Here is a 230,686-nt window from a genome sequence, read left to right on the forward strand (position 1 = left end):
GTCCCCACGGTCGCATTGTCGCCGAAGATGTAGAAGCATTATCCAATAAGGGCAAACAACCCGCCCCGGCCTCTGTTGCCCCAACAGCACCCGTACCAACCAGTGCCCCTGTTGCACCCCCAGCACCTCGGACACCAGCACCCGCACCAGTGGTAGCGGCTGTTCCTGGTCAAATCGTACCTTTAACTACCTTCCAAAATGCCGTAGTTCGGAACATGGTAGCCACCATATCCGTGCCCGTTTTCCGTGTCGGTTATACAATTACTACCGATGGATTAGACAAACTTTATAAACAAATTAAATCCAAAGGCGTGACAATGACAGCGCTATTGGCAAAAGCTGTAGCGGTGACATTGCAAAAACACCCGTTGTTAAATGCTAGCTACTCAGACCAAGGTATTGTTTATCATTCTGATATCAACATTTCCGTAGCTGTGGCGATGGATGATGGGGGATTGATTACACCTGTGCTGCAAAATGCAGACGCAGTGGATATTTATTCTCTGTCGCGTACTTGGAAGTCTTTGGTAGAACGTGCGAGGGCAAAACAACTACAGCCTCAAGAATACAATAGTGGTACTTTTACCCTGTCGAATTTGGGGATGTTTGGCGTAGATAAATTTGATGCGATTTTGCCGCCTGGACAAGGTTCAATTTTAGCGATCGGGGCATCGCGTCCGCAAGTAGTAGCAACACCCGACGGTTTATTTGCCGTGCGCCAACAAATGCAAGTTAATATTACTTCCGACCACCGTATTATTTATGGTGCCCATGCTGCGGCCTTCTTGCAAGATTTAGCAAAATTGATTGAGACAAATCCTCAATCTTTGACACTGTAGTTTTGCAAAGACACCAAATTTAAATGTTAGCGCTATCAGCGAACAGCAGTTTTTCGTAGAGTAGCGCTAACATTTAATAATACCTATACTTAAATTTTCACGTCTAACTGATAAGTAGGTAGGCATAATTAAAGGGATTTTCTGTACAATAAAACCATCCTCCATTCCATTCTCTAGATTGCTCTAGATTGCACTTTAAAATTAGTTGTTGAGTATTGAGTTCAATTAGACCAATAATTGACGTAAGTGTTTATCTTACCATAATTGGAGCAAACCTTTGCAGTACTTAGGGTATTAGACGCATATCACCCCTTCAGAGCATTTTCATGTCTGCTTCAAACTATTTTTATGTTTTATAACTTAGCTAAATTAAGACTTTTTTTGATTTGCTTCTACTAGTTCATTTGTTCGCATTGAAAGGGCTGGCTTTAATTAATCCAAGTTACTAGTTATATACTAGCAGCTAACCTACAAGGATGCGTTAAACTTTGTTAAATCGCAGCTTTTAAATCGTGCATTATGGCACATTTGATGATGTAATATACCGATAAATTGACGCATCAGGCGATCGGCTGATTTGCATCTAAATTGGTTAAATAATGAGTCCTAAGAAATGACAAACGATCGATAACTGAGGATAGCAAAAACATGACTGCAAAGAAACTTTTAATGCTCATTGGGGACTATGTAGAAGACTATGAGGTAATGGTTCCTTTCCAAGCTTTGCAAATGGTGGGACATACAGTCCATGCAGTTTGCCCGAATAAAAAAGCTGGGGACAAGGTGCGAACAGCAGTTCATGACTTTGAAGGAGACCAGACTTATAGTGAGAAACCCGGCCATAATTTCACTTTAAATGCTGGGTTTGCCGAAGTAAAAGCTGAAACCTACGATGCCTTAATTATCCCTGGAGGACGGGCACCAGAATATATCCGCCTCAATCAACAGGTGCTAGAAATCACTCGTCACTTTGCTCAAGCAAATAAACCGATCGCTGCTATTTGTCACGGTTTACAGTTATTAGCAGCTGCTGATATATTACAAGGCAGAAGATGTGCTAGTTACCCTGCTTGTGCCCCAGATGTCAAGAGTGCTGGAGGTATTTATGTCGATATCTCTGTTGATGAGGCTATAGTTGACGGTAACTTAGTAACAGCACCAGCTTGGCCTGCTCATCCTCGTTGGCTGGCAGAATTTCTTACACTCCTTGGAACTAAGATTGAACACCAAGACCTGGCTACAGTTTTTTAAAGACGATGCAGCAAAAATATTTTGGTTCAATCTCTGGGGCAGTTTACTTCACTACTCTCTGCCCCAAAAAAGCTCATTAGTGGCAAACATAAATGACAATAGACCACTGGCGATTATATATTTTGTTAATGTAAATAAATGCAGTAAAAACTACTTTTTTTTAATAGATTGCCGTGTGTTTAATTTGCCGCTAGGATGTCAAGAGTAGATAACTCATCAAATCTAAATTCATGCGCCTCATAACCCAGGTTTAGGAAAAATTCTTAGTGGATGAAATACTGATTAACATGAGATGAATAAAGCAATATGAAATTTTGCACTAGGAATTTTAAATTTCTTAGCAGTAAGTGAAGCTATAGTGGATTTAGCAATGCTGCTGTTGATGTGGCTAAGGTTAGTCCTGCTGCCAAATTATTTTAAGAATTAGTTTAGAAACGCACTCTAACTCAATGACAGGCAAAAACGCAAGACATAATGCATTTCTGCGGCTAGTGTCTGGTAATGGAGCAGCTTTTGAAGCGGAATCTCGCTACTCACTGCCCCCCAGTAAAGAAATAGTAATTGGACGCGACCCCAGCTGCCAAGTTGTCTTGGATGCCATGATGTATCGAATGGTATCTCGTCGTCATGCTGTGGTTCGTCCCCTTTCTTTATCTCCAGATAGTAAATTTAGCTGGGTACTTTGTGATTTAAATAGTGCTAATGGTACTTATTTGAATGGACAACGTTTGTATGAATGTCAAGAATTGCACCCAGGCGATCGCATTTCTTTAGGTTCTGATGGACCGCAATACGTTTTTGAGTATGAGTTGACCTCCCAAACTCCGGCAACGACTGTTAACCAAGTTACACCACTACCCTCGGCAACCAACCATCACAACCACACCCAATTAAAGCAGCCTGATTCTGTTAGCTTCACTCAGCTTTTTCCGATTATTTCTACTGGTAAAGATTTAACTCGTAAAGCTTACCTCGTACCAGGAATACTGACTGTAATCTTCGTAGTGCTGATGTTTGCTACAGTCGGTCGTCCCCAAGCAAATCAAGTAATCGTCGCTACTTACATTGCCTTCGCTGCCTACTATTTTGTTTACCAACTTTGCGGTAAACAGAAGCCTTGGTGGGTGTTAATGGCTGCGGCAATGGGTACAATGCTGATTTTGCTCAGTCCAGTATTGGACTTATTTATTTTCTTCTTTCGCGGCATCCTACCTGGAAACTTGCCCTCATCCCAAGAATCTACCACCTTTACAGAATTGCTGGTACGGATGTTTTTTGGTGCTGGGTTAATGGAAGAATTACTCAAAGCATTGCCTGTATTAGGAGCCTTTGCCATCGGTAGAATGTTGTCTTCACCTTGGCGCGAAAGCATAGGCGTTTGGGAGCCTCTAGATGGTATTCTCCTGGGAACGGCTTCTGCTGTGGGCTTCACTTTATTGGAAACCCTCGGTCAATATGTACCGGATATCACTCAAAATGTCACGCAACAGGTGGGTATCGGTGCTGCTGGTCAACTGGCAGGATTACAACTGTTGATTCCGCGAATTTTAGGATCTGTGGCTGGACACATGGCTTACAGTGGCTATTTGGGCTACTTTATCGGTTTAGCTGTCCTCAAACCTAGTAGAAGTTGGCAAATTCTTTCTATTGGTTATTTGAGTGCTGCTGCACTGCATGCTCTCTGGAATGCTACCGGATCGATTAATGCCTTGCTGTTGGTAATTGTTGGAGTGTTATCTTACGCATTTTTGATGGCGGCAATTCTCAAGGCACGGGCACTTTCACCAACGCGATCCCAAAATTTTGCTACCCGATTCCTTGGTCCGAGATAACGAATACCTGTTACTTTTGAATATCTATGTCTTGGGATAGATGGTCTCATTCTCAAAATAGCGTATCGTTATGCTACATTTAGCATCGCTTGACTTAAAAATTAAGAGTTAGTGGATGTTTAAAAGAGCAAGCTAATACTAGCAAATAAATCTACCTGCTCCAAAAATCCCATCCTATTTAATCATTCAAAAGATAAATAGCAGACTGAAGTTATGATTCAGATTTGTACCTGTCGATTTGAGTGAGAGCGTAGTAGGCGATCGCCAAGCTAATCTTTGCTTGCTCTATTTCAGATAAATTTGTCCACTCTCTATTATTAAGCTTAGTGATGGTAGATGCCGGATTATGCGATTCGCTACTTCGCATAGCATAAGCAAAAGGACGAGCTAAGACTAAAAGATCCTCTGTTTCCCAACTTGGTAGTACTGCCTGAACGCATTCAACTAGTTGTTCGCCCCTTAATTGGTGAGGTGAAAATATCTCAGCAGCTTTGGTGGCAATTGTGTTAAGCAATGTCTGTGGAATACAGGTATAAAAAGCACCGCGTAATGCTTCTTGCAGATTAAGCACTAATGACTGTTGGGGATTATGATTATCGGTTTCACTAGGGGAGATAGCAGACCAAAGTGTATCTAGATGATTGAAAAAATCTGGCGATCGCTTTGTTAGTTCTTCCTCTAGTAAATCTTGTATCCCAAACTGTTCTTCTAGTTCTTGAAAATAAGCTTCTGACTCTTCATCTGCTGGATTCCAAGGATAGGTAGCATCGTCTGGTTGTAATAACGCTTCTAGTAATTCTAAATCTACTTGAGACTGCAAAGAGGAGAAAGTGTCTGAGCCGTTGATTTTTTTAGTCATTTTTTATTGCCTCACGATTATTTGGTGGTATTGACAGCTACAATTGCCGAGAAGAGATTTCCGCAAAAAAGTTGATTTTTTCTCTTGGTAAAAATAGATTTTCAAGGCTGATTCTCAAGACCAAAACTGGTTTCTGCAATCACTCTACAAGGAGTCTTCAATAATAAACTCCCAGGTTTCAGCTCTAGCACTTCCAAACTTTAACTGCATTCCCGATTTCAGCGGGACTTCCTCCCGGAGGATTTGTTGCCAACCATTAGGACCTAAAAACCATGTTGTCCCGTAGGTGGAAAAATCTTGCAAATAATAAGTTCGCACCAGTGTAGCATCAGTCAAAGTATTGCGGCAAAAGATTTCGGCGTGACGTTTAGAAACAGATGGTTCGGGAATGACAATATCATTATCTTTGGTGCGACCAATGCGAGTAACTCCATAACGTAATAACCAGCTTTTATCTTTTGAAGAGAGCGATCGCAAACTTGCACTAGGAACGACAGAACCTACATCAGGAATGGCTGTGTCTGGTAATTCGGTAATTCCTTCATCAAGGTTTTTAACGAGTTCGCCATTAAAATCTGGATGCAGGTAAAGAACAGGCAAAGTCCAAGCAGGTTGATTAAATCTATATAATGTTAATAATTCTTTCCTAGCCTGTGTCACAGCTTCATCAATTGGCTTATACAATCGCAAAGCTTCAGCAAAGGCTTGAATAAAACTGTGGCTTTCGCGATCGGCGATTTCGTCGCGCATCCCTAAAACTGCTGGTACACCATGTCGAATCAATACTTCTGACAAACTGCTAGCAGGTATCGCTTGATTATTCATAGCAGCTGGTTGCGCTCCCCAACAGGCGTTAAAAACGGCTAACTTCACACCAGTACGGGTCAATACTTGGGCTAATTCTATACCATTAAGGGTCATGTCTGGTCGCAAAAACAGTAACCCACCGTCTGGATCTGGCAAACCGTGTCCAGCATAAAAGAAAACATTGTATGCTTTGGTTTCTAGTTCTTGAATCAACTCTTCTGGAGATGGTTGCAAGAGTTGATTTACCATACAGGGGGCATATCTTTGGGAATTGCTATCTACTGGGGTATCTAAAAGAGTTCGCTGTAAAATCAGCGCTTCTTCTTCTAGTTGCAGCTTTTCATCGTGACCTAAAACCAACAAAATACTTAAAACCTGGTCAGTTCGCAAATACGGTAAGGGGTCAACTTCACTGCTAGTACGACTAAATAACAAATCTTGGGAAAGAGACATAGCCGATTGACCAGGTTCACGCTGCATAATTTCCCAAGGTAGAGCAATGAGATCCGGGTCGCGGATTTCCAGTCGAAAGCGCAAACGTGTATGCTGTCCCATTGCAATCCCGCGACTGCGTTCCAGACTACCAAGAATTTGGCCATCGAATACCCAGCGCCATAAATTCATTCCCAAGTATTGCATCAGACGACTGCTGTGGGGACCAACGATCTGACCTAAAGGGGATGAAATCGCATCAATGGGTAACGACGGGTTGCTTGTTTGAGATGTTGAGTTTGGGGAAATATCTAAACGACTATGACCAGCAAACATTTGCTGCCATTCTTGCCATGCTTGAGTCAGTTCAACAGGCCACACACAGTCACGTAAAACATAGCCACTGGGATAGGGAGCCTTGACCACCCAAATAGCGAAGTTGTCAGTGCCAGTATTTAAGAGACGGGCGATCGCCAAATTCAGGGATGGCATGGATTCATAAAACTAAAAGCTAAAAACAAATAATTTCAAATAACAATTCTCCAAGGTAAAAATTTTTTACTTTTTTACCTTGTCAGTTTTTTACTCTGGTTGTTACCTGTTATTATTCCAGGTTTTTACTAGTTTATCGAGTATTTGACTAAGTTGGACTGGTCTCATCTGGTTGAGTAACTGGGGGTTGGTTAACAGTTCTACATGGATTTGGTGTCGATGATTGTAAAACAGAGACTCCAAAACTCTTCAGTTGGGAAAATTTAATCAGTACCCTTTCGCCTGTTTTTAACACCGGTTTTGATGATGATGGTGCTTGAGAGGGTGCTGGAGTTGGCGTACTTTTATTTGTACAAACTCGCACAAGTACTAAAAAATCTCCAGATGCAGGTTTGGGATTTGGTTTGGTCTCAATAACTTCTAAAAAACTTTTAGCAGCAAGCGGTTGGTTCTCTCCCAAGGGGATTTGATTGTTGGTTTGAATTACCCAGCCAGGAGCCAGGTTAACCAGGGTTCGGGGTGGTTGTGTGGCGATAACAGTAGGGTTTGGAGTCGCTGTGGGATTGGATGATATAACTGGAAACGGGCCTGATTGCGATCGCAGTTGTCTAACGAACAATCCTACAGTACCTGCTGCTAGTACAAATAACAACAGAACTATCCACTGTAGGGGGAATTGGGAAGTTTTTGTTGGCAGACTTTCCTCGATGACCTGAGTTTTCTGGTTTGGGCTACTGATAAGGGCTGCATCTGTGGCTCTTGATGCCAAATCAACAGTTTTTGCTGAGTAACTCTGGGGAATGACTGCTTTAACGGTGATTTCTGGTTCCCAGTATTGGACTTGATAATGTACTAAAGCGACGGTGACATTATCGTGTCCGTTCTTCGTATTAGCGATTTCGACTAATCTATCTGCAACATTTGTGATGTTTGTTTCCCCAAGTAAAATGGGCAAGATTTCTGTTTCCCAGTACTCTTCTACGCGATCGAAATCACTCAATCCATCGGATGTGAGCAGAAAAATTGCATCTTCATCGAGCATAAACCTTGCAGAGGTGGGATGCAATGAAGTGCTAGGACCCATCCCCAAAGCCTGGACGAGTGAACCAGCAGAACTTTGTTGCACGGCTTCTCGGTAAATGGCATAGCCTAGGCGCACTTCGCGGGAAGCGACATCATCATCAAGGGTAACTTGATAACAGCCCTGGCGTGTAATCCAGTAGGCACGACTATCGCCCACATGGGTAATGTACATTTCATGAGCAACTGGCAATGCCATAACTAAGGTTGTGCCCATGCGCTGACGCCCTTGGCGATTTTCAGTGTCATTACGCTGACTAATTTTGTCATTAGCCATGGCCACTGCTTTTTCTAAGTCACTCAGCAGCAGTGAAGGATCTATGTGGTCGTAGGGAACTTTCGTGAGTTGCTGTACCTGCTGTTGAATTGTTTCAATAGCTAAATTTGATGCGACATTGCCGCCTTCGTGTCCGCCGATGCCATCACAGACAATTGCTAAGGCTGTGGGCTGGGGTGGTTTGCTCACCAGGGTGCCACTGTGGGGGCTACAGGCATCTTCGTTACGTTGGCGACTCGGCCCGGTATCGGTTTTAGTGATAATTTTAATCGTGGGTGTTTGCGATCGCCCTAATTCTGCCAATCCCCGATCTAAAACTGTGATTAATTGTTCGGATGAATGAATTTCTCCCTGAATTAGGGAAAGGCTAATGCGATCGATAAATTCAGTAATGGCTGGTTTGGCGTTATCGATCAATTGCTGCCAGAATTTACCTAATTCTGGCAATTCTGGTGATGTGTCGGTGTCGAAACGCAATTCCAATAAACGTACTAATGAGCCTTCTACCCGCAATACATAGGAGTCAAGTAAGCTAGAGGCTACACCTTCACTTGCCAGAGGTTGCCACAAATGAGCTATCTGCCACAACCAATTGAGTTGGCGCATTGATGTAGCGTCACGCCAATCTGTGGTTAACTCGTTTCCTAGATCCACTTGTTGAGTTGTGCGATCGAGCAATAGTGGCGGTTTTTCTAAAAGTAAGATTTCTTGCCCTGAGAGATCGTCAGCTAGGGCTAGGACTCCATATACTTGCGGTACGTGTAAGCGGTAGGGAATGAGTCTAAGGTAAGCTCTGGGAATATGTAAATTCTCTAACTCTGGCGTTAGAGTTAATAAACCAGGCTTTGTATCTAGGAGAACAAATTTATCAACGATTAAATAGCGATCGGCTAATATTTTTCCAGGGTTGCCCAAACTCAGACCATCCACCGCAGCCCAGAGATAATTTTTGGGTAGGGGCGTAGAACATCGCTGGCAAAACTTGTGAGTCAGGGGGTTGGCAGCCTGACAATTTTCATTTGGACAGTAGAGCGTTGCCGCGTCATTTTCCATAGTTTTCCCACCGATCGGAGATTGGCAATTTCTTTAACAGCATTAGTAGGGACAATCTAGACCGCTCACCTTTCTTAAACTTGACATATCCAGACTTCAGATGATGATTCTAGCTGGTGGTTATCAGCAGGTGCTAATACTTAACTTATCTAAAGAATACGCTCCCAAGTCAACCCTACAGCCTCATCATAGCTTCTATTGCTCTGTGACTCTCCATCATCAAAGCAACTAACTCCAACCCTGTCACCAAAGCATAACTCAAGCATAACTGCGCTATTTGCTTTTATTAAATTACTCCATTTTCAATAAGCAGATTAATGTTGGTATTTATCTAGTTTATAAGTAGGATAGCAATAATTAACTTTAATTAAGAATTAAGATAGGTAATATACAAGGTCTTAATCCAAACTGTCATATTTTTTCATCGGGGTTGTCCGGAGTCAGAAATCAAGAGTCCAAAAACTAAGTTTGACTTTTGACTCTTGACTCCTGGTTAGCACTGGTCACTCTGATGATGGGTTTAGCGAGTTTTCTAGTAACTATCTCGCTTATTACTTGTCATCAGTTGCAACTTGGGGGATTCCCATACTGTAGTTTGTAACACGGGCAGAGAGATTGTAGCTGATTTCGCCGACTTGCAGGAGCGATCGCAGATAATGCTCTAAGTCTGACCCAACACGCCGTAAGTTATAGTCTGTGAGGTCTGCCCCACTAGATGCTTCTACTAGTTCATCAAATTTTCGATAAACCTTTTGCAGCGCATCTTCATTCCAGTTGAATTCGTTGTCTGGGTCAATATCTAAGGTTAAGACTTGATTGCTTGGAACCAGTTCGCCATCCCGGTCAATTTCAGCCGCAAAAATGCGGATATGCCGGGTTGTGGACTTGAGCAGCATTGGGTTATCCATAAAAGGGTGTAAGATTTGGGTGAATTACACTGAAATTATTGTAAACGCTATATTCGAGCTTGAATGCTCTTAATTTACAAGCTTTGAAGGCAGTTTTAAAAGGGTATATTACATCGGCATAAGTAAAAATATTGCCTGTACTGATTACTGCTTTTACTTGTGTTAGTAATTGAAGTCGCAACTAATTACTAGTACTGACAGTAGGCTTATGATTTTCGCACCAGAATTATTGGGTAGAGTATTTTATCTAGTGAAGAGAAATATTCTCTCAGTGCTATGCTACTAGTGCCCACTGCTCAGCTTTTTGTAATCATCAAGTCTAGAAGACAGTAAGATAAGGTCTTTTGCGGGAATAATTTGATCTGTGTACATTTTTAATCCAGAACAAAAATTTTTACCATAATAACTATTTCGATCAATTTCTCCTAAATTTTCTCTTGAAAAAAACGTACATCTAGTAATTTTACGGAAGAGCGCTACACCGACCTCTGGCTTTAATAAAAGTAAAAAAGTTAAGCGGTTTTACTTACGTATAAACACCAAAAATAAAGTAACAACTCAAACTGTTATTGACGTTCATATAAAGTTGATGTAAAAAGCTTTAAAAAGCCCGGACAACTTCTTACAGAAACTTTATTGTGTAGAATCTTAAAAACTGAATAATAGTTATGGCTTACCATAAGCTACATCTAGCAGAGTCACATGAAAATCGAGACAGTAAAAATTTGACTTGAAAACAAAACACAGGAGAGTGAAATGGAATACAAAGGTGATTGATGAAGAAAAATTCTTAATTCAAGCACTTTGGATTCAAAAAAGATATAAAGAACTTTTGCTGGACATCTACCTCCTTACCCTCATGACCACCAAGTAAAGGAATCTCAATAGCTATGAACTCCAAAGCATTACCACGCCAGATAACCAATCTCGAAGTAGGTGTTTATGAGTGCGAAATACATCTCAAATTCCGGTTGATTGAGGAAAAAAGTCTTTTGGGCGATCGCGAGCAACTTTTACAGGTGCTACTCGATGCTTTGACCGAGGGTTCTGACGATTTTCTGGAGACTCTGCAAGCATCTGTTAAAGCCCAGGAAGTATCAGAGTTCAAGGCCTCACCTCAAATGCGACGTCAGCTAATGCGCTTGCGTAATGCTGCTGAAAATCCCCCAATTTAAAGGTGTAATTTAAGTAGTGAAAAATCGTGAATTAGGTATCAAATCAAATAAGAATCTCATACCCCGGTTGCAATAAAAACTAAGCAGTAAGTAGAACTCATAAAATATCGTGATTTCTACTTTGTGAAAGTCTTATTTAGCAGCACAAAGTCTCAGGAACAGTTTCCTTCATAAAAAACTTTGTAGCAAAGGTTACTGGTAGAATCTCAAAGCCAATTCAGCCGGGTGCATTTTACCGAGTTTTTATTAAAACATTGTAGGAAAAACAAAACCCTGTGTCTTTATAACTGGGGCCTTGAATAACAGGCGCAAATCAAATAAAACCCTAAAAACCAAAGTAAAAATAAAGAACCTTTCTTTTTGCTTTACCTAAGTGCCTGATTTGCTGAAATACTTATGCTTTATCTATTACTGGTAGTAGGTCATCGTTTAGCAGCCGATTACCTATTACCAATCATCCAGGGGCAAAAATCAATTCAAAATTGTTTGTGTAGCGTCTGGTAGAGAAGAAAAAGACAAATGAACAGGGGACAAGGAGATAAACAAGACTTGTAATCTAACACAGGTTAAACGCCCAGCTACTGCTAACGGAACTGTTTTACCCCCATGCCCCATACCCAATACCCAATACTTATTTAGCTAGTCCGTGTTCTAGAGCAAAACGAACTAATTCTGTACGGCTATTAGTGCCAGTTTTACTAAATAAACGGCTAACGTACTTTTCTACGTTGCGGACGCTGGTTTCTAAGCGGCGGGCGATTTCTTTGTTCATCAACCCTTCAGCGACCAAGTTTAAAACACTTTGTTCTCTGGGAGTCAAATCAATTTTGAAAGGGGCTGGAGATTGGGAAATCGCATTTCTTTGAGTTAACAATGCCTTGATTTGGGCTATCTGATTGGCTAGTTCAGCAATATCAGGGGTTTCAGAATCATTTCCTGTAGTTGCGGACTTAGCGGCGCGACGGGCTAGCAAGTTTTCGACTATGGCGACTAACTCATCTGGGTCAAAGGGTTTGGGTAAATAGGCATCAACACCAGCATGATAGCCCTGGATGCGATCGCCTGTCATACCTTTAGCAGTTAAAAATACTACTGGTAGTGCTTGGAAACGGGGGTCTTCTCGCAGTTGCTTGAGGAATTGATAGCCATCCACCTGGGGCATCATCACATCGGAAATCACTAAATCAGGTGTATTCAGCTGCATCCATTCCCAACCTTCAAGGGCGTTACTGGCGACTTGAACGCTGAAACCGCTCTCTTGCAAATAATCTTTCACGGCTTCCCGTATCCCTGGTTCATCATCTACCAGTAACAATTGTGCTGACATTTAAAATTCCCTTGAGTTTTTCTTTTTCCAATTTAGCGAAAGTTGGCAGTCATTGAAAACTTCTGAGTTCTCAGCAACTATTCTCCTATTCCCCCTCGTCCTCCCTATATCTGAGTTACTCAAGGAAAGCAGGTAGAAATTTATCGAAAAGCAAAGAAAAAGGAAGTTCTAATTTCCCCAAACCAATTATCAGGCAACGAGATACTGTCTCTGAGATATAGAGATTAATAAGCTGATGTGCGTCTAAAGTATATAAACACTGTTGATAGTCGTTAATTGTTGACTGTTGACAATTAACAGTCATCACTCATCAGGTAAATGTACAAATTAAATACGTAACAGCTTAGTTTTTATACAAAAATAATTAAGACTAATTAGTAACTGTTCCCCATTTTGGCTAATACACGCGATGTGCGACTTATTTTTGAAACCCCACTTCCATTCCTCTCTCCGTTTCGGAGAGAGGCTTTGATACTTGCTCCCCAACGCTAGTAGGGAAGGGGTTGGGGGTTAGGTCTGAGAGAAAGTTGCACACGGCGTTAATACAGCAAGATATACAAAAGGTTAAAAATTTTCACTAGCCAAGTATTAGCGTAAAAATATACAATTATTGTGCTTGCTACGTAGATTCTCTGAAAGAGAAAATCTTAGCCTCCGAGTAGCATTGAAACCAAAGTGAAACAGATATGGCAAGCTCAAGAGTAAAGTCATCACAGATATACTGTTGTTTCGCTTTCTATTGATTCTTTTAAGTTATTTAAGTTTTGACAGTTAATGATGAACATACGACGTTTAGCTTTGATTGGTGTATTTTCTGTAATGCTTCCTGCACTCAGCTTGAGTGTCAAACTACCAACTGCTAATGCTGGAGTTTATGGACAATACAAAAACATTAAGCTTCCTTTTGCTATTGGTTAATCTCGTCCTCTTTAAGTCAGCAAGCCGTATATCCGTCTTAACCACACATACAAAACTTATGAGCTTTATAATTTCTCTCTTAACTAGTCTGATTGCAATTCTCGTTTATCTTAATACAGGTAGAATATCTGGTGAAAGGTCACGTTTAGCAATACGCACAATTACGATATTGATTGCTAGTATTGCAGTACTAAATTCTATTTCTCGGCTTTTGGTGATTGTCCCACCAGGCAATATTGGTGTCGTTAATTTCTTTGGGGAGATTTCCGAAACTAGTCTTAATCCTGGTGTCCATTTTTTGAACCCTTTTAGCAAGGTGTTGAATTTTTCCACTCGCCTTAAGGATATAAAGGAAAACGTAGATGTAACATCCCAAGAAGGTTTGAGCCTAAATCTTGATGTTAGCCTTCAATACAAGCTCGATGCTCAGAAGGCAGCTACAGTATATAAAACAATTGGAACTGATGAAAGACAACTGGTAATTTCTAGATTCCGTTCAACTGTCCGCGCGATCACTGCAAACTACCCAGCCAGTGCAATTTACTCCACCAAACGCCAAGAAATCGCCCAAAAAATTGACCAACAACTCACTCAGGAGATACCTGCGTTGGGTTTCATTGTTGAAGAAGCTCTTTTACGAAATGTCAAAATGCCTGATACTCTACAAGCTGCAATTCAAAACAAACTCAAGACAGAGCAAGAAAACGAGCAGATGAAATTTGTTTTAGAAAAAGAGCGTCAAGAGGCAGAACGAAAGCGTATTGAAGCTCAAGGCATAGCTGATTCTCAAAAAATTATTTCTGCTGGACTCACGAATCAAGTATTGCAATTACGAGCGATTGAAGCCACAGAAAAGCTAGCTCAATCTAATAATTCTAAGCTTGTAATTATTGGTTCGGAAAAAGGTGGAGTGCCGATTATAATCCAGCCAGAAACAGCAAACTCAAAACCCTAAAATTTCTTTTCTGTTGAACTATTAATTTTTTGTATCTGCATTTAACCTAATCCTTGCTGTTGCAATAATGCATTCGCCCAAGTAATATCAGTTTCTGGAAGGGATGGAACTGGTTCTTGAGTGTAGTCTATAGCCAAATCAAACCCAGCGCGATCGTATACACTGTGCATCAATGCTTGTAAATCTACTAACGGTTCTCTATCACCTCGACGTAGAGGTAACAAAAAAGTTGGAATCTGCTCTTGCAGTCCAATCGTAATTGAGGAGCAATTGCATCAGCGATCGCAATAATTAATCTACTATGAACTTCAGGCCAGAGTTCCGGATTTTCTAGGTAGGGGTTCATCCCTGGAAACGGTGAAGGCATCAGCTTAGTCCAACAGGATTCTTAATGCTGATTCTAGCAATCTGCTTTGTCAGCGCGAAGATGTTTTCTGTATGCCGTAAAATTTTCACAGTAAAAAAGAAAATTTTCACTGAAAACATGGAAAATACACAAAGCTGGTATATTGTCAAGCGTTCTGCTGGTAATTGTGAAATAGTCTCTAGCGACCAAGTACAGGAGAACAATCCAGAAATTATAGAACAGTGGGGACCTTTGAGTTCCGAAGGAGAAGCGATCGCTCGTCGTGTCGGACTAATTAGAACTGGGAAGTGCCAACCAGTTTGAGTAGGGAATGGGGAGATGAGGGGGACAAGGGGACAAGGGGATAAACAAAACTCCTAACTCAGCACTCAGCACTCCTAACGCCCAATGCCCCTTGTAACTTGTCATTTTTCTGCTGTGGGTGTGCCCTTAGCAGTAATTTTTTTACTTATCACTTCTACTGCTTTCGCGAATTGGGGATCTGCGAGGGTAGCAAGTTTGTCACGTTCGTGAAGCCACAAGTCCTGCAACTGCTGTTTGGTCAAATCTACCTTCACATCTGGCTCAATGCCTTTATGATTGATATCTGTACCGTTGGGGGTATAATAATGAGCAATTGTTACCGCTAATCCTGAACCATCTTCCAAGGGACGCACTGATTGCACCAGTCCCTTACCAAAGGTTTGAGTACCAACTAAAGTAGCACGCTTATTATCCTGCAAAGCCCCTGAGAGAATTTCGCTTGCACTAGCTGAACCTTTATCTACTAGCACAACTAAAGGTTTGTTTGTCAAGGCTCGTCCGTTTGCCTCTTCCTTTTCTGCCTCTCCTTGGCGTTCAACGGTAGAGACAATCTTACCTTTATCTATCCACATCCGAGCAATATCTACACTAGAGAAGAGCAAACCGCCTGGATTACCACGCAGATCTAAGATGTATCCAGCTACCTGTTTGCTTTCTAAATCTTTAATGGCAGTTTGCATTTCTTTACCAGCATTAGCGCTGAACTGGTTCAAGCGAATATAGCCAAGGTTACCTGCTGGAGTGTTCTTTTGGGAATATTTAACTGGATGGATTTCAATTCGCGCCCGTTTGATGTCAAATTGTTTTGTCTGACCGTCACGCTGAATAGTTAGGCTGACTTGGGTTCCTGCTTCACCCCTAATCAAGGATACTGCCTGATTGGTATCCATCCCCTTAGTATCTTTGCCATCGATTTTGAGGATGACATCTTTGGCTAAAACACCAGCTTTAAAGGCTGGTGTATCTTCGATTGGTGCAATTACAACTAGTTGCTTGGTTTTTTCATCCTGACTAATCGTGATACCAATACCTGTAAGCTCTCCAGAGGTATCAACTTGCATATTCTTAAATTCTTCTGGGTTCATAAATCGGGTGTACGGGTCTTCTAGCTTTTTGAGCATTTCCCGAATCGACTTATAAGCTTCTTCTTGATTACTGTAGGACTTGTTCTTCACATACTCGTTACGAACAGCCTGCCAATCTACCTGATTAAAAGTACCGTCTACATATTGACGCTCAATAACTTGCCAAACTTCATCTACTAATTCTTTAGGACTTGCTTTAAATAAAGCCTGACCTCGTGAGTGAATGCCAAGGCTAGTTACAGCGATCGTAGAGAGTGTCACTGCCGTAGCAGCCAAAACAAGCCTATTTTTTGTAATCACCATAATGACAGCTGCGTCAGAGGGAAAATTTATAGTCAGTATGCTCAATCTAACACAGGGTATTACTGTAGAGGTCAAGCATGTATTTCTAATTTCAACAAAATACTTGACAATCAGGCGATCTTGGTTGTCATCTATACAAAAGTTTTAAGAATTGGGGATTGGGGATTGGGCAAAAGAGTTCCGAGTTCTGAGTAAAGAAGTGACATTCTTTACTCAGCACTCAGCACTCAGCACTCTCTACTCTTCTTACGGGTCTACCCAGCGTTCATCTCCCTTAATGAGGTTAATTAATTCCTCTACACCTTTGTCTTCTGGGACTTTTTTAATTTCCTCTCTGCCACGATACAAAGAAATATAACCAGGTGTTTTACCAACATAACCATAGTCAGCATCCGCCATTTCTCCCGGTCCATTGACAATGCAACCCATAACTGCAATGTCTAAACCTGTTAAGTGTTTAGTGGCTTCTCGGACTTTGTGCAGGACTTCTTCTAAGTTAAACAAAGTCCTTCCACAGGAAGGACAGGCGACATATTCCACCATCGTTTTCCGCAATCCCAAAGCTTGGAGAATGCTGTAGCAGACGGGAATTTCTTTTTCTGGTGGTTCTGTAAGTGAAACACGAATTGTGTCGCCAATACCATCAGCGAGTAATGTAGCAATACCAGCGGTGGATTTAATCCGCCCATATTCGCCATCACCAGCTTCTGTAACGCCTAAATGTAGGGGATAATCCATACCTAATTCATCCATGCGCTTGGCGATGAGGCGATAGGCGGCTACCATTACTGGTACTCGTGAGGCTTTCATGGAAATTACCAAGTTGTGGAAGTCCAAAGATTCACAAATGCGAATAAATTCTATGGCAGATTCCACCATTCCTTCAGGTGTGTCACCGTAGGTAAATAGCATTCTCTCAGCAAGAGAACCGTGATTTACCCCAATTCGCATAGATTTACCTTGGTCACGCAAAGAAACTACTAGGGGTTCTAGAGTTTCGCGGATTTTATCGCCAATTTCGTCAAATTCGGCTTTAGTATATTCGGTTCTATTGAAGTTTGGCTTTTCAAAGACATACAAGCCCGGATTAATCCGCACCTTCTCTATGTGCTTAGAGACTTCCACTGCTATTTTCAGTCCATTGTGATGGACATCAGCCACAATGGGTACGTCTTGGTAAGTTTTAATTAATTTTTGTTTAATTTCTGCTAACGCTTTAGCATGAGCCATACTTGGCACCGTGACGCGGACAATTTCGCAGCCAATTTCGTGTAGACGACGAATACCAGCTACGGAACCATCAATATCAAGAGTGTCTTCGTTAATCATTGACTGCACCACAACGGGGTAGCCACCTCCAATGGTGATATTACCCACCTTTACGGGACGGGTTTTACGCCGCTTGATAGTTGTATCAAAGGTAGGTTGACTTGATGTAGGATTTGATGTGCCGAGTGTAGACAGAGTTTGCATAACCTGATTAGGTAAATTTGCTGTAGCTAAAATATCAGATTTGATAAATCCTGTTTCCCAGATTGCCACAGCTAGTGGCTCTTTTGGACGATTGGAGAGAAAAAAATCGAAAAAGTAAGCTGAGATGCGTCTAAATTATGTAAACACTCTTTATAATCGTTGACAGTTGACGGTTGACGGTCATCAGTCATCACTCATCAAGTAAATCTACAAGTTAAATGTGTAACAGCTTAGTAGGAATTAAGTGATGAGTTCTACTGGAGTTTGACTATAAAGCTGTCTTACTCAAGCCTCATAATCTGCTGCTTGATTACGATAAATTAAAAATCTTATCTAAAAATTCACATATTGGGAAATAAATTAATCAAGTCTGTTTGGCGATATTTGCGGAAAAATTCCATGTCAAGGGCATAATTGAGGATTTCGGATATAAGACTCTTTTTAAAGAAATGTAAATTATAAAAGAAGACCTGTAACAAACTTGACTAAATAAGAGATAAAAATCCGTTAGCTTAATGAAACCGAGAAATGTAATTCAGGCTACATAAAAATGCGCTTAGAGCAGTTGCAAGCCTTTCTAGCGATCGCCCAAACCGGCAGCTTTCAACAAGCAGCGCGAACATGTGGTGTCACACAATCGACGATTAGTCGCCAAATCCAAGCATTAGAAGCAGATTTGGGGATAGAACTGTTTCACAGAACCAGTCATGCCAAACTGACGCTAGGAGGCGAACGTTTGCTACCCCGCGTCCGCAAAATTTGCCAAGAGTGGCACACTGCTACAGAAGAATTAGCTGATTTAATCGCTGGAAAGCAGCCAGAACTTTGTATTGCAGCGATACATTCCCTATGCGGTTCTTATTTACCGCCAGTGTTGCAAAAATTCTGTCATGATTATCCAGATGTCCAATTGCGAGTGACTTCATTAGGAAGCGATCGCGCCTTGAAAGTCCTCAAAGATGGATTGGTAGATTTAGCAATTGTGATGAATAATCGCTTTTTAACCACTGGCAGAGAAATGGTGGTGGAAGTCCTTTATGATGAACCGATAGAAGTCCTCACCGCAGCCAATCATCCCCTAGCCCAATATGAATTCGTCCCTTGGTCGGAGCTAATTCGTTATCCCCAAGTGGTTTTTAAAGATGGTTATGGAATGCAGCGTTTAGTACAAGACAGATTTGAGCGAATGGAGGCTAAACTCCAGGCGGCTTTAGAAGTAAATACCCTAGATGCCTTTCGGGGAGTGGTACGCCAAGGTGAATTAATAGCTTTGCTACCTCAATCAGCATTAGTAGAAGCACGCCAAGACGCTACCCTAGCGATTCGTTCCTTAGCTAGCAATAATACTGGTGGTTTAGCAGATAGTTCTAGTTTGACTCGGCGCGTAGTTATGGTCACAACTCAAGACCGTCTGCAAATTCCCCCCATCAAGCACTTTTGGCAACTAGTCCGAGAAAATATCCCATTGCAAATTGACCAGCAGCGATCGGCTTGTTAAGTCAGTAAACCAAAAAGTTTTTCCTGAAGAGCGATCGCCTACGCCATCACTGCTAGTGGTCTGTTTTTTTCCAGAAAGTACTCTTTTAGGCAAAGGTAACTTTCTGGATGAATGCTACTAAAACCTTGACTAAGACTGTGGAACCCACACAGAAACGGAACCAGCACTGCATCGAAAATCAGCCCAGCCCTCATCATTCGTTGTGACAGGTTCGCTGATATGTTCAGTAATGTCAATGTATGTGCTGTTGGGTTGCCCAACTTCCATCCACTTACTCCCTTCTCCTCCATTACTCAGAACAACCGCTATACCGCCAGGATGTTCTTCATCTCCTAAGCGTGTCCAGCCGATTGTATTAGCGTGATCGAAGTAATCGTATTGGTCGCCATAGGCATAGGTTTGACGAACGTGCAAAAATTTATCAATTATCCATTTATGACTATCGAGCCAAATCTCATGCTCATTGCCATCGTTGCCCGTATCCTTGTAATTAGCACCATAGTAATCCGCATAGAAGATACAGGGATAACCATCACTTCGCAGTAGAATCAAGGCATAAGCCAACGGTTTAAACCAGCCTTCCACTACAGATTCCAACGACTGCAAGGGTTGAGAATCATGGTTGTCAACTAAGGTGACGGCTAAAGCAGGTTGCTGTTGCACCAAGGTGTTATCAAATATCTGCCGCATATCGTAGTCATTGCCTTGTTTGCTGGCAGCGCTAAAGTTATAGTGCAATGGCGCATCAAACAACATCACATCGCCACCGGTGACGCTAATGAAATGGTGCAGCGCTTCAACTTCATAAGACCAATACTCACCGACGGCAAAAAGATCGCGACCTGCCTTTTGGCGACAGTGTTGCAGCCATTCGGGGAAAAAGCCAGCTCTAACGTGTTTAACTGCATCAAAACGAAAGCCATCTACATGAGTGGTTTCTACAAACCACTCACCCCAGCGATTCAACTCTTCGCGCACTTCTGGACTTTCCATATCCAGGTCGCATCCCATAAGATAGTCGAAAGCGCCTTTTTCCAGGTCAACGTTGTCATCAAATTTTTTATCTTTAAACAGATATACTGCGTTCTCACCTTCGTTGTAAACGTTGTAATCAACTGCGTCGAAGTGCCACCAGTGCCATTCCATATCAGAGTATTTGCCTTGGCGACCTGGAAAGGTAAAGTGAGTCCACACTTTAATTGTTTGCATCTCACCGATGGGCTGGTTGCGATCGTCTGGACTATAGGGCGTTGCTTCCACCTCTTCGGGTTCGTCTGCACCTAACTTGTGGTTAAGGACAACATCAGCATATACTCGAATGCCAGCAGCTTTTGCTGCCTTAACAGCAGCGATATACTCGTCTTTTGTGCCGTACTTTGTCCGAACCGAGCCTTTCTGGTCAAACTCGCCTAGATCGTACATATCGTAGACTCCGTAACCGACATCGTAGCCACCCCCTGTTCCTTTGTATGCTGGGGGTAGCCAAACAGATGTAACACCTGCATCAGCTAACTCTTTGACTTTATCTTTAAATTCATTCCAAAGATTGCCATCTGGAGGGATATACCAATGGAAGTACTGCATCATTACACCATTCAGTTGAGCCATATCTATCCCTCTGGTTAAATATACGATGAATTGTGATTTCGGACACAAAGACTCTACATTAAGTTTTATTTTTTGTCTTTCAATAGAAACAAAAGTCTACTAAAAAACTGCGCTCAACTCATATTGTTTTCTTCTGTGGCTGACAGTTCTTCAACTAAGTTTTTCTGGAGTGCTTCCAATACTGCGATCGGGTCAGCCGGTTCCTGCATCGATTTCGCTTCCGAATCAAGCCGATTTATCACATCAGGCAAATCGGTACGGAGTTCTTCTAATAAAGCAATAATCTTGGCAATTTTTTGCTCGGAGAGCAGGTTAAGCTGTAGCATCAATTGCGCCCGTTGTTCGGCAAAGTTTTCTTGGCGAGTTTGTCGTACCAGTACTCCGGTTGAGATCACCAATGACGCTGCGTCTAAGCCTTGACCTGACCAGCTAAAGGAGGGTAGGTCGAATGGCAAAAAGCGATCGAAAAAACTGCCAAAAATCCAGATAGCCAATATGACTAGCAAACTATACATAAATATCGATCGCCCAAAGAATCTTGCGATCGCTTCTAGTATCCGCTGATGGACCGGAATATCTCGAACTTCCTGGGCATGAAGTGAAATAATCGCTTCAATATTTTTTGCAATCGGGTCTGGTAATGGAGCCACGATCACTTGATTTCGAGAAGCTTTCTCTTTGAGTTTGTTACCACCTGAACTGAAGTGTCTGTTGGCTGTGTCGTCTGCGTCATGGGTCATGCACCAACTCCTGAGTCTAGATGTTAATCGATTATTGCTTATCTTCTGATGCTGTCGGCAAATAGATCTCAAGAAGTTGAAAAGCTGATTACACCACGATCCAATCATAGTGTATGATATGCTACACACTACTTTCGATATTTAATTTTTTGAAATCTTTCAGAGCAGTAAACTACGTAGATTTGATTAGCGCTCTGAATTTTTCAAGACAGGCATCGCTCTTTGGGAAAAACTTTTTGGTCTACTTTAAGTGTCATTAGTTATTTTCAGAAAGGACAATGGACAAATGACAGTAGACAAAGAGAGAAGTCGGAGCGTCGGCTTCCGGCGAGCTGAACTTCTCCTAAGGGAGACGCTACACGAACGGAGATAAAGGACAAATGAGCAATGTGTTTAGGGAATTCCTGCAAAAAGTAGGTAGCGGAAACCACACAGGCGAGAATTTAACTCGCGCCCAAGCAGCCACCGCGACTAAAATGATGCTACTGGGTGAGGCTACACCAGCCCAAATTGGGGCATTTTTGATTGCTCATCGGATCAAGCGTCCCACGGGGGAAGAGTTAGCAGGAATGTTGGATGCCTATGATGAACTTGGCCCAAAACTGCAACCAATTGTCTCTGAGCGACCAGTGATAGTTTTGGGCATCCCTTACGATGGGAGAACGCGCACTGCACCAATTAGTCCGGTGACAGCTTTACTACTCGCCGCAGTTGGACAACCAGTGGTAATGCATGGTGGCGATCGCCTACCAACTAAGTACGGTTTACCGTTAATAGATATTTGGCAGGGTTTAGGAGTAGATTGGACTGCCCTACCTCTAGCAAAAACCCAGCAAGTGTTTGAGCAAACGGGAATTGGCTTTATTTATCTACCTCAGCATTTTCCTTTAACTACAAGTATTTGGGAGTACCGCGACCAAATTGGTAAACGCCCCCCTTTGGCAACAATGGAGCTAATTTGGTGTCCTTATGCGGGAGATTCTCATATAATTTCTGGGTTTGTTCACCCACCAACAGAAGGGATGTTTCAGATAGCTCTAGGGCTGCGGAGAGTAACAAAATTTACATTAGTCAAGGGATTGGAAGGTAGTTGCGACTTACCACGCGATCGCACTGCAATCATTGGCTTATCTTCATCGGTAGCAGGTCAAGAGATAGAAAGATTGCACCTTGTACCTCGTGATTACGGCTTTACAACCAAGAACGTACCCCTTGGAACTACTGAAGAATTGGTGGCAGATATTCACGAAGTTTTGGCAGGTAAACCAGGGGAATTAATGCAAACCGCTTTGTGGAATAGCGGATTTTATCTTTGGCGGAGTGGTATTTGTCCAAATATGCCAGAGGCTTTAGCTAAAGCCGAAGAATTATTAACCAATGGTATGGTACGAGGTAAACTCCAAGAACTCATATCAATTCAAAATTCAAAATGACCCTCTCTACGAGACCCTGTGCGTAGCTTGTTTATCGGAAAGAGTAAGCAAAGTTGCTCTAAGCGTTGGCGCAGCTTCTCAAACGCGAGTGCGTCTCTCCTTCTCTCAAAGAAGAGACAACTGCCAAGAGAGAAGAGAAAGTTTTATGCTGAGATAACAAAATTCAAAATTAAGAAAGCCTCATTAAATCTGGGTTTCCTTCTTTTGTATTTGTCACATTTTTTTTCAAATTGGTATCAGCTAGATATTAACAATTCAAAATTGAAATGAAATGTATTTGTGTCAGTTAAAACTCAAGTGTTCAACATCATAATTAGTAAGTAATTATGAATGACTTGAGTGTAGGGAGGTGTAGCCGATGACGAATTATTTACTCGGTAACTCCTGCAAAATAGATTTTTGTTCCAACCAATCCTTACCCACTTGGATACTGACATCGGAGCCAAGGTTACCAGTACTTTCCACGCGCACTTCTCCAAATCCCAAAGTGTTCCGAATTGATTCGGCACTGTCACCATCTCCTTGTTGAGCGACAACGTGAGTTACCTCTAGAGGTTCACCCCATGCCTTGGCTATATAGATGTTGCGATATCCAGATTTTTCCAAGGCTCTAATTAATGGTTGGAGGTTAGAGCGATCGCCACCTGTACTATCTTGAATTGCTATACGTAAAGAGCGGGGGTCAGCCGCAGTAGCCAGCTGTTCCTGTTGTGATTCTAAACCAAAGTGCTGAGCCATTAGTTTGGTAATACCATTTTTATTTGGCAACCAATAGCTAGCATCAAACTCGCCCTTCTCGCTAAAGCGACCTGGTAGCATTAACATCTGCATATTGGAGCGATTTGTCCGTACCCCAAAACCCAATAGTGCTACTAATTCCTCAACAGTCAAGTTAGTGTCAATGTGTTCTTTAACTACATCAAGAACTTTAGGTAATTGAGCTACTGTAGCTGGGTTAAGTGTTTGATCCATCAAAGCACGGATGACCATTTGCTGCCGTTGAATCCGGCCAATATCTCCGAGTTCGTCATGGCGAAAACGTAGCAATTCTAGCGCCTTATCGCCGTTGAGATGCTGCTTACCTGCCTTCAAATTGATGTACAAATGTTGAGAATCATCTTGGTACTTCATATCTTTAGGAACGTAGACTGTTACGCCACCCAAAGCATCAATTAACTTGGCAACTCCGAGAACGTTAATCCGAATATAGCGATCGATTCCCGCCCCACCCAAGAGATTACTGACGGTTTTAGCAGTCAAAGCTGGTCCACCATCAACATTAGCAGCATTAATTTTTTTAACCCCATACCCTTCTATTTCTGTGCGGGTATCTCTGGGAATAGAAAGCATAATTATTTTTTTCGTCTCCGGATCGAATTTGACCAAGAGCATTACATCAGAAAGACCATCAAAGGAGTTGACTTGGGGAAGGTATTTGAGATTTTTGGTGTCAGCGGGAGGATTTTGGATATCCGGGGGTAGTACGCTCATTCCCATCACTAACAGATTAACCGGGCGAGTTAATTCTGAAAATCTCAGCACGCCCCCAGAGATGCGATCGCCATCAAAAACCGCTTCATCCTTTGGACTGAGTTGGGCTTGCTGTAAAGGCGTACTAGTCAAAGACACTGCTAACAAAGCCCCCGCTGTTGCTGACACCATTGCAATCCCACTCATCCCGACCCAAAACCAGACCCAACGGCTGGATTTTGAGTTCTGGGTAATTTTTTTTCTGGACTTTGACGCTTTTCCTGATTGGTTTTCTTCCGCCGAACTTCTTTGAATGGTCACAGACTTCCTCACACTTATTCACTAATCAAATTCGGTAAATTTGCAGACTAAAAATATGCAGACAAATCAACCCATAATACCTAACTCTTAATTATTAGTGCTAGCTTTTTTAATATAGTGTCAACGACAACACTTATAGCAGCATTTTTTCTTCTTTTGGGTAAATCTGGAGATGTTTTACTGAAGTATGGCAATAATAAACTAGATTTGACTAGATATGTGAAGAAATCAATTGTAATTTTTTAAAAAATAAGTAAAAACACGGAAAATTTCTCATCCGATAAAATTAAGATAAGTACTTTCCAACTACTCGTTCTGCTAAAGTACTAAAGCCTGGTAAACGGCCAGATTTACCCTTTGTCAGCCGCAAAATCAACCAAATACTCACTAAAAAATAACCTGATGTGAGAAAGGTATTAAGGATAAATAAACGTAGTGTCAAAAAATTTGAACTTGCTGCTCCGGTAGACAATAATAGATATCCTAACAGCCAAGTGAGTGCCAAAGTAATAGACAGACGACTAATAGCAAGTTGTTCCCGATTACCCTGGCGGTGATAGAGAGCCCACAGAGATGGAAAAAAACCGATAATCGGAATTAAGTGTAAAAGCAACTGTGTTTTGGGCATAGCGGACTTGTACTGAGCATCTTGCCCTGAGCGAAGCCGTTCGCGCAGCGTCTCCGACAGGAGAAGGGAGCCGAAGTATTGGCCATTGTCAGAAGATAAGGGAGAGACTTCTTCAATAATTCTTCTTTGTCCCCTTGTCCCCTTGTCCCCCTTGTCCCCCTTGTCCTCTTGTCCCCTTGTCTCCATTACCCACTCTCCAGTCTCATTTGGTTGATAATTTTCCATTGGGTTTAGTCTAACTCCTAAATTAGAAGGATGAATAAGACTCGTATAGTCAGAGATAATAGACTTTAAAGAAAGATTTAATCTTGTTCTATTCCGCAATCAGCTGAAAATGCAGACACGCAAGCTACTCGACTGGTGGCAAACATTTACACCAATAGCGCGAATAGGGGCGATCGCCCTATTCGCTCCATTGCTAGTTCTCAATGGTTGGGCAATTTCGGTATTTTTTAATTATTTCCATTCCCTGATAGTCATTTTAGTCGGAGCCTCGGTGCTAGCATTTCTGCTCAACTACCCCGTCAGTTGGATGGAGCATCGTGGTGCAAAGCGAGAGCAAGTTGCTATTCTAGTATTTCTCTTGGCTTTATCGATTTTATTGGCGTTGGGTGTTACACTTTTTCCTCTGGCTCTGACCCAAGCTCAACAACTCGTGGCTCGCTTGCCAGAGTTAATCGACTCTGGACGCTCTCAGTTAATGATATTAAACGAAAAAGCTGAGACTTTTGGCTTACCCATAAATCTCGATGCTTTGGTAGTGCAAATAAACGATCGCGTCAAGGGAGAATTGCAAGCGATCGCCGGACAAGTTTTAAATCTGGCTGTGGTCACATTTACTAGTCTGTTAGATTTTCTCTTGACGATGGTTTTGACTTTCTATCTTTTACAGCATGGGGGTGAACTTTGGCAAAGTTTAGTAGAATGGCTACCCAGTAAATTTCGAGATCCTTTCTCGAAAACAGTGCGCTTGAGCTTCCAAAATTTCTTTATTACCCAGTTGATTTTATCAACCTGTATGGCTTCAGCCTTGATTCCTAGCTTTTTGTGGTTGAAAGTACCATTTGGTCTGCTATTTGGTCTAACTATTGGCATCATGGCTCTCGTACCCTTCGGTGGTTCTGTGGGTATCGCCTTAACTACACTATTGGTAGCGCTCCAAGATTTCTCAATGGGTGTGAGAGTTCTAATAGCAGCAGTGATCGTACAACAAATTCTCGAAAACTTAATTGCTCCCCGAATTTTAGGTAGCTTTACTGGTTTAAACCCAGTTTGGATATTAATTTCAGTCTTAACAGGAGCAAGAATTGGGGGACTATTAGGTGTAATTGTGGCAGTACCCACAGCGGTAGTGATCAAGACCACGTTAAGCGCCTTGCGTCTTGGAGGGTTAACTAGCGAAACTGACGACAGCACTACAGGGGGTATAACTGCATCTATTGCAGCAAACGAGTCCCCCAAAGCTGAGACCAAAAACACTCTCAGCATTTCGGAAGCGACATTACCTTAAGGAGGCAGGAGGCAGGAGGGATTCAAGACTTCATCTTTTGAATAGTTGACATCAGGATTCCTTGAAACCTATCAACTTCCTCCAAAATAGGAGTAAATATTTCCGGGGATGTCAATCCAACTTCTTTAGCAATAATCAACTGGGTATCGAGTTCTGGAAGCGAATTCAATACCGTTCGGATAAGGTTTTTTGATTAAAATCATCGATCGCAAAGACGCGATAAATCGCCGTCTCTACAAAGGATTGATTATTGTAAAGACGGCTATTTATCGCGTCTCTTGCCTTAACCGAACGGTATTGTTATACCTCCTGCCTCCTCATTGCGGCTCAATAATTGAACCCATAAACAAAATGCTTCCCGTCTGATTATCTCTAATCGCACAAAGGAAGGGACGGTCAACAATCATTCGGAATGGTTTTGGTTCCTGCCTCAAAGATGTTGCTACTATTCCCACTGAAGTAGCCGCTGCGGCTTCGGTGCCTTCTTCGTTTACTTCGACAAAAGTTTTATGCTTAACTTGGCTAATGGCAAAATTTTTACCCATGCCGGAAAAATTAGCTTTGTTACTGAAAGCTTCCTCCATGCCTAAAGCTTTCAAGGCATTGTTAAGTGTAATATCGTATTCCGTTTTAAAGCGGGGTAAACGAATAAAGCCTTTTTGGTGGTTGAACTGAGTCATCCATTTTTCCCAGTTCTCAAAATTCAAGTTTTGGGATAAGGCTTGGAGATTAGAGTTTTGTTTGGGTAAGAAGATATAAAAACTGACTTTCCCATCTTTACCGTAAGGTAAACTAACTGCCTGGAATTGTTCGTTTTCATAGTATTTATAGTCTCCCTCTTGTGACATCATTGGGTGTTGTTTTTGTCTGCCAGATGTGAGGTGAAAAGGGTATTGGGAGGTTTGATTTTTGTCAAATTCGTTACTCCAATTCCCTTTAAAATATATGGCATTAATCAGAAACAACACTTGATTGGGTTCTATTTTTTCAACTATCTGATTGATTTTGCCGCTAGTATTGTCTTTTACCCAGTTATTTATAGTACTGGGTGCTGTAGGATCTTGGAAGTTTAAATTGCTAACTTTGGCTTGATAAAAATCCTGGGTTCTCTGGAGAAAATCTGGCTGAAATTTCACATCTTGATTTGCCCAAAGAGAGTTAGCAATCTTGAGTTGCACTTTTGCATCCCGATTGTCTAAAAGCTGCTTTAATGTCTCTGCGTAATAAGAGTTTATTTCTGAGAGATTCATCCCCTGTAATTCCAGGGTTTTTGTCATTGCTTGTTGAGTCGAGCCGCTAGCGCCATTGTAGGTCATTGCTAAAGCGATCGCGACACTCGAAGGTGAAATAAAAACATTCTTTTCACTACCATCACTTTTCAGAACTTCTGAAAAGAGTTTGAAACCAAATTTATTGTTAGATTCAACGATTTTGGTATCAGTCTTGAGTGTTTTTTTTTGCAATGGAGTTTCTGGCTGAGGTAAACTAGATTGGGCTAGGGCACTTTTATTACTATCGACCTGAGAACAGCCTAATACACTCAATAGTACAACACTTGCAGCTGCTAGAGCATAACGTCTACCTAAGCTAACACCGTAACGCCTTTGCAAAAAATTTTCTTTTGCATCGCTAAATTTCTGACGAATCATTCTACTACCTCACTTGCCAAAAATTGTTAATTTGTGTCTCAGGCTTGACGTAAGCACCATGTCAATGATTAACTATTGCACCTGCTGCAATATAAAAACTGCACTGTTACAGTTTTTGTAACAGCAAGTGAATGGCTCAGAGAAATTAAACACAACTTTGAGAATTACAAATTCTCAATTTCAGCTTGAGGCGGCTATGCTCCTATGTTGCTAACGCTTCTCTAAGAGAGGCTGTAAGAGCGTTATGCAGTTTGGGGAAACTCCGCAACACCCCGACTGCTCTGGGTGTTTTTCCAAAATCAGTTATGAGTCTTATATAAATGTATTTTAGACTACTGCTGTGGCAAAGCAAAAATGTTGTATTAGATTTTGTAGGTTTGGTCAAAAGATGAGACCGAACCTACATGTCTGGCAAACATTTTCAAATTGGTATGACTTCAGAATTCTGAATTCTGTTGTATGAAGTTTCTCAGTTGCATTAGACTTGTTGCAGAAGTCGGGAAAAGGGGAAGGTGGGGTCCCAAGAAGGGGATAAGGGGCGGGGGAAAGGGGGAAAGGTTTTGTATTTTCACCTTCCCCTTTAACCTTTTCCCCAAACCCACCTCTTGCAAAAAGCACTTTTGCAAGAGGTCTATTGAATACCAGACTTTTATCACAGATGAAATTTGTCGATTGCTACTTTAATTAATAGGCACAGTCCACCAAGCTAACCCATAAGATTGAGTCGCTTCATTTAACTTTTGACGAAACTGGACACGGATTTTGTAATTCCCAGCAGTAGCAACTGGGCAGAAAATATGCTCTAAACTATCAATTTTACTGATTGAGGAGCAAACAACACCAGCATCAGAATTTTGAGCATCAGCTTTTACCAGGTAAAGGTCAAGATTATTTAAACCGCGATCGCGAAAGTTTTCACCCACATCATATTGCTGGTTTTTATTGCGATCGTTGAGTTCTACCAATCGATCCCAACTCAGGGTAATAGCGACAAAACTACCCTGCTTTAACGGTTTTGCTAAAACATAGTCAACAGAAGCTCCAACATCGATTGTGCGATAATCCCAGCCAATAGCCGGTATCACCGCTGATGGTTGCCATTCGCCAGCATTAAATTGCTCATAAGCGCGAAATGCGTTCAAATGACCTGCTCCCATTTGAGCATCCAAAGGAATATTTGGATCTTTATAAGCATCAGAAGCTAGCCAGTCTTGATTTTGTTTATCAATTAGCGTCCGTGTCATTCCCAAGCGCAAACCATTGCCGCTATCTTGGATTTTATCTGCTGAATTGAGCAATACAGCTTTCATCACTTGATGATGCCGAGAATCTATACTCCAATGGGGTTGTTTTCTTCGTATCTCTCGATCGCCAAGTTCTTGTAATAAAGCAACAGTAGCGGTAACTTGAGGTGCTGCAAAACTAGTGCCCGTAACCTTATTAGATTTGCCATCGGGATTAAGTAAGGTAATGTTATTACCAGGAGCAACTAAACTAATCGCGCGACGCCCACCAAGATTAAATTCTCTTCCAGCTAATCGCCCGCTCACTCCTTGATTAGCACCCGCAAGATTGGCAACATCTACTTTATTAAAAATCCCCCCCCTGCGGGATGAGAAAGCCACGTTGATTCCGTTAAAATTATCTGTAGGAATAGGAATACCACCTTTTCCTTGGTTACCAGCGATCGCATACAAAACATCATGAACGCGACTAGACCAGTCAACACATAAGGTTAATAAAGCATTGCCATCTAAAGTTGCCTCTGGTCGAGGATCGCGGCTCAGAGGTTCACCAAAGCTAAAGTTAATCGCACGGACATCGCCACCATTTTGTAGCGCTATGTGCTGGGCTGATAAGCACTCTTCTGGTTGACCCATGTTTTTAGTAGAACCGACAGCAGACGAATACAGTCGCGCTCCCGGAGCCACTCCCGGTATAGCTTTGTCTTGACTCACCATTACACCAGCAACATTGTAAGCGTGAGGATCGACACTGCTATTAGACTTAGCTGGTCCATTTCGTAAGAACACCCCTGCTAAAGATATGGCACGGTTTTTAGACACTGCCTTATCCCACCCAAACATTCCTGGTCTGCCAATTTCCACTTGACCAATAGCAATCTTGCGACCGATTAAATTATAAGGATTTTGGTGTAGCTTCAAAGCGTCAATGCCGTTAGTTCCCAAGGGAGAATCTAAAGCTGAAGCAATAACCGGCACACTTAGACACGAAGCACTCAATCCCCAAATTATCCAGGTTAGTTTTTTAGTCATTTGTTATTTGTCATTGGTCATTTGTCATTTTTTATCGGGTATGGGGCATTAGGAGTGTTGACTGATGACTGATGACTGAGGAGTTATTATTCTCCCCATACTTCGGCTTTGCGGTAGTTGAATCTCGACTTCTCCTAACGGAGACGCTACGCGAACGCTCGATTTCCGCCTAGTCGAAACTCAGTACAAGTCTCCCCATCTCCCTCATCCTCCAGTCAACAACTCCCCAAAAAAAGCCGGGATCAAAGTTATGAGATCTTGCTCAATATTTGGTTACAATGCTTACAGACGAGGACGCTTGAAAACCCACTAGCCATGACCCAAAACCTATCTCAAAAGCCCATTGTAATTTCTCCATCTATTTTATCAGCCGATTTTAGTCGCCTGGGTGACGAAGTTCGCGCCATAGACGAGGCTGGAGCGGATTGGATTCATGTTGATGTAATGGACGGTCGCTTTGTACCTAATATTACGATAGGTCCTCTGGTTGTGGAGGCGATTCGTCCTGTTACAACCAAGCCACTTGATGTCCACTTGATGATTGTAGAGCCAGAAAAGTATGTAGAGGGATTTGCTAAGGCGGGTGCAGATATTATTTCTGTACATTGCGAGCATAATGCTTCTCCGCACCTGCACCGCACTTTGGGGCAAATTAGAGAGCTTGGTAAGAAAGCTGGAGTTGTACTGAATCCTGGTACTCCTCTAGAGCTAATTGAATATGTTCTGGATCTGTGCGATTTAGTACTGATTATGAGCGTTAACCCTGGCTTTGGGGGTCAAAGCTTTATCCCAGGTGTAGTACCCAAAATCCGCAAGCTACGGCAAATGTGCGATGAACGCGGTCTTGACCCCTGGATTGAAGTGGATGGGGGTTTGAAGGCAAATAATACCTGGCAAGTTTTGGAAGCGGGAGCTAATGCGATCGTTGCTGGTTCAGCTGTATTTAACACCAATGATTATGCAGAGGCAATTAAAGGAATTCGGAACAGCAAACGTCCTATCCCTGAATTAGCTAAAATTTAATTCATTTCTGAATTAAATTTACTCTACAAAAAGTAGGTTGGGCAATTAATTTGCCCAACCTACTTTTATTTACAATAAAAAACCGGAAGCTATTCAAGTTTTTAACTTCCAGTAATTGCTATATAAATTGAAAGTTTATAAACTACAGATAATCCAGGTTGGGAGGACTAGGATTACAATAGTTAAAAGAGAAGCGTATGTAGCTACTAGTTCTACCAACCCTAACAACAATTTAACCGTAACTTTTGTATTTCCGTTCTTGGTGTTGGTGCTAAGCGTTTGCTTTATTAACTAAAGCAACACCAACCACAATATAGAAAGTTTTATAAGCATCACTCCCACCGTATGCATTTCGGTGTAAGCTATATAAGGTTTGGATTGGGGGAAGCCACCTCTCCAAATAATGTTTGCTCTGACTTTCTCGGAAAAAGAACCACCAGTAGCAACAGTTAAATTGTTTGTCTTGGTATAGAAATTATCTACTCTATGAAATACTGACTACTTTTATAATCGATTTGATGTATTTCATCTTTAGAACTAATCATTGATTTTATTTTTTAAATTAACTTGCTTGCCAAGCATCACCTCTATTTAACTGGAAGTTGTTATTTTTAGTTTATCAATCTTATCAGTATATATTTGCCATTTTGGCAGATTTATGAAAAATCTGCTGTATGTAACAATCCTGAATCATTCATGAGAAACAAATGCCCGACTTTTTTGAGAAGTCGGGGAACAGGGGATTGCAATTATCACAAATCAAATAGGATTCAATACTTGTCGGTTAAGGGGCGGGGGAAAGGGAAAAGAAAAAACCTTTAACCTTTTCCCCAAACCCAATTCCGAGTTAAAAATGCTTTACCCGAGCAGTATTGAAATGACCTTGCTGTATACAGCGGATTTCAAATTGGTGAATTAAGTAAGCTAAGTCTGAATGGGAGCTATAAAGCATATTTTACTTCTGTTAGCTCCGCGGGCTTAGCCCATTATGTTTTTTAGCTTATTTGTGATTCTATTGATTGATATTTGTTAGTTTACTGTGCCAATCTCCGATCTAAACTACCAGCACGGATTTCTGTTTTTTGCTTTCCAACTACTTCAAGATAAGGTTTATCTTTAATTTTGGTTAGCGAACTTGATGATACATTACTCTCAGATCTTGAATCATTGGGTTGTTTAAGCAATTTTATGTTTTCACTTTGCTGTTTGTTTATCCTGCTCGCTTGAGAGTTTTCTTTGAGCAATCGATTATAGGTACGATATGGAATGTAATGAAGAGGATTATAACCAGCAAAACGCAGCATTAAAACACATGCCCAGGAATACTTTCCGGCAAGAATTGCTTCAACTACTTTATCAAATTGTTGAGCCTTCATTGTCTGATCTAAGTTACTACTAATGCTAGCAATGTCTTGATTCATAGTGTTTAGTTCTCTTGGGTAAAGTAAACTAGTTCGGTTTCTGCGATTGTTGCTGTTTCTGTTGAGGCTTACAAACTGTACTAGCCTTTTTGCAGCTGTTTAATCACTTTGGGAAAATGATTCAGTAATGGGGCGGTGTTGGATGTTGATGAGGGAAAAATTCATCAACAGCCGCGTACATAAGTTTCCCCAGTTCTGATTGTCTTCCATAGCTTAAAAGTCTCGGCGTAGCTATTGGTAGATGCAGTTTTGTCCTCTTAAACTTTCTCAACTCCTAATTGAATAAATTTTCTCTAGATAATTGATTGTATAAACTATTACAAATATTTTCAGGAGTTTCCGGTAAATTTCCAAATTTTTTAGACTAAATATAAAAAATCTTTTTCCTTGTTAATTAACAGCACTATTTGTATTTATACTATTTTTTTTCGTTAATGTCATCTGCTAGATTAGCAGATTTATAAGCTAAACTTACTGAGCATACTAGAATATTTACTTGTGTCTTGTGCAAGTTTTACTTTTGTCACTCTCTGCTAATTTTTGAGGGGTCTTACCCCTCATACAATATCAGTTGAAAGCTATTATTATTGTCTAGAGTCAAGCAGATATTGCTTTAAATGCAATTTACAATAACTTCAATAATTAGGAGTCTACACTGGATTACGAAAAAATATAATTCCTATGATTTTAAAAAAATTGATATATTTCCCAATAGATAATATTGTTTAATTATGCTCATAAACCTTTCTATACAAGGTTTTTGTGATAATAATCTATAGTTTTTTTTATGAGAATTTATAAATTATTTATGATTATTTATTCAGTAACTAGAAATAGTAATTCTTAAAAGTTACTTTTATAAAAAAATATCATATATAACTATTTCTAATTTTTTAAATAGAAATAATCTATAAAAATTAAATATTTATTTAGGTAATTTAAGAGAATACTTAATTATTGGCAATACTAATTAAACCATGTATTAGCAATAAGAATTATCTGGAAAATAAAGTAATTATCTAATTCGAGAATCTATTAATTTAAATCAATAGATTAAGTCTAGTAAATACAGATTTGTTTTTGAAAAAATGTTGAAATAGACTACTATTCGCTATTTTTTAAAAAAAATTAGTTGTTAATTAAGATACCTGTGTCCAGAACAAACATATAGTCGTCATAACAAATTCTGGAGAGACGGTGGCAGATGATGAATATGCAAGGTATTGACTAATTTGGATTAAGTTCTGTTGAAATTGGCGTTCTTGCTCAATATATTGAGTGCTAGTTGCTCGATCCAAAATCAGAATTGTTGGGTTCTGAATCTGTAGGCGATGCATAGACCTACTTAATTCTTTCTTATAGCCACACAAATAGATAATAAATTGCTTGCCAATTAGCTATCGACGGGTTATGATATGAGTCCAGCTTATTAAGGTTTGGCAAAACTACTAGAACTTCGTATTGAGGTATGTCTGGTCTATGCCGACGTATGTAAAAGCGTCAGATTGGAATATTCTCAGCTTTTTCCTGAACATAGCTTGGGAAATACTAGCAATATTTATGGCTAAAGCTATTAATACTTGCATTTTTTGAAACAGTAGTCTTGAATTCTCAATCTTTCAACTCTTACCATTACTGAAATTTTTCTTCACTTCCGGAAACACTCGGAAAATAAAGTCGTAAATATAGACTTTGCTTTCTCACGTAAGGAGGGAATAGGGAATAGTGAAAATAATAGACTCACACTGAGTTAAAAATATTACAGGTATTCTGTTGACTTTTGAAGGTAGTTTTGATGACGCAGTGCCGGAGAGAGGAGAGTTCAGAGAAGTCTTGAGTGTTCACAAACAATTTAAGATTGCTGTGGAAACGATAATCAGTTATCAAATATTCATTCAGACGAAATACTGCGCGTAGAATTCTTAGACTCTTTGACTACCATATCATGTCCGGTTGAAGACTTATCATTATCGCTGAGACGGGGAGAGATTTTAATAATAAGTGATTACCCGGACTTGATATTATTTGAGAGTTAATTAATCATTAAGTAAATTCCCCAGATTGCCATTGGCCGCAGGTAAGTGCTGGCGCGAAAAGTACCAGCTGGGGTGATAGCTTCAGGGGTGCGAAATTGCAGCCCATTGTTGTAAATTTGCTGCACCACAGCTTCTGTCAACTTCAATGCTTCATCCTTCATTCCCATTTGCACGAGAAAAGCTGCTAAGCCAAAGTTTATTCCTGTCCAAACTTCCAGGGGATGGGTAGCTTTGGGGTTTTCTGGGGAACCGTCAGGACGAACACCATTAGCAGCACCAAATTCACCATCGCAGAATTTTAAGAAGCAGGAATGATAAACGGTTTTTAGGGCACAGAGGGCGCGATCGCTTGGTACAATATCAGGTAATCCTAGTAATCGGGCGTAGAACTGTCCGCACAATTGATCTGCCATTACCACATCGGAACCACTTTCACTATCCAGGCGGTAATATTGTCCATTCCAGAGTTTCTCTTGATAGATTGGGCGCGATTGTTTCAACCAAGCTTCATAGGTGGATTTTTGCACCTCCAAGTTGCCGCGATCGCCAAGGTTGTGATTTAATAAAATTTCGCTAATGGCGATCGCAGCTTCTAATGCTGCTAACCACAATCCTCCACAATAGGCGCTGACACCTTGCAAGCGCCAATCATCAAAAGTTTGATCTGGCGCGCCAGAATTTTCCGGAATCCCATCGCCATCTAAGTCAAAAGTTTTCAGATAGTCTAGAGTTTGAACGATGGCATTCCAACAATCTGCTAAAAATTCCACATCCTCAGCGCCAGTGAGCAGAAAATCTCGGTATACTTGCAATACAAAATCGCTACCTAAATCTTTCCATAAATTACAGTCTTGATAGCTGGTATAGTTAGTTTTCTCCCAAACGTGTTCGTTCGGTGCGCCTAAATCGTGGGGTGTTGCACCAGCAACTTTACGAACTGCAATGGGGCTTTCGGCTTTGATAGTCAAGTAATAGCCAATTATTCGCGGAGTATCATCGCCTTGAGGAATCGCCCTTGCAAATGCTCGCATCACTGACTTTTCCAATTCTGGAAACAGCATCAGCAGGGCAAAAGAGCCATATAAACGCACATCTAAACTTTCATACCAGCGGTAATCTAAGCACTCTAACACCGCAAACTGACCTATGGGGTCAAGTTCTGATGCTGCACTCCAGAGAGTACCACCACTGGTTAGGTCGTAAAGCTCATTAAATAATGCCATTTTAAACCAGTCGGGTAAGTCTTGGCGATCGAGAATGGGTTGTTGCCAACTTTGAATTTGCGATCGCCAGTTTTGGTATTCTTGTAAAGCAGTAGAGGCGATCGCCCAAGCATTGTTACCAGCTTTTCCAAAAAAGTCTGTATATCTGCGATAATAATTAACTCCAGCAGCAAACTCCGTGATGGGCAAATCCCAAGCCAAGACAAAGGGTATTTCTAAAGTTTCGCCTGGTTGGAGAGTAAAACGAAGTGCGATCGCACCCGCTATTTGTGTATTTTCTGTGACCGGACTAGCATCTAGATAATTGGGCAAAGAGCCATCTTGGGCAAAGCTCTGCCATATTTCCTCACCCGTACCAACAGAATTCCAGCGGGTGTGGTAAAATATCTCTGCTTGGGGATGCTTCAGCGTCGCAATACACCAAGTTCCATCTCCTTCTTGTAAAGGTTCGTCCCCACCAACCCGACCGAAGAGACAACCAAAATCTTGTGTATTTTCAACAATCTGGTTGTAATTTCCTTGGGTTTCTCCCCACCGTGGTTGGTACTCATAAACCGGACTACCATCATCGCGCACCCGCACTTGAGGAGATTTGAGGGCGTTAGTAAACCAACCTACCATATTTTCCCAGGTAAGCATGATGCTGAGAGTCATAGGTGCATTTGTGGGGTTGTGAGCATTCCAAAGGAACACCGCCACAGGGTAACTAGTTTCCTGGTAATTACCTGCCCATACAGGTGAAAACTGCTCACAAGTCAACTCTGCTTGAAAAACATTTTCATACACAAACCAGCTACGGGGATACAGGGCATGATATTCGCCAGTTTGCTGCTGTTGATTGGGAGATTGGGCATTGGTTCTTTTTTGTTGCTTATCTGCTCCCATGCCTCTACTTGCTGGATACCATCGCCACGCGTTGAGACTACCATCCTCAGGTGCTTGGGTAGATAAAGCGTAGGCTTGGGAAGATGTACCAGTGGACTCAAATACACTGAATTGACAGACAGGGACGTTTTTGAAGATATGCTCACCGCCATCAATGTGCCATAAATTAAAGTCTCCCCGTGATGAACGACCGATGCAACCTGCACCAAAGCCACCTAAGGGCATACCATGCCAAGGACCATCATCAATATTGCTTGGGTAGCGGACGGTATAGGGCTTGTCCCAGCCTAAACCGATGGGACGATTCCAAGTACAAGAGGGAATTTTCGGAGAGGGTTGATTTCTCATCGCCTGATGTCACAGCGTGCAGTTACGTCAATGAAGACTAGCGCGATGTGCGATTTTTATCAAGTAGGGTTTTTCAGGGCAGAAAATTAGGCAGTCCCTGGCGATCGCAGAAGCCGAAACTGTATAAGGTAAGCTCAAAGTCAGTGTGAATAGTTCGTGTCTCCTTGGTTGATGATTACAATCAGGCGAATTCCTAAATCGGTTGTGCTGAATTTCCAAAGGAATTCTGAATCTTTATAAGGGAACTCAAAGAAATAAAAACAACTGCTTAAAGTTGCTGACTGCTGAGTGTTGACTGCTGAGTGTTGACTGTTGACTGTGAGCAGTGGGATATTTTTTATTTGGAAGTCCCTAATAGTTTCCGAGTCCAGAAGATCGGCAGGTTCCACTCACATAAACTCCTGCTGAGTAAAGGACTCGGAACTTTTGGTAGAGTGTTCACACTGAAAACTTAGGCGTGAGGAGGAAAACAATCAGTAAAGCTCAATATTGGCTTGTCAGTATACTAGACCAGATCGATCGCCTTGCGATTACTAAATCATTTATTCGATCTGGTTAGGCAGAAGACAGCAATTGACATCATTCAAACAGACTTTGCCCCACTGTAAAGCCCAGCGGACAAGAGCTACTCGATTATCTGTCTCAGTCTTGGTAAGAATGTTACTGATATGGTTGTCAACTGTACGCTTGCTAATTTCCAGTTTCCCTGCAATTTCTTGGTTAGTTAAGCCAGCGGCCACTAAGTCGATAATTTGCAGTTCTCTGTCTGACAGACTAACGGGGGTCTCAGACTTGCCACCAGCCATGACTATTTCTATCCTCCCTTGGTATATGTACTCAATCGCTCTTTCTAATTCTAGAAGATTCTTCTGTTGGTAGGGGTTTCAAGTGTTAGCAGTCAGACAATTGTCAATATTTTCTTTTGATTTGAAATTGCCATCGATCTAACGAAACAAATTTATATGTAAAAAATCTAGCATATTTAATATTTAAATTTGATAAAATTACTGAGATAAATCAGGCAGATATTATGAGGATATATATGCTAATGGAGTAGTAAAAATTGCTATTTCATTCTATGAAGGACTGGCGACAGATTAGCAAAAATTATTGTAGATTTTATACTGGAAATTCCTAATCCAAAATCGAAACCTAAAATCTAAAATGAAATGAGCAATCCCCGTGTTTTGTGCATTGGTGAAATTTTGTTTGATTGCTTAGCCGATCAATTGGGGCTAAAGCTGGAAGAAGTTAAATCCTGGACTCCCTATCCAGGAGGGGCACCAGCTAATGTAGCCTGTGCTTTAGTCAAGCTGGGGACGCCAAGCGGCTTTATTGGGGCTGTTGGCGAAGATGAACCAGGAAATGCATTGGTGAAGCTATTAGAAGATGTGGGTGTAGAGACAATAGGAGTACAACGCCATCCCACAGCGCCAACGCGGCAAGTTTATGTTACACGGGATCTGGCTGGCGATCGCACTTTCGCTGGATTTGGTCAATATGATACCTCTGAATTTGCCGATACTCGTCTGCAAGCTAAACAATTGCCAGATTCACTCTTTCAAGAGGCAGATTTTCTGGTTTTGGGTACTTTGGAATTAGCCTATCCTGAAAGTGAAAAGGCAGTTCACCGCGCCCTAGAACTAGCAGAAAAATACGATCTAAAGATTGTGCTAGATGTCAACTGGCGTCCTGTATTTTGGGACGATCCAAATATCGCTCATCAAAAAATTCCAGATTTATTTAAGCGAGTCGATTTTCTCAAGCTCTCCAAAGAAGAAGCCGAATGGTTATTTGAAACCACAGATCCGGGAGCCATAACTTACCGTCTCGCTTCGATTGAGGGAGTACTAGTAACAGATGGAGAAAATGGTTGCACTTACTGTTTAGGTGAAAACGAAGGCAAATTACCTTCATTTTCCATTCCTGTAGTTGATACAACTGGTGCAGGAGATAGTTTTTTAGCAGGATTTATCCATCAGTTGAGTCAGAATGGTATCCACAGCTTGCGGGATGCAGAAACAGCAAAACGTATCGTTTCTTATGCCAGTGCTGTTGGGGCACTGACTACCATTAAAGCAGGTGCGATCGCTTCCCAACCCACTGCTGCTGAAGTCGAAGCTTTTTTAACCACACATCAACTTTAGGAAGTAGCACAACTAGCGAGAATATCAGCCTTTGGTGGCTGATATTCCCAACTAGAAAATATCCTCTGTGGGAATATTAAATCTCTATATTTTAATTAGCTGCATAAATAGCACTGTTAGTACATATAAGTGAATAGAAAGTACAGATTAGCTTACTGGTAAAGCATTATGAAAAACATCACAAAATGGCTTTTGGGCTTGGCAATTGTTCCTGCAAGTTTGGTATTGGCATCTAGTCATGCTAAAGCTGGTCAGATCGCTGGTGAGTGGTTCTTTGGTCTCTGGGATTGTAATATTGATGGTAGACCAGCCCAAATGCAGTGGAAAGTAGTCGATGACTCACAAACTAGTTGTAGTGGTGATGTTTGCTCTACTACTTCTGGTGTCCGTCTCCTTGGTCGGTTTAGCGATAACGGTAGTGCGTGGGTTCCTCTAGGAAAACGTTTTTCCAGCACAAAAAGACAGGATTTAGGTATTCGTTATTTAGGTGCAGAACAAGATAACTGGTATCTCAAATACAACAGTCATACTAAAATTGCAGATGGTTGGACGACATGGCGGGGTAACCGCTACCCACTCCAATGTCGTAATCGTAGATAAATATTTGTCAACAAGCGATCGCCAACTTTGAGTATTAAGCACGCCGCACCGCGTTTTTATGGGCTAATACTTGATTTAGCCTGAGCTTGCTGCCACATAGTATCAACAGTTACAAACTCATAACCTTGTTGTAGCAGTTGCGGAATCAGAATTTCGATTGTAGCTGCAACATCTTGTCCACCGCAAACACCATCATGCAAGACAATCAGCGAACCATTTTTGACCTGCTGCATAATTCGTTGTACCACGGTGGTGACACCTGGTCGCACCCAATCTTCTGGGACAACACTCCACATCACTGGGCGGTAATTCCATTGAGAAAATAATTTTAAAGTGGCTGGTGTAAATAAACCGTTAGGGGGACGGACATCCCGCACTTGTTCGGGTTGGAGGTTGCAAGCATTGTAGATAGCAGTTTGGGTTTTTTCTAAACTCTCCTTCAGGTCATTTGGGGAAAGCATGGGAAAAGAACGATGATCGTAACCATGCAATCCGATCCAGTGTCCGCGATCGCTCACAGCTTTAGCAATAGCTGGTGAACGGTTAACGCAAGCACCTAACCAAAAAAAACTCGCTGTAATTTTGTAGCGGTCTAAAACTGCCAAAACTTCCGATGTGTATTGGGGATGAGGTCCATCATCGAATGTCAGGGCGATCGCTTTAGAATTGCGATTTCCATTCCAAAGGCACTTGGGAAAACTCGGCTGGAGAATGCTGTAGAAAATTGGGAATAAGGGAGCAAGTTGCATTTTGCGTTTATTTATGTTGCTGACGAAATTGCGATCGCACCCCAATACAGTGCCTCAATATTCTAACCAAATTGGATGCTGTGGCAAGCGATCGCTAAATGCCAGTATTATAGTTATCTTGTGAATCTCTAAATGTTTCAATCCCTAATAGGGATTTGAGTTAATTGCAATTACCCTCTTCCTTTGCCGAAGTTAATCCCGTGGTTTGGTCGTTTCAATCCCTAATAGGGATTTGAGTTAATTGCAATTTCATCTGCCCAGTTGTCTTGATAAATTACTAATGTTTCAATCCCTAATAGGGATTTGAGTTAATTGCAATTCAACTTGTTCTGTATCAAGATGGTTTATCCAGTTTCAATCCCTAATAGGGATTTGAGTTAATTGCAATTATTAAAAGCTGAAATAGACTCTAAATTAGAAGAGTTTCAATCCCTAATAGGGATTTGAGTTAATTGCAATCCTCGGCTATCTCAGAGATACGAGTATCTTGATTGTTTCAATCCCTAATAGGGATTTGAGTTAATTGCAATCTATTTTCACTCCAGCATGAAAGCAGATATCAGTGTTTCAATCCCTAATAGGGATTTGAGTTAATTGCAATTTTATGGGTAGTTTTGCGATCGAGCCAGGGGACACAGAAGTTTCAATCCCTAATAGGGATTTGAGTTAATTGCAATTTGTGCCCACCACCACCACCAAAGGACTTGGCTACTTGCGTTTCAATCCCTAATAGGGATTTGAGTTAATTGCAATATGAGGCGATCGCTAAAACAAGTAAGCGGCGATTGTTTCAATCCCTAATAGGGATTTGAGTTAATTGCAATTCAATTTTGTTTTTTAATGGCATAATAAATAAGATGTTTCAATCCCTAATAGGGATTTGAGTTAATTGCAATAATGCCTTCTGTCACCTCCTCATCTGTTAGCTCATCGTTTCAATCCCTAATAGGGATTTGAGTTAATTGCAATATTGCTGCTCTTAGTGCCGTAATTCGGCTATCACCAACGGGTTTCAATCCCTAATAGGGATTTGAGTTAATTGCAATCTTGGCTATACTGCAACTGCTTCTGGAAATATTAGTGAAAAGTTTCAATCCCTAATAGGGATTTGAGTTAATTGCAATGTGAATATCTCATTGATTACTGTGCTGGAGATGAGTTTCAATCCCTAATAGGGATTTGAGTTAATTGCAATAAGTGGCTCACCTCAGAAGTTATCCCAGCTATCCGCAAGTTTCAATCCCTAATAGGGATTTGAGTTAATTGCAATATGGCTACACCTTTAGACGCTTATATCGGTTTTGGTTTCAATCCCTAATAGGGATTTGAGTTAATTGCAATGGGAAGTCAGCCGATCAAGCCGGAAAAATCACTGTTTCAATCCCTAATAGGGATTTGAGTTAATTGCAATTGCTGGCGTCTGAAAGGCTTGTTGTATTTGGTTTTCAAGGTGCAGTTGCGCGAATGGGTCGATGATAACACAAGCAATAGTAATAGCACAAGATGCAAATCGCTGAAAACCAGTCTGCATAAGGTGCGCGGATGGTTTAGAAGTGCGATCGCCTTCAAACTCTTGTATGGATGGAGCTTACAGCTTTTTTTGTTCCTACTAATTTTCTACACCTACCCATCCGCGCATTTGCCAAAGAAATTAGTCTAATTAGCGAGAACTCGCTCTATTAAAATAACATCACATACTTCTACACTAAACCTCTCCCCGAAACGGGGAGAGGCTTTGACCCGAATTTCTCACTAATAGAGTGGGGAGGTGTGGGAGGTGCTGCGTTGCACAAAGCGATCGACATGAAGCGCCCATTCTCAATTCCTCCTCATTCTCCCTACACCTCTCAATTTCTCGCTTGTGAGAAATCCAGGTTTGATTCTTGCTCCCCAACGCTAATAGGGAAGGGGTTGGGGGTTAGATCTGAGAGAAAGTCGCACACGGTGTTAAATAAGATCCCTGATGTCTTAACTTGGATTGATGTTTGAAATAATTTTGCTCAAAAACGGGAAAACTATGGTTACTTCCCTAATGGGAAATTTCCATAAAAGCCCTAAATAGCAAAATGCTCAAAAAATCTCTGCTTAACTTTTTAATTTTGCCTGTTTCTCTAGTCCCTTGGCTGTGTGCGGGAACGCTTTTTGATTCCCAAGTTAATGCTTTACCAGGGCAAAGTACAGAAGAGGTAGGCACTTGGATTAAAGCACATCCCACACTGCGCCCCAGGAATGGAGAGCAATTGTTTGTCCAAAAGACTGATACAGCTGCCCAACGGTTCACTTTTCAAGCGTCGGTTTTACCTCCCGGTAGAGTAGAATTTTCCAAAGACCGTGGGACAATTCGCAGTGAGCGCATTGCTATGTATGATGCCATTAACGGCATGACATTCGATCGCCTCCAAGAATCTTTGCGGGTGATTTATGGCTTGGAGATTTATCAAGACTACGATCGCGCCCAAGTCGTGTATCAATATCCCAACCAAAAGGTAGTTAACTCAGCGCGTCTTGCGAAAACTCCGATTCGGGAAGCTTTAAAAGGAGAATTACGAGTAGGCGATCGCTATGTCTATTGGGTAGAAATTGCCCAACCCAAAACAGGCAAAGCTTTTACCGGTCAAATGACAATTTTGCTCAAAACAGACCTAGACAAGTTGGAAAATGAACTGCAAATTCGATAATAGGCATTGGGCATTGTGGAGATCTTCTTTTTTGTCTCCTTGTCCTCTTCCCCTCATACCTTCTCAAACCCAACAACAGCTAGAGTTTGCCATGTACCCGAAAAGATACTTTCAGCTGCTAAGGAAATTCGTAACAAATCTTCCTTGAGTAGTGGCGGCCAATCAATGCCGACTTTACGTCCAGCAGCAAATAGCTGTTGTGCTTTGATGCCTAACTGATAAAGCGCCAAAGCCAGTTCTCGGTCTAGAGTGGGGGCATCTTTAAGGGCTTCAAATACCACTTTCAATGCCAACAAAATTGAGGTGATCTGACCGGGTACGGGCGGTTTCCCATGTTTCATTCGCTCTAACAGGGCATCTGGGTAATCCTGGGTTGTGATTGTCTGATCTATGAGGAGTTTCCGAGCTGTTTCGTAATTCATGTAAAAAGCTTAGCGTAGAATTTAGTTCAGCAGTAATACTTAATTCAAAAGTTATAAAACTTGCTGATGGTTATTTATAGCAATCTTATTTGATTTGTGAAAAGATAGGCTTGGTAAAAATGCTTGATAATTTGCGATGCTCTAGCTTAACCAGATAAACTGAGTAGAATACCTTTGAAAAATACACCTTTTTTGGAATCATAAGCAAAATGATATCACCGAATTTACTAGAAATTGAGCGTTCTATCCGTTCATTGTCTGTAGAAGAGCAACTTTGGCTATTAGAAAGTATTGCTCGAGAAATCCGAGAAAATGAGTATACAAAAGATAAAATTGCTGAGGAAAAACATCCAGAAGAAGAATTGGTAGTAATAGCTAATGAACCACCGATTGAAACAAAAAATTCTTCGATAAATGATGAGTTTGCCAGTTCGGAAATACTCTAAAATATGCAGGAATAAAATTATGAGATTGCCAGACTTAAAAAGTCAAATATACAAATTATTGGTAAGCGATCGCTGAGAATTACTTGGGGCGATACCCATTCATTCCAAAAGCATCTCAAACCCCGCCTAACTAGTGCCCGAAGATTATAGTAGATCTGAATCCCTGGGCTACTGAAAACAAATACAACCAAACAGTCCTGAAATAGAGGTAAATGAATTTAGCAGAAAACTTAGTGAAAAAATACCAAAAATAACTTACCTATCTAATAATCTTTTTGTTTGATAGATTTTTCTTTCAGAACACTTTACTATTTAACTCAGTTATGGTACTAAAGTGCGGGAAATACCCTGCTCTGATGTTCCCGATTAATAAGTCAATAGGGGCAATCTCGCAAAAACAAATATCTTGAGTGCTTATTACATTGTTTGAAGTTATGTAGCCTTTTGATTACGGCCTATCAAGCACTGCGGTAAACTATGCGTTGATTATGATTCTTTCGCAGAGAAGAACACTCGAAAGGAGCCGTTTTTTCAATGTCTCATACCGTAAAAATCTACGATACCTGCATTGGCTGCACCCAATGCGTCCGCGCTTGCCCTACTGATGTACTTGAGATGGTTCCTTGGGATGGCTGTAAAGCTGCTCAAATTGCCTCCTCACCCCGTACAGAAGACTGCGTGGGCTGTAAGCGTTGCGAAACAGCTTGTCCCACCGACTTTTTGAGCATCCGGGTTTACTTGGGCGCTGAAACAACTCGCAGTATGGGTCTAGCTTACTAAAAAGCTGAGTGCCGATCGGAGTGCTGAGCGCTGAGATAAAAAGAAGTAAATCACAAATACAATTTTTTGATTCTTCACTCGGAACTCAGAACTCGCAACTCGGCACTCCAGACTTTTAAGAGTCTCAATAGGAAGCACCTTTAGCTTCGTAAAGTGGACACTGCCCACCTTGCGAAATCGTAATTTTAGATTGGGAATAAAATCTCTGGGTATCTAAATCCTAAAAGCCGTATTTGTACCATCAGGTCAAAAACTGATGGTGAATCCGCTGTAAAAGCCCAAAATCTATAACAATACCTAGTGGTAGAGGGAGTAATTTACTCCCTTTTTTCTTTGCAAAACGTCAAGTTTGTGCTAAACACTATACTGGATTTAATCATCCTGAAAAAAAGTGGTGTGAACAATGTGCGGAATTGTTGGATATATAGGCACTCAAGCAGCGACAGACATTTTACTGGCTGGGCTGGAAAAACTAGAGTACAGGGGCTACGATTCTGCTGGAATCGCCACTATTTGGGAAGGTGAAGTAAATTGTGTGCGGGCAAAGGGCAAACTGCATAACCTGCGTTCTAAGTTGGAACAAATAGAAACCCCTGCTCAAATTGGTATTGGGCACACTCGCTGGGCGACTCATGGTAAACCAGAAGAATACAACGCCCATCCCCATATGGATAACGCAAAGCGAGTGGCGGTGGTACAAAATGGCATTATCGAAAATTACCGCGAGTTACGCGAAGAACTCAAAGGAAAAGGACACGAATTTCGTTCTGAAACTGATACCGAAGTTATCCCCCACCTCATAGCCGAATTTTTAAAGAATCTTCCCCCTTCATCTCCCTCATCTTCCTCATCTCCCTTTCTAGAGGCAATTCGTCAAGCCGTTAACCGCTTGCACGGAGCATTTGCACTTGCAGTTATTTCTGCCGACTACCCCGATGAATTGATTGTTGTCCGCCAGCAAGCGCCTTTGGTAATTGGTTTTGGGCAAGGGGAATTCTTTTGTGCATCTGACACGCCAGCGATCGTTGCCTACACCCGTGCAGTGCTACCTTTAGAAAATGGCGAAATTGCCCGTCTCACTCCTTTAGGCGTTGAGATTTACAATTTTGCTGGCAACAGATTGAAAAAACAACCCCGATTGCTCAACTTCAATCCTGCAATGGTAGAAAAGCAGGGATTCAAACATTTCATGCTCAAAGAAATCCATGAGCAACCAGGGGTAGTAAGAGCGAGTTTAGACGCTTACTTTAATCCAGCCCAATCTACTGAATCACCAATCAATCTTGGTTTACCTGCTGATTTATACACTGATTTAGAACAAATTCATATTGTGGCCTGTGGTACAAGTTGGCACGCAGCATTAATTGGAAAATATTTACTTGAACAATTAGCTGGAATTTCAACTCAGGTACATTATGCTTCTGAGTATCGCTATGCACCATCGCCTTTAACATCTAATACTTTGATTATTGGCGTTACCCAATCGGGTGAAACTGCTGATACCCTAGCAGCTTTAACGATGGAAAAAGAACGTCGCCAAGGGAAAGAACCCAAATATCAAGCGCGGCTATTAGGTATTACCAATCGACCTGAAAGCAGCCTCGGTCATCTAGTGCCGCATGTCATCAGTACTCTAGCGGGAATTGAAATTGGGGTGGCGGCGACAAAAACATTTACTGCTCAACTTATGGCATTTTATGCTTTAGCTTTAGATTTAGCAGCTCGTCGTCAGACGGTTTCAAAAGCCACATTAGATAAAATTATTAATGGGTTGCGACAAATTCCCAAAGAAATTGAGGCAACTTTAGAAACTCAGGAACGTTTAACCGAACAGCTAGCCCATGAATTTGCAGAAACCAAAGATTTCATTTTTGTGGGAAGAGGAATTAACTTTCCTATTGCTTTGGAAGGGGCATTGAAATTAAAAGAAATTAGCTATATTCACGCCGAAGGATATCCGGCTGGAGAGATGAAACACGGTCCGATCGCACTTTTAGATGCGAAAGTACCAGTAGTGGCGATCGCAATTCCTGGTAGTGTATACGAAAAAGTTATTTCTAATGCTCAAGAAGCCAAAGCCAGAGATTCTCGGTTAATTGGCGTGACTCCCGTCAACGATGGCGAAGCTGCGGAAATCTTTAACGATCTTCTTCCCATCTCTCATGTAGAAGAATTACTTTCTCCGATTTTGACAGTAGTTCCTTTGCAATTATTGGCTTATCATATTGCCGCCCGTCGCGGTTTGGATGTCGATCAGCCTCGTAACCTTGCTAAAAGTGTTACTGTAGAATAGTATAATTTTATACATTAGATTAATGTATAATGGCTTCTGAAGAAGTTCTATGGCTTGCAGAAGCCATTTTCATGGCAATGACTATAAGTATAATATATTTATTAATACTTAAGTAAGTACTCGCTGGATTTGCAGTAAAGGGTAAAATTATCCAAATGCGATCGCAAAAACCCGAATGTATATTTTTACAACATCTTTATACTACAAACAAGTCTGTAAAAGTTTGAGCCGATAACATCCAAGTTAATTACATCTACCAACATCATGAGTGAAATCCACCTACGTCAAATAAAGTCATACCTTCAAAAAACATTTAATGGTTTGATTGACTTATCAGATTATCAAAATAAATCTGAAACAGACAGAGAGTTAGTTTTCTTAACAAGAAGTCTAGCTGCATTTACTTTGATGGTTTTAGCTAATATCTCTCCTCAAGAAGCATCAAAATCGATAGTTGATGGGGGACAGGATAATGGAATAGATTCGCTTTATTTTGACAGGCGAGAAAAAATCATGTATGTATTACAGTCCAAATGGAAACAAGACAGTAAAGGTAGTGTTAAAACAGATGAGGTAATGAAATTCACTGATTTAATTTTTACCCTGATTGCTGAGACAGTACCTTTCTACCACGGCCATGAGTTATTTTCTGCGATCGCCCACTTTGAACCTGAACTTCATAAGTTAATTACAGTTGTAATTCATACTATTGCAGGTATTCGCAGGGAAGGCGTAATTCAGCTAACTAAAAATTCTAGGCTTCGGATTCGGCTACCACTAGATCAAGTGCCTTTGGTTTATCCCTTTAACAGGTAAGCCACTGAAAATTGGCAAGCATACAATTCGCTTAGGAATTCCTGAAATTCATTTGCTTGAGTTCTTGAAGATGTTGGGAAGGTGAGCGATCGCATAACTCTTGGCTTTTGCTTCTAAATCTTCTCGGAACCAAAATTCTTCTAAAACTTTTTCTACAAAAACAAAACCCTTTTCCTCATTTGTTAGCGGACGGTAATTGAGGTAAGGTGCGTAACCTGTATTGTAAGTATTGCCTTCTGGTTTGATTTCTACATATTGCATGCGCCGTGATACTAAACGCCTAGAGCTATTTAGCTTTTGAGTAAGTAGTTTATGTTAAATTTAATTTTGTCAAACTACTACCTTATCTCTCAACCCCACACCTGTATTACTGCTCCATCTTTTATAAAAAGAGGGTTAAGAGCTGTTTAGGATATTTGCATGGGTGGGTTAAGGTTCAGTATTTTCCGAAAAAATAATATTTTGCAAACTGTAATATTATTACAAAAGTATTGCGTTAATAATTGAATAGCTGTATTGTTAAAAATGAATTTTCTAAAAAGCCTAATTCAGACAAATTTCAAGTGTATTGAAAAAAGCATTATCTGTTGAACTAACTTGGCAGATCGATATTATTAACTTGTGATTTAAAATGACTAAATTTAGCCGTTGCAAATCTTATTATTAGTTGGTTCCGTTAGTTATCTTATGTTAATAAATATATAGGTTTAAGAAACTATATATTACTTGCAACAAAAAGTTAAGATTATCAAAAAACAAGTTAGTTTTGCCACAATTTAAATCTATAGTCAACGAAAGTTAATGTTTTCATTATGACTTGTTCGCAGTTTTAAACCTCAAATGGCAACCAGTGATGTCAGCCAAATGAGCAGCTTTTATCTCCTAGCTTCTGCCTCTTCCTTCTTGCCTTCTCACTTCTACTTATCTATTACATAAACTGAATTCAATAATACATTGAGGAGTTTTACTACCAAGAAGTTTTACGTGTCATTAAACAACTTCAGTTCATTAGAAATGATTATCATTGAAACTTATGATTTTCACAAACAAGTTTTCTGACCTACACAACTCTCAAGCCGATACATTGAAATTAGAACAAGAGTTGCAGTTTAGCAAGTTTTTAGTGGAAGGTTTAACAGATCCAGTTTTCTGGATAAGTTCAGATGGACGGATTATATATGTCAATCATGCAGCTTGTAATTTTGTAGGTAATTCCTATGAGGAATTACTTTCTATGACCATACATGATGTAATATTAGACTTTTCGTTAGAAGTATGGTCAAACTGCTGGACAAGTATTAAACAACAGGGTTCCTTATACTTTGAATCTGTACATCAGACTCAAGAAGAGCAGTGCTTAACAGTGGAAATCACTGCTAGCTATATGAAATATGAAAGTAGAGAGTATGCTTGTATCTCGATCCGAAATATTAGCAAACGCAAACAGGCTTCATTCACTTTGTCTAAAGTTAATCAAGTATTAGAGTACAGAGTACAAGAGCTTTTGACCAAAACCAAATATTTCAATCAGCAATTATCTCATGAAAAATCTCAGTACAAGTGGGTAAAGGCAAAACTAGAGAATTCCCTTTCCTTACTTCAAGCGACTCTAGAATCTATACCCGATGGTGTTATTGCTATTGGATGTGATGGAGATATTATTAGCTCTAATCGGAAGTTTCTTCACATGTGGAAAGTTCCCGATTGTATTATTAGTTCGTGTAGCTATAAGCAATACCTAGCATTTTACAAAAACCAAATTAGCAATCCAGAAATATTGTGCAGAGATATCCAACAATTGAATAGCCAAAACGATTTTGAAAGCTATGATATTCTGGAATTGAAAGATGGCAGGTTTTTTGAACAATATAGTAAACCTCTGTGCCTGAGTGAAGAAATTATTGGAATAGTATGGAGTTTTCGAGACATCACTGAACGTCAAAACGCAGAATTAGAAAATCGTCGAATTCTAGAACAAGAAAAACAAATTGCTGAAGACAGAGCGCAGTTTGTCTCTATGGTTTCTCATGAATTCCGCAGCCCACTGAATATAATTTCCTATTCTACTAGTTTATTAAAACGTCATAATCACCACTGGAATGATGAGAAAAAACTCCAGTATTTGCAGCGGCTTCAAACAGCAACTGAACAGATTAATCAATTAATGGATGAAGTTATTCTCATTGGGAGTGTGGAAGCTGGAAAGCTACAGTGTGAGCTAAAAATGCTTGATTTAAACTTATTATGTCGTGAGATATTGGCAAAAATAAACCTGCAAGCAAACAATCCCAGTGCAATTAACTTTGTTACCAAAGGTAATTATAAACTAGTGTGGGTAGATAAAAAATTGCTACAACCAGTTCTGATGAATTTACTTTCAAATGCACTGAAATATTCTCCAAAAAATACTAAGGTTGATTTGATATTATCCTACCAAGATGAAAAAGTTATTTTTCAAATTAAGGATAAGGGAATTGGCATTCCACTAGTAGATCAACAACAGTTGTTTAAGCCATTTTACCGAGGTGGTAATGTAGGTGATATACCAGGTAATGGACTAGGGTTAGCAATTGTCAAAAAGCTTTTAGACTTACATCATAGTCAAATTGACATGGTGAGTGAAGTTGGTAAAGGTACTATTTTTACAGTTACATTACTATTAAAACAACCACTATAGCAATCTCAACTATAGCGATCCTAAATGAGTTACGAAGAAGGCATATATTGTTTGACTTTGGGAAAATCAAATTTTTGATGATTAGTAAAGAATTTGAAGAGCCACTTAAAAACAGGGAAAGATTTACATACATGCTAAGACTTTCGCAAGAAATTCTTAGCTTGGAACCAAACATCTTCTACAGGATTTTGTTCTGGGGACTTGGGAGCGAAGACATATAGGACTCCTATTTGATTTTTGAACAAGGCTCAGTACGTATCTATCACTTTTATTCCCTATTCCCCGAACCCTGTCCTCTGTCCACGCAAGTAAATTCAGGAATCAAACTGGATTTTTATATATTAAGAGACTTCTACTAGGGAAGCTAAAAAAGCGCTAGTCTCGCTGAAAGAAAAAGCATTGTCATTGAGTTTGGCATCAGCTAATGTAAAAAGACCGATGGACTGGTAAATGATGAAAAAAATCTTAGTAATTGAAGATGAGGCGCAAACGCGAGACATTTTAGTAGAAAGTTTAGAAGCAGAAGGTTTTGATACCATTTGTGCAGAAAATGGCCGTGTTGGTGTGAAGAAAGCACAAGAGTACTTACCTGACTTAGTGATTTGCGACATTCTAATGCCAGAACTTGATGGTTATGGTGTTTTGATTACACTACGTCAGAATTTTTTGACAGCAAAGATTCCGTTAATTTTTTTGACTGCTAAAACTACTGATGTAGAACGTTGCTATGGCATGAATCTAGGAGCAAATGCTTATGTTACTAAACCTTGTACAGTCGAGGCTTTACTAGCAGCGATCGCTAAAGTTTATCAACTTTGCACGGTACTCAAATGAATACAATCTATGAAATAGTTTTTTTCCGTAATTTTGATCGTTTTGATTGAGTAATAATTCATCAGTTAACATCAGAGCTAACTATGACAAAAGTTTTGGTTATTGAAGATGAGGCACAAACTCGGGATATCTTTCTAGATAGCCTAGAGGCAGAAGGTTTTGAAGCCATCGGTGCAAACAATGGTCTTGTTGGTGTGCAGAAGGCGGTAGAAAATTTACCAGATTTAGTGCTTTGCGACATTATGATGCCAGAACTAGATGGTTATGGCGTTCTCTCGACTCTGCGCCAAGACCCTACCACAGCTATGATCCCCTTCATTTTTCTGACTGCTAAGGCTACTAAGGCTGAACTTCGCCAAGGTATGGAGTTGGGAGCTGATGACTATCTTACTAAACCCTCGACGGTAGAGGAATTATTGGGAGCGATCGCCACTCGACTGCAAAAACAAGCAGCAATGAAGGAGTATTACGCGGCGCATTTCCCACAAACTGTAGTTTCACCTTTATCTGAAACTCCAAAATCGGTAAATTCACAATCGATATTTCCTTCTGACTCTCATCTAAGCAAAGTCTTCGAGTACATTGAAGCAAACTACCATCAACCAATTAGCTTGCAAGATGTGGCTCTTGCAGTTGGTTACTGTCCTGCTTACTTAACTGACTTAGTACGTCGTCATACAGGACAAACAGTCAATCATTGGATTGTGGAACGTCGGATGGTAGCAGCACGTACCTTATTGCTTGAAAGTAGCTTGTGTGTGAATCAAATTGCTGAAACAGTCGGCTATCAGCATGAAGGTCATTTTTTCCGCCAGTTTCGCCAATATCACAAGACTACTCCCCAAGCTTGGAGAAAAGCAGAATTATTAACGATTAAAAATTCCAAATTCTTTACCTAGCACTGCTTAGAGAGCTTCTTATAACCATTTAGGCAATAAAAATACACACTCGATCGCGTAGTGAAGAGCAGCAAATCTATGATTTGCTGCTCTTTAAAGCGTTTATTCAGGTGCTTTGAAAATTGAAATCCATTCCAATACTTGTCCGTTAAGGCGAAAAGGGGAAGGGGAAAGAAAAAACCTTTAACCTTTAACCTTTACCCTTTACCCCAAACCCAATTCCGAGTTAAAAATGCAAAACCCGAGGAGTATTGAAATCGATTCTGAATTGTGTTTTGGTAAAAACTAAAAAAACGTGAGTCTTATACAAAGATTGTGCATTGAAGTCGTTAGTTACCTTTCTTAAGCTGCTAAGGATGAGGAGCAGTAAAAGAATTTTGGGATTAAAGCTACCTAAGCTGATGCGCGTCTAAAGTATATAAACACTCTTGATGGTTGTTGATGGTTAATGGTTAATGGTTAACAGTCATCAGTCATCGCGTAAATGTACAAATTAAATGTGTAACAGCTTATTGATACGGTTATGTAAAAAAATTTATACCTAATGAAGCATTTTCATCGTTTTTTTTACCCTCCAGCTTGGCCGATCGCTGCTAAAATTTCGGCAGCATTGGTTTCGGCGGCGTTGATACCGATGAGCTTCATTTCCTATTACAATCTGCGACAGAGCTTAGATAGTGTAGAGGCTGGAGAATATCGCAAATTAGAACTATTAGCTACTAGTGTTGCTAGTCGTCTCGATCAATTAATTATTGATATTCAGCGAATTGTAGTTCAAGTTAGCAGCGATCGCAATGTGGTAAATTTTCTCGCTGCTAACTCCTCTGAAGAACGAGCAGACTTGCGTAATGATATGCAACAAGCCATAGAAAACGTCTTCCGCTCTAATCCAGACTTTGATGCTATTTTTATCATGGATAAAGAGGGACGTGCTGTTGCGGCTACCGATCCTAAATTTATTGGTCAAAATTACGCTTTCCGTGAATATTTCCGCTCTAGTATCCAGGGAAAATCCTATATATCTAGTATTTTGGTGGGTAAAACGACGAAACGACCAGGAATGTTTCTCTCCCACCCGGTGCGATCGCCCAGTGGTGAAATTGTTGGAGTATTAGTCCTCAAAATTAGGGGATCGGATATTTGGGCGATCGTCAATGCCTTGCAAGTAGGCTCTCAAAGCTACGGATTTCTCATTGACCAACAGGGAGTAATCATCAGTCATGCCGATCGATCTCTGCTGTACCATAGCCTCATCCCTCTGTCTCCTGATATTTTAAAGCAGATTGCCGCCGACAGACGTTATGGGCTGGAGCAGATTCAGAGCTTGAACATTGCAGAGTTGCAAGTGATGGTGAAAGCCAAACAAATAGGTCACGCAACCTATCGCTTTCCACCCCAAGAAATGCCTCGCATAGTTGGTTTTGCACCTTTAGCAGAACAACCTTGGGTTCTAGGAATCAGCCAACCCAAGGCACAATTTGCTGCACCATTGAACCGTCTGATCTGGTTGCATGGCAGTAGTTTGGTAATTGTGGGTGGCATCACAGCGATAATGGCGCTACTGTTAGCCAAAAGAATTTCTCGACCGATTTATGCGCTTACAGAAGCAGCTCAAGCACTAGAACATGATAATTTTGATTCTCATGCCTTGGAACTAGATCGGAGTTTGGCGAAATCAATTCATAGCCAAGATGACATCGGTCAATTAGTGCGTGTTTTCTTGAAGATGGCTGAAAAAGTCAGAATGCGAGACCAGAAGTTGAAAATGCAAGTCCAAGAACTTCGCATTGAAATTGACGAAACTAAAAGAGCTAACCAAGTTGCGGAAATTACGGAAAACGAACACTTTCAGCAGTTACAAATCAAAATTCAAAAGCTGAGAGAACAGACTGTAACTCTCAGGGAAACTGAGACAGAGTACTACCAGAGATTGCAGAGTAAAGTCCAATCTTTGAAAGAGCGATCGCTAAATACTGAGGTATAGATCATGTCATCCGACGACGAACTGATATCACGGGAGGAAGTGCTGGCGGGTTTACCTGCTAGACGAGCGAATACGCTACTGTTTTTGATCGAGAGTCGGACGGCGCAAATAGTGGCGCGATCGCTGGTGGAATTTTCCTTAACAGATCAAGCTACCAACGAGCGTGATTTAGCTTTTTTAGAAGCCTTTGCTTTGGGAAATGCCCCACCAATCCACCCCACGATTCAGCACTTAGAACGTTACGCCAGTCAGTGGGCATCTCTAGTACCAGAAAACCCCAAACTGAAAGCGGCGATCGCCCATGCTTTGGGACAGAAATACGCTTTCACCGAGAAAGTAGTACCTCACATCCGCGCCGCTTTGGGTTTGGATGAGAAAACGGTACAGGTGGCTTATTCCCGCTTTTATAGAAAACAACTGTTGACTATTTTTGCATCCCAATTGCCACTAATTGAACAGTGGCGCTGGATGAGTGCAGCGATCGCCCAAAGTCTTGAATCTCTGCCACCCTTCTGGCTAGCTTCCATACTTACCGTTGCTTTAGGGCTTCCCCAAGCCTTCTTAGCCTTGCCCATTGCGGTGGCCGATGTTGGTCCCTTCGTTACCATTGCCTTTTTGCTGATTATTGGTGCTATCAACATCTTGACGATGGCTTGTATGGCAGAAGCCGTTGGGCGTAGTGGTGACTTCCGTTATGGGAATTCTTTTATTAAACAATTAGTATCTAATTATTTAGGAAATGCAGGTTCATTCATACTTTCTATTGCAGTTGGTATCCGGGTTTTTCTGATTGCATTAGCTTGTTATATTGGTTTGTCGGTGACAATGGCCAGCTTTACACCCATACCGGCAGCATTGTGGGCAGCATTTCTCTTTGGTGCAGGGTTGTATTTGCGATCGCGTAAATCCTTGAACTTCACCGTCGCCTTAATGGTATTTTTGGCAGTAATCAACGTCAGTTTGTTGCTGATCCTTTCACTGCTGGCATTCGGTCATATTCAACTAGAAAATTTATTATATATAAAATTGCCCTTTCTTGATGGTCATTTCCAACCGGGGATACTACAGAGGATTTTCGGTGTCAGCCTGATGCTTTACTTTGGACATGTGTATGTCGGGGAATGTGGCAAACTCATACTTCCGCGTGACTCTAGCGCCACCTCCTTGATTTGGGGTAGCATTGCCGGAACTGGTTTTTTGACTATGTTGTTTTGCATTTGGGTGTTAGCAGTTAATGGAGCGATCGCCCCCCAATTGCTAGCAGGACAATCAGGCACCGCTTTAGAACCACTAGCAAGAGAAGTAGGTTCCATCGTCACAGTTTTGGGTGCAGTTTTAGTCACCCTACTTTTGGGAATGGCTTGGCTACGTAGTTCTAGTCTTCTAGTCAACTTAGCTAAAGACTGGTTGCCAGCCCGACCGAAATCTGTATTAAGCTTACCTCGCCAGCAAGGAATGTTAATATTACATCCCTCTGGAGAATCCAGTCAGATTCCCCATATTGGTTTAACCTACTTGGGACAATCAGACAGTCAATCTAAGTTCCGTGTAGATATTCAGTTAAGCGGCAAAGTTGACTCTGTAGAAATTGCCATCGCTGAACATTGGGATATTAAAGAACTATTCAATCAATTCCCCGACTTACGCAAGTGGGATACCCGCTTGGCTCTAGAGGTGAAGTCAGCTAACCAGGATAGAGTTTGTCTACAAATCATTTCACCTATGCTCTTAATTTATGAAGGAGGCTTAAAAGCTGATACCGGAAATTTTGCTTTTGAGCATCAGAGTCAGACGAAAAAGTTTTGGACAACCTTGCTCAACCAACGTCGCTTCTTCTTATCCATCAGCCCCTTACTCCTAGTTTTTCTGCTGACAGAGTGGCTTTTCCTAGCTGGTGTCCAATCCTTTACCAATATACTCGCTTTCGCTGGTATACTTGGCAACTCTCTTGTTGGTGGTATTTTCCCAGTTTTATTATTAGTTTCTAGTCGGCGCAAAGGCGAACTTATACCCGGAGTAGTCTTGAAGATTCTCAACCATCCTTTATTCAGCGTCGGTGTATACAGTTTATTCTTAGCCATCCTGCTCATCCACGGCTTATTTATCTGGCAAAATTCCCTAGCGCGGATTACTGCATTGTCCGTTGCTGCACTATCCTTTGGAGCAACTCTGGTGATGAAAAACTATGGAGCCTTTGCTTCTCGTGTAGTTGTAGAACTACGAGAAGATCAACACTTGGGAGGTAGTTCGGTATTCACAATCACCGCTGGCGGACAACCAAAAATCGCCCAAGTGCTGCTGGGATATGCTGATGGCGAACAACATCACCAAGCAGCCACAATTGAGATTCCATCACTTTCAGCCCTGCGCTATGCCACCTTTGGGTTACCAAACAAGCAAGAAAAAGAACTTAGAGTGTGGGCACATACAAGCAACTCGAAAGTTGACTCTAAGAGTTTGCCCGCCCTTGTAGAAGTCCAAAATGGAGACAAGAATATGCAGTTTAACTTGCAGTTATCTAACGGACGAGTTTTATTGCCCTTGAGGGGCGATCGCTGCTGGTTAAAATTCACCTTTCCAGAGTTAGGAAAATAAGGGAGTGGGGGAGATGAGGGGGATGGGGGGCGGAGGGACAGAGGAAGCAGGAGGAGAATAACTCCTAACTCACCACGGGCTAAACGCCCCGCTATTGATGTACAGCACTCAGCACTCCTAACGTCCAATGGCCAATAAATAATTAATTACGAGGTAATATATGGCAGAAATTATCGCAGTTCATTCATTCCGGGGCGGTACTGGTAAATCAAACTTGATTGCCAACATAGCAGCTACTATGGCGCTTCAAGGACAACGTGTAGGCATTATTGATACTGACATCCAATCACCAGGGATTCACGTTATTTTCGGACTCAACGAGAATAAAATAGAACGCGCACTCAATGATTATTTATGGGGACAATGCGATATTAAAGACGCTGCCTATGACGTGACTGATACTCTAATTTCAGAACAAGGAAATGCAGGTACAGTCAAGGGTAGGCTTTACCTAGTACCTTCTAGTATTAAGGCTGGTGAAATTGCCAGAATTCTCCGTGAAGGATATGATGTAATCCGACTGAACGATGGTTTTCAGCAACTTATTCGCAGCCTGAAACTAGACTACTTATTAATAGATACACATCCAGGGCTGAATGAAGAAACCTTGCTTTCCATAGGTATTTCTAATGTTCTGATAATTCTCTTACGTCCAGATAATCAAGATTTCCAAGGTACTGCGGTAACAGTAGATGTAGCTCGGAAGCTGAGAGTGCCAAAAATGATGTTGGTAATCAATAAGGCGCTACCAAGCTTAAACTTTGCAGACTTGCAACAACAGGTTGAGAAAATTTACAACGTCCCAGTCGCTGGGATTTTGCCCCTTTCCGAAGAAATGATGCAGTTAGCAAGCATTGGTATTTTCTCCCTACGTCACTCTGAACATCCCATCAGTCAGACAATTGCAAGGATTACCGACCAGATTGCCGGTTTAGTGGTTACTCGTTAGTTATTGGGCATAGGGCGTTAGGAGTGCTGAGTTAGGAGTTATTCTCCCCCTGCTTCCTCTGCCCCTCGATCACTGAATCTCGACTCACTTCGACGCCGCTCAGTGCAAGTCGCTCGATTTGAGTGTTGGTCATTGAGCGTAGTCGAAATGAGCCGAAATGAGCCGAAGTGCTGCCCCTCATCTCCCCCATTCCCCACTCTCCCCGATCGCCTATGATTCAACAATCATTTCGTACTGATGTCCTCACCTACTTTGGAGCCACTGCCACAGAGGCGGAAGAATTATTGGTATACAATCAAAACGTTTTCGATCGCAACACATTAACTCATCCTCTGAAATTTCCCCTGACTTCTGAATTTTATGTGGCTGCTTGGGAAGAATACGCCCTTGCAGCCAGAGTTACAGGAGTATTTGAGGTACTCAAACAACGACTCGTTCAGTTCCGATTCCCCATTAAAGAGGGTATTAGTCAAACTGAAGCGTATCTTTCTGCTACTCGTCGGGGTGTTGCTGCCGATGAAATCCCTGAAGCGACTGGTTTAGTTTTACAAGAACCTGAAAAACTCCAATTAATACTGCATCAAAGCTTGGCTGGCATCATACCAGTATTACTAGCTGGAAACCGACAAGACTTTGTTTCTTTGGTACAAGCGCTGACAAAGCGAAATGAACCCCAGCCAGTCCCTGCTTCTATGGGAGCTTGTATAATTAGCGGATTTAATAACTGGGATCGGATTCGTCAGTATCGCCAAAAATGGGAGGCAGAAAATCTTGCTAGTTCAGAAATTAGTTGGGCAAAAGAATTTCAACGGTTGATACCACAAAAGCAACTTTATCAAGATAAGTTCATTATTTTGAGTGATGGCGCTTATAGCAACGTTTCAGCCAGCAAAATGGGACTTGAAGAATCCCAATGGCAGCAGCTATCACTAACAATTCGCCTGGAACATGAATGTACGCACTACTTTACACGCCGCTTGTTTAACTCTATGCGGAATAATATCCTTGATGAGCTAATTGCCGACTACAGAGGCATTGTAGCTGCTACAGGGTATTATCGAGCCGACTGGTTCTTGCGATTTCTCGGCTTAGAGTCGTTTCCTGATTACCGAGAGGGAGGTAGATTGCAAAATTATCGAGGTAATCCACCACTTTCCGATGAGTCTTTTAAAATTCTCCAGGCATTAGTGAAAGCCGCTGCCGAAAATTTGCAGCGCTTTCATGCTGAGTATGCACAGAAATTAACTGATACTAATATTCAACCCTTGATGTTAACAGCATTGACTTATTTAACATTGGAAGAATTAGCTTCAAAAAAAGCGAACTCGCTTATTCAACAACACTTAGATAGATTGCTGAAGACTTCGTGTGTAGAAACGCAAAATAATAGTACTGAGCTTCGCCCCGCTACGCTAACGTCCTACTTCTGACGCTGCGCGAACGCTAATGTGTTTCTACAATAATCAAAAATATAAAATTCAAAAGAGGTATTAGTTATGACAGAAGTTTTGCTCAAAGAATTAACTACCAGTGACATTGATTGGATGATTGCGTCAGGTCATCAACGAGAAATAACTCCTGGCACTATACTAATCCAAGAAGGAAAAGTTGCCGATTGTTTGCACATTTTGCTAGATGGTATTTTAACAGTTAGCATTTCTCAACCAGATAATAATCCTTTAACTCGTGCTTTTGCAGCTATTGAAGGAGATGAAGTCTTCAGTCGGGAGATTGCGAGATTATCTCGTGGTGAGGTAGTAGGAGAATTTCCCTTAATAGGGACTCATGTTACAACTACAACTGTGAAAGCTGTAGAGAAATCTCTAGTAATGTCAATTTCTCAACAGAAATTGGCAGTAAAATTGCAGCAGGATGTTGGTTTTGCTTCGCGTTTTTATCGAGCGATCGCTATTATGCTTTCGGATAGGCTCCAAAGCACTATCAATCAACAGGGACGTAACAATTTAACCCAAGGTCAACCTTTGAGAGATGTCCTATTTGTATTAGGAGGATTACATGATAGTGACATCGATTGGATGACGACTTGTGGCCAAATCCAAAAAATTCTTGCTAATACCGTACTTATCCGTGAAAGAGGGCTTGTGGATGGGCTGTATATTCTTTTAGATGGAGCAATGTCTTTATCTATTGATGAAAATGAGCGTAACCCTTTAGCACGTGCTTTTGCTGCTATAGAAGGTAGTGAAATTTCTGGTAGAGAAATAGCCAGATTATCCAAAGGCGAAATCATCGGCGAAACACCCTTCATTGATGGTCGCCTACCTTTGGCAACGGTTAAAGCTATCGAAGATTCAATTGTTTTATCAATTGAACGACAAAAATTAGCAGCAAAGTTACAGCAAGATATAGGATTTGCATCTCGTTTTTATCAAGTTATTGCAACTTTGCTTTCTCAAAGATTGCAAGGAATGTTGAGTCAGCTTGGTTATGGTAGACGCGTTTATAGTAAAGGTTTACCGTTGGCGAAAGATATAGAATACGAGGATGAATTGAATGATAACGTTTTAGACCGTGTGGCACTAGCTGGGAAAAGATTTGATTGGATGTTGGGGCACTTAAAAGTAAGTTGAATTCATCGAGATCAAAAGGTCGCTGAACAAATATCCTAGTTTAGATAAACTAGAGTCAATTTATAGTGGCAGGAAGCAAAACGAAAAAAATCATAGTTTTACCCAAAAATTGTGCATTGTAACCTTAGGTTATTTTTCCTAATCTATTAGTTATTAATAGGAGGAAATTATATGTCTATTGAAAGCGCAAAAGCTTTTTATCAGAGAGTTACAACAGATGAAGCTTTCCGCACTCAAGTTGAAAGCTATCCTATTGAAGAACGTGGAACTTTCTTGCAAGCAGAAGGATATGCTTTCACTGAAGAAGAATGGGAAACTACTAGCGCCGAGATGTTAGAGGCAAATTCCACTGAGGAATTAGACGAAGCTGAATTAGAGGCGATCGCTGGTGGGATACAAAAAAGCTGCTATCCAGGTCCTGTAGCTTTATACGGTATATTTCCCATCCCATACGACACAATTTAATACTGTTTGTACTGCTATCAATATCAATCGCTGAAATTACCAAAGCTACTGCGCGTATTACAGAAATGTGCAATAGCCTTTGACTTACCAAGCCAATACCAAAACGCTGGGCAAAACCATGTCTGAAAAGTACCGTAGAACTAGTTATGCCGTTTGGGAAATCACTTTAAAATGCAACCTTGCTTGTAGTCATTGTGGTTCGCGGGCAGGACAGGCACGGCATGAAGAACTCTCCACTGAAGAAGCTCTTAATCTTGTTCAGCAGCTAGCTGATGTCGGGATTAAAGAAGTAACTCTCATTGGAGGAGAAGCTTTTCTGCGCCCCGATTGGTTGGTAATTGCGAAAGCCATTACCCAGGCTGGTATGGTCTGCGGTATGACTACCGGAGGCTACGGCATATCTCTGGAGATGGCACACCGGATGAAAGAAGCAGGAATTGCTAAAGTTTCTGTTTCTACCGATGGGATGGAAACAACTCACGATCGCCTCCGAGGAAAAAAAGGCTCTTGGAAATCTGGACTCAGAACCATGAGCTACCTCAAGGAAGTTGGTATTCCCTTCGGCTGCAATACCCAAATTAACCGTCTGTCTGCCCCGGAATTTCCTCGCATCTACGAGCATATCCGCGATGCAGGTGCAGGAGCATGGCAAATTCAACTGACTGTGCCGATGGGAAATGCCGCAGACAATGCAGATATTCTTCTCCAACCCAGCGAACTATTAGAACTTTATCCGATGGTCGCTCGTGTCGTTCGACAGGCTCATCTTGAAAGAGTAAAAGTTGCGGCTGGTAACAATATTGGTTACTACGGCCCCTACGAACGCTTGCTGAGGGGACAAGGTGATGAATGGGGATTTTGGCGGGGTTGTGGTGCTGGGCTGTCTACTCTAGGATTGGAGGCAGACGGTACGATTAAAGGTTGTCCCTCATTGCCAACAGCTGCTTATGCTGGTGGTAATATCCGCGATCGCTCTTTGCAAGAAGTGATTGAACAAGCTGAAGAATTGCAGTTTAATCTCAATGCAGGTACCCCCGAAGGAACAGCTCACTTATGGGGATTCTGCAAGACTTGCAAGTTTGCTGAATTGTGTCGCGGGGGTTGCACTTGGACAGCACACGTATTCTTCAATCGTAGAGGCAATAATCCTTACTGCCACCACCGCGCTCTCGAATTGGCAAAGCGCGGCATCCGGGAACGGGTTTACCCCAAAGTTCCAGCACCGGGGATTCCCTTCGACAACGGCGAGTTTGGCATTATTGAAGAACCGCTTGACGCACCTTGGCCGGAGAACGATCCACTTCACTTTACTGCTGACTCCATCCAATGGCCAGAAGCTTGGCAAAACAAACCAGAACTTTCTTATTCTGTAGCAAGATGAATCATTTAAACGAAGAAAGTGATGAAAAGCTTTTTACAGTTCAGGTAGAAAGTTTATCTGAAGACATGTTAATTTCTCAGCCTCTCTTACCTCGCTCTGGTTGGCAAGATCAACAAGCTTTTTTAAAAGCAATAATTAGAGCTAAACAAGCGTTAGATATGGCAGAATTGACTGCCATTCTTTGGCAACCTAAAAATTCTTCCAAGCATTCAAATTCAAAATGAAGAGTTTACATCAATGAGTAAACTTATTTACCTTTGCAGATTCTGTTAGATAAGCGATACTTGGTGCTTCGACAGTACCCCTTACCACACCAAAAACAAAACTATCACTTACTTCTGGTTGTCGACTGGGATACAATGGCAACTTATACTAATTCTTTATGAAGCTGCATAGAATTCGATCCCCCCTAGCCCCCCTTATTAAGGGGGATTTAGGGGGATCGAGATATCTGCAACTTCACATTAAATTGGTATTAGGTGAGTAAACTAACTTTTCTAATGAATTATTAGAAAGCTTCCCAACTTCTAAATCTATAAGGTGTTCGAGTTATATCGAACACCCTAAATTAATAATTAAGATCCAGTTCTAGATCGCTTTAAAACCACAAAATTTTTGTTAGGTATTCACTCGATATTCTTCATAAGATGGTGGATTCTGGAAGTGCGATTAAACCAATCGTTGGTTCAATAATTTTAATACCACTAATCCCACCTGCTACTAACATCAAATCTAATTCATTCAATTCTTCATTAGAAGAATTAACTGGCACAACTAGATGTTTGATGGTTTGTGTGTCTTCATAAACAGAAATTCTTAAAGTATCAGGTAAGTCTGTGCCTATTACTTTTTTAATAGCGGCTCTCGGATTTTGTAGCAGTTCAGTTTTGAAATCTTCATCTTGCCAAGCCCGTTCTATTACTGCTTTAAATCCATAGTCTGATTTAGCTAAATTACCTAATTGAAGTTTTGATTCTAATGGCAGAACCAAATTTTTTAATTCCAAACTGTCTTCGTGAGCTTCAACTGTAATCGCATCAGAAATCTCAATACCCATCTCAGACAAAGTGAGTTTTGGATTTGCAATGAAGTTACTTTTTAGTTGTTCATCTGCCCACAAACGCTCTATAAGAGCTTCATAAGATTTAATTTGATTTGCCATTGTTTGCGATCCTCAAAACTAAAAAAATCATAGGATTTAATACCCATATTTTTAATGTACAATTGTGATTTGCACTTAAAAATATTTACATACTTGTCAACTAATGTATATTTGCTGATTTAATTATTTACCAGCAGTTAATTAGAATTCAAGTATTTGTAATGAGTTAATAGTATAGATTGCAGATTAGACCTACAATGCACAATATTTTGCTTAGACTGACATTTTTTTGTCTGCTCTTTGCAGTAATCATAAACCTATAAATATTGATAATACCTACTTAACTTTACGCATCTGCTACTTTCTGGAGAATCTTAGATGAGTAACCGTTATCCGTCACCATTTGCGGACAGCGATAACAAGCAGCTTTTCCTTCCTGCTGCCACCAACGGCAACTGGAGCGAATCTGGCAAGCTGGCAGTGTTTCCACAACAGTTGGTAACTGCTGAACAATACGCATAGCTAACCGACAGTCTGAACCATCAAAATGCTTACAAGCATCAGCTTGGCAAGACGATGCTATCCGGAAAATTTCTGTAGGTTTAACTGAGTCTGATAAAGCCAGAATTTCCTCTGTCACTGGCTGAGACTCTGTTAGATAAGCGATACTTGGTGCTTCGACAGTACCCCCCACCACACCAAACACAACAGTATTACCTATTTCTGGTTGTCCACTGGGACATAATAGCAACTTAGCTGAGTCAACTACTTGTTCTAAGGAATTGGTAGCTGCATTATCTCTTGTTTCAAATTTATTGGATTGGGTAATTGGATGAAGAGGCTGGTTTATATTTTCAAATAGGCTTTTCCAGCCTCCGGTTTCATAAAGGGACTGTGACTTTTTCCAAGGACTAATCGTCTGACGTGCTTCAATAGCTCTTTGTTTAGCATGAAGGGTGGCATTTTCTAACTCTTCTGATTCAATGCTCTGAGGCTTTAAGATATGTTGCTTGTGAGATAAAGATATTGATTCTTCCATAGAGTTTAATTTTTTATATCTATAAATTGAAACTAAAGTTTACTTTTACTGCCAACTTTTGAAGTCCTAGGGAGTTCGATATCACTCGAACTACCTAAATTGATAAATGAGAGAAAATCTATTTGAATGAATTGAAAAACAAACAACTTCTGTACATAGAGTGTTTACTCAATATTTGCAATAATACCGCTGGTGTGTCCAATACCACCTGCAACCATCATCAAATCTAATTCACTCAGTTCTTCATTAGCATTATTAACTGGCACAACCAAATGTTTAACAGTTGGGGTATCTTCATAAACACAAATTATGAAAGTATCAGATAAATTTGTGCCTGTTACTTTTTCAATTGTGGCTTTGGGATTTTCTAGCAGTTGAGATTTGAAAGTTTCATCTTGCCAAGCTTGTTGTATTACTGATTTAAATCCAGGTGCTGATTCTGCAAAAGTACCTATCTGTGAGTCTGACTTTAATGGTAAAACCAAATTTTTTAATTCTAAAGTATCCTCATGAACTTCAACTGTAATCGAATTGGAAATATGAAGACCCATCTCAGCTAATGTAGCTTTTGGGTTAGCAATAAAGTTATTTTTTAGTTGTTCGTCAGCCGATAAACGATCTATAAGAACTTCATAGGTTTTGATTTGATTTGTCATTGTTAATTCCTCTGTGAATTATAAAACAATAGGATCGTAGAGACTTAAGTTTTTCAACGTGGAGATAGAATTATCTAGCATTACTTGGCAGCTTAAAATATTTTAAATCGCATTAACAATGCACAATCTTTTGATTTTACTCCCATTTATTTAGTCAATTGGTTAATTGCAAAATAAAATCAGGATATTTAAATAAACTTTTTATTATTTTTTATATTAAGAATAATCTAAAAAAAAGAGAGTATTTCCCAAAAAATATGCATTTTATCTGTAGTTTAAACTCTTTAAAGTAATGATGGTAGGTTCATAACTAACCAAAATCCAAGATTTAGAGATATCATACTTAGAGGTTCTGAAAAATGTCTAAAGCACAATTGGAAACGTTTTACCAAGAAGTTTTACAAGATAAAGCTTTACAAGAAAGATTTAAACCACTTACTGAGCGTGAAAATGTAGTTGCATTAGTTATGCAAATTGGGCGAGAAAGAAATTATAACTTTAGCATTGAAGAGGTAGAAGCAAAAGTAGACGAGTGGAATACTTATGATTCCGAACAAGAATTAAACAATGAACTCTTGGAAAGTATAGCTGGTGGTATTACTGTTAATGGAATCTGCTTTAGTTGGAGTTTTAACTAAAAATGAATATGAGAGCTATGAGGCTTATTGTTTCTGCATCCTAGCTCTTTGTTTTATTGTTGGCTATTAAAAAAAAATGTACCTGTTCATAATATATGCCAAATAAAAACCCAAAATCTCAGATGAATTTTCTTGAGAGTGAAAGCATAAATATTGACGAAAATGGACAAATATTAATTAATGAAGCTACACTGGCCAAAATGAGCATAATCTCCAATGTCTTCTTAAATAGGAAGTATTTTAACTTATTTATATTGCCTACCGAACAGTGTAATTTCCGCTGCACCTATTGTTATGAAGACTTTTCATTAGGACGAATGAAGCCAGAGACGATTCTGGCAATTAAAGCATTTCTTGATAGGCGTTGTACTGATTTAAATTATTTGCATATTTCATGGTTTGGTGGAGAGCCTCTAATTACTAAAGATATTGTCTTGGAAATTTCAGAGTATGCTATATCATTAATGAAAAATCATCCCAAATTGCATTATATAGGTGATGTCACAACCAATGGATACTTTTTAGATTATAAAACTGCTGTGGCTTTAGCAGATGTTGGAGTTCGCCGTTATCAAATTTCTCTTGATGGACCTCGTAATGTCCATGACAAAAGTCGAATTCGTGCCGATGGTGGTAGCACCTTTGACCGAATTTGGACAAATCTCCTAGCAATCCGCGATAGCTTATTACCAGTTTCCATTTTGCTGCGTATACACTTCACAGTTGATACTCTTGAACTACTCGATCCACTCCTAGATGATATTAAAAAAGAATTTCTTCATGACTCAAGATTTTCTATTTTCTTCAAAGCAATTGAGCGCTTAGGTGGAGTTAACGAAGACTCAATAAAAATATTTTCAGAAGCAGAAAAAGAAAAAGCTATTCAATCTCTACAAATCAAGTTGTTTGGTAAAGAAGTAGATTCATCGCCAAATAAGACCTTAACATATAATCCTGTTTGTTATGCCTCACGGCCGAACTCCCTCATAATTCGTGCCAATGGTGATGTAGGAAAGTGTACTGTTGCTCTATACGATGAACGAAATAAAATTGCAACTTTAGAATCAGATGGAACACTCAAATTAATATCTGGTCGTCTTGCTCCTTGGCTGCGTGGTATTGAAAGTATTGACCCTGCGACATTAGCCTGTCCGCTGGTTGGTCTTCCCATAAATAACGAAGCTACTTCTAAGTCACAAGAAACACTATTATCTAAGTAATAAAACGTATGCTATTGGTGGTTTCAATAATTGTTAGAGAAATCTTAAACCAGAAGCGCAATCTATTTCGTAAAGAATTCTTAGAGAATCTATGTGATGACGTTAGGTTCATAACTTGAGAGTGCAGAATATTATATGTAACACTACCATTTTAGATGGTGTGGCGATCGCGGCAAATTTGAGTGGATGGTAGGACGTACAGTTCAGATAAGACAAAAACACTTGTAGAGACGGCGATTTATCGCGTCTCAAAAATCCAAAATTTTGCCAGCCAGTAGCTGAACCAAGTTAATTCACAGTGGCACAAAGCAAAACGAAAAAAATCATAGTCTTACCCAAAAATTGTGCATTGTAGTTTTACTTTGTGTTTAGTAATGTATGAAGTATTAATTAGGAACAAATTATATGTCTACTGAAAGCGCCAAAGCTTTTTATCAAAGAGTAACAACAGATACCGCTTTTCGCAGTCAAATTGAAAGTTCTCCAATAGAAGAACGTGGAACTCTCTTACAAGCAGCAGGATATTATTTTACTCAAATAGAATGGGAAGCTGCTAGCGCTGAAATTTTAGAGACTACCTCAATTGATGGGGAACTTAATGAAGCTCAGCTGGAGGCGATCGCGGGCGGACGAATATTCATGCCTCTGTACGGTTTACCAACTGAGTTTTATTAATAATGGCTACATCAGCCTAGCACTGTTGAAAACTAGATTTAATTGGATGCTAAGCAGTTTAAAATTTAAGAGTAAGTTAAAATTTTTGATGTCAGGAAAGGAGAAATGACTCCAGAAGTATCAAAAATGCTAGTGCATATTGTTGCTCAAATCAGTATACTCTTATTGGTTTTAAGCGTGCGTCAAGTTCAAGGAATTTCATGGCGAGATCTTGGCGTCTTTTGGCCAAAAGGGCATCAAACTGAACGATGGTTAATTGCTTTTATTGGCTTGTGTGTAATACAGGAAATCATCTCACGGATAACTGGCATTGGAGAGAAACAGTCATGGGGGGAGCAATACTCTGTGTCTGTTATTGTATTACGAGTCATTGGGATTGTTGTATTAGCACCGATCGCCGAAGAATTATTTTTTCGAGGTCTCCTATTTGAACGCATTCGAGCAACTTCGCTTGGTTCAATCGGAGCTGTTGCTTTGACATCTGTTTTCTTTGCACTCGTTCATATACAGTACAAGCCCTTGGAAATGGCATTTGTTCTTGTGGACGGACTGTTTTTTGGACTGACACGTTATGCTACTGGCTCACTGCTTGTAACGTGGTTATGTCACAGTCTAGGAAATCTTTATGCAGTCTTGCAACTGTTAAGAGGCTAGAGTCTATTTTCAAACTAATTGAAATACGATACGGCTTTTCTTAGTCTACTGAGGTACACCTTAACCTCACCCCGATCGAGCTGTGCTTTATCTCCCCTCTCCTTAGTAAGGAGAGGGGTTGGGGTGAGGTTTTCAGATGTACCTCAATAGACTGGGAAATACGACATCAATATACTCATATCCCCTAGCTGATAGTTTTTTAAGGGTTAGCTAGGGGATTTTTCCTGATTTTTTCAAAGAATATAGATATTACCTAAAAAAACGTTAGTCTATCTAAAATTTATATATTGTTATTGAAGAATTAGTCCTATAAGTTAATCTAGTGAAGCAAAATGGGTTCAATTATTCTTTAGTTGAAACTACAACTGAAACCTAAACAAATCTACAACTACAAGGAAAGTAAAATGTCTCTTGAAAGTGCAAAAGATTACTTAAAACAGTTCTCTACAGATGCTGATTTTCGTGCATCTCTCGAAAGTGCAACCACCCCAGAAGCTCGCAAAAGTATTATTAATGCAGCAGGGTATGACTTCTCACGGGATGAAGTTCAATCACTAGCGCTGGAAGCCACACAAGGACAACTGACTGAACAGGAACTTGAAGCTGTGTCTGGTGGCAGACTGGTTGAGTGGGCTGGTGTAGTTGCAACTGCCATAGGTGCAATAGCCGCTGCATTTTAATCAAAAAATTAAAGCCATTACTTATGCATCGTTGGGTCAGTTAGCGTAGAGACTACCTTAATTACAGGGTGCTGCTGTCTAAAATTGACAGCGGCATTCTACATCTTATGGCTCATATCTGGAAAACAGAACTAAGGCAGATTTATGATTCAGCATAGTTTAGAAGAAGCGAGCGATCGCGTAACTTCTATTAATTTCCGTAGCAGAACCTACCAAGCCGCAAAATGTTATTGGCATGGCACTCATCGTAGCGCTTCACCGGAAGAAACTCTAGAAAGAATTCGACCCTATTTTAAATCTGTCGGTTTAACCCGACTTGGCAATATCACACATTTAGATTGTATTGGCATTCCAGTTACTATTTCTATACGCCCTAATAGCTACAGTATTGTTACATCTTCTGGTAAAGGAACTACCTTAGAGGCAGCGCTTGTTTCAGCAGCAATGGAGTCTATTGAACTTCACTGTGCTGAAAATATTAACATCCATGAAATTCACCTTCCTTATGCAAAATTGGGAGGTGATTACGATGTAATTAAATTAGAAAATATGGCTCTTCGTCCAAATTCACTGTTTAACGTAAATTGGACAGAGCAGTGGTATTTGGGTTGGGATATTGTTAATCAAATTGAGGTAGCTTGCCCAGTTCAAGCAGTCTCAATGGATTATAGAATTTTAAGCAAAAACTTTAAAAATATAGCCTCATTTGATGTCTGTTCTAATGGTTTAGCTTCTGGTAATCATTTTTTAGAAGCACTCTCTTCAGCTTTGTTTGAAGTCATTGAACGCGATGCTGTTACCTGTCATATAGAAGCTGCTTTAAGAGTTGGATACCAAAAACCCAGGGTTCTTCCAGAAACAATACCCTACCCCGCAGTACAGAAAATGCTGGCACAATTAGAGGCTGCTAATGTAGTTCCAGTTTTATACGATTGTACAGTTGATACTGAAGTACCTGTTTACCTTGGTCATTGTTACGACAAGAACGAATGTTATGTTCCTAGCGGCTACGGTTATGGTGCCCATCTTGACCCCGAAGTTGCTATGCTGAGAGCTTTAACAGAAGCTGTTCAAAGCCGCGCTATACTTATTTCCGGCGCACGGGATGATTTATTTCGTCAGTATTACACTGCGATAAAAGTTAATAATAAAACTCAGAATCAGGGCTGTGAATCGGATAAATCAACAACAATAGATGCCAGAATTCGTAAGTCAGAGGCTACTAGCACCTTTGAAGGAGATATTAATTTAGTTCTGCAAAAACTCAAGCGAGTTGGTCTAGATCAAATCATAGTATTCGATTTAACTCCACCAGAATGGGATATAGCTGTAGTCAGGGTGGTAGTTCCAGGATTAGAAGGATACTATCACAAAAACTATCTGCCAAAACATAGAGCGATCGCTTTTGCCAAGAGTAAGAAATATACTCAAATTAATTCACCATCTACGCTTGTTTATAAAGAAATAGAAGCTCATCTCCCTGCTGGAGGAATATCTTAAACTATGAAGAAAATTGTGATATTTTTGGGACCATCGTTGCCTGTTTCCGAGGCGAAAAAAATCTTAAATGCTATTTATCTTTCTCCGGCAAAGCAATCAGATTTAATGAGTGCTGTAACCACATATAAGCCAGACATCATCGGTCTCATTGATGGTGTCTTTTTCAATAGCCTTTCTGTTTGGCACAAGGAGATTTTATACGCCATCGAACAGGGAATAGCCGTATATGGTGCCAGCAGTATGGGGGCTTTACGGGCAGCTGAAACTGCTGCATTTGGAATGGTTGGGATTGGCAAAGTTTACGAAATGTATGCCAGCGAAGAAATTATTGATGATGATGAAGTTGCTCTGATTCATGGACCAGAAGAAACAGAATATCGACCTCTATCAGAAGCAATGGTCAATGTCCGTGCAACATTGCGCTATGCAAAAGAAGAAGGCATACTTTCTCAAAGCTTGTACGAGCAATTGCTCGCACTTGCGAAGTCAATTTATTTTCCCGAACGGACTTTTTCAGCTATCTTCCGTAAGGCAGCATCTGTAGGTATATTACCAGAAAAATTAGACGAAGTAGTACAATTTGTCAAGAAACATTATGTAAATATCAAGCGTCAAGATGCAATTTTACTTTTACAAACACTTCGAGATCGACTCGATGGACCATCTCAAGTAAAACCAAACTTTACTCTTGCTCAGAATCATTTATTCACAACTCTTTATAATCGCGATCGCACAGTATTAAAGGACAACACAACTATCTCTTTCGGAGATATTGCTGAGTATGTAGCTTTACATTCAGCTGACTTCGACGACACTAATTTTAACGCATTAAACAGAGCCTTAGTACAAGTTTTAGCTAATATTCTGGAAATTAAAATTTCTCAAGAAGATATAGATAAAGAGATTAAGCGTTTTCGCCTGAAATACTATTTAAATGAAGATTTAGCATTCACAAACTGGTTGGACAAAAACGATCTTACACTTCAAGAATTCAATCGTATAATGTCGGAAATAGCTAATTGTCGTCACTTACAAAAATGGTTGATTGGTAGAAAAGCTCATGAAAAAAATGTAGGTATTCTGATCAATGAACTGCGATTACAAAACCGCTATGAAAAATGGGCTAATGCGACAGTTAAACAAGAACAAATTTTTCAAGATAACTGTCCAGATTTTACCGAAAATAACTATGACAACGTAACAATGTCAGAGTTGGTGATAGAGCATTTACGTTCCACTGATTGCCGGATGAATATTAATTATGTAGATTGGGCAAGTGAAGCAGGTTGTATAGACATCAATTGTCTGAAAATGGAGCTTTTGCGCTCACGCTTAACCAGAGAAGTATTGCAAAAACAAGCTATTAACATGGTGAATGTCAAGCCAATTTCTCAGGATTAGTCCAAATGCAACCGATCCATATTCTCCGACCATGCCGTACTACTGGGATGATTTCAGCCCATGTTTTCGATGAAATCTTTGCTCGCAATCTGACACCAGAATTGCAGATTCATCCGGTTCCTCTAATTTCTTGGTGTGATGAAATTCTTGGTTATGTTAGCTCACCTTTAACGCTCTCAGAGGCTGCCCAAAAATTTGCAGCAGCAACTGCTCAGTTTGATTTCTTGTGTCCTAGTTATGAATGTATTGCCCTAACCCCACTGTTTCTAGCATTACGTAATCGAACACGATCTCGAATCAAATTGTTACTTATTGCTCATGCACCAGGAGCATATTTGCTTGAGTGGATACTGCTGAGACCATTATTAATACCAGGTGATTTGATTATTGCTCCTAGTGAAAGTGCTAAGGCAACTATTGAGTTTCTCTATCCAGAACTTACAGAATTTATTCGAGTGATTCCTCACCCAATGCATCCTCTAGCAAAACAAACTGGAGAGCTGCAACGCATTGTTAGTCTTGGTCGCATCCACCCTAGTAAGCTCATACATCGTCAGATTGAAGCAATGGAAGTGTTGCGCCGTCGGGGATATCGATCGCTGAAGTTGCAAATAGCTGGAGGACTCACTGATGGAGAATCAAAGGACTTACACCAGTATGCCCGTTCCTTAGTTGCAAAGATTCACCGCAATCAATTAACGGATTGTGTCGAGTTAGTTGGGTTAATATCCGGCGATCGCCATAAAGCCGAATTTATCTCCAATGCTTCCATGATGCTCAATCTCTCTGTTACCGTGGAAGAATCTTTTGGCAAATCTATTGTTGAAGCCCTTGGACTGGGAGTTCCTGTGGTGGCAAGCCGCTGGAATGGCTTTCCAGAAACAGTAGGATCTGGTGGAGAACTCATACCTGTTTGTGACTTTGGGCCAGGCTTATCAGTGGATGTCACAGCAGAACAGATTGCTGATGCGATGGAAAGATTGCTTAATTCACCTCCAACCCCAGAAATCTGTTGCGAACAGGCCGACAAATTTAATCCTGCAATTGTCAAGCTTAAGTATCGCATTGCTTTAGAAGAAGCAATGAATTTTGTTTCTTTGCAAGATTTTCCCGATCCCTTGGCTGACCACTCCCTGAAGGCTGTATCAATTGCTGGGCTACTGAGTGTCACAGCGCCTTTGCAACTCTTCTATTGGCATGAACTATTCAATTTTTATCTAGAAGAGTGCGATCGCATTCGCCGTCGTTTAGCTGGTGAAGTGGTCTTAGGAGAGTCTTCTTCTGAATGGTTACGTAATATTTTATTCACAGGTACGCGCAAGATACTAGAGTGTTTTCTTGGTGGATTGGATTACTCAGCTTATATTACAACTCCAGAGTCAGTTTCTTATACAAACTCAGGTATAGATTTAATATCCCGCATTCTGGCTGGTAGTGGGACAAAAGCTACACTCAGTTCACGACTAGCGTGTTTATTACCAGTCACTCAAACTGGTCAAACTGAATTATTGCAGGAAGGTCTAAATCTCATCCAACAAAACAGCCCAGATACTCCAACAATCGAGTATCTAAAGACAGAAATAGAGCGGCAGAAAAACAATTTTGCCGCAGCTTTTCAACTTTGTAGCAAAGAGTTGGATGCTCGATTATGGGGTGAATGGACAGCTCCTTACCTCCGCCAACTTGCCCGCATTTGTCGTGAATGGAAGAAGCCTGAATTAGCTCTTCCTTGGCTCAAACAATGGCTAGAGCAGTTTCCAGATTCTCCCGATTCAGGTCCAGTTTGGCTAGATTACTGCATTAATGCATCCGGTGCTGGCAAAAACTTTCTCACTGAAGCTGAAGCAGCATTTGCTCAAGCTAAAAATTTGTTGGGCGATTCCCCCACATTGGAGAAAGTTGCAAAAATTCTCCAGGAAGCAACTAAGTTTTATCAAATATTTGTTTAAAAATAGGTGATTTAGATGACTAAAATATTTGGGATTGGATTGTCAAGAACTGGAACTACAAGCTTACATTATGCTCTAATGAGTTTAGGCTACAGTAGTGTACATATGCCTATAAATATGGCAGAAATAGATAGTCATGATGCGGCTAGCGATACTGGTGTGAGCTATATGTTTGAGGAACTAGATCGACTTTATCCAGGCTCCAAATTCATCTTGACTGTAAGAAATCTGGAAAACTGGCTAGAGTCTTGTGACTTTCACTTTAACCATAGAATAACACCAGAAAAACTTTCTCCCACCCATACAGAATTCCTCACCAAGGTGAGGATGAAACTTTATGGAACAGTCTACTATCAGCCAGGGCTTTTTAAGGAAGCCTATCAAAGGCATATGCAACGAGTTGAAAACTACTTTGCTCATCGTACTCAAGATTTATTAATATTAAACATTTGTGCTGGAGATGGCTGGGATAAACTCTGTACTTTTTTAGGAGATGCTACTCCTAATAAATCCTTTCCCTATGTCAACCGGACTTTTGAAATTAGTAAATAAATACATAATTAATCGTGCAAAATAAATTATTTAGTTAGCAGCAACTGACTGAGAATATACCATCCGCTGATTATTTTGCGGTGAGAGAAAGCCTACTAAATAGATCGAAACAAGGAACACAACTTAAATCGATATCATGACCCAGAAACCCAGTATATTCCGCAAAGAATCCCTGGAACGTCTATCTTCACCTGAAAGATTAGACCAGCTAATGCAGGTAGTCAGCCCTAGAAGTTGGCTACCTCTTGTCGCCTTGGGTTCCGTTGTGGGAGTAGCCCTTATCTGGAGCATTTACGGTCGCATTCCCATTACTGTCCAGGGTCAAGGGGTACTGATTTACCCCAGCAACGTTGTGCCATTGCAATCAAAAAGTGCCGGACAGTTAATGACTTTCAATGTCAAAGTTGGAGATGTCGTCAAAAAAGGGCAAGTACTGGCGACGATTGACCAAAGCGAACTTCGCAAGCAATTGCAACAACAACGGAGTAAACTAACGGAATTAAAATCACAAGATTTGGCAGTTGGCTCGCTACAAGGGGAAAGACTAGAACAAGAAAAGCGATCGCAACAACAACAAAGTCAGTATCTCCAGCAACGTATACTGGAACTGCGAGCAACAACGCCTCTTCTGAAAAACAAAGGCAATACCTCTATTGGACAGCAACGCCAAGGCTTAGAACAGCGCTTCCGCCAAGCCCAAGCTTTAAATCCCGTTTTACTCCAGAGGATGGAAATCCGCAAACAGCTATTCAAAAAAGAAGGGGCGATTTCTGGTGATGAAGCACTCACGGCTGAACAAGAATATTTGCAAAACCAGGAAAAAATTGTTGATATTCAAAATCAGTTGAAAGAACTGGATGTAAAAACGACGCAAACAGAAAAAGATTATCGGGAAAACCTCAGTAGCATTTCTGACTTACAAGCTCAGTTAAAAGAACTAGATAGCAAACAGGCTTCTGTGGCTCAACAAGACCTGGAAAATGTCACTGCCCGCAAAAAAGAGATTCAAGATGTGAAGCGACAAATTGCCCAATTAGAAGTGCAATTAGGCAATGATAGCCAGATTATTAGTCAATATAGCGGACGTATTTTAGAAATTACCCTGACACCAGGACAAGTTGTCAACGCCGGAACTCGTCTAGGAAGCCTTGAGGTGGAAAATCCCAAAAGCAAGCTAGTTGGGGTTACCTATTTTACGGTTGCTGATGGCAAGAAAATTCAGCCGGGGATGACAATTCAAATTACCCCCCAAACAGTGAAGCGGGAACGCTTTGGTGGCATTGTGGGTAATGTCACAAACATTTCCCGCTTTCCCATTACCAAAGAAGCTGCGGCTAATGAGGTGGGTAATCCAGAAGTGGTGGAAGGTCTAGTATCTCAACAACAAGGTCTCATACAAGTATTTTCTGACCTCGATTTAGATACCAAGACACCGAGCGGTTATAAGTGGTCTTCCTCCACAGGTCCGTATATGAAAATTTCTTCGGGAACTACGACTTTTGTACAAGTCAGGGTGGAAGAACGCGCTCCCATCACTTTCGTTTTACCTATCTTGAGGTCTTTCAGTGGTATCTACTAAATCTACTTTAGTAACACCGTTTAATCCTTGGCAGTATTTGCAACAATTACTGCCACGCCGAAGCATTCGGGTAAAAACGCCTACACTTTTGCAAATGGAAGCTGTAGAATGTGGTGCTGCGGCTTTGGGAATTATTCTGAGTTATTACGGTCGAGTTGTACCACTGCCACAACTGCGGCGAGATTGCGGAGTTTCCCGCGATGGTAGTAAGGCATCTAATTTGCTCAAAGCTGCTAGAAGTTATGGTCTAGAAGCTAAAGGGTTTAAAAAACAACTTAAGCAACTGTGGGAATTGCGCCCTCCTTATATTGTTTTTTGGAACTTCAACCACTTCGTTGTCGTAGAGGGATGGAATAAACAGCGAGTTTATCTCAATGACCCCGCAACAGGGCCGCGTCATGTATCTCTACAGGAATTTGACGAGGGGTATACGGGAGTTGTGCTGGTGATTGAACCAGGCGACGAGTTTACTAAAGGTGGTCGCAAACCCAGTATGATTTTATCTCTGTGGTCAAGGCTACAGGGGGCTGGAGATGCTTTAGTTTACTCTTTAGTTGCGGGATTTTTCTTAACAGTGGTTGGGTTGGTAGTACCCGTGTTTAGCCAAGTGTTTGTAGATGACATCTTGGTGGAGGGACGGCAATTATGGCTGCGTCCTTTGCTTGTGGGAATGGCGATCGCTGCTACACTCCAAGGATCGCTAACATTATTAAGGTTGCGCTATTTGCGCCGTCTAAAAATCAAACTGGGTGTAGGCATGTCCAGCCGCTTTCTCTGGCATATCCTGCGGCTACCTGTTAGCTTTTACGCCCAACGTTTTGCCGGAGAAATCAGTAACCGGACGACTTTGAACGACCAAGTTGCTGATGTTCTGGCAGGAAAGTTGGCAACGACAATTATTGATACTTTGATGGTGGTTTTTTATGCCTTAGTCATGGTGCAATATGACTGGGTGCTGACTTTAATGGTGGTCGGCTTTGCTGCTGTGAATGTCTTAACTTTGCAGTGGATTTCTCGACAACGGGTAGATGCTAATCAAAGATTAATCCAAGAGTATGGTAAAGCGGCTGGGTTATCTATTGCTGCACTTCAAAGTATTGAAACACTCAAAGCATCCGGGTTGGAGTCAGATTTCTTTTCTCGGTGGTCGGGTTATTATACCAAAGCTCTCAATTCTCAGCAGGAATTAGGAGTCACAAACCAAACATTCTCAGTATTACCCACACTTTTATCCGCCCTTTCTTCGATGTTTTTGTTGGTAATTGGTGGTTTACGGGTAATGGATGGACATCTCAGCATTGGAATGCTCATCGCCTTTCAGGGTTTAATGTTAGGTTTCCAGCAACCTGTTAATAATCTCGTCAACTTTGGTACTACTCTCCAGGAATTAGAGGGGAATTTGATTCGGCTGGATGATGTGCTGGATAATCCCATTGGGGAGGCAGAGGAGGCAGGGGGGGCAGGGGAAGTAAATTCTTCCTCATCTCCCTATCTTCTTCCCAAATTACAGGGGTATGTGGAGTTGCGGAATATTACTTTTGGTTATAGCCGCCTGGAAGTGCCATTAATTGAAAACTTTAGTATGTCAATTAAGCCAGGACAGCGAGTAGCTTTAGTGGGTGGAAGCGGTTCTGGGAAGTCTACTATTGCCAAACTAGTAAGCGGACTTTATGAATCTTGGGCGGGAGAAGTTTGCTTTGATGGTAAACCTAGAAATCAAATTCACCAACAACTGCTTACCAACTCTGTGGCAATGGTGGAGCAGGAAATTTTACTGTTTGGCGGTACGGTTCGAGATAATTTGACCCTCTGGGATACTACTGTACCAGATAAGAACCTAATACGGGCTTGTGAAGATGCAGCGATCGCTGATGTAATTCTCTCTATGTCTGGAGGGTTTAATGCTGAACTCATAGAAGGTGCTGCTAATTTAAGTGGCGGTCAGCGACAACGCTTAGAAATTGCTCGCGCTTTGGTGAATAACCCTTCGATACTTGTCATGGATGAAGCCACCAGCGCCCTAGATGCAGAAACAGAACAAATCATTGACCAAAATCTCCGTCGTCGCGGATGCACCTGCATAATTGTCGCTCACCGATTAAGCACTATCCGCGATTGCGATCTAATTATTGTTCTAGAACGCGGAAAGGTTGTACAACAAGGCACTCACAAAGAATTATGGCAAGTTGACGGCGTATATTCGCGGTTAATTCGCACTCAAGGGTAAGCGGTGGAAGCATGAGAAAGATGAGGAAAAGAATTAGAACTTAAAGTTTCAAGCTCAAAGGCGCAACTTCGAGGTTCAAAGGCTCAACTTCGAGGTTCAAAGGCTCAACTTCGAGGTTCAAAGGCTCAATGTTGAGGTTCAAAGGCTCAACGTTGAGGTTCAAAGGCTCAATGTTGAGGTTCAAAGGCTCAACGTTGAGGTTCAAAAGCTCAATGTTGAGGTTCAAAGGCTCAATGTTGAGGTTCAAAGGCTCAACGTTGAGGTTCAAAAGCTCAATGTTGAGGTTCAAAGGCTCAATGTTGAGGTTCAAAAGCTCAAACTCCCTCATTACCCTTGATTTCTCCCCCTTCCAAAATGCTAATACACGGTCAAATTTACATAATTAATGGCAATGAACCGATTCTACTGAATGACCCTTCTAGAGTTTGGGTGATTCAGTCTGGCTCTATAGCTTTGTTTGCTGTCACACTCAAAGATGGCGTTATCGAAGGAACTCGCCGTTATCTATGCAGTATTAATCAAGGCGAAGCACTTTTTGGAACTGCTCATCAACAGTGTCAGATTTTAGCAGTTCCCATTGGAGAGATAGAATTACTACAAGTGCATCAAGAATGTTTTCGGCAGTTAGTAGCCAATGCAGATGCAAGAGTGTTTGCTTGGATAGAAACTTGGCTGTTGCAACTCGGTGGTGTATTCTCCCAAGTTACTATGCCCAAAATTGAGGTGAAAGCTAAGGAAGAAGTACGATTTTCCTTAAATAATGGTCAGACTTTTCAGCCAGAAGTGGGTGTCACCTGTTGGGTACAACTTGAACAAGGAACTGTTCGCTTTTTGGGGTTTGAGGAAATCACCTTAACGCCAACTACTGCAACTTTTCCCCTGACTGACAAAATGTGGTTGGAAGCTGTAGAGGGAGTTCAACTTACAACTAACACTACCTGCGAACTTTTAAATCCAGATACGCTGCTGGCTGGGTTATCTCAATTGCATACTCAACTCTGGCAATGCATCAATATTATAGATGAGCAAGAAGCACAAACAGAAATAATGCGGTTGCGCGATCGCCAACGCCTAAATCGTCAAGTCACAATGGAGGCTTTAGGCAAACTAGCATCAACGCTAAATCCTCAAGACGGGGACTTTTTCTCAGAAGGTACACCTTTGCTGGTGGCTGCTGGTGCAGTAGGTAGAGTGATGGGGATAAAAATTCGCCCCCCCTCTCGTTCGGAAAATCTGAAGCGGCTCAAGGAACCTTTAGAAGCAATTGTTCGAGCTTCCCGAATTCGGATGCGGCGGGTGCTATTGCGAGATAACTGGTGGGAAAAGGATTCTGGAGCTTTAATCGCCTATACCCAAGATAACCGTCCAGTCGCCCTACTGCCGATTTCTCCAACTCGTTATGAAATTTTTGACCCGGTTGAACGTACTCGTGTCCAAGTAGATGAACAGATAGCTGCAACCCTGGCTCCCATTGCTTATATGTTTTATCGCTCTTTGCCAGATAAAGCACTCCAAGCTATTGATATATTTAAGTTCACACTCCAAGGACAGAATCAAGGCCTGTTGGTAATTATATTTAGTGGCATTGCCGTGACGTTGCTGGGGATGATTACACCTTATGCCACCTCAATTATTATAGATAATGCAATTCCCGATAGCGATCGCGGATTACTACTACAAATCGGCTTAGGTTTGCTGGTTGCAACTTTGGGTACAGCTTTATTTCAGCTAGCCCAAGGGTTTGCTCTGTTGCGGATGGAATCGGCTGGGGATGCTTCCACCCAAGCGGGGGTATGGGATCGGTTGCTCAATTTGCCAGTGTCATTTTTCCGACAATACACAACCGGGGATTTACTCTCTCGCATCACATCGGTGAGTACCATTCGCCGCCAACTCAGTGGGAGAACTCTGATTAATTTGATTACGAGTTCGTTTGCGCTGTTTTATTTGGCACAGTTATTTTATTACAACTACAAATTAGCTTTCATCGCCGTTGGAGTTGCAGTAGTTGCGATCGCTGTTACTACCCTCTCTGGTATGCTGCTGTTAACCAAAGTGCGCCCGTTATTGGAAATCCGGGGTAATATTTTTGGGCAAACAGTACAGCTAATTAATGGCATTTCTAAACTGCATATTGCTGGCGCCCAAGAACGCGCCTTCGCTGCTTGGAGTAAAAACTACACTCGGCAAATTAAGCTGGAACTGAGTACACAAAGTATAGAAGATGCCGTTGTACTGTTCAATACAGTCATGCCTACACTCACTTCTGGAGTACTTTTCTGGTTTACAATTAAACTGCTGGAAACTCCGCCAACTTCAGGAACGATTGAATTATCTCTTGGCACCTTCCTAGCTTTCAACACAGCTTTTGGTAACTTTACCAGAGGTACCACAAATCTGAGCAATACAATTACAGAAATTTTGCAAGTCATCCCCCAATGGCGGCGCACACAGCCAATTTTGGCAACTATCCCAGAGGTAGATATGTGCAAAGCCGATCCTGGGAAGCTCATAGGGAAAATTACTGTAGACCATGTTACCTTTTGCTATCGCAGTGATGGCGCACTAACTTTAGATAATGTGAGTATCTCTGCCGAACCAGGAGAATTTATTGCTCTGGTAGGGGCTTCTGGCAGCGGTAAATCGACGTTACTGCGATTACTACTGGGATTTGAGACTCCCCAAGCAGGTAGTGTTTACTACGATGGTCAAGATTTATCTGGGTTAAATGTGGATGCGGTTCGCCGACAATTGGGTGTAGTTTTGCAAAATGGTCAGCTAAATTCAGCTTCCATTTTTGAGAATATCGCAGGTGGCGCACAGATGACCTTAGATGAAGCCTGGGAAGCAGCGCGGATGTCTGGATTTGCTGACGATATCACCACCATGCCTATGCAAATGCATACTGTAGTCAGCGAAGGGGGTAGTAATCTTTCTGGAGGACAACGCCAAAGGTTGTTGATTGCTCGTGCTTTGGCATTAAAACCCCGGATTTTATTTTTTGATGAAGCCACCAGTGCCCTTGATAATAAAACTCAGGCCATTGTGAGTGAAAGCTTAGATAAATTACAAGTTACCAGAATAGCGATCGCTCATCGACTTAGTACTATTCGTAACGCTCACCGCATCTATGTACTCCAAGCAGGTAGAGTTGTCCAACAGGGAAGTTTTGAGGAACTAGCTGCTGTTGAAGGTCTATTTGCCCAGTTAATGGCTCGGCAGATGGCATAGTTCGGGATTGATACCAATACTTCTCGGTTAAGGGGAAAGGGGGAAAGGGTAAAGGGAAAAGGGGAAAAGGGGAAAGGGGAAAGGGGAAAGGGGAAAGGGAAAAGGGGAAAGGGAAAAGGGGAAAGGGAAAAGGGAAAGAAAAAAGCTTTAACCCTTACCCTTTACCCTTTTCCCCAAACCCGATTCCGAGTTAAAAATGCAAAACCCGAGAAGTATTGGGAGTAGGGGGACAAGAGGGACAAGCTAGCAATATCTCTCCCTTGTCTCCCTAAAGCGATTGATTAGTATTTTATTTGTCAGTCCCTCAAAGGGTTGTTTTATTTCTGAGAGTTTCCTTATTGCCCATTTGATAAGGGCAAACAAACGCTGAAACAAGTTCTACCTGGCTCAGACTCAAATGAGAGGGTACCATGATGGCGATTTTCTACAATCCGGCGAACAGTTTCCAAACCGAGTCCTGAACCATGCCCCACTGATTTGGTAGTGAAAAAAGGTTCAAAAATACGGGTTTTAATTTCAGGTGGAATTCCACTACCAGAATCAATGATGTCAATATGAGCAAAGCGATCGCAATGCTGTGTTGTAATTTCTAACACTCCCTTACCAGCCATTGCATCAATAGCGTTGTCAATTAAGTTCGTCCACACCTGATTCAATTCGCTACCATAAGCAGGGATTTTCGGAAGATGTCGATCGTAATTGCGTTGTACTTCGATGCCACCCTTGAGTTGATAAGCAAACAATCGCAATGTATCTTCTAAACCTTGATGCACATCAACTTCTTGCTGAACGCCTCGATCGAGGTAAGCATAAGACTTCATCGCTTGCACAAGTTCGGAAATTCTCTCGGCTCCTCGCAAACCATGTTTAATCATTGATATGACTTCAAACGAAAGCGATAGCCAGTGCAATCCCATTTCTCGCAATTCAGTATTTTCATTACGCCAACGTTCCATGAGATCGTCTAAGGTTTCAACCTCAATGCCACCTTGCGCTAAAGGTTCTGCTAACTTCCATGCTTGCTCTACGCCATAATCTTCTAACCATTCCAACAATACTGTTTCGCGATCGCTTAGGGTCACCGGATCGAGACGATTATTTAAAATCGTATCATGACCGCGATCGCGCACTCTCAACCAGTTTTGAGTATGCGCTTCCTCAACATTCCGTTGCCCATAAACTAAGTTCATCCGTTGTAGTTCTAGGATAGCGGCTGGCATTTCCCCTAAAGTCCGAACGAGTGCTGAGGCTGGGTTGTTCAGTTCATGAGCTAGACCGGCAGCAAGTGTCCCTAAAGCTGCCATCTTTTCCCGTCCCCGAATAAAGGACTCTAGTCCCCGAAGACGACGTTCCATAATGCGGAAAACCATCCGCTCAAAATCACGACATTCATGCAGCAGTTTCCGGAAGTCTTCTCCTTCAATTTTATACAGGTTGCAATCTGTCAATGCCCGAATTGTCACAGGTACAGGTTCATCTGTAAGGACTGGAATTTCACCAAAAAAAGATGGGGCTTTATGTTGCCCAATGGGAATTTCAACTCCTTCACTGCGGCGAGTAAGATTAATTTTCCCTTTGACTAAGATAAATAAGCCGTGTCCCGGATCTCCCTCATGCACCAATACTTCTGCGGCACGGAGTTCAACTGTTTGAGCGCGATCGCAAACCCACTCTAATTGCTCTTGAGAAAGCTGTTGAAACGGTTCTAAGTCGATCAATTCCTCAATACACAACATCAATCAACCTCCTGATTTTCTCTTGCTCCAGCTAAACATTGCTCAAGTAGCGATGAACAAATTGAATGGCGATGGAACCTTCTCCCACACCGGATGCTACCCGTTTAATCGATCCATAGCGCACATCTCCGGCTGCAAAGATGCCAGGAACACTGGCTTCTAGTAAGAAAGGAGAGCGTTCCAAAGGCCAACCTCGAGGAGATTTGCCATTATGCATCAAGTCCAGCCCTGTGATGATAAACCCTTGAGCATCGCGTTGAATCACACCATCGAGCCAATCAGTTTTCGGGCTAGCACCAATGAAGATGAAAAGCGATCGCGCCAGCACTGTTTCAGTTTCTCCACTCTTGGCATGAGCAATCACAATTGCTTCTAAATGTTCGTCTCCCTTAACTTCGATAACGCTGCAACTTGTGCAAACTTTGATATTTTCAGTAGCCGCAATTTGGTCAATCAAATATTGGGACATACTTGATGAAAGTGACTCACCACGCACCAACATAATCACTTTGCTGGCATACTTAGAAAAATACATTGCTGCCTGTCCGGCAGAATTTGCCCCGCCCACTAAGTAAACCTCTTCATTGCTACAGGCGATCGCCTCAGTCATGGCAGCACCGTAATAAATTCCTGCCCCTGTGAGCTTGTCGGCTCCTGGTACAGTTAGCCAGCGATAGGAAACGCCGGTCGCAACTAAAAGTGCATGGCAACTAATCTCGCTACCATCAGCCAATTGTAAAACCCGATAAGGATCTTGCAGCTTAACCCCTGTTACGACTTGAGGAGTGAGAATTTCCACCCCAAAACGTCGCGCCTGAGTAACTCCCCGTCTGGCCAAATCGCTGCCGCTCAAGCCAACAGGAAACCCCAGATAATTCTCAATGCGAGAACTCGTTCCTGCTTGTCCACCTGGTGCTTCACGCTCAATTAAGACAGTACTCAGTCCTTCAGAAGCCCCATAAACAGCCGCTGCCAGTCCAGCAGGACCACCACCGACGATGGCCAGGTCATAAAAGGGTCGTTCTGCCTGGGTTTGCAATCCAATTTTCGCGGCAATCTCTAAATTAGATGGTTGGATTAATCGAGAACCATCGGGAAATATTACCAGGGGTAATTGCTGTCTGCCATCGGCTTGGGCGTATTCCACCAATTTCGCTGCATCCGGCTCCAGTTCAATATCCAACCATCTGTATGGAATTTGGTTACGCGCTAGGAAGTCTTTCACCTGATGGGAAAAAGGTGACCAACGATTACCAATGACTCGAATTCCTTCAAAAGGTGGGCGAAATCCAGCTAGCCAGTCATCGAGCAAATCATCCAAAACCGGATATAGTCGCTCTTGTGGTGGATTCCAGGGCTTAAGTAGATAGTAATCAAGTCTGGCACTATTAATCGACTTAATGGCTGCATCCGTATCTGCATACGCCGTTAGCAAAGCACGTTTCGCATCAGGAAAGATGCTTTTTGCTCGTTCAAGGAACTCCACACCTCCCATTTGGGGCATTCTTTGATCGACCAAAAAGAGAGCCACTGGTTCATTCCGCAATTTTAGTTGCTGCACCACATCTAGAGCAGCAATACCCGAATCTGCCCGGACAATGCGGAAGCGATCGCCATACTGATGTCGCAAGTCTCGTGATACCGCTTGCAACACTTCTGGATCGTCATCGACGGTTAAAATCGCAGGTTTCGCCATAACTACTGTTACTTAACAATTGCAGTATCTTGCCGTTATTTCAAAAATCAGCGTTGCATAATGGATGATTTTGGAATTTGGATCAAAAATAATCCCCGTGTCCCCGTGTCTTCGTGTCACCCTCAATCATCCCATTATTCAGCAACGCCGAGAATATTTTGCTAGGAGACATAAAAATATCCTCTCCCTCTTCTGCTCTCCTTCAGAAGACTTTTCAAACATCCTCTAAATTATATAAACACTCTTTATAATCGTTGAGAGTTGACGGTTGACGGTTGACGGTTGAGGAGGATTGACGGTCATCAGTCATCAGTTAAATGCCTAACAGCTTAGCATCACTTATAGTTAAGCTCAGTGATTTTTCTTTCAACCATCTGTGAGAGCATATTATCCTATGTCTGACTTCATCAATGAACCGATACCAGAATTGAGAAATCCCCAACAAACGTTTCATTCTGGTGACTTAAATTTAAGAATCGAAGGAGAAGTAGTACCTGTAGTAGATGTCCATCTGGGACAACAGCAATCAATTTACTTTGAACATCATATACTGCTGTGGAAACATCCCAATGTTCGCCTTGGTGTTAAAGGTTTAAAAGGGGCAGCCAAGCGTTTCTTTGCCGGGCTGCAAATTTTTATCAGTGAAGCACATGGGCCAGGAAATATTGCTTTCTCTCGTGAAGCTCCAGGACAGATTGTGGTGCTGCAATTAGAGCGCGGACAGACAGTGGATGTGCGCGAGCATCAGTTTTTACTTGCTACCAGCAATGTTGAGTACAGTTTCTTTTTCCAGCGAGGACTAGCGAACCTCTTTTTCAGCCGGAGTGGCGGGTTATTTATCGATCGCTTTATTGGTCACCAAGCAGGGGGACTGCTTCTAATTCACGGTTACGGCAATGTTTTTGAAAAATACCTCGCTCCTGGAGAGATGTTAGATGTAGAACCAGGAGCATGGTTGTGGAAAGACTCATCAGTAAAAATGGAGACAGTAACCGCACTGCAATCTAGTGGCGGTATCTTCGGAGCTATTGGGGTAATGCTTGGTGGCATTTCATTCACTCTTAACCGTTTTACTGGTCCTGGTCGCTTAGGATTGCAGTCTATGACTTATCACCCTCCTGCATCTGAGGGTGCAACTCAAGTCGGTGGTAGCAGTAATCTGGGTTAAAGCGCCCTTAAAAAATACAAGCGAATGAAAGTTGTATAGTCTGCTGAGCGATCGTTATCAAAAGGGGATGGAAACTTCTGCTATGTGGGCTGTATAGAATAATGTTACCAGCCATTGAGAAGAGCGATTCCCCTCCAATTCTAGGAACCCTAAAAATGGCGGTTACAGAGAAATGTTACCAAAATTTTTATGATAACTCTTCAACAATCACCCTCACTTAGAGCAGTATTTCCACAAAAAATCGATACCAAAAAATCTACTAAGCTGATGCGCGTCTAAAGTATATAAACACTCTTGATGGTCGTTAACTGTTGATTGTTGACTGTTGACGGGTTTTCAGTCATCAGTCAAATGTACAAATTAAATGCGTAACAGCTTAAACGCCAAGAAATTTACGAATGAAAATGTATATACTGCAATTATCAAGCAATGAGTTTATTATCTCCTGGTTTTAGACCTACTAGGAGCTTTTTATTTATTATTTAAGCTAATAATCATTCAAATTGCATCCCCGCGTCTCCTGCTCTTACCTGTGTCTTTCTGAGGCTAAGGATTACACAACTTCAAAGCGGATTAGCCGATCTCAGTTAGTAGATATATCACCAGAAGTAACAGCATTCATCCTCAAGGCTATTAATAATTGGGTCTGTTGGTAGATGGAAGGTGAATGTTGGGATTGCTATTGTATATTTGTCAGTAAAAAACGTTGCTCAAATAAAAACAATGAATATTCTTGCTTGGATTGTTTTAGGTCTAATTGCTGGTGCTATTGCAAAGGCTATCTACCCCGGTCATCAAGGCGGCGGATTTCTCGGAACAATCTTATTAGGAATTATCGGTGCTTTTGTTGGTGGTAGTTTGGGTATATTCTTCAGTACAGGAACCTTGGCATTAGCCGCTCCCACACTCAGCATTACTGGTATTGCAGTAGCGGTTCTTGGTGCAATTGTTGCAGTTTTCTTGTGGAATTTGCTAACTAATCGCAGTGCAATCTAATAAATTAAATTGGAACTAATAGTAAAAATCAGGGAGTTGATTTCACTATATTTCCTCCCTGAACTGAAATTAAAAGAATAGTGTCCACCTAAGTACAGACAACAGGTAGGCGCTATTTTTTTGTTGAGATGTCTGCAAGTTCACATCTAAATTGGTATTAGACTCTTGTCATCAGTCTAAGAGGATGTTTGAAAAGTATTGGGCGAATAAAATTCGCTACTACACAAACAAAGTCCGGCGACCTGGACTAAGAAAAAATCAATAGTTTTTAACCTGGATCGGTAGGTTTCGTCTGTGTAGCCGGGACTTCTAGCCGCCCGGCTAGTAATAAATTAGACTTTTCAAAGAACCTCTAAACAAAGATGTCTTTACAACCCCATAACCGTGCGATAATGTGCTTCGATTTGGGCGACGGTTTTAGATTTGCGTTTTGTCTGCCATTGACTACGGTTAAATAATTCTTGCCGTAATTCATTAACATTAACTGTTGTCACCTTACCATCGGCAATAATTTGCTTACCATTTACCCAAGCACTATTTACAACATTATTAGGACGCCCTAAAACTAACAAACCAATGGGATCTGTACGTGGAAGTAAGGATAAATTAGTGAGGTCGTAAAGTACTAAATCCGCTTGTTTCCCAACAGTTAAAGAACCGAGTTTATCTGCAATATTCAATCCTTTTGCACCTCCTAAAGATGCCATTTCTACTGCTTGTCGCGGTGTAATCCAGTGTTGATAATCGAAGTCTGTAACGTTATGTAAAATAGAACCAATTTTAATGGCTTCTAGTAAATCTTGAGAGTCATTGCTAGAGGCACCATCACAACCAAAAGTTACATTTACTCCCGCTTGGCGATATTTTAAAATCGGGGCAATGCCACTACCTAAACGCAGATTACTTAAAGGATTATGAACAACTGTAGATTGAGTTTCGGCAAGGATGGCGATATCAGTATCATTTAACCAAACGCAGTGAGCTAGTGAAGTTTTATTGCTCAAAAACCCGATTCTCTGTAAATGTTCCACCGCAGTACAGCCGTACTTCTCTTGGGCGAGTTTTTCCTGTGCCCTAGTTTCCAGTAAATGGGAGTGACGACAAAGATCATAGCGATCGCTTAATTCAATACATCCCGTAAACAAATCGTCAGTACACAATTGTATCCCCGTTGGGGCAACTAAAATACTCACCCCCTCATCTGGGCGATGAAACTGTCTCACCGCTTCTGCAATAATTTCCAGTGTTGCCGCAGTTGAGTGATAATAAGCTTCATGATTTTGGGTTGATTCCCCAGATGGTATCCCTGCGGTGAGGGATTCATCTTGAATCAGGGGGGCGATAAAGGCGCGAATTCCCACTTCTTTGTAAGCGCGACTTGCAATAGCGATGGTTTCTAATTCAAGTCCCGGAATCAATACCAGATGATCTACAACACTCGTTCCGCCGGAAAGTAAAGTTTCCACCGCCGTTCCCAAAGCGCTGAGATAAACCTGTTCAGTGTCAATGGGAGCAAAATCATACAGTTCTGCCAACCATAATTCTAAAGGTAAAGTTGACATGATTCCTCGCTGCCACATCTCCGAAGAGTGGGTGTGGGCGTTGAAAAAGCCAGGAAGCAGCAGCTTATTTTTACCATCGATCGCTATACCAATTAACTGTAGATTAGGGGCAATAGCTGCGATCGCCCCATTGACAACTTGCACATCTACGGTTATGTAATCATCACCAGTAGCAATCAAAACATTTTGAATAGTGAAAGTTCCCATATTTAACCTTGATTAAGTAATCTGATTTTGGACTGAATTTCAAGTTACAAAATAGAAAATGGTGTTGTGTAATTTTATGAATTTACCGTTACGGACATTGGGAGTTGCACCAAATGCATGGACAGTGAATGATGCGATCGCAGATATCACTCGTCCTCAAAAGATCCCACAACCCGTTATCTTAGCAACAGAAACAAAAACCCTGCGCCTAGACTTGGCAAAAGCTGCTATTGTCGTCATTGATATGCAAAACGACTTCTGTCACCCTGACGGCTGGTTAGCGCATATCGGCGTTGATGTCACTCCAGCGCGTCAGCCTATCGAACCTTTAAACAACTTACTTCCAGAACTCCGTGAGGTTGGTCTTCCAGTCATTTGGATAAATTGGGGGAATCGTCCCGACTTACTCAACATTAGTGCTAATTCTCGTCACGTGTATAATCCCACAGGAGAGGGTATCGGATTAGGCGATCCACTGCCAAGCAATGGTGCTAGAGTACTGATGGCAGGTAGTTGGGCGGCGGCTGTGGTAGACGAACTAGAAAAGCTTCCCGAAGATATTTGTGTAGATAAATACCGCATGAGTGGCTTTTGGGATACACCCTTAGACAGTATTTTAAAGAATCTGGGAAAAACGACACTATTCTTTGCTGGCGTGAATGCCGATCAATGTGTGCTGACTACATTATGTGATGCCAACTTCTTAGGATATGACTGTGTATTAATTAAAGACTGCACCGCCACAACATCACCTGAATATTGTTGGTTGGCGACATTATATAACGTCAAACAATGTTTCGGTTTCGTCACCGATTCCCAAGCAATTTTAACAGCACTGAATCAAGAAGAGCCAATCAATTAACGAGACGCGATTCCTCGCCTCTCTAGAAAACAATCCCTCTCTTTTCTTGACGCCTTTGCGTGAGATTATTTTTCCTTCCATATTCACGACAATAGAATAACTATCACAATTCAAGATTTCCATCAATAACTTCCGAGAGGATAAATAAAATGCACGCTACTCGTTGTGTAATTCCGATTATCAAATCTCCCAAAGATTATCAGGTATATCGCATCACTCCCCAGGACACTAATCGGTTAGCGATTATCTTCGATTCCACCAATGCTAATACATCCTTAACTTGCTGCATAGAAATCTTTGATGCTGGCGGACAAACACCACCAAATCGCCATCAGTGGGCGGTGGAAATGTTTTTTGTCCTCAAAGGAGAAGGAATCGCCATGTGTGACGGCAAGATTGCTAATATCAAAACCGGAGATAGTTTATTAGTGCCTCCCACAGGAACGCATTTGATTAAAAATACAGGTAATACTCGCTTGTATACCCTAACTGTAATGGTGCCTAACGAAGACTTTTCCGAATTAATTCGCAGTGGCACACAAGTAGAATTAGATGCAGAAGATATGGCAGTACTTGGGAGATTAGATGCTTTAATGCCTTGTTGAACAAAAATACAAAATAAAGAATTCAGTAGGGTAACACAGCTGTGTTAAGCTGATGCGCGTCTAAAGTATATAAACACGGTTGACTGTTGACTGTTAACGGTTAACAGTCATCAGCCATCAGTCATCAGTCATCAGTAAATTGGTATAAACTGCCAAAGCGATCGCCGTTGGCAAAATCCGATGCTCTTGAATTTGAATTCTGGCATGAAGTGTTTCTGGCGTATCATCTGGCAATATTGGTACTGCCGCTTGCATCAATATTGGACCGCTGTCCATTTCTAAACAAGCGATATGCACCGTACAGCCAGTAATTGTCACCCCCGACGCCAAAGCTTGTTCTACAGCATGAATTCCTTTAAAACTAGGTAACAAACTCGGATGTATATTAATAATCCTGTTAGGAAAAGCATCAATAAATACTGATGTTAACAATCTCATCCAACCTGCCATAATCACCCATTCCACATTGTACTGGCGTAATGTCTGCACAATTTTCTCGTCAAAGTTTTCCCGGCTTTTGTAATCGCGGTGATTTAATAAGACAGTTTCTACACCTCTATTGGCTGCTCTTACCGCTGCTTTAGCCGAAGGATTATTATAAATCAAAACTTGAATTTGGGCATTTAGCTGTCCATCTGCGATCGCTTGGGCAACTACATCAAAATTGCTGCCATTTCCAGAAGCCATAATTCCCAACTTTAAAGGAACGCTTTGTCTCAACTGGTAGCTAGAAATATTAGGAGAAATCAGGCTAGCAGTAGCATCAATTGGGTAATTATTACTCATAAAACTTGAAAAAAATGCAGATTACAAAATTCAGGAGTCAGAATAAGGGAACTCGAAGAAATAAAAACAACTGCTTGAAATTGTTGGTTGTTGACTGTTGACTGTGGTCACTGAATCTCGACTCACTTGGACGCCGCTCAGTGCAAGTCGCTCGATTTGAGCGTAGTCGAAATGAGCCGAAATGAGCCGAAGTGTTGATTGTGAACAGTTATTTTTTTATTTGTCAGTTTCTAACTAGTTGGACAAAATTCCCGATTACATATTCGGACACCCTGGTATGTTATCACCAAGCAACAACCGTGCCAGACTGGGTAAAGCTTCACCATAGGTAGGATGAATGTGAACCGATCGCTCTAACAACTGCCAAGTTCCTCCTGCTTCCATCAGGGATAAAAATACATGCACCAATTCAGCAGTTTCGTACCCCACCAGGGTTGCTCCCAGGATTTTGTTTGTGTCAGTGTCGATTACCATCCGATAAAACCCAAGGTCATGTCCCCACTCAATGGCACGGGCAATTTGGTTCATGGGTAACGTCACAGCACGCGCGTTGATGCCTTGTTTCTGAGCCTGTTCTAACGTCATACCGACTCGCCCGACCTGGGGTTCTGTGTAGACTGCATAGCCAAGGACGCGATCGCTCCGTGTCCGGTTTTCTCCACACAAAATTGCTTTTAAACGGCGATAGTCTTCCCACGACACATGGGTAAAAGCAGGTTGTTTAGCAGCATCCCCAATGGCATAAACTCCAGAACAGGAGGTATGGAACTGGTCGTCAATTTTAATAAACCCTCGCTCGTCTAGCTCAATTCCACTGGTGGCTGTATTTAATGCACTTGTATTGGGTTTCCGGCCAATCACAACCAGCAATGCTTCTCCCTGGAGTTGTTCGCCACTGCTCAGGGTCAGGCTAAACAGATTATTCTCATGGGCGACGTGATTCACATTGACTCCAAAATGCAGCCCAATTCCATCCTGCTTTAATGCTTCTGCTAAGACCTCGCTGACCTCAGACTCTTCTTGCCCAAGAAGGCGATCGCCCCGCACAATTAAATGGGTTTGACTGCCCAAACGCGCTAGTCCTTGTCCTAATTCCAAGCCAATATAGCCGCCTCCAATCACCAGTAAACGGGCTGGTAAGGTGTTCAAGTCAAAGAAGTTGTGGTTGGTCAAGTAGGGAGTTCCTGCAAGTCCCGGAATGTCAGGAATCAGCGCTGATGTGCCTGTATTAATGATTACCAGAGGAGCTTCAAGGGTAACATCTCCCCCTTTGACCGTCCGTTCGCCCACAAAAGAAGCTTCGGCACAAATGACTTTGACACCCGCAGTCTCCAATCGCTGGCGAATCCCCTGATTAAAGCTGTTGCGGATTCCCCGAACTCGCTCCATCACAGCGGGAAAATCCACTTCAACCTGCGTATGGATGCCTAACTTCTTACTTTGGCGCGATCGCCCTGCTGCATGAGCCGCTGCTAAGAAGGCTTTGGACGGAGTGCAGCCATAGTTGATGCAACTACCGCCTAAAGCATCCCGCTCAAACAAGACAACCTTACGTCCCTCATTGGCAAAGTCAGCTGCTAGTGGAATGCCTCCTTGACCACTGCCGATGACAATGACATCTGCTGTTTCCATCAGCGCTAAACTCCTTGAAGATAGTTTGCTTTGATAAAAAGGATTCAGAATTCAGAATTCTGAATACTCTACCCACATTCGCGCACCGTCCCATAGGGAAGGGATAGAGTTTTAAAGCGAGAATATTTAATACTAGTTTCGCCCACGAGTGGCGAAAGCGCGTAGCGGGACAAAGTACGGTTTTAAATCAATATTCATTTGAATTCTGAATTCTGCTGTATGACATCTAAAGCTAGCGAAACCCACCCGATATGTACAGCGTTTCGCCAGTAATCCAAGCTGAATCAGAGGAAGCAAGGAAGACAACGGCAGGGGCGATGTCCTCTGGCTGGCCAATGCGACCCAGGGGTGTTTGCACTTCAGTTTGTTTGCGACCTTCGCTTTCGGTAATTCCTGCTGTGTGCGTACCTTCGGTTTCCACCAAGCCAGGATTGATGGAGTTTACACGAATCTTGCGGGAACCCAACTCTTTGGCTAGGGATTTGGTGACGGCATCAACAGCCGCTTTGGTAGCGCTATAGATTGAGGCATTCGGGGGTGTCAGGGTGCTGACGACCGAACTTATATTGATAATGCTGCCACCTGCCGAGCCAAAGTGTTTGATGGCTTGTTGTGAGCTGAGGATTAATCCCAGAACATTCAGATCGAATTGCTTGTGGAAATGCTCTTCCGTGATGTCTTCAAGTGGCGAAAATTCATAAATTCCAGCATTGTTGACCAAAATATCAAGTTTGCCGAATGCTTGCTGTGTCTCTGCAAATAGATGTTCAATCTCTGCTTTTTTGGCAACATTTGCTTGGACTGCGATCGCTTTGCCGCCTTTGCTGATAATCTCGTCAACCACATGATTGGCTCCTTCTTGGCTGGAGGCGTAGTTGACGACAACGCTTGCACCTTCAGCGGCCAGATGTTTAGCGATCGAGGCACCGATACCTTTAGACGCACCTGTAACGACTGCAATTTTTCCATCTAGTTTTGTCATGCCTGTAATTCCTGTGGTTGTTGGGTTTACAAATAACTGTCTGAAACAAGTGCGAACCGAATTAAGAATACACCCATTCCGATTTTTAACAAAGTTTGCAGGTTTAATACCAATTTAACGTGAAGTTGCACATATCTTGATCCCCCTAAATCCCCCGATAAATTGGGGGACTTGAATAGATGTTTTTCTGGTTCCCCCCTTCTTAAGGGGGGCTAGGGGGGATCGAATTATATGCAGCTTCATAAAAAATTGGTATAAGTCCCCTGCTTCAAGAAGCAACTTTTTTTGTGTCGGGTTGTGTCGGGGTTTATGTTAAAAAACGTAATTGCTCTCTTCGTAGCGGGGCGTAGCCCATTGCGAATTGGTTTAACAGAGATGTCTCACTTTAGTTAAGATACCAGTTAACTTAGGACTTAGACACTTTGCGACCTCAACGAGTAACGATAAAGGCAGCTAGAGCGATCGCGACAACATCCTCCGCAAGAGCAGAAGGAACTGCGCCAATCCGTTCAATGGCGGCTATCCGCACCGCCCTACCCCCATAGGTACCGACCAATGCGCCCACAACACCAAAGAGCGCCCCAACGGGGGCAAAACTGCTGTTTGCTCCGGTGATTAGCCATCCCACAATGCCGCCACTGATAATCCGAGCAATCAACGCCGGGGGACTCGTGCGAGAAGGCATTTGCGGCAGCATGTCGCCAATCAACTCAGCCACTGCTAGTACAGCCAGAACGATCCCGATAATGCCGCCACGTGCCAGAAATAAAGCCGCAGGAGCTGTGAGCGATCGCAGTCCCGCAACTAACCCAAGGAAAAATGCAGAAATCAATGTCACGAACATAAGCACTTTGTCCATCGATTGCACTCATAACAAAGGAGAAGGTAACCACTTTTTCTCCTAAAAAGGACGATCGTTACTATCCGCTGTATATATTTATGTAAAATCCCTAACTTTTGTAGAGACACGATTAATCGCGTCTCTACTCCTAAATTCTTTACTGATAAATATTACAATAAATGTGAGCCAACTGGACATTGAATTTGCTGAGATTTTTGGTTCGAAAATATAGGACGAAGTGGTGGTTTATTTGAGGGTTCATCAGTTTCACAAATACCTGTAATTGCCATCGCCTGACCTTTAACTGTTCTGTTAAATACAATACCTGTATAGCTTTTTAGTTGCGGTTTTTTAGCAGCAGCAGTACTAATTACAATTTGGGCTTGTTGAAATGACGGTACTATTCTGTAATGGTAATTTTCGGTTTCCGGTTTAATCCCTAGATTTAGTTGCTCAAGAGTACCGAACTTTTGATTTTGTAAATAATAAGCCTGTTGAGCGAGGTTGATGCTAGCAATAACTTTTTTCGCTTCAACTTTTGGATCGTTAGTTTGTTGATTTTCGGCTTCTGGGTTGATGATTTGGATATTATCAGGCAATGTCGTCCCATTAGAAACTTTTTTGAATAAAGACGCCTGTGAAGAAAAAGCCGTGGGTCTAGGTTTTCCGGGATTAGTTCCATCTAGTTGTAACCGCATCTGACTATTAGCAGTAAATTCAAAAATTGTCAACACCGGTTCTTCATTACTGGAGATGATTACATCTAGATGCATCGGTTGTGGCGTTGGGTTAATGCGATATTTAAATTCGATCGCACCAGTATCTTTAGAATCGGGTATGAGGAGAAATAACTTGTTTTCTGGTGTGAAAATAAAGGTTAGGCTGGTAGAAGATGACGGGTCTTTAGTTTCCCATTGCCCGAATAATTTCTGAGCGATGGGGTTTGTGTCTGGTGCTGGTTGAGATTGAATCTGTGTTGGTGCGATCGAGGGTTGAGCTAATACAGTTGTGTCCACTGTCATTAATAATGCGACAAAGACGCTTGAGGTAAGCATCTTACTAGCAATTTGGAATTTGCCAAAGTGAGGCAAGATTGCAGGCATTTGCATCAGAACCACTAAAATGACAGTATCTTAACAGTACTTTTGTGTAAAATCACACCCCTTTAATATTTAATACCCGACATTGCTATGAAAACATCTCGTTTTTCTCGTATGCAACAGCTCGATAATGACACAGTAGCTGCCTGGATTTTTCTTACACCTGCGCTGATTTTGCTAAGTATCTTTATTATTTGGCCGATCGCCTATTTGTTTTATCTGAGTTTCACCGCCGGCAGTTTCACTTCAAAAGGTATTTATTGGATAGGGTTAAAAAACTATTGGCGTTTGTTACTTAACTCTGATTTTTGGCAAGTTCTTGGTAACACCATTTATTTTACTGTTGCCAGCATCATTCCCAGTTTAGTTATTCCCTTGGGATTGGCAGTGCTATTAAACCGTTCCATAGCCTTGCGGGGAATCTTACGAAGTGCCTATTTTCTACCTTCAATTATCTCTCTTGTGGCAGCAGGTTTGGGATTTCGCTGGCTGTTTCAAACATCAGGGCCAGTCAACGGATTTTTAGATATTTTTGGGATTCCCCCCATCCCTTGGCTAGCAGATACCTTTTGGGCAATGCCAGTAGTGATTTTAATGAGTATTTGGAAACAACTTGGCTTCAATATGGTGGTGTTTTTAGCGGGGTTGCAAGCAATTCCCCCCAGTCGTTATGAAGCAGCAGATTTAGATGGCGCAAATGCTTGGCAACAATTTTGGTATATTACACTACCGGGGTTGCGTCCTACCGTCATATTTGTAACAATCACCACCGCGATTTTTACATTGCGGAGTTTTGAGCAAGTTTACGTGATGACTGGTGGTGGTCCATTGAATTCAACTAATTTACTCGTTTACTACATTTACCAAGAAGCGTTTGCTCAATTTGATTTTGGTTATGCCGCCGCCGCCGCAACAGTGCTGTTAGCAGTCACTTTAGTACTGGTGTATTTGCAGTTACGAACTTGGGGAGAGGAGTAATACTGTTTCACTTTAAGATTGATAGAGATTTTTGCAGAGGAGGCAGGGGATACAAAGATCCAATTGAAATGACCATTCCCTTAGAAGAAAAGAGTGGGGAAAAAGGTATTTGACTTGCTTAACTTAATATGACTTTAGTAATACTAAAATTGTGACTTTATTCCAGTGCAAATTCGTATTTATGATTTTAAACTGAGAACAATACAGGAAAGAAATTAAGTTGTGTAACAAGAAAAACTTAGTCTATATCCTAAAGATTAAGTCATCAATTATGTTCATCGCTTAGAGAGGAATACTGTAGACAACTTTAGTAAATTAATTGATGGAGATTTGAACATGAAACGTATTCTCTTAGGCACATTACTTGCTCTACCATTTGCAATTTCTTCCTTGCCATCACAGGCATCCGCAGCAGAGATTATTATCAAGCCTAATTTTCACAAACCTGTTGTTGCTGCTCGGTATCAACGAAAGTTAATTCCTGCACACTGGGAAACAGTACGACGTGGTAATAAGTGGATTAAAATTCGAGTTCCTGCTCGTTATGTAAATGTAAGAGTTTAATCTATCTAATAGAGACTAACAACTATACTTAAGTTGTTAGTCTCTATTTGCTAAAAAATAAAATTTTTGTAGGAGAGCCAGCATGGTCTTTTTTGTTTTCACATAACCTGATGCACGTCTAAAGTATATAAACACTCTTGATGGTAGTTGACGGTTGACTGTTGACGAGTTTTCAGTCATCAGTAGACCTCTTGCAAAAGTGCTTTTTGCAAGAGGTGGGAAAAGGGAAAAGGTTAAAGGGGAAGGTGGGGTCCCCTCTGGGGATAAGGGGCGGGGGAAAATACAAAAACTTTCCCCCTTTTCCCGACTTCTGCAAGAAGTCTAGTCATCAGTCATCAGGTAAATGTACATAGTTTTATGCGTAACAGCTTAGGAGTTATTTGCCTCTGGCTCTGCCTACAGTCACATAATTGGCGTTGTATCAGCTGGAAATTTCATGTTAAAACTAAATGGTCTCTAAAACTTTGTTGGCAAATAAAACCTATAGAGTGAATAAAGTAAATTTAATTAACATGAACATATATCAAATTTTTCAATATTCTCGATTTTTCAAAAAAATTCTTATATTGGTATATACAATTACTTTAATAACAGGCTGCAATTCAAGCCATGCTCAAGAACAAAGTATATCTGAAGAAAAAATCGTTAATGGTGATAATTATCGAGAGCTACAAAACCAAGGAAAATTACGTACATACTATTTTTATACCCCAAAATCTTATAATCCAGACCGCCCGATGCCGTTAGTTTTAGTGTTTCATGGAGATAATAGTAGCGGTCGGTTGATAAGTAATATAACTCGCTTTAATGAATTAGCAGATCGAGAAGGATTTCTTGTTGTTTATCCAGATGGGATTGACCAAAAATGGAGCCTTAGAGGTAATGCTAAAGGAAAAGTAGATGATGTTTTGTTTGTCAGTGCTTTAATCGATCGCCTTCAGCAGCAAATCAATATTGATAGTCATAAAATTTATGCCACCGGTTTTTCTAGAGGTGGAATACTTACCCAAGCACTGGCTTGTAAGTTATCGAATAAAATTGCTGGTTTTGCATCAGTAGCTGGTTCGCTCCCTGTTAGACTAAAACCTAATTGCCAGCCTCAAACTCCGATATCGATATTAATGATTAACGGTACAAACGATCGCGATGTACTTTATGAAGGTGACGATCGCACTCAACGAGGAGCGTTGGTTTCTATCTCAGATATGGTATATTTTTGGCGATCGCACGATCGATGCACCTCATCAAATCAATCTCCGCAGTTTTCTGAAGATAAAGTGAAATCCTTTGTCTACAGAGGTTGTAATGACAACTCAGAAGTTTTGCAGCTAGCGGTAGTAAACGGCGGACATTTCTGGCCTGGTGGTGTTTCAAGTGACGAGGCCTTAAATAAATTCAATGCTAAGGTGGGCTTGAACGCCACTGAAACAATTTGGAAATTTTTTCAAGGTCACAATTTGCCTTAATAAGCTGTTATGCATTTAACTTGTATATTTACCTGATGACAGTTGACTAATGACTGAAAACCCTTTAAAAGTCAACAGTCAACAGTTAACGACCATCAAGAGTGTTTATACAATTTAGACGCATATCAGCTTATCAATATTTCCTGACCTATGTCAGCATTTTTTGTTTTAAAAAAGGCTTTCAGAGCGTATTTTCAGGTTATTGACGATTTTTTCGGAATTTATTTCTGATTAATTATCGTTTTTATCTGCATTTGGGGTGTACTCTCGATATACAGTAACTCTCGCGATCGACCTTTGAGATAAATTACACCCAGAGGTGAATACGATGAAAAATTATGCTGACAAGCAGGGATTTATCTTAAATCAAATCACAAATAAATGCTTTCCACGACAAAATTTAAGTGGATATGACTTACGTGAAATTGACCTGAAAGGGCTGGATTTAAGCGGTATTAACTTTATAGGAGCAGATTTGCGTGGAGCAAATTTATCTGGTTGTGTACTGAGTCGTGCTAATTTAAGTGGTGCAAATTTAATCCAAGCTAGTTTACATGAGGCTAATTTATATGAAGCCTCTTTGTGTGAAGCTAATTTAACTAATGCTGACTTAAGACAAGCAAATTTGTGTGGAAGTTTTTTATGGCGGGTGAAATTAAGAGGTAGCAACCTTTGGGGTACTTCTTTATGTGCTGCGGATTTGAGTGAAGCAGATCTAAGTGAAGCGAAATTAATTGAAGCATCACTGATTGAAGCCAACTTAGTGAGAGCAAATCTCACAAGAGCAAAGCTATGTGGGGCAATATTACTAGAAGCTAATTTAACTGAAGCTAATTTAAGTAGTGCAGACCTGACATGGGCAAATTTAACTAAGACTAACTTGAGTAAAGCAAACCTCTACCAGACAAACATGATTTATGCAAAACTACGAGATACTATCATGCCTGATAATACAATTGAACAACCTCAGATAGTTATTAATTATTAGTCATTGGTCATTGGTCATTGGTCAGGATCGTAAAGTTAGGAACCCCAATGCCTAATTCCCATTTACTAAAACTCACGTTGTGAGAAAATAACAATGGCGATCGCTAACAACATAGCACTGTATAATAAGCCATAGCTAGCATTGCCAATCAGTGCCATTGTATCAGGTAGTGCTAGCAAACCATAAACAGCGTCATTTTTCAAATCTAATCTAGATAAATCGGGCAAAATGAGAAATAAACCTTGAGTTAAACGTTCCATCCCAAGGTTGTGGCTAAGACGCCCAAGTTGTACTATATCTTGGGTAATATTCCCGATTAAATACACTGCAAATGTTAAAAGAGTAGCCAGTAATGAAGCTGTAAAAACACCAAAGACAATAGCCACAGAGGTGATTAATGACAACTGCAAAAATAAAAAAATTGCTGCAATTAAAATACTTGCTGTTGGATGATGAATATTACCAAATTGTAAAAATACCAGATAAATTGCTGTCATTATTGTGATCAGTACGGCTAGGACTGCGGATAACCCCAAGTACTTGCCAACAATAATTTCGCTGCGGCTAACAGGTTTAGCAATTAATACTAAAATAGTGCGTTTTTCAATTTCTTTATTAACTAGTCCCGTACCAACAAATATTGTCACAATTAACCCGATCGCATTCATCGCGGCCATGCCAAAGTCTAAAAACATTTTGTCTTCGGTAGTAGCCGCAAATTGAGGAAGGATACCGAAGGCGATCGCGAGTATCAAAGCATAAAAACCAATAATATATAAGATGCGATCGCGGATCGCTTCCTGAAAGACATTTTTTGCTAATACAAAAATTCTGGTTGTCATTTGTTATTGGGCATTAGGAGTGCTGAGTTAAGAGTTAGTATTATCTCCTCCGCCCCTGCGCCTCTTCACTGCTGCGGAGGGGGCGATCCAATGATAAATTTATTCAGGCGATCGCATTCAATTTCTCCAACTGTAATTTTCTCTCCCGGTGTGCTGCTTGATGCAACTGGTTCAATCCGACAAGATTTCTTTAAATAATACCCCCGTGGGTTATAACTTGGTCCTAACCAGAGACTCAGTAAATCTAATATATACCCAGACTTAGTATTGGCTACACGGGGTTCAACACGCCATAATTTTTTTTCTTCATATTTTGCGAGGTTTTTTTGAATTATTCCGTTACCCAAGCTTCCTACTCGCTGTTTTGCATCTAGCAACCATTTTTCGACTTCTGACCAAGGTTTTCCAGCTATTTGCCCTTCTACTATTGGTTCAAGTTTGTCTAAAATAATAATGCCATTTGGTGGTACTTTGACTGGTTGTTCAGTTCTGACAACAAAGGTACTACGTCTAAAACTATCTGTCTGCACACTGGGATATTGTTCTAACCAATTATTCATCACAAAATAAAACTGAATCCAGCAACTTAGCAACATACTGCTAGCAACTAAAATTATGATTTTTTGGCGGTCTTCTGGCTTAGGAATTTGAGCTTTAGCGTCTGTGTCACTTCCTTCGATAAATTCTGGTATTGCCGTAATTAGTGCTGAAATTGTCGGCCAAAAAACAATTGTTGTTGGTGTAATTACATCCTTTTGACTTCCAAAGGCAAAAACACTAACTAAGAATCCAGTGATTACTGCTCCTACTGGCATAAAAGTACCAGGAACCCTCAAAGGATCTTCAGTTGTATACCAAGCTGTACCAGCAATTAAAAACAACCAACCAAAAAATGCAATTATATCTTTTATATAACCTGTAGCAAAATATGAAAGCATCCAAGAGAAAACACTCATATAAATAAATGTTTGCCAAGAATAAGCTTTTGGTGGAACTAATATCTTTCTAATTCCTGCGTAAAGCCCTTCAGCAAATTTTACAACCCCAAATAAATCTTTAAATAGCGTATTCATATGTCTCCATACACCTGATTAATCAATATTTTTGCTCTGAATATAAAAATTGAGTTTTTGCTACTTTGAGCGTACTAATAAAATTATGGTTATTGCACTATAGCTCAGAGAATTTGCTATCAATATAGTAGTAACTATATTTGTATTTTGTAAATTACCACTACTGAAAGTGCGCCATTTACGCCTTTGAAATACTTCAACTTCCTCTTCTTTTTTAGCAAAGGGCTCCTTTAATAAGGAGAAGAGTAAAACTTTCAAGAGGAAAAATTTAATTATAAAAGTCGCAAAGAAAATTACAAAGGCAGTTAAAATTATTAAAGTTTGTGTATTAGGCGATTTAAAATTATTAAAAAACATATAGTTAATTAATTCTGATTTTACCTCTATTGGCAACATTGGTTCTGAGACAAAAAATATCAACCAACCAATGACACTAGAAAAGAGATTAAGAGAAATGGCATAAAAAGTGCTAGTTTTTTTGTCAAATTTTAGCCGTCTGTTTAAAATATATGCTTCCACAGGGATAGCAATCAGTACAAATAAAAAGTCAAATAGAACTCCACCTATGGGAAAAATTCTGGGAAGCATCCAGTTTTCAGGCATAAAAAGTTGAGGGTAAGGTTTAGCTGTAGAGAGTATAACCGGGATAGTGAGGATGATGGGGGAAATTATCGCATTGTTATTAGTCGTTTACCAATTCAGTTTTGAGTGCTGATGTTAAGCAATGTGTAAGCCACCGAGATTAAGTATGCTTTGGGTAAATACGGAAACTCTAGGCTATGGGGAGTAAAAAGGCTGGCTGCTAATAAATAGTACACCAACCTCAAATCATCCTTATATTATGTAACGACCTTTTTTCCACTGTGCTGACTTCTACCTCCTAGCTTGACAGTGCTGTTAACAGTAGCAGGGCTTTGAGCCAGTGCTGAGTAAAAATCCCAGTCCCCAGCGATGCACTGAGCTTGTCGTTGGCGCAGCCTCTCGCAGAGAAGTGTCCCCAGTCCCCAGTGATTCTTACTTGTTTCATCGGGACTCCTTTGTTCTGGCGAATTTATAGATAACATGAATACTCAGCCATCACTCAGTTTGCAATACTTAATGTTTGAGAAACTAACAATTCGTATATCATGCAATTGTGATTTCCAGTACATTTTTTTTTTGGTGTATTGTGTAAACTGTATCTGCTGAGTCAGATTGCTATAGAAATTTATGGTATCTCAATCCACAACTAGCAACATCCCTAGTTTTGCTGTCGTATTAACTTAACCTCTCATTCGTTTTCTGCAAGCAAATTTGGTTCTTGGAAAAGTAATTTCATCATTACATTCAGTATCGAGTTTTCTTCACTCGTAGCTTTTTCATATCTGCTTCAGGCATATCTGATGCAGACATGAGAACTCATGAGTATACATCAATCAACAATAGCGATCGCTAACGCACCATAACAACAAAACAAAAAAGCATATGAATAAAACACGTAAGTTTCGTTTAGGTGCATTCATTCAAGCTACTGGACACCATGTTTCTGCTTGGCGTCACCCTGATACACAAGCCGATGCTGGTTTCAATTTCGAGCATTACAAGGAAATTACCCAGACTGCTCAACGCGGCTTATTCGATGCAGTTTTTCTCGCAGACAGTCCAGGCGTCTGGGGTGGCGCTCCCGAAAGTCAGAAACGTAATGGTAAACTTGTCCATTTCGAGCCAGTCACCCTGTTTTCAGCCTTGTCGTCCGTCACCCAAAACATCGGCTTTATTGCTACCGCCTCAACTACATACGAAGAACCCTACACCCTCGCACGTAAATTTGCGTCTTTGGACTATCTAAGTAACGGTCGGGCGGGGTGGAATGTAGTCACCACAGGTAATGAAAATGCCGCTCTTAATTTCGGCCTGGAGTATCACCCAGAACATAGCCAGCGTTACGAACGCGCCGAAGAGTTTGTAGAAGTAGTGAAAGGACTGTGGGATAGCTGGGAAGACGACGCTTTTATTCGTGACAAAGAATCTGGCATCTATTTTGATGAGAACAAACTACATATACTCAACCACAAAGGCAAACATTTTTCTGTAAAAGGCCCTTTGAATGTCGGTCGTCCACCCCAAGGCTACCCCGTGATTGTCCAGGCTGGAGCCTCAGAAGCCGGACGGGATTTAGCTGCGCGTACAGCTGAGGTCATTTTTACCGCGAATCAAACTCTAGCCGATGCCCAGGAATTTTATGCTGATGTTAAAGGTAGATTAGCAAAATATGGGCGATCGCCAGACGATCTAAAAATCATGCCTGGGGCTTTCCCCATCATTGGCCGTACCGAGTCAGAAGCTCAAGAAAAATACGAATTCCTGCAATCGTTCATCCATCCCGATGTCGCCTGGGGTATTTTAAAGAACTATTACAAAGGCGTCGATTTGTCGAAATATTCCCTAGATGATTTAGCTCCCGAACTCCCCAGCGACACGAACAACAATAAAAGTCGTCTCAAACTAGTCAGGGATTTAGCGACTCGTGGGACTCTGACGCTGCGTCAATTGTATCTCTCTCTGGCGACCGCACGAGGACATCGCACCATACTTGGTACTCCTGAAACCATTGCCGACCAACTAGAAGAATGGTTCAACAACGGCGCCGCAGACGGCTTTAATATCATGCCGCCTATCCTACCTACAGGGTTGGATGAATTCGTTAATTTAGTCGTCCCCATCCTCCAGAAACGCGGACTTTTCCGTACCGAATACGAAGGCAGTACCTTGCGTGAAAACCTCGGATTGCGTCGCCCTGACAATCGTTTTGTCGCCAAACAACTAGAGCAAAAATTGGTCTTAGCCTAAAGAATTTTTCACCAATGCTGAAACCACATTTTTTAAACCGCACTTTCTGTAGATCGCCACCGAAGAGGGAGGAGATGGGGAGACAAGGGAGACAAGGGAGACAAGGGAGACAAGGGAGACAAGGGAGACAAGGGAGACAAGGAGATAAAGAAAACTTCTAACTCTTAACTCAGCACTCCTAATGGCCAATAAAAAACTTGTAATTTTTTGAAGGAAAAACATGACTGAATATAGCCGCTTGAAGACTTCACCCTCTGCTGCAATCAGAGCAACTCTCGATTATCCAGTAATTGACACCGACGTTCATACCAATGATTTCACCCCAGCTTTTGAGGATTACATCGCTAATTACGGCGGTACGAAACTTGTAGACGAATTACGTAAGGCGGAAGCTTCTCGTCTCAATTCCAAGAGCAATGGTAAAGATTGGTATCAACAAACCCCTGAAGAACGTCATAACAATCGGACAATTCGATCGCCTTGGTGGGCAAGAGTCACCCGTAACACCCTAGATCTCGCCACTTACACTCTTCCTGCACTGCTGTATGAACGTCAGGCAGAGCAAGGATCGGATTATTCGGTGCTGTTTCCGAATAATGTCTTGGCACCTGTTGGCGCAAGTGCAGAGAACCGTCAAGCACTGCAACGGGCGGTCAATCACTATCATGCTGATATTTACCGTCAATATAGCGATCGCCTGACACCTGTCGCCGGTATCCCATTGAATACTCCGGAAGAAGGCATTGAGGAGCTAGAATTTGCCGTAAAAACACTAGGTTTAAAAGTAATTAACATTACTGGCGGTGTGAAACGGCCGATTAAGGCGATCGCTGAGAAATATCCAGCGGATAAATTCCCCGAAATCGCCAAGTATGCTTCCTACATGGATTTTTACGGATTGGATAGTGAGTACGACTACGATCCCTTCTGGGCTAAGGTCGTTGAACTAGGTGTACCTGTTACTACCCATTACGGCAGTCAGGGTTGGACTGGACGCTCTTCCATCAGTAACTACATGAACAACCACATCGGTCACTTTGCCGATGGCTCCCAAGCATTTGCGAAAGCCTTGTTCTTTGGTGGTGTGACCAAACGATTCCCACAGTTGCGCGTCGCCATGCTTGAAGGTGGTGCAGATTGGGGTGCCCACGTCTACATTCATTTGGTCGATCGCTTCTTGAAGCGCAATCTCAAAGGACTGCAAAACTACAACCCAGAACTGACCAATGCCGATGAGTTGTTCGAGTTGTTTGAGCGTTTCGGTGGCGAAATTACTCAAGGACATTCCCTCACCAAAGAGGAATTGACTAAGAGTTTATTGGGTTCTTCATTCAGCCGTCATAGCCGTCAGCCAGTTGGTAAAGAACTAGAAGATTTTGCCGCAGCTGGGATTGAAACAATTGAAGACATCCGCGATCGCTGGGTGAATAGTTTCTTCTTTGGTTCCGAATCCGACGACCGCACCATCGCCGCCGCATTCAACGATAAAGCCAATCCGTTGGGTGTGAAAATCAACGCCATCTATTCCTCAGATGTTGGTCACTGGGATGTACCCGATCTCACCGCCCCACTGGCTGAAAGCTGGGATCTCGTTAAAGAAGGCGTGATTTCCGAGGCCGACTTCAAGTCCTATGTATTTGCTAATCCCTACAAGTTTTACACCCAAGCCAACCCCGATTTCTTCAAGGGAACAGCAATTGAATCCAAAGTAGGTAAGAGCGAATCTCAACAAGCAGACAAGAACTTGGTCTTAGCCTAAAAGGCGAGATGAGGGAGATGAGGGAGCAGTGAGTCTTTCCCCTCCCGCCCCTCCGCCCCTTCTACCCCCATGCCCAAATCAAATTAGGAGTGACAACTATGGCTATTGAACAACGATCGCATGATACTAGCAATGGTTCATTGCCTTATCTTTTTTCGGCGGCTTCTGCCGATGCCAAGAAACCTGCGCCTTTGGTGCTATTTTTGCACGGAGGACGCGATCGCGGGACGGATCTGAATGTATTGCTGAAATGGGGTCTACCTCATTTCGTGGATTCATCCAGCCCGTTACCTTATGCCTTTGCAGCACCCCAAATTCTGGAAGAACAGACCTGGGCAGAACGAGAATCAGATGCGATCGCTTTACTCGATCATCTCATCGCCTCTGAGCCTATCGATCCTTCGCGTGTAATCATAGCTGGATTCAGCTTAGGCACCGCTGGGGCTTGGCATATCGCGGCTTCTCATAGCGATCGCTTTGCCGGTCTGGTAGCAGTATCCGGTCGCGTACCTAAAACATTAAGCGAAAGTCAATTAACAGCACTCAAAAATATTCCCATCCACATATTCCAAGGCGCACAGGACAAAAACCTGTCAATTGAGGACGTGCAGCATGTTGTCGATACCTTGCGCGGAGTGGGTGGAACAGTAGATTTTACAGTCTTACCTGAAGGCGATCATTTCATTGCAGACGAGGTATACAGCAACCCGAAATTACAACAGTGGTTGGTTTCACTCAGCCGCCGTGAAACTTCTGTAGTTGCCTAAAAAACTTCCAAATAACAAAATACTCAACTACTTGCTTCTTTTGGGGTGGGCGTCTCGCCATTGGTGTCAAGTTAAGCTCAAACTTACTATGTCAATAAGCATTTAAGCTGAAAAATTTGGTTTGAAAGGGACAAAAAACGAACTTTTTCAGGGACTATTAATGCTTTGTTTATTAGCATCACTCCCAACTTGCGTATAAAAGTCAGAAAAAAGTTCACCTTTATACTTCGTTCCTGACAAAACCTATCGTTGACAAATGGGTTTTAACCTTAAGTTGACACCAATGGCAAGATGCCCACCCCACAAGATTGGATAATTTATTTGTTGGAAGTGCCTGGGGACTGGGGAAGAACTTTTACCCTAATCCCCATGCCCACTTGCCCTGAGCGACTCGTGCTGAGTTTCGACTACGCTCAACTACCGCGGAGCCGAAGTAAGTCGTTCGCGTAGCGTCTCGCAGAGAAGGGATGCCCAATTCCATGAACAACAAACACCGCTATGACCTTAGCAACCACTAAACTTGGTAAAACCGGATTGGCTGTTTCGCGCCTGGTTCTAGGCACCATGACCTTTGGATTCCAGATTGATGAAGAAACTTCTAGACAGATCCTTGACACCAGCGCTGATGCTGGAATCAACTTTTTGGATACAGCCGATGTTTATCCCCTTGGGGGTGGGCTTACCACTGCTGGCCGCACCGAAGAAATTGTTGGGCGATGGCTCAAAGGCAAACGCGAACATTTTATCTTAGCTACTAAGTGCGTCGGACAGGTTGGCCCTGCGCCTTGGGATCGGGGTGCTTCCCGCAAACATATTCTGGATGCGATCGATGCTTCCTTAAGACGACTGCAAACCGATTATATCGATTTGTACCAATTGCACTCCGATGATGCCTCAACCCCCATTGATGAAACCCTAGAAGCGCTAGATACGGTAGTTCGTTCTGGTAAAGCACGCTACATTGGGGTTTCCAACTTTTTAGCTTACCGACTCAGCCGTGCCTTGGGTCGCGCCGATGTGCGAAATCTGACTCGCTTTGTCTCGATTCAGCCCCGGTACAACCTGTTGTTCCGGGAAATTGAGCGGGAACTATTACCCCTGGCGCAAGAAGAAGGATTAGGTGTAATTTCTTACAATCCATTGGCGGGCGGTTTGTTAACTGGTAAACACAGTCTTGCTCAAGGGCCGACCTCAGGTACTCGTTTTACGCTGGGTGCTGTAGCAGAACGTTATCAAGAACGCTACTGGCGCGATCGCGAGTTCAATACTGTTGAGGAATTACGCACAGTGGCGGATCTGGCGGGATTGTCGCTGACTACTTTAGCTGTGGCTTGGGTTCTGGCTAATCCCATTATCACCGCGCCTATCATTGGCGCTAGCCGCCCAGAACAGCTTGTTGATAGCTTTAAGGCTTTGGAAGTAAAACTCGACGACAATTTGAAACAAAAACTAGACGACATCACCGCCGAATATCGCAGGGGAGATTCTCTTCGTTAGGGTTTCACAAATTCAGACGCGATGAATCGCGTCTCTACAATTAGGGCTAATCTGAACTTTATTGAATTTATACCAATGATTAAACGCCGCCGTTTTCTCAATGTTGCTACATCAGGTATATCTGGTTTTTCTCTGGCGTATCTGTTAGGAAGTTGTAGCGAACAAAGGCAACAAAATGCAGCAAGTAATACTACTGTTATTTCTAGTTCTCTGAGTATAAAAACTAAAGTTCTCCGCATGGGGTATCAAAGTGCAGGGGATCTTGTCCGAAATCGAAAAGTTTTAGAGAAGCGTTTGGAGCCAATGGGAATCAAGGTGGAATGGGCGCAATTTGTCCAAGGTCCCCAACTCATGGAAGGAATGGCTGCACGAAGAGTTGACGTGGGAGCAGTGGGGGAAACGCCACCGATTTTTGCTCAGGTGGCTGGATCGGACCTGGTTTATGTCGTTGGTACACAAAGAAATGCTACGACAGGGAAAAGCAGTGTTATTGCTGTACCTCCAGAGTCTCGGCTTGAGAAGTTTGAGGATATTAAGGGACAAGAAGTTTATTTTCAAAAAGGCTCGGCATCGCACTATTTTATTTTGAGAGCCTTGCAATCAATTGGCTTGACAATCAAAGATATAAAAATCAAAAGTATACCGACTATCGAGGCGCGGGCTGCTTTTCTCGAAGGTCGAATTCCAGTTTGGATGACAAGCGATCCCCACTATGCGATCGCCGAAAAAATGGGTCGAATTCGAGTCCTGAGAGATTCTGTTGGGCTAGATTCTCCTGGTGCCTACTATATTGCTGACAGGAAGTTTGCCGAACAAAATCCTGGCGTGCTAAAAATTATCATTGAGGAGCTTAATAACCTCGATAAGTGGGCAGAGGCGAATCGAGATGAAGTTGCCAAATTGATGATTAGTGAACAAAAACTTGATGAGGATGTGGTAGCAAGGGTAATGTCTCGTCGCACTTACGCAGGACGCAGAGGCCTAAGTCCCGCACTGATTGCAGAACAGCAACGTGTAGCAGATTTATTCTTTCAAGCGGGTGTCATACCGAAGAAAATTAACATTGAAGATGCATTACTTGCGCCTGATTTGTATGCTGCAATCACACCACCAGAAATTATGGTTTAGTGGTTGATCGCGCTAATGTTGCTTGGTAGCTATTAAGCACTTCAGTTCTTAATACAAGGACTAAAGTTCTTACTACAAACTTATTTAGAGAAACAGCACTCAATTTAACGCCATCGGGCGGCTAAATCAGCCGTCCATTTCTGTTTTGTACAACCTAAAACAATGCTACGAGAGCAACTTTCATGACGAAAAAGGCCAGAAAATCCCCATCCTTTCAACGTGCTGCTAATGCACCAGAGTTACCAGATACTCCATTTCGGTTCATTTGTCATTTTGTCGGTCATTTCCGTTGGTGGTACGTGGTAATGGTGATTCTGGAGGGACTTCATGCTGTCTGTGGCATTATGTTACCTTATGCGATCGCCCAAATCATGCGAGGCGTGACTCAATCTGGTGGACATGGCACGCCAATTATGGAAGTAATCAGCCAACCCCTAATCTTGTTCATAGCCTTGAGTATTGGTGAAGTACTATTTGGTCGTTCTGCGGGACTCTGCCATACTATCCTCCATCCTCTCCACCGTCAGCATGTCACCAGATCCTTATATGCCTATTTGCAGCATCATTCTCACCGCTACCTCAGCAGTAGTTTTGCTGGAGCTTTAGCACATCGCATCACCGAAACTTCTATGGGTGTTACCCAGACACTAGCGATGCTGATTACTGACTTTATGCCTGTTGTCATCGTGTTTAGTGTCTCCACTTTTTTGCTTTATCATGTTCATCCTCAGCTTGCTGCTTTCGTGGGAATATGGGCGGCACTATTTATCAGTATTTCCTTTTGGCTGGCTACTCGCTGCCGTCCTTATGCCCGAAAGGCGGCGGCTTTTAGAAGTGAAACCACAGGGATGATTGTTGATTCTGTGACTAATCTCAGCAGCGTCCGACTGTTTGCACGTCTGGGCTTTGAAAGACAATATCTTAACGATCAATTAAGGCGAGAACTAAAAGAGGTAAGAAAATCCAATTGGTATTCTGAGCGAGTCCGCTGGTTTCAGTTTGCGTCGGCGGGAGTTCTGAAAATCGGCACTCTGTATTACTCACTCTCACTTTGGAGTCGTGGGCAGATTGCTGTGGCTGATTTTGTTATGGCCACTAGTTTATCGTTGTTAATCATTAGTGAAGCACGTAATTTGAGCCGCCGCTTTCTGGAATTTTTTGAACATGTGGGCAATGTCGCCAATGGCGTACATACAATTATTCAACCGCACGAGTTGATCGATCGCGATCGCGCCATCACTTACCCAATCACCCAAGGGCGCATCGAGTTTCGGCGAGTCAATTTCAGCTACTCGGCTGGAAAAAAAGTGTTTGAAAACCTTTCTGTCACCATCGAAGCCGGACAGCGTGTTGGATTGGTGGGTTTTTCTGGTTCGGGAAAATCTAGTTTTGTCAATCTGATTTTGCGTCTGTTCGATCCACAATCTGGACAAATTTTCATTGATGGGGTCAATATTCAAGATATGACTCAGGATGCTTTACATGCCCAGATCAGCTTGATTCCCCAAGATCCATCTTTGTTCCATCGCACATTGCTGGAAAATATTCGTTATGGGCGACTGGAAGCAACCGATGAAGAAGTCATCGAAGCGGCGCGCACAGCCTACGCTCACGATTTCATCGCCCAGATGAAAGAAGGTTATCATTCGCTGGTGGGTGAACGCGGTGTCAAACTGTCTGGAGGGCAAAGGCAGCGGATTGCGATCGCGCGGGTAATTCTCAAAGACGCGCCGATCCTGATTTTGGATGAAGCCACCTCCAGTCTCGATTCAATTACCGAAAAAGCGATTCAGGATACTCTAGACTTAGCAATGAATGGCAAAACTGTGATTGTCGTAGCTCATCGGCTGTCCACCATTGCCCATCTAGATCGCATTCTGGTGTTCGACCAAGGTCGGATTATCGAAGATGGCACTCATACCAAACTGTTAGCACAAGGCGGTGCTTACTATCGGTTATGGAAAATGCAAGCAGGTGGATTTTTGCCGGTAGGAGCTAATAATTAGGGTATAGGGTATGGGGCATTGGGTATTGGGCATGGGTTAAAACAGTCAATTTTAAAAGCTCAATTCGCCCAATATTATAGGGCGATCGCTAACTCTGGTTACATCTTAATAATAATGATCGTCAAATCGGGAGGACGGAGACGAGTGCCGCTTATATCCGTCCTCCCAGCCCCTACACGATAATCATTTTTAGTAAAAAAATTCGATTATTAAAAGTGACGCATAAACTGGTTCTTGGCAACTTTTGGCTCTTTCTCTAGAACAATTAGAAAATCTCGCTGAAGCTTTGTTAGATTTTCAGGCGATTGCCCAAGGGGCAACGGCAAAGCCAAACGCAGATTTAGAAGTCTGGTTTAGTAAATTAGACATCTTTGCAAATTAAGCAAATTAATTATGCTTTCAACCCAACCCTTGTAGAGACGTGGCAGTGCTACGTCTCTACATTCTTTTTCACTCATATGTCTAAATAAAACTTATTTTTTGGCACTCTTGGTGGTTCGTTATTTATGTCCATTTTATGCATTGCCAAAAAATATATCTTGAGTGTGCGATCGCGTCCTAAATTTCTATACTTGCAGATATATATCAAAATAAACGCTCTACAAATTTATATTTCTATCAACCTATATCACTCATATATCCCAGTTTAAATATTAACTTATACCTTGTTCTTTTGTAAAAAAAGCTTCATTATTTAAGTTGAAAAGCACATATTCATAACACCATAAATGATTCAAAGATAGGAGAATATCGTCCATATCTTTTGGTCGTTCACATAAACATATCTGATAATCATCTCAATCTAAATCATGTTGGAGTTCGACTAATATAATGTTACAAGGATGGATTCAAATTATATTAACGCTACTAATTGTAGTAGCAATTACTCCGTTTTTTGGGCGCTATATGGCGCGCGTCTACCTAGAGCAAAGTACTTTTCTCGACCCCATTTTAAATCCGGTTGAGCGACTGCTTTATTCTTTGGTTGGGGTTAGAAACAAAGAAAATATGACGGGTTGGCAGTATGGACGGGCAATCTTGTACAGCAACGTAGCAATGGGGTTGCTGATTTTCATGATTATCATGAATCAAGGATGGCTGCCATTAAATCCCAACAAGATAAATGCCCCAACGTGGGATACAGTGCTGCATACGACGATTTCCTTTATTACTAACACCAACCAGCAGCACTATTCTGGTGAAACTTATATGAGTTACGCCAGCCAAATCTGGGGACTTGGTTATCACATGTTCACCTCAGCGGCGACTGGTTTGGCAGTCGGAATTGCCTTTATTCGGGGATTGACTGGTAGATCTTTGGGCAACTTTTATGTAGACCTAATTCGCTCGATTACCCGAATTTTGCTACCTATTTGTATTGTGGGCGGGATTGTTTTGATTGCCCTTGGTGTGCCAGAAACCCTAGCTGGTGTAGCTGTATTCCCCACTTTGGAAGATCCTAACATTAGTCAGGCGATCGCTCGTGGTCCAGTTGCCCATTTTGAAATCATCAAGCAATTAGGGGAAAACGGCGGTGGCTTTTTCGCCATCAACTCGGCACACCCCTTTGAAAATCCCAACGGATTTTCTAATTTAATTCAAATTGTCGCCATGCTGGCGATTCCCACTTCCCTAATTTATACCTATGGCGTGTTTGCTAACAACATCAAGCAAGCCTGGTTAGTTTATGGCATGGTGGGTGTAATTTATCTAGCGTTTATTATCGTTACCGCCATTGGAGAATACAACGGTAATCCGGCTGTGAATGCCTTGCTGGGAAGTCAGCAACCGAATTTAGAGGGTAAAGAAGTCCGGTTTGGTTGGGCGCAATCTGCACTATTCGCAACGAGTACAACTGGCACCATGTGCGGCGCTGTCAACAGTTTACACGACTCATTCATGCCCAACGGCGGTTTTATTACCCTTTCCAACATGTTCCTGCAAATTATTTGGGGTGGACAGGGTACAGGAACCGCTTACCTGTTTGCTTACCTGATTCTCGCAGTATTTGCTACGGGGCTGATGGTGGGACGCACGCCAGAATTTCTCGGACGCAAAATTGAGAAGCGCGAAGTCGTCCTGGCTAGTTTCTTGATTTTGCTAGTTCATCCCATTTCGATTATGATTCCCGCAGGTATCGCCCTAGCATTTCCCGACCAACTATCAGGAATTAGCAATCCCGGCTTCCACGGTTTTGCTCAAGTAATCTATGAATACGCCTCCGCTGCTGCTAATAATGGTTCTGGGTTTGAAGGCTTAGGAGATTCACAACCTTCGCCATTAGCGATCGCCACAGGCACCAAAACCACAGCCACCGCCCTGTGGTGGAATCTAAGTACCTGCTTCAGTTTACTAGCAGGACGGTATATTCCTATTCTGGGTTTACTCTTCTTAGCAGATAGTATGTCGCGTAAACAAGCTGTTCCCTACACAACTGGGACATTGCGAACCGATACCGGATTATTTACAGGCGTTACCGCAGGAGTGATTTTAATCTTGGGCGCACTTACATTCTTCCCAGTATTAGCATTAGGCCCCATCGGCGAAGCCTTTTTTATCGGCAAAGGTATTGGGTAGGGAGTGGAGGACAAGGGGACAAGGAGACAAGAAGAATTAGATACTCATAGGACTTATGCAAAAACTCTCTAAAACTCTTATTCCTTTGCGTCCTTTGCGGTTTGTTTTTTGATTCTTCTGCGTAAGTCCTGACTCGTTCATCCACCTCTGAACTCCGTTAATCCACCTCTGAACTCCGTTAATCCACCTCTGAACTCCGTTCATCCATCTCTGAACTCCGTTCATCCATCTCTGAACTCCGTTAATCCACCTCTGAACTCCGTTCATCCATCTCTGAACTCCGTTAATCCATCTCTGAACTCCGTTCATCCATCTCTGAACTCCGTTAATCCACCTTTGAACTCCGTTCATCCATCTCTGAACTCCGTTAATCCACCTTTGAACTCCGTTCATCCACTTCAAAGGCTCATGCTCAAAATCTAATATATGCCAATTACTACTGATTCTCCTGCGTCCCGTGTTCCGTCGGGAACTCGTGACTCGCGTAAGCACACCCCTAAAGCAGATATGCGGGGACTTTACCAAAGAGCAATTCGTGAGTCATTTCTCAAACTCGATCCGCGAATTACTGTGAGAAACCCAGTCATGTTTGTTGTTTGGGTAGGAACAATTGTCACCTTTCTAGTGACTCTTAACCCAAATTTGTTTGGTACAGTCCAGGCAGATGTTAACCAGCAACGCGTGTTAAACGGGTTGATTACCTTTATTCTCTTTTTCACCCTGGTTTTTGCCAACTTTGCCGAAGCTGTCGCGGAAGGACGCGGTAAAGCTCAAGCTGATTCACTGCGATCCACGCGATCGGATACGATCGCTAATAAAATCCTCCCCGATGGTTCCATAGTCCAAGTCAATTCTACAGAACTGCGGCGGGGCGATTTAGTCAAAGTGATTGCCAACAATATGATTCCCGCCGATGGGGATGTGATAAAAGGCATTGGTTCAGTCGATGAGTCTGCGATTACTGGGGAATCTGCGCCTGTATTGAAGCAACCAGGTACAGATATTGCTAGTTCGGTGACAGGAGGTACACGCTTACTCTCCGACGAGTTGACAATTAAGATTAGTGCCGATCCTGGACAAGGCTTTATCGATCGCATGATTGCTCTCGTAGAAGGAGCGCAACGCACCAAAACTCCTAACGAGATTGCCTTGACGGTATTGCTAGCAGTACTAACACAGGTGTTCTTAATTGTAGTGGCAACTATGCCGCCATTTGTTAGTTACATCGCCACTTTTATTAGTACTGTATTTGGGGATGAGGCCGCAAACAGTCTGCGGGCAGGTGCTAGCGTTGCGATTTTAATTTCTTTACTGGTAGCTTTGATTCCCACAACTATCGGGGGTTTGCTCAGTGCGATCGGTATTGCTGGGATGGATAGAGTTGCTCAATTTAACGTCATTGCAACCTCTGGGCGAGCAGTAGAAGCCTGTGGCGATATCAACACCTTGGTGTTAGATAAGACAGGGACAATCACCTTAGGTAACCGGATGGCTGACGAATTTATTCCCCTGGATAATCATTCAATAGAAGATGTGGCGCGAGTCTCCCTAGCTGCTAGCTTATTTGACGAAACCCCGGAGGGCAAGTCAATTGTGGTTTTAGCAGAAAAGTCCCAGGCGGAAGTAGACTTCAATCTCGACAAAGCCGAAGGTGTGGAATTTTCCGCAAAAACCCGCATGAGTGGCACAAATCTACCCGATGGCAAACAAGTTCGCAAGGGTGCAGTTGATGCCATTAAGGGATTTGTCCGTTCTCGTGGCGGCTACGTTCCCGATGATATAGACGCAGCTTATGAGCGAGTTTCTCGGTTAGGGGGTACACCCTTAGCTGTTTGCCAGGATGACAAAATTTACGGTGTCATTTACCTCAAAGATATCGTGAAGCCTGGTTTGCAGGAACGATTTGACCAACTCCGCCGCATGGGTGTTCGTACCGTCATGCTCACAGGTGATAATCGAATTACCGCTTCAGTGATTGCCAAAGAAGCTGGAGTTGATGATTTTATTGCCGAAGCGACTCCAGAAGACAAAATCGAGGTGATTCGCTCCGAACAAGCTCAGGGTAAACTGGTGGCAATGACTGGGGATGGTACCAACGATGCGCCAGCCTTAGCTCAAGCAAACGTGGGTGTGGCGATGAACTCTGGGACGCAAGCTGCCAAAGAAGCTGCTAACATGGTGGACTTAGACTCAGATCCCACTAAACTGATTGACCTAGTAACTATTGGTAAACAGCTGCTAATTACCCGTGGAGCATTGACAACATTTTCGATTGCCAACGATATCGCCAAGTATTTTGCCATCATTCCGACTATCTTTGCGGCAGCTGGAATCGGCGCACTTAATATTATGGGACTCAAGAGTGCCCAATCGGCGATCGTCTCGGCGCTGATTTACAACGCCTTGATTATTCCGGCATTAATTCCTTTAGCACTTAAAGGGGTAAAGTTTTTGCCTCTTTCGGCGGATCAATTGCTACGTCGTAACATCTTGATCTATGGTCTTGGTGGGATCGTTGCTCCCTTTATTGCCATCAAACTGATAGATATTATTTTGCCTTTGTCATAAAGATTTTTTTATCTCACGCAGAGGCGCAGAGGCGCAAAGGAGAGCGCAAAAAAACCGGAGACAGAAGGTGATTTCCAATCCAAAATCCAAAATTTAAAATTCAAAATCGTATTAGTTATGAAACCCTTTCAGCTGCGGCGCACTATTGCTACATCCCAAGTATTAGAAGAAATAACTGAAATCTGGTGTCAATGGCGTAGACAAAAGCTACCACTGTATTTGTTCTTGGCGATGTGCTTCAACCTAGTGGTTGCACCTGTAGTTTATGCTGCCACAAGTCAACAACTAACCCGCAGTCAATCTTGGGGAGTGGGACTGTTAGGACTGGTGACACTAGGACTTTCTATCTATTTATTTTTTGTCATGTTTGTACCGGAGAAATTCTAATGAGTTTTGCACGCGAAGCCAGTAGAGCTGTTCGTTCAACCCTGGTACTCTGGGTAATTGGAGCGATTATTTATCCTTTTTTGATGATTGCCATTGGGCAGATTGTATTTCCCTTTCAAGCAAATGGGAGTCTACTGACAAATAGTACAGGTCAAGTTGTGGGTTCGGCGTTGATTGGTCAACCTTTTACTAGCGATCGCTATTTTAACAGTCGTCCCAGCACCACTAGCTACAGCACCGCCGATCCCAAAAAAGACGATGCAGGAGTTTTGCAAACCGGAGTTTCCGGTGCTAGTAACTTAGCTCCCAGTAATCCCGCATTACTAGAACGCATCAAAGGTAAAGATGACCCAGATCCCAGCAAAAAAGTTGAAGGTGATTTGAATCGTCTGAAAACAGCAGGTATCCAACCGACTGGAGATCTAGTCTACACCTCTGGTTCCAGCCTTGACCCCCACATTACCCCCGAAGCCGCCAAGGCGCAAATTGCCCGAGTAGCCAAAACGCGCAAAGTTCAGCCAAACCAACTCGAAACTTTAATTTCTCAAAACACCGATGGTCGCTTTCTCGGCATCTTTGGCGAACCTGGAGTTAACGTTTTGAAGCTGAATTTAGCTTTAGATCAAATCAAAGGATAAACGCATAGGAAATTCCTATTTAAATCCCAAGATTTAGATCCCCGACTTCTTTAAGAAGTCGGGGATCTTGTTTTTCACTAATTATTTAGCATTTGTATAGTAGGATTCCTATTTCAGTAGGGTGTGTTAGCGATAGCGTAACGCACCATTATTAAGGTTTTGGTGCGTTACGGACTTCATCCTAACTCACCCTACAATACTTAGAGATGTTTCGCAAACACGTCCTTTGCGCCCTTTGCGGTTCGTTAAAAAGAGTATTTTTCACAACTCATTTAGGATTGGTATATCCATTATATATCTCTAAATATATACTGCTATAACTAATAAAAGAACGTATTTTTATTTTTTTTAGATAATTTATATATGACCAAAATATACTTTCAATTAATATATTTTTGTGTAAAGTATTGGACAATATTATTAGAGTTCAATAAAAACGTTTTGTGTTAAAAAACAAAAGAGCTTTAGAACCAAGCCTATTTGGTGTTTTAATTCAAGCAAATAGTATTTACTGTGGCATTCATTTAACTGAAATTCAGTTACCTGATAAATGTGCTTTTTTGGGAATTTTAAGAGAAAACCAAGTCATTTCCGCAACAGATAATCCGATTATTTTTGCTGGAGATTACATTTTAGCGATCGCAACTCATCCCATGATGGTTCCTGCTCTGAAAGTTACTCTCAAAAAAATTCATTCTCTTTACTATTCCGTTAACAGTTGTTTATTAGAAGCTCGTCCAATAGACTGCCAATCTGTGAGTTCCGAAAATTCCGATGTCTTCACAAATTTTACTTCCAGATATTCTTAGACGGATCAATGGCAAATCTCTTACAAAAGCTGGGATACAAAAAAGAATTCAGGAGTGAGAATATTTAAATAATTAGGAGAGCATTTGATGAATAAATATAATAAAAGGCTTTGAATATGCATAATGTTGAGCTTTTAAGATTTTATTTATTCGCCCAAAAAAGCATTAATCAGTCCACCTTGATTGAAGCTAAAGCGACTGGAACAACACATGATGCTATAAAACCACAGCACGGAGACATTCCCTTTTTAGCAGTCTTTTTGGCTCATATTTCCTTCCTCCTTGTTTGGGGAATTGTCGTTTATCTTGTTTCATATTTCTGCAAATCACTAGAAAATGCAACACAAAATAAAGACGAAATAGTAAGTACCAAACATTTAGACCAACATCCCTGTAAAAATTGCCAATTTTTTAACAATAATTATTATCTGAAGTGTGCAGTAAATCCATCTACTACTCTAACCAAAGAAGCGCTAAATTGCTCTGACTACAAATCTTCAATAGAGTGATTTTATTTAACTTCAGTTCAGATTTATAAATCTCTTCTTCCGACCCTTGATTCCAATGATATTTGTCTTTCTTCCCTTCCTGATTAATCAAGGGAATGATTTGCTTCGACAGCATATGATTAAACAAGCTGAAGAAACAAAAAAGTGTTTTGGGTGTAATTTATCAAGAGTGGATTTATCAAAGGCTAACTTACAAGGAATTCACTTGCGATCGGCTAATATTCAGGGAGCTAAGCTCAAAAATTCTGATTAATTTGAGAAAAGTCAACACATTTATGAAACCAAAAGAAACGATATTTGTTATCCCCACTCATCGACTAAGAGATGTAGCACAGACTATCGAAAAGTATGATGAGAATTTTTGGGCAAATGGTCATGCTTTAAAAATTATCGTCTTTGATGATTCCAGTATTGCCAATCATGAGAAATATTACCCCCTTTTAGAGCAGACTAAGACAGTCAATGATGTGTTTTATGTTGGCCCCCAACAGAAAGAAGAATTTATTACCTTTTTAAATGAAAGACTGCGCGATCGCAAGCTTGAATCACTAGTCAAAAACTTATTTCGGCCTAGTTATGGAGGAAATCGCAACTTCACACTCATGTATACCCTGGGACATTTAATGGTTAGTGCAGATGACGATATGCGGCCAGATGCATTAATTGAAACTAGTCCAGAGTCTTTAACAGGCGATGAAATATGTCGAGGTAAATTAATTAAGTCCAGCCAAGAAGGCGGTTTTGTCCATAAATCTTTTGATTTACTCACAGCTTTTAGTGATGTTCTCGGTCAAAAAGCTAGCCATGTACCAAAAAATTTTGAGGCTGGAGAATTGGTTATGGATACAGCGATGGACTTAGAAACCAATACCACCAAGGGTTACTTTAGGGAAAACAGCCTCTTGTTGCAACCGGGAAGAGTATTGAATAATGCGATCGTCAAGATTGCCCAAACTTTTCGTACTGGAACTAATGATATTGATACACTTGATTTCGTTCATATGTATCTTAATGATGAAAATCAAATTAGTCCAAATGACCTGAATGACTTTTATATTCTCACTAATTTTAGACCTGTTATTACTAACAAAAACTGGAGAATGGATTGTGGAGTAGCTGGATATGACAATCAGCTAGGTTTACCACCCTTTTTCCCTACTCGCCTCAGATTTGAAGATTATATTTACAGGCTTTGGATACAGCAAGAAGGTATTGTGGCTGCACACGTTGATGCTGTCCAAAACCACATTAGAAATAATTATATGCGTAATCCTCTAGCTAGCGAACTCTTTAACGAAGAAATATGTAGTCTACTTAAAAGGAAGATTAAAAGCAGTGTTTATCATCTTGATGAACTGGGAATTAACTTTGATTATTCTGGTGAGGTAACTTTACAAGACTCTGAGGAAATTCTCGAAAAAATTTCTGCCATCCATACTCAGGTAGTCAAAGCCTCACTATCTACCCCAAATGAAGAACGTAAGCAGTCCCTCCAGTTGTTTGCAGCGAACCTGTCGAGAGTATTTTATGGATTTGAACCAGACTTTTTTCAGCAAAATGTTTCCAGAATTATCGACGATGTTATTAGTCAATTTCATGGTTCTCTCGAAATATGGCCAACTCTAGTGGAAATTTGTTACTTTTACAAGGATAAAAAGGATCTACCGCAAATCAGAGTCAAAAATAAGAAGATAAAGTCTAGAAATGGCGTAAAATCTAGCGAAATAGCAGGATAAAGGCTTTTTATTTCGCAAATAAAGCATTGACTAAAGTTTACGATTCTTCATCTATAAAAATTTTCTGAGACATAGCTTAGAACACTACAATCTGGTAAGATTTCCAACAAGTAGAATAATTGGTTGTTCTCTTTTCTTGAAGCCCCTAACTTCAGGTCTTTTTTGGAAAGGAAAATAAAAAATGTCTCATTTATTGTGGAAAACTCTGGTACTAAGTCCAGTAGTTTTGGGAGTGACGGTATTGGTTTCCGCTAGGGCTATGGCTACTGAAATAGCAAGCTCTTCTGAAAATGCAAAGGCAAAAGCTGTTCAGACGGAGGCATCAGAAGCTATTGGCGCTTCATTATCGATGCAAACCAAGCAACCAACTGCGGATCTATTTTTGGTTGCCCAAGCAAAGACTGATGATAATAAAGTCTTAGAACAAGTTAACCACTACAGCAGCGAAGGCAAAAACCAGAATTCGCTGTCTCAGGTCACATCAGTTTCTCAGTTTTCTGATGTACAGCCGACTGACTGGGCATTCCAAGCGTTACAATCCCTCGTGGAACGCTACGGTTGTATTGCAGGATACCCAAATGCTACTTATCGTGGCAATCGGGCACTGACCCGTTATGAGTTTGCCGCAGGTTTGAATGCTTGTTTGGATCGGGTTAATGAATTGATTGCCACAGCAACTGCTGACTTGGTGAGAAAACAGGATTTGGCGACTCTCCAGCGTTTGCAAGAAGAATTCTCGGCGGAACTGGCAACTCTGCGTGGTCGAGTAGATGCTGTAGAAGCACGTACTGCGGAACTGGAGGCACATCAGTTTTCGACTACCACAAAATTGGTAGGTGAAGCGATTTTTGTCGCTACTGATATATTTGGCGGTAATACTGGCGATGCTAATAATACTGTCTTCCAGGATAGGGTACGTTTAGACTTGCAAACCAGCTTTACAGGTAAAGACATTTTACACACACGTCTTGCAGCCGGTAATGCACAAGCCTTTTCACTAAGGGATAACGCTAATGGGGTTCTCAATAGTGCTGAAGGTACACAAACCTTTCAAATTGGTAGCAGTGGTAACAATGGTGTCAATATAGACTGGTTGGCGTATTACGTACCCATTGGTCCTGTCCAAGCTTACTTTGCGGCTACCGGAGGTATTCATAGCGATTATGTAGCCACTAACAACCCTTACTTTGAAGACTATGACGGTGGTAATGGTGCGTTGTCTACCTTTGCTTCCGAAAGTCCCATCTATCGGATTGGTGGTGGTGCCGGTGCCGCATTTACTATACCTTTTAGTAGCGGTGGCAGCTTTTTCAAACCAAGTTCATTGACTGTCGGTTACTTGGCATCAAATGCTAATAATCCTGGAGTCAATCAAGGTTTGGTGGACGGTAACTATGCAGCTTTGGGACAGTTGAACTTTAGTATTGGCGATCGCTTGGCGATCGCTGCTACCTACGTTCACGGCTATCACGGTGCTGGAGGCGGTAATTTATTCGATTTAGGTGGTGGTTTGGCTAGTGCTAACCGGGTTGTAGGCACCAATCAAGCTAACACCCTAAGTACCCTAAACGCATCTTCCAGTAATTCTTACGGTATAGAAGCAGCCTTCAGACCTAGCGACAAGCTGTCAATTAGTGGCTTCATTTCTTACCATGATGTCACAGGCTTCGGGGTTAATGATGATTATGAAGCTTGGAGTTACGGTCTTGGGCTAGCCTTACCTGACTTCGGTAAAAAGGGTAACGTTTTAGGCATTTTTGCTGGTGCAGAACCTTATTCTTTCAACCGACCGGGCTTTACTGGTAATGATATACCCTATCACTTTGAAGGCTTCTACAAGTATCGCGTATCAGATAACATCTCAATTACCCCTGGTGTGATCTGGTTGACTTCTCCTGGTCAAACCAGCGGTAACGACGATGCAATTATCGGTACTCTGAGAACAACTTTCACCTTCTAATACCAATTTTTTATGAAGCTGCATATAATTCGATCCCCCCTAGCCCCCCTTTAAGAAGGGGGGGAACCAGAAAAACATCTATTAAAGTCCCCCTTTTTAAGGAGGATTTAGGGGGATCAAGATATGTGCAACTTCACGTTAAATTGGTATAAAGGTTAATTGAAACAGTGGTGAGTCACCAAAGTTAAACTCTTTGGTGGCTCAATTTTTTATTTGTCATTTCTCACCAGGAATAATATCAAGTGTGGGTAATCACTTATTATTAAAATCTTATCCAATACTTGTCAGTTAAGGGGAAAAGGGGAAAGGGAAAGGGGAAAGAAAAAACCTTTAACCTTTACCCTTTAACCTTTTCCCCAAACCCAATTCCGAGTTAAAATGCTTAACCGAGCAGTATTGAAATCTTATCTTCCTACGTCCCCCCGTATTTGCATCATCCCTAGTCTTCAACCGAACATGATAAAAAACTATGACAAAATCATTACTTTAATTCAAACGATTCGATCATTGTCTTGGCTGTTGGTAACAAGCGATCGTAATCATCTATTGCTGCTGAATAGGTAATAATGTATGCTTGATTGCCCTTTAAAGTCCATACTTGTAAATTTTTTAAATTCTTTTTTCCATCTTTACCGCTGAAAATCAATTGATTAGCTCGTTTATTAGCTAGAGTAGTTTCACTGGAATTCACAATAGTTGCATCAGATAAAGTATCTTTTACTTCCTTAATAAATAAATCTTGCGATTCGTTTAATGTGCCAGAAAAATCTTCAACAGTTATAGTCAAAAGGTCTTGAAACTTATCTGCATCAGATTCCTTAGGTGGTAAAAAAGTTACTAATTCTTTAGTTATCAGGTTTGGTGTCTCTTGAATTTTCCAATTTTTGGGATATTTTATCTTTATCCCATAAGTAGAATCTTCATATGTCAAAAAGTCTTGTGTAGGACTTTGTAATTGCACTAACAATAGACTGAAAGTGGCAAGTGCTGCGGTGATTCCTACACCGATAAAAAATTTCTTAGGTCGTTTATATGGCAGGGTATTCTGAATAGTAGTATCTGGTATTTTCGCCACCATTTCTAAAGCTTGCAATGCCGATTTAGCTGTTGGGTAACGCTGACGGAAGTCGTATAGCACCATTTTGTCTAAAATTTCTGCAAGCTGCCGGCTCACTTCTATTTGGTTTCGCCAATCAATTTCTCCTGTATTAGGGTTTCTTGGTAGTCCTTGAGTGCCAAAGTCAGCAGGATTAATCCCTGTTAAAGCTTGGATACCAATAATTCCCACTGCATAAATATCGCTACTCAATTGTGGAGTGCGATTAGCTTGTTCGCTTGGCATATAACCATAAGTACCAATGGCTACTGTGAAACTTGTTTGTCCTTGAGAATTAGCCATCTGGGTACTAATTTGTTTAACAGCCCCAAAGTCGATGAGTACGATCTTATTATCTATTTGTCTTCGTCGAATATTGGCAGGTTTGATATCCCGGTGAATTACATTGTTCTCATGGACAAATGCTAAAACTTCCAGAATATCTGTTAGAAGTTTAATAGTTTCAGATTCACTCAACTGCTTACCGAGAGGAGGTATTTCTTGAGTAATGTCGTGACCTGGAATAAATTCCTGAACTAAATAAAATTCTTGATTCTCTTGAAAGTGAGCCAATAATTGAGGAATTTGGTCATGCTTTCCTAAAGTTTCCAGGGTTAATGCTTCCTGGTCAAACAAACGTTTGGCTTCCCCTAAAGTGTATGCATCGGTAGATAGTGGTTTAAAATGCTTAACAACGCATTGCGGATTCCCAGGTCTTTGCATATCTTGAGCTAAAAAAGTCTTGCCAAATCCCCCTTGTCCTAGTTGGGTGAGAATTCGGTAGCGTCCACCTATGGTTTGACCCTGCATTAAATTCCCCCTTACTCCTGGAATTACTCACTGACTAATTTTGTTAATCTTGATTTTTGCACATAACTGACTGGCGCATTGGGCAAAAGAGTGCTGTTAGCGATAGCGGGGCGTTTAGCCCGTGCTGAGTAGGGAATTTCAGTTCTTTGCTCATAACTCCCGGTTCGCCCATTTTTTCCCAGGGTGGTTTCATACGAAAAAAGAAAAAGACATAAGTCTTGATTGATCGTTTTTTAGCATGGCTTTTTCCCTCTCTCCAAACCTCTCCCCCACGGGGGGAGAGGCTTTGAAACCCAGTTTTAGTTTTTCTCTGCTTGTATGAAACCACCCTGCGGTTCGCCCATTTTTTCGGGAGTTAAAAGAAAGGCTACTCAGGAGTAAAGGATTGACCACCAAGTTGAGTATAAATAGTAGTCCGGAACCCAAGAAAAACAAGAATACGCTGCTGTAAAGGAGAAAGAGCAGTCATTCGTTTTTTGTCAGCGGTCGCGTAAAGATTTTTCTTCTGTTTCTGCGATTACGAAAGAACGTACAACTATTTGTCGCTCATTCCAAGTCAATTCATTACCATCAATCTTTGTTGTTTGAGAAATATCTATTTCAAACCCTTTCCTACGGGACGCTGCGCGAATTGATGTACTTAGGAAGCTTCGATATCTTGCAGTTTTGCTACCATTTCCGCACGCGCCGAAACCTTCAATTTACGAAACATCCTCTTCAAGGCTTGCTTGACGGAATTTTGCGTAATCCAGAGTTTTTCCCCAATTTCTGCATTCGTTAACCCTTGAGCCACTAATTCGGCGATTTCTAACTCACGGACTGTTAGAGGATTTGCTAACAGTGAATCGAATATTTTTGGTTTCGTCCGTAGGGTGGCCATTTTGGCTGATAAATGAATGCATAAAGCGCTCAAGTCAGCTAAATCGTTGCCATTAAAAGCGGGATTCCCCTTGTCGCGGGCAAGATTAAGCGTTCCAATTAGACGCCCATCGCAAACAATTGGCCCGGTCATGACGTGTTCGTGGTCATGGCGCGAGCAAAAATGCTTCCAGTCTGCTGGAGATAATAATAATTGCTCATGAGCAGGAGCGTGACGCTCAACGACATAGCGCCCCACTGGATTGTTCTCTAAGCAGACTGCCGGAATCCCCGGAACATCAATTTCAGCGGTGAGGTGTTCATCTAGGAGATAGATACCTGAATTTTGCACGCCAAAATGCTCGCTAATTTTATCCATGAGAGTGAGTCTTAATTCTTGCTCATTTCGGATATTAGCGATCGCATGAAATACGGCGTGGAGAGAATTAGTCATAAGTGTACCCAGTTGGGGACTATCCAAGCCTCAACAATTACTTCTATGCTAATACCAAGGAAACTAAAACGCTAATTTACAGTAGCGACTAGGAGAAGCACATGACAGTTACACAACTCTCTGCTCAGGAACTTTTCCGGGCTGCTTATGAGAACCGCTATACTTGGGACAAGAATTTTCCCGGTTATACCGCCAATATTACCTTTAAGCATGATGATAAAGTCTTCACAGGCAAAGTAATTATCAGCGCCAATCTCAAAGCCGAAGTTTTGGACGTAGATGACGAGTCAGCAAAGCAAGCAATTCACGGCCAAGCATGGGAAATCGCAATTCACCGCGTTCGTCGCAGCTTTGAAGATACCCACAGCGCCAATACCTTTAAATATGGCAAGACTGACGAAACTGGTGCAGTTGAGCTGTTAATGGGTGGTAAGGCTGAGGGTGATAAATACAAAGTCCGGAATAATGAGGTGTGCCATGTTCACCGTCTCATTCACGGTACTTATGTGACAATTGACACCTTTAGTAGCCACGACACTGGCGAAGGTTATTTATCTCATACCTATGATTCTGTATACCATGATCCCACAACCGGGGAACAAAAGGGTGGCAGAAGTGAATTTATCGATGAATATGAAAAAGTTGGTGACTATTTCATCTTAAATCGTCGGGAGATTCACACTGAGCTAGAAGGAAAAGTTTCTATTCAGGAATTTATTTTCTCTGACATCAAATTGTTGGAGCCTGTTGCTGCTTAAGCTGTGTTTTGCATATTAAATAAAAGCGATCGCTCTTTCTTTTAAAGGAGCGATCGCTTTTATTTGTTGGTGTTTTCGCTTCATGGAGATTGAAAGGCGATCGCTTTGGATATAATCAATATATAAAAACTAAACTCCTACTATTTAGTAGATAGTAAATAAAATGACACAGCTATCTTCTAATCACACACCGCGTCGAGGAAGAGTTTTTCCAGAGCGGCAACTATCACCTGAAGAAAAAGCACGACGCAAGGCTGAAGATGAGATATTTTATCAGCGTTGTCGATTAATATTTGACAAAGTACAGCCAGAATTAATCAAAGAACATTACGACTGGTTCATAGTTATTGAGCCTGATAGTGGAGAGTATTTTATAGATCCCAATGAAGATGTTGCTAGACAAAAGGCTCGTGAAAAATATTCGGAAAAAATGCGCCTTCTCATGCGTCTCAATGAGAGAGGAAGTTGTGGCAGAATATGATTTTTGGAGAATTTAATAGTCAAGGTGAGTTAATCTTTGAAATTGGTTTAGTTACATCTGATGAAGAGATTATACCAGTTCATGCAGTTCTCGATACGGGATTCACTGGTTGGGTAGCACTTGATAACCAAGATGCTCTAAGTTTAGGGTGGATTCTTAATATAAATGAACAACGGGATATGCAAACAGCATGGGGAGAAGCACGGTTTAATCTTTATGAGGGAACCGTGCTTTTAGATGGAGAAGAGTTCACCATAGAAGTTCTAGGTGGAGATGAACTTGATAACATTCTCCTGGGTGTGCGTTGGTTACAGACAAAAAGACTAGTAGCAGATTTTCCAGCAGGAATGTTGACATTAGGGTAAAGGCGATCGCTTCAGATACAATCATATATAATAGGACTTACACCACTGGCACAAATAATGGAGAGGTAAGGTAGTACATCAGACAAAACTTGAATTCAAACCAAGGACAGACGAATATCTGGTTGTTTAAATTGCCGAACCAAAATAGTTAGAATTTATAGGTCAAATTGTCAGTTTTTTAGCTGGTTTCTGCATTGAAGTGGCAAAGTATTGATGAGTTAGATCTGCCACTGGACAAGAGCCTTCAACAAGTTTCATATTAATGATTTTTGCTTCTGAAATTGGAACTTTCAAGAACCTAGCCATAGAGAGAAGATTAGAGTGGTTAACGAGACTGAACGTTACATTCCCTCAGAAGATGAGTATCTTCAAGCATTTTACGCTATTTATAATGAATTGACTCCTGGACATCAAGCCATATTAGATAAACTGTATCGGCATTGTTACTTTATGAAAGACAATCGCCGATTACGTACTTGGGAATTATCTGAAGCAGCGGGATACGATGGTGAATCTGCTGGTCAAATTGGTATTTTAGGTGCAAAATTTTGCAAGTTTTTTCGACTAGAAAATAAAGAGTTTGAATATCCAGCACTAGCAATAGTTAATTGGTTTGAAGATGAAACAAATAGACATTGGTATATCGAACTAATTCCTGAAGCAGCTAGAGCATTCAAACGATTTCGCCTTGAAAATTTTAGACCTTAGGCATTGACAAGAAAATGATAATATACAATAGTTTCTCAGATATATATACAGCGCTATTAGCTGCCAGTTGAACAGTAGTATCGTTCCCCTAATTTCCATAGCTGAAGCGTAACTATTAGAAATAAAATGCCTGCCATTGGAGAGACGTAACAAAACCACAAAGGTACTAAAAATATATCTTGTTTTTCTAGCACTGCAAGTAGAGGAAAATAACTTACACATGCAAGGGGTATCAAGAAAGTCAAGAATCGCTGGAACCACTTGCTATAAATTGCAAGAGGATATTGAGCCGTTTCAACTCCTCCATAAGTCAGGATATTCATAACTTCTAGTGATTCAATAGTCCAGAATGTCAGGGTTGCTTGTATGATAACAATACCAATAAATAGTGCAATTGTACCAATAAATGAAGTGCCCAAAAGCCAGAATGTTTTAAGACTAAAAGAAATGTGGAGACTTAAAAGGGACCACATCATAACCACAAATCCTTGAGAAAATCTGCCGATTCTTTTCAAGGTAAATTCTATGCCGAGAAGTTGAAGCACCGTCGTGCGCGGACGAAGAAGTAAACGGTCGAAATCACCGTTCTTAATTATTTTTCCAAATGAATCAAATCCTCGTGCTAAAGCATCAGCACAGGCAAAAGAAATATTAACCATTCCATAAAATAGAGCAACTTCACTCAGACTCCACGTACCAATACTATTAAAACGAGTAAAAAGTGCCCAAATTCCGAAAAATTCCACCGCAGTTCCTAAAAGATGTCCTACAACTTGAAGTATGAAGGACACTTTGTACTGCATTTGCGATTTTAAAGATACAGAAATATATCGAAGATACAGAAAAAAATCATTCATTATAAATTACAAATTATTTGCTTATCCGCCTTGAATTACAAGCTTTTTTACACCACGATTCACAAGTAAACGCCCAACAATAACTATGATAAATATCCATAAAGCTTGATGAAGTAATACATTAAATAGCGCATTTGGTAAAAGATTACCAATGAAAAGACGAAAAGGTTGGTCGATAAGTCCTGAGAAGGGAAGTGCATTTAGGAAAGGCTTAATCCACTCAGGAAAAAGTGGTAAAGGAACAATCATCCCAGAAAAAATAATAATAAAATTCGGCAGGATACTATTAAGTCCTTCGCCAGAAAGTGTCCACATCATTGATACAGTCAGAAGCATAGTTAATGCAGACGAAAGCAGAATTGCACCAATCAAAGAGAGAAAAAAGGCAACAAAAGCAGCAAAAGACGGGGGAAAAGACAGCGAAGAAAACCTTAGCAGAGGACAAATAAAAATTGTGACGCCAAGAAGAGGAATAGCGCGAAGAATAACGGGTGCTGTGCGAAGCGCCAAAGCACGAGTAAACCAAAAATTATACAGGTCTGTAGGTCGTAGAAGATCGTACCCTACCGCACCAGATCTGATTAAATCTTGAATCTCGCGATCGCCTGACCAAGGAACGATCGCCATCAAAAAGGCTTGTCCAAGCCACACATATCCCACAGCCTCCTGAAAAGTCATCGGTTGAGGAGAGGTTGTATGAGTGAAAAACGCCTCTATAACCATAACTTTTAGAAACCCCCAAAACATCTGAGTTGCAACCCCTGCCAAAGCAGCAGTACGATACTGTAGCAGCATTGCAAATCTCGCAACAAACAATGACCAATATGCTTTCATCCTAATACCAGAATTCAGAAGTCAAACAGGCTTAAAATTTTTGTAGCAAGCTTTTAAAAATATGTCTTAATGACAAATAACCAATTACCAATAACAAATTAATCTAAAATTCCTCCTGAATTTGCATAGAGTTCAGCAACTATTTCCTCAATCGGTGGATTTTCCACAAAAAGATCCGCTACTTCGTGTTTTGAGGTAACTTGACTAATGAGAGATGCAGCAGAAAGCTTAGTGGGATCGAAGGCAAGAGTTACGGTACGACCTTCTTTAGAGATAATACTAACTCCTTCTTCTTCAAAGAAGAAATCATCATTTATTAAGTCTATTCTTAAGTACCGACGCGAGGAAACTTGAGAACGCAACGTTGCCAAACTTCCATCACAAAGAATTTCACCGCCGCCAATAATAATAATGCGATCGCACAATGCCTCAATATCATCCATATCATGAGTAGTCAGGATAGTAGTGACTTGATGAGTTTTATTCAGCGTTTTGATAAATTTTCTGACTGCAAGCTTTGAAACCGCATCGAGTCCGATAGTCGGTTCATCCAAAAAAAGAATTTCCGGTCTGTGCAACATGGCTGCGGCAAAATCACATCGCATCCTTTGACCAAGGCTTAATTGTCTCACAGGTGTCGAGAGAAAACTCTCAAGACTAAGCAAATCAATCATTTCTTGGCGTGTATTTTGATATTCTGAATTAGGAACACGATAAATATCCCGCAGCAAATCGAAAGACTCAATTACTGGTAGATCCCACCAAAGTTGCGATCGCTGACCAAACACTACACCAATACGACCAACATGGCGAATTCTATCTTTCCAGGGAGTTCGCCCGTTAATTATGCATTTTCCGCTTGATGGTACTAAGATACCACTTAAAATTTTTATGGTAGTCGATTTACCCGCTCCATTTGGACCGATGTATCCTACAAGTTCTCCCCGTTCCAGCGAGAATGAAACTCCTTTCAAAGCATGGACAATTCTGGTTTTTCGATCCACAAGCCCTCGGATTGAGCCGAAAAATCCAGAGGAGCGTTCAGACACAAAAAAAGTCTTTTTCAGGTCTTCAACAAGAATTTGAGGCATATATTAATTGTTTTAAGCTTATCTCACCTCTAAAAAGGGATTTTAAGTTGACTGGTGACTGGTGACTGGTGAATGTTAACTTTTATCTGACTTTCTTTTAAGTGAGTTAAGATAAGCATTTAATTTAGGAGATAGTCCATCAATAATTGGTTTAATAATATGTATTTGTTCTTGAGTCAAAAGTTTCCGCTTATAAGCAAGTCTTAACCAGTGCCTTGTTTCATTTAAAGAACCTCTAGCAATTTTTATAAATCTTTGATTATCTTGTAAATTATAGCGACCATTACCCTCTGCAATATTAGCACCGATACTATCTGCCGATTTGACAATTTGTTTGCCAATAGTATCTTTTGCGAAGTAATCCCATTTCTGTACAATAAACCAAATTTCATTCCCTAGATTTTCTGATAATTGATAAACTCACAAATTTTGAAAGGTTTCCATAATTCTTGAGAGTTGAACTTGACAGTCAACCGCTAAACTAGCCTAATAAAGCATTCACCGCCAACACTCATCAGTCATCCGTCATCCGTCATCAGTCATCAGTCATCCATATTACAATTTAGGTGTTCCCACTTATTGGGAAACTGAATTCAATGGAAATATGACTAAGCTAATTGACTACGAAGAAGCCAGCGACGAAGTACGTGCAGTGTATGACGACATCCGCGCTACACGTCAAAATGACTATATCAATAATTTTTGGAAAGCCATAGCTAACCATCCTCCCACCTTGCAACAAACGTGGCAAGCGGTGAAGCAAGTGATGACTAGCCCTGGTGAAATCGATCCATTGATGCGCGAACTGATTTATATCGCCGTAAGTGCAACAAATGGCTGCGAGTATTGCATTGCTTCACATACGGCGGCGGCACGTGCTAAGGGTATGAATGATACCATGTTCGGGGAAGTAATGGCGATCGCAGCCACTGCCAATATGACCAATCGCCTCGCCAACGGCTATCAGATTCCGGTGGATCAGAAATTCAAAACGTGAGAATATAGCTTTGTTGATGCCTATTTAAGAATAATTATTAATATGCCAAAGGTTCAAGTTAATGGGATTGATTTGTTCTATGACATTAAGGGAACAGGTGAGCCTTTGCTATTAATAGCTGGCTTTCTCTGCGATCATGCCTATTGGTCGCTGATTATGCCATCGCTAATTTCCCACTATCAAGTCATTCGCTTAGATAACCGAGGGATGGGGCGAAGTTCTGCTCCCGAAAGTCCCTATAGTATTAAGCAAATGGCTAGTGATGTTGCAGCGTTACTAGATCGCATCGGTATCGAAACGGTGCATTTAGCAGGTCATTCAATGGGGGGTCAAATTGCCCAAGAACTAGCGCTAGCATACCCTGAAAAAGTACAAAGTCTAATGCTACTTTCATCGTTAGCAAAAGGTGATAAATTATTCAACAGTATTATCGAAACCTGGGGCGACCTTCTAAAGAGTGTAGACTTGAAACTCTATGAAAAAGTCGTATTACCTTGGATATTTACAGATACCTTTTACTCAATTCCTGGAATGGTCGAAGGTTTAATCGAATTTGCCATTAGATATCCCTTCCCTCCTGCGACTTATTCACTTTATTATCACAGCCAAGCCATGCTTGACTTTGATACAAGAGATCGTCTCCAAAAAATTCATTGTCCTACCTTAATTCTGGTTGGTAAAGAAGATATTCTAACTCCGCTAAAGTTTTCTCAGCAACTTGCTCAAGGTATTCCCAACGCTGAACTTGTAATCATCGAGCGTGGTGGTCATGGCTTCTTGATTGAGTCATCCGATTCTGTCGTTTCAGCTATGCTTAACTTTCTGCGGAAGTTAAAGCCAGCTTATACCAATTTTGGATTTTAGTTATTTGTGATTTGTAAGAAAATATTTTACAGCAATTTCCAAGTCAAGGAGGTAGAGAATGTTGGACTCCAAATCAGATCTAAACAGTTTCTATCTCTGCCAAGCACGTAGCCAAACTGTATAGCTTCGATCTCATTTTTTGCATTATATTAAGTACAAACTCAGTTATCAGTACTCACTAATAACTTCTAATGGCTTACTAAAGCTAGCATTTACTACCGTTATTGCAATGCCTTGTTTACTTAAAATTGTTGCAGTTTCTAGAGATCGATAGCAGTAGCAAGACCCTCAACACGATATTTCATTTATTAATAATAAAAAGTTAAGCTATATGCCCAATATGGTTAAATTTTAAATAAATAGTAGTAGTAAAAATTATAATTTATTTTTTAATCAAAAATAAATCGAACTACATATTTAAATTTCCTTGTATATATTTTTATTAAAATTTTTGTAGCTATATTTTTAATAACAATATTGATTCCTGATTAAAGTCCTTTGATAACTAGTAAGTGTGGTAGTATGCTAAGGGAATAAATCATATCCCAAATATCAAAATAATCAGCATAATCAGCGCTTTTCCTGTATAAATTACAGGTCATTCGGTAATGAATGTAGTTTGTCAAGATAAATTATGAATCGTAATAATATCGATAAGGATCGTAAAGTTACGTCAAGGGCAAAGCGTGTTGCAATAAATAGTTTTATAATTTTAGCTGCTCTAGGCGATGCTTACTTAATCTGGGCACTTTGGCCTAAAACTTGTCCAACAGGTCAAGAAAAAATGAATAATTCATGTGTGGTAATTAGTTCTAGTAGTAACTTTGCAATTTCTCCTAGACCTACAGTTTCTTCCCATACTTCCATTCCTTTTTACCGTACCTTGGCAGAAGTACCTAACATTCCCCAAGGAATATTTAGATACGGTGGTTCTACAAGTTTTGCTCCACTAAGGTCTCCAGAAATAACAGCGCAAATTCTCCAATCTCATCCAGAATTTAAGTTAAGCTATGCCGCTCCAGCCGTAGTAAGCGAACCTGGGTCTGGTAGTGGCATAAAAATGCTTTTACAAGGTCAATTAAGTTTTTCTCAATCTTCCAGACCTGTAAAAATACAAGAATTTCAAGAGGCGAAAACAAAGAATTTTCAGCTGGAACAAATACCTGTTGCCATTGACGGAGTTGCTTTTTACGTTAATCCTAATTTGTCTGTTTCTCGTTTAACAGTGTCTCAAATTAAGGATATATACACTGGCAAAATCACAAACTGGAACCAAGTAGGTGGTCCTAATCTGCAAGTTACTCCTTTGAGCCGGAACCCAGAAGATGGGGGTACTCCTGAATATATTCAAGAAACAGTTCTGGTGAATGAATCATTTACCGTATCTGTAAAACCCTATGTACCAGACACTACAACAGCGATCCAAAAAGTTTTCAAAACTCCTGGCGGAATTAGTTATGCTACTGCTTCAGAAGTTTGTAACCAATCGATTAAGCCGCTTTCCATTGCGAGAGAGGCTAATCAAAATTTTGTGTCTCCTTGTGTTGGAAAGCAAGTGAATAAAATTGATTTTGCAAAAGATGTTTACCCACTAGTGAGACGGCTTTTTGTTGTCATCAAGCGAGATGGCTCTTTGGATGAACAGGCAGGTATGGGTTACGTTAATCTACTCTTGAGCGATGAAGGTCAACAACTAGTAAATCAAACTGGTTTAGTACCTATTCGTTAAAAGGTTTTAGTCGCCTTTTTCTTAACTAGTTAGTGGAACTTTGGTATATTAAGCTGAGAGTGAAGCTTTAACTTGACCAAAACGGCGATCGCGTTTTTGGTAACTCAGCAAAGCCTGATGAAATGCTTCTGTGTTAAAATCTGGCCAAAGAATATCGGTGAAATACATTTCTGTATACGCCATTTGCCACAAGAGAAAATTACTTAACCGCATCTCTCCGCTAGTACGAATCAGTAAATCTGGTTCGGGAGTATTTGCGGTGTATAGGTGTTTTTCTATAAGACTTTCATTCACTTCTTCAGCACTGAGTTCTCCTTGTTGTATTAGTTGGGCTATTTGATGACATACTCTGGTAATTTCGTTGCGACTACCGTAGTTTACGGCAACAGTAAAATGTATTGCTTGATTGTTTAATGTCTCTGCCATTGAACGTTGCATTTCCGTTTGCAGAGACTTGGGTAAAGCCGATAAATCTCCAATAAATGAAATTCGCACTCCTTCTTGATGCATTTGTGTTAACTCGCGGCGCAGTAATCGCTCAAATAAAAGCATCAAAAAATCTACTTCTTCAACGGGACGCTGCCAATTTTCTGTTGAGAAAGCATACGCTGTTAGGGCTTTGATTCCCCAATGTTTGCAGCAACGTAACAGTTCTTTGAGGGTTCTTGCTCCTTGGCGATGTCCGGCGATGCGCGGTAATCCTCGACTGGTTGCCCATCGGCCGTTACCATCCATGATGACTGCTATGTGTTGGGGTAGGTTTTGGGGGTTTAAATCGGTGGGTAATTGTGATTGGTCATTTGTCATTTGTTATTTTTCCTTTGTTTTTACTAATGAGTAGTTTCAAATAATTCTTGTAAATACTTTGGTGTGAGGGTGTTGTTCCAACTCCATAGGCGATGCATTGTGTGGGTGAAAGTGAAGAGGAGAGTTGTTTTGTTAGTCAATGACCAAGCATTCCAGTTGAGTGTACCCATCATGCGGCGCAGAGTACGCATGAGGTTGTTACGCTGATAGTTTGGTGATCGCGTTTTCATCAGGGTGCGTCCAATTCGCAACAGCCCTGTATCAGGAAAAGCCCAGACTCCAAATCCCCAGAATTTGGTCATGTGGTTGATTTCGTCTTGTGCAAGTTCTTCTAGAACCTCTTGAAGTGCGCCTGTGGTGTAAGCCATCAGCCAAAGATAAAGGCAGGTTGCACCATATTCTGTAGCGATGCGGTGTAAGCCGTGGCGATATAGGTCTTCGTAAGGATCATCTGTAGGAAGGTAGCCTCTAACAGTGCGATGTTTGGGGGTAATTTTCTCGCCGGTTAGTTGGGTGTAGACCTTAATTAATGCAGGTGTATGCTGACGTTCTTCTTTTTCCCACAAACCAAGTTCTAGGAGGTTGTCATCTTTGGCGACTGTTCCACCAACAAAACGAGCCATCTGAGGATGCAATTTTGCCAAATACTGCCGACTCGTTTGGGTATAGCCACGAATGGGGGCTTCTGTATCCATCGCACCTATCAAGATAGATAAAAATACTTCTGGATCTATGCCGATAATTTGATTGCGGTTAATTGTTTGCCAATCAATGGGTTTCCAGGGACGTGGTTGGGGATTAGCAAACTGTATTGGTAAATCTTGCAGGCGATCGTGTAGTTTTTCGGCTGCAAGATATTTGTCTATGAGGGAACGAAGGCGATGCTGTATTTGGAAGTAATCAGGAGAGGCATAGCTTTGACCTGCTAAATCTTCTGTAAGTGGGCTGAGAGTATTAAGCATATTTTTTATACTTGATTTTTTCTCTATGCCCAATAGCTTAAGCGATCGCAATTTCTTTTGTCAGTCGGCTGAAGTCGGCAGTTTTATGTGATAGGGTTGCAAAAGTCGGGGAAAAAGTTGGTTATAGAAAATTTGGGTTTCAAACCTCGCCCTTCTAAGACGACTTTACAAAGTTAGAAGAGAGAATTGCAGAGAATGTAGCGAAATTGTTAGAACAAGGGTAGATAAAAGTTGAGTAACAGGATAAATCATGAACGCTTATAAAACATATATCACTATTGCAGATCCAAAGCAGTTAGTATTATCTGATTTACCATTTAAAGCAGGACAGAGAGTTGAGGTGATTATTTTGACAGACGATAATCAAAGAGTTACTTTAGCAGAAGAATTAAAAAATTTATTCAAAGAAATACAAGGGATACACGCAGATAACCCCTTGACTGATGAAGAAATAGCAGCAGAAATTGAAGCTTATAGACGGGGAGAATGAAAGTTATTATTGATACTAATATCGTAGTCTCTGCTGCTATAGCTGATAAAAATCCAGAGACAGTAATTTTATTTGTGATTGCTAATTCTGCTTTTGAGTGGGTTGTATCGGCAGAGATTATCGCAGAGTATAAGGAAGTTTTAAAACGTCCTCGTTTAAAATTAACTGAGGCACAATATGAAAGATGGGTTTATTTAATTGATTCAGTGACAACACTAATTGATGTGGATGTGGAGGTTGATTTCCCCAGAGATAGGAAAGATACAAAGTTTTTAGCTTGTGCTATTGCAGCAGGAGCAGATTTTTTTATTACAGGTGATGCTGATTTTAATGAAGCGCAAACTTTGTTAAACACAACTATTATTTCTCTGTCTTTATTTAAAAGGTTAGTTTGTGATGTGAGGGAATAACACACCGTAGAAAACTTTGTCCCATAGCCTAAGCGATCGCACTTTCTTTTGTCAGTCGGCTGAAGTCGGCAGTTTTATCTGATGGAGTTGCAAAAGTCGGATTTAATTGTCACATTCTAGTTCAGAAATGATTTATATATTATTGACAGAGTAATTAGAATCGAGAAAACGATGCTATGAAGTTATATTTTAAGCATGAGGCTGAATCTGACTTAGGAATAGGGATTGCTTATTTAGAATTTGATGGTGATTCGGCCTCCAGGCAAGTTGAGATTTATGGGGATAAATGGTTTTTATCTAACAGAGTTTATCATCTAGAAACTGGAGGAATGTCCTTGTGCGATCAACCATTATCAGAAGCTGACTTAGGAATACAACATAAAATATCACAAAGTGAGTTTGAGCTTATTTGGAGTGAAGCTCTTAAGAAGAGTGTGTGAAATAACTAAAAATTATTGTCAAAATAGCAATACTTTTAAAGCACTAAATTGGTTTTGCTCTAGGCAATATAATCGCCCTTCAATTTTCTGGCAATTCCCCAAATTGTTGACGATAACGCTCAAGTTGTTTTTGCGCTAATTCAAGCTGTTCTTCTGGAGTTTGATAGCGCTTACCTTGTTGGTCATACCAATACAAAGCCTGACGCTCGATATTACCAGATAGGTATTGCCCTCTACCAATTCCCAAACCAATTTCTGGCATCCAAAAGGGTTCACCAATTTGTAATTGATAGCAACCATCTACTAAACGATAAACTTCAAAAGGTTGGTGACGATCTCTTTGCCAATACTCTGGATTATAAATAATGTAGTACAGTACCCCTAACTTGGCATAAATGTCTAATTTCTTGTCATATTCTTCACCCGGAGTTAAAGAGACAATTTCCAAAGCCAAGATAGGTACAATGTAGTCTTCTTCCCACAAAACATAGCTTTTACGAGATTTCCCTGCCTTACGGCGTTCTACACCCAAGCTCAAAAATCCGTCTGGTACAATCGGCATAAGTGGACTAACGCCTGTGGTATGGTAAACGCCCATATCCACGCTGAAAAACCAGTCATTACGATTTGCCCAAATATATTGCAGCAAGAAGAGAAGCAGGTTGGGAATAAAGTTCTGGTCTTCGTTATCCACAGGGGTATCGTCTGAACAAGGAAGTTCAGCACTGCTAGGCAGAGATTGACGGGGGTCTGATTTCACCATGAGTAATGATGGTGCTAGAGTGACCTACAGCTTTTATTTTATTAGACGAGAACACTTTATATATATTGTCGCTTTTGAGCCAAAGTCAGGAAAAAGGTCGGATTTAGAGTCAATCTTAATTTTGGCTTGCCACTGCGATCGCAAATAGAATTTTAAAATCCCCGAACTTTCTCAGAGTTCAACGGAGAGGGGGGGATTCGAACCCCCGTTGGGTTTCCCCAAAACGCATTTCGAGTGCGTCACCATGAACCACTCGGACACCTCTCCAACTATTAATTCGCAGATTTGAGATTTATTATATCTAGATTCAAATCTGGCGAAAGTAGGGAAATTTTATTGTATCCCCTTTAATATTATAGCATTACGCTTAATCAAGCGATCGCCAATATTTGAGTTGCTGCAACCCAAAGCATTTTGCTGTAGACATCACACAATTAATTGATTTACTGTCACATAGCTAGAAAAATAACAGTATACAATTTGCTTGTGCGTAGCTTTTGTTACTCACTCTCTGATTGCAATCTCAACCACTGTCACAAAAGCGATGGCGCCAAATGACTCAATATTACGTCAGTGCGATCGCACCTATGGAGGTATTGATTTTTTGTGATTGCGATCGCCCAGGCATAACAGACCATTTATAAAGTAAATCTTAAGTAGGGTGTTTTAGCCGCCAATATCATGTTTTTCGTGACAATCTAGATCAAAATATACGCCTATACACCCTACGGTAATTTTATTTTCACTTTATAAATAACCTTTGAACATTTAAATAAATATTAACAACAAAACAAATAAATTAAAATAATGTCAACGAATTTGATGGAAAAAAATATCAAAACCGTCAAAAAATAGGGATAATTTTGAGAAGACAAAAACAATAAAAACCATTTATTTGGATAAAGTTTGATGTCAATAAACTCTTCCAACTTCAGGGGAGAATTCAGCAAGTGAAGACTCCGGTGTTATAAACCTGAAAAGGAAATGAAAGGAACTAGGTATGGGGCATGGGGCATTGGTTTCTCCTAGTCCCCAGTCGCCAATACATAGAGAAAAAGTTAAGCGCGAGGACATGGATTTAGTATGGCAAATAGTAGTGCAATCACCGCAGCACGACGCTTGAGTGAAAAGTTACCTTCACCGCTCAAACGTTTGGCAGATTTGGCTTATAACTACTGGTGGAGTTGGAGTGGCGATCGCATTTCCCTATTCCAAACAATTGATTCCCAAGAATGGGAACGCTGTGGGCATAATCCAGTGGCGATTTTAGAGTCCGCAAGTTACGACCGTCTGACTCAATTAGCAGAAGATCCATTTTACTTAAAGCAGATATCCGCCCTCGCACGTGAGTTTGACCAATACATCAACCAGCAAGATACTTGGGTCAGTCGAGTTGCACCGCAAGTATCTGCATTGCGTCCTATTGCCTACTTTTGCGCTGAGTTTGGTATTCATGAATCCCTACCTGTTTACTCTGGTGGCTTAGGAATTCTCGCCGGGGATCACCTGAAATCATCATCAGATTTGGGTGTACCGTTGGTTGGTGTTGGCTTGTTGTATCGGCAAGGTTATTTTCGGCAACGCTTGAACCGTCAAAGTTGGCAAGAAGATTATTATATTGATAATCCTTTTGGACAGATGCCCTTGGAGTTAATTAAAAATGAGCAAGGGGAACCGATAATTATTGAGTTACAAGTTCGCCAGCGGGTTGTGAAAGTGCAAATCTGGCGAGTCCAAGTAGGGCGAGTCACCTTATATTTATTAGATAGCGATCGCCACGATAACGATCCCATTGACCGCTGGCTAACAGGACATTTATACGGCGGTAACTTGGAAACCCGCATCGCCCAAGAAGTCGTCTTGGGAATTGGTGGTGTTCGCGCCCTAAACGCCTTGGGAATTGAACCTTCTGTTTATCACCTCAATGAAGGACACGCCGCATTCTGTACCTTAGAAATTGCGCGGTTAGAAATTGAGCGGACTGGTAAATCTTTCTACGACATCGAAGCCAAGGTGCGGAACAGTTGTGTATTCACCACCCATACCCCCGTTCCCGCCGGTCATGATGTCTTCTCACCCGATTTAATCGATTCTTTCTTTGCCAGCTATTGGCCGCAATTGCGACTTTCCCGCGAACAATTTTTGGCATTGGGTGCAAGACGATTGGGCGATCCTTGGGAACCCTTTGGGATGACCGTTTTAGCACTGCGAATGTCTCGTGCTTGTAATGGCGTCAGTGAATTGCACGGTCAAGTTTCTCGTAAAATGTGGACAGTTCTCTATCCGCAGCGATCGGAAAATACAGTACCCATTGGTTATATTACCAATGGCGTTCATGCACCCACTTGGACTGCACCTTTGTTAGGCGACTTATATAACCAATATTTGGGAGAAGACTGGAAAAATCGCGCCGTCGATCCCAAAATGTGGGCTAAAGTTGACGACATTCCCGATGAAGAACTGTGGTCACGACATCTCATCCTCAAAGAACGACTAATTGCCTTTACCCGTTTTAAAGTTAAAAAAGCGCGGGAGTTGCGTGGCGAAAATTATGACCTCATTCAAGCAACAGAAAGCTTACTCGATCCCAATGTATTGACCATTGGATTTGCCAGACGCTTCAGCCCTTACAAACGCGGGGATCTGATTTTGCGCGATGCTCAACGCGCACTGAAGATTTTTGGTAATGCTCAACGTCCAGTACAAATTATCTTTGCTGGGAAAGCGCACCCAGCTGATGAAGAAGGTAAGCGGATTATCCAGCGGTTAATGGAGTGGTGTCACAATTCCGGGATTATCAACCGAGTCGCCTTTATTGAAGATTACGACATTTACACTGGTCAAAAACTGGTGCAAGGTGTGGATGTTTGGTTAAATAATCCCCGCCGTCCGTTAGAAGCGTCTGGTACAAGTGGGCAAAAAGTCTGTTTTAACGGCGGTCTTAATTGCAGCGTTTTGGATGGCTGGTGGTGCGAAGGCTATCAAGCAGGGCCAGATGGCAAAGGAATTAACGGTTGGGCAATTGGTGAAGATGCGAATACTAGCGATCAACAATTGCAAGATCAGATTGATTCGCGATCGCTTTATCAGCTGTTAGAAGAAGAAATTGTTCCTCTATACTATGACCAAGATGCTCAAGGTATTCCGCACCGCTGGGTAGAGATGATGAAAACGTCCATTAAGACAAATGCGCCGTTATTCAACACCGACAGAATGATTGCCGACTACGTTACGCAAGTATATGTCCCAGAGATTTCTAAAACTGTGGAACCGATTTTAGCTAAAGTTCTCTTGTAAGGGACTTCCAAAAAATAAATTATCCCAAATTATACTAAAAACGGGTTGGAGCTTTACTTTTAAAATGGCTAAGACATTAACAGGCAAAAGTCCAGCAATCATCTGTTTTTAGTATATTTGCAAATTTGTAGCCTCTCACAGCTGTGCATGGGTGTCAAATTGGCAGCACCCACTTTTAAGAACGAATTAACATTGGATCATAAATTTGGCACTCTTGAACACCATACTTGCCCAGAATCAAGCTAGCGCCATCGAGTTCATTATCTGTGCCACTAACTATGAGTATGTAATTTCCTTGCTCAATTTGCTCGTTGTAAAAACGTGCCCACTCATCTCCGATTCCTAGTCTCACAGCGTCAAAGCGGTCACTTATAATAACACCTATTGATCCAACCAATTGAGGAAAATCTTTACAAATTAAGGAAATCTGGGTTACTGGAAAACCTGCCACAAACATATCGTTAATTGCCGCTTCAGCATTATCTATGTGACTAAAGTAATTAATAGCATACTTGGTCAGAATTGCACTTTTATTAGGAATGGCACTAGCAGAAGTCATCGGCATCAAATAATTTGTACTTCCATTCTCACTGTTGAGATGCTCGTAAATGCCGAACTCTTCAATACCCCAACGCTGTAAAATTGCTTGTACTGTAGGAATTTCTAAAGATGTACAATCGACAATTATTAAATATTGTCCATCTTCTACCCGCTGGTTATATGCTATGGCTTGCTCTTCCGACATTCCCCAACCAACTAATGCACCAGCAAAAGTCCCAGTAGCAGCACCAATACTTGCTCCCACGAGGGTTGTAACCAAAGCAGTTGCCGCTGCCCCAGCCAGCATTATTGGCCCAACTCCAGGGATTGCTAAAGTCCCAAGACCTACCAATAAACCAGTCAAACCACCAACAGCACCCCCTGAAAGTCCTCCTACTGTTGCACCTTCGTCAGCTTTATCACCATTAGCAATCTCATGATTGCGCTCTGCATTCTGTACAACTACAGATACTTTCTCCATCGCCAAACCAGAATCTTTCAATTCATGTAGCGCTTGTTCTACATCTCGACGATGAGTAAATACGCCTACAACGCGTTGATTTTGACTTAAAACCATTATTATTACTCCTTAGTGGCAGGGAAAATTAGTCACCTGTAAATCTAGTATTTCAGCAGTTGTAATCTTAAATACAAATTTGTTTAAATGAAATTCATCTTAAGTAGTAAAATATATTTATAAATGCCGCGATCGCTACGTCCCTAAGACTTAATTAACTCCTCCTCCACAAGATAAAAAATAAATTCGTACTGTATTTATGGCAACCCAACTTAGCCAAGCCAAATCTCCAACAGAACTGGTAATCTCTTGGGAAGCCTTACCCAAAGATTTTCAACTAGAGGATGAACCAGTGGAGAATACCGGTCAGCCACTTTTGGCTGGTGCTTTGCGTGAAAGCCTAGAAATCAGTGGATTCATCCAACCTCAGATGTTGATAACTTCAAACTTTGGTCTTTGTGCCACTATCAACGAGCAATTTATTGCCAAAGCACCTGACTGGGTTTATGTGCCGTCAGTGAATGAAGTGGTGGATAATCGCAAAAGTTATACACCCAATTTAGAAGGGGATATTCCGGCGATCGCGATGGAATTTTTATCCGATACCGAGGGCGGAGAATATTCAGTCAAGCGAACTTATCCGCCCGGAAAATGGTTTTTCTACGAGCAAATTTTGCAGATTCCCATCTACATAATCTTTGAACCAGATGGCGGTTTATTAGAATATTATCAACTAGAAAATAAACGCTATGAATTAAAGTTACCTGACGAAAACGGTCGCCATTGGATTGATGTAATGGGCTTATTTTTGGGAACTTGGCAAGGAACAAAAGAAGCTCGCACTGGTTATTGGTTACGCTGGTGGGATCGAGATGGTAATTTATTACCTTGGGCTGTAGAACAGATTGAACAAGAACGCCAACGCGCCGAACAGGAACGCCAGCAAAAAGAACGACTGATTGCTTATTTGCAATCTCAGGGTATTGACCCCAATAATTTGCCTCAGTTTGAGTAGGACAATTTTTGTAGGAGTAATTAATTCATGAATTGCTCCTACAAAAATTATGCGATTTTGCAAAACAAACCAGTTTAAAAATTAAGCAGTCAGAATATAAGGTGACTCGATCGCCGCTACACGACCAGCATCTACCAAAGCTTGATATACCATCACCGCTACCTCAGCGCGTGTTGCATCGCGGGTGGGATTGAGTTGTTTGAGATTAGGATGATTGACAATAATTTCCTTTTGAATAGCCTTGATAATTTCATCCTTAGCATAATCAGGAATCTTTGCCTGGTCATCAAAAGTTTTGATGGTTGCTGTACCATCACCAGATAAACCTAATCCATTCACCAGGGAGACAATCACTTGCACGCGCTGGATATTTTTATTCGGGCCGAAGGTATTATCAGGAAAACCAGAAAGAAATAAACCTTGATACGCTTGTTGAATTACCTTGGATGCCCAAAAATCTGGTGCTACATCTTTGAATTTGGTAACTGGCCGGTTTGGCGACGGGTCGAAAGCTTTTACCAGCAATGCTGCGTATTGCGCCCGTGTCATTGTCGCATCTGGTTTAAATGTGCGATCGGGGAAACCGTTAATTATCCCCAATTTGACTAATTCCCGAATAAACCCACCTGCCCAATGATTAGTAATATCAGTTAATTCAATATTAGTCGTGGGTGTTGGCGTGGGAGTGGGTGTTGGTGTGGGAGTGGGTGTTGGCGTGGGAGTGGGTGTTGGTGTGGGTGTTGGAGTGGGAATGGGTGTTGGCGCGGGAGTAGGTGTTGGCGCGGGAGTGGGTGTTGGAATGGGTGTTGGTGTGGGAGTGGGTGTTGGTGTGGGAGTGGGTGTTGGTGTGGGAGTGGGTGTTGGTGTGGGAATGGGTGTTGGTGTGGGAGTGGGTGTTGGAACCGAACTATCTATAAACTCTAAGTTTCCAGTGACTTTAGTCCGGTCAATTGTATTTCCCACAGAAACCAGCTTGTTGGAACTGGCATTTTGTAAATCAAATTTACCGTTATTGCGTAAAGTATTACCCCCTGGATTATTGGTAGTGCCAATATCAGGTAGGGCACTTGCAATAATAGTCAGACCATCATCAGTGTTATTTTCACTGAGATTATTACGCAATACGGGACGAGCAGTACCAGAGATAACAATCCCAGAACGGTTTTCAGAAATTTTGTTGTCTACAAGTATAGGTGATGCGTTATCACTAATGGCAATACCAAAACCTGTTTTGAAATAGGTATTACCTTGAATTTGACCTTTAGAATTTTTAGCGATCGCAACTCCATTGGCTGCATTCTCACTGAACACATTACCTAGAATAACTGGATTAGCCTCACCTGTAGCAAATACTCCCTCCCGCTTACAGTTTTTGAAGGTGCTATTAGCAACTGTAGGGGCAGTTGATTCAATCCAAACACCACTACCACGACTAGCCAAATTTGTTACAGTTACTCCCCGCAGTTCCGCTTTATCCAGCAACACAAATGTGACATTTTGACCAGCAAAAGTACGGCTCAGGTAATTACCACTACCTTCAATCAGAATGTTATTGCCTTTGTTAGCTTCATTACCCACCACTGTCACCCCAGATGGAATCGTTAGCGGAAAAACTTCACCACTAGCAGCATTGTAATTACCATCTGCTAGTTGAATTTTGGTGCTATCTGTCGCTACCTTAAGGCCTTGCGTAATAGTTTTGAAAGGGGCTTGTTGGCTACCTGGGTTGGTATCGCTGCCTGATACTGGATTTACGTAAAAAGTTTGAGCCATATTTATACTTTAATAAAATACATAGCTATCCTAGCGCTAACCATAAAAGTGGGTAGTGTTTGATGCATTAAGTAACTTAAAGTACTTCTCACTACAAAGTTAAAAAGTTATGCGAATGCTTTTGGATTGGTTGTGTGTAAAAACTTGGGTTAATAAGGTAAACAGGTCGCTTTAGCCTTTGACAAACCGCAAAAAGTTAACTGAAAAATCTACCTAAAAGTCCTGAAAAATACATCCGTTATTTTGGCTTTTCTCTCAATGCGTAAGTCCTATATTTTAAAATGCAGTTGCTCTGTATTTCAGCGCCAACTACTGTTATTCGGTCTTTGATGTTTCTCTTTTCAGATGTTTTAAGGAATGTCTTAGTGATTTGATGTCAGCCTCGTCCTCTTCATCCTGTTCTTCGTTTCGTTTCCGCTTAGCCGGACGTGGTGCCTCTATCTGTTCATCAGCATCCTGTTCACCCCCCTCTGATGTGGGTTCATGAGTTTGTGATGCCTCTGCCTCTATCTGTTCATCAGCCTCCTGTTCGCCCTCCTCTGATGTGGGTTCATGAGTTTGTGATGCCTCTGCCTCTATCTGTTCATCAGCCTCCTGTTCGCCCTCCTCTGATGTGAGATCATCAATTTCTGATTCCTCTATCTCTTCATCAGACTCCTGCTCTCCGTCCATTTCTTGTAATATTGTTATCTGCTCTTGTACATCACTACCGTTGATCAGAATGTCATATTGTTCCGGTTGCAATCCCATAGATATTCTACTAATTACAGGCTGAGTGTTACCCTGAAAGTATGCCTGTTTAAACATTGTAGAATCGTTATCGAAGAAAATTTCGATCAGTTTTTCCACCAGTTTTACTTGTGTTGCATAAGATTCAGTTACTATTGAAAATCCCAAAGATTGTAGTAATTTTTGCATAAATAGGTCGGTTAAACCCTCATTAATTGATGCGCCTAACTGTAAAAAGTTTAAGCTTGAGTATCTATGCATCAACTCATGAACATATGTTTCAGTTACGTTATCAAATGTACTTTTTCGTAGATATATAGTCCTATTAGTTCCGCCAAAGAACGATGTAAATCCGTTAGAGGTATCAGCTTCCCTCAACATGGCTACATTTATCTTAAAGTATGAATCAAAGGAATTGTCGTTAGCAGAGCTAAGTTCATTTAATCTGTTATTTACTTCCTCGCTAAACTCAGCTACCTCTCCGTCATGTTGATATTTTAATTTGAGTTCATTGACGAATGCTTCTAAGAAATCACTTTCTCCTAAGACACTAACATTGTCTGCGCTGTTGACCCCTTCTGCTTGACGTTGCTGAATATATTCCCCAAAGTCTTGTGAATTTGCTAATAGATTGTCTACAACTGTTGCAAATGGGATAATATCTGGCAAAAACTGATTCCATTTATCTTCTGGCTCATCTTCATTTATTTGTCGATCTTCATACTCTCGTAGTTTACTTTTAAGTTCTTCTATTGTTAAGGGACCTAACAGTAAATCTAACGACTCTTCGGATTCTGCTCCTCTCATTTCCAGCCATGCATCGTAATATTCTAGCCAATCTTCTGACAAGTTTTCTCTTGCTTCCGTATCTGTGATCCTCTGGATGACTTTTGGTTGTGTTTGTGATATATTTTGGTCTTGATTTAGCCCTTCACCCTGGATAAATGGTACTTTCGGCTCTTGCATCAGACCGAATTTATTTGTCTGCATTTCAATTTGTCCACTGGAGTCCGATCGTTGCAACACTTTACCTTTCATGCGTTGGGCAAACTCACTTTTGGGTTGGCTCATACTCACGCTCTGACTAGGTATGGGTGTACGCTGGACAACCTGATGTGCGACTCTATCGGCTTCCTGTTCGTACTTATCACCAGTCTGTCCAATAATTAGCTTCCGCTGAATCCTTTGCGGTTCTCGATTATAATGCGGTGGAAATATGGGAATTTCTGGCAAGGTAGTTAGTCTGTTAGTCTCGAAATCGTTGTTTACAAACTCTTGCTGCTGTCCGGTTCGATCTGAGTTTGACAACTGCACGGTTGGTATCTGTGTTGGTTGTTTAACCAGAGGTGTAAACGGCCTTGAGGTAAACCCAGAGCTTGATTCTACTGTTTGGCGATCCTTGACTGGAGATTTGGAGACTTTTTCAAATGCCATTATGAACCTTTCCTTAGTTGATGTCCAATGATATGCAATACTAATTGGTTAAACATTTTTAACTTGGAATCTGGCTTTGGGAAAAGGTTACTGGGTTTAGGTTAAAGGTTTTGGATTTCCCTTTTGCCAAAAAATCGACAAGTACTGCAACGATATAGCTCCACTTACCCAGAAAATGCTTGATTCCTGGCAATGTCATTGAGTTTTACTTATGCTTTTGATGGGAGCCCCTCTCAAAAATACAATTATTTGCTTGATAGTGCAAGACTTTCTCATGACTTCAAGCTTCCAAAAAATTCCTTTTTCCTAAAACAAAAGTCCCTTTGATTTTAGTCATAGGGACTTAGTTAATGATTGGACTTTAGACAAAAATCAACAGTGGGGGCCTTATTTAAACTATAGTCTTTCCCCCTTGCTCATCCGTTCTTCTATTTCTTAATATGGCCACTTCCAATCACGAATTTCCGGCACATCGTCGCCGTATTTCTGAACGTAGTGCTTGTGTTCAATCAGCTTACCTTCCATTTGCTGTTTCACATAAGCTGCCTTAGATCCTAGTTTGGGTACGCGATCGATTACATCAATTACTAAATGGAAGCGATCTAAATCGTTGAGAACAACCATATCAAAGGGAGTGGTGGTAGTTCCTTCTTCTTTGTAGCCACGTACATGGATGTTTTTATGATTAGTGTGGCGGTAGGTTAGGCGATGAATCAGCCAGGGATAGCCATGAAAGGCAAAGATAACGGGTTTATCGGTGGTGAAAATTGTGTCAAAGTCTTTTTCACTCAAACCGTGGGGATGTTCGGTTTTTGGCTGGAGTGTCATCAAATCGACTACATTCACTACTCGCACCTTTAAATCCGAGAAGTGCTGGCGCAGGATGTCTACAGCCGCCAAGATTTCTAAGGTGGGAATATCCCCAGCACAAACTAGCACTACATCTGGGTCGCCGCCTTCGTCGTTGCTTGCCCATTCCCAAATGCCGATGCCTTTGGTGCAATGCTTAATGGCTGCATCTATATTGAGATATTGCAATGCTGGCTGTTTTCCAGCAATGATGACGTTAACATAGTTGCGGCTTTTTAGACAATGGTCAGTTACCGACAGCAGAGTGTTGGCATCGGGGGGCAAATACACGCGGACGATCTCGGCTTTTTTGTTAAGTACATGGTCGATAAAACCGGGATCTTGGTGAGAAAAACCATTATGGTCTTGTCGCCAAACGTGAGAGGTGAGTAGGTAATTGAGGGAAGCGATCGGTCGACGCCAAGGAATATGTTTGGTAGTTTTCAACCATTTGGCGTGTTGGTTGAACATAGAATCAATGATGTGGATAAATGCTTCGTAGCAAGTGAAGAATCCGTGACGCCCGGTGAGTAGGTAGCCTTCTAACCATCCTTGGCAAGAAGTTTCGCTGAGAACTTCCATTACCCGACCGTCGGGGGAAAGGTGGTCATCTTCGGGGTAAATCTCGCCTTCCCAAACCCGGTTTGTAACTTCTAATACAGGGTCTAAACGATTTGATGCTAATTCGTCGGGGGCGAAGATCCGAAAATTGCTACTTTCTTGGTTAAGTCGCATGATATCCCGCAGGAATTTGCCGGTCACTTTGGTAGCTTCGGCGATCGCCTTTCCTGGTTCAAGAACATCTACAGCATAATCTCGAAAATCGGGCATTTTCAGGTCATGCAGCAAAATCCCGCCGTTGGCGTGGGGATTGTCACCCATACGTCGATGCTTTTTGGGGGCTAGTTCTGCTAGTTCAGGAATCAGCTTACCGTTAGCGTCGAAGAGTTCTTCTGGTTTGTAACTCTTCATCCAATCTTCTAGGAGTTTCAGGTGTTCTGGCTGTTTGGCTATATTACCAAAGGGAACTTGATGCGATCGCCAATAACCTTCGGTTTTTTTCCCATCCACTTCCTTCGGTCCTGTCCAACCTTTGGGGGTTCGCATGACAATCATCGGCCATTGGGGACGTTCTGTAAAACCATGTACGCGGGCTTCCCTTTGGATACTTTGAATTTCGGCGATCGCTGTTTCTAGAGTCGCCGCCATCTGCTGATGAACATCTGCGGGATCGTCACCTTCAACAAAGTATGGTTTGTAGCCGTAGCCTATAAATAAACTCTCCAACTCCTCACGGCTAATCCGTGCCAGCATCGTTGGGTTAGCAATTTTATACCCATTCAGGTGCAGAATCGGCAGAACTGCACCATCACGCACAGGGTTAAGAAACTTGTTGGAATGCCAACTAGTCGCTAAAGCACCTGTTTCCGCTTCACCGTCACCAACAACAGCAGCAACAATTAAGTCAGGGTTATCAAAGGCAGCACCGAAGGCGTGAACGAGGGCATAACCTAATTCCCCACCTTCGTGGATCGAACCAGGAGTTTCCGGTGCTACGTGACTGGGGATACCACCAGGGAAAGAGAACTGTTTGAAGAGTTTCTGAATTCCTTCAGCATCCTGAGAAATGTTGTGGTAATACTCGGTGTAAGTGCCTTCTAAGTAAGTGTTGGCTACCAGTCCAGGGCCTCCATGACCAGGCCCAGCAATATAGATTATGTTGAGGTCATATTTTTTAATCAGCCGATTTAGATGAACATAGATCAAGTTCAGCCCTGGTGTAGTTCCCCAGTGCCCCAATAGTCTGGGTTTGACGTGTTCTAGCTTGAGGGGTTCTCTTAGTAGCGGATTATCGAGTAGATATATTTGCCCAACGGAAAGATAGTTAGCTGCACGCCAGTAGGCGTTTATCTTCTGTAATTCTTCATCTGTTAAAGGCTTTGTTTGTGGAGTCGTTGCTAATGTCATAATCGACACTCCATTCCAAAAGGTTTTTCATGGATTCATCCGCAACTAATCTTACCTGTTTTCCAGATGATGCACACCTAACCCATGAGGAATTTTTACAGCTTTTGTGACTAAATTTCTTTGTTATGGACATAGGATGGCAGGGCGATGTCTACAACTGGCTATAACTTATGAATTATGAATTATGAAATATTACTCCGTTTAAAAATCTGTTGAACAGTAAAACTTAACTCGGGAAATGTTCGGAACTGAATACGGTCTGTTCCTCGAAATTTGCTAACTTGATATCACTCTCATCCAAAGAACTAACTAAGATAGTTGGTTGTTTTGGTTTCCCAATAAACTCTCTACCGCCTAAAGCAGCATAATCAACAATCCAGTATTCAGGAATTCCCATTTCTTCATAATCAGCGTATTTTTTGAGATAATGATCGCGCCAATTTCTACTAACAACTTCAATAATTATAGGAATTGATGCAGATTGACTAACAGTAGATTCTTTTTTCCCCAGAGTTTCATCGATCAAATTAGGACGATTCAATAACAGTATATCTGGCGAGTAACCTGATTCATTTTCAGGTAGTTTAACTAATGCTGTCTTGGGTATGAAGTAGGGAAGATTTCAAATGATACATTCTCTAGTCAGTTCAAAAGCTAAGAAGCCTGTTATTTCTTCACGATCTCCTACAGATTGAGGCATTTTAACAATGATTCCGTTGTGCAATTCATAGCGCTCATTTTCTGGCTTCCACTGGACAAATTCTTCAAAAGCTACGATTTTTGGTAAAGCTTGAGTTACGTCGCTTTGCTGAAAATTCCAAATTCAAAATTAATAATCTCCCTTCAATTAATCGCCTAATTATTAATTTCCAATAACCCAGGCGGTGGTGTAATTTCAATCCGACCAGAGGGTAAGTCTACCACTGGGGCGATCGCTTCCACAAATGGAATCAAAACAGTCTTTTGCTTTTTGTCATCTGTTATTTGTCCTTTGTCAGTAGTAAAAGATGGGTATAATTTTACTTCTAACAAATCATTGCCAGCGGGGATGATATCTACCACCGTACCCACGAGTTCGCCAGATGCTTGCATGAAGACTTCTAAACCAATCAAATCGAGGACATGATATTCATCTTTGCCTAATTGGGGGCGATCGCTTGCTGGTACCATTAACTTACAACCACGCAAAGCTTCCGCCCGATCGCAATTGTCCACACCAGCTAATTTAATTACATACAAGTTTTTGTTACTGACATAACGTCCAGCCAACAATTCGATTGGTTGCGGTTCTGTATCACCTGAACGCAACAACCAACGTTTTCCCGGCATCTCAAATCTTTCGGGAAAGTCTGATACAGGATAAACCCGTAATTCTCCAGATAATCCTTGAGGGGCAACAATCTTACCAATTTCTAGCCAGTTATCGAGATTGGGGATTGAGGATTGGGGACTAGGGACTGGGGATTGAGCATTTTGAATTTTTGAATTTCCTCCTACTATCTTCCCCTTCTGCTTCTCTGCCCCTCTGCCCCTCTGCCCCTCTGCCCCTCTGCCTCCAATCTCTTTATTAGCTTCTTCGTGTTTCATTTCCATTTTTCCTATTAGGCTGTCACAGCGGCACGCTTATAAGCTTCTTCAGCTACTTTTGCTAAACGTTGCATAGCGGTGGCAATCTCCTCATCGCTGCCGGTGAGGCTGATGCGGAAGCATTGGTGCTTGTGCGCCCATTCTTCCTCTAAACCGGGGAAGAAGGTACTTCCAGGGACGATAATCACACCTACTTGCTTTAATTGCTGGTAAAATTCCCAATCAGTGATAGGTAAATCTTGTAACCACAACCAAGCAAAAATTGCTCCTTCACCGCGATGGAGGAACCAAGGTAAATCCTTGGACATCGCTTGTTCTAAGCTGGTTTCTAAAACGGTAAATTTATTTTGGTAAAACGGACGGATGACAGTGTGGGAAATTTCCACTAAAGCACCGGAATTAATTGCAAGAGCTGCGATCGCTTGGCCGTAACGTGAAGAATGGAGGCTCATATTTGCCTGGAAACACTCCAGTACCTCAATCCATTTTTCATCGCCAATAGCTATACCAAGTCTTTCTCCTGGTAATCCCGCTTTCGATAAACTCATGCAGTGGAGAATATTATCACCAAACACTGGTGTCATTTCGGTAAAGTTTAAGGCTGGGAAGGGGGGCGCATAAGCCGAGTCAATTAATACTGGCAAATTATAAGGCGCAGCTAAGGCAGCAATCTTTTTCACTTCATCATCAGTCAGGACATTACCAGTGGGATTACAGGGGCGAGAGAAGAGGACGCAACCAGTGTTTTCTGTAATCGTAAGTTGGCTAAAGTCGGGGCGATATTTAAATCGGTGGGCAGGTTCATCAATATCGAGAGTTGGTTTGTAAGCAGTTAAGGCTTTTGGAACTAAGCAAATACCGCCATAACCTGTGTAGTCAGGACTCAGGGGTAAAACGATTTGTTTTAATTCGCCGCTAGGGGTGTAGCCACCGAAGCTATTAACAGCATAGAAGTAGAGGGATTGACTACCGGGGGTAATGAGGATATTGCGATCGCTTAAGTTTAACCCGTAGCGTTTGTTAAAGTCGTTGGCGATCGCTTCAATTAATGGTGCATAGCCCTGACTCGATCCGTAGCGACAAACTACCTCACCATATTCTGGACTAGCTAAAAGCTGTGCAGTACAATCTCGCCATAATTGTTCTACCTCTGGCAAAATTAACGGATTCCCAGCACTCAAATTAATAAACTGCTGCCCTGCACCAGCTCGTAATGTTTCGATAATATCCTTCATGATCGCTCTCACTCCAGTCAGGTTGGACATTTGAGCGCCAATTTGTGTTAGGGCAGGGTTCATAAGCTGTAACAAAATTTATTAATTGAAAAATGGACAAATTATTTGGAGGTTGCTGCTGACATCAAGTTTACATCGTTGCCTAAACAGCTGTTGCCGCCTTTAACCAATCTAGCTAGAGAATGGTATTTTAACAAAGTAATATTCAAGGGTATTGGGAATGGGGAGACTTGTACTGAGTTTCGACTACGCTCAAATCGAGCGACTTGCACTGAGCGGCGTCGAAGTGAGTCGAGATTCAACTACCGCAAAGCCGTTGGCGCAGCCTCTCGTAGAGAAGTATGGGGAGAGAATTTAACCCCACCACCCCATGTCCTCACACCTCCCACACTCTTAATGCCCCATCCCCAATAACAAATGCCCTCCCCGATATAAACTCAAATAAGCTCATTGACAAACTATACAGGAGGGCTGATGTTGCAAGTTAAAGCAGCAGTAGCTTACAGTGCAGGTAAGCCGTTGACTATTGAAACTGTCGAACTATCTGGACCACAAGCTGGAGAAGTGTTAGTCGAGGTTAAAGCCACTGGGGTTTGTCATACTGACGCCTATACCCTTTCTGGTGTTGATCCCGAAGGTTTGTTTCCGGCAATTTTGGGACATGAAGGTGCTGGTGTGGTGGTTGAGGTAGGTGCTGGTGTCACCAGTCTCAAACCAGGGGATCATGTGATTCCTTTATACATTGCGGAATGTCGTCAGTGCGAATATTGTCTGAGCTTCAAAACTAATCTCTGTCAAGCCATTCGCCTAACTCAAGGACGCGGTGTTATGCCTGATGGCACTAGTCGCTTTAGTATTGATGGGCAGATGATTCACCATTATATGGGTACATCTACTTTCGCTAACTATACGGTGTTGCCGGAAATCTCCTTGGCAAAAATCCGGGAAGATGCCCCATTTGAGAAGGTTTGTTACATTGGCTGTGGCGTGACTACTGGTATTGGTGCAGTCATTAATACAGCCAAGGTAGAACCGGGAGCAAATGTCGTGGTTTTTGGCTTGGGTGGGATTGGCTTAAATGTCATTCAAGGGGCGCGGATGGTGGGAGCGAATATGATTATTGGGGTGGATATTAATCCCAACAGACGCGCCTTAGCCGAAAAGTTTGGCATGACGCACTTTGTTAATCCCCAAGAAGTAGAGGGTGATTTAGTTCCCTATCTGGTTGATTTAACAAAAGGCGGTGCTGATTATAGTTTTGAATGTATTGGTAATGTCAAAGTGATGCGTCAAGCATTAGAATGCTGTCACAAAGGTTGGGGTGTCAGTGTGATTATTGGCGTTGCTGGTGCTGGAGAAGAAATCAGTACTCGTCCTTTTCAGTTAGTAACTGGCCGGGTTTGGAAAGGTACGGCGTTCGGTGGCGCTAGAGGGCGTACAGATGTGCCAAAAATTGTTGATTGGTATATGGAAGGTAAGATAAATATTGATGATTTGATTACCCATGTGATGCCCATTGAGCAAATTAATGATGCTTTTGATTTGATGCACAAAGGTGAATCAATTCGGAGTGTAGTGACTTTTTAATTGGAATTTAGTTAGGGAACTCCAAGAAATAAAAACAACCGCTTGAGGTTGTTGACTGTTGACTGTTAACAGTGGGATATTTTTTTATTTGGAATTAGCTTAAAGTACGCGATCGCCCTACAATGTAATTTGGGCAAAGGAGCGATCGCGCTTATTCTAGATATTTGTAAAATTAAGCAAGAGCGATCGCATGGTGGCGAATATGATCTTCAATAAAAGTAGAGATGAAATAATAACCGTGGTCATAGCCTTCTTGATAACGCAAGTTTAGCGGCTGATTAACATCTGCACAAGCTCGCTCAAACACCTCTGGCAGCAATTCTTCAGCTAAATATTTATCCGCAGTCCCTTGGTCAATGAGAATCGAACTGTGATATCCTAATTTTCTGACTAATTCACTAGCATCATAATCACGCCAACTTGCTTGATTACTGCCAAGATAACCATTAAAAATCTTTTGACCCCAAAGAGAACGCATAGGTGCAGCGATCGGTGCAAAAGCTGATACTGATTTGTAGAGCTCTGGGTTTCTCAACGCACACACAAGCGCCCCATGTCCCCCCATCGAATGGCCGAAAATACCTTGTTTATCCACTTGGGTAGGGAAATTTGCGGTAATTAAAGCAGGTAATTCCTGGACGACATAACTATACATTTGGTAGTGTTTGCGCCACGGTTCTTCTGTAGCATCAACATAAAAGCCCGCACCAGTACCAAAGTCCCAGTCATCATCCTCACCTGCAATGCCAGTATTACGCGGACTCGTATCTGGTACAACCAATATCAAACCGTACTCAGCCGCAAAGCGTTGCACTCCCCCTGCCTTCACCATAAAATTCTCTTCGGTGCAAGTCAACCCAGAAAGGAAATAGAGAATCGGTACAGGTTTTTGAGTTGCTTGTGGTGGTTGATAGACAGCAAAGCGCATTTCACCGTTACAAGTAGAAGAGGGATGACTGTAAAAACCGAGTTTGCCACCAAAGCTTTTATATTCTGAGAGGAGGTTGAGGTTAGGCATTTTGTATTCTCTTTCCTGAGCGATCGCCAAAGACAAATTATTTTAGCCTAGATTAATATTATGTAGATAGCGATTGCACCTCAATCAACCCTGCGACTAGGTAACTTAGTCCCACACCTTTTACAAAATCCAGCATCTAAGTCATGGAAAGCCAAACCACAACCTAAACAAACTGTTTCTACCTGATTTGCAGTTTTTACCACGCGCTTAATTAAATCTCCCACTTGCCAAGGAATCAGGGCAATTCCTGTAAAAATCATCAATACTGTTAGCAAACGCCCTAATTCAGAAATTGGAATAACATCGCCAAATCCGACAGTTGTCATTGTGACAACTGAGAAATAAAATGCATCTAAAAATGTACCATAATTTTCCGGATTAACTGGATGCTCGACCTGATAAATTAAACCAGAGTAAATAAAAACAATTGCAAATAATGTAAATAATATTCGCGTAAAAATCATCCCATCTTCGGTACTGATACTAGCGAATAAAAATTTTCTATCTATAAATCTGATTAATCGTAAAATCCGAAACCATCGTAGTAGGCGGATAAAACTAATATCGACCATTCCTAGAAAAAATGGCAAAATCGCCATTAAATCAATAATTGAATAAAAGCTAAAAATATACTTAAGTTTGTTTTCTGCACTCCACAGTCGGAGTGAATATTCCACCGCAAAGATAATAACGATCGCAATATCAGCTACATTTAACTGAAACCGCATATAATCAGGAATATTGTATGTTTCTACCACAAAAATTCCTGATGATATTAGCACCAAAGACGCAAGTGTTAAATTAATCGCTTTACCTATTGGCGTTTCCAGATCTTTTAAGTAAAATTCTGTGTCTTGTCTACTCAATAACATATTCGACCATTAGCTAACTCTTAATTTCCAGTTATAGCATTAGAAATAGGATATTATTAACGATTATCCTTATGTTAACCTCAGCTTATATATTATGAACCAAGAACATTTTATGCGTTTAGCATTGGCAGAAGCAAAAGCAGGAGATGCGCCTTATGGTGCAGTGATTGTCAAAGATAACGAAGTTGTAGCTGTCGCTCATAATACTGTGAGGAGAGACAACGATCCATCAGCTCATGCAGAGATTAACGTTATTCGCAGTTTAACAGCTAAACTTAAAAACCCCTCTTTAGAAGGTTATAGCATATATACAACTGGCGAACCTTGTCCAATGTGTGCAACTGCTTGTGTTTGGAGTGGTTTATCAGAAATCGTATATGGTGCTTCAATTCAAGATTTAATAACTGTAAATCAATCGCAAATTAATATATCTTGCGAAGAGGTGATTGCTAAGTCATTTAGAAATATCAAAGTCACAAAAGATGTTTTAAAAAATGAATGTTTGGAATTATTTAAATAAGATATACCAATCCTAAATCATTTGTGAGAAACAAAAGTCCCAACTTCTTAAAAAAGTTGGGTATCTGCGTCTTAGAATTCTCACAAATCAAATAGAATTGCTATAGGAATCATATTTAATTTCTGAAAAAATCTAAGTATTTGTAGTAGTCTGGCACAGCTAAATTAGATGTAGGTTGGGTTGAGCAACGCGAAACCGAACATTGATCCGAGTGTTGGGTTTCGTTCCTCAAGCCAACCTACAATTTATTTTGCAACAATTTAGTCTTGACACGCTACTACATGTATTTCTACGAATATTTCAAAAATCAAATACTAGTCCTATAGAGAGATTAAAATTACGAATTACGAATTACGAATTATTTAACTTGGTTCCTTCAAATAGGATAAATATGTATTTGCCCAAATAGCAGCTTGAGTGCGATCGCGCAAATTTAATCTATTTAAAATATTCGTAACATGATTTTTTACCGTCCCCTCAGAAATATAGAGTTCCTGAGCAATTTCTCGGTTACTAGCGCCTGTAGCAATTAATCGCAAAACCTCTTTTTCTCTGGGAGTGAGTTCAGCTAAACTAGATGGTAGAGGTGGTGACTGGGTTGGTGCAGGATGAGAAAATTGAGTCAATAGTTTTTTAACTATTCCTGGGCCTAATTGAGTGTATCCTTTATAAACAGCACGAATAGCAACAGCCAATTCTTCTGATGGTGTATCTTTCAACAAATAACCCATTGCTCCATTTTGCAATGCTGCTGATACGTATTCATCATCATCAAAAGTAGTGAGTACTAAAATCTTCGTTTTAGTAAAACGTTTTTGAATTTCTCCCGTAGCTGCAACTCCATCCATAATCGGCATTCTGATATCTAGTAGTACCACATCTGGCTGAAATTGAGCAACACAATTAATCGCCTGTTCGCCGTTTTCTGCTTCTCCCACTATTTCTAAATCTGGTTCTAATTCCAATAACGCTCTTAATCCTTGACGAATTAAACTTTGGTCATCTACCAGCAAGACTTTAATCATCATGTCAACCTTGTTAAGGGAATATTAACTGTAATTTTGCAACCAGAACCAAGAGCGCTATTAATGTTAAACTCACCTCCAAGTGCTAAAGTGCGATCGCGCATACTATGAAGTCCAAAACCAGTAGTATTTTGCTTGACATCAAAACCTCTACCATTATCTTGAATAATCAATCGTAAATTACCTCTTGTCATAGTCAGTTCTAGTTTAACCTCTGTTGCATATGCATATTTAGAAATATTTGTCAAAGATTCTTGAGTAATGCGGTAAATAGCGGTATTGATTTCCGGTGGTAGAGAATATTCAATGTTGATTTGATAAATTGGTAAAATCCCATTGGAGCGATGAAAATTTTCTGCAAGACTAGCGATCGCCTTTTCTAAAGATTGCTCTTGCAAGGGATTAAAACGCATAGTAGAAACAGATTGACGAACATCTTTTAGCGCTTTTGAACCTAATTCCTTTGCTGTTGTAAGAAATGTTTCAGCTTTACTTGGATTAGATTGCCATAGTTTTAAAGCAGTTTCTAGTTGCAGATTTAAAGCAGTTAGAGAATGTCCTAACGAATCATGGATTTCACGCGCAATGCGGTTTCGTTCTTCTAAAGTAGCTTGATTTTCAATTCGCATAGCATATTGACGGAGCTTTTCATTAGCGATCGCTAATTTTTCTCGACTATGCCGTTCAGATAATACTGCATTCATCATCAACAATACAAAAACTAAACTTAAACCGAATCCCAATGACCAGTTCAAGCTCAAAAATCGAAAACGTTCTTGCGCCTGTGGTGAAGATTGAAAACTAAATAACTGATATTTTAATTGTGTAGTCAGGAGAAATAAAGTAAATGATAGACTGGTAACAAATAAACGCCCAGGTAACTGAAAAATGAAACAACTACGAGTAACTAAAATTATGTAAAGAAATGGAAAAAGGCGAGCAAATCTCTCGCCAAAAAGTCCAGTCATTAAAATTAATAAAATTTCGCTAATTGTGTAGATTACCTTATTTACTTGGTTAGTTCTAGGTAAGCATAAGCCCATTAACGCAAAAATAACTAGACTATAAATTGACAATTCTGGCAATAGACCACAAATTGATAAGTCTGGAAACATCCCACAAATTGTTACTTCTGTAGGCTTAGGATGAAATCGCCGTAAAGGAGGTGGTATAACTGCTGTTAAAGCAGTAATTGCCAGCAATATCCATTCTAAATAAAGCAGAGACGGAAAAGGATGTTTTTTAATTTGAATTAGAGGATTCATCAGTCGCTTTCCTCCATTTATGAATGAGTTTGGAATACAAAAACATTAAGTTGTTGGCTGGGGAGCATCCCAATGCAAGCTTAAATCTTTTCCCTCATCTCTAGCCCCTCTCCCAAACATGGGAGAAGGGGTTAGGGGATGAGGGCTATCAAGGTTTTTGCACATTTGGGATGCTCCCGTTGGCTGAGTAATAAACTAAGAATAAATTCTAAATATTAAAGCATTTTATAATAAACTAAATAAGAAATTATCAACTAATTATCATCAAAATATTCACCCGTAATTCTCGAATTTTAACTTTTAGCTTTTGATTTATAACTCCTGTACAGATACAATTAATCTTATCTCTACTCTTAACTCTTAACTTATATTATTGTCAGTCACCTTAGTCATAGTTGAATCATGACTTTAGTCATGGGTGTAACCATGACTTTCTCCTCATGTAACTATTGAAGATAAATTCTTATGATGGTGGCATCCAACCAGGAAAAACCACGAGATAAGTAATGAAACTCAAAGCATTATCGCTAGTTGCTGGAGCGATCGCCCTAACTTTAACTGCAACCTCCTTTGCTGTTGTAGCTCAAACAGCTTCTCCTTCACCCGTGCTACTTGCACAAACTCCACAAAAAGAAAGGGGTCCTTGGAAAGATTTGGGTCTAACAGATACCCAAAAAAGCCAAATGGAGGCAATTCACAAAGCTAGCCGCGCTAAATTTGAAGAAGTTTTGACGCCAGAACAAAAGGCCAAGTTACAAGCAGCAATGGAAGCGCGTAAAGCCCAGCGCCAAGCAGGTCAAGGACAACCAGGCCAGCACCGAGGCCGAGGAAAGGGTTTTGGTGATTTAAATCTGACTGAAGCGCAAAAAACCCAAATGCGACAAATCCGGGAATCAGAGAAACAACAGATTCAGGCAATCTTAACCCCCGAACAGCGGCAAAAACTAGAGCAATTCCACCAAAATATGAAAGAGCGTCGTCAACAACGCAATTCCCAATAAACTTTAATTTTGGAAACATATAGTTACTCAGTACTGGGGTGGGCAATGCCGCCCATCTCATCCCAAAATAGATTATTTAGATTAAAATGCAATCCTCTGCGGCTTACTCCAATTCCATTATTCCCTTGCAACAGGTATTAGATTTACTCGATCGCATCGCTAAAATACAAGGGCGAGATGTTCCTCCAATTGTGGAAATAGAAAAATTGCGTTTACTCCCTACTGGCACTTTTGGTAGAAGTTGGGCAGATTTCCTCAATGAACACAACCTAAAACCTTTCACTACAGGTAGCCGCCGTAAGCAACTCCATGACGGCGTTCACATCCTCACGGGCTATGGCACAGACCTGATGGGTGAAGCAGAACTACAGGCATTTTTATTAGGAACAAAATTTAGCATAATTAACTTTATGCTTGGGTTAGGATTGTTGCGAGCCATCCATAAAAACTTAAACTCTCAACAACAATTTAGCTGGGATAGACTCTGGCAAGCATACCAACGTGGTCTTCACTCCCACTTTGACCCAGATAATTGGCAACCGGAAATACTGTGGCACTTACCCTTGACTAATGTCCAGGCATTATTTTTTACAATCAAAAATTAAAGCAGAATTCAGGAGTAAGAATTGGTGAATTCTCAACTAAAACAGGCTTTATACCTGTTTTTCACCAACTTCAAATCTGCTCTATATAGACTTCTTGCAGAAGATGGGAAAGGGGATAGAATTTTTCCCTTTCCCTTTCCCTATTTCCATGCCCAATGCCCTTCAGGAGTGCTGAGTACTGAGTGGTAAATCCCACTTATTTACTCAAAATGGGCTAAACGCCGCGCTACCGCTAACGGAACTGGTTTGCCCAATACCCAATGCATAGACTTTCAAGCTAATTATGAGTTATGAGTTGATCGAAACTTCTAACTTTTTCAAAATGTCCAAAGAATTCGCAATTGGTAGTAAAGTCCGTGTTGTGGCATTACCGCCCTATGTCAAAACAGCTGAACCTATGCCCATGCTGCGCCCTCCCAACGTGATTCATATTGGCGAAGAAGGTATAGTCCTTGACCGCAGACCCGGTGGATATTGGGGTATTCGCTTTCCTAAGGGAGCTTTTCTTCTAGATAGCCAATACATCGAAAGCACAGATATCCCTCCCAAATCTGACTTAGAGTAAGATTAGCAGCAAGCAAGAATGTAAACTTGTGTAAAGTTGTGATTCTGGTTTGCACCATGATTTCCCGCCGCACTTTTTTTAGCATATTATTTGCCAGCTGTATTTTTCTTATCAGCTGGCTGAATTTTACCCCTGCTGCTGATGCTCTTGGTGGTAAACTTCCTGCAATTAATCAACCCGCACCAGAGTTTACTTTGCCAACCAACACTGGTGATGGCAAAATTTCCCTCTCTGATTTTCGCGGGAAGTGGTTAGTTCTGTACTTTTATCCTAAAGACTTCACCTCTGGTTGCACCATAGAGGCTCGTCGTTTTCAGCAAGATTTACCCCAATATCTCGAAAAAAACACCCAAATTATCGGCGTCAGTGCCGATGATATTGATTCTCACGCTAAATTTTGTGATTCAGAGGGACTAAAATTTCCCCTATTGGCTGATACTGATGGGTCAGTGAGTAAAGCTTACGGTTCATGGCTGGGTTTCTTATCTATGCGCCACAGTTTTATCATCGATCCTCAGGGCGTTTTGCGTGAGACGTTTGTCAAAGTCAACCCCACTATTCACAGTTCAGAAGTACTAGCAAAACTAGAAAAGTTGCAGTCGGCAACTTCTTAGAAGATTAGTCAAAATCAAACGTACATAAATAAGAAAGATCCCCGACTTGTTTAAAAAATTGGGGATCTGTGGCGTACATTTACCCGATGAGTGATGACTGATGACTGAAAACCCGTCAACAATCAACAGTGAACAACCATCAAGATTGTTTATATACTTTAGACACGCATCAGCTTAGTAAGTACTAAAGTCCTGACTACGAACTTAATTACCCATCAATTTAAACTTGATAAGTTGCTAGCTATTAAGGCACAATAAACCCATATTTTCTGAGTATATCTTTGGCTGGATTAGTAGATAAAAACTGGACAAACTCTTTGGCAGCAGAAGGGTTTTTACTACTTTTGAGGACAGCGATGGGATAAACAATGGGTGAGTGATATTTATCATCAGCAGCCACTACAACTTTTACCTTCTTAGAGATTTTGGCATCAGTAGCATATACTAAACCCGCTTCGGCATTACCACTTTCTACTGCTGCCAAAACTTGACGCACATTGTTAGCAAAAACTAATTTGGGTTTAAGGCGATCGTAAAGTTTCAATTTCTTTAATACTTCCTGCCCATATTGCCCTGCGGGTACGCTCCTCGGTTCACCGATCGCAATTTTCTTAATCTTGGCATCTGTTAAGTCGTAGAAGCTACTGATACCAACAATATCGTCAGCCACAATTAAAACGAGACGGTTATTTGCTAGGTTGGCACGAGTACCCGATACGAGGAGTCCTTTTTTTTCTAAGGCATCCATTTGCTTTTTCCCAGCAGAAATAAATATATCGGCTGGGGCACCTTGCTCAATCTGTTGCTGTAATGCACCAGATGCCCCGAAATTATAATTAATATTGATATTTGATTTACTTTGTTGGTAGAGAGGCTTAATTTCTTCGAGGGTATCTTTTAAGCTGGCAGCCGCAGATATCAGTATGTCGGTGTTTGACTGTGCGATTACGGGAGAAGGCGTAACCAAAGGTAATCCAACTGTTAGGAGCAATCCAATAATTGCAATACCCAGGAAGCCAAAAATTTGTCTTCTTTTCATGGAAAAGGCGTTTGAAAGGTTTTTCAGAAAATTGATACTAGATAGAATAGTACCAAAAATACCAAAAAACAACCAACTATATCGGTAAAAATCTCATTAATACCAAAAGCTGTAGTATTCTTTTAAGGTTCAGGGCGATCGCTCTGAGCGTGACTTTAATTACAAGCTATCGCTAACCCCTTGCTTGCAAAAGCGATCGCCGTAATTAACCGATGATATACTCAGACAATTATTCGGGGTTTTCAAGCTAAGGGTTTATTCGCGGAAATGGAGACGGCATAAAACAGCCTATAAATTACGAATTATCTTCAATTATCTCCAACAACTGCGCTTCACTTAGCTGCATAATTCCCAATGAAAGGGCTTTTTCCAATTTGGAACCGGCATCTTCCCCTACTAGCAAATAATCTGTTTTTTTACTGACTGATTCAGTCACTTTTCCCCCAGCATTTTGAATCAACGCCTTGGCTTCATCGCGTTTTAAGGTTGGTAAAGTACCCGTAATCACAAAAGTTTTCCCGGCGAACTTTTGATTATTATCGCTAACTGTTTTTGTAGACTCTGGGGCAGTAAATTGCAATCCTTGTGTCTGCAACCGTTCTATTAATGTTTGGTTGGCATCAATCCGAAACCACTGATAAACAGATTGAGCAATTTCAGCACCAATACCGTAAATGCCTTCAATATCTGATTGCTTTGCTGTTGCCAACTGTTCTACAGTGAAATACTTCTGAGTCAATAATTGGGCATTCACACTGCCAACATGACGGATGCCTAAACCATACAATACCCTTGACCAAGGTTGATTTTTCGATTGAGCGATCGCATCTAGCAATTTCTCTGCCGATTTTTTCCCCATTCTTTCTAATGCATATAACTTGTCTGCTGTCAACTCATATAAATCGGCAACGGAATGCACTAAAGCTTTATCAACGAGTTGATATACCAGTTTTTCTCCCATACCTTTAATATCCAAGGCATCACGACTTACCCAGTGTTCAATGGAACCTTTGAGAATCGCTGCACAAGAAGCATTGACGCATCGGGTTACGGCCTCACCTGATTCTCGCACCACCTGTTGATCGCAGACTGGGCAATGGGTCGGCATAATAAAGGGTTCGGTGTCAGCAGGACGAAGTTCTTTAATTACCCTGACGACTTCTGGGATGATTTCCCCAGCTTTGCGGACAATAACAGTATCGCCAATGCGGATGTCTAATTGAGCAATGCGATCGCTATTATGTAAAGTAGCGCGAGAAACTGTTGTCCCAGCCAATTGCACAGGGCGCATCTCTGCTAAAGGTGTTAACGCCCCCGTTCTCCCGACATTCACAGCAATATTTTCCACACGGGTGGGTGCTTCTTCAGCTGGGTACTTCAAAGCTACTGCCCATCGGGGGAATTTCTGTGTAAAACCTAGCTGTTCCTGAAGTTTAAAAGAATTTAACTTTACTACTACCCCATCAGTCATATAGGGTAAATTCAGCCGTTCCGTATTCCAGTATTCATAATATTCTGCGACTTCTGCTATGGAAGCACACAATTTATGGTTGGGGTTGACTCGAAAACCCAGTTTTTCTAACAACTCCAAGGCTTCCCATTGGGTATTAGCAATACTGGCGTCATCTCTACCAGGAATATGCAAGGTGTAGGCAAAGAAATCTAATCGCCGCTTAGCGACAATGCGCGAATCTAGTTGTCTGAGTGTACCTGCTGCGGCATTACGAGGATTGGCAAATAATTGTTCACCTGCTTTTTGCCTTTCTTCGTTAATTTGTTTAAACACTGACAACGGCAAAAAAGCCTCACCTCTTACTTCCACTTTTTCGGGAATTTCTAAGCCTTCAAAATTCAACCGCAGAGGAATTGAGCGAATTGTCCGCACATTTTGAGTGATATCTTCACCTGTCGCCCCATCGCCCCTAGTTGTACCTCTGACTAGAATGCCATTTTGGTACGTCAGAGCCAAGGCAGAACCATCAATTTTGAGTTCAGTGACATATTTTACTGAGTCTATTTTAGGTACTTGTCGCCGCCAACGCTGATCCCATCCTTGTAACTCATTGATATTAAATGCATTCTCTAGACTGTATAGGGGAATATTATGGCGCACTGAGGTGAACTGAGTTGCTGGTTTCTCACCTACGCGCTGAGTGGGGCTATCAGGTGCTGTTAATTCTGGATACTGAATTTCCAGTTGTTGCAGTTCTCGATATAGCTGGTCGTAGACTGTATCTTCCATAATAGGAGCATCTAAGACGTAATAAGCATAGCTGGCTTGTTGTAATAACTGGCGCAGTTCTTCTATGCGCTTTGCTTCAAATTTAATCTGTGTCATAAGAGTTTTTGTAAAATATCTAGGAATAAAACTTAAAGACGATAAAACCTGCTTATGGCAGGTTGTGGATACATCGCCTTAGGCTGATAGTCGAGTGGCTCTGGCTTTACATGACAAAATCTACTTTTCTAGGTTACTAGGTTTAATACAAATACTCGCATCCATCGGTAGAGTTAATATAACAATCCGATTTGATTCCTGACATCACTTGGGTGCTGAGCTAAGCACAGCGCAAGCGCGATAGTTAGGGAACAGGGTTGGGGCAACAGAAAAGAAGATAATAGATGTGTACCTAGTAATCTGTCGCATTAATTTTGCTGGGTTTGTAGTGAGTGATTTATCGCTCAATTTTAAGCACTGAAGTGCTGACTACAAACTTTTATAAATCTTCAAAACTTTTGCGACAGAGTACTAGTGGTTCATCGCATTAATTTTCTTCTGGAAGCTTGAAAATTCTCCGCGTCTCTGTGTCCCCACATCACCCTATGAACCCTAATGAAAAGTCTTCAACCGCACATTATATGACTTGGTGCTAATTGAAAACCACCAAATTTGCAATTTGGTGGGGGTCTAAAAGGAACTCCAAGAAAAAAATTATCCAATATTGCGGGGTGGCCAACATAAGCGCCCATATATGGCGGGCAAGATACCCACGTCACAATAAATAATTGAATATTTTTATTTGTTAGTCCCTAAATTGATTTATTCAGACGCTCACCGACTTTAATTTGCTGTAAGTGATTAAGCGAAATTAATCAAAAAGCTTATACGTCCATATTAATAATGAACGGAATCGAGTCAAGCATACTATTAACCGCTTTAAACAATTTTGTTCTGAGTTACTTGCTACGATAAACAAGCACCGAACTACTTATAAATGCTGGCGATCGCAGCTATTATCCTTTGGTTATAAGTTTGCAAATACGCTCTAGTTTTCAGAGGATTTATCCTCATTAATAGCAAGAGAACGAATTAACTCCCTAATGACATCGGTTGCTGGTCTTCCTGTCATCGAACAGTATTTTTCAAGCTTTTGTGCCTCCTCTGATGCGAGATTGACTGTAAATCTTTTAACAGCCCATTTTTTATTCATAATTAGACAAGCTCTGTTTTGAAACTACTTCTCTAATATCAATTCTTTAAGCTGTTACTACAATGGTATAATCAATGAAATTGCGTTCAAGAAATAATGAAGCAAAACGGTATATTTTCTTGATTAATAGTGAAGAGATAAATTTTATTATTAAATGTAAAGTTTAGCTAATTTAACTGCAATTATTGTGAATCTAATATGAAATTAGTATTCAACTATATCTAGGTAAGTCCGCACTAATATTTGAAGCTATATTAATAAACTTAAATGTAATCTAGCCATTGCATAGCGCAGGTTTCCGACCCTCGATAGCATTTCCTAACCTAGGCTAACAGATTGCGGCAAACCTTAGCTTTGCTTTGACTTTCTGCAAAATCTAACATCCAAAATTCAAAATGGTATGGTCTACAAACCCATTGAATATAGAATTAGACGGTCATGTAGCTCATCGGGTAAAATATGCTTTACTAATGCTCCGATTTTGGCGTCTTGTCCAATGAGATAGCGTGTCTTGGGCTTCTTGGCAGTCAGCGCATGGATAACAGCTTGAGCGACCATATCCGGAGAAATGCCTTTAGATGCAATAATCTGCATTTTCTTACGTACAATATCCATCGCCTGACCGTAGAGATTTTGTGCTGATTGCGACAAATTCTGCTGTCCGATTTCCGATTGAGTTAGGGATTTATCCCAAATTGGGGTAGCAATAGAACCAGGTTCAATAATTGAAATCGAGATTCCCCAAGGTCGTAACTCCATACGCATCACATCAGTGAGTGCTTCTAGGGCAAACTTTGACGCATTGTAAGCGCCTAAAAACGGGGTAGGACTTCTACCAGCAATGGAACCCATATTGACAATTCGACCGCGACTTTGGCGCAATAGACCAAGAAATGCTTGTGTTACAGCTAGTTGTCCGGTAACATTCACTTGCATTTGGTGTTGAAATTCAGCGATCGCTAATAATTCCAAGGGACCTGGAACAGCAATCCCGGCATTATTGACTAAGCCTACAATCCCAGCATCACCAACTGCATTTGTTACCCGATCGACTACAGAAGCGATCGATTCAGCATCAATAACATCTAAAAAAACCGGAATTAGTTTTGGCGAAGCTTTTTGCTTGAGTGTTTCAGCATCAATATCTTGACGCACACCAGCAAAAACAGAGAATCCCAGTTCGTCTAAAAGCAAAGCACATGCCTGACCAATTCCTGTTGATGCTCCTGTGACTACGACCGTACCTTGATAATTTCCTGCAACCATTAGTTTTCTTTCAGTATGGGACTGCTGTAATATTTTTATCTGTCCGAATTACGAATTAAGTAGGTAGGCGTAATTAAACATAAGATCAAACCTCACCCTCAATCCCTCTCCTTACTAAGGAGAGGGAAGCCGGAGGTAGGGTGAGGTTTTATATTTAATTTGACCAACTTACTTAGCCTCAATCTTTACAAATGCCAGAGCGAAGACAATCTTCAGTTTGGTCATCTCTAGCCGACATTTGCCACGGCAATATACCTGAGGAGGCATTTGTGCTGTAAACCATGAAAGCAGCTACTATAGAGTACTGGTTTTTGACATTTATCACGTCACTACCATAAGCAAAACCTATACCAGCATTGGATAAATAAACAGGCAATGCCATTAGACCAATGCAAATTGTCCGGTTCATACAACCTCAGTTAAAAATTTCCAATTACGCTAGATATAGATGCCACCTTGATGAACCGGAGTTGAAAAACTGAGTATTGTACGTTGATGTTGTGTTAATTTACTCAGTCCTACTAGCCGCAGAGACGTGATTTACAAATTATCGGTTCCACCTATTTTCAGGTTAGGCATAGCCTACAAGATGACTTACTACTAACTTATGCAGATGTCAACCGAAAAAACAGGACAAAAAACCCACAGGACTCAAAAACATATCCTGGTAGCTGCATTCCCCGGATAAAATAGTTAAGAATGCTCAGTTGTGAGTGGGGAGATGAGGGACAGGGAAGGAAAACGGGACAAGGGGATAAACAAAACTCCTAACTCTTAACCCAGCACGGGCTAAACGCCCCGCTACCGCTAACAACACTCAGCACTCAGCACTCAATTAAATGTTGCCTAGTAACTGACTCATGACGCCTTCACAAGACGTAGATACTGTAATCTCTCCTGATATTGACCCAGAAGCAGATGGCAACTCAGAAACAGATCCTTTAGATGAGTTGCCAGATGAGGTCGAAATGTCCATTTTCGACCACCTAGAAGAGTTGCGACAGCGAATTTTCTTTTCGCTGATTGCTGTAGCGGTGGGTATTATCGGCTGTTTCTTTGCCGTTAAGCCAATTGTTCAGCTACTTGAGCTTCCAGCACAAGGAGTAAAATTTCTTCAACTTGCACCTGGAGAATATTTCTTTGTCTCCCTTAAAGTCGCAGCTTACACTGGTTTGATACTTGCTAGTCCTTTAATTCTTTACCAAATTATCCAGTTTGTGCTTCCCGGATTAACTCGCCGCGAACGCCGTTTACTGGGACCTGTGGTTTTGGGGTCAAGTATTTTATTTGCAGGGGGTTTAGTATTTGCTTATTTGCTTCTTATCCCCGCAGCTTTGAAATTTTTCATCAGCTACGGAGCAGATGTAGTTGAACAACTTTGGTCAATAGACAAATATTTTGAATTTGTGCTGTTACTGTTATTCAGCACTGGTTTAGCATTTCAAATTCCCATTATCCAGCTCTTACTCGGTAACTTGAATATTGTCTCGTCTGAGAAGATGGTTTCTGGTTGGCGTTACGTGATTATGGGAGCAGTGATTTTAGGAGCTATTCTCACACCTTCTACTGACCCCTTTACCCAAAGTCTTTTAGCTGGTGCAGTGCTGGGACTTTACTTTGGTGGAATTGGACTAGTGAAACTTACAGGGAAATAACATATATTACGATCTGGTTTTTAGCCTAGGTGTAGCCCACCATAGACATCGCTAGTTTTTTATCTGAACTCAGTAAATCGCGTTATTCTCTTTACTTCCATCTACGAGGCGTTTAGCACGTTTATGCTCATACATTAGCTTGTCAGCCTTTTCTAGCAGTTGTTCTAGTGAAACTTTTTCATTTAAAGCACATTGGGTAGCACCAACACTTATGGATAGTTGATATGAGTAATTATGCTCTTGATTAAAGCGATCGATATTTGCTTGCAATCGAGGATAAAATTCATCTGTATTTTGGGAGCAGACAGGAATAAATATGACAAACTCATCTCCTCCTAGACGGGCAATAATATCCGAATCACGGAAGGATTGCTTTAGTAATTGAGCTGTGTCAACGAGCATCTTATCTCCGATTTCATGTCCTAGAGAATCATTAATCTGCTTTAAACCATCTAAATCAACAAACAAAAGACAGCAGAATATTGGTGTGCGTTGGGCAATTTTGAATTGCTGATTTGCTAGCCAAAAGAAACCACGGCGATTATATAGTCCTGTTAATTCATCAGTTAAAGATAGTTGCCTTACCTCTGATTCAGCCTTCAGACGTTTCTGAATTTCATCTTCTAGACGTTGATTTTGCTCAATAAGTTGTTGATGTTGCTGTTTGATAAGTAGCTGATTTCTGACTCGCATTAGCACTTCAAGTTCTTGAAATGGCTTGGTGATATAGTCTTGTCCACCCAATTCAAAAGCCTGCACTTTATCATTAATTTGGTCAAGGGCACTAATAAAAATAATCGGAATTTGATCTGTTTTTTTTGATGCTTTCAACTGTTGACAAACCTCATAGCCATTCATTTCGGGCATATTAATGTCAAGCAGAATCAGATCCGGCGGATGTCGTTCGGCGGCTTGTAATGCCATTCTCCCGTTAATGGATTTACGGATGATGTAACCCTGCAACTCTAATATTTTGGCTAACAACCGTAGATTATCAGGGGTATCGTCCACGACAAGGATATTCGTTTCTGAAGGGGATTTAAGTAAATTAGCCATGAGGATAAGGAAAATGGGAAAAATTCTGAATCAATTACGAATTACTCCTTAACCCTTGTTCGCGTAGAAGGGTATCAGACCATACAGCATCTTCCGGTTTTAGAGGTAGTACTGGTTCTTTATTATAATCGATTGCTAAGTAATATCTGGCACGATTATATATGCCATGCAATAAAGATTGCAAATCTACAATAGGTTCTATATCTTCTGACTGTAAAGGTAATGGAAATATGGGAATCGTTTCTCTAATGCTAAATCCGTATAATTTAGCTTGAGGACGTGTTTCACTTCTGCTAACAATAATTTGATAATCTGTTACAGGAATTTTCCCTAAAACTGACATGGGTTTTCCAGTTCTGAGTAAATCAATTTCGACTAAGTGAGAAAGACTAGCTAAAACTTGTTTGCGTTTCAGTTCATAAGCTTTTCTACCTTCGCCTGGGCGTTTATTTTTAGGCGATAAAATTTCGATAGACGTTATCACAAAACCTGTAGAAACTTCTCGAATTTCTAAGTATTTTTCTGTAATATGTTCAGGTAACGGTATCATCACCGTGATGCCTTCTGACGTTTCTGTTTGGGTAGCAGTTGATGAGTATTGCTGCGGTAATTTTTGTTGAGAAAAAACAGAAACATCAGGGATAGCAACTAATATAGAATCGGAGTCATCACTTAAATAAGTACGTTGTTCAATTGCCACTCGATATTGTGGGGGAATATTTTGCTCAATAGTATCTGCGATCGCTGTTATCAATCGATGATGTACTTCTGACCAAAACACAGGATTTTCTAAATAAGGATTCATTCCGGGAAATGGATAATTCATAGTTCTACTATCCTGAAATGAGGAATTAGGATGATTCTAAATTAACGCTTCTTTTACATTCCTTAATCGCTTTCCTAAGTTTGGGTGAGATTGGCGATCGCTTCCAACTCAAAGTTATCCACCAGATATTTTAGAGTATTGGCAAGAATTTGCTCCTGGTTGGGGATTTGAGCGATGAGATTGTAGAGTTCGGCATCATTGAGATCCAAAGCTGCTTGATGCACCTGAATAATCCACTCTGGCGACATTACCTGTAAATCTTTGGCTGTTAGGGATTTCTGAATTAAAGTTTGCTGGTCTAACCCCGATAAAGCTTCTTCGCGGTAGCGGTAGCGGACTCCTAAGTAGTGGGCAATCTTTTCAAATAAGATAGCTTCTATAAATGGTTTGTTGATGTGGTCATTGCAGCCTGCTTGAATGCTGGTGTTGTAGTCTTCCTCAAAGGCATAAGCCGTTACTGCAATAATCACTACCTCTTCGCCTACCTCCCTCCCGCGAATTTGCTGGGTAATTTCGTAGCCATCCATCACGGGCATTTGAATGTCCATTAAAATCAGGTGGGGATGCCATTTTTCCCAAAGAGCGATCGCTTCATTTCCGTTCTCGGCGGCACTGACCTCGAACCCAACTGATTCCAATAGCCTGATGAGCAACTGACGATTTTCTTGAAAGTCTTCCACCACCAAAATGCGATAAGTGGGTTGTCCGGGTTCTAGACCGATAACAGTGCGAGTCGTTTCCGGCGCGATGATATCTACTGAGTTGCCCAGATTCAGTAAAACTTCACAAATAAAAGTTGACCCCTGATTTAGGGTGCTTCGGACTGTAATATCACCACCCATTAAACGGGCAAACTGACGGCTAATTGATAAGCCCAAACCTGTCCCTTGAGTATGACGACCTCGTTCTGTTTGCATGAAGGCTGCAAACACAGTTTCCAGATCGGACTGAGCGATACCACATCCAGTATCTTCAACTTCGATATGAAGGGTGATGACTGGTTTGGAATCATTGGTCTCTCTTGAATCAAGTGAGTTGATGCTGCCCACTTTCCCAGTCAAAGCTTCTAATCGCAGAGTGACACTACCTGTTGTCGTAAATTTGATCGCATTGCTTAATAAGTTGAGTAGAATTTGGCGCAGTTTTGATTCGTCACCATACACATAGCGAGGAACGCTGGTATGCTGCTCTACGATCAAATCAATTCCTTTTTCTACAGCTTTGAGAGCAAGCATATCTCTGATGGAGTGGATTAGTTGCTGCAAATCGAAACAATTTTCCGTTAGCTGTAACTGACCCGCTTCAATTTTCGACATTTCCAATACATCATTGATCAAGGTTAGCAGGTGTTCTCCACTGCGGCTAATGATGTCTAAATCTTCCTGAAACTCAGATGGAATCTTGTCGCTACGGTTCATCAACTGAGTAAATCCCAAAATGGCATTGAGAGGAGTCCGGAGTTCGTGGCTCATTTTTGCGAGGAACTGGCTTTTGGCACGGTTGGCGATCGCGGCTTGTTCTGCCGCTTGCTCTAGAGCTATTTGGGAAAACTCTAGCAGTGCCAACATCAGCGTATTTCGCATCTCGGTAGCGGCTTCTAGTTCGGCAATCTCCCAAGGCAAGGAAGTTTCTCTCACAGTTTCCTTCCACAGTTCAAAGGACTTTCGGGGACACAATTCCATCTCTCCAATTTGATTGATTGTCACCGTATCTTGAGGGTTGCCCACCCAATTCACTGTCTGGATTTGCTCTGGTCGAAACCAGATCATGTGGTAAGACTTTTGTTTAACATGATTGAATAAAATTGAAATTGCGAGGATACCGCTAGCTCGATCTTTAAATGCCTTCGCTTCTGGATATAAACGTGAGAGCGAATTGGTAGCAAACACTTGTTCCCCCTGATGTTGCACCAACCATGTCACTAAATCCTGCACTTGGGCGATCGATGGCGTTTGACCAACTAATGTCAGATGACCATCAAGTGAAATCGCTGCTCCTTGAGCATGAACTAGCTCCAGTAATTGAAAAGTATTTCGGCTCAACACTTGCTCAATAAAATTGGACTCTTGCAATAATGTCTTTTGCAGTTGATCCTGAATCGTTTTCACCCGTGTTCGGTAAAAATGCAATTCTTGTTCTTGCTTATGCACCAGTTCAATTGAGGCAAACTGTCCTAAAAATTCACAGGCTTTGCGAGTTTCATAATCCACTAGTTTCGGGCTGTAGTGGTGACAGGCAATTAATCCCCAGAGGCGTTTGTCATCGAGCAACGAAATTGTCATCGACCCAGCAACCCCCATATTCTGTAAGTATTCAATGTGATAGTGAGACACTCCTCGTAACACAGAATTACTCAGATCGAGGGGTGTATCCGTCAGAGGATGGTTGCGGGGAATCAGGGGGATTGGGGTGTAATTGATATCGGGAATGAATCGCATCCACTTGTGGCAAAACAACTTGCGGGCTGGCGCGGGAATATCTGTCGCCATATAGTGCAGTCCCAAGTAGCTTTCTAAATCTCTCTGTTTCTGCTCTGCAATCACTACACCACTATCGTCTGCCTTAAAGCGGTAGATCATCACCCGATCGAACCCAGTCATTTCTTTGACATCTCTGGCAAGGGTTTGAGCCATACTTTTCAGGTTAGTGGCATTACGGAGATTGGCGATCGCCCCTTGTAAGCGGTGATAGAACTGGGTTGAATGGATTCTGTTGCTGGATTGCTGAGGTTCTAGTTCCAGGATTAACCCATTTACCATCCGGTACATCACACCTCTAAATGTCTGATTTTTCCGTTGCCAATCAGTCTGGGCGACCCGCCGCCGCGTTTTTAGTTGAAACGGATTGCAAAGCTCCAAGTTATCTTGAGCTAGATACCCAGCAAGTCGCTGCACTTGATCGCCAGAAAACAATCGTTGCAATGGTTGACCCAGCAATGCTTCTGCCGAAATCCCAAAAAACTGTTCCACATTTTCACTAATCTGCAAGATTCTCAGGTGTGGCTCTTGCAGCATCAGCAAGATTCCATGCGGCTGAATATAACCGGGAGCATACACCGATTCATCACTGCACATTTCTAACGCCGTAAGTATTGAAGGGGTTAGCGAGGAGAGTGAGATCGGATTTGGTGACTGCATAGCTAAGATAAGCGGTTTTGGAAATCAATAAAGTTGTGAATATTAAGTTAAAAATTCAGACAAGGATAATTACCTGGAATTAGTTTAATTAGCTATTACCAGAGAGGAAAAAAGAAGAAAAACTCGATCATAATATCCATTCCGAAGAACGTTCACCCAAATCTAGAGGAATGCTGACAGCTTTACCGAGTCTGGGGCGATCGCGTGTTTGGGTGATAAATTGTTGTACTTGTGTTGTTCCACCCAAGGCGTGAAGATAATTGGCGATGCTATCAAGATGCTCTTGGTACTCAGCCTCACTCAAGGGAAAAGAAGCTTGCTCTAAATATTTCCACATTACTTGCAAAAATATCTTTCCCTGTGCCCGTCGAAACTGCACATCGTAAGAATATCCCCACTTATCAAGCAACATCTGGCGTAATTCCTGTCCTGTCATAGCTTTTCTCAATCAGATTTTACATTTAGTTATGATGTTAAGTTCCGTGACTCCAGTATGATAAGGATATAAAGAAATGTAATGCTAACAGAAAAGATGCTAAATATATCTTGGAACAGAGAAGTATGGCATCGTTGTGAGCGCTAGCATTTCGACTTAGACAAGAGTTCCTCAAGTACAGTACTTTTGTCAAAATGCTTAATAAAATACACAAAGAGCGCGTAGATTATGGCTCAATTTTCTGAATCAGCAGACGTGCCCGATATGGGGCGTCGTCAGTTCATGAATCTGCTCACTTTTGGGACTGTCACTGGAGTAGCTCTGGGTGCATTGTATCCCGTTGTCAATTACTTTATTCCACCTGCTAGTGGTGGTGCTGGTGGCGGTGCAACGGCAAAAGATGAGCTAGGTAACGATGTTAGTGTCACTAAATTTCTCGAAAACCGGAATGCAGGCGATCGCAACCTAGTTCAAGGACTAAAGGGAGATCCAACCTATATTGTGGTAGACAGCAAAGAGGCGATCAAAAATTATGGCATTAACGCCATCTGTACCCACTTAGGTTGTGTCGTTCCCTGGAACGTTGCTGAGAACAAATTTAAGTGTCCTTGTCATGGTTCCCAGTATGACGAAACTGGTAAGGTTGTTCGGGGTCCAGCACCGCTATCTTTGGCTTTAGCCCATACCAATGTAAACGACGACAAAATTGTTTTGACCCCTTGGACTGAAACCGACTTCCGCAACGGTGAAGCACCTTGGTGGTCTTAATCAGTGCTGAGTTATGAGTGCTGAGTTCTGAGTCAGGGAGTGAGGAAGTAGAAGAGCAGAGGGGTAGAGGAGATAATCATAACTCCTAACTCCTAACTCCTAACTCAGCACTCACCACTCACCACTCAGCACTCCTAATGCCCAATCCCCAATGACCAATTCAATCATTGCCCTTACAGAGATGAGAAATGCTTCCATAATGGCGAGGTTAACTCGCAGTGCTAGAGCAATGGTAAAAATATTGCTCATAGCGATCGCTACTGTGACATTTTACTTCACCAGCGATCTAGCCCTTCCCCAATCAGCTGCCGCCTATCCCTTTTGGGCACAGCAAACCTATCCTGAAACCCCCCGCGAACCAACCGGGCGGATTGTTTGTGCCAACTGTCACCTAGCAGCCAAGCCGACAGAAGTGGAAGTTCCTCAATCAGTGCTACCTGACACTGTGTTCAAAGCTGTGGTGAAAATTCCCTACGATACCAGCGCCCAGCAAGTTGGAGCCGATGGTTCAAAAGTTGGCTTAAACGTCGGTGCTGTGCTGATGCTACCCGAAGGCTTTAAGATTGCTCCAGAAGACCGCATTTCTGAAGAACTTAAAGAAGAAGTCGGCGATACTTACTTCCAACCCTACAGCGAAGACAAAGAAAATATTGTCATCGTCGGACCTTTACCCGGTGAACAGTATCAAGAAATCATCTTCCCAGTTCTTTCTCCCAACCCCGCAACCGACAAAAACATCCACTTCGGTAAATATTCAGTTCACGTAGGTGGAAATCGGGGACGCGGACAAGTTTATCCCACTGGCGAAAAGAGCAACAATAACCTTTACAATGCTTCCGCCACTGGTACGATTACCAAAATTGCCAAAGAGGAAGATGCAGACGGTAACGTTAAATATCTGGTGAACATCCAACCAGAGTCAGGTGATGTTGTCGTTGATACAATTCCCGCAGGACCAGAATTGATTGTTGCCGAAGGACAAGCAGTTAAGACTGGCGATGCTTTGACCAATAACCCCAACGTTGGTGGATTTGGTCAAAAAGATGCAGAAATCGTACTGCAAGATGCCGGCAGAGTCAAAGGCTTGATTGCGTTCATCGCTCTTGTGATGTTGGCTCAAGTTATGTTGGTGCTGAAGAAAAAGCAGGTTGAAAGAGTCCAAGCTGCTGAAATGAATTTCTAAATTCTCTTCTAAATCATTATTTACAGGACAGGCATCTTGCCTGTCTTTTTTATGTGTTATGTCAGGTTCAGTTAAACATTTATAATATGTGTAGGTTGGGGAACCACTGCGTTGGGCGGGTATGCTGACTTGTAGCACGTGGCGTTTGAAGAACGAAACCAACAATCCCTGTTGATACTGGGTTTGACTGCTGTTCAACCCAACCTAGATTCATAGATTTTATTATAATTAATTAGTGCAACTTGATATTAGCTGATGTAGTTATACATTAATGACTACATTTACTTGTAATGGCTGGCAATTTACGGTAATTACCTATGAAATTAAATGAGGTTGTCCCGTGGGGTAGAACTCTTGAAGAGTACAAGCTGATGTTTGCCTTATCAGATGCAGACCTGAATATGAAAATTCTTGGGTGTGGTGATGGGCCTGCCAGCTTCAATGCTGAAATGACAGAACTCGGACATTCAGTTGTGTCTATTGATCCTCTCTATCAGTTTTCTGCTGAACAAATAAAACAACGAGTTATAGAAACTTACGAGCCAGTCATAAAGCAGGTTAAACAAAATTCAAGCAGCTACATTTGGAATAACTTTCGTGATGCAGATGAACTTGGTTATGCCCGTCTAGCAGCGATGGAGAAATTTTTGTTGGACTATGAAACTGGTAAAACAGCAGGGCGCTACTTACCGCTATCTCTACCAAATCTAGAACTAGCTAACAATCAATTTGGGTTATGTGTGTGTTCCCATTTACTCTTTCTTTACTCTGAGCAGCTATCACTCGATTTTCACATCGCATCTATTCATGAACTCTTGAGAATCTCTCCAGAGGTGAGGATTTTTCCATTGTTAAAACTTGATGGTGAAATATCACCTTATATTGAGTCAGCGATCCAAACTTTTTCCAGTCAAGGATTTGATGTAAAGATTCAGCCTGTTGCTTACGAATTTCAAAAATGCGGCAATCAGATGTTGAAGATTATGACCAGGGTTAATCTCTTATAGGACAGGCAAGATACCTGTCTTTTTTTATATGTTATGGTTCTAAGTCTATTTATGAGACTCCGAGCTTGATATTTAAAAGTATATGTACTTAATCAAAAATTCTTACTTGTATTAACCTATAGTCACTTTTTGCGGAATCTGTTATAGTTTAGTTGTAAGTTATAACAGTTGTTATAACAATAATATAACTTCTCATATCAAATGTCTGGTGTCTAAGTATTACATTTAAATGGGTAACATCTTCCTACTTAGGAATTAGCTAATGACTATAAAAATTTACCCCATAACTCATGCAAAGGTAGGAAATCAAGATGGGTTTCGCTTACCTCGCGCATTCTCTAAGGATTATCCCCATTTAGCTAATGCTTCAGGTCATATTGAAGTGCTATCTGATAACACGTTCTTAGTTAGATTAGAAACTGATAATGTTGATGAAGTTGATGAAGATGAGGGTATTATGATGAGCCTTTTTCTTGACTTTCTGATGAAAGATGCTATGCAAAATCCTTCTAAACTCGTTCCTTATACCCAAGAAATGAGCGATGAAATGGATGATTTACTAGCTGATGTAGTTATAGATTAATGGCTGCATTTACTTGTAATGGCTGGCAGATTTTTTTCTACCCATTGTTTAATGAACAATGGGTAGAATTGCGTAATAGGGTTCGTGTTTTAAAAAATGAGTTACCTAAAGAAGAATTTATTATACATTCAGATGTCAAATTATTAAAAGCATTGAATATTGGCATTAAAGAAAAAATTACTCAAGATCCTTTTGCTGGTCAGTTTGCTTTGCAAAAACCTTTGCAAAAGTATAGTCGTCTCAAAAAAATGGGGTTACCTGAAAGATATAGATTATTTTTTAGAGGATTTAAAAAACAACAAATTATTATTATTCTTTGGTTAGGTTTTCCTCGGAAAGAAGGCGATAAAAACGATTGTTATCAAGTTTTTACAAAAAAAGTTGAAAATGGGGAGTTTCCTGAAAGTATTGATAATCTTCTTGCAGAATGTGAGTTAGAAGATTCTGAGGATTAAAACGATGCTTGGCAAAACTTGAGTTTTGTTTTCATCACCAAGAGAATCTCAACAAGAATCCGCTGACTCCGCTTCTTGTTCCATCATCTGAATGTAAGACTTTCTACAAACACCCCCCAGACCGTAAATAAAACGTAATTATTGGCTGAAGAAAGGCGATAATACTTAATCTACGACCACGAGGCTTTGTTTGTTCTAAGCGTTTTTGCTCACCTCGCTGGTAAATTCAACTTGATAAAAGATAGGGCGCAAAAGTCCTCTGCTTTTTCACTAAAGATGCATCCAAAAAAGAAGTACTATAGCTTCTACCACACAGATATTATTCGCTATCTATAAGTCTCTTGACTGAGGAATTAACAATGATGTAGATGACACTGTTATCATTAGCATCATTGGGTGTTGAGACTCTGGGATCTGATGTCCCTTGACATTATGGAAAGGGTCAATTTTCAAACTTGGACTATCAAAATTTTTTATTGGCATCACCTTACCGGAAATGACGTGATATGTCAGAAGTTCCTGAAGCTTATTAATATTCTGAAGCAATGTCTCTACAATATCTGGTGGAAGTTTGGCAAAAGCTTGTTCTGTGGATGCAGAGGCAATAAATGAGTCAATACCTTTGAGGGTATCTATCAAATTTGCAGCTTTGATTGCATCAACTAAGGTGCTAAAAGAACCAGAATTAACAGCAGTATCAACAATATCAACCATTGATCTCACTTGGTTTTACATAACTTGGTAACTATTTTTTAGTATGACACCCTAACGTTGGAAATCGTGTTTAAGCAAGCGGTTGAATAGCGTATAAATTGTATGATATGAGCAAAAAATTTAAATAATTAAGATATATAGCAATCCTAAATGATTAATTAAATTAATGATTGCAAAACATCCTTGGGTGAAGACGCGATTCATCGCGTCTCTACAACAAACAATCAATTCTTTGTAGACACGGCGATTTATCGCGTTTCTGGCCTTTCAGACAAAGGGTTTTAAATTTTGGTGGTGGCTTTTATCCACCGCTAGAATTTGATGATTTTGTTCCCAATCCCCTTGACTTCACTTTTTCAAAACTATCTGAAAGGAATTTAAATATCCTGTAATAGTTTTAGCTAATGTCTTTTGCTGCTTTTTCGTCGTTATCGCCATTACTTGATATAATCTTCCTTCAGCAACATACATTCTACTTTTAGTGATTTTTCCTCCAGAATTGATATACTCAATTTCTTTGCCAGGATGATTATTTGAACTACGAATATTTCGTTGACTAATTAAATTACTTTTCGTAGTTTTCAGAGCCATATCCCGTGCATTATTCAGTACAGCTTGGGGGTCAGACATTTCTCCATAACTGTAAGGAAAATCATTGTAAGTAACTACATAAGCTACTTGCTGTTTTGGTGGTTGAGCGACAAATATTTCTAAGTTAATTTCCCCCATGTAAGTTTTTTGGAATTGGGTTTCTCTGTTGGGGCTTCCTGGCATCAAAATACTAAAGCGCCCATCTGGAGGAGTGAATAATTTCCATTTTGGCTGCACCGGTTGAGAAACAGTTGGTTTAGTAACGGTGGCTGGAGGTTTGGGTTGACGCGCTTCCACTAAAACAGAACCACCACAGATAAAGGTGGCGGCGATGAATGGCAACAGACTTTTAACTGTCATATTTTTTGCCTTTTGAGATGCTAATCTCACTGATGATGCCAGCTGTTATAACCTAGCAGCACATAAAGCAGCACCTATTAACCCGACTTGCGAATTGAGAATAATATACAGGGGTATCTGTTCCAAGAGCGATCGCATTCTGCCCTTTTGGGTGAAATTGAATAAGAAATCGCTGCTTTCAATTAAAGGCAGGATTTTGGGCGCAATCCCCCCAGCAATGTATAAGCCACCGTAAGGTAGGAGTTTCAGGGCGAGATTTCCAGCTTCTGCACCATAAGCGTTGATGAATAATTGCAGAGTTTGTTCACAAAGGCGATCGCGTCTTTCGACTGCGGCTGTACCAATAGCAGCACCAGGATCGACGCTTTTCTCTTCCTGTCCCGCTTCTTGTTCCCAAGTTCTGACGATTTCGGCGATGTCTGGTGATTCTGTGGCAAATTTGCGATCGCGCAAAAATTGGTAAATTGAGACAATTCCCATACCAGAAACCACCCGTTCCACAGAAATGCGCTGGATACGATGTTTTTCCAGCAGGTGTTTCAACAATTGAAACTCAATCTCGTTTCGAGGTGCAAAATCAACGTGTCCACCTTCTGAGGGAAAAACTTTATAGGAGTTTCCCTGTTTAATTAAAAATCCTTGTCCTAAGCCTGTACCAGCACCAATAATGGCAATGGGCGCTTCGGCTTGACACTGGCCAACTTGTAACGTGTGCAAGTCTTCTGTTTCTAAACCTAAAATGCCATAGCCAATGGCGGTGAAGTCGTTAATCAAAGAAATTTGGGGGATACCCAATTCTTGTTGTAGACGTTCCGTATCCAAGAACCAGATTAAATTGGTCAGCTTCGCAGTATTTTCCACAATGGGACCGGCGATCGCAAAACAAGCTTTTTGTGGTATTAATGTGTTAGCTTTAGCCAAAAACTGCTGCACTATCGGCACTAAATCCGGAAAATCTGCACTATGATAACTTTCCTGATAAATAGTATGTAAGCTTTGTGAATCAGATGCTTCAACCAATCGCAAAATAGTTTTCGTTCCGCCAATATCTCCTGCAAGTAATAAAGTCAAGTCGCTTACCTCCGAATTCAAAATTCAAAATAAACAATCCCCATCAATGAAAAAGCATGATTTAAAATACCTATCCAAAGATATTAGGCAAATCGAATAACTTTCTCTATGTGGGTCAAATGGGAAGTATCTCCCTTTAGTTCTAATAACCATTCTGGTTCTTCGCGTACCACTTTTACCAGCGAACACAGAGAAGCCTTAACTTCTGTTTTGGCAATTTCCCCCACTAACCCCATTGCTCCCCCCAATACCGATGCACCATGTGCCACTAACAAAATATCCTGTGGAAAGAACTCAGTAGCTAAACACCTAGCGGTTTGTCCAGAACGTTCCCGCACTTTTTCGTGAGTTTCAGGATAATTGACGGCGATGCGCGAAGTGTAGCCAATGTCGATTCTGGGGAATAATTTTGCTAAGGCTGGAGTTGAGAGTCTTTCGGGTTCTTCTGTCATCCAAGCTGGATTTAGCCATTCACTCAAGCCTGTTTCGAGTTTGATTGGTAAGTCAAGAATTTCTGCAACTGCGTTTGCGGTTTGTACGGTTCTCAAGAACGGAGAAGCAAAAATATGACCAATATTTTCACCTTCTAAGCGCCTTGCTAACTGCTGCGCTTGGACCATACCATCATCAGATAACGGTGGATCGTAGCGTCGTTCTGCGGTAAGAAACCAATCAGGGTTTACGAAATCGAGGCGGTTAGCGTGTCTTGCGATCCAGACTATTTGACTCATACGTTTAAATATTTAAGCGAATTCTATTCGCCGCTAAAGAAATATAGATATCTGCAAGCAGGGCTGCAATTATTAAATTATGACAAAAATCGTAATAATTTTTAATAATAGTAATGATTTGGAAAAGTTATCAGTGCTGTCAATCTAGTTTTACTCAGAGAATTTTAGAAAATAAAGCTATAAGAATCGTAAATTTTTTTTAAAATCTAATGAGAACTAATGCGATAGACTACTAGCTTCGTCTCTTATTTAAAAGTCGACTGAAATTTTTATTTGACCAGAGTGATGGAATAGCGCTAAAACAAAAGTAACACCGGGAGATTCTCTGAGTCACTCTAAAGTCTATATTTACAAAACTTTCACCAGCTAATGGTATTCAATCATCTTGCGGGGCAGGGGATCAAAGAAGGTCGCATCTTCGTCATAATTTCGCAATGACTTTGTCAATAGGATATGTAATATTTAACCCACATCAGTATATTCATATTTAATAAGGTAGGATTAATTGCCTGTTCCAGTTCTCGAAATTTCCCTCATACTCTATGGTCTACAAAAATTAGCGTGCAAGAAGGCTCTTACCTTCATGACGAGTACTTTTTAGACACATCAGATAACCGTAGGCTAAGGTATTTTTTCAGAGTCAGGGTTGGAGCTAAGTTTAACAAGATAACCAGGAGCAATACTATCCTTTATCTCAGTAAAGCGATCGCTCAGGGAGCAAGAGTCTAAGACCCACACCAAAATCTCTTATTTGGTGGACTGCAATTAGTGGCGGCTTCAGACCCACACCATATTGCATCGCTTCTAACTTAAAAGTGCTGAATGCTGTACATAGATAGTGGGGCATTTAGCCCTTACTGAGTAAAAATACCAGTCCCCAGTCACTCTTTTATCCAAGGCTTTTGAAACTTGTGTTTCATCGGTCTACCTCCTGGCTGCTTCACAAAATAGACCTCTTGCAAAAAGCACTTTTGCAAGAGGTGGGAAAAGGGACTCATGTTAAAGGGGAAGGGGAAAATACAAAACCTTTCCCCCTTTCCCCCGCCCCTTATCCCCTTCTTGGGACCCCACCCAATACTGCTCGGGTAAAGCATTTTTAACTCGCAATTGGGTTTGGGGAAAAGGTTAAAGGGTAAAGGTTAAAGGTTTTTTCTTTCCCCTTTCCCTTTCCCCTTTTCCCCTTAACCGACAAGTATTGGGACCCCACCTTCCCCTTTTCCCGACTTCTGCAAGAAGTCTAATATATACCAATCATCCTGTAGCTTGTATGGTAGGTAAAGCTTGCCAGAGTATAAAAAACTGCCAGAAGTATTGTAAAAAAAGATGGTTCGACCCTTGAAGGAGCTATGGAAGTGGAGGAAAATAAGTCATTTTTTAGTCTGCAAAAAGTATTAATTATGTTGCTTGTCTTGAGTGCGAGCGCGATGATACTCATCAAATCAAGATCCTCTGAGGCTGAAAGTACAGAGAATAGAAATGTAAACAATCTACCAATCAAAGTTGGAATTCAGCAGCAGCTTGAAGAACTAAAATCGACGATGCTTAAAAGTTGGCAACAACAAGCACAAATAAAGGGTCTCTCTTATGCTGTGCCACCACGCTTTCAAGGAGCAATAGTTGATGCAGCAAAACTTACTCCCGAACAGAAAGTAATTGCCCTTACCTTTGATGATGGTCCATGGCCTGAGAGTACTGCCCAAGTACTAGATATTCTTAAACAAAATCAGATCAAAGGGACATTTTTCGTCATTGGGCAGAACGTGAGAAATTATCCTACCTTACTGAAGCGGGAGATTGCTGAAGGTCACGTAATTGGTAACCATACTTGGCATCATTGGTATCAATTCTTGAATCCACAAGCCGCTGCTTATGAAATTGACCACACAGCAGACCTGATTTATCAAGTCACAGGGATTAAAACAAATTTGTTTCGCCCACCAGGAGGAATCATGCACAATGGTGTGGCTGATTACGCTAGAAATAGCAAATATGCCATCATTCTCTGGTCATCTGACTCTGTAGATTACTCGCGTCCTGCTGTACCAAAATTAATTCATAATGTGTTCAAAGAGGCTAAGCCAGGTGGGATAGTGCTAATGCACGATGGTGGTGGTAATCGCTCTAAAACTGTGCAAGCCTTACCAGAAATTATTGCTAACTTTCGGAAACAGGGCTACACCTTTGTGACTATCCCTGAACTTTTAGAAATGCAAGATAAAGATCAAAATCTAATTGTAAAGAAAAAGTAATTGTTATAAGAGAAAACAGGAGGCAGTCTCGATGAAACAAGTTTCAAAAGCCTTGAATGAAAGAATAATTGGAGACTGGTATTTTTACTCAGCACTCAGCACTCAGCACTCAGCACTTTCAAGTCAGAGGACAGTAGGGAAGAAGTATTAACAGAAACTTTAGGTCTGAGTATAAAACCCAGTTTGTTTTTAACAAAGAATTGTATCAACACGCATATTGTAAGATACAAAGCCTCCTTGCTTCAATATAGCGTTTTAAGCGTGGGTTCCTCATTGCTCCTGAAAAAAACCGTCCAAAATTCAGATCTGAACGGAGTTTTTATATTTTAAACTTGATGCTGACTTAGTTCTCTTAGTGATTGTAGCGATCTCAAAACTACAAGTCAGGAGGCAAAATTACTTGATCGATCGCGTGCAATACACCGTTAGTCGCTGTGATGTCAGCCTGAGTGACTTTAGCATCATTAACAGTCACACCAGTAGCAGAATCAACTTTAATGTTAATTACACCACCTTCAAGGCTTTTAACTTCACCAGACTTCAAATCAGTAGATAATATCTTACCGGGCACAACATGGTAAGTTAACAGCTTGAGTAATACTTCTTTGTTTTCTGGTTTCAACAAATCTCGCACTGCATCTGGTGGCAATTTGGCAAAGGCTGCATCTGTAGGTGCAAAAATAGTTAAGTTATCTTTGCCCTGCAAAGCATCAGTCAATCCTGCTGCTTTCAAAGCCTTGGTCAAGGTTGTAAAGGAGGCATTTGACTCTGCTAAGGCTAACAAATTTTTGCCTTGAGTTTCACTAGTTCCTGCTGGTGGAGGTGTAGTCGGTGTCTCTGTAGATGGTACTTCTGTTGGTGGTGTGCTAGGTTTCTCTCCGGGGATAGGACGTGGAGTACGGGGTGGAACTTCACCAGGTGTAACAGTACCACCACGGTTATAGGGAGGCTCGTTAAAAATACTTGGTTTGGGATTAAGCGCACCACTACCCTGAGCTACTTGTTTGCGTTTGCTGTTACCCTTTTCTATTTCTGAAACAACTGTAGCCGGTGTATATTGAGCATTTGCTTGAAGGCGTTGACCTCGGTTATAAGGCGCCTCATTGAAAATACTGGGGTTAGGATTAAGTACTTCTTTTGCTTCAGATGGTAAAGTAATGAGAAGGCTGAAACTACTAAATCCTGCTATGCCTGCCAACGTTGTTAGCAATTTGCTGTAATTTGTCTTCATAAATTTTGTTTGTTTTTTTGTCCACAGGTTACATAAAGATTTATAACATTTTGTTATGCACAAAATCTAACCTACAGATATAAGTAACATTTTTTCTTCAGAAATACTTGTGGTAATGAAGTTAAATATTTAACTTTGACTACTGATTAAAAGTATTTAATAAAAAATATATATAGCATGTATTTAATTTAAAAAGAATTCAGTAGTCACAATTTACTGCGCTAAAAGAATTTAGAATACGCTATAAATAAATGATCTTATTGGCGTATTCATAAGGTTTGTACCAATGACAGCGCCAGTAGAGACGAAGAAATTTTTTAAGTCGATGTTTCTTCAAAAGCCCAAAAGTGGCTGGTGAAGTTTCAGTCATTAAAATACATCTCAAAAAGTTTGAAACTCTCTGTTTTCAATACTTCACTTGATTCATCCAAAAATATATCCGAAGGATAATTTGGTATGAAATGTTAGGTTTATTTATAGATATATAATAAATTTATTTAAATATTTTATATTCTTATAATGAATCAAAAAATAATATTTTTAATCGATAATTTGCTAGAAATCAAGCATGAATTTAATCTGATTATCAAATAAATAGACAACTCAGCAACTAATGTCAATTAAATTTACTTTAACTAAAGTTACAATTGTAAAGTTAATAAGTTGACCAGTTACAAGGTATACAATATGCTGGAATTATACCAATGGGAACTATCTCAATACTCAGAGAAAGTGCGCCTAATTCTAGATTTTAAAGGACTAGATTATCGCAAGATAGAGGTTACGCCTGGGATTGGACAGGTAGAACTGTTCCGGTTGACTGGTCAGAGACAAGTGCCAGTATTAAAGGATCGTAATAAATATATTGTGGATTCTACGGAGATTGCTAAGTATTTAGACTTAGAGTATCCCGATCGCCCTCTAATACCACAAGATGCCAAAAAGCGAGGTTTAACTTTATTAATAGAAGAATGGGCTGATGAATCCATCGGCATCAAAGGTCGAAAAGCACTGTTTGCGGCCGTAAGTCAAGATCAAAATTTCCGCAAGTCTTTATTACCGACCTCAACACCAGATATATTTAAAAGTCTAGTTGAAGGAGTACCTAGTGACTTACTGACTTTGTTCGGTATTGGCGTAGGTTATAGTCCAGAGGTGATACAGTCAGCGATCGCATCTTTGAAACAAGACTTAGAAGCCTTAACATTATTATTGGCTGATAGTCCTTATTTAACAGGAGATGAGCCGACTTTAGCTGACTTTGCAGTAGCAGGTTTGTCCATATTGCTGAAGTTCCCCTCTGGCCCTTATTTAGACTTACCAGCATCTATCAGAGGCAAAGGACTGCCAATATTAGCCGAGAATCCTGATTATGAACCCTTTTTCACCTGGCGCGATCGCCTTTACGCCCAATTCCGCAAACCTTTAATTAGTACCACTCCACCAACAGGAAGTGCGCCAACTTCGATTCAGATTGATTAGGGAATAGGGACTGGGGAATGGGGACTGGGGAGATGAGGGGCACAGAGAGGAGATAATAACTAACTCCAAACTCCAAACTTCTAACTCCAAACTCAGCACGGGCTAAACGCCCTGCTATCCATGTACAGCACTCCTAATGACAAATGACAAATGACAAATGACAAATCAGATGAATTCGAGACAGCCATTAGGTTCGGTTATTCAAGGTTCTCTGACTGAAGGGTTAGAAGTGCGATTGCATCCTGACATTTCTGTGGAAGATATGCGAGTGGGTAAATTTCTCGTTGTCCAAGGGATGCGATCGCGTTTTTTTTGTATGCTGACAGATGTGGCATTAGGAGCTGCTAATGCGCGGATTATTGCTAATCCCCCCAGTTGGGAAGACACTTTTTTACGCGATGTTTTAGCCGGAAGTGGTACATACGGTACGATCAACCTCGCACCGATGTTGATGTTCACTCCCGAATCGGAAGAATCTTTTTCCCCAACTAATGGCAAATCAGCAAATCCTTTCGTCCCATCGATGACGGGTTTGGCTTCATTTGTGCCACAAACAAGTACGACGATGGAATTGTTACCTGTTAAAACAATTCCTAGCCACTTTAGTCAAGTTTACGAAGCCAGTGTTGACGATTTTCGCCGGGTGTTTGGTTGGGAAGATGACCCCCAAAGGCGCAATTTCTCCATTGGCAAACCTTTAGATATGGATGTGCCGGTTTGTATCGATTTAAATCGCTTCGTGGAACGTAGTAATGGGGTTTTTGGTAAATCTGGTACTGGTAAATCCTTTTTAACTCGGCTACTTTTAGCAGGGGTTATCCGTAAAAATGCGGCAGTAAATTTAATTTTTGATATGCACTCTGAATATGGCTGGGAAGCTGTTGCAGAAGGTAAGAATGTCAATACCGTTAAAGGTTTAAAGCAATTATTTCCTAGTAAAGTCGAAGTTTACACCCTCGACCCGGAATCAACAAAACGCCGGGGTGTGCGTGATGCTCAAGAACTTTATCTCAGTTATGAGCAAATTGAAGTAGAAGATATTAAGTTATGTAGTCGAGATTTAGGACTTTCTGACGCCGCCTTGGATAACGCCAATATACTGTTTAGCGAATTTGGCAAGTCTTGGATTGTCCAGTTGTTAAATATGAGTAACGAAGAAATCGAAATGTTTTGCGACGAGAAGCGCGGACACAAAGGCTCGATTATGGCATTGCAGCGCAAACTCCTGCGGATGGACAGTTTGAAGTATATGCGAGCGGTTTGCCCCCAAAATTATATTAGTAAAATTGTCCAATGTCTGGAATCTGGGAAGAATGTTGTGATAGAATTTGGTTCCCAGTCTAATATGCTTTCTTATATGTTGGTGACCAATATGATCACCAGACGTATTCACGAGCATTACGTTAAAAAGGCAGATAAATTTCTGCAAAGTAAAAATCCTAGCGATCGGCCAACACCATTGATGATTACCATTGAAGAAGCGCACCGTTTCCTTGACCCAGCAGTAGTCCAAAGTACTATCTTTGGCACTATTGCCCGTGAGTTGCGGAAATATTTTGTCACACTTTTGGTAGTCGATCAACGCCCATCGGGGATAGATAATGAAGTTATGTCCCAAATTGGGACTCGGATTACCGCTCTGCTGAATGATGAAAAAGACATTGACGCAATATTCACTGGTGTATCTGGTGGTAGCGGACTGCGATCGGTGTTAGCAAAGTTAGACTCTAAGCAACAAGCCTTAATTTTGGGTCACGCTGTTCCTATGCCAGTAGTGGTGCGTACCCGTCCCTATGACGCAGCTTTCTATGAAGAAATTGGTGACCCCGCCTGGGAAGAAAAATCTGACGCAGAAGTATTCGCCGCTGCTGAATTAGCCAAAGCTGACCTTGGATTTTAAATATTGGTCATTTGTCATTTGTGCTTGGTTAAATGATGAGTCTTAACCAATGCCCTATGCTCCATACCCAATTAGTAACATCCCTCCATTATCACAGCAAATTAAGTTCGGTTATCCGGCTAGTTTTTCGCAACAGAAGAGGGGGTTTTGGCGTCACTATAGATGTAGTAAGTAATTTCAAGGAAGTTTCAAATTTTTCTCCCAAACGGACGATTTTGAATTATAATTTCAAGCTTTATCTTAAGATACTTTACTATCCGGCTGATTTATCGTATTATAAAGCTAAGTAGAATTCATACCGACTTCGGATTCTGTCGTTACTGTCAGTAAGTACCTAAAATAAGAATTCTCAAAAATAACCCAGCGTGCTTATAAAAGATTCAAAAATTTAGGGAAGGTAGGGGGAACCTATATTAGGGGCTTACCGTCTTGACAACGGCTCTATCAATTGATTAATTCTTTTTGGTAGCTCCTGATGTTCCATGATATTTGTACTACCTTTTTCAATTAAATTTTAGTAAGAAAACATACATTGTGTTTACGGAGTAGAGGAAAACGCACCAATGCCTACTGTGAATACCCAAACGGAAAACCTCAACACGAAATTTACGGCTGATATGGTGCGAACCTATCTCCGGGAAATTGGTCGTGTACCACTGCTAAGCCGTGAAGAAGAGATTGTCTTCGGGAAGCAGGTTCAACAAATGATGACGCTGATTGACGCTAAAGAAGCTTTGGCGAAGAAACTGCATCGTGAACCGAGTTTACCAGAATGGGCTGACCACGTTCACCAATCTGAAACCGAGGTGAAACAAACAGTAGCCCAAGGTAAGCGTGCTAAGCAAAAAATGATCGAAGCGAATTTGCGCTTGGTAGTGGCGATCGCCAAAAAATACCAAAAACGCAACATGGAGTTCCTGGATTTGATCCAGGAAGGAACACTCGGTTTAGAGCGCGGTGTCGAGAAATTTGACCCAATGAGGGGTTATAAATTCTCAACCTACGCTTACTGGTGGATTCGCCAAGCGATTACCCGTGCGATCGCCCAACAAGGTCGTACTATTCGGCTACCAATCCATATTACCGAGAAACTGAACAAAATCAAAAAAGTTCAGCGCGAGTTGGCTCAAACTTTGGGGCGATCGCCTACTCCAGCTGAAATTGCCAAAGAACTCGAGTTAGAACCGGCTCAGATCCGCGAGTATCTGAATATGGCGCGTCAACCAGTGTCTTTGGATGTGCGAGTTGGCGATAACCAGGATACTGAGTTGCAAGAAATGCTCGAAGATGACGGTCCGTCACCAGAGTATTACACCAACCAAGAATTCTTACGCCAAGACTTGAACAACCTGTTAGCAGAACTAACCCCTCAACAGCGAGAAGTTGTAGCTTTACGCTTTGGTTTAGAGGATGGTAACGAAATGTCATTGGCGAAAGTGGGTGAGAGATTGAATCTCAGCCGCGAACGTGTCCGTCAGTTAGAGCATCAAGCTTTGGCTCATCTGCGTCGTCGTCGTGCCAATGTCAAAGAATACATTGCTAGTTAAAACTAGAGGCGCGGATTCTCGCGTCTCTATGTACACCACCTTGGTGAAGCGCCTCCTGAATTCAGGGGGCGATTTTTTATGGCGATCGCCCCCAATCTAATACCATTTCTATATCATGTCCGGTTGTGCTATTGCTGTGATTGGCATAGGCGCACCATTTTGAGAGCGATCGATTCACAGAAAAATCATTATTTAAAGCTATTTATCTACAAGCTTTCAGATTATGAACAGAATAAAATATATTACTTTTGTATTGCTATTGATACTCTGTTTTTCAGTGACCCTTCCAGCTTCTGCATCAGTATGTAAGAATTACGATGTCTACGATGGGGTACGCCTACACCACCAAATTTGTATTCTCAGTATTAACAGAAGTGCCAAAAATTATTGGGAATACAGAGCAGCAGTTAGTGTAGATGGAATAAAAACACCCATTGAGGTTTACAATTGCCGTGAACGAGTTAAAGTTCAACAGGATGGAACCCTTTTACCTTTTGGGCAAAAAAGCCCTGGTGAAATGATATGCAGCTTTTTTAATTCTTCTCGGCAGTAAACACGCGCCAGATAATCAAGATCGTAAAACCCAGGTACGCTAACACGGTTAGCCATTCTTGCCAGCTATCAAATGTATTGTTCATTAGTAAAAGCTGTATTTTCCTCATCGGGTTGGAAATAAAAGCCACTATCAAAATTTTTCGCTAATTTTCCGGAATTAATAATACTGGAGTGGTATTACATATCAGAGCATCAAAAATTATACTGAACTTCTATAACTAAACCTTCGGGGAATATAACCCCATTGTTTCAAAAGCCTGGTTTTTATGACCGGGCTTTTGATATTTCTTGAAGAAGAATTCACAAGTCAGAATCAATTAATCAAATTGTTTTAACTCTTGCCAAAACTCTGCTCAAGATAGGGTTGCATAACTAGCTGTGCAACCCTATTGTATGCTTTAATTAGCTAAAAATAGTTGTAAGTACAAGAGTGGACTTACTTCGCCTGAATTGGTGTTAGAGCTACACCTTTGTAATAATGTCCCAAAATTTGCAGGTGGTTCACTCCTTGCCGAGCCAAATTGTACGCTCCCCATTGACTCATACCCAAAGCATGACCAAAGCCAAGTCCTTGGAGGACAAAACTACCATCAGCTCCTTTGGTGACTTTAAAGCGGGTACTTTTTAGCTTCAGGGCTGTCCGCACTTGCTCGCCCTGTAGCACTTTGTTACCCTTATTACCAACAATTCTCAAAACTTTGACACTGCCAAAAGGTGAGAATGTTTCTGGAATCATCGCCGTTACATTGCCTAATTCCGGAAATTTAGCGCTAATTTCACTGGGTGAAAAGGTTTTTACCCAATTACACTCGCTGATATTTTGGTCGTAGTCTTGAACAGCACGTAGGTAAGGCTCGTTGCTTCCCCAAACATCTTCCACGTTTTCAGTATGTCCCCCAGAACAAGCGTGAAAAACTGAGAGAATAATTTTATTTTTGTAAGTTAGTACTTGCCCTGCGGTTTCATCAACTGCTTTGTAGGTGGAAGGAGATTCACTAATGACACCTTTGTAAATTTGCCAGCGATCGGGGGTGTTTCCTAAATCGTAAACGGGATTATTTCGCTGTTTTTCTCGCTCGTAAAGGGCATAAGTCCGAGCGGCGATCGCCTGGGCTTTTAGTGCTTCTTGAGGCCAGCTAGTATCCATTTCGCCACCAAGAACGCTGTATAGATATTCTTGATCGTCAACCCAGTTAACAGCAGTTAAGCCTTTATCTGTGGGGACAACCAGAGTTCTACCACGATACCAGCGATCGCCAATATAAACAAATCCTTTACCTGTTGGCTCAATCCAAAATAAACCAGATTGCCATTTATCTAAAGCCACTCCCCCAGGAACCGCTTGAGCAAAAAATGCACTCATTGCCGGCAACTGTCCGAGAGTCCGGCCAGTACTATCCTTGACAATCCCAGTTGTGGAACTGCCGACTTTTACCTGATTAACTCCCCTTTGAATTGCTATGCGGAGGATTACAGACGCTTGAGCCGGGGCAACCAAAGCTATCCACAAGAGGACACTTACCCACCAATGACGTACTTTCATCTGGGAAAATAAAAAGCCTAAGTAAAGTTGGAATTTCATGTTGGTCATCTAAACGATCGCATTAGTATCTGTTTGACGCTCTAAATTATGGCGTCTACTATTTAAGATGAGACACTTCTCCAACGCAGGAGGTTGCCACCTCCTACTAATTATGCATTTTGATTATCGAAGTTGAGTGATAGCCCTTTGAGGAGAATAGACTGATTGCTGTTTTCAGAATCTGTTCAGTTGTTGCGCGACAAATGCGATCTTTTTCGGCTGGCGTGCGGGGCATTTTCGTTACTGGCTAATTAACATAGAAATCTCAGAATCCTCTCTAAGTTCAGTAAACGCTAGAGACAAAGCTGCCTTTTTTGCTGGTTGCGATCGTTGCTCTTAACTATAGTCGATGTTATCACTGAAATCTTCAGTCAATGAAAAATACTGAGTTAAAACGCCTTGCTAGGCGTGCTGAATCGGTCAAAAAAAGAATTAAAGGAGGTCAAGCGAAAAGCCATTTTTAGTAATTATTTATACTTTAATGTTTAAGTAATTGCTATGGTAAGTCTTCGATATACATGGAAAATCCGGAAATACTACTGAATAAAAGAGTATTAATAGCAACACAAAAGTGACATATTTTATCCTGTTCATAAACGATCATTAACACTACATTATGGGAAATATTATTAAATTTTCAAAGCCTTTGAATTGCAACCAAAAAAAATTTTTGAACAGTCTTGGATTGTACGCTCCTTTGCAGCACTACTGCTCTTTGGTCAAGTCTGGCTGCATTTACTCCAAGGAAAAACCTACTATCGCAAGATTCTGCAACATATGGTAACTGCAGGACCAGCTTCTATATCCCCAGTTCTGCTTGTGGGCTGTTTTGCCGGAATGATTTTTACTATTCAGACAGCGAGAGAATTAGTAAAATATGGTGCAGTCAATGCTGTGGGAGGTGCTTTTGCCTTAGCTTTTTGCAGAGAATTGGCTCCAATTTTGACCGCTAGTATTATGGCGGGACAAGTAGGTTCTGCTTTTGCAGCAGAAATCGGTGCAATGCAAGTGACAGAGCAAATTGATGCACTTTATATGCTCAAAACCGACCCAATTGATTATCTAGTACTTCCTAGAGTGATTGCCTGTTGTTTGATGGTGCCTTTGATGACAGTTTTTGCTTTAGTTACTGGCATCATCGGCGGAGTTTTTGCTGCTTCACAGTTTTACCAAATTATTCCCGAAACCTTTTTAGAATCAGTCAGAAATTTTTTAGAACCCTCAGATTTGTTTATCATTTTGCTTAAAGGGTTTATTTTTGGAGTGCTAGTTGCTGTCATTGGCTGTAGTTGGGGATTAACTACTAAGGGGGGAGCAAAGGAAGTAGGAGAATCAGCAACAAAAGCAGTTGTTACTAGTTGGGTATCAATTTTCATTATGGATTTTTTCCTGTCTCTACTGTTGTTTGAAAACGTTGCATTTTGAAGAACAAAATTCTCAGGTTCTCTAATAACTTGGGAATCTTATCTGTGAGGACGCTTGGGTATAAAAATCTTCTGAATTCTAGATTTTTAATCTTTATGAATTACTGATGATGGCCTTTACTTTATAACGTTTAGTGAAATTTCAGAATTTACTAACTTGTAAATGAGCGCACCCAAAGACAAACCTGCTAATGAAAAGATAGACGCACTCCAAAAAGCTAGCTTTTTCTGAAGACCTGCTGTTTGAAAGTCTATCCTGACTAATATACTCGCCGAAATAATAAGTAAAGTATCAAGGAATACCCGAAACCAGGCAACCATAATAAAGAACAAAAAAGCTGCTACAACCGCAACACCAAAAGATTTGATATTTGATTCAAACAAAATACTGTAGTAGTATGATACTTTTGGCCAAGGAGTTGTCAGCGTTAATATTAAAAGCAAGATAGCAACTATAATCACTACCCAAATAAACATACGAGGATGTGTTTCAGATATTACCCAGCCCAAAGTACTGTAACTAAGCAGTACTAGCGCCAGGGACACCCAAGGAACTCTTTTCAAAATTAACATGGGTTGATATTGCCAGTACGGGGCTAAGGTATTATTTCATCACTAAGTCGAGTAACTAAAGGCTCGATTTGACTTCAGGGCTTACTAAATCTATGATAGTTGTCCTTTGTTAAGAAGATCCTTGTCTAGAACAAATTTTTCACCAACTGGGTATCAGCCGGATGATAAATAAGAAGTTCTTGCAGATGAGCAGATGAATTTATCTAGATTTTGACATCATCGCTTAAACTAGTGAGTCTATCATTATATTTTCCACAGGAATCAGGTTTGATTCCTAAATTTGCTGGCGTGGATAGGGTTGGGGGTTGGGGGAACAGAAAAAAGAGATAGATACATAGTGAGTCTTATTCAACAATCAAATAGGAGTCCCATATAGCTTCTATCAATAGCGTGTCAAGCTTTTGCCAAGCAAGGCAAACAAGTTTGTAGAGAATTACTGCACAAAATAGTTAAATATGTTGGTAAAGATTTGTAAACTATTAGCAGCCGAGTAGCCGTGTGTCACATCTTATTCAGGAATTATCATGAGACAACTAGTTATTGCTGAGCGCGTATGCCTCATTGCTCATATCGTGTCAAAAGCTTTTGGACTGGTAGGGATGCTACTGGTCGTACCTAATGCCGAAATAATTTTAAACTTATCGCAGGTTGGAGAAACTGCCATCCAGTTAAGTATGGCTGGCGGTGGTGTAGTTGATATCATATTGGGAACAATAGCTGTCAGTATTTATGCTTATAGAACTCTGGGGTTAGTAACTTGGCTGGCATTTATGCTTCCGGCTGTGTTTATCTCTTTAGGAAGTGAATTATTGGGAACCAGCACAGGTTTTCCATTTGGTGATTATAGCTACTTGAGTGGCTTAGGTTATAAAATTGGCGGGTTAGTTCCTTTCACAATTCCTTTGTCTTGGTTTTATGTTGGGCTGTCTTCTTACTTAATTGCGAGGTCTGGTTTGAAGGTGGCTCAAAAACCGAGTTTGGGACGCCATATTGGTGCTATAGCCGTTGGTGCCTTGCTGTTCACTTGCTGGGATTTTGCCCTTGAGCCGGCGATGAGCCAATCTTCTCTACCTTTTTGGTATTGGGAGCAAGCAGGAGCTTTCTTTGGAACACCTTACCAGAACTATGCAGGTTGGTTTGGCACTAGTACGGTGTTTATGAGTGTAGCAGGATTATTGTGGAGAAACACCTCGATTAAATTAGAGCGATCGCAACTCAATCTTCCTTTAGTAGTTTATTTAACTAACTTTGCCTTCGCCGCCGGACTGAGCTTGGCGGGTGGTTTCTTCATCCCTGTATTGCTTGGCTTTGTATTAGGTGTAGTTCCGGCTGTGGTGCTGTGGTTAAGAAGTTCAACCACACCCGCTCAAGTTGTTGTTGAACCAGTAACTCAAGAAGTCTCAGTAGCAAATGTTAAAGTTGCGTTGAAATAAGCCGATGAATTAGGGACTGGGGACTGGGGAGATGGGGAGATGAGGGAGAATAATAACTCCTAACTCCTAACTCAGCACGGGCTAAACGCCCCGCTACCGCTAACAGAACTGTTTTGCCCAATAACAAATGACAAATGACAAATGACAACGCTTTGATAGTAGAAAGCGCCATCTCCCTTTTATTACTACTTATCCAACTACCAGCAACAGGGATTCTGCTTTCGCGCCTGGTAAAGGGACCAAGACGCCATCCCCCAATAGAACCGCAACAGCCGACGCTGGAACTGTTGGGTAGAGTTAGCGTTGTGGTTCCCACCCTGAATGAAGCACTTCGCATTAGCCCTCTATTGGCTGGTTTAAGTCAGCAAAGCTACGAAGTTCGGGAAATTATTGTTGTAGATAGCAAGTCCACTGATGGTACTCCCGATTTGGTAAAGGCGATAGAGCAGAAAGATCCACGTTTTCGCTTGATGACAGACGATCCCTTACCCTCTGGTTGGGTGGGGCGTCCTTGGGCGTTGCATAATGGTTTTCTACATAGCTCAGAAGCCAGTGAGTGGTTTCTAGGGCTAGACGCTGATATCCAACCACACCCAGGTTTGGTTGCTGGTTTGGTGAAGACGGCTGAAGCACAAGGTTACGATCTGGTTTCTCTTTCACCCCAATTTATTCTCAAATATCCGGGGGAATGCTGGCTACAACCGGCTTTGTTAATGACTCTGCTTTACCGATTTGACCCAGCAGGAATCTATACGCAGCAGCCAGAACGGGTGATGGCAAATGGACAGTGTTTTTTGTGTCGTCGCTCTGTTTTAGTGGCGGTGGGTGGTTATAGCAGTGCGAGTGGTTCTTTTTGTGATGATGTCACCTTGGCGCGAAATATTTCTATTCAAGGTTATAAAGTAGGCTTTTTAGATGGTGCAAAAGTGCTGAAAGTACGGATGTATGAAGGGGCAATGGAGACTTGGAAGGAATGGGGGCGGAGTCTTGACCTTAAAGATGCAACTTCTCGTTCTCAGTTGTGGGGAGATTTATGGCTACTGTTTGCAGTCCAGGGTTTACCACTTTTAATCATCCTCACTTACTTGTTAATTTCTCCCCCACTTTCTTACTCCCCCACTCCCCTACTTGTCTTACTGGGACTGAATTTGTTTCTGGTGGTGATTCGCTTTGCTATGCTAATAGCGATCGCACCTTCATACGCTCGCCAAAGTGCCAAAGGTAGTTGGCTATTCTGGCTTTCTCCTTTAGCCGATCCCTTAGCTGTGCTACGAATCTTCTTATCTGCATTCAGCACGCCACGCGAATGGCGGGGAAGAAAATACATATGAGTGGAGAATGGGGAATGGGGCATTGAGAGTACTGAGTGCTGATTTAGGAGTTGGTATTATCTCCTTTGCCCCTCCGCTCCCTCATCTCCCCATGTCTTCACTCCTCTTCACCTCCCACTTGATCCCCCCGTTCTAGTTCCCAAAGAATTTGATTTCCTTCACGGCGTACCCGTGACACGATCCAATTTCGCCAACGCCACTGATCCCCTCTACTAGTGACAGCGCTGGCGTGGACATCCATTAGATCTGCTAACTCGGAACTAGTAATTAAATAGCCTTTTTCGGAAATTTCGTCAGCAATACGCAGAGTTTCGACTAAGTTGCGAAGTTGGAAAACCCTCATTTCTGGGGGCTTTTCATCGGTTGTGGCCGTAACTGGCCCAATTGATGGTTCCATAACGATTATTTCTGGTGCAGAAGTAGTGACTTGGTGGGTATTTTGGTTAATTATTCTAGAGTTTTTGTCATAATCAGCTACTTTTGCTACATTTATTTCACTTGTTGAAGGTAAAGTTTTATAAAAATTTGTGGGAGATAGTTGTTGTAGAGAAGGGATTTTACCACTAGCATAGGTGCGAGCGATCGCATCACAACGTTCGTTCCCTATGTTACCAGAATGTCCTCGGACGTGTTGCCATTTTACTTGTCGGCTATTGAGTTCATCTAAAGTTTCTAAAAGGTCTTGGTTTTGGACGGGTTTACCATCTGTTTTTTTCCAGCCTTTCTTTTTCCAGCCGTTCACCCATTTAGTAATACAGTTGATTAGGTATTCGCTATCAGTATAGAGGGTGATAGGTTCGGCTTGTTGAGATGTTTGCAGAAATTGCAGGGCGGCGATCGCGGCTTGCATCTCCATTTTATTATTAGTGGTGTGGGGGGATGCATCGCCCATTTCGTGAATTGAGCCATCACTGAAGTAAACAACAACACCCCAACCGCCAGGGCCAGGGTTACCAGTGCAAGCGCCGTCTGTGTATATGCTTTGGATTGTAGGTTGGGTGGACATGGTTAGGATATCGAAATAGCAGAGGACGCTAAGGGAAGAGTTATTAGCGGCGAAAGCGGAGGCTAATAAAGATTAGCACAGCAAAGAAGATGCATAAAGAATAAGTCACAATATTGCATCCCTTCTACCTCCTGCTTTCTTCACTATTAAATTGTCCAGTGCCATTTCTGGTGTTCTGTATTCCATTTTACAGCGACTATTTCTGTTGGGGGATTGAGGCGATCGCCATTTTCCTGAAACTCAATAATTCCCGTGACTCCCTTCACTTGTTTTTTCTGTTCTTTGAAATATCTATTCATGCTTATTAGTAAGGATTGGCTATCTTCAATTGAAGATATTTCTAAAACTCTCAAAATTATTAACACCGAGTCAAAAGCTGTTGCACTCCGCCAAGTTAAGTTTTCTTCTCCCCATAATTGAGTGCCTATTTGACAAAAACGCTCCCCTAGTTTATTTTCACTATTGCACCCGTTTTTCTGGCTGTGCCAATGCCAAGGAACACAAGCTATAATTTTGCAATCATCTGCATTGAAAAAATTATATTGACTTTGCTCATGAATCCAATGTAAAACATTCTCATGATAGAAAGTTGCTGACCCAGCTATTAGACAGTTATTCAATTTTAATCGACTAATCAGCCCAGCATTATCGAGAGAATTAGGTTCAATTCCTCCGTCAGGAATTATGATAATAATATCAACACCATTTTGTTTAATTTCTTCAAGATAATCTTGAATATTATAATATTTATCGCTAATATAATTACATTCTTTTAGCAAAGTAAATTGTTCTTTGTATTCTGCTAGAATATTCTTGATATTGTTTCTGTATGAAGTGCTATAACTACTGTTTTTGTTATAGATAATAGCTATTTTTATTTTACTTTTACCTAAAAAGTTTTCTATTAAGTAATGAACTAGTTGGTTAGCATTAATACTATCTTGAGTAGTCAATCTAAAAAAGGATAAGCTTTCACCCGCAGATAAATGAGAAAGTTCATTAGATGTACTACTAGAGTTGACTAAGACTAGTCCATTTTGAGAATACAGTTCTAGTGCTTTTTTGGTAATTTCACTTGAGTAATGACCAATAATAGAAATCAAGTTTAACTGTGGTGCTAAATGAGCTAAGTTTTCCGCGGTTTGGTTGTGTGGGGCATATAAATTATTAGGGTCGTTGACAATTAGAATCCGCAAGGCTATTTGATTATCTGTATTATTTAAGCTAAAAAATATATTGGGTTTAATCTCATCTAAATGTATCTCTTTTTCTAGAGAAATTTTTTCAAAGCTTTGAAGATTGACTTGGAATTGAATTTGAGCGATTCCTCGTAAAATTTCGGCTGCAACGTGACCCTGATTATGATAAAAGGGAACAACTACAGCCAGAGTATAAATTTTAATTTTTTTCTCTTGTAAAAAAGTTTGCTTGTATTCAATTAAACAATTATTAATGTAAATTAATACTTCTGGATTACCTATTTGATAAATTTCTATTTCTTTTTTCCAAGCCCAGATAAAGCACTTTAATGCTTGATAATAAAGTCCTTGCTGATAAAATTTTGTTCCCTGAATTTGCAACTCAATAATATCTTGATTTGGTGGATAAAGAAAAATTTGTCTACCAAAACTTCCTTGAAAGTTGTCATTATTTAATTGAGGAGCAGTATTTAATTTATATCCTTGATTAGGATGTAATAATAAATTAATCAGCTTAACCCAGTTACCAGCGATCTGCTCTTGGTCAAGTTGCATCAGTTCTGCTATTCTCGGATAAATATTATTACTCAGTCTATCTCTAATTTTTTGTTCAGGCAAATCTAAAATTTTAGCTATATGTTGTCGAGAGTTCCCCAATAGAGATTGACAAATAATCTCTTTATCAAGTTCACTCAGTTGTTTTTTGTTAGAAACTGTCTCTAATTTTTGAAAGAACAGATCGATGTTAATATTTAGCTGTTCGATAACTTGCTGACAATTGGGACACATAATAATAGACTTCTTGCAGAAGTCGGGAAAAGGGGAAGGTGCTATCCCCTCTGGGGATAAGGGGAAGGGGAAAGGGGGAAAGGTTTCAATACTTGTCGGTTAAGGGGAAAAGGGGAAAGGGAAAGGGGAAAGAAAAAACCTTTAACCTTTACCCTTTAACCTTTTCCCCAAACCCAATTCCGAGTTAAAAATGCTTTACCCGAGCAGTATTGGGAAAGGTTTTGTATTTTCCCCCGCCCCTTATCCCCTTCTTGGGACCCCACCTTGCCCTTTAACCTTTTCCCTTTTCCCACCTCTTGCAAAAAGCACTTTTGCAATAGATCTAATGTATTATCATCTTTTTTTAAGAATAATCTGATTTGGAGTTCAGTTAATACTACGGATGTAGAAATAATTATATACACATGTTGATAATTATCTGGCTCACTGAGTCAGGGGAATTATAATTATAAATTCCGTACCTTGACCAAGTGCCGAAATGCATTGTAATTCCCCGTGGTGTTTTTGGGTAATAATCTGGTAACTAATAGATAAACCTAACCCTGTACCTTTGCCAACTGGTTTAGTAGTAAAAAATGGTTCAAATAAATGTTGTTGTACCTCTTCTGGAATCCCCAAACCATTATCGGCAATGCGAATAACTACTTGCTTTTGGTTAGTGAGTTCAGTGTGAATCCGAATTTGTCCTTTGTTAGCGGCAAATGACAGATGATTAATGACTAATGACTCTTCCAAAGCATCGATCGCATTTGCCAAAATATTCATAAATACCTGATTTAGTTGTCCGGCATAACATTCCACTAATGGTAGTTCGCCGTATTCTTTAATAATCTCAATTCCCAGATAGTTAGATTTAGGCTTGAGGCGACTTTCTAAAATCATCAACGTACTATCTATACCCTCATGGATATTCACAGCTTTCATTTCTGCTTCATCTAAACGCGAAAAGTTTCGTAGGGATAAAACAATTTGTGTGATTCTTTCGGCGCCAACTTCCATAGAAGTTATCACTTTAGGCAAGTCTGCAATCAGAAAATTTAAGTCGATCACTTCTATTTGCGTTTGAATTTCTGGGGTTGGATTCGGATAATATTTCTGGTATAGTTGCAATACTTTGAGTAAATCTTGGATATATTGATTGACAAAAGTGATATTGCCATAGACAAAATTAACTGGGTTGTTGATTTCGTGTGCTACACCTGCAACCAACTGCCCCAAACTAGACATTTTTTCACTCTGCACTAGTTGAGATGCTAGGTGTTTTGCCTCTTGGCGCAATTGTGCTTCTGAGAGTTTGCGCTGGGTAATATCGTGGAGAATCACAACATATTCCCGAAAATCCTGATGGGGTCGGTCTGAAATAGAAACTTCCAAGGTTCTGTTTTTGCCATTGCAGAGTAGGGTTTGTTCGCTACGCTTTTGCCACTCGTCTGGATAGCAAGTTAATTCCGGTAGCCATTTGTTGAGGTGATTTCTCAACATTTGAGATGGGTAGACACCAAAAAAAGATTCAATTGCGGGGTTAGCTTGACGGATAATGCCTCGATCGTCCACAACTAAAATACCATCTTGGGCAACAGTAAATAGGTGTTCGGCGGCTTCTCGTGCTTCAGTAATCGCTACTACTTGAGGTAAAGTTGTCCAACAGGCGATCGCTACTCCCACAAATGCTACTGTCATCAGCAACACCACAAATATATTCTCACCGCCAGCACTACTGACTTTATTAAGTTTGACACCAAACAACCAGCCAATTCCCACTGCACTGCACAACAGAAAAATCAGAATACTCACTTGAAGAATTACTGAGTCTTTGATGATTACCAAAGGGGGCGTCCGATATCGCCGTATCCACCAACTGAGATGAAATGGAGGAAAAGCAACACGGCGGATTATTGCATCAATTCCCATCACACCAAAGGGAAATAATAGCCCAATGAAAAAATCTAACCAACCCCAAGCCAGCCCACCCACCAACAGCACCACAACTTCTAATAGTAGAATTCCTAGAGATATGCGGGGGAATAAAACTTCTGGGCGATCGCGTCGTAGCCAAAGCCCAAAATGGAATAACATAAAAGATACAAACCAACCAATATTACCAACGGCTACAATCCTTGCTACATCTCCCCAAAACAAATAAATCAGGCAAAGTACCAGTGTCAAAGTTAGTGCTGGTACAAACACACCCCGACGCGATACCACTGAAAATACTGGTGAGATGTGCTTATCTAAAGCAAGCTGATACAAAATTCGCGGGCAATTAGAAACCACTGTTGCCGAACCTAATAGACATGCAGCTACTAGCAAAAAAGAAACACTGACAGCAGCCGATTTTCCCCAGAATGGCTCAGAAGCGGCCACCAGATTCAAAAAAGCATTGTCTTTGAGGTTTGGATCTGTTGCTAACCGCATAATTACCCAAGATCCCCCCAAAAATATCGGTGGCATCATCCAAGCAGCGATGTCTAGAAAATGTAGTGTTCGGGTAGGGTAGCGGCTATCGGCGACAAAGGAAGAAGCCGTTTCACAACTGTAGGTTGCATAAGTGACGAAAAAAAACCATTTTGCCCAATCCACAAAGCTCAAAGATGACCAATTACTAGGAAAAAACCCAGGACTAACCGGAGAAAATGCTAACCAGCCAAGACCTTGCACACAAAAAGTAATTAGCAATCCAAAGGCTGGAATGACAAAAAATAAATGTAAAATACTCAGGGCGCGAGTACCACTAAACGCCACTATAAAGGGCAACAGTGTAAAGCTAATATCCAGGAATATGTCTGGACACGCAATACCCAGCGCCTCTAAATTCAGTTTAATTAAATCTCTCAGGACGATTGTATTAACTGACAGGTAGGAAACCCAATTTAGCAGGTATCCAATGGCTGCATAGCGAGCTAGTCCTGGGTAGTTTTGCAGCAGCTTAGTCGTATAGTTAGGTGTTCCTCCAGCCACATCGATAAAATGCATACCCAACCGTTTTACTTGATAGTTGAGCAGCATCCCGAAAATCACCGCAGGTATCCAGACAAAAATAGCCTGGGAACCAAGAGCAGCATGAATTGCAGGAACCAATGCTGTCCATGAGATATGAGCTGTTAAACCGAAGCCCCAACTTTCAACAGCACTTAAGCTTCTGGTCAAGCGAGGGTGAGAAGGTTGGCTCAATGGGAGATGAGCAGGATGGGGCATGATTGGCAGTGCTGGGTGGGATACTATAGTTAAGCTTATTAGCTAGAGTTCCCATCTCCTAAATGTTCTGAACAAAGACTTTTAACCCAAAGTCAAAATATCAGGTAAACCACAATGATTAGCGGTATTTTTGAAAATTGTGTTGGCTCAAAGGATATTGAAGCTACTCTGAAATATTGGACTGAATTCGGCTATCGAGAGGTGAATAGGGGAGATTTTTCCGCAGAACAGGCGGGATTACTCTACGGTCATGAGTCGGATTTAACATCACTGCGACTACAAAATGGCAACTCATCGGATCATGGACTGGTGCGGGTAATGTGGTGGAAACAACCCCGTAATCAAGGTCTAGGTTATACCTTGCCAGTGGTGGAGGGTAGCCGATGGTTTGCTTCTCTAACTCAAGATGTTTATGCGATCGCCGATGCTTTTACTGATGACAAAGCCAACGGTGGAGACTGGATTTATACAGAACCAGTGCGCGGCATTGAGTTTGTAGGCAATGCGGGGACAGGATTATATAATCGCTTTGTCGGTGTCCGGGAAATGTTTGTTATTGGCTTGGAGACGCGACAGGCATTTTTCCAGCGATATAACTACGATCGCCCCGGTTATGGCACTATTAATCAGAATTCTGGGCTATTAGTCAGCGAGGGGACTCACTCTAGTTTCATCACTTCTGACCATAGGCTCACCTCTTTTTACACAGAGGTTTTTGGACTTGTGCCATCAGAGAATAATCCCAAACAGTCTGGCTATAAAAATACCGCGACTCGGCAGATTATGATGCTTGATGAAGGGCAAGAATTTTATCTTTCAGTTTTTGCTTCCCCTAAAACCAATGTCGGTGTTTTTCAAGTCTATACCCCACTTTACCCCACTCCCGATCGACGCAAATACGCTCAACCAGGTTCTTTGGGGATAAGTCTTTTCACTTATCAAGTTGAGGATATTAGGGCTTTTCATCAACGCGTCATCAACAGCAATGCTACTAACGTTACACCTATTGTTCCTAACGAATTTGGCGAACCTTCTTTCGGATTAGTTGCACCAGATGGGATGTACTGGGTAATTGTTGGGGACTGAGGGGCAAAGGAGAATAATTAATAAACGATGCCCCAATAGGATTTGGTTAGGGCTTTTTGATGAAAATTATAAATCACAAAGACGCGATAAATCGCCGTCTCTACAATAGTCAATCCTTCGTCTTGACGGTAATACCCAATCGCCAATGTCCAGTCCCCAATAATTAAACTTCTCTACCGTCTGTATGGGAAGAAGTTAAGGGCAATAGATAGCCGTCTGGTCCAGTCAAAGTAAATGTATTGTGGATTCTGCCTGTTTCGATCTCAGAAACAGTCAGTCCCCACTCGCTAAAAGCTTCTCTGGTGGCAAAAACATCATCTACCATCAGATCGAAGGGTGTCTTTGTTCCAGGAGCGATCGCCTCTGGGCTTGTTCTTAAAACTAAGTGGGTTCCTCCCCGTAATTCTAAAACAGCTACTTGTTCTGATTGGGCGATGGGTCGTAGCCCTATTTTGATGAAAAATTCGCTAGCCTCTAGTACATTACTCACATACAATCTCACATGACCAATTGCCACAGGAGGACGGGTATCTTTTTCTTTGGCAATAGTTTCTGATAGTGACATATCTTTCAATCCCAAAATATTTACTTACCGCTCAATTTTGTTCACTTTGTCAGGTTTGACATCTCCCAAATCAGCTTGGTCAAATTCAGCATTTTTGGGTAAATTTATCTGAACATTCGATATAGTATCTACTTCTATTTTAGCATTTTGAAACTGTCCATCTAAAATATGTCCTCCAGTTTTCCGACTTGCAGTTATAAAATGAAAATGATAGCCGTTAACATTGACTCCTTGCATATATTTTGGTGTCCGAAATCCCACTAAAGTACCATTTACATTCCTTAATTCAAAAACTGATTGTCTTTTAATTGCATCTGCCAAACGAGGATAGGGTGGGGTTTGTTTAGGAACAGTTCTAAATTTCAGATAAGGAAAATTACCTTGAATCCGAATGGCATAAGGATAATTTTTCGTTGGTAGGCGTTGGTCTAGCGATCGCTGCAATTCCTGATAATTCACCTGTCCTTTTAGATGAATTAGCTTTTCTGCTTTAAAAAAGGTGACTGTCGCAAAAGGGCTTATCATTGAATCAGGAATAATCGAGGCAACTCCATCAGATTTTACCTGGTAAAACTTGCCATCTAACCCAATCATTTCTCCATCTAAATAATTGACTGTTCCCAAACCAAAATCACCATATTTTTTCAATTCCTGAAAATTAGTAGTTCCCTCATAAATTCCTACTGATAGAGCGCTAATTGTAGATGTTTGAAATAGGGTATTAGATAATGTATGTTGCTGAGTTGCTCCTGGTAAAATCACACCTAATAATGCAGTAATACTTAAAATAGCTATCAACAAATAACGCTTGAGTTTCATCATATAATAAAGATAAAAGTTATTAATTTTGTATTCCTCTGTACTATGCAAAAGAATTAAAAGATACTCAGACAGCTTTTCGTTGTACGTAGAGTGGTGCAAGAGTTGGACACAAATCAAATCCCTGACTTCTTTGAGAATTGGGTGATTTGTCATTTTTCAAATTGGTATAAGTTAATAATAGAGTTGTTTGAATGCAAGAGATTAAAAAATGAGAGTTTGGCTGGCCTGCTTTTTCGTATTGTTTGCGTTGGCAGAATTCTTTGACTGGTTGAAAGAATTCAACTTGCCATTGCCTATCTATATTTTGGGTGGGGCTTTTTTAGCTGTTGCTTCTAACCACGACAAGATTTTTGGTTCTTATTTCAGCGATACCAGTATGGAAGCATCACTCGAACATCCCCAGTTGGATTTAACTACCGCATCTACTGAGCCTATTTCCTTGGCAATTGCCAGTTCTGTTGAAGATGCTCAAACAGCAGAAAAAAATGATTAAGTTGATACTCACTGCTGATTCAAGACGGGGATTTTTGCTCAAGCGGTTGCTAACTACTTTCCAAAGAGCATTCTCTGCTGAATATTTCGAATCAGCAAGTAAATTGCTACATTAAATTAGAGCTATTTACTCAATTTAGGCGATCGCCACAACGTTGTGATTAGTGGACTATTAGAAAAACTCCGTGTCCCCTTGGCCAAAGATCGGGATTCCCGTGAAACGTCATTCAGCAATAGCTGGCTGCAAATTATTTTGGTTACCAGTGTGGGAGTTACCGCCTTAATCTGGGGAGTTCGTGAACTCAAATGGTTGCAGCCTTGGGAATTAAGAGTGTATGACCAAATGTTGCGATCGCGTCCGGTAGAAGCACCTGATGAACGGATTTTACTGGTAAAAATCACTGACGACGATCTTCAACGCGAGAAATGGAATCTGTCAGATACTAAAATCAACCAGCTGTTAAAGAAAATAGAATCCTATCAACCGCGTATCGTTGGTTTATATCTTTTTCGCCCAGAACAGAAAAATTTAGCGGCAAACACTGAAAATCAAGATAATATTATCAGCACTTGTTTGTTTAGCAGCGTCGGTAGATCGGAAATTCCACCACCGCCGAATTTTCCTATAGATAATGTTGGGTTTAGCGATGTGGTTCCTGATAATGAAAACGACCAAATTCTTCGCCGCAGTTTATTATTTGCTAAGTCTACAGATGAAAAATGTACAACACCAGTTGCATTTGGTACATTAATTGCAATTAATTATTTAGAAACGCAAGGAATTGAATACCAACTAACAAATAACGGTGATTTTAAGTTAGGTAAAACCATTTTTCCACGTCTAAAACCTAATTCTGGTAGTTACCAACATTTCGATGCAAGTGGCTATCAAATACTATTAAATTACCGTCACCCGAACTATCTTGCCCATGAAGTAACCCTCACACAAGTTTTGAGCGATCGCGTTAATCCCAGTTTATTCAAAGACCGTCTGGTAATTATTGGCAGTACCTCAGCTAGTCTGGCTCCAGGTAGCTTGTATACACCCTACAGCAGTTTACCAGATCAACCAGCCAGAATGCCCGCTGTGTTGATTCATGCACAGATAGCAAGTCAAATCATCAGTACAGTATTGGATGGGCGGCCTTTAATTTGGTACTGGCCTGACTGGGTAGAACTGATTTGGGTGTGGGGTTGGTCGATTTTAGGTAGCACTTTAGCATGGCGGTGGCGAAATCCCTTGCTTTTGCTAATGCTGGGAGGCTTAATTCTACTTGTGTTGGTGGGAATCTGTGCGATTTTGTTTCTTCAAGCCGGATGGGTGCCGTTAATTCCCTCTGCACTAGCCTTAGCGATCAGTATCCTCAGTGTTATGGCTTATACTAATTACCAAAATCAGCGGCAAACTCAGGTAATTATTCTACAAGTTGAAAAACAACAAGAAGCGATCGCCCAATTAAATGTACTCTTAGAAGACAAAACAGCAATTCCAGATGCGGATCTGGAGTTTCCTCTGACAATAGATTCACCAGAAAATAAATCTGGTGATTTGCTTTTGAGTGGACGTTACCAAATCTCAAAAGTTCTAGGTGCAGGTGGATTTGGTCGCACTTATTTAGCACAAGATACTCAACGACCAGGTAATCCAATTTGTGTAGTTAAACAATTAATGCCAGCCCGTCAAGATACGAGATTTTTGCAAGTTGCTCGGAGATTATTTCATAGTGAAGCAGAAATTTTAGAAACTTTGGGTAAGCACCAGCAAATTCCCGAACTGCTTGCTTATTTTGAAGATAACCAAGAATTTTATTTAATTCAACAATATATTGAGGGTCATACTCTGAGTGAAGAATTACCACCTGTGCAAAATTTGCAAACTGAATCATTTGTAATTACAATGCTTCAAGAAGTTTTAGAAGTTCTGGGATTTGTCCATCAACATCGAGTGATTCATCGTGACATTAAACCGAGTAATATTATTAGATCTGCTGAAGATAATCGGTTAGTATTAATTGACTTTGGGGCTGTGAAATTGATGCAACCACCCAGTAGCGAGCAAACAGAACTAGCAACAGTAGCGATCGGAACGCGGGGTTATGCGCCTCCAGAACAATTTGCCGGTCATCCCCGCTTGTGCAGTGATATTTATGCTTTAGGAATGATCGCCATTCAAGCCCTAACTGGGATATCACCGCAAGAACTCCACCCAGATCCAGAAACGGGTAATATGATGTGGCGTCAAACAGCACAAGTCAGTGAAGAATTAGCGGTGATTTTAGATAAAATGGTTTGCTATCATTTCAGCGATCGCTATCAATCAGCCACCGCAGTTTTACAAGATTTAAAACGTATTTCAAATAATTGAATTAAGCTATTATTAAAGGAGAAGAATAAAAACTAATAATTATGCATGAATTTGCAAGTCAACCTAAAACATTAGATGAAGCATGGGAACAAGGTATAGAGCATGGGTTAACTCAAGTTGCATTCAATATGCTGCACGAAGGTATTGATTTAGCCTTAGTAGCAAAACTAACGGGGCTACCACTTCAAAAAGTGAAAACTTTACAAGTTAGCGACTCAATTAATTCTCAAATATTAGTAAGGGATTTTCTAGAATTGAGTGAGTCGTCACTAAACAAAATTTGGCTTAGCCCAGAGGAAGATGATGCTTGGAAGGATTTATAGAAAACCTTGGGAAAGGATATGTAATTTCAGTACCTTTTCCCTTTTCTGATGCATCAATAGAACTTACGCAAAAACTCTCTGAAACTCTTATTTCTTCTCTGCGAGACGCTGCGCGAACGTTTCCTACTCTGCGGGAACTCTGTAGCGCAGTCCGGTAATTCCCATAAATTTAGGCTTTTACTTTTCTCTTTGTTTGATTTTCTACCAATAAAACTGCTATGACACCTATTGCATAAGCAATTATATCCTTCCAATCAAATGTACTTCCCAAAGCAATAGCCAGAAATGTATATTTTTGCAATCCCAAATTATTTACAAAATTAAAATATTGGAGGATTTCAATAGTACAAGAAAATGCAAAAACTGATAAAGCAACAATAGATGAGTGTATATTCCAAAAACTTTTGACAAAGCAATAAATTAGTATAACTACTAAAACATCGCCGATAAAAGGACGGATGAAACTGTCGTTGAGAAAAATAGCAATACATACCTCGATTGAAAATAGTATAAGTGTGAAGTAGAAATATTTTTTATTAAAAGAAAACATGGCAATACATCACAACCAAAAAACATCTATTTGACTATGACACATGATAGAGTAAAATTCAGAATTATGGAGTCAGAATACAGAATCAGCAAATTTTTTCAACCTATCTAAGTAACTCGGCGCAAATAATCATTACTGGCTCGTAGTTGCGCTTTAGCGCTAAAGCGCAACTACAAGCCAAATACAGAGATTTGACTTTTCATTACATAGTTTGGTTTTTTATCGCCGACTTACTTCAACTATGCAGAATACCGCTAAGCAAGCAAAGAAAAAATGCTTAACTGAACTGTATTGAGTTATAACGTATAGGAGTATAAATAATTGATAATTTTCTTAACTCCTTTTAAAGTTACTCTTCGACAGTTGTCTTGAAAATCTTCTACATCCGAAGTAGAAACACACCACATCGTATTGTTAATCTACTTATAGACTATTCAGGAAACAAAGCGATGTTCAAAGTTTTTGCTGACAGGGGTGGTACATTCACAGATATTGTTGCTGTTACTAATAATCAAGGAATTATAGATGGACTCTCAAGACATCCTGAGCGTTTTTTAATTGTTCCTTTGCCTAATCACCAATGGATTATAGTTTATAAATTACTTTCAGAAAATCCCGAACAATATCAAGATGCAGCCATTCAAGGCATTCGGGATATTATGGGTATTTCTCACAATGAACCTATTCCTAGTGAAGCAATAGAAGTGATAAAAATTGGGACAACAGTAGCAACAAATGCACTGTTGGAAAGAAAAGGCGATCGCCTCGTGCTTCTAATTACCAAAGGGTTTAAAGATGCGCTGCGAATTGGTTACCAAAATCGTCCTAACATCTTTGCTCGTCATATCATTTTACCAACTATGCTATATGAGCAAGTGATTGAAGTAGATGAACGTTATGATGCCAAAGGTAATGAGTTAATTCCTATAAATATTGCCAAAGTTAAACGTGATTTAGAAGCAGTTTACAACACAGGAATTCGAAGTTGTGCGATTGTTTTTATGCATAGCGATCGCTATCCAAAACACGAACAACAAATAGCCCATATTGCTCAAGAAATCGGCTTCACCCAAATCTCTGTATCTCATCAAGTTAGTCCATTAATGAAATTAGTCAGCCGAGGAGATACAACAGTAGTTGATGCTTATTTAACTCCGATTCTGCGTCGTTATGTCAATCAAGTAGCGAGTCAGTTACCCAAAGCCAAATTAATGTTTATGAAATCTGATGGCGGTTTAGTTGCAGCCGAACAATTTCAAGGAAAAGATAGTATTTTGAGTGGACCGGCTGGAGGAATTGTTGGCGCAGTTCAAACTAGTAAAAGAGCAGGTTTCGAGTTAGTTATTACCTTTGATATGGGAGGAACAAGTACAGATGTCGCCCACTTTAAAGGAGAGTATGAACGACAATTAGATTCAGAAATTGCTGGGGCGCGGATGCGAGTTCCTGTATTAGCAATTAATACCATTGCGGCTGGCGGTGGTTCAATTCTTTTTTTTGATGGTTCTAGTTATCGTGTCGGTCCTGAATCTGCTGGTTCAAATCCCGGACCTGCTTGTTATCGTCGTGGCGGTTCATTAGCAGTTACTGATGCCAATGTGATGTTAGGTAAAATTCACCCACAATATTTTCCTTCAGTCTTTGGAATTAATGGCAATTTACCTTTAGATAAAGATATTGTCATTCATAAATTTACACAATTAGGACAAGAGATTGCAACGGCTACAGGTAATCATTGTACACCCGAACAAGTAGCTGCTGGATTTATGGCGATCGCAGTGGAAAATATGGCAAATGCAATTAAAAAAATCAGCCTGCAACGCGGTTATGATGTTACACAATATGTACTGTGTTGTTTTGGCGGTGCAGGTGGTCAAGTTGCTTGTTTAATTGCTGATACTTTGGGGATGAAAAAAATATTTTTACATCCTTATGCTGGCGTTCTATCTGCTTATGGAATGGGATTAGCTGATGTCCGGGCGATTAGAGAAGGAGGAGTTGAACAACCTTTAACTCAGATATTAATTCCTCAATTACAGAACTTAATGGAATATTTAGAAACCCAAGCTAGAAGTGAAATAAATGAAACACATAGTCAAGTAGAAGTAATCCAAAAAGTAAACTTAAAATACGAAGGTACTAATTCTACATTGATCGTTAATTTTGCCGAAGAGGTAGCAGTGATGCGGCAAGAATTTGAGACTGAACATAAATCACGCTATGGTTTCATTCAATTAGAGAAAACCTTAATTATTGAATCTGCTTCAGTCGAAGTAATTCAAAAAATGGATACTCCCGAAGAACCATTAATTAATCGTACTCGTTCTTTAGATGAAGTTCCCAAACCTATTGATATAGTCAGGATGTTTACTGCTGATAAATGGCATAATACACCTGTTTATCGGCGCGAAGATTTACAACCCGAAGATAGAATTACTGGAACTGCAATTATTGTCGAAAAAATTAGCACGATTGTAGTTGAACCTAACTGGGAAGCAAGATTAACTGAGCGCAATCATTTAATTTTATCTAGAAGATAAAGAATAAGGGCGGCAAGTCAATCTTAAATAGGAATGATGGTGTACTGCGATAAATTACCATTTCAAAATTTTTGTATACATCCTCATAGCAAAAGTTGGTCAAATATTGATATTGATGAGTAGTATATGAATTATAAACCGTACATTCCCATTCCTCCAGAACTAGAACCTTATCGGGACAGAATTGAAGCGACGATACGGCCTTTTATTGAAATCACAATTGAAAATAATGACCGGGTAGATTGGTGGCAAAGTAAATTTGGTGGTTTGCCTTATTTACCAAAAGGTTTTGATTATCCAAAAAGTTCCGAAGGTGACTATTTATGTTTTATTGCACAGATTAATTTTGCCGAAGTACCTCTATTGGAAAGTTTCCCAAATCAGGGTATTGTGCAGTTTTATATCAGTTATGAATTCCCGTATGGTTTGAACTATGACAATCAAACAGACCAATCTGAATTTAGAGTTTTATATTTTCAAGAACCAGACTTGAATGTAGAAAATATAATCACAAACTTTGATTTTTTGCCTAAAATAGAAACAAATATTATTGATGGCTGTTGTAGTTTAAATTTTACTCGAAAATATGCACCAATAAGTTACAGTGGCATCAATGAAATTGTTGGGGATGATTATTTTGACCTATTAGATACTAATGAAGGAATATTTGACGAGTATATAAAGCTATCATATTCTTGCCGTAGTAAGATAGGTGGTTATCCAGATTTTGTGAGAACAGAATTGATTTATAGTGTTCATCTAGAAGAAAAAACGACAGAATTTTTGCGAGAGGCAATTGAGCAAGACCCAGAAATTCTTTTGTTTCAAATGGCTAGCGAATCTAATGATGTGTTAAGTATTAACTGGATAGACGGTGTATGTAATTTTCACATTTTAAAAGACGACCTTAAAAAATTAGACTTTAGCGATATTGTCTATGACTGGGAATCTTAAAAATATAAACAGTCCATGCTAATATAGATCGCAGTGAAGTTGATGTCTGCGGTATAGTTTCCGCAATATTTCATGCTAATTCAAGTTTTTTATGTAGAGAGCCAAGTAGCTCTGCTCAAGGAGGATGGCTGGTGTTAATAGTTCCAGCCAGGAACGGTTAGACGTTGAGGCTACGCTAACCGAAATTAAAAGGCTCCAATTTGACCGCGCACATCGTGACGCCTCTGGATTGTTTTACATTGAGGGTGTGCGTAACTTTGTAAGAGTAATTGACAACGGTTTTGATATTTCGGCGATCGCGTTTAGTGAGAAACTACTCACAGCACCTCTAGCACGGAAGTTAGTTCGGCAATCTCGGCGTTCTGGTGTTCCTTGCATCAGCCTTACACCCGAACAGTTTCGACATGTTTCCCAAAGTGAACGCGCTTCTGGAGTTGGTGCAATTGTTCGTCAGCGTTGGTTCAAACTGGGTGATATTTCGCCACAACCTGATTTGTGCTGGGTGGCTCTTGAAACTGTTCGTTCGCCAGGAAACCTCGGAACCTTGATTCGCACATCAGAAGCCGTTGGCGGTGCTGGGTTTATTTTTATCAAAGATAGCGTAGATCCCTTTGCTCCCGATGTTATTCGGGCATCTATGGGTTCGCTCTTTAACCAGAAATTTGTACGCACAAGCTTCTCTGCGCTTCGTCATTGGGTACAGAACCACCGCTGTCCTGTCATCGGTGCTTCACCAGATGGGATGTCTGAATTTCATCAGTTTAATTATCCCAATTCCACTCTTCTTTTCCTGGGCGAGGAGCGCCAAGGTCTAACCCCAGAACAGCGAGACTTATGCCAGCATCTTGTGCGGATTCCGATGGTAGGTGCGGTTGACTCCCTCAATCTTGCTGTGGCTGGTAGCCTCTTAATGTATGAGGTTTATCGGTCAAGAACATAATTAATGTGTGAAGTGACACCCAACATCAATCAAGTGTTGGGTTGCACTTTGTTTAACCCAACTTACTTACATCAGCAAATGTTGAGTAATTCATTCAATTAAAACAAATAGGAATTAAAAATGTACACAACATCTCAACCCGATCCTGTTCGTTTAGAAATCTTTAAAAACCTCTATCAATTTATCGCCGAACAAATGGGAATTGTTCTCCAAAATACGGCAACATCTGTGAATATTAAAGAAAGGCTAGATTTTTCCTGCGCTATCTTTGACTCTTCTGGATTATTAGTAGCAAATGCTCCCCACATTCCTGTACATTTAGGGTCAATGAGTGAAAGTGTTCGCAGTTTAATTAACGATAAAGTTGACACTCTAAAACCAGGAAATGTCTATTTATCTAATAACCCCTATAATGGCGGAACACATCTACCTGATATAACTGCAATTACCCCTGTTTTTTTAGAAAGTAGTGAAAATAATTCACACCCCATACCCATCTTTTTCGTTGCTTCTCGCGGACACCAGGCTGATATCGGTGGAATTACTCCTGGTTCTATGCCTCCTCACAGTACGACAGTTGAAGAAGAAGGAATTATTTTTGATAATTTTCTCTTAGTTGAAGAGGGAGATTTTCGAGAAACAGCAGTAAGACAGCGCCTTGTAAATCATACTTATCCTGCTCGTAAACCTGACCAAAATATAGCTGATTTAAAGGCACAAATTGCCGCCAATGAAAGGGGAGTTCTTGAACTCCGTAAAATGGTTTTACAATACGGACTTGAGACTGTTCAAGCTTATATGACATTTGTACAAGCCAATGCTGAGGAGTCAGTGAGAAAGGCGATCGCCGTTCTCAAGGATGGTTCATTTATTTATGAAATGGATAATGGAGCGAAAATTCAAGTTAAAGTGACGATTCACCCAGAAAATCGCAGTGCTACGATTGATTTTACTGGAACTTCTGGACAATTAAATAGTAATTTTAATGCTCCCAAAGCTGTGACTTACGCGGCGGTTTTATATGTCTTTCGGACTTTAGTTGATGATAATATTCCTCTCAATGCTGGGTGTCTCAATCCTCTAGAAATTATTATTCCGGTGGGCTGTATGCTGAACCCAATTTATCCAGCGGCAGTAGTAGCGGGTAATGTAGAAACTTCTCAAACCATTGTTGATGCTTTATATGGCGCTTTGGGTGTGATGGCTGCTTCTCAAGGAACGATGAATAATTTTACTTTTGGAAATGAGCAATATCAATATTATGAAACTATTTGCGGCGGTTCGGGAGCGGGAATTGATTTTGATGGAACTGACGGTGTTCATTCACACATGACTAACTCCCGTTTGACCGATCCAGAAGTTTTAGAAACTCGTTATCCTGTACTTTTAGAAAGCTTTAGTCTTCGTCCTGATAGTGGTGGTAAAGGCAAACATTCTGGCGGAAATGGAGTTGTGCGCCGCATCCGGTTTTTAAAACCGATGACAGCTAACATTCTCTCTGGCCATCGCCTGGTTCCTCCCTTTGGATTAAATGGTGGGGAAGTAGGAAAAGTTGGACGCAATTGGATACAACGTCACGATGGAAATGAAGAAAGTTTAGATAGCACTGGAACGGTGGAGATGAATGTTGGGGATGTTTTTGTGATAGAAACTCCTGGGGGAGGTGGATTTGGTATTAATTAGTGTCAGTGCGTATCGAGCAAAAATTTGGGGTTGCTGATTTCAAATATGAATTAGTCTCACGCAAAGGCAAGGCAGCGCGGTCTTCTCCCAAGGGGAGACGCCAAGGGCGATAGCGCAGCGTTAGCGAGTCCGCGAGCGTCTGGGGGTTTACCCCATGAGCGACTGCCGCGCAAAGGCGCAAAGAATCGTTGTTTAGTTATATTGAAAAATGTCAATTCATACTCTGATTCAGCAACGCCAAAAATTTCATTCCATGTATTCCTTGAAATCTTCAAGGGGTTCGTCAAAATCCTCAGACATCCAAACCTGTCCTTTGGCACTGCCAGCCTTAGCCGGACGGCGCTTCTGTACTGGTTCCAACAGAGTTAGCTTCACAACCGGGTGATTATTCTTGTAAATAACAATTTCTTCACCTTGCAACGCTACCTCTACCAAATCAACTAACTCTGCTGATGCATCTGTTAAAGAAATTTGCACGATCGCCACCTGGAAATGCTATATCTCTATTCTATGCCCGATGTCGATATGGATTTAGTCACGCAGAGACGCAGAGTCACAGAGAGTAAGAGTTGAGAATATTTTATTTTTGAATTTCATATTTTTTTAAATCCCACTCTCAATTTCTCTCTGCGCCTCTGCGTGAGAGAAAAAAGACCTTGTATCATTTTTCAATTTCCGCCGTAATTTGCAAATTAGTAAACTTCGCAGCTTTTTTACAAAGAATTCAGAAGTCAGAAGACCTTGATTTTCCAATCATTCTTACTTCTGACTCCTGAATTCTTTGAACTTGCTTCGGAGCTTTGATTTCAGTAAATAGCTGAATCGCTTGATAAAAATTTATTTCGCTTTCATCAGGTCTTAGCATCTTTTGATAAGTTAAACCCAATTGAAAATAAGCTTCAGCTAGATCGCATTTTGCACCAATTTTTTCTAAAAGTTCGATTGCTTCTCTATGATTAGTAAGAGCTAATTCAAAATCTGCTTGTTGTCGATGGATTTCTGCTAAAGCATTAAGTGTTTTGGCTTTTACCTGCATGTAGTGACTTTCTTCTGCAAAGGTCAAAGCTTGATGCAACATTTGATTAGCTTGGTAAAACTTTCCTAAATTAACGTAGGTTTGCCCTAAAAGTTGGATAAAATAAGCAAACCTCCCTGTTTGTTCCAACAGATTTTGGTTTGTTATATTTTGATAAACTACATCTGCTAATGCAGAGGAAGCATCACCCAAACCTAAATAAGAATATACCAAAGCTAAACACACTGAAGCTTTTTCCGACCAACGATGATGCTCGGTATTTTGAGCTAGGTAAATTACTTGTTGAAATAACTTTACAGCAGCCTCTAATTCCCACAAATCTATTTGATAAAGACCAATACTTAATAAAGAATCTACTTCTAGCATCCTCAGATAGTAAACTGTATGCTTATGTTCTGGCTGAAGTACAAGTGATTTGAGTGCTTGGGTTGCTAGAGTAATAGTCTTTTCTTGACAGGCGATCGCTTGACTAATTTTACCTGTTATCCAGTAAAAATCGCCCAATATATTGTAAAGTTCGCTGAGATTTTGGTGATTTTCCAGATTGTTAACAACTTGATTAATTGCCGTAAGTACAGGTTGAATAAAACCCATTCGATACAGCGTACTTCCAAGAGGTAAAAATTGCTGCCATTGATTATTTCGGCTTTGAAGAATGACCTTACCTGCTAACTCAAATTCCTGAATTTCTATGTAGTGATAATATGCTTCTAACGCTTGCAGTGCATCTTTAAAAGTTTCAATTTGTTGAACGCTAGCTGTCCAAAATTCTGCGGCTTTGTGGTTGGCAACTTCCCATTCATCGCTGGGACGCAAACGAGCGATCGCTTCTGCACGAATTACCGGATGTAGCCAATATTTCCCTTTATCGCACTCTATCAAAGACCGATTTCTTAAGGAAGTAATAATTTGCCGATGTTGGTCAGGTGGAACATCCCAAAGTAAACAAAACAAACCTTGAGATGAGATAGGTATATCTTGATAACGATAACATCCCAAACGGCAAAGCAGACGATATGCTTGGGGGTCAAGAGCTTGCAAGCGATTAATTTGACTAACAGCTAAATTTTTTAAGTCGGTTGCAGCTAAAGGATCGGCATGATTTTCCTGCCAATAAACAGCCATATCACCATCAAAATCCTCTTGAATCGAACCACAGAGAATTCCCATCGCTTTAGCATTACCGCCATAGGTGCGATGCATGATTTGCAAAGTTGGCGAGTTGATGGCTAACCCACGATTGCTAAAAAATTGTTGCCATGCACCTCGATCCAAACCAGGAAGCCGATAGTGATTGACATTTAGCCCAGGTTCACAAAGGCGATCGCGGCTAGTAATTAGAGTCACAGATTGCACCCTAGCATCAGCCAAAACTCGTAATAGTTCCACATAGTTGCGGTGAGAAGAAATTAATCTACCTTCTCGGTCTAAAGCAGGTTCCAGATTGTCAATTAACACCCCAATCCGCCGATTTTGCAGTTGGCGCTTGAGTCGTGCCAAAGTTACGCCAAATTCTACCCCAGGTTCTTCATGAAAATCTTGTTTGAGCCATTCCTCTACTACTCGTTCGGCGGGAGTGATGTTTTGCGTTTCCTTCGCCATCAACAGTTCCAAAACCAACTCAAACTCCTGGTGGAGATATTGCTGCGCTAGAGTAGTTTTGCCTAAACCGCCTTCACCTTGAATGACAATAACTTTCGACCCCTGATTTACCAAAGTATTCAGGTGAGCGATCGCTTCTGTTCGTCCAATAAAATTGGTATCCTCTAATTTTGGGGCGGCGTGTGGCGTTCTGGAGTAATCAATCAAACTGGATATCGCATTAGTTTTTCTCAGAACCCTTTCCAAAGTAGCGCGACAATTACTTTTGGTAATCTTCTGGCGCAGTACCAAAGAGAGTAACTTCCATAACTGAGAACCAGCATCCTTAGCGTGTCCTTCCGTACAACCGTAAGAATGAGCAATCTCCAAGTATTTCCTACCCAACCAAACTTGCCCAAGAATAACTTTTTGCAAATCGCTCAACCGTTCCCCGGTCTGAGCAGGAATTATGGTGTCTAACCATGCTAATGCTGCTTGGGCGTCCATTGTGTAACGACTAGGGTAGCTCAGACTTTATTCACAACTATAAATCACTCTACAGTTGTACTTGTCAAGTTTTCGGATAAGATTCTGTAAATCCGACTTTTTTCCCGACTTTTCCAACCTTGGCTCAAATGAAGGAGGTAGGAGGCAGTCCCGATAAAACAAGTTTCAAAAGCCTTACTTTGGATGAAAGAATGACTGGGGACACTTCTCTGCGAGAGGCTGCGCCAAGGACTTGCTCACTGCATCGCTGGGGAATGGTATTTTTACTCAGCACTCCAGCACCATCATTACTTATGGTGAAACTCATATGGATTGGCGTAAATTCACACTGGTTCTTGGGATTAGTACTTTATTCTCAGCATCAACACCAGTTGTCAGTGTTTCTGCTCCATGCAAAAGCTTTGGTTGCAACACATCTCCATCGGGGCAACTTTATCATCAAGCAAAGTCTATCACTGTGAAAGTTTTATCAACAGATTTCTTAGGCTCAGGAATTCTGCTGGAAAAGCGAGGTTCTAATTATAGAGTTTTAACTAATGCTCACGTATTACAAGCTGGCGATCGCCCCTATCGCATTCAAACACCAGATGGTACAATCTATACAGCAAATTTACCTAAAAAATTAAACTTTGGGAACAATGATTTAGCTTTATTACAATTCCACAGTAAAACTAAAATCTATGCTGTGGCTTCTATTGGTGCTTCTCCAGTCGTGGGAGATGAGGTGTTTGCTGGGGGGTTTCCTGCTACAGAAGAAAGCTCTCAAGCCAAAGGTTTTACCTTGACTACAGGTAAGATTTTATTGGTACTACCCAAACCTTTAGAAGGGGGCTATCAGCTAGGGTACACAAATAATCTCGAAAAGGGTATGAGTGGAGGGCCACTATTGAATCGTCACGGTGAGGTCGTGGGTGTAAATGGGATGCACGCTTATCCTCTGTGGGATGCTCCTTCTGTTTTTCAGGACGGCTCCAAGACAGATGAAGAATTACATAAAATGATTATTCGGCTGAGTTGGGCTGTGTCAATGGAAAAGATACTCCATCTGACACAAAAATCTACAAAAACTCCACATTTTTCCGTGTTAAATAAGGCTGATTAGAGGTCAGATAATGAGGCTCAATGGTAGATTAGCAACAACAATTATCGGGGTAGCGATCGCATTTGTACAGCCACAAATTACTCTGGCGCTATCTACAGTAGAAGTAGCGAAGCTGGCCAAAGCAATTACTGTGCAGATTCAGAATAAAACTGGTTCTGGGACTGGGGTAATTTTGAAAAAAGAGGGCAAGACTTATACTGTCCTCACAGCTAGGCATGTCATCGAAACTCAAGCTCAATATGAAATCCTCACCCCAGATGGTCAGCATTATCCACTTAACTATAGCACCGTCAAAAAGTTGCCAGATGTGGATTTAGCCATTGTGCAGTTTACCAGCAGTCAAAGTTATGCTGTGGCTAAAATCGGTAACTCAGATGAAGCAACAGAAGGCGCAGTAGTTTATGTAGCGGGGTTCCCACAAACCACAGCGGCAATTTCCAACTCAAGTTACAGTTTCCTTGATGGGAAGATTACTTCTAATGCACGTCAACGCGACGGTTATGCTTTGGTCTACACCAACAACACCTTACCAGGAATGAGTGGTGGCCCAGTATTGAATGATAAAGGCGAACTAGTGGGAATTCACGGTAGAGCCGACATGACCGAGAACTTTGAAATCTCTGATAAAAATCCGAATATTATTATCAAATCAGGCTTTAATCTGGGAATTCCCATCAAAATCTTTACTAGCTCCAAAATAGGCAAGAATTTAGGAGTGACAACCCAAAATTCATCACTAACACAAGTTCCGTCAACGAAATTTACAGAACCTTCTTTTACTGCTCCGGTTACGGGACGACCTCCCACAATTAATGGTTCTGGGGGAATTACAGGGTTTGGTTGTCCTGGCAGACGTTGTTGAAATAATTTGTAATTCGTCATTCGTAATTTGTAATTACATATGTTGTATAAAATAATCTTGATACTTCGAGTGTAATTAATATGTTTCAAAGGGTTTTAAAATCCAGTTTTTTGGTTTTATTACTGGTTCCAGTGTTGCTCAATCTTAGTCATAAAAGGGCGATCGCTGAAACCTCAATCGGAGAAGATCAACTCGATACTGTGAATGGAATGCCTTGGGCTGGTCACAAATTGCCTTTTGATGCAGTTGTGGATATTAAAGATAGTCTTGTCAATTCACCTTTGGGAAAAGTCGTAATTGAGCGCCACGGAGAAGATGAATCTGGAAGTGTATTTAAAAGTCCTTTTGATAGTCCCCGCCCTGGAAGGTTTGTATTAGTCTCCTTATGGGGTAGCAAAATTGAAGGGTGCTTTGTGAAAATGATCGTCCAATCAGCTCCTCTTGATGGTAAAGCTAATTTGGAAGAACTCGTTCCCAAACTGATCGAATTAGGAATTGGCGATCGAATTCTCCAACTAACTCCACTGCCAAATATCAAGCCAAGAGGCTTTTCTGGACAATACACATATACCGTATATGAAAACAATACAAATTATGATCGTTCTAGTACTTGGTATATGACAGACACTTCTTTTGCAATCAATGCTGATGCTGCTAATATGCTCAGAACTGCACCTGCAAAGGAAATCCGTGGGCGTTTAACTTTTGTTAATGGTGATACTAAAGTATTTCCTATTGGCAAAGCAAATGTTCAACGTTGGCAGGAAGCATATAGTTTTAATAATTCTTGTACCGCACCAAAATAGAGGTAGACAAGAAAAAATATTTGAGTATTTTATAAATTGCATGATAAAATTTTCTTACGCGATCGCCCCAGCAATTATTGGAGCATCAATCGTCCTTGTGCAACCCCAATTTGCTATAGCTTTATCCTCAACTGAGGTGGGTAAAATTGCTAAAGGAATCACAGTATTAATTGACAATAAAAATGGTTCCGGGACTGGAGTAATTATTCAACAAGAGGGCAAGAATTATACTGTTCTCACTGCGAAGCATGTAATCGAAACTCAAGCTAAATATGAAATTGTCACCGCAGATAATCAGCGTTATTCACTCGACTACAGCAGTGTGAAAAAGCTGCCAAATGTCGATTTAGCTGTTGTGCAGTTTACCAGCACTCAAAGTTATACTGTCGCTAAAATCGGCAACTCGGACGAATCAGCAGAAGGGACAACAGCTTATGTAGCTGGTTTTCCGCAAGCGACAGCAGCAATTTCCAACACAATTTACAATTTCACTGATGGGCGAATTACTGCTAATGCTTCCAAAGCTCTGCGTGATGGTTATGCTTTAGTCTACACCAATGTTACCTTACCAGGGATGAGTGGCGGCCCGGTATTGAATGACAAAGGCGAATTGATAGGAATTCATGGTAGAGGAGATGAAGCAGATATAGAAACCTCAAAAATAAATTCCACAATTGCTTATGTCAAATCAGGTTTTAATTTGGGCATTCCCATCAATACCTTTTTGAGATTGTCAACTCAAGCAGGGGTAGATTTAGGCGTTACTCCTCCCAGCACAGCAACAGCACCAAAACCAGACGACTTTTATATTCAAGGTGGCGATAAGTACGACAAAGGAGATTTTAAAGGTGCGATCGCCGATTATACTAAAGCAATTAGCCTCAATCCTAAATATCTTGATGCTTACAATAATCGGGGTCTGGCACGTTATAACTTAGGAGATTTCCAAGGCGCAATTGACGACTATAATCAATCACTGAAAATTAATTCTAAAGACGCCGACTCCTACAATAATAGGGGTCTGGCTAATTCTGCCTTAGGAGACAAGAAAAGTGCGATCGCCGATTATAATCGAGCCATAGAGATTAATCCCAACTATGTGTTTGCCTACAATAATAGAGGGATTGCTCATAATAGCTTGGATGATAGCAAAAGCGCGATCGCAGATTTCAACCAAGCATTAAAACTTAATCCCAACTACGCCGAAGCTTACGCTGGACGGGGTATTTCCTATTATCAATTGGGGGATAAGAAAAAAGCGATCGCTGATTTTTCTACAGCTTTACGAATTAATCCCAACCTTGCTCCGCCTTACGCTAGTCGGGCAATTTCCCGCTTTGAGTTGGGTGACAAGAAAGGAGCAATTATCGATTTTAATCAAGCTTTGCGGCTCAATCCTAACTTTGCTCCAGCCTATACGGGGCGGGGGATTGCCCGTTATCAATTGGGAGATAAACAAGGGGCGATCGCCGATTTACAAAAAGCAGCTAATCTCAATTTAGAACAAGGTAAAATCGATGATTATCAACAACTTTTGGAGTTAATTAAGAAGCTTCAAAGATAAGCTCATAAATTACATCAGTCCTAACAACCGCCTCAGAATTAATTCTGAGGCTCATAGCTAAAGTCTTCTAAAGAAGACTGAATAAAGATAGGAGTCCACTTGCAATACGGTTCGGTTAAGCCAAGAGATGCGATTTATCGCGTCTTTGTAATTTAGAATTTTCATCAAAAAGCCCTAACCGAACCATATTGCAATGCCCTCTAACAAATATTTGTGCAAACAAAGTTAATTACATCTGCAAGCCCAGACTGAGTTTTCAAATTAGTAAAAATAAAAGGTTTATTGCCGCGCATTCTTTTAGCATCTCGTTCCATAACAATTAAATCTGCACCAACATAAGGTGCAAGATCGATTTTGTTAATGACCAACAAATCAGATTTAGTAATGCCCGGACCACCCTTGCGGGGAATTTTATCACCAGCCGCAACATCGATGACATAAATTGTTAAATCCACCAATTCTGGACTAAAGGTAGCAGCTAAATTATCACCGCCACTTTCCAAAAATACTAAATCCAAATCAGTAAAACGTTCTTCTAACTGTTCAATTGCTGCCAAGTTCATTGAAGCATCTTCGCGGATAGCAGTATGAGGACAACCACCAGTCTCTACACCCAAAATGCGATCGCTAGCTAAGGCCTGAGAACGGACTAAAAATTGAGCATCCTCCTGAGTATATATATCGTTTGTCACCACAGCAAGCTGATATTGCTCCCGCAATCCCTTGCACAAAGCATCCACCAAAGCTGTCTTCCCCGAACCGACTGGACCAGCAACTCCTACTCTAAATGCGTTCTTTGTCATTTGTTATTTGTTATTGGGTATTGGTTATTCTCCGCGTCTTTGTGTCCTCGCGTCCGCACATCCCATTTAACTCCTAAACAACCTGGTATACTGCGTTTCATGCTGCATACTCGCTAGGGATAAACCCCAACTACAACAGCTGAGTTGATCGTCTTCTAAGGTCAGGATTTCTAAAGCCATATTACTAATTAAAGGTTGCAAATCTAGCAATAACTGCTGTCCTGCTGTTTGTCCAAGGGGGATAAGTTTGACGCCGGCTGTAATCAAATTACTTGCCCAACTGTGCAGATATGCTAATAATCCGGCTTTGATATTAATTTGCCAATGACTAAGGGCGATACCAAAAGCGATCGCATAATTGCAAGGATTACCCACAGCATTAGTAATAGGTACTATCTCCGGTTCTAGTTTACCAAGTAATTGGCTCAGCGATCGCCCCATTTGCCAACTACAAGTACGTAATTCTTCTGTTTCCCTAGCAGCGGATAACCAGAGATTCCAAGAGCATAGAGACTCAATATCACCTATTTTTGCAGATTTATCCGCTCGTACCATCACTGCCGTTTCTAATCGAATTGCCCCGTAAATTAATTGTGACTCTAACCAATGTTTCAGATGTTTATGGTTAGTAATGATACCATTTTCCACCAGCGTTTCCAAGCCTTCAGAATAGCTATATGCTCCCACAGGCAAAGCAGGGCTAGCCATCTGTAAAATATTCAAAAAATGGCTATCAGTGAGCGTGGTGATGTTGTCCATAAGCTCCCAATTCTGGCTGAAACGGTAAGATTTCTTCTTTAACTTCTAATCCTAGTTGTTCCAACATCATCTGTAAAACAGAATCTGAGGATAAGCGTAAATAAGTTGGGGTAATTTCTACAGGTACATGGCGATTTCCCAAATGATATGCTGCCTTTAGTAATAAAAGTGATGTTTGGGCAAAGGCAGTTATCACTAATTCTGGTTTGGCACTAATTCTGATTAAACTATTCTGGGTTTCTTCTTGGAGAATATCGCCATCGTGTAAGACAGTTCCTCTAGGTAAATGCAAAAATACCACTTTCCCATCTTCCGTTTCAAAGCGATGACGACTGCGGGTACGTTCTTCTGCTGTTAGTGCCAGAGTTAAGGTAACTGCTGCATCATAATTAGGTGGTTTGAGTTGGGTAAATGTCAACATAAGAGTATCGCCTGATTTAAAATCATCGACTCACGAAATGAGACAAAAGACAAGAGTGATACCAATTAAAAATTTAATTTCAGAGGTGGATTCATCAGGTTCAAAGACTAATAACCCAAGTTGCGGCTTATCAAATTTGGGGCGTATGTTCATGATTGATTCAGGCGCTCTGTCACTCAAACCAGCCTACTTTTGTAATACCAATTCAATTAATGATTGCAACATACCCTTGATTCAAGACGCGATTCATCGCGTCTTTACAAATGGTCTCAATTTTGCCCCATATATATACTGAAAGGAGTTGTCGTAAGGTTCAAATAATTCGTAATTCGTAGTTCGTTAATTCATTACTGACTGGGCTTCTTGATAAATTATTTCCTGGAATTGGATCATATCTTTTTGTGGGTCAGCGTGACTAACTTTTACTAATATCTGTTCGCCTAAGTTCACAGAACGCTTGAAGACCATTGGTAATTGCAAGCCTAAATCTTCTAACAAAATTAGGGCTAAATTGCTGTCTTCCCGTAGCCACATCAATACTGTTACCTGCCAAACTTGCTCGGTATGACGGCGCAAATACTCTAGAGCATAATATCTATTAGTTTGTCGTTCCACCATTGTCACTTCTTGGGTGATGCTGGTGACAGTCATCATCACTTCTTTCAGTTGTTCTGCTGAGAAGGGCAGAACTTCACCCCGCAAGTGGGCTTTAAGTTGGAAGTGGGTAAGCAAGTCACTGTAGCGACGAATGGGAGAAGTTGCTTGCGTGTAGGTATCCAAGCCCAAACCGGCATGACGCAAAGGCGTAATGCTCATTTCACTCTTGGGCATACAACGACGCATGGCGCAAGCGCGAACAAATCCGGCTGGTAGCTGGAGTAATTCTTCGTCTGGAGGTAATTCCGGTTGTGGCTGACCGCGAAAGGGCAGAGGTATGTTATTAGCTTTACCGTAACGAGCCGCAACTTCACCGGCAAGAATCATCATTTCTGCCACTAGTTGCCGCGATGGCGAATCATCTAAAATATCAATGTTGATTTCGTCACCTTTGACTTTGATCGTCGCCTCCGGCATGGTGATGCTAATGGCTCCTTGGGCATAACGCCAAGTTTTCCGCCGCTGTGCCCATGTGGCGATCGCTTCAATTTCTGGTTCTGCTTGTACCCCTAATTGCAGCATTTCATCGACATCTTCGTAGGTGAGGCGATAAGTCGGCTTAATCAAGCTGGTATGAATGCTGTAATCTTCTACTACCCCAGTTGTACCTAAAACAATCCCGAAACTGAGAGCGCAACAAATCCGTCCCTGTACCAGACTCATTGGTCCAGTTGCCAATATCTCTGGAAACATGGGGATCATTCCCGTAGGTAAATAGACTGTACTACCCCGCTTTCTGGCTTCTAGGTCTAATTCATCTTCTGGCACTAACCATCTAGTGGGATCGGCGATATGTACCCATACGCGTTCCCGTCCATCTGTGAGTATTTCCCAACTCAGACCATCGTCGATTTCTGTGGTAGTTTCATCATCAATGGTGTACACCTTCAGTTGAGTTAGATCTAAGCGGTTTGTATCTGAGTCAATCGGCGGGAAATCCAAATGTTGTTGCGCCACTTCTAATACCTTATGAGGAAATTGAATCGGAATTGAAGAACGACGCAGGAACAAATTTTCATGAGGACTCCATAAACCCAAATCTACCAACAGTTGAAAGGCTCCTTGGGGTGTTGTCGGCCGTCCCAGCATAGTCATAGTTTCTAATACTGGAGCGCTGGGAGGATAGGCGCGAGCGAGAGAGTCATAGTTGACTCCCATTCGCATGGTATCAGCAAGCAGTGCTGCATATTTTTCTAGTCCTTCTAAGCGCTGGCGATCGTGCCGCCCCCACTCAACTGCTTCACCTTGGAGCGCCTGCTCTACCCGAATTAAAAATTCCTGCTGTCCCTTAGCTTTGAGTGCCTCTACTTCCATCTGGTGCTTGCGTTCTGCTACTTGAGCAGCAGTTCGGGCTTCGTAAGCGTCTCCTTTTTGCTTGAAATAGAGTTTGTCGTCTGATAACAAGCAATAAGCGGCGTAACAATAAGGCGCGGCTGATTCCGAAAATAGCAAATTTGCCATTTGGTCTGGGGTAATTGTTTCCCCATCTTCAACCAATAATTCCCAAGCCACTTCTAAGCTAGATGGATCTAAATAAGGCTTGACCTGCTCTAGAAAGCTGACAATCTCTGAAGGCTTGTAGGTCTGTCCGTTTACGGTATAGGTTATTTGTCTTGGCGCGAGGCTGTGGGATTGACCACGTTCGTCTACCACAAACCAGCGGGTTTTACCGTCTGGACGTTCTACGATGCCCAGACGCCGATCGCCTTGAACCCTAAATTCAACTAGCGTCCCCTTCTCCACAACTCTCGCACTCTAGTATTTTTAGATTTTATTCACACCTTTGTTGCGCTGATAGCACAACTTGGATTTTGGATTTGATAACTGGTGTTAAATCCTAACTCCAACGGTTTTTTTATGCAGCAATCTATTTTACACTGTCTGATTCAGATTTGAGATTTTGGACTCAGAAAGACAAAGCCAGATGTTTATTTCAATGCAGCTTCTCTTTGATAATCCAAAATCCAAAATTCCAAATCCAAAATTGTTTTAGCCTTCTGCGTTGATAAATGGCAACAAAGCCACAATCCGCGATCGCTTAATTGCTAATGTCAATTCTCGCTGTTGCTGAGACGTAAGCCCAGTAATCCGACGTGGCAGTATCTTGCCCCGCTCGGTGACAAACTTACGCAACAAATCAACATCTTTATAATCTATCGGTTCTCCTGGCTTAATGGGAGAAAGGCGACGACGGAAATAGCTCATCTCTACTTAATTTCCTTGTGAACGGTATGTTTATTGCAGTGGGTGCAGAACTTTTTCAGTTCTAGCCGGTTAGTGGTGTTGCGGCGATTCTTGGTACTGGTATAACGTGAAACACCAGCAGAACGCTTGTCTGAATTTGTCCGACACTCGGTACACTCTAGTGTCACAATTATGCGGGCACCTTTACTCTTAGCCATAATCTTACAAACAGTAAAGCCTGAAGAGAATTAACACAAATGACTATTTTATCATCTTACGCCGTATATTTTCAACTAATCTTTTGATTTTTATATCCAGCGAGTAGCCACGACGGGACGAAACGATGAAAGTTCCACAATAGCGATCGTGTAAGGCCTGCTGCATCTGAGCATCAGAAAAGGCAGTACCACAATCAATCCCTAAGGGAAATACTAGCAGTATAGCAGTGGGATTGGCTGTAATGTTGCTTAAGGCAATTGACACTAAAAGCGCACCCAAACCAACGATCGCCTCTCGCTTCACTAGCGCCTGTAAATCTGGGATTCTGCCCATAACTTGTCCATCATCGACTTCCAACACCTTTAAATCGAATGCCCAACGCCCTAAACTTTGCCCTTTATTGTTGTATACCAGCAACACCCGCAAAACCAGCCAAAGTATGACAAAAACTAAGATTTCAACAAATTGAATCCCGATATTGCTGCTTCCCAGTAGGGAACTAACTAACCAGACGACAAAAAAATCTAGCCCCAATGCCATACCTCGCCGCCCAATATCAGCCTTGGGATAGTGTTTTTGCGGAACTCGTTCGATGGTCATACAAAGTTAAGTATTTTTATTTAGGGGTGGAAAAATAATGATTACTGGTGTTTTTTAGATTAAATTGTTGGAGAAACTTAATTTTAATTAATTTAGGAGTTGTATCTATGACACATTTGTTTAATAAAACAGCTATTAGGATCGTGACCACTACAGGTTTAGTGTTAGCGATCGCCATCACCACTAATGACCTAACTCGGGC

The 230,686-nt window shown here is 41.1% G+C and carries 201 protein-coding genes, 1 tRNA gene, 2 pseudogenes and 1 CRISPR repeat array (2 of these 205 only partly in view); of the genes and pseudogenes, 111 read left to right on the top strand and 93 right to left on the bottom strand.

Annotated elements, in window-relative coordinates; genetic code table 11:
* The 3 genes from ACFG4S_RS02905 to ACFG4S_RS02915 all read left to right on the top strand — a co-directional run.
* Positions 1 to 839: the 3' portion of a dihydrolipoamide acetyltransferase family protein gene (locus tag ACFG4S_RS02905; protein WP_392533376.1), read on the top strand. It extends 460 nt beyond the left edge of the window; only the last 839 of its 1,299 coding nucleotides appear in the window; the start codon falls outside the window, past its left edge; the stop codon is at positions 837 to 839.
* A gap of 648 nt (positions 840 to 1,487) precedes the next feature.
* Complete coding sequence (locus tag ACFG4S_RS02910; RefSeq protein WP_392533377.1) at positions 1,488 to 2,090, top strand: DJ-1/PfpI family protein; 603 nt, start codon at positions 1,488 to 1,490, stop codon at positions 2,088 to 2,090.
* 449 nt (positions 2,091 to 2,539) lie between these two features.
* Positions 2,540 to 3,922 carry a PrsW family glutamic-type intramembrane protease gene (locus tag ACFG4S_RS02915; RefSeq protein WP_392533378.1) on the top strand — a complete coding sequence of 461 codons (1,383 nt, stop codon included), beginning with the start codon at positions 2,540 to 2,542 and terminating at the stop codon, positions 3,920 to 3,922.
* A gap of 211 nt (positions 3,923 to 4,133) precedes the next feature.
* Here ACFG4S_RS02915 and ACFG4S_RS02920 read toward each other — a convergent pair whose 3' ends face one another.
* The 4 genes from ACFG4S_RS02920 to ACFG4S_RS02935 form a co-directional block, all read right to left on the bottom strand.
* Positions 4,134 to 4,781, bottom strand: a complete 648-nt coding sequence (locus ACFG4S_RS02920; protein WP_392533379.1) for a hypothetical protein — start codon at positions 4,779 to 4,781, stop codon at positions 4,134 to 4,136.
* Between the two features lie 144 nt (positions 4,782 to 4,925).
* Positions 4,926 to 6,512 carry a CHAT domain-containing protein gene (locus tag ACFG4S_RS02925; protein WP_392533380.1) on the bottom strand — a complete coding sequence of 529 codons (1,587 nt, stop codon included), beginning with the start codon at positions 6,510 to 6,512 and terminating at the stop codon, positions 4,926 to 4,928.
* Between the two features lie 148 nt (positions 6,513 to 6,660).
* Entirely contained in the window at positions 6,661 to 8,922 is a 2,262-nt protein-coding gene (locus ACFG4S_RS02930; protein WP_392533381.1) for a protein phosphatase 2C domain-containing protein, read from the bottom strand.
* Positions 8,923 to 9,473: 551 nt separating this feature from the next.
* Entirely contained in the window at positions 9,474 to 9,830 is a 357-nt protein-coding gene (locus tag ACFG4S_RS02935) for an NAD(P)H-quinone oxidoreductase subunit M (RefSeq protein ID WP_392533382.1), read from the bottom strand.
* Between the two features lie 890 nt (positions 9,831 to 10,720).
* Between ACFG4S_RS02935 and ACFG4S_RS02940 the strand changes: the two genes are divergently transcribed.
* The gene (locus ACFG4S_RS02940; protein ID WP_392533383.1) at positions 10,721 to 11,005 is read left to right on the top strand and encodes an Npun_R1517 family heterocyst differentiation transcriptional regulator; all 285 of its coding nucleotides are present in this window, start codon (positions 10,721 to 10,723) and stop codon (positions 11,003 to 11,005) included.
* A gap of 631 nt (positions 11,006 to 11,636) precedes the next feature.
* Here the strand turns inward: ACFG4S_RS02940 and ACFG4S_RS02945 are convergent.
* Entirely contained in the window at positions 11,637 to 12,332 is a 696-nt protein-coding gene (locus ACFG4S_RS02945; protein ID WP_392533384.1) for a response regulator, read from the bottom strand.
* Positions 12,333 to 13,106: 774 nt separating this feature from the next.
* Here ACFG4S_RS02945 and ACFG4S_RS02950 point away from each other — a divergent pair.
* Positions 13,107 to 13,250: a hypothetical protein gene (locus tag ACFG4S_RS02950; RefSeq protein ID WP_392533385.1), complete on the top strand. Its 144-nt coding sequence runs from the start codon at positions 13,107 to 13,109 to the stop codon at positions 13,248 to 13,250.
* A gap of 58 nt (positions 13,251 to 13,308) precedes the next feature.
* Complete coding sequence (locus tag ACFG4S_RS02955) at positions 13,309 to 14,205, top strand: SPFH domain-containing protein (RefSeq protein ID WP_392533386.1); 897 nt, start codon at positions 13,309 to 13,311, stop codon at positions 14,203 to 14,205.
* 41 nt (positions 14,206 to 14,246) lie between these two features.
* Here ACFG4S_RS02955 and ACFG4S_RS02960 read toward each other — a convergent pair whose 3' ends face one another.
* Positions 14,247 to 14,429 (bottom strand): DUF4058 family protein, encoded by a 183-nt coding sequence (locus ACFG4S_RS02960; RefSeq protein ID WP_392533387.1) that lies wholly within the window; start codon positions 14,427 to 14,429, stop codon positions 14,247 to 14,249.
* Positions 14,393 to 14,572 carry a DUF4058 family protein gene (locus ACFG4S_RS02965; protein WP_392533388.1) on the bottom strand — a complete coding sequence of 60 codons (180 nt, stop codon included), beginning with the start codon at positions 14,570 to 14,572 and terminating at the stop codon, positions 14,393 to 14,395. Before ACFG4S_RS02965 ends, ACFG4S_RS02960 begins: the two co-directional genes overlap by 37 nt.
* 117 nt (positions 14,573 to 14,689) lie before the next feature.
* Here ACFG4S_RS02965 and ACFG4S_RS02970 point away from each other — a divergent pair, with 117 nt between their 5' ends.
* Positions 14,690 to 14,875 (top strand): DDE transposase family protein, encoded by a 186-nt coding sequence (locus ACFG4S_RS02970; protein WP_392533389.1) that lies wholly within the window; start codon positions 14,690 to 14,692, stop codon positions 14,873 to 14,875.
* 101 nt (positions 14,876 to 14,976) lie between these two features.
* Here the strand turns inward: ACFG4S_RS02970 and ctpC are convergent, their stop codons facing one another.
* Both ctpC and ispG read right to left on the bottom strand, forming a co-directional pair.
* Entirely contained in the window at positions 14,977 to 16,263 is a 1,287-nt protein-coding gene (gene ctpC / locus ACFG4S_RS02975; protein WP_392533390.1) for a carboxyl-terminal processing protease CtpC, read from the bottom strand.
* A gap of 246 nt (positions 16,264 to 16,509) precedes the next feature.
* The gene (ispG, locus tag ACFG4S_RS02980) at positions 16,510 to 17,736 is read right to left on the bottom strand and encodes a (E)-4-hydroxy-3-methylbut-2-enyl-diphosphate synthase (RefSeq protein ID WP_392535891.1); all 1,227 of its coding nucleotides are present in this window, start codon (positions 17,734 to 17,736) and stop codon (positions 16,510 to 16,512) included.
* A 550-nt stretch (positions 17,737 to 18,286) separates the two neighbouring features.
* Between ispG and ACFG4S_RS02985 the strand changes: the two genes are divergently transcribed.
* Positions 18,287 to 19,234: a LysR family transcriptional regulator gene (locus ACFG4S_RS02985; RefSeq protein WP_392533391.1), complete on the top strand. Its 948-nt coding sequence runs from the start codon at positions 18,287 to 18,289 to the stop codon at positions 19,232 to 19,234.
* Positions 19,235 to 19,363: 129 nt separating this feature from the next.
* On the opposite strand, the gene ACFG4S_RS02990 is transcribed toward ACFG4S_RS02985, so the two are convergent.
* Complete coding sequence (locus ACFG4S_RS02990) at positions 19,364 to 20,842, bottom strand: alpha-amylase (RefSeq protein ID WP_392533392.1); 1,479 nt, start codon at positions 20,840 to 20,842, stop codon at positions 19,364 to 19,366.
* A gap of 113 nt (positions 20,843 to 20,955) precedes the next feature.
* Positions 20,956 to 21,582, bottom strand: coding sequence for a DUF1003 domain-containing protein (locus ACFG4S_RS02995; protein WP_392533393.1), 627 nt, complete (start codon positions 21,580 to 21,582; stop codon positions 20,956 to 20,958).
* Positions 21,583 to 21,962: 380 nt separating this feature from the next.
* Between ACFG4S_RS02995 and ACFG4S_RS03000 the strand changes: the two genes are divergently transcribed.
* Entirely contained in the window at positions 21,963 to 23,015 is a 1,053-nt protein-coding gene (locus tag ACFG4S_RS03000; RefSeq protein WP_392533394.1) for an anthranilate phosphoribosyltransferase family protein, read from the top strand.
* 366 nt (positions 23,016 to 23,381) lie between these two features.
* Here the strand turns inward: ACFG4S_RS03000 and ACFG4S_RS03005 are convergent, their stop codons facing one another.
* Together ACFG4S_RS03005 and ACFG4S_RS03010 are read right to left on the bottom strand one after the other, a co-directional pair.
* Positions 23,382 to 24,806: an LCP family protein gene (locus ACFG4S_RS03005; protein ID WP_392533395.1), complete on the bottom strand. Its 1,425-nt coding sequence runs from the start codon at positions 24,804 to 24,806 to the stop codon at positions 23,382 to 23,384.
* Between the two features lie 286 nt (positions 24,807 to 25,092).
* Positions 25,093 to 25,434, bottom strand: coding sequence for a hypothetical protein (locus tag ACFG4S_RS03010; RefSeq protein WP_392535892.1), 342 nt, complete (start codon positions 25,432 to 25,434; stop codon positions 25,093 to 25,095).
* 334 nt (positions 25,435 to 25,768) lie between these two features.
* Here ACFG4S_RS03010 and ACFG4S_RS03015 point away from each other — a divergent pair, with 334 nt between their 5' ends.
* On the top strand, positions 25,769 to 26,944 hold the full coding sequence (locus ACFG4S_RS03015; protein ID WP_392533396.1) for an AI-2E family transporter: 1,176 nt from the start codon (positions 25,769 to 25,771) through the stop codon (positions 26,942 to 26,944).
* Positions 26,945 to 26,966: 22 nt separating this feature from the next.
* Here the strand turns inward: ACFG4S_RS03015 and ACFG4S_RS03020 are convergent, their stop codons facing one another.
* The 3 genes from ACFG4S_RS03020 to ACFG4S_RS03030 form a co-directional block, all read right to left on the bottom strand.
* The gene (locus ACFG4S_RS03020) at positions 26,967 to 27,113 is read right to left on the bottom strand and encodes a hypothetical protein (RefSeq protein ID WP_392533397.1); all 147 of its coding nucleotides are present in this window, start codon (positions 27,111 to 27,113) and stop codon (positions 26,967 to 26,969) included.
* A gap of 148 nt (positions 27,114 to 27,261) precedes the next feature.
* The gene (locus ACFG4S_RS03025) at positions 27,262 to 28,593 is read right to left on the bottom strand and encodes a serpin family protein (protein ID WP_392533398.1); all 1,332 of its coding nucleotides are present in this window, start codon (positions 28,591 to 28,593) and stop codon (positions 27,262 to 27,264) included.
* A gap of 680 nt (positions 28,594 to 29,273) precedes the next feature.
* Positions 29,274 to 30,869: a S8 family serine peptidase gene (locus ACFG4S_RS03030; protein WP_392533399.1), complete on the bottom strand. Its 1,596-nt coding sequence runs from the start codon at positions 30,867 to 30,869 to the stop codon at positions 29,274 to 29,276.
* A gap of 315 nt (positions 30,870 to 31,184) precedes the next feature.
* Between ACFG4S_RS03030 and rpe the strand changes: the two genes are divergently transcribed.
* Positions 31,185 to 31,892, top strand: a complete 708-nt coding sequence (rpe, locus tag ACFG4S_RS03035; RefSeq protein ID WP_392533400.1) for a ribulose-phosphate 3-epimerase — start codon at positions 31,185 to 31,187, stop codon at positions 31,890 to 31,892.
* Between the two features lie 1,040 nt (positions 31,893 to 32,932).
* On the opposite strand, the pseudogene ACFG4S_RS03040 reads toward rpe, so the two are convergent.
* The 5 genes and pseudogenes from ACFG4S_RS03040 to ACFG4S_RS03060 all read right to left on the bottom strand — a co-directional run.
* A pseudogene (locus ACFG4S_RS03040) lies at positions 32,933 to 33,313 on the bottom strand (HetP family heterocyst commitment protein); the annotation flags it as partial.
* 1,139 nt (positions 33,314 to 34,452) lie between these two features.
* Positions 34,453 to 34,650 carry a hypothetical protein gene (locus ACFG4S_RS03045; RefSeq protein WP_392533401.1) on the bottom strand — a complete coding sequence of 66 codons (198 nt, stop codon included), beginning with the start codon at positions 34,648 to 34,650 and terminating at the stop codon, positions 34,453 to 34,455.
* Positions 34,651 to 35,345: 695 nt separating this feature from the next.
* Positions 35,346 to 37,805 carry a GH116 family glycosyl hydrolase gene (locus tag ACFG4S_RS03050; protein WP_392533402.1) on the bottom strand — a complete coding sequence of 820 codons (2,460 nt, stop codon included), beginning with the start codon at positions 37,803 to 37,805 and terminating at the stop codon, positions 35,346 to 35,348.
* Positions 37,806 to 37,945: 140 nt separating this feature from the next.
* On the bottom strand, positions 37,946 to 38,194 hold the full coding sequence (locus ACFG4S_RS03055; RefSeq protein ID WP_392533403.1) for a hypothetical protein: 249 nt from the start codon (positions 38,192 to 38,194) through the stop codon (positions 37,946 to 37,948).
* Between the two features lie 153 nt (positions 38,195 to 38,347).
* The gene (locus ACFG4S_RS03060; protein ID WP_392533404.1) at positions 38,348 to 38,611 is read right to left on the bottom strand and encodes a LuxR C-terminal-related transcriptional regulator; all 264 of its coding nucleotides are present in this window, start codon (positions 38,609 to 38,611) and stop codon (positions 38,348 to 38,350) included.
* Between the two features lie 363 nt (positions 38,612 to 38,974).
* On the opposite strand from ACFG4S_RS03060, the gene ACFG4S_RS03065 reads away from it, so the two are divergent.
* A complete protein-coding gene (locus ACFG4S_RS03065; protein WP_392533405.1) occupies positions 38,975 to 39,952 on the top strand; it encodes a carbohydrate kinase in 978 nt (325 codons plus the stop codon).
* A gap of 168 nt (positions 39,953 to 40,120) precedes the next feature.
* Positions 40,121 to 40,552 (top strand): DUF6006 family protein, encoded by a 432-nt coding sequence (locus ACFG4S_RS03070; protein WP_392533406.1) that lies wholly within the window; start codon positions 40,121 to 40,123, stop codon positions 40,550 to 40,552.
* Positions 40,553 to 40,608: 56 nt separating this feature from the next.
* Here the strand turns inward: ACFG4S_RS03070 and ACFG4S_RS03075 are convergent, their stop codons facing one another.
* Positions 40,609 to 41,301, bottom strand: coding sequence for a polysaccharide deacetylase family protein (locus tag ACFG4S_RS03075; protein WP_392533407.1), 693 nt, complete (start codon positions 41,299 to 41,301; stop codon positions 40,609 to 40,611).
* Positions 41,302 to 41,435: 134 nt separating this feature from the next.
* Positions 41,436 to 42,712: a CRISPR direct-repeat array (repeat unit 37 nt; unit sequence GTTTCAATCCCTAATAGGGATTTGAGTTAATTGCAAT).
* Between the two features lie 655 nt (positions 42,713 to 43,367).
* Between ACFG4S_RS03075 and ACFG4S_RS03080 the strand changes: the two genes are divergently transcribed.
* On the top strand, positions 43,368 to 43,979 hold the full coding sequence (locus ACFG4S_RS03080; RefSeq protein WP_392533408.1) for a hypothetical protein: 612 nt from the start codon (positions 43,368 to 43,370) through the stop codon (positions 43,977 to 43,979).
* A gap of 53 nt (positions 43,980 to 44,032) precedes the next feature.
* On the opposite strand, the gene ACFG4S_RS03085 is transcribed toward ACFG4S_RS03080, so the two are convergent.
* Complete coding sequence (locus ACFG4S_RS03085) at positions 44,033 to 44,401, bottom strand: Dethiobiotin synthetase (protein WP_392533409.1); 369 nt, start codon at positions 44,399 to 44,401, stop codon at positions 44,033 to 44,035.
* A 209-nt stretch (positions 44,402 to 44,610) separates the two neighbouring features.
* Between ACFG4S_RS03085 and ACFG4S_RS03090 the strand changes: the two genes are divergently transcribed.
* From ACFG4S_RS03090 to ACFG4S_RS03105, 4 genes are all read left to right on the top strand, one after another.
* Entirely contained in the window at positions 44,611 to 44,847 is a 237-nt protein-coding gene (locus tag ACFG4S_RS03090) for a hypothetical protein (RefSeq protein ID WP_392533410.1), read from the top strand.
* A gap of 534 nt (positions 44,848 to 45,381) precedes the next feature.
* A complete protein-coding gene (gene psaC / locus ACFG4S_RS03095) occupies positions 45,382 to 45,627 on the top strand; it encodes a photosystem I iron-sulfur center protein PsaC (RefSeq protein ID WP_012411495.1) in 246 nt (81 codons plus the stop codon).
* A 403-nt stretch (positions 45,628 to 46,030) separates the two neighbouring features.
* A complete protein-coding gene (glmS, locus tag ACFG4S_RS03100) occupies positions 46,031 to 47,920 on the top strand; it encodes a glutamine--fructose-6-phosphate transaminase (isomerizing) (protein WP_392533411.1) in 1,890 nt (629 codons plus the stop codon).
* Between the two features lie 264 nt (positions 47,921 to 48,184).
* A complete protein-coding gene (locus ACFG4S_RS03105; RefSeq protein ID WP_392533412.1) occupies positions 48,185 to 48,736 on the top strand; it encodes a type I-MYXAN CRISPR-associated protein Cas6/Cmx6 in 552 nt (183 codons plus the stop codon).
* Positions 48,737 to 48,784: 48 nt separating this feature from the next.
* Here ACFG4S_RS03105 and ACFG4S_RS03110 read toward each other — a convergent pair whose 3' ends face one another.
* On the bottom strand, positions 48,785 to 48,997 hold the full coding sequence (locus tag ACFG4S_RS03110; protein WP_392533413.1) for a hypothetical protein: 213 nt from the start codon (positions 48,995 to 48,997) through the stop codon (positions 48,785 to 48,787).
* 772 nt (positions 48,998 to 49,769) lie between these two features.
* On the opposite strand from ACFG4S_RS03110, the gene ACFG4S_RS03115 reads away from it, so the two are divergent.
* The 11 genes from ACFG4S_RS03115 to ACFG4S_RS03165 all read left to right on the top strand — a co-directional run bounded on the left by ACFG4S_RS03115 (position 49,770) and on the right by ACFG4S_RS03165 (position 63,335).
* Positions 49,770 to 51,413 carry an ATP-binding protein gene (locus ACFG4S_RS03115; RefSeq protein WP_392533414.1) on the top strand — a complete coding sequence of 548 codons (1,644 nt, stop codon included), beginning with the start codon at positions 49,770 to 49,772 and terminating at the stop codon, positions 51,411 to 51,413.
* A gap of 450 nt (positions 51,414 to 51,863) precedes the next feature.
* Entirely contained in the window at positions 51,864 to 52,247 is a 384-nt protein-coding gene (locus ACFG4S_RS03120; protein ID WP_392533415.1) for a response regulator transcription factor, read from the top strand.
* 83 nt (positions 52,248 to 52,330) lie between these two features.
* Positions 52,331 to 53,146, top strand: coding sequence for a response regulator (locus tag ACFG4S_RS03125; RefSeq protein WP_392533416.1), 816 nt, complete (start codon positions 52,331 to 52,333; stop codon positions 53,144 to 53,146).
* 544 nt (positions 53,147 to 53,690) lie between these two features.
* Positions 53,691 to 55,130, top strand: a complete 1,440-nt coding sequence (locus ACFG4S_RS03130) for a cache domain-containing protein (protein WP_392533417.1) — start codon at positions 53,691 to 53,693, stop codon at positions 55,128 to 55,130.
* Positions 55,131 to 55,133: 3 nt separating this feature from the next.
* The gene (locus ACFG4S_RS03135; protein WP_392533418.1) at positions 55,134 to 57,725 is read left to right on the top strand and encodes a hypothetical protein; all 2,592 of its coding nucleotides are present in this window, start codon (positions 55,134 to 55,136) and stop codon (positions 57,723 to 57,725) included.
* A 160-nt stretch (positions 57,726 to 57,885) separates the two neighbouring features.
* The gene (locus tag ACFG4S_RS03140; protein WP_392533419.1) at positions 57,886 to 58,674 is read left to right on the top strand and encodes a MinD/ParA family protein; all 789 of its coding nucleotides are present in this window, start codon (positions 57,886 to 57,888) and stop codon (positions 58,672 to 58,674) included.
* Between the two features lie 212 nt (positions 58,675 to 58,886).
* Positions 58,887 to 60,104 carry a DUF7005 family protein gene (locus ACFG4S_RS03145; protein WP_392533420.1) on the top strand — a complete coding sequence of 406 codons (1,218 nt, stop codon included), beginning with the start codon at positions 58,887 to 58,889 and terminating at the stop codon, positions 60,102 to 60,104.
* 66 nt (positions 60,105 to 60,170) lie between these two features.
* Positions 60,171 to 61,265: a cyclic nucleotide-binding domain-containing protein gene (locus tag ACFG4S_RS03150; RefSeq protein ID WP_392533421.1), complete on the top strand. Its 1,095-nt coding sequence runs from the start codon at positions 60,171 to 60,173 to the stop codon at positions 61,263 to 61,265.
* Positions 61,266 to 61,436: 171 nt separating this feature from the next.
* Entirely contained in the window at positions 61,437 to 61,730 is a 294-nt protein-coding gene (locus tag ACFG4S_RS03155) for a Nif11-like leader peptide family natural product precursor (protein WP_392533422.1), read from the top strand.
* Between the two features lie 118 nt (positions 61,731 to 61,848).
* Positions 61,849 to 63,111, top strand: a complete 1,263-nt coding sequence (locus ACFG4S_RS03160) for a nif11-class peptide radical SAM maturase 3 (RefSeq protein WP_392533423.1) — start codon at positions 61,849 to 61,851, stop codon at positions 63,109 to 63,111.
* The gene (locus tag ACFG4S_RS03165; RefSeq protein WP_392533424.1) at positions 63,108 to 63,335 is read left to right on the top strand and encodes a hypothetical protein; all 228 of its coding nucleotides are present in this window, start codon (positions 63,108 to 63,110) and stop codon (positions 63,333 to 63,335) included. The genes ACFG4S_RS03160 and ACFG4S_RS03165 overlap by 4 nt, the downstream gene beginning before the upstream one ends.
* Before the next feature lie 416 nt (positions 63,336 to 63,751).
* Here the strand turns inward: ACFG4S_RS03165 and ACFG4S_RS03170 are convergent, their stop codons facing one another.
* From ACFG4S_RS03170 to ACFG4S_RS03180, 3 genes are all read right to left on the bottom strand, one after another.
* Positions 63,752 to 64,273 carry an NHLP leader peptide family RiPP precursor gene (locus tag ACFG4S_RS03170; RefSeq protein ID WP_392533425.1) on the bottom strand — a complete coding sequence of 174 codons (522 nt, stop codon included), beginning with the start codon at positions 64,271 to 64,273 and terminating at the stop codon, positions 63,752 to 63,754.
* 286 nt (positions 64,274 to 64,559) lie between these two features.
* On the bottom strand, positions 64,560 to 65,252 hold the full coding sequence (locus tag ACFG4S_RS03175) for a hypothetical protein (protein WP_392533426.1): 693 nt from the start codon (positions 65,250 to 65,252) through the stop codon (positions 64,560 to 64,562).
* A gap of 164 nt (positions 65,253 to 65,416) precedes the next feature.
* A complete protein-coding gene (locus ACFG4S_RS03180; protein ID WP_392533427.1) occupies positions 65,417 to 65,908 on the bottom strand; it encodes an NHLP leader peptide family RiPP precursor in 492 nt (163 codons plus the stop codon).
* A 359-nt stretch (positions 65,909 to 66,267) separates the two neighbouring features.
* Here ACFG4S_RS03180 and ACFG4S_RS03185 point away from each other — a divergent pair, with 359 nt between their 5' ends.
* From ACFG4S_RS03185 to ACFG4S_RS03235, 11 genes are all read left to right on the top strand, one after another.
* Complete coding sequence (locus ACFG4S_RS03185) at positions 66,268 to 66,546, top strand: Nif11-like leader peptide family natural product precursor (RefSeq protein ID WP_392533428.1); 279 nt, start codon at positions 66,268 to 66,270, stop codon at positions 66,544 to 66,546.
* 95 nt (positions 66,547 to 66,641) lie between these two features.
* On the top strand, positions 66,642 to 67,766 hold the full coding sequence (locus ACFG4S_RS03190) for a radical SAM protein (RefSeq protein WP_392533429.1): 1,125 nt from the start codon (positions 66,642 to 66,644) through the stop codon (positions 67,764 to 67,766).
* 405 nt (positions 67,767 to 68,171) lie between these two features.
* A complete protein-coding gene (locus tag ACFG4S_RS03195; RefSeq protein WP_392533430.1) occupies positions 68,172 to 68,441 on the top strand; it encodes a Nif11-like leader peptide family RiPP precursor in 270 nt (89 codons plus the stop codon).
* A gap of 105 nt (positions 68,442 to 68,546) precedes the next feature.
* A complete protein-coding gene (locus ACFG4S_RS03200; protein WP_392533431.1) occupies positions 68,547 to 69,095 on the top strand; it encodes a CPBP family intramembrane glutamic endopeptidase in 549 nt (182 codons plus the stop codon).
* 404 nt (positions 69,096 to 69,499) lie between these two features.
* Positions 69,500 to 69,775 (top strand): Nif11-like leader peptide family RiPP precursor, encoded by a 276-nt coding sequence (locus ACFG4S_RS03205; RefSeq protein ID WP_392533432.1) that lies wholly within the window; start codon positions 69,500 to 69,502, stop codon positions 69,773 to 69,775.
* A 144-nt stretch (positions 69,776 to 69,919) separates the two neighbouring features.
* Positions 69,920 to 71,275: a YcaO-like family protein gene (locus tag ACFG4S_RS03210; RefSeq protein WP_392533433.1), complete on the top strand. Its 1,356-nt coding sequence runs from the start codon at positions 69,920 to 69,922 to the stop codon at positions 71,273 to 71,275.
* Positions 71,276 to 71,278: 3 nt separating this feature from the next.
* Entirely contained in the window at positions 71,279 to 72,676 is a 1,398-nt protein-coding gene (locus ACFG4S_RS03215) for a TfuA-related McrA-glycine thioamidation protein (protein WP_392533434.1), read from the top strand.
* Between the two features lie 5 nt (positions 72,677 to 72,681).
* Positions 72,682 to 74,625 (top strand): glycosyltransferase, encoded by a 1,944-nt coding sequence (locus ACFG4S_RS03220; RefSeq protein WP_392533435.1) that lies wholly within the window; start codon positions 72,682 to 72,684, stop codon positions 74,623 to 74,625.
* A gap of 15 nt (positions 74,626 to 74,640) precedes the next feature.
* Positions 74,641 to 75,177: a sulfotransferase family protein gene (locus ACFG4S_RS03225; protein ID WP_392533436.1), complete on the top strand. Its 537-nt coding sequence runs from the start codon at positions 74,641 to 74,643 to the stop codon at positions 75,175 to 75,177.
* 133 nt (positions 75,178 to 75,310) lie between these two features.
* Positions 75,311 to 76,756, top strand: coding sequence for an NHLP bacteriocin system secretion protein (locus tag ACFG4S_RS03230; protein ID WP_392535893.1), 1,446 nt, complete (start codon positions 75,311 to 75,313; stop codon positions 76,754 to 76,756).
* A complete protein-coding gene (locus ACFG4S_RS03235) occupies positions 76,743 to 78,983 on the top strand; it encodes an NHLP family bacteriocin export ABC transporter peptidase/permease/ATPase subunit (protein WP_392533437.1) in 2,241 nt (746 codons plus the stop codon). The genes ACFG4S_RS03230 and ACFG4S_RS03235 overlap by 14 nt, the downstream gene beginning before the upstream one ends.
* A gap of 40 nt (positions 78,984 to 79,023) precedes the next feature.
* Here ACFG4S_RS03235 and ACFG4S_RS03240 read toward each other — a convergent pair whose 3' ends face one another.
* The gene (locus ACFG4S_RS03240) at positions 79,024 to 79,311 is read right to left on the bottom strand and encodes a hypothetical protein (RefSeq protein ID WP_392533438.1); all 288 of its coding nucleotides are present in this window, start codon (positions 79,309 to 79,311) and stop codon (positions 79,024 to 79,026) included.
* A 26-nt stretch (positions 79,312 to 79,337) separates the two neighbouring features.
* Between ACFG4S_RS03240 and ACFG4S_RS03245 the strand changes: the two genes are divergently transcribed.
* Positions 79,338 to 82,214, top strand: coding sequence for an NHLP bacteriocin export ABC transporter permease/ATPase subunit (locus tag ACFG4S_RS03245; protein WP_392533439.1), 2,877 nt, complete (start codon positions 79,338 to 79,340; stop codon positions 82,212 to 82,214).
* A gap of 335 nt (positions 82,215 to 82,549) precedes the next feature.
* Here ACFG4S_RS03245 and ACFG4S_RS03250 read toward each other — a convergent pair whose 3' ends face one another.
* Both ACFG4S_RS03250 and ACFG4S_RS03255 read right to left on the bottom strand, forming a co-directional pair.
* Positions 82,550 to 83,950 (bottom strand): sensor histidine kinase, encoded by a 1,401-nt coding sequence (locus tag ACFG4S_RS03250; RefSeq protein WP_392533440.1) that lies wholly within the window; start codon positions 83,948 to 83,950, stop codon positions 82,550 to 82,552.
* A 31-nt stretch (positions 83,951 to 83,981) separates the two neighbouring features.
* The gene (locus ACFG4S_RS03255; RefSeq protein WP_392533441.1) at positions 83,982 to 85,646 is read right to left on the bottom strand and encodes an FAD-dependent oxidoreductase; all 1,665 of its coding nucleotides are present in this window, start codon (positions 85,644 to 85,646) and stop codon (positions 83,982 to 83,984) included.
* Between the two features lie 394 nt (positions 85,647 to 86,040).
* On the opposite strand from ACFG4S_RS03255, the gene ACFG4S_RS03260 reads away from it, so the two are divergent.
* Both ACFG4S_RS03260 and ACFG4S_RS03265 read left to right on the top strand, forming a co-directional pair.
* Positions 86,041 to 86,814 carry an AIM24 family protein gene (locus tag ACFG4S_RS03260; RefSeq protein ID WP_392533442.1) on the top strand — a complete coding sequence of 258 codons (774 nt, stop codon included), beginning with the start codon at positions 86,041 to 86,043 and terminating at the stop codon, positions 86,812 to 86,814.
* Between the two features lie 723 nt (positions 86,815 to 87,537).
* Positions 87,538 to 87,810 (top strand): GlsB/YeaQ/YmgE family stress response membrane protein, encoded by a 273-nt coding sequence (locus ACFG4S_RS03265; protein ID WP_392533443.1) that lies wholly within the window; start codon positions 87,538 to 87,540, stop codon positions 87,808 to 87,810.
* 368 nt (positions 87,811 to 88,178) lie between these two features.
* Here ACFG4S_RS03265 and ACFG4S_RS03270 read toward each other — a convergent pair whose 3' ends face one another.
* A complete protein-coding gene (locus tag ACFG4S_RS03270; RefSeq protein WP_392533444.1) occupies positions 88,179 to 89,579 on the bottom strand; it encodes an amidohydrolase in 1,401 nt (466 codons plus the stop codon).
* Positions 89,580 to 89,655: 76 nt separating this feature from the next.
* Between ACFG4S_RS03270 and ACFG4S_RS03275 the strand changes: the two genes are divergently transcribed.
* Together ACFG4S_RS03275 and ACFG4S_RS03280 are read left to right on the top strand one after the other, a co-directional pair.
* On the top strand, positions 89,656 to 90,441 hold the full coding sequence (locus tag ACFG4S_RS03275; RefSeq protein ID WP_392533445.1) for a cysteine hydrolase family protein: 786 nt from the start codon (positions 89,656 to 89,658) through the stop codon (positions 90,439 to 90,441).
* Between the two features lie 149 nt (positions 90,442 to 90,590).
* Positions 90,591 to 91,046, top strand: a complete 456-nt coding sequence (locus ACFG4S_RS03280) for a cupin domain-containing protein (protein ID WP_392533446.1) — start codon at positions 90,591 to 90,593, stop codon at positions 91,044 to 91,046.
* A 117-nt stretch (positions 91,047 to 91,163) separates the two neighbouring features.
* Here the strand turns inward: ACFG4S_RS03280 and purN are convergent, their stop codons facing one another.
* From purN to ACFG4S_RS03305, 5 genes are all read right to left on the bottom strand, one after another.
* On the bottom strand, positions 91,164 to 91,832 hold the full coding sequence (gene purN, locus ACFG4S_RS03285; RefSeq protein WP_392533447.1) for a phosphoribosylglycinamide formyltransferase: 669 nt from the start codon (positions 91,830 to 91,832) through the stop codon (positions 91,164 to 91,166).
* 255 nt (positions 91,833 to 92,087) lie between these two features.
* Positions 92,088 to 93,464 carry a dihydrolipoyl dehydrogenase family protein gene (locus tag ACFG4S_RS03290; RefSeq protein ID WP_392533448.1) on the bottom strand — a complete coding sequence of 459 codons (1,377 nt, stop codon included), beginning with the start codon at positions 93,462 to 93,464 and terminating at the stop codon, positions 92,088 to 92,090.
* A 232-nt stretch (positions 93,465 to 93,696) separates the two neighbouring features.
* Positions 93,697 to 94,446 (bottom strand): SDR family NAD(P)-dependent oxidoreductase, encoded by a 750-nt coding sequence (locus ACFG4S_RS03295; protein ID WP_392533449.1) that lies wholly within the window; start codon positions 94,444 to 94,446, stop codon positions 93,697 to 93,699.
* A gap of 430 nt (positions 94,447 to 94,876) precedes the next feature.
* A complete protein-coding gene (locus tag ACFG4S_RS03300; RefSeq protein ID WP_392533450.1) occupies positions 94,877 to 95,305 on the bottom strand; it encodes a hypothetical protein in 429 nt (142 codons plus the stop codon).
* A gap of 152 nt (positions 95,306 to 95,457) precedes the next feature.
* Positions 95,458 to 96,390 (bottom strand): type IV pilin-like G/H family protein, encoded by a 933-nt coding sequence (locus ACFG4S_RS03305; protein ID WP_392533451.1) that lies wholly within the window; start codon positions 96,388 to 96,390, stop codon positions 95,458 to 95,460.
* A gap of 87 nt (positions 96,391 to 96,477) precedes the next feature.
* On the opposite strand from ACFG4S_RS03305, the gene ACFG4S_RS03310 reads away from it, so the two are divergent.
* From ACFG4S_RS03310 to ACFG4S_RS03325, 4 genes are all read left to right on the top strand, one after another.
* Positions 96,478 to 97,365 (top strand): carbohydrate ABC transporter permease, encoded by an 888-nt coding sequence (locus ACFG4S_RS03310; RefSeq protein ID WP_392533452.1) that lies wholly within the window; start codon positions 96,478 to 96,480, stop codon positions 97,363 to 97,365.
* Between the two features lie 336 nt (positions 97,366 to 97,701).
* Positions 97,702 to 97,929, top strand: a complete 228-nt coding sequence (locus ACFG4S_RS03315) for a hypothetical protein (protein ID WP_392533453.1) — start codon at positions 97,702 to 97,704, stop codon at positions 97,927 to 97,929.
* 566 nt (positions 97,930 to 98,495) lie between these two features.
* Positions 98,496 to 99,395: an alpha/beta hydrolase family esterase gene (locus ACFG4S_RS03320; protein ID WP_392533454.1), complete on the top strand. Its 900-nt coding sequence runs from the start codon at positions 98,496 to 98,498 to the stop codon at positions 99,393 to 99,395.
* A gap of 328 nt (positions 99,396 to 99,723) precedes the next feature.
* The gene (locus ACFG4S_RS03325; protein WP_392533455.1) at positions 99,724 to 100,383 is read left to right on the top strand and encodes a pentapeptide repeat-containing protein; all 660 of its coding nucleotides are present in this window, start codon (positions 99,724 to 99,726) and stop codon (positions 100,381 to 100,383) included.
* A gap of 65 nt (positions 100,384 to 100,448) precedes the next feature.
* On the opposite strand, the gene ACFG4S_RS03330 is transcribed toward ACFG4S_RS03325, so the two are convergent.
* The 4 genes from ACFG4S_RS03330 to ACFG4S_RS03345 all read right to left on the bottom strand — a co-directional run bounded on the left by ACFG4S_RS03330 (position 100,449) and on the right by ACFG4S_RS03345 (position 103,362).
* Positions 100,449 to 101,225 carry an ABC transporter permease gene (locus ACFG4S_RS03330; RefSeq protein ID WP_392533456.1) on the bottom strand — a complete coding sequence of 259 codons (777 nt, stop codon included), beginning with the start codon at positions 101,223 to 101,225 and terminating at the stop codon, positions 100,449 to 100,451.
* 65 nt (positions 101,226 to 101,290) lie between these two features.
* Entirely contained in the window at positions 101,291 to 102,298 is a 1,008-nt protein-coding gene (gene fraD, locus ACFG4S_RS03335) for a septal junction protein FraD (protein WP_392533457.1), read from the bottom strand.
* 60 nt (positions 102,299 to 102,358) lie between these two features.
* Positions 102,359 to 102,901 carry a filament integrity protein FraC gene (gene fraC, locus ACFG4S_RS03340; RefSeq protein ID WP_392533458.1) on the bottom strand — a complete coding sequence of 181 codons (543 nt, stop codon included), beginning with the start codon at positions 102,899 to 102,901 and terminating at the stop codon, positions 102,359 to 102,361.
* Between the two features lie 236 nt (positions 102,902 to 103,137).
* The gene (locus tag ACFG4S_RS03345) at positions 103,138 to 103,362 is read right to left on the bottom strand and encodes a hypothetical protein (protein WP_392533459.1); all 225 of its coding nucleotides are present in this window, start codon (positions 103,360 to 103,362) and stop codon (positions 103,138 to 103,140) included.
* Positions 103,363 to 103,762: 400 nt separating this feature from the next.
* Between ACFG4S_RS03345 and ACFG4S_RS03350 the strand changes: the two genes are divergently transcribed.
* The 16 genes from ACFG4S_RS03350 (at position 103,763) to ACFG4S_RS03425 (ending at position 123,468) form a co-directional block, all read left to right on the top strand.
* On the top strand, positions 103,763 to 105,127 hold the full coding sequence (locus ACFG4S_RS03350) for an LLM class flavin-dependent oxidoreductase (protein ID WP_392533460.1): 1,365 nt from the start codon (positions 103,763 to 103,765) through the stop codon (positions 105,125 to 105,127).
* A 220-nt stretch (positions 105,128 to 105,347) separates the two neighbouring features.
* Positions 105,348 to 106,886, top strand: a complete 1,539-nt coding sequence (locus ACFG4S_RS03355; RefSeq protein WP_392533461.1) for an amidohydrolase family protein — start codon at positions 105,348 to 105,350, stop codon at positions 106,884 to 106,886.
* 98 nt (positions 106,887 to 106,984) lie between these two features.
* Complete coding sequence (locus tag ACFG4S_RS03360; protein ID WP_392533462.1) at positions 106,985 to 107,653, top strand: prolyl oligopeptidase family serine peptidase; 669 nt, start codon at positions 106,985 to 106,987, stop codon at positions 107,651 to 107,653.
* Between the two features lie 498 nt (positions 107,654 to 108,151).
* Positions 108,152 to 109,150, top strand: coding sequence for an aldo/keto reductase (locus ACFG4S_RS03365; RefSeq protein WP_392533463.1), 999 nt, complete (start codon positions 108,152 to 108,154; stop codon positions 109,148 to 109,150).
* Positions 109,151 to 109,225: 75 nt separating this feature from the next.
* Positions 109,226 to 110,278, top strand: coding sequence for an aliphatic sulfonate ABC transporter substrate-binding protein (locus tag ACFG4S_RS03370; protein WP_392535894.1), 1,053 nt, complete (start codon positions 109,226 to 109,228; stop codon positions 110,276 to 110,278).
* Positions 110,279 to 110,460: 182 nt separating this feature from the next.
* Entirely contained in the window at positions 110,461 to 112,284 is a 1,824-nt protein-coding gene (locus ACFG4S_RS03375; RefSeq protein WP_392533464.1) for an ABC transporter ATP-binding protein, read from the top strand.
* Between the two features lie 244 nt (positions 112,285 to 112,528).
* Positions 112,529 to 112,666: a DUF4351 domain-containing protein gene (locus ACFG4S_RS03380; RefSeq protein WP_392533465.1), complete on the top strand. Its 138-nt coding sequence runs from the start codon at positions 112,529 to 112,531 to the stop codon at positions 112,664 to 112,666.
* A 449-nt stretch (positions 112,667 to 113,115) separates the two neighbouring features.
* Positions 113,116 to 114,861, top strand: coding sequence for a potassium-transporting ATPase subunit KdpA (gene kdpA, locus ACFG4S_RS03385; protein WP_392533466.1), 1,746 nt, complete (start codon positions 113,116 to 113,118; stop codon positions 114,859 to 114,861).
* A 426-nt stretch (positions 114,862 to 115,287) separates the two neighbouring features.
* Positions 115,288 to 117,429 carry a potassium-transporting ATPase subunit KdpB gene (gene kdpB / locus ACFG4S_RS03390; RefSeq protein ID WP_392533467.1) on the top strand — a complete coding sequence of 714 codons (2,142 nt, stop codon included), beginning with the start codon at positions 115,288 to 115,290 and terminating at the stop codon, positions 117,427 to 117,429.
* A 117-nt stretch (positions 117,430 to 117,546) separates the two neighbouring features.
* On the top strand, positions 117,547 to 117,816 hold the full coding sequence (locus ACFG4S_RS03395; protein ID WP_392533468.1) for a potassium-transporting ATPase subunit F: 270 nt from the start codon (positions 117,547 to 117,549) through the stop codon (positions 117,814 to 117,816).
* Entirely contained in the window at positions 117,816 to 118,454 is a 639-nt protein-coding gene (gene kdpC / locus ACFG4S_RS03400) for a K(+)-transporting ATPase subunit C (protein ID WP_392533469.1), read from the top strand. Before ACFG4S_RS03395 ends, kdpC begins: the two co-directional genes overlap by 1 nt.
* A 443-nt stretch (positions 118,455 to 118,897) precedes the next feature.
* A complete protein-coding gene (locus tag ACFG4S_RS03405) occupies positions 118,898 to 119,263 on the top strand; it encodes a TrkA C-terminal domain-containing protein (RefSeq protein WP_392533470.1) in 366 nt (121 codons plus the stop codon).
* 116 nt (positions 119,264 to 119,379) lie between these two features.
* Entirely contained in the window at positions 119,380 to 119,772 is a 393-nt protein-coding gene (locus ACFG4S_RS03410; RefSeq protein ID WP_392533471.1) for a hypothetical protein, read from the top strand.
* A 115-nt stretch (positions 119,773 to 119,887) separates the two neighbouring features.
* On the top strand, positions 119,888 to 120,025 hold the full coding sequence (locus tag ACFG4S_RS03415; RefSeq protein WP_392535895.1) for a pentapeptide repeat-containing protein: 138 nt from the start codon (positions 119,888 to 119,890) through the stop codon (positions 120,023 to 120,025).
* 22 nt (positions 120,026 to 120,047) lie between these two features.
* Complete coding sequence (locus tag ACFG4S_RS03420; RefSeq protein WP_392533472.1) at positions 120,048 to 121,508, top strand: hypothetical protein; 1,461 nt, start codon at positions 120,048 to 120,050, stop codon at positions 121,506 to 121,508.
* A gap of 181 nt (positions 121,509 to 121,689) precedes the next feature.
* Complete coding sequence (locus tag ACFG4S_RS03425) at positions 121,690 to 123,468, top strand: iron uptake porin (protein WP_392533473.1); 1,779 nt, start codon at positions 121,690 to 121,692, stop codon at positions 123,466 to 123,468.
* Positions 123,469 to 123,949: 481 nt separating this feature from the next.
* Here ACFG4S_RS03425 and ACFG4S_RS03430 read toward each other — a convergent pair whose 3' ends face one another.
* Positions 123,950 to 125,374: a protein kinase gene (locus ACFG4S_RS03430; protein ID WP_392533474.1), complete on the bottom strand. Its 1,425-nt coding sequence runs from the start codon at positions 125,372 to 125,374 to the stop codon at positions 123,950 to 123,952.
* 640 nt (positions 125,375 to 126,014) lie between these two features.
* Positions 126,015 to 126,686, bottom strand: coding sequence for a LuxR C-terminal-related transcriptional regulator (locus ACFG4S_RS03435; RefSeq protein WP_392533475.1), 672 nt, complete (start codon positions 126,684 to 126,686; stop codon positions 126,015 to 126,017).
* A gap of 101 nt (positions 126,687 to 126,787) precedes the next feature.
* Between ACFG4S_RS03435 and ACFG4S_RS03440 the strand changes: the two genes are divergently transcribed.
* The 4 genes from ACFG4S_RS03440 (at position 126,788) to ACFG4S_RS03455 (ending at position 128,998) form a co-directional block, all read left to right on the top strand.
* Positions 126,788 to 127,444 carry a DUF3386 domain-containing protein gene (locus ACFG4S_RS03440; protein ID WP_392533476.1) on the top strand — a complete coding sequence of 219 codons (657 nt, stop codon included), beginning with the start codon at positions 126,788 to 126,790 and terminating at the stop codon, positions 127,442 to 127,444.
* 163 nt (positions 127,445 to 127,607) lie between these two features.
* Positions 127,608 to 127,925, top strand: coding sequence for a hypothetical protein (locus ACFG4S_RS03445; RefSeq protein WP_392533477.1), 318 nt, complete (start codon positions 127,608 to 127,610; stop codon positions 127,923 to 127,925).
* Positions 127,922 to 128,290, top strand: a complete 369-nt coding sequence (locus tag ACFG4S_RS03450) for an aspartyl protease (RefSeq protein WP_392533478.1) — start codon at positions 127,922 to 127,924, stop codon at positions 128,288 to 128,290. Before ACFG4S_RS03445 ends, ACFG4S_RS03450 begins: the two co-directional genes overlap by 4 nt.
* A 321-nt stretch (positions 128,291 to 128,611) precedes the next feature.
* Positions 128,612 to 128,998 (top strand): hypothetical protein, encoded by a 387-nt coding sequence (locus tag ACFG4S_RS03455; RefSeq protein WP_392533479.1) that lies wholly within the window; start codon positions 128,612 to 128,614, stop codon positions 128,996 to 128,998.
* Positions 128,999 to 129,054: 56 nt separating this feature from the next.
* On the opposite strand, the gene ACFG4S_RS03460 is transcribed toward ACFG4S_RS03455, so the two are convergent.
* The 4 genes from ACFG4S_RS03460 to ACFG4S_RS03475 form a co-directional block, all read right to left on the bottom strand.
* Positions 129,055 to 129,801: an ABC transporter permease gene (locus tag ACFG4S_RS03460; RefSeq protein WP_392533480.1), complete on the bottom strand. Its 747-nt coding sequence runs from the start codon at positions 129,799 to 129,801 to the stop codon at positions 129,055 to 129,057.
* Positions 129,802 to 129,876: 75 nt separating this feature from the next.
* Positions 129,877 to 130,650 (bottom strand): ABC transporter permease, encoded by a 774-nt coding sequence (locus ACFG4S_RS03465; RefSeq protein ID WP_392533481.1) that lies wholly within the window; start codon positions 130,648 to 130,650, stop codon positions 129,877 to 129,879.
* A 137-nt stretch (positions 130,651 to 130,787) separates the two neighbouring features.
* Positions 130,788 to 131,780 (bottom strand): ATP-binding cassette domain-containing protein, encoded by a 993-nt coding sequence (locus tag ACFG4S_RS03470; RefSeq protein ID WP_392533482.1) that lies wholly within the window; start codon positions 131,778 to 131,780, stop codon positions 130,788 to 130,790.
* A 75-nt stretch (positions 131,781 to 131,855) separates the two neighbouring features.
* Complete coding sequence (locus ACFG4S_RS03475) at positions 131,856 to 132,167, bottom strand: four helix bundle protein (protein WP_392535896.1); 312 nt, start codon at positions 132,165 to 132,167, stop codon at positions 131,856 to 131,858.
* A gap of 217 nt (positions 132,168 to 132,384) precedes the next feature.
* On the opposite strand from ACFG4S_RS03475, the gene ACFG4S_RS03480 reads away from it, so the two are divergent.
* From ACFG4S_RS03480 to ACFG4S_RS03490, 3 genes are all read left to right on the top strand, one after another.
* Positions 132,385 to 132,777 carry a carboxymuconolactone decarboxylase family protein gene (locus ACFG4S_RS03480; RefSeq protein WP_392533483.1) on the top strand — a complete coding sequence of 131 codons (393 nt, stop codon included), beginning with the start codon at positions 132,385 to 132,387 and terminating at the stop codon, positions 132,775 to 132,777.
* A 42-nt stretch (positions 132,778 to 132,819) separates the two neighbouring features.
* A complete protein-coding gene (locus tag ACFG4S_RS03485; protein ID WP_392533484.1) occupies positions 132,820 to 133,641 on the top strand; it encodes an alpha/beta fold hydrolase in 822 nt (273 codons plus the stop codon).
* A gap of 634 nt (positions 133,642 to 134,275) precedes the next feature.
* Positions 134,276 to 135,370, top strand: coding sequence for a substrate-binding domain-containing protein (locus tag ACFG4S_RS03490; protein WP_392533485.1), 1,095 nt, complete (start codon positions 134,276 to 134,278; stop codon positions 135,368 to 135,370).
* 48 nt (positions 135,371 to 135,418) lie between these two features.
* Here ACFG4S_RS03490 and ACFG4S_RS03495 read toward each other — a convergent pair whose 3' ends face one another.
* Positions 135,419 to 136,177: an isoprenyl transferase gene (locus tag ACFG4S_RS03495; protein ID WP_392533486.1), complete on the bottom strand. Its 759-nt coding sequence runs from the start codon at positions 136,175 to 136,177 to the stop codon at positions 135,419 to 135,421.
* 23 nt (positions 136,178 to 136,200) lie between these two features.
* Complete coding sequence (locus tag ACFG4S_RS03500) at positions 136,201 to 137,139, bottom strand: ferritin-like domain-containing protein (RefSeq protein WP_392533487.1); 939 nt, start codon at positions 137,137 to 137,139, stop codon at positions 136,201 to 136,203.
* A gap of 250 nt (positions 137,140 to 137,389) precedes the next feature.
* Here ACFG4S_RS03500 and ACFG4S_RS03505 point away from each other — a divergent pair, with 250 nt between their 5' ends.
* The 3 genes from ACFG4S_RS03505 (at position 137,390) to ACFG4S_RS03515 (ending at position 138,479) form a co-directional block, all read left to right on the top strand.
* A complete protein-coding gene (locus tag ACFG4S_RS03505; RefSeq protein WP_392533488.1) occupies positions 137,390 to 137,629 on the top strand; it encodes a hypothetical protein in 240 nt (79 codons plus the stop codon).
* Positions 137,626 to 138,039 carry a putative toxin-antitoxin system toxin component, PIN family gene (locus tag ACFG4S_RS03510; protein ID WP_392533489.1) on the top strand — a complete coding sequence of 138 codons (414 nt, stop codon included), beginning with the start codon at positions 137,626 to 137,628 and terminating at the stop codon, positions 138,037 to 138,039. Before ACFG4S_RS03505 ends, ACFG4S_RS03510 begins: the two co-directional genes overlap by 4 nt.
* Positions 138,040 to 138,215: 176 nt before the next feature.
* Positions 138,216 to 138,479, top strand: coding sequence for a hypothetical protein (locus ACFG4S_RS03515; RefSeq protein ID WP_392533490.1), 264 nt, complete (start codon positions 138,216 to 138,218; stop codon positions 138,477 to 138,479).
* 79 nt (positions 138,480 to 138,558) lie between these two features.
* On the opposite strand, the gene ACFG4S_RS03520 is transcribed toward ACFG4S_RS03515, so the two are convergent.
* Together ACFG4S_RS03520 and ACFG4S_RS03525 are read right to left on the bottom strand one after the other, a co-directional pair.
* Positions 138,559 to 139,242, bottom strand: a complete 684-nt coding sequence (locus ACFG4S_RS03520) for a Uma2 family endonuclease (RefSeq protein WP_392533491.1) — start codon at positions 139,240 to 139,242, stop codon at positions 138,559 to 138,561.
* Positions 139,243 to 139,424: 182 nt separating this feature from the next.
* A tRNA-Ser gene (locus ACFG4S_RS03525) sits at positions 139,425 to 139,509 on the bottom strand.
* 816 nt (positions 139,510 to 140,325) lie between these two features.
* On the opposite strand from ACFG4S_RS03525, the gene glgP reads away from it, so the two are divergent.
* Positions 140,326 to 142,539: an alpha-glucan family phosphorylase gene (gene glgP, locus ACFG4S_RS03530; RefSeq protein WP_392533492.1), complete on the top strand. Its 2,214-nt coding sequence runs from the start codon at positions 140,326 to 140,328 to the stop codon at positions 142,537 to 142,539.
* Positions 142,540 to 142,714: 175 nt separating this feature from the next.
* Here the strand turns inward: glgP and ACFG4S_RS03535 are convergent, their stop codons facing one another.
* On the bottom strand, positions 142,715 to 143,656 hold the full coding sequence (locus ACFG4S_RS03535; protein WP_392533493.1) for a general stress protein: 942 nt from the start codon (positions 143,654 to 143,656) through the stop codon (positions 142,715 to 142,717).
* A gap of 199 nt (positions 143,657 to 143,855) precedes the next feature.
* Here ACFG4S_RS03535 and ACFG4S_RS03540 point away from each other — a divergent pair, with 199 nt between their 5' ends.
* Positions 143,856 to 144,611 carry a Uma2 family endonuclease gene (locus ACFG4S_RS03540; protein WP_392533494.1) on the top strand — a complete coding sequence of 252 codons (756 nt, stop codon included), beginning with the start codon at positions 143,856 to 143,858 and terminating at the stop codon, positions 144,609 to 144,611.
* Between the two features lie 81 nt (positions 144,612 to 144,692).
* Here the strand turns inward: ACFG4S_RS03540 and ACFG4S_RS03545 are convergent, their stop codons facing one another.
* The 6 genes and pseudogenes from ACFG4S_RS03545 to ACFG4S_RS03570 all read right to left on the bottom strand — a co-directional run bounded on the left by ACFG4S_RS03545 (position 144,693) and on the right by ACFG4S_RS03570 (position 154,249).
* The gene (locus ACFG4S_RS03545) at positions 144,693 to 146,384 is read right to left on the bottom strand and encodes a DUF1565 domain-containing protein (RefSeq protein WP_392533495.1); all 1,692 of its coding nucleotides are present in this window, start codon (positions 146,382 to 146,384) and stop codon (positions 144,693 to 144,695) included.
* A gap of 315 nt (positions 146,385 to 146,699) precedes the next feature.
* The gene (locus ACFG4S_RS03550) at positions 146,700 to 148,547 is read right to left on the bottom strand and encodes a hypothetical protein (protein ID WP_392533496.1); all 1,848 of its coding nucleotides are present in this window, start codon (positions 148,545 to 148,547) and stop codon (positions 146,700 to 146,702) included.
* 435 nt (positions 148,548 to 148,982) lie between these two features.
* Positions 148,983 to 151,364 (bottom strand): phosphoketolase, encoded by a 2,382-nt coding sequence (locus ACFG4S_RS03555; RefSeq protein WP_392533497.1) that lies wholly within the window; start codon positions 151,362 to 151,364, stop codon positions 148,983 to 148,985.
* Between the two features lie 182 nt (positions 151,365 to 151,546).
* A pseudogene (locus ACFG4S_RS03560) lies at positions 151,547 to 152,187 on the bottom strand (Uma2 family endonuclease).
* A 32-nt stretch (positions 152,188 to 152,219) separates the two neighbouring features.
* Entirely contained in the window at positions 152,220 to 152,951 is a 732-nt protein-coding gene (gene rimM, locus ACFG4S_RS03565) for a ribosome maturation factor RimM (protein ID WP_392533498.1), read from the bottom strand.
* Between the two features lie 14 nt (positions 152,952 to 152,965).
* Positions 152,966 to 154,249 carry a valine--pyruvate transaminase gene (locus tag ACFG4S_RS03570; protein ID WP_392533499.1) on the bottom strand — a complete coding sequence of 428 codons (1,284 nt, stop codon included), beginning with the start codon at positions 154,247 to 154,249 and terminating at the stop codon, positions 152,966 to 152,968.
* 75 nt (positions 154,250 to 154,324) lie between these two features.
* Here ACFG4S_RS03570 and ACFG4S_RS03575 point away from each other — a divergent pair, with 75 nt between their 5' ends.
* Both ACFG4S_RS03575 and ACFG4S_RS03580 read left to right on the top strand, forming a co-directional pair.
* The gene (locus tag ACFG4S_RS03575; protein ID WP_392533500.1) at positions 154,325 to 154,600 is read left to right on the top strand and encodes a hypothetical protein; all 276 of its coding nucleotides are present in this window, start codon (positions 154,325 to 154,327) and stop codon (positions 154,598 to 154,600) included.
* Positions 154,601 to 154,663: 63 nt separating this feature from the next.
* Positions 154,664 to 155,773, top strand: coding sequence for an S-(hydroxymethyl)glutathione dehydrogenase/class III alcohol dehydrogenase (locus ACFG4S_RS03580; protein ID WP_392535897.1), 1,110 nt, complete (start codon positions 154,664 to 154,666; stop codon positions 155,771 to 155,773).
* 172 nt (positions 155,774 to 155,945) lie between these two features.
* Here ACFG4S_RS03580 and fghA read toward each other — a convergent pair whose 3' ends face one another.
* Both fghA and ACFG4S_RS03590 read right to left on the bottom strand, forming a co-directional pair.
* Positions 155,946 to 156,791 (bottom strand): S-formylglutathione hydrolase, encoded by an 846-nt coding sequence (gene fghA, locus ACFG4S_RS03585; RefSeq protein ID WP_392533501.1) that lies wholly within the window; start codon positions 156,789 to 156,791, stop codon positions 155,946 to 155,948.
* 80 nt (positions 156,792 to 156,871) lie between these two features.
* Complete coding sequence (locus ACFG4S_RS03590) at positions 156,872 to 157,663, bottom strand: ion transporter (RefSeq protein WP_392533502.1); 792 nt, start codon at positions 157,661 to 157,663, stop codon at positions 156,872 to 156,874.
* Positions 157,664 to 157,757: 94 nt separating this feature from the next.
* Between ACFG4S_RS03590 and ACFG4S_RS03595 the strand changes: the two genes are divergently transcribed.
* The gene (locus tag ACFG4S_RS03595; protein WP_392533503.1) at positions 157,758 to 158,183 is read left to right on the top strand and encodes a nucleoside deaminase; all 426 of its coding nucleotides are present in this window, start codon (positions 157,758 to 157,760) and stop codon (positions 158,181 to 158,183) included.
* 362 nt (positions 158,184 to 158,545) lie between these two features.
* Here ACFG4S_RS03595 and ACFG4S_RS03600 read toward each other — a convergent pair whose 3' ends face one another.
* Both ACFG4S_RS03600 and ACFG4S_RS03605 read right to left on the bottom strand, forming a co-directional pair.
* Positions 158,546 to 159,208 (bottom strand): response regulator, encoded by a 663-nt coding sequence (locus ACFG4S_RS03600; RefSeq protein ID WP_392535898.1) that lies wholly within the window; start codon positions 159,206 to 159,208, stop codon positions 158,546 to 158,548.
* Entirely contained in the window at positions 159,208 to 160,473 is a 1,266-nt protein-coding gene (locus ACFG4S_RS03605) for a sensor histidine kinase (RefSeq protein ID WP_392533504.1), read from the bottom strand. Before ACFG4S_RS03605 ends, ACFG4S_RS03600 begins: the two co-directional genes overlap by 1 nt.
* Positions 160,474 to 160,979: 506 nt before the next feature.
* On the opposite strand from ACFG4S_RS03605, the gene ACFG4S_RS03610 reads away from it, so the two are divergent.
* From ACFG4S_RS03610 to ACFG4S_RS03625, 4 genes are all read left to right on the top strand, one after another.
* Positions 160,980 to 161,474 carry a Spy/CpxP family protein refolding chaperone gene (locus ACFG4S_RS03610; RefSeq protein WP_392533505.1) on the top strand — a complete coding sequence of 165 codons (495 nt, stop codon included), beginning with the start codon at positions 160,980 to 160,982 and terminating at the stop codon, positions 161,472 to 161,474.
* Between the two features lie 86 nt (positions 161,475 to 161,560).
* Positions 161,561 to 162,079, top strand: coding sequence for a Coq4 family protein (locus tag ACFG4S_RS03615; protein ID WP_392533506.1), 519 nt, complete (start codon positions 161,561 to 161,563; stop codon positions 162,077 to 162,079).
* A 322-nt stretch (positions 162,080 to 162,401) separates the two neighbouring features.
* Complete coding sequence (gene sipA, locus ACFG4S_RS03620; RefSeq protein ID WP_392533507.1) at positions 162,402 to 162,644, top strand: regulatory protein SipA; 243 nt, start codon at positions 162,402 to 162,404, stop codon at positions 162,642 to 162,644.
* A 56-nt stretch (positions 162,645 to 162,700) separates the two neighbouring features.
* Positions 162,701 to 163,258, top strand: coding sequence for a peroxiredoxin (locus ACFG4S_RS03625; protein WP_392533508.1), 558 nt, complete (start codon positions 162,701 to 162,703; stop codon positions 163,256 to 163,258).
* Positions 163,259 to 163,502: 244 nt separating this feature from the next.
* Here the strand turns inward: ACFG4S_RS03625 and modA are convergent, their stop codons facing one another.
* The 5 genes from modA to ACFG4S_RS03650 form a co-directional block, all read right to left on the bottom strand.
* On the bottom strand, positions 163,503 to 164,297 hold the full coding sequence (modA, locus tag ACFG4S_RS03630) for a molybdate ABC transporter substrate-binding protein (RefSeq protein ID WP_392533509.1): 795 nt from the start codon (positions 164,295 to 164,297) through the stop codon (positions 163,503 to 163,505).
* A gap of 295 nt (positions 164,298 to 164,592) precedes the next feature.
* Positions 164,593 to 166,635 (bottom strand): NAD-dependent DNA ligase LigA, encoded by a 2,043-nt coding sequence (ligA, locus tag ACFG4S_RS03635; RefSeq protein ID WP_392533510.1) that lies wholly within the window; start codon positions 166,633 to 166,635, stop codon positions 164,593 to 164,595.
* A gap of 928 nt (positions 166,636 to 167,563) precedes the next feature.
* Entirely contained in the window at positions 167,564 to 167,731 is a 168-nt protein-coding gene (locus ACFG4S_RS03640) for a CopG family transcriptional regulator (RefSeq protein ID WP_392535899.1), read from the bottom strand.
* Positions 167,732 to 168,133: 402 nt separating this feature from the next.
* Entirely contained in the window at positions 168,134 to 168,994 is an 861-nt protein-coding gene (locus ACFG4S_RS03645) for an SDR family oxidoreductase (RefSeq protein WP_392533511.1), read from the bottom strand.
* A 178-nt stretch (positions 168,995 to 169,172) separates the two neighbouring features.
* A complete protein-coding gene (locus tag ACFG4S_RS03650) occupies positions 169,173 to 169,403 on the bottom strand; it encodes a hypothetical protein (protein ID WP_392533512.1) in 231 nt (76 codons plus the stop codon).
* Positions 169,404 to 169,854: 451 nt separating this feature from the next.
* Here ACFG4S_RS03650 and tatC point away from each other — a divergent pair, with 451 nt between their 5' ends.
* Entirely contained in the window at positions 169,855 to 170,649 is a 795-nt protein-coding gene (gene tatC / locus ACFG4S_RS03655) for a twin-arginine translocase subunit TatC (protein ID WP_392533513.1), read from the top strand.
* A 69-nt stretch (positions 170,650 to 170,718) separates the two neighbouring features.
* On the opposite strand, the gene ACFG4S_RS03660 is transcribed toward tatC, so the two are convergent.
* The 4 genes from ACFG4S_RS03660 to ACFG4S_RS03675 all read right to left on the bottom strand — a co-directional run bounded on the left by ACFG4S_RS03660 (position 170,719) and on the right by ACFG4S_RS03675 (position 176,104).
* Positions 170,719 to 171,705, bottom strand: a complete 987-nt coding sequence (locus ACFG4S_RS03660) for a diguanylate cyclase (protein ID WP_392533514.1) — start codon at positions 171,703 to 171,705, stop codon at positions 170,719 to 170,721.
* 34 nt (positions 171,706 to 171,739) lie between these two features.
* Positions 171,740 to 172,531, bottom strand: coding sequence for a DUF4058 family protein (locus ACFG4S_RS03665; RefSeq protein WP_392533515.1), 792 nt, complete (start codon positions 172,529 to 172,531; stop codon positions 171,740 to 171,742).
* 74 nt (positions 172,532 to 172,605) lie between these two features.
* On the bottom strand, positions 172,606 to 175,605 hold the full coding sequence (locus ACFG4S_RS03670; protein ID WP_392533516.1) for a response regulator: 3,000 nt from the start codon (positions 175,603 to 175,605) through the stop codon (positions 172,606 to 172,608).
* Between the two features lie 190 nt (positions 175,606 to 175,795).
* The gene (locus ACFG4S_RS03675) at positions 175,796 to 176,104 is read right to left on the bottom strand and encodes a DUF3067 family protein (protein ID WP_392533517.1); all 309 of its coding nucleotides are present in this window, start codon (positions 176,102 to 176,104) and stop codon (positions 175,796 to 175,798) included.
* Between the two features lie 228 nt (positions 176,105 to 176,332).
* Here ACFG4S_RS03675 and petC point away from each other — a divergent pair, with 228 nt between their 5' ends.
* From petC to ACFG4S_RS03700, 5 genes are all read left to right on the top strand, one after another.
* Positions 176,333 to 176,872 carry a cytochrome b6-f complex iron-sulfur subunit gene (gene petC / locus ACFG4S_RS03680; RefSeq protein WP_392533518.1) on the top strand — a complete coding sequence of 180 codons (540 nt, stop codon included), beginning with the start codon at positions 176,333 to 176,335 and terminating at the stop codon, positions 176,870 to 176,872.
* Positions 176,873 to 177,053: 181 nt separating this feature from the next.
* Positions 177,054 to 178,055 (top strand): cytochrome f, encoded by a 1,002-nt coding sequence (petA, locus tag ACFG4S_RS03685; protein ID WP_392535900.1) that lies wholly within the window; start codon positions 177,054 to 177,056, stop codon positions 178,053 to 178,055.
* 317 nt (positions 178,056 to 178,372) lie between these two features.
* Complete coding sequence (locus ACFG4S_RS03690; RefSeq protein ID WP_392533519.1) at positions 178,373 to 179,062, top strand: SAM-dependent methyltransferase; 690 nt, start codon at positions 178,373 to 178,375, stop codon at positions 179,060 to 179,062.
* 262 nt (positions 179,063 to 179,324) lie between these two features.
* Entirely contained in the window at positions 179,325 to 179,645 is a 321-nt protein-coding gene (locus ACFG4S_RS03695; RefSeq protein WP_392533520.1) for a hypothetical protein, read from the top strand.
* Positions 179,645 to 180,100, top strand: a complete 456-nt coding sequence (locus tag ACFG4S_RS03700; RefSeq protein ID WP_392533521.1) for a type II toxin-antitoxin system YhaV family toxin — start codon at positions 179,645 to 179,647, stop codon at positions 180,098 to 180,100. The genes ACFG4S_RS03695 and ACFG4S_RS03700 overlap by 1 nt, the downstream gene beginning before the upstream one ends.
* 330 nt (positions 180,101 to 180,430) lie before the next feature.
* On the opposite strand, the gene ACFG4S_RS03705 is transcribed toward ACFG4S_RS03700, so the two are convergent.
* From ACFG4S_RS03705 to ACFG4S_RS03725, 5 genes are all read right to left on the bottom strand, one after another.
* The gene (locus tag ACFG4S_RS03705; protein ID WP_392533522.1) at positions 180,431 to 180,814 is read right to left on the bottom strand and encodes a fasciclin domain-containing protein; all 384 of its coding nucleotides are present in this window, start codon (positions 180,812 to 180,814) and stop codon (positions 180,431 to 180,433) included.
* Positions 180,815 to 181,162: 348 nt separating this feature from the next.
* Positions 181,163 to 181,765: a hypothetical protein gene (locus tag ACFG4S_RS03710; protein WP_392533523.1), complete on the bottom strand. Its 603-nt coding sequence runs from the start codon at positions 181,763 to 181,765 to the stop codon at positions 181,163 to 181,165.
* A gap of 45 nt (positions 181,766 to 181,810) precedes the next feature.
* Positions 181,811 to 182,836, bottom strand: a complete 1,026-nt coding sequence (locus ACFG4S_RS03715; protein ID WP_392533524.1) for a glucokinase — start codon at positions 182,834 to 182,836, stop codon at positions 181,811 to 181,813.
* Between the two features lie 83 nt (positions 182,837 to 182,919).
* On the bottom strand, positions 182,920 to 183,567 hold the full coding sequence (locus ACFG4S_RS03720; protein ID WP_392533525.1) for a histidine phosphatase family protein: 648 nt from the start codon (positions 183,565 to 183,567) through the stop codon (positions 182,920 to 182,922).
* Positions 183,568 to 184,261: 694 nt separating this feature from the next.
* Positions 184,262 to 184,414: a hypothetical protein gene (locus ACFG4S_RS03725; RefSeq protein ID WP_392533526.1), complete on the bottom strand. Its 153-nt coding sequence runs from the start codon at positions 184,412 to 184,414 to the stop codon at positions 184,262 to 184,264.
* A 505-nt stretch (positions 184,415 to 184,919) separates the two neighbouring features.
* On the opposite strand from ACFG4S_RS03725, the gene ACFG4S_RS03730 reads away from it, so the two are divergent.
* Positions 184,920 to 185,816 (top strand): polysaccharide deacetylase family protein, encoded by an 897-nt coding sequence (locus ACFG4S_RS03730; RefSeq protein WP_392535901.1) that lies wholly within the window; start codon positions 184,920 to 184,922, stop codon positions 185,814 to 185,816.
* Positions 185,817 to 186,192: 376 nt separating this feature from the next.
* On the opposite strand, the gene ACFG4S_RS03735 is transcribed toward ACFG4S_RS03730, so the two are convergent.
* The gene (locus ACFG4S_RS03735; protein WP_392533527.1) at positions 186,193 to 187,047 is read right to left on the bottom strand and encodes a fasciclin domain-containing protein; all 855 of its coding nucleotides are present in this window, start codon (positions 187,045 to 187,047) and stop codon (positions 186,193 to 186,195) included.
* A 687-nt stretch (positions 187,048 to 187,734) separates the two neighbouring features.
* Here ACFG4S_RS03735 and ACFG4S_RS03740 point away from each other — a divergent pair.
* The 4 genes from ACFG4S_RS03740 (at position 187,735) to ACFG4S_RS03755 (ending at position 192,529) form a co-directional block, all read left to right on the top strand.
* Positions 187,735 to 188,529, top strand: a complete 795-nt coding sequence (locus ACFG4S_RS03740) for a glutathione S-transferase (RefSeq protein ID WP_392533528.1) — start codon at positions 187,735 to 187,737, stop codon at positions 188,527 to 188,529.
* 169 nt (positions 188,530 to 188,698) lie between these two features.
* Positions 188,699 to 190,429: a helicase HerA domain-containing protein gene (locus ACFG4S_RS03745; protein WP_392533529.1), complete on the top strand. Its 1,731-nt coding sequence runs from the start codon at positions 188,699 to 188,701 to the stop codon at positions 190,427 to 190,429.
* Between the two features lie 563 nt (positions 190,430 to 190,992).
* A complete protein-coding gene (locus ACFG4S_RS03750) occupies positions 190,993 to 191,976 on the top strand; it encodes an RNA polymerase sigma factor, RpoD/SigA family (protein ID WP_392533530.1) in 984 nt (327 codons plus the stop codon).
* Positions 191,977 to 192,253: 277 nt separating this feature from the next.
* Positions 192,254 to 192,529 (top strand): hypothetical protein, encoded by a 276-nt coding sequence (locus ACFG4S_RS03755; RefSeq protein WP_392533531.1) that lies wholly within the window; start codon positions 192,254 to 192,256, stop codon positions 192,527 to 192,529.
* A gap of 438 nt (positions 192,530 to 192,967) precedes the next feature.
* Here ACFG4S_RS03755 and ACFG4S_RS03760 read toward each other — a convergent pair whose 3' ends face one another.
* A complete protein-coding gene (locus ACFG4S_RS03760) occupies positions 192,968 to 194,113 on the bottom strand; it encodes a SpoIID/LytB domain-containing protein (protein ID WP_392535902.1) in 1,146 nt (381 codons plus the stop codon).
* Between the two features lie 651 nt (positions 194,114 to 194,764).
* Between ACFG4S_RS03760 and ACFG4S_RS03765 the strand changes: the two genes are divergently transcribed.
* A complete protein-coding gene (locus ACFG4S_RS03765; protein ID WP_392533532.1) occupies positions 194,765 to 195,538 on the top strand; it encodes an MlaE family lipid ABC transporter permease subunit in 774 nt (257 codons plus the stop codon).
* A 116-nt stretch (positions 195,539 to 195,654) separates the two neighbouring features.
* Here ACFG4S_RS03765 and ACFG4S_RS03770 read toward each other — a convergent pair whose 3' ends face one another.
* Positions 195,655 to 196,110: a hypothetical protein gene (locus ACFG4S_RS03770; RefSeq protein WP_392533533.1), complete on the bottom strand. Its 456-nt coding sequence runs from the start codon at positions 196,108 to 196,110 to the stop codon at positions 195,655 to 195,657.
* Positions 196,111 to 196,634: 524 nt separating this feature from the next.
* Between ACFG4S_RS03770 and cruF the strand changes: the two genes are divergently transcribed.
* The gene (gene cruF, locus ACFG4S_RS03775) at positions 196,635 to 197,543 is read left to right on the top strand and encodes a gamma-carotene 1'-hydroxylase CruF (RefSeq protein WP_392533534.1); all 909 of its coding nucleotides are present in this window, start codon (positions 196,635 to 196,637) and stop codon (positions 197,541 to 197,543) included.
* Positions 197,544 to 197,677: 134 nt separating this feature from the next.
* Positions 197,678 to 198,874, top strand: coding sequence for a 2'-O-glycosyltransferase CruG (gene cruG, locus ACFG4S_RS03780; protein WP_392533535.1), 1,197 nt, complete (start codon positions 197,678 to 197,680; stop codon positions 198,872 to 198,874).
* Positions 198,875 to 198,971: 97 nt separating this feature from the next.
* Here the strand turns inward: cruG and rnhA are convergent, their stop codons facing one another.
* The 3 genes from rnhA to ACFG4S_RS03795 form a co-directional block, all read right to left on the bottom strand.
* Positions 198,972 to 199,880 (bottom strand): ribonuclease HI, encoded by a 909-nt coding sequence (gene rnhA / locus ACFG4S_RS03785; protein ID WP_392533536.1) that lies wholly within the window; start codon positions 199,878 to 199,880, stop codon positions 198,972 to 198,974.
* A 146-nt stretch (positions 199,881 to 200,026) separates the two neighbouring features.
* Positions 200,027 to 201,868: an ABC transporter substrate-binding protein gene (locus tag ACFG4S_RS03790; protein ID WP_392533537.1), complete on the bottom strand. Its 1,842-nt coding sequence runs from the start codon at positions 201,866 to 201,868 to the stop codon at positions 200,027 to 200,029.
* A 423-nt stretch (positions 201,869 to 202,291) separates the two neighbouring features.
* On the bottom strand, positions 202,292 to 205,063 hold the full coding sequence (locus tag ACFG4S_RS03795; protein WP_392533538.1) for an ATP-binding protein: 2,772 nt from the start codon (positions 205,061 to 205,063) through the stop codon (positions 202,292 to 202,294).
* 114 nt (positions 205,064 to 205,177) lie between these two features.
* Here ACFG4S_RS03795 and ACFG4S_RS03800 point away from each other — a divergent pair, with 114 nt between their 5' ends.
* Positions 205,178 to 206,149 carry a VOC family protein gene (locus ACFG4S_RS03800; protein ID WP_392533539.1) on the top strand — a complete coding sequence of 324 codons (972 nt, stop codon included), beginning with the start codon at positions 205,178 to 205,180 and terminating at the stop codon, positions 206,147 to 206,149.
* A gap of 163 nt (positions 206,150 to 206,312) precedes the next feature.
* Here the strand turns inward: ACFG4S_RS03800 and ACFG4S_RS03805 are convergent, their stop codons facing one another.
* Positions 206,313 to 206,714, bottom strand: coding sequence for a VOC family protein (locus ACFG4S_RS03805; protein WP_392533540.1), 402 nt, complete (start codon positions 206,712 to 206,714; stop codon positions 206,313 to 206,315).
* 24 nt (positions 206,715 to 206,738) lie between these two features.
* Positions 206,739 to 207,689: an acetolactate decarboxylase gene (budA, locus tag ACFG4S_RS03810; protein ID WP_392533541.1), complete on the bottom strand. Its 951-nt coding sequence runs from the start codon at positions 207,687 to 207,689 to the stop codon at positions 206,739 to 206,741.
* Positions 207,690 to 207,744: 55 nt separating this feature from the next.
* Between budA and ACFG4S_RS03815 the strand changes: the two genes are divergently transcribed.
* From ACFG4S_RS03815 to ACFG4S_RS03825, 3 genes are all read left to right on the top strand, one after another.
* Positions 207,745 to 208,029 (top strand): hypothetical protein, encoded by a 285-nt coding sequence (locus tag ACFG4S_RS03815; RefSeq protein ID WP_392533542.1) that lies wholly within the window; start codon positions 207,745 to 207,747, stop codon positions 208,027 to 208,029.
* A gap of 156 nt (positions 208,030 to 208,185) precedes the next feature.
* Positions 208,186 to 210,393, top strand: coding sequence for a CHASE2 domain-containing protein (locus tag ACFG4S_RS03820; RefSeq protein WP_392533543.1), 2,208 nt, complete (start codon positions 208,186 to 208,188; stop codon positions 210,391 to 210,393).
* Positions 210,394 to 210,434: 41 nt separating this feature from the next.
* Positions 210,435 to 210,716 (top strand): hypothetical protein, encoded by a 282-nt coding sequence (locus tag ACFG4S_RS03825; RefSeq protein ID WP_392533544.1) that lies wholly within the window; start codon positions 210,435 to 210,437, stop codon positions 210,714 to 210,716.
* Between the two features lie 169 nt (positions 210,717 to 210,885).
* On the opposite strand, the gene ACFG4S_RS03830 is transcribed toward ACFG4S_RS03825, so the two are convergent.
* Positions 210,886 to 211,266 carry a DUF2809 domain-containing protein gene (locus tag ACFG4S_RS03830; protein ID WP_392533545.1) on the bottom strand — a complete coding sequence of 127 codons (381 nt, stop codon included), beginning with the start codon at positions 211,264 to 211,266 and terminating at the stop codon, positions 210,886 to 210,888.
* A 449-nt stretch (positions 211,267 to 211,715) separates the two neighbouring features.
* Between ACFG4S_RS03830 and ACFG4S_RS03835 the strand changes: the two genes are divergently transcribed.
* The 4 genes from ACFG4S_RS03835 to ACFG4S_RS03850 all read left to right on the top strand — a co-directional run bounded on the left by ACFG4S_RS03835 (position 211,716) and on the right by ACFG4S_RS03850 (position 217,383).
* Entirely contained in the window at positions 211,716 to 213,806 is a 2,091-nt protein-coding gene (locus tag ACFG4S_RS03835; RefSeq protein ID WP_392533546.1) for a hydantoinase/oxoprolinase family protein, read from the top strand.
* A 126-nt stretch (positions 213,807 to 213,932) separates the two neighbouring features.
* Positions 213,933 to 214,760, top strand: a complete 828-nt coding sequence (locus ACFG4S_RS03840; protein WP_392533547.1) for a YwqG family protein — start codon at positions 213,933 to 213,935, stop codon at positions 214,758 to 214,760.
* 124 nt (positions 214,761 to 214,884) lie between these two features.
* Complete coding sequence (locus ACFG4S_RS03845; RefSeq protein ID WP_392533548.1) at positions 214,885 to 215,700, top strand: TrmH family RNA methyltransferase; 816 nt, start codon at positions 214,885 to 214,887, stop codon at positions 215,698 to 215,700.
* A 120-nt stretch (positions 215,701 to 215,820) separates the two neighbouring features.
* Positions 215,821 to 217,383 carry a hydantoinase B/oxoprolinase family protein gene (locus ACFG4S_RS03850; protein WP_392533549.1) on the top strand — a complete coding sequence of 521 codons (1,563 nt, stop codon included), beginning with the start codon at positions 215,821 to 215,823 and terminating at the stop codon, positions 217,381 to 217,383.
* Positions 217,384 to 217,629: 246 nt separating this feature from the next.
* Here ACFG4S_RS03850 and ACFG4S_RS03855 read toward each other — a convergent pair whose 3' ends face one another.
* Together ACFG4S_RS03855 and ACFG4S_RS03860 are read right to left on the bottom strand one after the other, a co-directional pair.
* The gene (locus ACFG4S_RS03855; RefSeq protein ID WP_392533550.1) at positions 217,630 to 217,860 is read right to left on the bottom strand and encodes a type II toxin-antitoxin system Phd/YefM family antitoxin; all 231 of its coding nucleotides are present in this window, start codon (positions 217,858 to 217,860) and stop codon (positions 217,630 to 217,632) included.
* 247 nt (positions 217,861 to 218,107) lie between these two features.
* Positions 218,108 to 220,507, bottom strand: a complete 2,400-nt coding sequence (locus ACFG4S_RS03860) for a tetratricopeptide repeat protein (protein ID WP_392533551.1) — start codon at positions 220,505 to 220,507, stop codon at positions 218,108 to 218,110.
* A gap of 232 nt (positions 220,508 to 220,739) precedes the next feature.
* Here ACFG4S_RS03860 and ACFG4S_RS03865 point away from each other — a divergent pair, with 232 nt between their 5' ends.
* The 4 genes from ACFG4S_RS03865 (at position 220,740) to ACFG4S_RS03880 (ending at position 224,841) form a co-directional block, all read left to right on the top strand.
* Positions 220,740 to 221,609: a serine protease gene (locus ACFG4S_RS03865; RefSeq protein ID WP_392533552.1), complete on the top strand. Its 870-nt coding sequence runs from the start codon at positions 220,740 to 220,742 to the stop codon at positions 221,607 to 221,609.
* A 10-nt stretch (positions 221,610 to 221,619) separates the two neighbouring features.
* Positions 221,620 to 222,471, top strand: a complete 852-nt coding sequence (locus ACFG4S_RS03870; protein WP_392533553.1) for a serine protease — start codon at positions 221,620 to 221,622, stop codon at positions 222,469 to 222,471.
* An 80-nt stretch (positions 222,472 to 222,551) separates the two neighbouring features.
* A complete protein-coding gene (locus ACFG4S_RS03875) occupies positions 222,552 to 223,277 on the top strand; it encodes a hypothetical protein (RefSeq protein ID WP_392533554.1) in 726 nt (241 codons plus the stop codon).
* A 40-nt stretch (positions 223,278 to 223,317) separates the two neighbouring features.
* A complete protein-coding gene (locus ACFG4S_RS03880) occupies positions 223,318 to 224,841 on the top strand; it encodes a tetratricopeptide repeat protein (protein ID WP_392533555.1) in 1,524 nt (507 codons plus the stop codon).
* A 200-nt stretch (positions 224,842 to 225,041) separates the two neighbouring features.
* Here ACFG4S_RS03880 and ureG read toward each other — a convergent pair whose 3' ends face one another.
* The 7 genes from ureG to ACFG4S_RS03915 form a co-directional block, all read right to left on the bottom strand.
* Complete coding sequence (gene ureG, locus ACFG4S_RS03885) at positions 225,042 to 225,644, bottom strand: urease accessory protein UreG (RefSeq protein WP_392533556.1); 603 nt, start codon at positions 225,642 to 225,644, stop codon at positions 225,042 to 225,044.
* 66 nt (positions 225,645 to 225,710) lie between these two features.
* Positions 225,711 to 226,403 (bottom strand): urease accessory protein UreF, encoded by a 693-nt coding sequence (locus ACFG4S_RS03890; RefSeq protein ID WP_392533557.1) that lies wholly within the window; start codon positions 226,401 to 226,403, stop codon positions 225,711 to 225,713.
* Positions 226,378 to 226,824: an urease accessory protein UreE gene (gene ureE, locus ACFG4S_RS03895; protein WP_392533558.1), complete on the bottom strand. Its 447-nt coding sequence runs from the start codon at positions 226,822 to 226,824 to the stop codon at positions 226,378 to 226,380. Before ureE ends, ACFG4S_RS03890 begins: the two co-directional genes overlap by 26 nt.
* A gap of 339 nt (positions 226,825 to 227,163) precedes the next feature.
* Entirely contained in the window at positions 227,164 to 229,224 is a 2,061-nt protein-coding gene (locus tag ACFG4S_RS03900; protein WP_392533559.1) for a ribonuclease catalytic domain-containing protein, read from the bottom strand.
* 246 nt (positions 229,225 to 229,470) lie between these two features.
* Positions 229,471 to 229,686 carry a 30S ribosomal protein S18 gene (rpsR, locus tag ACFG4S_RS03905; protein WP_012411240.1) on the bottom strand — a complete coding sequence of 72 codons (216 nt, stop codon included), beginning with the start codon at positions 229,684 to 229,686 and terminating at the stop codon, positions 229,471 to 229,473.
* A 2-nt stretch (positions 229,687 to 229,688) separates the two neighbouring features.
* Complete coding sequence (rpmG, locus tag ACFG4S_RS03910) at positions 229,689 to 229,883, bottom strand: 50S ribosomal protein L33 (RefSeq protein ID WP_094333178.1); 195 nt, start codon at positions 229,881 to 229,883, stop codon at positions 229,689 to 229,691.
* Positions 229,884 to 229,926: 43 nt separating this feature from the next.
* Entirely contained in the window at positions 229,927 to 230,484 is a 558-nt protein-coding gene (locus ACFG4S_RS03915) for an RDD family protein (RefSeq protein ID WP_392533560.1), read from the bottom strand.
* Positions 230,485 to 230,591: 107 nt separating this feature from the next.
* On the opposite strand from ACFG4S_RS03915, the gene ACFG4S_RS03920 reads away from it, so the two are divergent.
* Positions 230,592 to 230,686: the beginning of a PEP-CTERM sorting domain-containing protein gene (locus ACFG4S_RS03920; protein WP_392533561.1), read on the top strand. It continues 553 nt past the right edge of the window; the window shows 95 of its 648 coding nt (coding positions 1-95); its start codon is at positions 230,592 to 230,594; its stop codon lies off the right edge, out of view.

The organism is Nostoc sp. C117 (assembly GCF_043099735.1).
Lineage (GTDB): Bacteria > Cyanobacteriota > Cyanobacteriia > Cyanobacteriales > Nostocaceae > Nostoc.

Excerpts from the sequence above, each read along its gene's own strand:
- ACFG4S_RS02910 (WP_392533377.1), top strand. The coding sequence starts at position 1,488 with ATGACTGCAAAGAAACTTTTAATGCTCATTGGGGACTATGTAGAAGAC.
- ACFG4S_RS02915 (WP_392533378.1), top strand. The coding sequence starts at position 2,540 with ATGACAGGCAAAAACGCAAGACATAATGCATTTCTGCGGCTAGTGTCT.
- ACFG4S_RS02920 (WP_392533379.1), bottom strand. The coding sequence starts at position 4,781 with ATGACTAAAAAAATCAACGGCTCAGACACTTTCTCCTCTTTGCAGTCT.
- ACFG4S_RS02925 (WP_392533380.1), bottom strand. The coding sequence starts at position 6,512 with ATGCCATCCCTGAATTTGGCGATCGCCCGTCTCTTAAATACTGGCACT.
- ACFG4S_RS02930 (WP_392533381.1), bottom strand. The coding sequence starts at position 8,922 with ATGGAAAATGACGCGGCAACGCTCTACTGTCCAAATGAAAATTGTCAG.
- ACFG4S_RS02935 (WP_392533382.1), bottom strand. The coding sequence starts at position 9,830 with ATGGATAACCCAATGCTGCTCAAGTCCACAACCCGGCATATCCGCATT.
- ACFG4S_RS02940 (WP_392533383.1), top strand. The coding sequence starts at position 10,721 with ATGAACTCCAAAGCATTACCACGCCAGATAACCAATCTCGAAGTAGGT.
- ACFG4S_RS02945 (WP_392533384.1), bottom strand. The coding sequence starts at position 12,332 with ATGTCAGCACAATTGTTACTGGTAGATGATGAACCAGGGATACGGGAA.
- ACFG4S_RS02950 (WP_392533385.1), top strand. The coding sequence starts at position 13,107 with ATGATGAACATACGACGTTTAGCTTTGATTGGTGTATTTTCTGTAATG.
- ACFG4S_RS02955 (WP_392533386.1), top strand. The coding sequence starts at position 13,309 with ATGAGCTTTATAATTTCTCTCTTAACTAGTCTGATTGCAATTCTCGTT.
- ACFG4S_RS02965 (WP_392533388.1), bottom strand. The coding sequence starts at position 14,572 with ATGCCTTCACCGTTTCCAGGGATGAACCCCTACCTAGAAAATCCGGAA.
- ACFG4S_RS02970 (WP_392533389.1), top strand. The coding sequence starts at position 14,690 with ATGGAAAATACACAAAGCTGGTATATTGTCAAGCGTTCTGCTGGTAAT.
- ctpC (WP_392533390.1), bottom strand. The coding sequence starts at position 16,263 with ATGGTGATTACAAAAAATAGGCTTGTTTTGGCTGCTACGGCAGTGACA.
- ispG (WP_392535891.1), bottom strand. The coding sequence starts at position 17,736 with ATGCAAACTCTGTCTACACTCGGCACATCAAATCCTACATCAAGTCAA.
- ACFG4S_RS02985 (WP_392533391.1), top strand. The coding sequence starts at position 18,287 with ATGCGCTTAGAGCAGTTGCAAGCCTTTCTAGCGATCGCCCAAACCGGC.
- ACFG4S_RS02990 (WP_392533392.1), bottom strand. The coding sequence starts at position 20,842 with ATGGCTCAACTGAATGGTGTAATGATGCAGTACTTCCATTGGTATATC.
- ACFG4S_RS02995 (WP_392533393.1), bottom strand. The coding sequence starts at position 21,582 with ATGACCCATGACGCAGACGACACAGCCAACAGACACTTCAGTTCAGGT.
- ACFG4S_RS03000 (WP_392533394.1), top strand. The coding sequence starts at position 21,963 with ATGAGCAATGTGTTTAGGGAATTCCTGCAAAAAGTAGGTAGCGGAAAC.
- ACFG4S_RS03010 (WP_392535892.1), bottom strand. The coding sequence starts at position 25,434 with ATGCCCAAAACACAGTTGCTTTTACACTTAATTCCGATTATCGGTTTT.
- ACFG4S_RS03015 (WP_392533396.1), top strand. The coding sequence starts at position 25,769 with ATGCAGACACGCAAGCTACTCGACTGGTGGCAAACATTTACACCAATA.
- ACFG4S_RS03025 (WP_392533398.1), bottom strand. The coding sequence starts at position 28,593 with ATGATTCGTCAGAAATTTAGCGATGCAAAAGAAAATTTTTTGCAAAGG.
- ACFG4S_RS03030 (WP_392533399.1), bottom strand. The coding sequence starts at position 30,869 with ATGACTAAAAAACTAACCTGGATAATTTGGGGATTGAGTGCTTCGTGT.
- rpe (WP_392533400.1), top strand. The coding sequence starts at position 31,185 with ATGACCCAAAACCTATCTCAAAAGCCCATTGTAATTTCTCCATCTATT.
- ACFG4S_RS03045 (WP_392533401.1), bottom strand. The coding sequence starts at position 34,650 with ATGCATCGCCTACAGATTCAGAACCCAACAATTCTGATTTTGGATCGA.
- ACFG4S_RS03050 (WP_392533402.1), bottom strand. The coding sequence starts at position 37,805 with ATGAGAAATCAACCCTCTCCGAAAATTCCCTCTTGTACTTGGAATCGT.
- ACFG4S_RS03060 (WP_392533404.1), bottom strand. The coding sequence starts at position 38,611 with ATGGCTGGTGGCAAGTCTGAGACCCCCGTTAGTCTGTCAGACAGAGAA.
- ACFG4S_RS03065 (WP_392533405.1), top strand. The coding sequence starts at position 38,975 with ATGAGCAATCCCCGTGTTTTGTGCATTGGTGAAATTTTGTTTGATTGC.
- ACFG4S_RS03070 (WP_392533406.1), top strand. The coding sequence starts at position 40,121 with ATGAAAAACATCACAAAATGGCTTTTGGGCTTGGCAATTGTTCCTGCA.
- ACFG4S_RS03075 (WP_392533407.1), bottom strand. The coding sequence starts at position 41,301 with ATGCAACTTGCTCCCTTATTCCCAATTTTCTACAGCATTCTCCAGCCG.
- ACFG4S_RS03080 (WP_392533408.1), top strand. The coding sequence starts at position 43,368 with ATGCTCAAAAAATCTCTGCTTAACTTTTTAATTTTGCCTGTTTCTCTA.
- ACFG4S_RS03085 (WP_392533409.1), bottom strand. The coding sequence starts at position 44,401 with ATGAATTACGAAACAGCTCGGAAACTCCTCATAGATCAGACAATCACA.
- ACFG4S_RS03090 (WP_392533410.1), top strand. The coding sequence starts at position 44,611 with ATGATATCACCGAATTTACTAGAAATTGAGCGTTCTATCCGTTCATTG.
- psaC (WP_012411495.1), top strand. The coding sequence starts at position 45,382 with ATGTCTCATACCGTAAAAATCTACGATACCTGCATTGGCTGCACCCAA.
- glmS (WP_392533411.1), top strand. The coding sequence starts at position 46,031 with ATGTGCGGAATTGTTGGATATATAGGCACTCAAGCAGCGACAGACATT.
- ACFG4S_RS03105 (WP_392533412.1), top strand. The coding sequence starts at position 48,185 with ATGAGTGAAATCCACCTACGTCAAATAAAGTCATACCTTCAAAAAACA.
- ACFG4S_RS03110 (WP_392533413.1), bottom strand. The coding sequence starts at position 48,997 with ATGCAATATGTAGAAATCAAACCAGAAGGCAATACTTACAATACAGGT.
- ACFG4S_RS03115 (WP_392533414.1), top strand. The coding sequence starts at position 49,770 with ATGATTTTCACAAACAAGTTTTCTGACCTACACAACTCTCAAGCCGAT.
- ACFG4S_RS03120 (WP_392533415.1), top strand. The coding sequence starts at position 51,864 with ATGATGAAAAAAATCTTAGTAATTGAAGATGAGGCGCAAACGCGAGAC.
- ACFG4S_RS03125 (WP_392533416.1), top strand. The coding sequence starts at position 52,331 with ATGACAAAAGTTTTGGTTATTGAAGATGAGGCACAAACTCGGGATATC.
- ACFG4S_RS03130 (WP_392533417.1), top strand. The coding sequence starts at position 53,691 with ATGAAGCATTTTCATCGTTTTTTTTACCCTCCAGCTTGGCCGATCGCT.
- ACFG4S_RS03135 (WP_392533418.1), top strand. The coding sequence starts at position 55,134 with ATGTCATCCGACGACGAACTGATATCACGGGAGGAAGTGCTGGCGGGT.
- ACFG4S_RS03140 (WP_392533419.1), top strand. The coding sequence starts at position 57,886 with ATGGCAGAAATTATCGCAGTTCATTCATTCCGGGGCGGTACTGGTAAA.
- ACFG4S_RS03145 (WP_392533420.1), top strand. The coding sequence starts at position 58,887 with ATGATTCAACAATCATTTCGTACTGATGTCCTCACCTACTTTGGAGCC.
- ACFG4S_RS03150 (WP_392533421.1), top strand. The coding sequence starts at position 60,171 with ATGACAGAAGTTTTGCTCAAAGAATTAACTACCAGTGACATTGATTGG.
- ACFG4S_RS03155 (WP_392533422.1), top strand. The coding sequence starts at position 61,437 with ATGTCTATTGAAAGCGCAAAAGCTTTTTATCAGAGAGTTACAACAGAT.
- ACFG4S_RS03160 (WP_392533423.1), top strand. The coding sequence starts at position 61,849 with ATGTCTGAAAAGTACCGTAGAACTAGTTATGCCGTTTGGGAAATCACT.
- ACFG4S_RS03165 (WP_392533424.1), top strand. The coding sequence starts at position 63,108 with ATGAATCATTTAAACGAAGAAAGTGATGAAAAGCTTTTTACAGTTCAG.
- ACFG4S_RS03170 (WP_392533425.1), bottom strand. The coding sequence starts at position 64,273 with ATGGCAAATCAAATTAAATCTTATGAAGCTCTTATAGAGCGTTTGTGG.
- ACFG4S_RS03175 (WP_392533426.1), bottom strand. The coding sequence starts at position 65,252 with ATGGAAGAATCAATATCTTTATCTCACAAGCAACATATCTTAAAGCCT.
- ACFG4S_RS03180 (WP_392533427.1), bottom strand. The coding sequence starts at position 65,908 with ATGACAAATCAAATCAAAACCTATGAAGTTCTTATAGATCGTTTATCG.
- ACFG4S_RS03185 (WP_392533428.1), top strand. The coding sequence starts at position 66,268 with ATGTCTAAAGCACAATTGGAAACGTTTTACCAAGAAGTTTTACAAGAT.
- ACFG4S_RS03190 (WP_392533429.1), top strand. The coding sequence starts at position 66,642 with ATGCCAAATAAAAACCCAAAATCTCAGATGAATTTTCTTGAGAGTGAA.
- ACFG4S_RS03195 (WP_392533430.1), top strand. The coding sequence starts at position 68,172 with ATGTCTACTGAAAGCGCCAAAGCTTTTTATCAAAGAGTAACAACAGAT.
- ACFG4S_RS03200 (WP_392533431.1), top strand. The coding sequence starts at position 68,547 with ATGACTCCAGAAGTATCAAAAATGCTAGTGCATATTGTTGCTCAAATC.
- ACFG4S_RS03205 (WP_392533432.1), top strand. The coding sequence starts at position 69,500 with ATGTCTCTTGAAAGTGCAAAAGATTACTTAAAACAGTTCTCTACAGAT.
- ACFG4S_RS03210 (WP_392533433.1), top strand. The coding sequence starts at position 69,920 with ATGATTCAGCATAGTTTAGAAGAAGCGAGCGATCGCGTAACTTCTATT.
- ACFG4S_RS03215 (WP_392533434.1), top strand. The coding sequence starts at position 71,279 with ATGAAGAAAATTGTGATATTTTTGGGACCATCGTTGCCTGTTTCCGAG.
- ACFG4S_RS03220 (WP_392533435.1), top strand. The coding sequence starts at position 72,682 with ATGCAACCGATCCATATTCTCCGACCATGCCGTACTACTGGGATGATT.
- ACFG4S_RS03225 (WP_392533436.1), top strand. The coding sequence starts at position 74,641 with ATGACTAAAATATTTGGGATTGGATTGTCAAGAACTGGAACTACAAGC.
- ACFG4S_RS03240 (WP_392533438.1), bottom strand. The coding sequence starts at position 79,311 with ATGAGGGAGTTTGAGCTTTTGAACCTCAACATTGAGCCTTTGAACCTC.
- ACFG4S_RS03245 (WP_392533439.1), top strand. The coding sequence starts at position 79,338 with ATGCTAATACACGGTCAAATTTACATAATTAATGGCAATGAACCGATT.
- ACFG4S_RS03250 (WP_392533440.1), bottom strand. The coding sequence starts at position 83,950 with ATGTTGTGTATTGAGGAATTGATCGACTTAGAACCGTTTCAACAGCTT.
- ACFG4S_RS03255 (WP_392533441.1), bottom strand. The coding sequence starts at position 85,646 with ATGGCGAAACCTGCGATTTTAACCGTCGATGACGATCCAGAAGTGTTG.
- ACFG4S_RS03260 (WP_392533442.1), top strand. The coding sequence starts at position 86,041 with ATGTCTGACTTCATCAATGAACCGATACCAGAATTGAGAAATCCCCAA.
- ACFG4S_RS03265 (WP_392533443.1), top strand. The coding sequence starts at position 87,538 with ATGAATATTCTTGCTTGGATTGTTTTAGGTCTAATTGCTGGTGCTATT.
- ACFG4S_RS03270 (WP_392533444.1), bottom strand. The coding sequence starts at position 89,579 with ATGGGAACTTTCACTATTCAAAATGTTTTGATTGCTACTGGTGATGAT.
- ACFG4S_RS03275 (WP_392533445.1), top strand. The coding sequence starts at position 89,656 with ATGAATTTACCGTTACGGACATTGGGAGTTGCACCAAATGCATGGACA.
- ACFG4S_RS03280 (WP_392533446.1), top strand. The coding sequence starts at position 90,591 with ATGCACGCTACTCGTTGTGTAATTCCGATTATCAAATCTCCCAAAGAT.
- purN (WP_392533447.1), bottom strand. The coding sequence starts at position 91,832 with ATGAGTAATAATTACCCAATTGATGCTACTGCTAGCCTGATTTCTCCT.
- ACFG4S_RS03290 (WP_392533448.1), bottom strand. The coding sequence starts at position 93,464 with ATGGAAACAGCAGATGTCATTGTCATCGGCAGTGGTCAAGGAGGCATT.
- ACFG4S_RS03295 (WP_392533449.1), bottom strand. The coding sequence starts at position 94,446 with ATGACAAAACTAGATGGAAAAATTGCAGTCGTTACAGGTGCGTCTAAA.
- ACFG4S_RS03300 (WP_392533450.1), bottom strand. The coding sequence starts at position 95,305 with ATGGACAAAGTGCTTATGTTCGTGACATTGATTTCTGCATTTTTCCTT.
- ACFG4S_RS03305 (WP_392533451.1), bottom strand. The coding sequence starts at position 96,390 with ATGCCTGCAATCTTGCCTCACTTTGGCAAATTCCAAATTGCTAGTAAG.
- ACFG4S_RS03310 (WP_392533452.1), top strand. The coding sequence starts at position 96,478 with ATGAAAACATCTCGTTTTTCTCGTATGCAACAGCTCGATAATGACACA.
- ACFG4S_RS03315 (WP_392533453.1), top strand. The coding sequence starts at position 97,702 with ATGAAACGTATTCTCTTAGGCACATTACTTGCTCTACCATTTGCAATT.
- ACFG4S_RS03325 (WP_392533455.1), top strand. The coding sequence starts at position 99,724 with ATGAAAAATTATGCTGACAAGCAGGGATTTATCTTAAATCAAATCACA.
- ACFG4S_RS03330 (WP_392533456.1), bottom strand. The coding sequence starts at position 101,225 with ATGACAACCAGAATTTTTGTATTAGCAAAAAATGTCTTTCAGGAAGCG.
- fraD (WP_392533457.1), bottom strand. The coding sequence starts at position 102,298 with ATGAATACGCTATTTAAAGATTTATTTGGGGTTGTAAAATTTGCTGAA.
- fraC (WP_392533458.1), bottom strand. The coding sequence starts at position 102,901 with ATGCCTGAAAACTGGATGCTTCCCAGAATTTTTCCCATAGGTGGAGTT.
- ACFG4S_RS03345 (WP_392533459.1), bottom strand. The coding sequence starts at position 103,362 with ATGTTATCTATAAATTCGCCAGAACAAAGGAGTCCCGATGAAACAAGT.
- ACFG4S_RS03350 (WP_392533460.1), top strand. The coding sequence starts at position 103,763 with ATGAATAAAACACGTAAGTTTCGTTTAGGTGCATTCATTCAAGCTACT.
- ACFG4S_RS03355 (WP_392533461.1), top strand. The coding sequence starts at position 105,348 with ATGACTGAATATAGCCGCTTGAAGACTTCACCCTCTGCTGCAATCAGA.
- ACFG4S_RS03360 (WP_392533462.1), top strand. The coding sequence starts at position 106,985 with ATGGCTATTGAACAACGATCGCATGATACTAGCAATGGTTCATTGCCT.
- ACFG4S_RS03365 (WP_392533463.1), top strand. The coding sequence starts at position 108,152 with ATGACCTTAGCAACCACTAAACTTGGTAAAACCGGATTGGCTGTTTCG.
- ACFG4S_RS03370 (WP_392535894.1), top strand. The coding sequence starts at position 109,226 with ATGATTAAACGCCGCCGTTTTCTCAATGTTGCTACATCAGGTATATCT.
- ACFG4S_RS03375 (WP_392533464.1), top strand. The coding sequence starts at position 110,461 with ATGACGAAAAAGGCCAGAAAATCCCCATCCTTTCAACGTGCTGCTAAT.
- kdpA (WP_392533466.1), top strand. The coding sequence starts at position 113,116 with ATGTTACAAGGATGGATTCAAATTATATTAACGCTACTAATTGTAGTA.
- kdpB (WP_392533467.1), top strand. The coding sequence starts at position 115,288 with ATGCCAATTACTACTGATTCTCCTGCGTCCCGTGTTCCGTCGGGAACT.
- ACFG4S_RS03395 (WP_392533468.1), top strand. The coding sequence starts at position 117,547 with ATGAAACCCTTTCAGCTGCGGCGCACTATTGCTACATCCCAAGTATTA.
- kdpC (WP_392533469.1), top strand. The coding sequence starts at position 117,816 with ATGAGTTTTGCACGCGAAGCCAGTAGAGCTGTTCGTTCAACCCTGGTA.
- ACFG4S_RS03410 (WP_392533471.1), top strand. The coding sequence starts at position 119,380 with ATGCATAATGTTGAGCTTTTAAGATTTTATTTATTCGCCCAAAAAAGC.
- ACFG4S_RS03415 (WP_392535895.1), top strand. The coding sequence starts at position 119,888 with ATGATTAAACAAGCTGAAGAAACAAAAAAGTGTTTTGGGTGTAATTTA.
- ACFG4S_RS03420 (WP_392533472.1), top strand. The coding sequence starts at position 120,048 with ATGAAACCAAAAGAAACGATATTTGTTATCCCCACTCATCGACTAAGA.
- ACFG4S_RS03425 (WP_392533473.1), top strand. The coding sequence starts at position 121,690 with ATGTCTCATTTATTGTGGAAAACTCTGGTACTAAGTCCAGTAGTTTTG.
- ACFG4S_RS03430 (WP_392533474.1), bottom strand. The coding sequence starts at position 125,374 with ATGCAGGGTCAAACCATAGGTGGACGCTACCGAATTCTCACCCAACTA.
- ACFG4S_RS03435 (WP_392533475.1), bottom strand. The coding sequence starts at position 126,686 with ATGACTAATTCTCTCCACGCCGTATTTCATGCGATCGCTAATATCCGA.
- ACFG4S_RS03440 (WP_392533476.1), top strand. The coding sequence starts at position 126,788 with ATGACAGTTACACAACTCTCTGCTCAGGAACTTTTCCGGGCTGCTTAT.
- ACFG4S_RS03445 (WP_392533477.1), top strand. The coding sequence starts at position 127,608 with ATGACACAGCTATCTTCTAATCACACACCGCGTCGAGGAAGAGTTTTT.
- ACFG4S_RS03450 (WP_392533478.1), top strand. The coding sequence starts at position 127,922 with ATGATTTTTGGAGAATTTAATAGTCAAGGTGAGTTAATCTTTGAAATT.
- ACFG4S_RS03460 (WP_392533480.1), bottom strand. The coding sequence starts at position 129,801 with ATGCAGTACAAAGTGTCCTTCATACTTCAAGTTGTAGGACATCTTTTA.
- ACFG4S_RS03465 (WP_392533481.1), bottom strand. The coding sequence starts at position 130,650 with ATGCTGCTACAGTATCGTACTGCTGCTTTGGCAGGGGTTGCAACTCAG.
- ACFG4S_RS03470 (WP_392533482.1), bottom strand. The coding sequence starts at position 131,780 with ATGCCTCAAATTCTTGTTGAAGACCTGAAAAAGACTTTTTTTGTGTCT.
- ACFG4S_RS03480 (WP_392533483.1), top strand. The coding sequence starts at position 132,385 with ATGACTAAGCTAATTGACTACGAAGAAGCCAGCGACGAAGTACGTGCA.
- ACFG4S_RS03485 (WP_392533484.1), top strand. The coding sequence starts at position 132,820 with ATGCCAAAGGTTCAAGTTAATGGGATTGATTTGTTCTATGACATTAAG.
- ACFG4S_RS03490 (WP_392533485.1), top strand. The coding sequence starts at position 134,276 with ATGAATCGTAATAATATCGATAAGGATCGTAAAGTTACGTCAAGGGCA.
- ACFG4S_RS03495 (WP_392533486.1), bottom strand. The coding sequence starts at position 136,177 with ATGACAAATGACCAATCACAATTACCCACCGATTTAAACCCCCAAAAC.
- ACFG4S_RS03500 (WP_392533487.1), bottom strand. The coding sequence starts at position 137,139 with ATGCTTAATACTCTCAGCCCACTTACAGAAGATTTAGCAGGTCAAAGC.
- ACFG4S_RS03505 (WP_392533488.1), top strand. The coding sequence starts at position 137,390 with ATGAACGCTTATAAAACATATATCACTATTGCAGATCCAAAGCAGTTA.
- ACFG4S_RS03510 (WP_392533489.1), top strand. The coding sequence starts at position 137,626 with ATGAAAGTTATTATTGATACTAATATCGTAGTCTCTGCTGCTATAGCT.
- ACFG4S_RS03515 (WP_392533490.1), top strand. The coding sequence starts at position 138,216 with ATGAAGTTATATTTTAAGCATGAGGCTGAATCTGACTTAGGAATAGGG.
- ACFG4S_RS03520 (WP_392533491.1), bottom strand. The coding sequence starts at position 139,242 with ATGGTGAAATCAGACCCCCGTCAATCTCTGCCTAGCAGTGCTGAACTT.
- glgP (WP_392533492.1), top strand. The coding sequence starts at position 140,326 with ATGGCAAATAGTAGTGCAATCACCGCAGCACGACGCTTGAGTGAAAAG.
- ACFG4S_RS03535 (WP_392533493.1), bottom strand. The coding sequence starts at position 143,656 with ATGGTTTTAAGTCAAAATCAACGCGTTGTAGGCGTATTTACTCATCGT.
- ACFG4S_RS03540 (WP_392533494.1), top strand. The coding sequence starts at position 143,856 with ATGGCAACCCAACTTAGCCAAGCCAAATCTCCAACAGAACTGGTAATC.
- ACFG4S_RS03545 (WP_392533495.1), bottom strand. The coding sequence starts at position 146,384 with ATGGCTCAAACTTTTTACGTAAATCCAGTATCAGGCAGCGATACCAAC.
- ACFG4S_RS03550 (WP_392533496.1), bottom strand. The coding sequence starts at position 148,547 with ATGGCATTTGAAAAAGTCTCCAAATCTCCAGTCAAGGATCGCCAAACA.
- ACFG4S_RS03555 (WP_392533497.1), bottom strand. The coding sequence starts at position 151,364 with ATGACATTAGCAACGACTCCACAAACAAAGCCTTTAACAGATGAAGAA.
- rimM (WP_392533498.1), bottom strand. The coding sequence starts at position 152,951 with ATGAAACACGAAGAAGCTAATAAAGAGATTGGAGGCAGAGGGGCAGAG.
- ACFG4S_RS03570 (WP_392533499.1), bottom strand. The coding sequence starts at position 154,249 with ATGAACCCTGCCCTAACACAAATTGGCGCTCAAATGTCCAACCTGACT.
- fghA (WP_392533501.1), bottom strand. The coding sequence starts at position 156,791 with ATGCCTAACCTCAACCTCCTCTCAGAATATAAAAGCTTTGGTGGCAAA.
- ACFG4S_RS03590 (WP_392533502.1), bottom strand. The coding sequence starts at position 157,663 with ATGTTATTGAGTAGACAAGACACAGAATTTTACTTAAAAGATCTGGAA.
- ACFG4S_RS03595 (WP_392533503.1), top strand. The coding sequence starts at position 157,758 with ATGAACCAAGAACATTTTATGCGTTTAGCATTGGCAGAAGCAAAAGCA.
- ACFG4S_RS03600 (WP_392535898.1), bottom strand. The coding sequence starts at position 159,208 with ATGATTAAAGTCTTGCTGGTAGATGACCAAAGTTTAATTCGTCAAGGA.
- ACFG4S_RS03605 (WP_392533504.1), bottom strand. The coding sequence starts at position 160,473 with ATGAATCCTCTAATTCAAATTAAAAAACATCCTTTTCCGTCTCTGCTT.
- ACFG4S_RS03610 (WP_392533505.1), top strand. The coding sequence starts at position 160,980 with ATGAAACTCAAAGCATTATCGCTAGTTGCTGGAGCGATCGCCCTAACT.
- ACFG4S_RS03615 (WP_392533506.1), top strand. The coding sequence starts at position 161,561 with ATGCAATCCTCTGCGGCTTACTCCAATTCCATTATTCCCTTGCAACAG.
- sipA (WP_392533507.1), top strand. The coding sequence starts at position 162,402 with ATGTCCAAAGAATTCGCAATTGGTAGTAAAGTCCGTGTTGTGGCATTA.
- ACFG4S_RS03625 (WP_392533508.1), top strand. The coding sequence starts at position 162,701 with ATGATTTCCCGCCGCACTTTTTTTAGCATATTATTTGCCAGCTGTATT.
- modA (WP_392533509.1), bottom strand. The coding sequence starts at position 164,297 with ATGAAAAGAAGACAAATTTTTGGCTTCCTGGGTATTGCAATTATTGGA.
- ligA (WP_392533510.1), bottom strand. The coding sequence starts at position 166,635 with ATGACACAGATTAAATTTGAAGCAAAGCGCATAGAAGAACTGCGCCAG.
- ACFG4S_RS03645 (WP_392533511.1), bottom strand. The coding sequence starts at position 168,994 with ATGGTTGCAGGAAATTATCAAGGTACGGTCGTAGTCACAGGAGCATCA.
- ACFG4S_RS03650 (WP_392533512.1), bottom strand. The coding sequence starts at position 169,403 with ATGAACCGGACAATTTGCATTGGTCTAATGGCATTGCCTGTTTATTTA.
- tatC (WP_392533513.1), top strand. The coding sequence starts at position 169,855 with ATGACGCCTTCACAAGACGTAGATACTGTAATCTCTCCTGATATTGAC.
- ACFG4S_RS03660 (WP_392533514.1), bottom strand. The coding sequence starts at position 171,705 with ATGGCTAATTTACTTAAATCCCCTTCAGAAACGAATATCCTTGTCGTG.
- ACFG4S_RS03665 (WP_392533515.1), bottom strand. The coding sequence starts at position 172,531 with ATGAATTATCCATTTCCCGGAATGAATCCTTATTTAGAAAATCCTGTG.
- ACFG4S_RS03670 (WP_392533516.1), bottom strand. The coding sequence starts at position 175,605 with ATGTGCAGTGATGAATCGGTGTATGCTCCCGGTTATATTCAGCCGCAT.
- ACFG4S_RS03675 (WP_392533517.1), bottom strand. The coding sequence starts at position 176,104 with ATGACAGGACAGGAATTACGCCAGATGTTGCTTGATAAGTGGGGATAT.
- petC (WP_392533518.1), top strand. The coding sequence starts at position 176,333 with ATGGCTCAATTTTCTGAATCAGCAGACGTGCCCGATATGGGGCGTCGT.
- petA (WP_392535900.1), top strand. The coding sequence starts at position 177,054 with ATGAGAAATGCTTCCATAATGGCGAGGTTAACTCGCAGTGCTAGAGCA.
- ACFG4S_RS03690 (WP_392533519.1), top strand. The coding sequence starts at position 178,373 with ATGAAATTAAATGAGGTTGTCCCGTGGGGTAGAACTCTTGAAGAGTAC.
- ACFG4S_RS03695 (WP_392533520.1), top strand. The coding sequence starts at position 179,325 with ATGACTATAAAAATTTACCCCATAACTCATGCAAAGGTAGGAAATCAA.
- ACFG4S_RS03700 (WP_392533521.1), top strand. The coding sequence starts at position 179,645 with ATGGCTGCATTTACTTGTAATGGCTGGCAGATTTTTTTCTACCCATTG.
- ACFG4S_RS03705 (WP_392533522.1), bottom strand. The coding sequence starts at position 180,814 with ATGGTTGATATTGTTGATACTGCTGTTAATTCTGGTTCTTTTAGCACC.
- ACFG4S_RS03710 (WP_392533523.1), bottom strand. The coding sequence starts at position 181,765 with ATGACAGTTAAAAGTCTGTTGCCATTCATCGCCGCCACCTTTATCTGT.
- ACFG4S_RS03720 (WP_392533525.1), bottom strand. The coding sequence starts at position 183,567 with ATGAGTCAAATAGTCTGGATCGCAAGACACGCTAACCGCCTCGATTTC.
- ACFG4S_RS03725 (WP_392533526.1), bottom strand. The coding sequence starts at position 184,414 with ATGCCCCACTATCTATGTACAGCATTCAGCACTTTTAAGTTAGAAGCG.
- ACFG4S_RS03735 (WP_392533527.1), bottom strand. The coding sequence starts at position 187,047 with ATGAAGACAAATTACAGCAAATTGCTAACAACGTTGGCAGGCATAGCA.
- ACFG4S_RS03740 (WP_392533528.1), top strand. The coding sequence starts at position 187,735 with ATGCTGGAATTATACCAATGGGAACTATCTCAATACTCAGAGAAAGTG.
- ACFG4S_RS03745 (WP_392533529.1), top strand. The coding sequence starts at position 188,699 with ATGAATTCGAGACAGCCATTAGGTTCGGTTATTCAAGGTTCTCTGACT.
- ACFG4S_RS03750 (WP_392533530.1), top strand. The coding sequence starts at position 190,993 with ATGCCTACTGTGAATACCCAAACGGAAAACCTCAACACGAAATTTACG.
- ACFG4S_RS03760 (WP_392535902.1), bottom strand. The coding sequence starts at position 194,113 with ATGAAATTCCAACTTTACTTAGGCTTTTTATTTTCCCAGATGAAAGTA.
- ACFG4S_RS03770 (WP_392533533.1), bottom strand. The coding sequence starts at position 196,110 with ATGTTAATTTTGAAAAGAGTTCCTTGGGTGTCCCTGGCGCTAGTACTG.
- cruF (WP_392533534.1), top strand. The coding sequence starts at position 196,635 with ATGAGACAACTAGTTATTGCTGAGCGCGTATGCCTCATTGCTCATATC.
- cruG (WP_392533535.1), top strand. The coding sequence starts at position 197,678 with ATGACAAATGACAACGCTTTGATAGTAGAAAGCGCCATCTCCCTTTTA.
- rnhA (WP_392533536.1), bottom strand. The coding sequence starts at position 199,880 with ATGTCCACCCAACCTACAATCCAAAGCATATACACAGACGGCGCTTGC.
- ACFG4S_RS03790 (WP_392533537.1), bottom strand. The coding sequence starts at position 201,868 with ATGTGTCCCAATTGTCAGCAAGTTATCGAACAGCTAAATATTAACATC.
- ACFG4S_RS03795 (WP_392533538.1), bottom strand. The coding sequence starts at position 205,063 with ATGCCCCATCCTGCTCATCTCCCATTGAGCCAACCTTCTCACCCTCGC.
- ACFG4S_RS03800 (WP_392533539.1), top strand. The coding sequence starts at position 205,178 with ATGATTAGCGGTATTTTTGAAAATTGTGTTGGCTCAAAGGATATTGAA.
- ACFG4S_RS03805 (WP_392533540.1), bottom strand. The coding sequence starts at position 206,714 with ATGTCACTATCAGAAACTATTGCCAAAGAAAAAGATACCCGTCCTCCT.
- budA (WP_392533541.1), bottom strand. The coding sequence starts at position 207,689 with ATGACAAATCACCCAATTCTCAAAGAAGTCAGGGATTTGATTTGTGTC.
- ACFG4S_RS03815 (WP_392533542.1), top strand. The coding sequence starts at position 207,745 with ATGAGAGTTTGGCTGGCCTGCTTTTTCGTATTGTTTGCGTTGGCAGAA.
- ACFG4S_RS03825 (WP_392533544.1), top strand. The coding sequence starts at position 210,435 with ATGCATGAATTTGCAAGTCAACCTAAAACATTAGATGAAGCATGGGAA.
- ACFG4S_RS03830 (WP_392533545.1), bottom strand. The coding sequence starts at position 211,266 with ATGTTTTCTTTTAATAAAAAATATTTCTACTTCACACTTATACTATTT.
- ACFG4S_RS03835 (WP_392533546.1), top strand. The coding sequence starts at position 211,716 with ATGTTCAAAGTTTTTGCTGACAGGGGTGGTACATTCACAGATATTGTT.
- ACFG4S_RS03840 (WP_392533547.1), top strand. The coding sequence starts at position 213,933 with ATGAATTATAAACCGTACATTCCCATTCCTCCAGAACTAGAACCTTAT.
- ACFG4S_RS03845 (WP_392533548.1), top strand. The coding sequence starts at position 214,885 with ATGGCTGGTGTTAATAGTTCCAGCCAGGAACGGTTAGACGTTGAGGCT.
- ACFG4S_RS03850 (WP_392533549.1), top strand. The coding sequence starts at position 215,821 with ATGTACACAACATCTCAACCCGATCCTGTTCGTTTAGAAATCTTTAAA.
- ACFG4S_RS03860 (WP_392533551.1), bottom strand. The coding sequence starts at position 220,507 with ATGGACGCCCAAGCAGCATTAGCATGGTTAGACACCATAATTCCTGCT.
- ACFG4S_RS03870 (WP_392533553.1), top strand. The coding sequence starts at position 221,620 with ATGAGGCTCAATGGTAGATTAGCAACAACAATTATCGGGGTAGCGATC.
- ACFG4S_RS03875 (WP_392533554.1), top strand. The coding sequence starts at position 222,552 with ATGTTTCAAAGGGTTTTAAAATCCAGTTTTTTGGTTTTATTACTGGTT.
- ACFG4S_RS03880 (WP_392533555.1), top strand. The coding sequence starts at position 223,318 with ATGATAAAATTTTCTTACGCGATCGCCCCAGCAATTATTGGAGCATCA.
- ureG (WP_392533556.1), bottom strand. The coding sequence starts at position 225,644 with ATGACAAAGAACGCATTTAGAGTAGGAGTTGCTGGTCCAGTCGGTTCG.
- ACFG4S_RS03890 (WP_392533557.1), bottom strand. The coding sequence starts at position 226,403 with ATGGACAACATCACCACGCTCACTGATAGCCATTTTTTGAATATTTTA.
- ureE (WP_392533558.1), bottom strand. The coding sequence starts at position 226,824 with ATGTTGACATTTACCCAACTCAAACCACCTAATTATGATGCAGCAGTT.
- rpsR (WP_012411240.1), bottom strand. The coding sequence starts at position 229,686 with ATGAGCTATTTCCGTCGTCGCCTTTCTCCCATTAAGCCAGGAGAACCG.
- rpmG (WP_094333178.1), bottom strand. The coding sequence starts at position 229,883 with ATGGCTAAGAGTAAAGGTGCCCGCATAATTGTGACACTAGAGTGTACC.
- ACFG4S_RS03915 (WP_392533560.1), bottom strand. The coding sequence starts at position 230,484 with ATGACCATCGAACGAGTTCCGCAAAAACACTATCCCAAGGCTGATATT.